General features: G+C 73.9%; 183 protein-coding genes, 2 pseudogenes, 4 CRISPR repeat arrays and 1 riboswitch (1 of these 190 only partly in view). Of the genes and pseudogenes, 80 read left to right on the top strand and 105 right to left on the bottom strand.

All coding sequences use genetic code 11. The features are described 5' to 3' along the window. Positions 1 to 693 carry the 5' portion of an MFS transporter gene (locus tag ACFVNO_RS06020; RefSeq protein WP_355255144.1) on the bottom strand. It extends 612 nt beyond the left edge of the window, so 693 of the gene's 1,305 nt are visible here — the first part of the coding sequence; it begins with the start codon at positions 691 to 693; its stop codon lies beyond the left edge, outside the window. Between the two features lie 183 nt (positions 694 to 876). On the opposite strand from ACFVNO_RS06020, the gene ACFVNO_RS06015 reads away from it, so the two are divergent. Then, a complete protein-coding gene (locus ACFVNO_RS06015) occupies positions 877 to 2,487 on the top strand; it encodes a PucR family transcriptional regulator (protein ID WP_378889782.1) in 1,611 nt (536 codons plus the stop codon). A gap of 58 nt (positions 2,488 to 2,545) precedes the next feature. Here ACFVNO_RS06015 and ACFVNO_RS06010 read toward each other — a convergent pair whose 3' ends face one another. Then, the gene (locus ACFVNO_RS06010) at positions 2,546 to 3,151 is read right to left on the bottom strand and encodes a hypothetical protein (RefSeq protein ID WP_355255149.1); all 606 of its coding nucleotides are present in this window, start codon (positions 3,149 to 3,151) and stop codon (positions 2,546 to 2,548) included. Positions 3,152 to 3,415: 264 nt separating this feature from the next. Here ACFVNO_RS06010 and ACFVNO_RS06005 point away from each other — a divergent pair, with 264 nt between their 5' ends. Continuing rightward, a complete protein-coding gene (locus tag ACFVNO_RS06005; RefSeq protein ID WP_378889780.1) occupies positions 3,416 to 4,012 on the top strand; it encodes a TetR/AcrR family transcriptional regulator in 597 nt (198 codons plus the stop codon). A gap of 21 nt (positions 4,013 to 4,033) precedes the next feature. Here the strand turns inward: ACFVNO_RS06005 and ACFVNO_RS06000 are convergent, their stop codons facing one another. Next, a complete protein-coding gene (locus ACFVNO_RS06000) occupies positions 4,034 to 4,828 on the bottom strand; it encodes an SDR family oxidoreductase (protein ID WP_355255152.1) in 795 nt (264 codons plus the stop codon). Positions 4,829 to 4,921: 93 nt separating this feature from the next. Then, the gene (locus tag ACFVNO_RS05995) at positions 4,922 to 5,530 is read right to left on the bottom strand and encodes a helix-turn-helix domain-containing protein (RefSeq protein ID WP_355255155.1); all 609 of its coding nucleotides are present in this window, start codon (positions 5,528 to 5,530) and stop codon (positions 4,922 to 4,924) included. 74 nt (positions 5,531 to 5,604) lie between these two features. Between ACFVNO_RS05995 and ACFVNO_RS05990 the strand changes: the two genes are divergently transcribed. Further along, the gene (locus tag ACFVNO_RS05990; RefSeq protein ID WP_355255158.1) at positions 5,605 to 6,420 is read left to right on the top strand and encodes an SDR family NAD(P)-dependent oxidoreductase; all 816 of its coding nucleotides are present in this window, start codon (positions 5,605 to 5,607) and stop codon (positions 6,418 to 6,420) included. A 12-nt stretch (positions 6,421 to 6,432) separates the two neighbouring features. Here the strand turns inward: ACFVNO_RS05990 and ACFVNO_RS05985 are convergent, their stop codons facing one another. Beyond that, the gene (locus tag ACFVNO_RS05985) at positions 6,433 to 6,909 is read right to left on the bottom strand and encodes a PPOX class F420-dependent oxidoreductase (protein WP_220562130.1); all 477 of its coding nucleotides are present in this window, start codon (positions 6,907 to 6,909) and stop codon (positions 6,433 to 6,435) included. Positions 6,910 to 6,999: 90 nt separating this feature from the next. On the opposite strand from ACFVNO_RS05985, the gene ACFVNO_RS05980 reads away from it, so the two are divergent. Then, the gene (locus tag ACFVNO_RS05980) at positions 7,000 to 8,076 is read left to right on the top strand and encodes a hypothetical protein (protein WP_378889775.1); all 1,077 of its coding nucleotides are present in this window, start codon (positions 7,000 to 7,002) and stop codon (positions 8,074 to 8,076) included. Between the two features lie 199 nt (positions 8,077 to 8,275). On the opposite strand, the gene dop is transcribed toward ACFVNO_RS05980, so the two are convergent. After that, on the bottom strand, positions 8,276 to 9,793 hold the full coding sequence (gene dop / locus ACFVNO_RS05975; RefSeq protein ID WP_355255166.1) for a depupylase/deamidase Dop: 1,518 nt from the start codon (positions 9,791 to 9,793) through the stop codon (positions 8,276 to 8,278). Between the two features lie 341 nt (positions 9,794 to 10,134). Between dop and ACFVNO_RS05970 the strand changes: the two genes are divergently transcribed. Both ACFVNO_RS05970 and ACFVNO_RS05965 read left to right on the top strand, forming a co-directional pair. Continuing rightward, entirely contained in the window at positions 10,135 to 11,583 is a 1,449-nt protein-coding gene (locus tag ACFVNO_RS05970) for a basic amino acid/polyamine antiporter (RefSeq protein ID WP_355255169.1), read from the top strand. Between the two features lie 22 nt (positions 11,584 to 11,605). Continuing rightward, positions 11,606 to 12,859, top strand: a complete 1,254-nt coding sequence (locus ACFVNO_RS05965) for an arginine deiminase (protein ID WP_378889770.1) — start codon at positions 11,606 to 11,608, stop codon at positions 12,857 to 12,859. A gap of 82 nt (positions 12,860 to 12,941) precedes the next feature. Here ACFVNO_RS05965 and arc read toward each other — a convergent pair whose 3' ends face one another. After that, on the bottom strand, positions 12,942 to 14,711 hold the full coding sequence (gene arc / locus ACFVNO_RS05960) for a proteasome ATPase (RefSeq protein WP_355255178.1): 1,770 nt from the start codon (positions 14,709 to 14,711) through the stop codon (positions 12,942 to 12,944). Between the two features lie 403 nt (positions 14,712 to 15,114). Further along, the gene (locus ACFVNO_RS05955; protein ID WP_378889764.1) at positions 15,115 to 16,107 is read right to left on the bottom strand and encodes a tRNA (adenine-N1)-methyltransferase; all 993 of its coding nucleotides are present in this window, start codon (positions 16,105 to 16,107) and stop codon (positions 15,115 to 15,117) included. Positions 16,108 to 16,299: 192 nt separating this feature from the next. Here ACFVNO_RS05955 and ppgK point away from each other — a divergent pair, with 192 nt between their 5' ends. Beyond that, positions 16,300 to 17,076 carry a polyphosphate--glucose phosphotransferase gene (gene ppgK, locus ACFVNO_RS05950; protein ID WP_355255183.1) on the top strand — a complete coding sequence of 259 codons (777 nt, stop codon included), beginning with the start codon at positions 16,300 to 16,302 and terminating at the stop codon, positions 17,074 to 17,076. A gap of 398 nt (positions 17,077 to 17,474) precedes the next feature. Here the strand turns inward: ppgK and ACFVNO_RS05945 are convergent, their stop codons facing one another. Further along, complete coding sequence (locus tag ACFVNO_RS05945) at positions 17,475 to 17,777, bottom strand: hypothetical protein (protein WP_370634555.1); 303 nt, start codon at positions 17,775 to 17,777, stop codon at positions 17,475 to 17,477. 377 nt (positions 17,778 to 18,154) lie between these two features. Between ACFVNO_RS05945 and ACFVNO_RS05940 the strand changes: the two genes are divergently transcribed. Both ACFVNO_RS05940 and ACFVNO_RS05935 read left to right on the top strand, forming a co-directional pair. Further along, a complete protein-coding gene (locus ACFVNO_RS05940; protein WP_355256006.1) occupies positions 18,155 to 19,408 on the top strand; it encodes a helix-turn-helix transcriptional regulator in 1,254 nt (417 codons plus the stop codon). Between the two features lie 21 nt (positions 19,409 to 19,429). Then, positions 19,430 to 19,903: a hypothetical protein gene (locus ACFVNO_RS05935; RefSeq protein ID WP_355255186.1), complete on the top strand. Its 474-nt coding sequence runs from the start codon at positions 19,430 to 19,432 to the stop codon at positions 19,901 to 19,903. 51 nt (positions 19,904 to 19,954) lie between these two features. Here ACFVNO_RS05935 and ACFVNO_RS05930 read toward each other — a convergent pair whose 3' ends face one another. Further along, positions 19,955 to 21,049 carry a site-2 protease family protein gene (locus tag ACFVNO_RS05930; RefSeq protein WP_378889997.1) on the bottom strand — a complete coding sequence of 365 codons (1,095 nt, stop codon included), beginning with the start codon at positions 21,047 to 21,049 and terminating at the stop codon, positions 19,955 to 19,957. Between the two features lie 155 nt (positions 21,050 to 21,204). On the opposite strand from ACFVNO_RS05930, the gene ACFVNO_RS05925 reads away from it, so the two are divergent. From ACFVNO_RS05925 to ACFVNO_RS05910, 4 genes are all read left to right on the top strand, one after another. Next, positions 21,205 to 22,023 (top strand): RecB family exonuclease, encoded by an 819-nt coding sequence (locus tag ACFVNO_RS05925; protein WP_355255189.1) that lies wholly within the window; start codon positions 21,205 to 21,207, stop codon positions 22,021 to 22,023. Between the two features lie 49 nt (positions 22,024 to 22,072). Then, positions 22,073 to 22,756 carry a response regulator transcription factor gene (locus ACFVNO_RS05920; protein WP_355255192.1) on the top strand — a complete coding sequence of 228 codons (684 nt, stop codon included), beginning with the start codon at positions 22,073 to 22,075 and terminating at the stop codon, positions 22,754 to 22,756. 198 nt (positions 22,757 to 22,954) lie between these two features. Further along, a complete protein-coding gene (locus tag ACFVNO_RS05915) occupies positions 22,955 to 24,382 on the top strand; it encodes a threonine/serine exporter family protein (protein ID WP_355255195.1) in 1,428 nt (475 codons plus the stop codon). A 179-nt stretch (positions 24,383 to 24,561) separates the two neighbouring features. Then, a complete protein-coding gene (locus tag ACFVNO_RS05910) occupies positions 24,562 to 24,753 on the top strand; it encodes a DUF5999 family protein (protein WP_220562139.1) in 192 nt (63 codons plus the stop codon). A gap of 117 nt (positions 24,754 to 24,870) precedes the next feature. Here the strand turns inward: ACFVNO_RS05910 and ACFVNO_RS05905 are convergent, their stop codons facing one another. The 12 genes from ACFVNO_RS05905 to ACFVNO_RS05850 form a co-directional block, all read right to left on the bottom strand. After that, on the bottom strand, positions 24,871 to 26,103 hold the full coding sequence (locus tag ACFVNO_RS05905; protein ID WP_378889757.1) for a tetratricopeptide repeat protein: 1,233 nt from the start codon (positions 26,101 to 26,103) through the stop codon (positions 24,871 to 24,873). Between the two features lie 231 nt (positions 26,104 to 26,334). Next, positions 26,335 to 29,211 (bottom strand): aminomethyl-transferring glycine dehydrogenase, encoded by a 2,877-nt coding sequence (gcvP, locus tag ACFVNO_RS05900; RefSeq protein WP_378889994.1) that lies wholly within the window; start codon positions 29,209 to 29,211, stop codon positions 26,335 to 26,337. A 113-nt stretch (positions 29,212 to 29,324) separates the two neighbouring features. Continuing rightward, positions 29,325 to 29,416, bottom strand: a riboswitch (glycine riboswitch). 721 nt (positions 29,417 to 30,137) lie between these two features. After that, the gene (locus tag ACFVNO_RS05895) at positions 30,138 to 31,781 is read right to left on the bottom strand and encodes an alpha-amylase family glycosyl hydrolase (protein ID WP_378889754.1); all 1,644 of its coding nucleotides are present in this window, start codon (positions 31,779 to 31,781) and stop codon (positions 30,138 to 30,140) included. Between the two features lie 40 nt (positions 31,782 to 31,821). Then, on the bottom strand, positions 31,822 to 32,745 hold the full coding sequence (locus tag ACFVNO_RS05890; protein WP_355255207.1) for a carbohydrate ABC transporter permease: 924 nt from the start codon (positions 32,743 to 32,745) through the stop codon (positions 31,822 to 31,824). A 21-nt stretch (positions 32,746 to 32,766) separates the two neighbouring features. Continuing rightward, positions 32,767 to 33,717 carry a carbohydrate ABC transporter permease gene (locus ACFVNO_RS05885; protein ID WP_378889751.1) on the bottom strand — a complete coding sequence of 317 codons (951 nt, stop codon included), beginning with the start codon at positions 33,715 to 33,717 and terminating at the stop codon, positions 32,767 to 32,769. Between the two features lie 62 nt (positions 33,718 to 33,779). Further along, a complete protein-coding gene (locus ACFVNO_RS05880; protein ID WP_355255213.1) occupies positions 33,780 to 35,132 on the bottom strand; it encodes an extracellular solute-binding protein in 1,353 nt (450 codons plus the stop codon). Positions 35,133 to 35,431: 299 nt separating this feature from the next. After that, positions 35,432 to 36,472 (bottom strand): LacI family DNA-binding transcriptional regulator, encoded by a 1,041-nt coding sequence (locus ACFVNO_RS05875; protein WP_378889747.1) that lies wholly within the window; start codon positions 36,470 to 36,472, stop codon positions 35,432 to 35,434. 88 nt (positions 36,473 to 36,560) lie between these two features. Beyond that, the gene (locus ACFVNO_RS05870; RefSeq protein ID WP_220565897.1) at positions 36,561 to 37,052 is read right to left on the bottom strand and encodes a MerR family transcriptional regulator; all 492 of its coding nucleotides are present in this window, start codon (positions 37,050 to 37,052) and stop codon (positions 36,561 to 36,563) included. 418 nt (positions 37,053 to 37,470) lie between these two features. Continuing rightward, positions 37,471 to 37,944, bottom strand: coding sequence for a bifunctional nuclease family protein (locus ACFVNO_RS05865; RefSeq protein ID WP_220562147.1), 474 nt, complete (start codon positions 37,942 to 37,944; stop codon positions 37,471 to 37,473). A 184-nt stretch (positions 37,945 to 38,128) separates the two neighbouring features. Continuing rightward, positions 38,129 to 38,671 carry an FHA domain-containing protein gene (locus tag ACFVNO_RS05860; RefSeq protein WP_220562148.1) on the bottom strand — a complete coding sequence of 181 codons (543 nt, stop codon included), beginning with the start codon at positions 38,669 to 38,671 and terminating at the stop codon, positions 38,129 to 38,131. Between the two features lie 611 nt (positions 38,672 to 39,282). Next, the gene (locus ACFVNO_RS05855) at positions 39,283 to 41,784 is read right to left on the bottom strand and encodes a mannose-1-phosphate guanyltransferase (protein ID WP_355256012.1); all 2,502 of its coding nucleotides are present in this window, start codon (positions 41,782 to 41,784) and stop codon (positions 39,283 to 39,285) included. A 207-nt stretch (positions 41,785 to 41,991) separates the two neighbouring features. Then, the gene (locus tag ACFVNO_RS05850) at positions 41,992 to 42,744 is read right to left on the bottom strand and encodes a CDP-alcohol phosphatidyltransferase family protein (RefSeq protein ID WP_220565899.1); all 753 of its coding nucleotides are present in this window, start codon (positions 42,742 to 42,744) and stop codon (positions 41,992 to 41,994) included. 361 nt (positions 42,745 to 43,105) lie between these two features. Here ACFVNO_RS05850 and ACFVNO_RS05845 point away from each other — a divergent pair, with 361 nt between their 5' ends. Further along, the gene (locus tag ACFVNO_RS05845) at positions 43,106 to 43,402 is read left to right on the top strand and encodes an MTH1187 family thiamine-binding protein (protein ID WP_355255220.1); all 297 of its coding nucleotides are present in this window, start codon (positions 43,106 to 43,108) and stop codon (positions 43,400 to 43,402) included. Between the two features lie 34 nt (positions 43,403 to 43,436). Here ACFVNO_RS05845 and ACFVNO_RS05840 read toward each other — a convergent pair whose 3' ends face one another. Next, complete coding sequence (locus ACFVNO_RS05840; protein ID WP_378889742.1) at positions 43,437 to 44,813, bottom strand: flavin monoamine oxidase family protein; 1,377 nt, start codon at positions 44,811 to 44,813, stop codon at positions 43,437 to 43,439. A gap of 189 nt (positions 44,814 to 45,002) precedes the next feature. On the opposite strand from ACFVNO_RS05840, the gene aroQ reads away from it, so the two are divergent. After that, positions 45,003 to 45,566 (top strand): gamma subclass chorismate mutase AroQ, encoded by a 564-nt coding sequence (aroQ, locus tag ACFVNO_RS05835; protein WP_355255226.1) that lies wholly within the window; start codon positions 45,003 to 45,005, stop codon positions 45,564 to 45,566. Between the two features lie 4 nt (positions 45,567 to 45,570). Here the strand turns inward: aroQ and ACFVNO_RS05830 are convergent, their stop codons facing one another. The 7 genes from ACFVNO_RS05830 to ACFVNO_RS05800 all read right to left on the bottom strand — a co-directional run bounded on the left by ACFVNO_RS05830 (position 45,571) and on the right by ACFVNO_RS05800 (position 53,767). Next, positions 45,571 to 46,080 carry a DUF6309 family protein gene (locus tag ACFVNO_RS05830; protein ID WP_378889737.1) on the bottom strand — a complete coding sequence of 170 codons (510 nt, stop codon included), beginning with the start codon at positions 46,078 to 46,080 and terminating at the stop codon, positions 45,571 to 45,573. Positions 46,081 to 46,200: 120 nt separating this feature from the next. Beyond that, positions 46,201 to 47,061: a PRC and DUF2382 domain-containing protein gene (locus tag ACFVNO_RS05825; protein WP_355255232.1), complete on the bottom strand. Its 861-nt coding sequence runs from the start codon at positions 47,059 to 47,061 to the stop codon at positions 46,201 to 46,203. A 217-nt stretch (positions 47,062 to 47,278) separates the two neighbouring features. Continuing rightward, a complete protein-coding gene (locus ACFVNO_RS05820; protein WP_378889734.1) occupies positions 47,279 to 48,463 on the bottom strand; it encodes a right-handed parallel beta-helix repeat-containing protein in 1,185 nt (394 codons plus the stop codon). A 331-nt stretch (positions 48,464 to 48,794) separates the two neighbouring features. Beyond that, the gene (locus tag ACFVNO_RS05815) at positions 48,795 to 49,976 is read right to left on the bottom strand and encodes an amidohydrolase (protein ID WP_355255238.1); all 1,182 of its coding nucleotides are present in this window, start codon (positions 49,974 to 49,976) and stop codon (positions 48,795 to 48,797) included. 178 nt (positions 49,977 to 50,154) lie between these two features. Next, positions 50,155 to 50,952, bottom strand: coding sequence for an FAD-dependent thymidylate synthase (thyX, locus tag ACFVNO_RS05810; RefSeq protein WP_220562154.1), 798 nt, complete (start codon positions 50,950 to 50,952; stop codon positions 50,155 to 50,157). Between the two features lie 238 nt (positions 50,953 to 51,190). Then, positions 51,191 to 51,331, bottom strand: coding sequence for a GPGG-motif small membrane protein (locus ACFVNO_RS05805; protein ID WP_220562155.1), 141 nt, complete (start codon positions 51,329 to 51,331; stop codon positions 51,191 to 51,193). Between the two features lie 225 nt (positions 51,332 to 51,556). Then, complete coding sequence (locus tag ACFVNO_RS05800; RefSeq protein ID WP_378889729.1) at positions 51,557 to 53,767, bottom strand: anthranilate synthase component I; 2,211 nt, start codon at positions 53,765 to 53,767, stop codon at positions 51,557 to 51,559. 347 nt (positions 53,768 to 54,114) lie between these two features. Between ACFVNO_RS05800 and ACFVNO_RS05795 the strand changes: the two genes are divergently transcribed. Beyond that, positions 54,115 to 56,388, top strand: coding sequence for a HelD family protein (locus tag ACFVNO_RS05795; RefSeq protein WP_378889726.1), 2,274 nt, complete (start codon positions 54,115 to 54,117; stop codon positions 56,386 to 56,388). Between the two features lie 98 nt (positions 56,389 to 56,486). On the opposite strand, the gene idi is transcribed toward ACFVNO_RS05795, so the two are convergent. From idi to ACFVNO_RS05765, 6 genes are all read right to left on the bottom strand, one after another. Beyond that, positions 56,487 to 57,095, bottom strand: coding sequence for an isopentenyl-diphosphate Delta-isomerase (gene idi / locus ACFVNO_RS05790; protein WP_378889723.1), 609 nt, complete (start codon positions 57,093 to 57,095; stop codon positions 56,487 to 56,489). A gap of 159 nt (positions 57,096 to 57,254) precedes the next feature. Then, positions 57,255 to 58,130, bottom strand: a complete 876-nt coding sequence (locus ACFVNO_RS05785; RefSeq protein WP_355255251.1) for a geranyl diphosphate 2-C-methyltransferase — start codon at positions 58,128 to 58,130, stop codon at positions 57,255 to 57,257. A 110-nt stretch (positions 58,131 to 58,240) separates the two neighbouring features. After that, positions 58,241 to 59,485 (bottom strand): family 2 encapsulin nanocompartment cargo protein terpene cyclase, encoded by a 1,245-nt coding sequence (locus ACFVNO_RS05780; protein WP_355255254.1) that lies wholly within the window; start codon positions 59,483 to 59,485, stop codon positions 58,241 to 58,243. An 80-nt stretch (positions 59,486 to 59,565) separates the two neighbouring features. Then, positions 59,566 to 60,966, bottom strand: a complete 1,401-nt coding sequence (locus ACFVNO_RS05775; RefSeq protein ID WP_355255257.1) for a family 2B encapsulin nanocompartment shell protein — start codon at positions 60,964 to 60,966, stop codon at positions 59,566 to 59,568. Positions 60,967 to 61,573: 607 nt separating this feature from the next. Beyond that, a complete protein-coding gene (locus tag ACFVNO_RS05770; protein ID WP_378889718.1) occupies positions 61,574 to 62,356 on the bottom strand; it encodes a hypothetical protein in 783 nt (260 codons plus the stop codon). Positions 62,357 to 62,563: 207 nt separating this feature from the next. Next, positions 62,564 to 63,412 (bottom strand): hypothetical protein, encoded by an 849-nt coding sequence (locus ACFVNO_RS05765; protein WP_355255263.1) that lies wholly within the window; start codon positions 63,410 to 63,412, stop codon positions 62,564 to 62,566. 195 nt (positions 63,413 to 63,607) lie between these two features. Between ACFVNO_RS05765 and ACFVNO_RS05760 the strand changes: the two genes are divergently transcribed. Continuing rightward, complete coding sequence (locus ACFVNO_RS05760) at positions 63,608 to 63,877, top strand: hypothetical protein (RefSeq protein WP_378889715.1); 270 nt, start codon at positions 63,608 to 63,610, stop codon at positions 63,875 to 63,877. Positions 63,878 to 63,966: 89 nt separating this feature from the next. On the opposite strand, the gene ACFVNO_RS05755 is transcribed toward ACFVNO_RS05760, so the two are convergent. From ACFVNO_RS05755 to ACFVNO_RS05735, 5 genes are all read right to left on the bottom strand, one after another. Then, positions 63,967 to 67,689: an AAA domain-containing protein gene (locus tag ACFVNO_RS05755; protein ID WP_378889712.1), complete on the bottom strand. Its 3,723-nt coding sequence runs from the start codon at positions 67,687 to 67,689 to the stop codon at positions 63,967 to 63,969. Continuing rightward, on the bottom strand, positions 67,686 to 68,216 hold the full coding sequence (locus ACFVNO_RS05750; protein ID WP_378889696.1) for a hypothetical protein: 531 nt from the start codon (positions 68,214 to 68,216) through the stop codon (positions 67,686 to 67,688). The genes ACFVNO_RS05755 and ACFVNO_RS05750 overlap by 4 nt, the downstream gene beginning before the upstream one ends. A gap of 444 nt (positions 68,217 to 68,660) precedes the next feature. Continuing rightward, positions 68,661 to 69,602: an MBL fold metallo-hydrolase gene (locus tag ACFVNO_RS05745; protein WP_378889693.1), complete on the bottom strand. Its 942-nt coding sequence runs from the start codon at positions 69,600 to 69,602 to the stop codon at positions 68,661 to 68,663. A gap of 206 nt (positions 69,603 to 69,808) precedes the next feature. Then, positions 69,809 to 70,204 carry a hypothetical protein gene (locus tag ACFVNO_RS05740; RefSeq protein WP_378889690.1) on the bottom strand — a complete coding sequence of 132 codons (396 nt, stop codon included), beginning with the start codon at positions 70,202 to 70,204 and terminating at the stop codon, positions 69,809 to 69,811. Between the two features lie 138 nt (positions 70,205 to 70,342). Continuing rightward, a complete protein-coding gene (locus ACFVNO_RS05735; protein WP_378889687.1) occupies positions 70,343 to 71,716 on the bottom strand; it encodes a serine/threonine-protein kinase in 1,374 nt (457 codons plus the stop codon). A 138-nt stretch (positions 71,717 to 71,854) separates the two neighbouring features. On the opposite strand from ACFVNO_RS05735, the gene ACFVNO_RS05730 reads away from it, so the two are divergent. The 3 genes from ACFVNO_RS05730 (at position 71,855) to ACFVNO_RS05720 (ending at position 75,704) form a co-directional block, all read left to right on the top strand. After that, a complete protein-coding gene (locus ACFVNO_RS05730; RefSeq protein WP_378889684.1) occupies positions 71,855 to 72,847 on the top strand; it encodes an HNH endonuclease in 993 nt (330 codons plus the stop codon). A gap of 181 nt (positions 72,848 to 73,028) precedes the next feature. Beyond that, positions 73,029 to 74,078 carry a hypothetical protein gene (locus ACFVNO_RS05725; RefSeq protein ID WP_378889681.1) on the top strand — a complete coding sequence of 350 codons (1,050 nt, stop codon included), beginning with the start codon at positions 73,029 to 73,031 and terminating at the stop codon, positions 74,076 to 74,078. Between the two features lie 441 nt (positions 74,079 to 74,519). Then, complete coding sequence (locus tag ACFVNO_RS05720) at positions 74,520 to 75,704, top strand: hypothetical protein (RefSeq protein ID WP_378889678.1); 1,185 nt, start codon at positions 74,520 to 74,522, stop codon at positions 75,702 to 75,704. Here ACFVNO_RS05720 and ACFVNO_RS05715 read toward each other — a convergent pair. From ACFVNO_RS05715 to ACFVNO_RS05705, 3 genes are read right to left on the bottom strand one after another with little or no spacing between them, the layout of a single operon-like run. Next, entirely contained in the window at positions 75,655 to 76,314 is a 660-nt protein-coding gene (locus ACFVNO_RS05715; protein ID WP_355255311.1) for a hypothetical protein, read from the bottom strand. The genes ACFVNO_RS05720 and ACFVNO_RS05715 overlap by 50 nt on opposite strands. A gap of 58 nt (positions 76,315 to 76,372) precedes the next feature. After that, positions 76,373 to 78,280 (bottom strand): DNA/RNA helicase domain-containing protein, encoded by a 1,908-nt coding sequence (locus ACFVNO_RS05710; RefSeq protein WP_355255314.1) that lies wholly within the window; start codon positions 78,278 to 78,280, stop codon positions 76,373 to 76,375. Continuing rightward, positions 78,280 to 79,254, bottom strand: a complete 975-nt coding sequence (locus ACFVNO_RS05705; RefSeq protein ID WP_355255317.1) for a hypothetical protein — start codon at positions 79,252 to 79,254, stop codon at positions 78,280 to 78,282. Before ACFVNO_RS05705 ends, ACFVNO_RS05710 begins: the two co-directional genes overlap by 1 nt. Before the next feature lie 119 nt (positions 79,255 to 79,373). On the opposite strand from ACFVNO_RS05705, the gene ACFVNO_RS05700 reads away from it, so the two are divergent. Then, positions 79,374 to 81,248 (top strand): DNA/RNA helicase domain-containing protein, encoded by a 1,875-nt coding sequence (locus tag ACFVNO_RS05700; RefSeq protein ID WP_378889673.1) that lies wholly within the window; start codon positions 79,374 to 79,376, stop codon positions 81,246 to 81,248. A 121-nt stretch (positions 81,249 to 81,369) separates the two neighbouring features. On the opposite strand, the gene ACFVNO_RS05695 is transcribed toward ACFVNO_RS05700, so the two are convergent. The 3 genes from ACFVNO_RS05695 to ACFVNO_RS05685 form a co-directional block, all read right to left on the bottom strand. Beyond that, a complete protein-coding gene (locus ACFVNO_RS05695; protein WP_355255323.1) occupies positions 81,370 to 82,161 on the bottom strand; it encodes a hypothetical protein in 792 nt (263 codons plus the stop codon). Between the two features lie 387 nt (positions 82,162 to 82,548). Then, complete coding sequence (locus ACFVNO_RS05690) at positions 82,549 to 83,898, bottom strand: MFS transporter (protein WP_378889670.1); 1,350 nt, start codon at positions 83,896 to 83,898, stop codon at positions 82,549 to 82,551. Positions 83,899 to 83,938: 40 nt separating this feature from the next. Continuing rightward, entirely contained in the window at positions 83,939 to 84,883 is a 945-nt protein-coding gene (locus tag ACFVNO_RS05685; protein ID WP_355255329.1) for an SDR family oxidoreductase, read from the bottom strand. A 900-nt stretch (positions 84,884 to 85,783) separates the two neighbouring features. Between ACFVNO_RS05685 and ACFVNO_RS05680 the strand changes: the two genes are divergently transcribed. The 6 genes from ACFVNO_RS05680 (at position 85,784) to ACFVNO_RS05655 (ending at position 91,783) form a co-directional block, all read left to right on the top strand. Beyond that, positions 85,784 to 85,999 (top strand): hypothetical protein, encoded by a 216-nt coding sequence (locus ACFVNO_RS05680; protein WP_220562174.1) that lies wholly within the window; start codon positions 85,784 to 85,786, stop codon positions 85,997 to 85,999. An 84-nt stretch (positions 86,000 to 86,083) separates the two neighbouring features. Next, a complete protein-coding gene (locus ACFVNO_RS05675) occupies positions 86,084 to 86,647 on the top strand; it encodes a MauE/DoxX family redox-associated membrane protein (RefSeq protein ID WP_378889666.1) in 564 nt (187 codons plus the stop codon). Between the two features lie 15 nt (positions 86,648 to 86,662). After that, the gene (locus ACFVNO_RS05670; protein WP_378889663.1) at positions 86,663 to 87,220 is read left to right on the top strand and encodes a TlpA family protein disulfide reductase; all 558 of its coding nucleotides are present in this window, start codon (positions 86,663 to 86,665) and stop codon (positions 87,218 to 87,220) included. Then, on the top strand, positions 87,220 to 89,142 hold the full coding sequence (locus ACFVNO_RS05665; RefSeq protein ID WP_378889660.1) for an ABC transporter ATP-binding protein: 1,923 nt from the start codon (positions 87,220 to 87,222) through the stop codon (positions 89,140 to 89,142). The genes ACFVNO_RS05670 and ACFVNO_RS05665 overlap by 1 nt, the downstream gene beginning before the upstream one ends. Continuing rightward, a complete protein-coding gene (locus ACFVNO_RS05660) occupies positions 89,139 to 89,633 on the top strand; it encodes a S24/S26 family peptidase (protein WP_378889658.1) in 495 nt (164 codons plus the stop codon). The genes ACFVNO_RS05665 and ACFVNO_RS05660 overlap by 4 nt, the downstream gene beginning before the upstream one ends. Before the next feature lie 557 nt (positions 89,634 to 90,190). Beyond that, on the top strand, positions 90,191 to 91,783 hold the full coding sequence (locus ACFVNO_RS05655; RefSeq protein ID WP_378889655.1) for a hypothetical protein: 1,593 nt from the start codon (positions 90,191 to 90,193) through the stop codon (positions 91,781 to 91,783). Positions 91,784 to 91,954: 171 nt separating this feature from the next. Here ACFVNO_RS05655 and ACFVNO_RS05650 read toward each other — a convergent pair whose 3' ends face one another. From ACFVNO_RS05650 to ACFVNO_RS05610, 9 genes are all read right to left on the bottom strand, one after another. Further along, a complete protein-coding gene (locus ACFVNO_RS05650; protein ID WP_378889652.1) occupies positions 91,955 to 93,286 on the bottom strand; it encodes a DUF5685 family protein in 1,332 nt (443 codons plus the stop codon). A gap of 222 nt (positions 93,287 to 93,508) precedes the next feature. Then, positions 93,509 to 94,570 (bottom strand): SEC-C metal-binding domain-containing protein, encoded by a 1,062-nt coding sequence (locus tag ACFVNO_RS05645; protein ID WP_378889649.1) that lies wholly within the window; start codon positions 94,568 to 94,570, stop codon positions 93,509 to 93,511. A 276-nt stretch (positions 94,571 to 94,846) separates the two neighbouring features. Next, positions 94,847 to 98,149, bottom strand: coding sequence for a hypothetical protein (locus ACFVNO_RS05640; RefSeq protein WP_378889646.1), 3,303 nt, complete (start codon positions 98,147 to 98,149; stop codon positions 94,847 to 94,849). Positions 98,150 to 98,487: 338 nt separating this feature from the next. Then, the gene (locus ACFVNO_RS05635) at positions 98,488 to 99,456 is read right to left on the bottom strand and encodes an aldo/keto reductase (RefSeq protein ID WP_378889643.1); all 969 of its coding nucleotides are present in this window, start codon (positions 99,454 to 99,456) and stop codon (positions 98,488 to 98,490) included. Further along, positions 99,456 to 99,863: a MerR family transcriptional regulator gene (locus tag ACFVNO_RS05630; protein ID WP_355255360.1), complete on the bottom strand. Its 408-nt coding sequence runs from the start codon at positions 99,861 to 99,863 to the stop codon at positions 99,456 to 99,458. The genes ACFVNO_RS05635 and ACFVNO_RS05630 overlap by 1 nt, the downstream gene beginning before the upstream one ends. Before the next feature lie 82 nt (positions 99,864 to 99,945). Further along, positions 99,946 to 100,614, bottom strand: a complete 669-nt coding sequence (locus ACFVNO_RS05625; RefSeq protein WP_220565907.1) for a TetR/AcrR family transcriptional regulator — start codon at positions 100,612 to 100,614, stop codon at positions 99,946 to 99,948. Positions 100,615 to 100,751: 137 nt separating this feature from the next. After that, a complete protein-coding gene (locus ACFVNO_RS05620) occupies positions 100,752 to 101,534 on the bottom strand; it encodes a hypothetical protein (protein ID WP_378889639.1) in 783 nt (260 codons plus the stop codon). Positions 101,535 to 101,763: 229 nt separating this feature from the next. Next, positions 101,764 to 102,297 (bottom strand): hypothetical protein, encoded by a 534-nt coding sequence (locus ACFVNO_RS05615; RefSeq protein WP_355255369.1) that lies wholly within the window; start codon positions 102,295 to 102,297, stop codon positions 101,764 to 101,766. 41 nt (positions 102,298 to 102,338) lie between these two features. After that, on the bottom strand, positions 102,339 to 102,869 hold the full coding sequence (locus tag ACFVNO_RS05610) for an SRPBCC family protein (RefSeq protein WP_355255372.1): 531 nt from the start codon (positions 102,867 to 102,869) through the stop codon (positions 102,339 to 102,341). Between the two features lie 63 nt (positions 102,870 to 102,932). On the opposite strand from ACFVNO_RS05610, the gene ACFVNO_RS05605 reads away from it, so the two are divergent. Then, positions 102,933 to 103,529: a TetR family transcriptional regulator gene (locus ACFVNO_RS05605; RefSeq protein WP_355255375.1), complete on the top strand. Its 597-nt coding sequence runs from the start codon at positions 102,933 to 102,935 to the stop codon at positions 103,527 to 103,529. A gap of 171 nt (positions 103,530 to 103,700) precedes the next feature. On the opposite strand, the gene ACFVNO_RS05600 is transcribed toward ACFVNO_RS05605, so the two are convergent. The 3 genes from ACFVNO_RS05600 to ACFVNO_RS05590 form a co-directional block, all read right to left on the bottom strand. Beyond that, positions 103,701 to 104,639 carry a hypothetical protein gene (locus tag ACFVNO_RS05600; protein ID WP_378889635.1) on the bottom strand — a complete coding sequence of 313 codons (939 nt, stop codon included), beginning with the start codon at positions 104,637 to 104,639 and terminating at the stop codon, positions 103,701 to 103,703. A 296-nt stretch (positions 104,640 to 104,935) separates the two neighbouring features. Then, entirely contained in the window at positions 104,936 to 106,411 is a 1,476-nt protein-coding gene (locus ACFVNO_RS05595) for a hypothetical protein (RefSeq protein ID WP_355255381.1), read from the bottom strand. A 474-nt stretch (positions 106,412 to 106,885) separates the two neighbouring features. After that, positions 106,886 to 108,115, bottom strand: coding sequence for an acyl-CoA dehydrogenase family protein (locus tag ACFVNO_RS05590; RefSeq protein WP_220562190.1), 1,230 nt, complete (start codon positions 108,113 to 108,115; stop codon positions 106,886 to 106,888). 845 nt (positions 108,116 to 108,960) lie between these two features. Between ACFVNO_RS05590 and ACFVNO_RS05585 the strand changes: the two genes are divergently transcribed. After that, the gene (locus ACFVNO_RS05585; protein WP_378889988.1) at positions 108,961 to 111,630 is read left to right on the top strand and encodes a right-handed parallel beta-helix repeat-containing protein; all 2,670 of its coding nucleotides are present in this window, start codon (positions 108,961 to 108,963) and stop codon (positions 111,628 to 111,630) included. 92 nt (positions 111,631 to 111,722) lie between these two features. On the opposite strand, the gene ACFVNO_RS05580 is transcribed toward ACFVNO_RS05585, so the two are convergent. Next, on the bottom strand, positions 111,723 to 113,165 hold the full coding sequence (locus tag ACFVNO_RS05580) for a helix-turn-helix domain-containing protein (protein WP_220562191.1): 1,443 nt from the start codon (positions 113,163 to 113,165) through the stop codon (positions 111,723 to 111,725). Between the two features lie 220 nt (positions 113,166 to 113,385). Between ACFVNO_RS05580 and aceA the strand changes: the two genes are divergently transcribed. The 3 genes from aceA to ACFVNO_RS05565 all read left to right on the top strand — a co-directional run bounded on the left by aceA (position 113,386) and on the right by ACFVNO_RS05565 (position 116,229). After that, positions 113,386 to 114,684 (top strand): isocitrate lyase, encoded by a 1,299-nt coding sequence (gene aceA / locus ACFVNO_RS05575; protein WP_220562192.1) that lies wholly within the window; start codon positions 113,386 to 113,388, stop codon positions 114,682 to 114,684. Positions 114,685 to 114,981: 297 nt separating this feature from the next. Next, positions 114,982 to 115,224 carry a hypothetical protein gene (locus ACFVNO_RS05570; RefSeq protein WP_378889630.1) on the top strand — a complete coding sequence of 81 codons (243 nt, stop codon included), beginning with the start codon at positions 114,982 to 114,984 and terminating at the stop codon, positions 115,222 to 115,224. Positions 115,225 to 115,377: 153 nt separating this feature from the next. Then, positions 115,378 to 116,229 carry a CPBP family intramembrane glutamic endopeptidase gene (locus ACFVNO_RS05565; RefSeq protein ID WP_378889627.1) on the top strand — a complete coding sequence of 284 codons (852 nt, stop codon included), beginning with the start codon at positions 115,378 to 115,380 and terminating at the stop codon, positions 116,227 to 116,229. Here the strand turns inward: ACFVNO_RS05565 and ACFVNO_RS05560 are convergent. Beyond that, complete coding sequence (locus ACFVNO_RS05560) at positions 116,226 to 117,479, bottom strand: CynX/NimT family MFS transporter (RefSeq protein WP_378889624.1); 1,254 nt, start codon at positions 117,477 to 117,479, stop codon at positions 116,226 to 116,228. The genes ACFVNO_RS05565 and ACFVNO_RS05560 overlap by 4 nt on opposite strands. Before the next feature lie 168 nt (positions 117,480 to 117,647). Between ACFVNO_RS05560 and ACFVNO_RS05555 the strand changes: the two genes are divergently transcribed. Beyond that, positions 117,648 to 118,349 (top strand): FadR/GntR family transcriptional regulator, encoded by a 702-nt coding sequence (locus ACFVNO_RS05555; RefSeq protein WP_355255392.1) that lies wholly within the window; start codon positions 117,648 to 117,650, stop codon positions 118,347 to 118,349. Positions 118,350 to 118,493: 144 nt separating this feature from the next. Here ACFVNO_RS05555 and ACFVNO_RS05550 read toward each other — a convergent pair whose 3' ends face one another. Continuing rightward, positions 118,494 to 119,249 (bottom strand): RraA family protein, encoded by a 756-nt coding sequence (locus ACFVNO_RS05550; RefSeq protein WP_355255395.1) that lies wholly within the window; start codon positions 119,247 to 119,249, stop codon positions 118,494 to 118,496. Between the two features lie 193 nt (positions 119,250 to 119,442). After that, positions 119,443 to 120,351, bottom strand: a complete 909-nt coding sequence (locus ACFVNO_RS05545; protein ID WP_355255398.1) for an Lrp/AsnC family transcriptional regulator — start codon at positions 120,349 to 120,351, stop codon at positions 119,443 to 119,445. A gap of 494 nt (positions 120,352 to 120,845) precedes the next feature. Between ACFVNO_RS05545 and ACFVNO_RS05540 the strand changes: the two genes are divergently transcribed. From ACFVNO_RS05540 to ACFVNO_RS05530, 3 genes are all read left to right on the top strand, one after another. Then, positions 120,846 to 122,375 carry an LCP family protein gene (locus tag ACFVNO_RS05540; RefSeq protein ID WP_355255401.1) on the top strand — a complete coding sequence of 510 codons (1,530 nt, stop codon included), beginning with the start codon at positions 120,846 to 120,848 and terminating at the stop codon, positions 122,373 to 122,375. A 194-nt stretch (positions 122,376 to 122,569) separates the two neighbouring features. Further along, on the top strand, positions 122,570 to 123,367 hold the full coding sequence (locus ACFVNO_RS05535) for a cell wall anchor protein (protein WP_378889618.1): 798 nt from the start codon (positions 122,570 to 122,572) through the stop codon (positions 123,365 to 123,367). Between the two features lie 154 nt (positions 123,368 to 123,521). Beyond that, the gene (locus tag ACFVNO_RS05530; protein ID WP_355255407.1) at positions 123,522 to 124,313 is read left to right on the top strand and encodes a hypothetical protein; all 792 of its coding nucleotides are present in this window, start codon (positions 123,522 to 123,524) and stop codon (positions 124,311 to 124,313) included. A gap of 77 nt (positions 124,314 to 124,390) precedes the next feature. Here ACFVNO_RS05530 and ACFVNO_RS05525 read toward each other — a convergent pair whose 3' ends face one another. Further along, positions 124,391 to 124,609 (bottom strand): dodecin, encoded by a 219-nt coding sequence (locus ACFVNO_RS05525; RefSeq protein WP_355255410.1) that lies wholly within the window; start codon positions 124,607 to 124,609, stop codon positions 124,391 to 124,393. Between the two features lie 539 nt (positions 124,610 to 125,148). Between ACFVNO_RS05525 and ACFVNO_RS05520 the strand changes: the two genes are divergently transcribed. After that, the gene (locus tag ACFVNO_RS05520; protein ID WP_355255413.1) at positions 125,149 to 125,376 is read left to right on the top strand and encodes a hypothetical protein; all 228 of its coding nucleotides are present in this window, start codon (positions 125,149 to 125,151) and stop codon (positions 125,374 to 125,376) included. Positions 125,377 to 125,416: 40 nt separating this feature from the next. Here the strand turns inward: ACFVNO_RS05520 and ACFVNO_RS05515 are convergent, their stop codons facing one another. The 3 genes from ACFVNO_RS05515 to ACFVNO_RS05505 form a co-directional block, all read right to left on the bottom strand. Beyond that, positions 125,417 to 128,788: a HEAT repeat domain-containing protein gene (locus ACFVNO_RS05515; protein ID WP_378889614.1), complete on the bottom strand. Its 3,372-nt coding sequence runs from the start codon at positions 128,786 to 128,788 to the stop codon at positions 125,417 to 125,419. A gap of 116 nt (positions 128,789 to 128,904) precedes the next feature. Beyond that, on the bottom strand, positions 128,905 to 129,453 hold the full coding sequence (locus ACFVNO_RS05510) for a molybdenum cofactor guanylyltransferase (RefSeq protein WP_355255419.1): 549 nt from the start codon (positions 129,451 to 129,453) through the stop codon (positions 128,905 to 128,907). A 190-nt stretch (positions 129,454 to 129,643) separates the two neighbouring features. Beyond that, positions 129,644 to 129,997 carry a nuclear transport factor 2 family protein gene (locus tag ACFVNO_RS05505; RefSeq protein WP_355255422.1) on the bottom strand — a complete coding sequence of 118 codons (354 nt, stop codon included), beginning with the start codon at positions 129,995 to 129,997 and terminating at the stop codon, positions 129,644 to 129,646. A gap of 61 nt (positions 129,998 to 130,058) precedes the next feature. Here ACFVNO_RS05505 and ACFVNO_RS05500 point away from each other — a divergent pair, with 61 nt between their 5' ends. After that, positions 130,059 to 131,036 (top strand): WYL domain-containing protein, encoded by a 978-nt coding sequence (locus ACFVNO_RS05500; protein ID WP_355255425.1) that lies wholly within the window; start codon positions 130,059 to 130,061, stop codon positions 131,034 to 131,036. 221 nt (positions 131,037 to 131,257) lie between these two features. Here ACFVNO_RS05500 and ACFVNO_RS05495 read toward each other — a convergent pair whose 3' ends face one another. Both ACFVNO_RS05495 and moaA read right to left on the bottom strand, forming a co-directional pair. Next, positions 131,258 to 132,445, bottom strand: coding sequence for an RtcB family protein (locus tag ACFVNO_RS05495; protein ID WP_355255428.1), 1,188 nt, complete (start codon positions 132,443 to 132,445; stop codon positions 131,258 to 131,260). A 126-nt stretch (positions 132,446 to 132,571) separates the two neighbouring features. Beyond that, complete coding sequence (gene moaA, locus ACFVNO_RS05490; RefSeq protein ID WP_355256024.1) at positions 132,572 to 133,579, bottom strand: GTP 3',8-cyclase MoaA; 1,008 nt, start codon at positions 133,577 to 133,579, stop codon at positions 132,572 to 132,574. 365 nt (positions 133,580 to 133,944) lie between these two features. Here moaA and ACFVNO_RS05485 point away from each other — a divergent pair, with 365 nt between their 5' ends. Next, positions 133,945 to 134,766: an alpha/beta hydrolase gene (locus tag ACFVNO_RS05485; RefSeq protein WP_378889608.1), complete on the top strand. Its 822-nt coding sequence runs from the start codon at positions 133,945 to 133,947 to the stop codon at positions 134,764 to 134,766. Positions 134,767 to 134,796: 30 nt separating this feature from the next. Here the strand turns inward: ACFVNO_RS05485 and ACFVNO_RS05480 are convergent, their stop codons facing one another. After that, the gene (locus tag ACFVNO_RS05480; RefSeq protein ID WP_220562210.1) at positions 134,797 to 136,284 is read right to left on the bottom strand and encodes a PLP-dependent aminotransferase family protein; all 1,488 of its coding nucleotides are present in this window, start codon (positions 136,282 to 136,284) and stop codon (positions 134,797 to 134,799) included. Between the two features lie 299 nt (positions 136,285 to 136,583). Between ACFVNO_RS05480 and ACFVNO_RS05475 the strand changes: the two genes are divergently transcribed. Then, positions 136,584 to 137,219 (top strand): YitT family protein, encoded by a 636-nt coding sequence (locus ACFVNO_RS05475; protein WP_220565913.1) that lies wholly within the window; start codon positions 136,584 to 136,586, stop codon positions 137,217 to 137,219. Positions 137,220 to 137,659: 440 nt separating this feature from the next. Continuing rightward, positions 137,660 to 139,465 (top strand): glycoside hydrolase family 15 protein, encoded by a 1,806-nt coding sequence (locus tag ACFVNO_RS05470; RefSeq protein ID WP_355256027.1) that lies wholly within the window; start codon positions 137,660 to 137,662, stop codon positions 139,463 to 139,465. Between the two features lie 64 nt (positions 139,466 to 139,529). Here ACFVNO_RS05470 and ACFVNO_RS05465 read toward each other — a convergent pair whose 3' ends face one another. Beyond that, positions 139,530 to 142,226, bottom strand: coding sequence for a protein kinase (locus ACFVNO_RS05465; RefSeq protein ID WP_378889604.1), 2,697 nt, complete (start codon positions 142,224 to 142,226; stop codon positions 139,530 to 139,532). A gap of 175 nt (positions 142,227 to 142,401) precedes the next feature. Here ACFVNO_RS05465 and ACFVNO_RS05460 point away from each other — a divergent pair, with 175 nt between their 5' ends. From ACFVNO_RS05460 to ACFVNO_RS05445, 4 genes are all read left to right on the top strand, one after another. Continuing rightward, positions 142,402 to 144,069 (top strand): protein kinase, encoded by a 1,668-nt coding sequence (locus tag ACFVNO_RS05460; RefSeq protein WP_378889601.1) that lies wholly within the window; start codon positions 142,402 to 142,404, stop codon positions 144,067 to 144,069. Positions 144,070 to 144,175: 106 nt separating this feature from the next. Then, positions 144,176 to 144,850, top strand: coding sequence for a uracil-DNA glycosylase (locus ACFVNO_RS05455; RefSeq protein WP_220562214.1), 675 nt, complete (start codon positions 144,176 to 144,178; stop codon positions 144,848 to 144,850). Between the two features lie 110 nt (positions 144,851 to 144,960). Further along, a complete protein-coding gene (locus tag ACFVNO_RS05450; RefSeq protein WP_378889598.1) occupies positions 144,961 to 148,227 on the top strand; it encodes an NACHT domain-containing protein in 3,267 nt (1,088 codons plus the stop codon). Positions 148,228 to 148,286: 59 nt separating this feature from the next. Continuing rightward, positions 148,287 to 151,538 (top strand): hypothetical protein, encoded by a 3,252-nt coding sequence (locus ACFVNO_RS05445; protein WP_355255443.1) that lies wholly within the window; start codon positions 148,287 to 148,289, stop codon positions 151,536 to 151,538. A gap of 68 nt (positions 151,539 to 151,606) precedes the next feature. Here the strand turns inward: ACFVNO_RS05445 and ACFVNO_RS05440 are convergent, their stop codons facing one another. Continuing rightward, positions 151,607 to 152,404 (bottom strand): Sir2 family NAD-dependent protein deacetylase, encoded by a 798-nt coding sequence (locus tag ACFVNO_RS05440; protein WP_355255446.1) that lies wholly within the window; start codon positions 152,402 to 152,404, stop codon positions 151,607 to 151,609. A 176-nt stretch (positions 152,405 to 152,580) separates the two neighbouring features. Between ACFVNO_RS05440 and ACFVNO_RS05435 the strand changes: the two genes are divergently transcribed. Beyond that, a complete protein-coding gene (locus ACFVNO_RS05435) occupies positions 152,581 to 153,465 on the top strand; it encodes a sulfotransferase (protein WP_355255449.1) in 885 nt (294 codons plus the stop codon). Between the two features lie 37 nt (positions 153,466 to 153,502). Here the strand turns inward: ACFVNO_RS05435 and ACFVNO_RS05430 are convergent, their stop codons facing one another. Then, entirely contained in the window at positions 153,503 to 154,111 is a 609-nt protein-coding gene (locus ACFVNO_RS05430) for a helix-turn-helix domain-containing protein (RefSeq protein ID WP_355255452.1), read from the bottom strand. A 128-nt stretch (positions 154,112 to 154,239) separates the two neighbouring features. On the opposite strand from ACFVNO_RS05430, the gene ACFVNO_RS05425 reads away from it, so the two are divergent. Continuing rightward, entirely contained in the window at positions 154,240 to 155,274 is a 1,035-nt protein-coding gene (locus ACFVNO_RS05425; protein WP_378889592.1) for a DMT family transporter, read from the top strand. Here the strand turns inward: ACFVNO_RS05425 and ACFVNO_RS05420 are convergent. Beyond that, on the bottom strand, positions 155,216 to 155,764 hold the full coding sequence (locus ACFVNO_RS05420; protein ID WP_378889589.1) for a RidA family protein: 549 nt from the start codon (positions 155,762 to 155,764) through the stop codon (positions 155,216 to 155,218). The genes ACFVNO_RS05425 and ACFVNO_RS05420 overlap by 59 nt on opposite strands. A 93-nt stretch (positions 155,765 to 155,857) precedes the next feature. Between ACFVNO_RS05420 and ACFVNO_RS05415 the strand changes: the two genes are divergently transcribed. Further along, positions 155,858 to 156,022 carry a hypothetical protein gene (locus ACFVNO_RS05415; RefSeq protein ID WP_220562222.1) on the top strand — a complete coding sequence of 55 codons (165 nt, stop codon included), beginning with the start codon at positions 155,858 to 155,860 and terminating at the stop codon, positions 156,020 to 156,022. A 71-nt stretch (positions 156,023 to 156,093) separates the two neighbouring features. Here ACFVNO_RS05415 and ACFVNO_RS05410 read toward each other — a convergent pair whose 3' ends face one another. Beyond that, on the bottom strand, positions 156,094 to 156,921 hold the full coding sequence (locus ACFVNO_RS05410) for an aldo/keto reductase (protein WP_355255462.1): 828 nt from the start codon (positions 156,919 to 156,921) through the stop codon (positions 156,094 to 156,096). 490 nt (positions 156,922 to 157,411) lie between these two features. Between ACFVNO_RS05410 and ACFVNO_RS05405 the strand changes: the two genes are divergently transcribed. Beyond that, positions 157,412 to 158,578: a PucR family transcriptional regulator gene (locus tag ACFVNO_RS05405; RefSeq protein ID WP_378889585.1), complete on the top strand. Its 1,167-nt coding sequence runs from the start codon at positions 157,412 to 157,414 to the stop codon at positions 158,576 to 158,578. A 16-nt stretch (positions 158,579 to 158,594) separates the two neighbouring features. Here the strand turns inward: ACFVNO_RS05405 and ACFVNO_RS05400 are convergent, their stop codons facing one another. After that, positions 158,595 to 159,008, bottom strand: coding sequence for a hypothetical protein (locus tag ACFVNO_RS05400; protein WP_355255468.1), 414 nt, complete (start codon positions 159,006 to 159,008; stop codon positions 158,595 to 158,597). Between the two features lie 81 nt (positions 159,009 to 159,089). Continuing rightward, positions 159,090 to 159,542, bottom strand: a complete 453-nt coding sequence (locus ACFVNO_RS05395; RefSeq protein WP_378889582.1) for a hypothetical protein — start codon at positions 159,540 to 159,542, stop codon at positions 159,090 to 159,092. Positions 159,543 to 159,709: 167 nt separating this feature from the next. Here ACFVNO_RS05395 and ACFVNO_RS05390 point away from each other — a divergent pair, with 167 nt between their 5' ends. The 4 genes from ACFVNO_RS05390 (at position 159,710) to ACFVNO_RS05375 (ending at position 163,461) form a co-directional block, all read left to right on the top strand. Next, positions 159,710 to 160,924 (top strand): cytochrome P450, encoded by a 1,215-nt coding sequence (locus tag ACFVNO_RS05390; protein WP_355255474.1) that lies wholly within the window; start codon positions 159,710 to 159,712, stop codon positions 160,922 to 160,924. Positions 160,925 to 161,157: 233 nt separating this feature from the next. Continuing rightward, complete coding sequence (locus ACFVNO_RS05385; protein WP_355255477.1) at positions 161,158 to 161,754, top strand: DNA starvation/stationary phase protection protein; 597 nt, start codon at positions 161,158 to 161,160, stop codon at positions 161,752 to 161,754. 168 nt (positions 161,755 to 161,922) lie between these two features. Further along, positions 161,923 to 162,408: a hypothetical protein gene (locus ACFVNO_RS05380; protein ID WP_220562229.1), complete on the top strand. Its 486-nt coding sequence runs from the start codon at positions 161,923 to 161,925 to the stop codon at positions 162,406 to 162,408. 129 nt (positions 162,409 to 162,537) lie between these two features. Next, positions 162,538 to 163,461, top strand: a complete 924-nt coding sequence (locus tag ACFVNO_RS05375; protein ID WP_378889578.1) for an intradiol ring-cleavage dioxygenase — start codon at positions 162,538 to 162,540, stop codon at positions 163,459 to 163,461. Between the two features lie 67 nt (positions 163,462 to 163,528). On the opposite strand, the pseudogene ACFVNO_RS05370 reads toward ACFVNO_RS05375, so the two are convergent. Both ACFVNO_RS05370 and ACFVNO_RS05365 read right to left on the bottom strand, forming a co-directional pair. Then, a pseudogene (locus tag ACFVNO_RS05370) lies at positions 163,529 to 163,636 on the bottom strand (hypothetical protein); the annotation flags it as partial. A 189-nt stretch (positions 163,637 to 163,825) separates the two neighbouring features. Continuing rightward, positions 163,826 to 165,236: direct repeats of the CRISPR family, unit length 29 nt; unit sequence CGGTCCATCCCCGCGTGCGCGGGGCTGAC. Between the two features lie 184 nt (positions 165,237 to 165,420). Beyond that, positions 165,421 to 165,906: a MarR family transcriptional regulator gene (locus ACFVNO_RS05365; RefSeq protein WP_355255484.1), complete on the bottom strand. Its 486-nt coding sequence runs from the start codon at positions 165,904 to 165,906 to the stop codon at positions 165,421 to 165,423. 125 nt (positions 165,907 to 166,031) lie between these two features. On the opposite strand from ACFVNO_RS05365, the gene ACFVNO_RS05360 reads away from it, so the two are divergent. Further along, on the top strand, positions 166,032 to 166,457 hold the full coding sequence (locus ACFVNO_RS05360) for a Rid family hydrolase (RefSeq protein WP_378889575.1): 426 nt from the start codon (positions 166,032 to 166,034) through the stop codon (positions 166,455 to 166,457). A 468-nt stretch (positions 166,458 to 166,925) separates the two neighbouring features. Here ACFVNO_RS05360 and ACFVNO_RS05355 read toward each other — a convergent pair whose 3' ends face one another. Next, a complete protein-coding gene (locus ACFVNO_RS05355) occupies positions 166,926 to 167,378 on the bottom strand; it encodes a winged helix-turn-helix transcriptional regulator (protein WP_378889572.1) in 453 nt (150 codons plus the stop codon). Positions 167,379 to 167,470: 92 nt separating this feature from the next. Between ACFVNO_RS05355 and ACFVNO_RS05350 the strand changes: the two genes are divergently transcribed. Further along, positions 167,471 to 168,673 (top strand): MFS transporter, encoded by a 1,203-nt coding sequence (locus tag ACFVNO_RS05350; RefSeq protein WP_378889570.1) that lies wholly within the window; start codon positions 167,471 to 167,473, stop codon positions 168,671 to 168,673. Between the two features lie 36 nt (positions 168,674 to 168,709). Here ACFVNO_RS05350 and ACFVNO_RS05345 read toward each other — a convergent pair whose 3' ends face one another. From ACFVNO_RS05345 to ACFVNO_RS05325, 5 genes are all read right to left on the bottom strand, one after another. Next, the gene (locus ACFVNO_RS05345; protein WP_355255523.1) at positions 168,710 to 169,588 is read right to left on the bottom strand and encodes an ABC transporter permease; all 879 of its coding nucleotides are present in this window, start codon (positions 169,586 to 169,588) and stop codon (positions 168,710 to 168,712) included. Next, positions 169,581 to 170,351: an ABC transporter ATP-binding protein gene (locus tag ACFVNO_RS05340; protein ID WP_220562244.1), complete on the bottom strand. Its 771-nt coding sequence runs from the start codon at positions 170,349 to 170,351 to the stop codon at positions 169,581 to 169,583. Before ACFVNO_RS05340 ends, ACFVNO_RS05345 begins: the two co-directional genes overlap by 8 nt. Then, complete coding sequence (locus ACFVNO_RS05335; RefSeq protein WP_355255528.1) at positions 170,351 to 171,400, bottom strand: ABC transporter substrate-binding protein; 1,050 nt, start codon at positions 171,398 to 171,400, stop codon at positions 170,351 to 170,353. Before ACFVNO_RS05335 ends, ACFVNO_RS05340 begins: the two co-directional genes overlap by 1 nt. Positions 171,401 to 171,671: 271 nt before the next feature. Continuing rightward, on the bottom strand, positions 171,672 to 172,733 hold the full coding sequence (locus ACFVNO_RS05330; RefSeq protein ID WP_355255531.1) for an ABC transporter substrate-binding protein: 1,062 nt from the start codon (positions 172,731 to 172,733) through the stop codon (positions 171,672 to 171,674). A gap of 287 nt (positions 172,734 to 173,020) precedes the next feature. Then, on the bottom strand, positions 173,021 to 173,899 hold the full coding sequence (locus ACFVNO_RS05325) for a MetQ/NlpA family ABC transporter substrate-binding protein (RefSeq protein WP_378889564.1): 879 nt from the start codon (positions 173,897 to 173,899) through the stop codon (positions 173,021 to 173,023). Between the two features lie 244 nt (positions 173,900 to 174,143). Between ACFVNO_RS05325 and ACFVNO_RS05320 the strand changes: the two genes are divergently transcribed. Then, positions 174,144 to 174,659, top strand: a complete 516-nt coding sequence (locus ACFVNO_RS05320; protein ID WP_355255537.1) for a winged helix-turn-helix domain-containing protein — start codon at positions 174,144 to 174,146, stop codon at positions 174,657 to 174,659. 52 nt (positions 174,660 to 174,711) lie between these two features. Here the strand turns inward: ACFVNO_RS05320 and ACFVNO_RS05315 are convergent, their stop codons facing one another. Continuing rightward, complete coding sequence (locus ACFVNO_RS05315; protein ID WP_355255540.1) at positions 174,712 to 175,209, bottom strand: MarR family transcriptional regulator; 498 nt, start codon at positions 175,207 to 175,209, stop codon at positions 174,712 to 174,714. A 100-nt stretch (positions 175,210 to 175,309) separates the two neighbouring features. Between ACFVNO_RS05315 and ACFVNO_RS05310 the strand changes: the two genes are divergently transcribed. Further along, positions 175,310 to 175,933 carry a YitT family protein gene (locus tag ACFVNO_RS05310; protein WP_378889559.1) on the top strand — a complete coding sequence of 208 codons (624 nt, stop codon included), beginning with the start codon at positions 175,310 to 175,312 and terminating at the stop codon, positions 175,931 to 175,933. A gap of 12 nt (positions 175,934 to 175,945) precedes the next feature. Next, on the top strand, positions 175,946 to 176,518 hold the full coding sequence (locus ACFVNO_RS05305; protein ID WP_378889556.1) for an NADPH-dependent FMN reductase: 573 nt from the start codon (positions 175,946 to 175,948) through the stop codon (positions 176,516 to 176,518). Between the two features lie 60 nt (positions 176,519 to 176,578). On the opposite strand, the gene ACFVNO_RS05300 is transcribed toward ACFVNO_RS05305, so the two are convergent. The 4 genes from ACFVNO_RS05300 to ACFVNO_RS05285 all read right to left on the bottom strand — a co-directional run bounded on the left by ACFVNO_RS05300 (position 176,579) and on the right by ACFVNO_RS05285 (position 179,054). Further along, complete coding sequence (locus tag ACFVNO_RS05300; protein ID WP_378889553.1) at positions 176,579 to 177,838, bottom strand: YeiH family protein; 1,260 nt, start codon at positions 177,836 to 177,838, stop codon at positions 176,579 to 176,581. Continuing rightward, the gene (locus ACFVNO_RS05295) at positions 177,835 to 177,969 is read right to left on the bottom strand and encodes a hypothetical protein (protein ID WP_355255551.1); all 135 of its coding nucleotides are present in this window, start codon (positions 177,967 to 177,969) and stop codon (positions 177,835 to 177,837) included. Before ACFVNO_RS05295 ends, ACFVNO_RS05300 begins: the two co-directional genes overlap by 4 nt. Positions 177,970 to 178,143: 174 nt before the next feature. Continuing rightward, the gene (locus ACFVNO_RS05290; RefSeq protein ID WP_355255553.1) at positions 178,144 to 178,530 is read right to left on the bottom strand and encodes a rhodanese-like domain-containing protein; all 387 of its coding nucleotides are present in this window, start codon (positions 178,528 to 178,530) and stop codon (positions 178,144 to 178,146) included. After that, complete coding sequence (locus ACFVNO_RS05285) at positions 178,527 to 179,054, bottom strand: cysteine dioxygenase (RefSeq protein WP_378889550.1); 528 nt, start codon at positions 179,052 to 179,054, stop codon at positions 178,527 to 178,529. The genes ACFVNO_RS05290 and ACFVNO_RS05285 overlap by 4 nt, the downstream gene beginning before the upstream one ends. A gap of 614 nt (positions 179,055 to 179,668) precedes the next feature. Between ACFVNO_RS05285 and ACFVNO_RS05280 the strand changes: the two genes are divergently transcribed. The 4 genes from ACFVNO_RS05280 to xylB all read left to right on the top strand — a co-directional run bounded on the left by ACFVNO_RS05280 (position 179,669) and on the right by xylB (position 183,584). Then, positions 179,669 to 180,925, top strand: coding sequence for an SfnB family sulfur acquisition oxidoreductase (locus tag ACFVNO_RS05280; protein ID WP_378889547.1), 1,257 nt, complete (start codon positions 179,669 to 179,671; stop codon positions 180,923 to 180,925). A gap of 65 nt (positions 180,926 to 180,990) precedes the next feature. Further along, a complete protein-coding gene (locus tag ACFVNO_RS05275; protein WP_220562256.1) occupies positions 180,991 to 181,536 on the top strand; it encodes an NAD(P)H-dependent oxidoreductase in 546 nt (181 codons plus the stop codon). 31 nt (positions 181,537 to 181,567) lie between these two features. Continuing rightward, positions 181,568 to 182,083, top strand: coding sequence for a flavin reductase family protein (locus ACFVNO_RS05270; RefSeq protein WP_355255562.1), 516 nt, complete (start codon positions 181,568 to 181,570; stop codon positions 182,081 to 182,083). A 115-nt stretch (positions 182,084 to 182,198) separates the two neighbouring features. Continuing rightward, positions 182,199 to 183,584 (top strand): xylulokinase, encoded by a 1,386-nt coding sequence (gene xylB, locus ACFVNO_RS05265; RefSeq protein ID WP_378889543.1) that lies wholly within the window; start codon positions 182,199 to 182,201, stop codon positions 183,582 to 183,584. 13 nt (positions 183,585 to 183,597) lie between these two features. On the opposite strand, the gene ACFVNO_RS05260 is transcribed toward xylB, so the two are convergent. The 3 genes from ACFVNO_RS05260 to ACFVNO_RS05250 all read right to left on the bottom strand — a co-directional run bounded on the left by ACFVNO_RS05260 (position 183,598) and on the right by ACFVNO_RS05250 (position 188,955). Beyond that, positions 183,598 to 186,396, bottom strand: a complete 2,799-nt coding sequence (locus tag ACFVNO_RS05260) for a tetratricopeptide repeat protein (RefSeq protein ID WP_378889540.1) — start codon at positions 186,394 to 186,396, stop codon at positions 183,598 to 183,600. Then, positions 186,396 to 187,532 carry a hypothetical protein gene (locus tag ACFVNO_RS05255; protein ID WP_378889537.1) on the bottom strand — a complete coding sequence of 379 codons (1,137 nt, stop codon included), beginning with the start codon at positions 187,530 to 187,532 and terminating at the stop codon, positions 186,396 to 186,398. Before ACFVNO_RS05255 ends, ACFVNO_RS05260 begins: the two co-directional genes overlap by 1 nt. 70 nt (positions 187,533 to 187,602) lie before the next feature. Continuing rightward, entirely contained in the window at positions 187,603 to 188,955 is a 1,353-nt protein-coding gene (locus tag ACFVNO_RS05250) for a hypothetical protein (RefSeq protein ID WP_355255573.1), read from the bottom strand. A gap of 125 nt (positions 188,956 to 189,080) precedes the next feature. On the opposite strand from ACFVNO_RS05250, the gene ACFVNO_RS05245 reads away from it, so the two are divergent. Together ACFVNO_RS05245 and ACFVNO_RS05240 are read left to right on the top strand one after the other, a co-directional pair. Beyond that, complete coding sequence (locus ACFVNO_RS05245) at positions 189,081 to 189,893, top strand: DUF3592 domain-containing protein (RefSeq protein WP_355255576.1); 813 nt, start codon at positions 189,081 to 189,083, stop codon at positions 189,891 to 189,893. 114 nt (positions 189,894 to 190,007) lie between these two features. Then, positions 190,008 to 191,738: a hypothetical protein gene (locus tag ACFVNO_RS05240; RefSeq protein WP_378889533.1), complete on the top strand. Its 1,731-nt coding sequence runs from the start codon at positions 190,008 to 190,010 to the stop codon at positions 191,736 to 191,738. 14 nt (positions 191,739 to 191,752) lie between these two features. Here ACFVNO_RS05240 and ACFVNO_RS05235 read toward each other — a convergent pair whose 3' ends face one another. Beyond that, positions 191,753 to 193,861 (bottom strand): hypothetical protein, encoded by a 2,109-nt coding sequence (locus ACFVNO_RS05235; RefSeq protein ID WP_378889530.1) that lies wholly within the window; start codon positions 193,859 to 193,861, stop codon positions 191,753 to 191,755. 144 nt (positions 193,862 to 194,005) lie between these two features. Between ACFVNO_RS05235 and ACFVNO_RS05230 the strand changes: the two genes are divergently transcribed. From ACFVNO_RS05230 to ACFVNO_RS05220, 3 genes are all read left to right on the top strand, one after another. Continuing rightward, complete coding sequence (locus tag ACFVNO_RS05230) at positions 194,006 to 194,959, top strand: aldo/keto reductase (protein WP_355255585.1); 954 nt, start codon at positions 194,006 to 194,008, stop codon at positions 194,957 to 194,959. 63 nt (positions 194,960 to 195,022) lie between these two features. After that, positions 195,023 to 195,634 (top strand): hypothetical protein, encoded by a 612-nt coding sequence (locus ACFVNO_RS05225; RefSeq protein ID WP_378889527.1) that lies wholly within the window; start codon positions 195,023 to 195,025, stop codon positions 195,632 to 195,634. A 168-nt stretch (positions 195,635 to 195,802) separates the two neighbouring features. Next, complete coding sequence (locus ACFVNO_RS05220; protein WP_355255590.1) at positions 195,803 to 198,292, top strand: ATP-dependent Clp protease ATP-binding subunit; 2,490 nt, start codon at positions 195,803 to 195,805, stop codon at positions 198,290 to 198,292. Positions 198,293 to 198,420: 128 nt separating this feature from the next. On the opposite strand, the gene ACFVNO_RS05215 is transcribed toward ACFVNO_RS05220, so the two are convergent. After that, positions 198,421 to 199,515: a glycoside hydrolase family 5 protein gene (locus tag ACFVNO_RS05215; RefSeq protein WP_378889524.1), complete on the bottom strand. Its 1,095-nt coding sequence runs from the start codon at positions 199,513 to 199,515 to the stop codon at positions 198,421 to 198,423. Positions 199,516 to 200,383: 868 nt separating this feature from the next. On the opposite strand from ACFVNO_RS05215, the gene ACFVNO_RS05210 reads away from it, so the two are divergent. From ACFVNO_RS05210 to mmsB, 13 genes are all read left to right on the top strand, one after another. Beyond that, positions 200,384 to 201,715 carry an MFS transporter gene (locus ACFVNO_RS05210; RefSeq protein ID WP_355255596.1) on the top strand — a complete coding sequence of 444 codons (1,332 nt, stop codon included), beginning with the start codon at positions 200,384 to 200,386 and terminating at the stop codon, positions 201,713 to 201,715. Further along, positions 201,705 to 203,123 carry an aspartate aminotransferase family protein gene (locus tag ACFVNO_RS05205; RefSeq protein ID WP_355255599.1) on the top strand — a complete coding sequence of 473 codons (1,419 nt, stop codon included), beginning with the start codon at positions 201,705 to 201,707 and terminating at the stop codon, positions 203,121 to 203,123. The genes ACFVNO_RS05210 and ACFVNO_RS05205 overlap by 11 nt, the downstream gene beginning before the upstream one ends. Positions 203,124 to 203,232: 109 nt before the next feature. Then, positions 203,233 to 204,522 (top strand): ATP-grasp domain-containing protein, encoded by a 1,290-nt coding sequence (locus ACFVNO_RS05200; RefSeq protein WP_378889519.1) that lies wholly within the window; start codon positions 203,233 to 203,235, stop codon positions 204,520 to 204,522. 14 nt (positions 204,523 to 204,536) lie between these two features. Then, positions 204,537 to 206,579 (top strand): CocE/NonD family hydrolase, encoded by a 2,043-nt coding sequence (locus ACFVNO_RS05195; protein WP_355255604.1) that lies wholly within the window; start codon positions 204,537 to 204,539, stop codon positions 206,577 to 206,579. Between the two features lie 44 nt (positions 206,580 to 206,623). After that, entirely contained in the window at positions 206,624 to 206,893 is a 270-nt protein-coding gene (locus ACFVNO_RS05190) for a hypothetical protein (protein ID WP_355255607.1), read from the top strand. A gap of 98 nt (positions 206,894 to 206,991) precedes the next feature. Then, positions 206,992 to 208,269, top strand: a complete 1,278-nt coding sequence (locus tag ACFVNO_RS05185) for a cytochrome P450 (RefSeq protein WP_355255610.1) — start codon at positions 206,992 to 206,994, stop codon at positions 208,267 to 208,269. A gap of 46 nt (positions 208,270 to 208,315) precedes the next feature. Further along, complete coding sequence (locus ACFVNO_RS05180; RefSeq protein WP_355255613.1) at positions 208,316 to 208,531, top strand: hypothetical protein; 216 nt, start codon at positions 208,316 to 208,318, stop codon at positions 208,529 to 208,531. A 453-nt stretch (positions 208,532 to 208,984) separates the two neighbouring features. After that, positions 208,985 to 210,673: a ribulokinase gene (gene araB / locus ACFVNO_RS05175; RefSeq protein ID WP_378889983.1), complete on the top strand. Its 1,689-nt coding sequence runs from the start codon at positions 208,985 to 208,987 to the stop codon at positions 210,671 to 210,673. Beyond that, positions 210,670 to 211,371, top strand: a complete 702-nt coding sequence (locus ACFVNO_RS05170; protein WP_378889514.1) for an L-ribulose-5-phosphate 4-epimerase — start codon at positions 210,670 to 210,672, stop codon at positions 211,369 to 211,371. Before araB ends, ACFVNO_RS05170 begins: the two co-directional genes overlap by 4 nt. A gap of 26 nt (positions 211,372 to 211,397) precedes the next feature. Then, a complete protein-coding gene (locus tag ACFVNO_RS05165) occupies positions 211,398 to 212,834 on the top strand; it encodes an L-fucose/L-arabinose isomerase family protein (RefSeq protein ID WP_355255616.1) in 1,437 nt (478 codons plus the stop codon). 134 nt (positions 212,835 to 212,968) lie between these two features. Next, complete coding sequence (chvE, locus tag ACFVNO_RS05160; protein ID WP_355255619.1) at positions 212,969 to 214,060, top strand: multiple monosaccharide ABC transporter substrate-binding protein; 1,092 nt, start codon at positions 212,969 to 212,971, stop codon at positions 214,058 to 214,060. A 44-nt stretch (positions 214,061 to 214,104) separates the two neighbouring features. Further along, positions 214,105 to 215,634, top strand: a complete 1,530-nt coding sequence (locus tag ACFVNO_RS05155; RefSeq protein WP_220565919.1) for a sugar ABC transporter ATP-binding protein — start codon at positions 214,105 to 214,107, stop codon at positions 215,632 to 215,634. After that, complete coding sequence (gene mmsB, locus ACFVNO_RS05150; RefSeq protein ID WP_355255622.1) at positions 215,631 to 216,920, top strand: multiple monosaccharide ABC transporter permease; 1,290 nt, start codon at positions 215,631 to 215,633, stop codon at positions 216,918 to 216,920. Before ACFVNO_RS05155 ends, mmsB begins: the two co-directional genes overlap by 4 nt. Before the next feature lie 19 nt (positions 216,921 to 216,939). Here mmsB and ACFVNO_RS05145 read toward each other — a convergent pair whose 3' ends face one another. The 10 genes and pseudogenes from ACFVNO_RS05145 to ACFVNO_RS05100 all read right to left on the bottom strand — a co-directional run. Continuing rightward, a complete protein-coding gene (locus ACFVNO_RS05145; RefSeq protein ID WP_220565920.1) occupies positions 216,940 to 217,926 on the bottom strand; it encodes a LacI family DNA-binding transcriptional regulator in 987 nt (328 codons plus the stop codon). A gap of 261 nt (positions 217,927 to 218,187) precedes the next feature. Next, positions 218,188 to 219,009: direct repeats of the CRISPR family, unit length 28 nt; unit sequence GGAGCATCCCCGCGTGCGCGGGGAGCAC. A gap of 72 nt (positions 219,010 to 219,081) precedes the next feature. Next, a CRISPR array of direct repeats spans positions 219,082 to 219,782; the repeat unit is 29 nt; unit sequence GGGAGCATCCCCGCGTGCGCGGGGAGCAC. A gap of 99 nt (positions 219,783 to 219,881) precedes the next feature. Further along, positions 219,882 to 220,232, bottom strand: a complete 351-nt coding sequence (cas2e, locus tag ACFVNO_RS05140) for a type I-E CRISPR-associated endoribonuclease Cas2e (RefSeq protein ID WP_378889509.1) — start codon at positions 220,230 to 220,232, stop codon at positions 219,882 to 219,884. Next, the gene (gene cas1e / locus ACFVNO_RS05135; protein WP_355255629.1) at positions 220,229 to 221,179 is read right to left on the bottom strand and encodes a type I-E CRISPR-associated endonuclease Cas1e; all 951 of its coding nucleotides are present in this window, start codon (positions 221,177 to 221,179) and stop codon (positions 220,229 to 220,231) included. Before cas1e ends, cas2e begins: the two co-directional genes overlap by 4 nt. Further along, positions 221,176 to 221,910, bottom strand: a complete 735-nt coding sequence (gene cas6e, locus ACFVNO_RS05130) for a type I-E CRISPR-associated protein Cas6/Cse3/CasE (protein WP_355255632.1) — start codon at positions 221,908 to 221,910, stop codon at positions 221,176 to 221,178. The genes cas1e and cas6e overlap by 4 nt, the downstream gene beginning before the upstream one ends. Next, positions 221,910 to 222,620, bottom strand: a complete 711-nt coding sequence (gene cas5e, locus ACFVNO_RS05125; protein WP_355255635.1) for a type I-E CRISPR-associated protein Cas5/CasD — start codon at positions 222,618 to 222,620, stop codon at positions 221,910 to 221,912. Before cas5e ends, cas6e begins: the two co-directional genes overlap by 1 nt. Further along, on the bottom strand, positions 222,617 to 223,804 hold the full coding sequence (cas7e, locus tag ACFVNO_RS05120) for a type I-E CRISPR-associated protein Cas7/Cse4/CasC (protein ID WP_355255638.1): 1,188 nt from the start codon (positions 223,802 to 223,804) through the stop codon (positions 222,617 to 222,619). Before cas7e ends, cas5e begins: the two co-directional genes overlap by 4 nt. A gap of 141 nt (positions 223,805 to 223,945) precedes the next feature. Next, positions 223,946 to 224,593, bottom strand: a complete 648-nt coding sequence (gene casB / locus ACFVNO_RS05115) for a type I-E CRISPR-associated protein Cse2/CasB (RefSeq protein WP_378889503.1) — start codon at positions 224,591 to 224,593, stop codon at positions 223,946 to 223,948. A 22-nt stretch (positions 224,594 to 224,615) separates the two neighbouring features. After that, on the bottom strand, positions 224,616 to 226,328 hold the full coding sequence (gene casA / locus ACFVNO_RS05110; RefSeq protein ID WP_355255644.1) for a type I-E CRISPR-associated protein Cse1/CasA: 1,713 nt from the start codon (positions 226,326 to 226,328) through the stop codon (positions 224,616 to 224,618). Next, positions 226,318 to 229,185 (bottom strand): CRISPR-associated helicase Cas3', encoded by a 2,868-nt coding sequence (gene cas3, locus ACFVNO_RS05105; protein ID WP_378889499.1) that lies wholly within the window; start codon positions 229,183 to 229,185, stop codon positions 226,318 to 226,320. The genes casA and cas3 overlap by 11 nt, the downstream gene beginning before the upstream one ends. Positions 229,186 to 229,321: 136 nt before the next feature. Next, positions 229,322 to 229,525: pseudogene (locus ACFVNO_RS05100) on the bottom strand (DUF397 domain-containing protein); the annotation flags it as partial. A 30-nt stretch (positions 229,526 to 229,555) separates the two neighbouring features. Beyond that, a CRISPR array of direct repeats spans positions 229,556 to 230,681; the repeat unit is 29 nt; unit sequence GGGACCATCCCCGCGTGCGCGGGGAGCAC. Positions 230,682 to 230,686 lie beyond the last annotated feature (5 nt).

The raw sequence follows: 230,686 nt of genomic DNA, 5'->3' as shown, positions 1-230,686 counted from the left end.
CACGGGCAGCTCGGTGGGCGCGTCCTTCTGCTGCGCGGCCTCGAAGACCGGGGACTCCTCCACCTTGAGGCGGATGAACAGGCCGACCAGGACCAGCAGCACCGACGCCAGGAACGGCAGGCGCCAGGCCCAGTCGTGGAGGGCGTCGGCGTTCCAGGCGGCGATGAGGCCGAACGAACCGGTGGCCAGCAGGGCGCCGGCCGGGTTGCCCAGCTGGGCGAAGGAGCCGTAGAAGGTCTTGCGGTCCTCGGGCGCGTGCTCGACCGCCATGAGGACGGCGCCGCCCCACTCGCCGCCGACGGCGATGCCCTGCACGAACCGCAGCACCACCAGGAGCAGCGGGGCGAGGAACCCGACCTGCTCGTAGGTGGGCAGCAGGCCGACGCAGAAGGTGGCCACGCCCATCATGAGCAGGGTGATGACCAGGGCCGACTTGCGGCCGAGCCGGTCGCCGTAGTGGCCGAAGACCAGGCCGCCCAGCGGCCGGGCGAAGAAGCCGACGGAGAAGGTCGCGAAGGAGGCCATCAGGCCCACGACCGGGTCCGTCCCGGCGGGGAAGAACTGGGTGGCGAAGACCAGGGCCGCGGCCGTGGCGTAGACGTAGAAGTCGAACCACTCGATGGTGGTGCCGACGAAGGCCGCCACGGCCGCACGCGCGGGGTGCGAGGACGTGGGGGCGGTCCGCTCTGACATGGGAACTCCGGTTGCGTGTGGCGCGATCGTCGGGCGCTGCTCAGGTGTTGTTGTGACCGTAGACACTCCCCTGTCACCGGCGCCGGGATGTTCCGCACAGGGCGTACCGTGACAAAAGTGCGGCGCGCACAGTCGGTCCCACCGCGCGCCGCCGGGACGCACGACCGGGACCCGGGAGCAGCCGTGAGCATCACCGTCCGCGACATCACCTCGGCACCGCACCTGGAGGTGCACGCCTCGGCCGGGTCCCCGGGGCTGGACCGGGTGGTGCGCTGGGCGCACGTCACCGAACTGCCCGACCCGGTGCGCTGGCTGCGCGGCGGCGAGCTGGTGCTGACCGTGGGGCTGGGCCTGGGGGCCGGCGAGGAGGAGCGGCGCGCCTATGTCCGGCGGCTGCACCGGGCGGGGTGTGCAGCGCTGGCCTTCGCCATCGACGTGTGGCTGGGCGGGACGATCCCGCCGGAGGTGCTGGACGAGGGCGACCGGCTCGGCTTCCCGGTGCTGCGGGTGGAGGGCGAGACGTCGTTCATCGCCGTGGTGGAGACCGTGGCCGACCACTACGCCGCCGAGCGGAGCAGGGAGCAGGGCAGGGTGCTGGCCGCCCAGGACGCGATGGCGCGGGCGGCGCTGCGCTCGGGGCCGGCGGGGGTGATGCACGAGCTGGCGTCGGCGGCGTCCGGGGAGTGCCTGCTGCTGGACCGCAACGGGATGACCAGCCGGGCCGTCCCGGACGCCGAGCCGGCCTGGCACGCGCCGGTGCGCGCCGCGGTGGCCGGGTCCGGCGGCACGCCGGGCATGCGGGTCCTGGCCGGGGACGGCCGGGGCGCGGCGGGCGCGGACGGCCCGGGCACCGCCGAGGCGGACGGCACGGGGACGGGCGGTGCAGCGGACGGCGAAGGGGTGATCCTGCTGCAGACGCTGGGCACCACCGGCCGGACGCTGGGGTGGCTGGCGCTGCGCTGCGCCGCCCCCTCCACGAGCGTGCGGGTGCTGGCCAACCACGCCGCGTCGCTGCTGGCGGTGGACCTGCTGCACTCGCGCGACGCGCGTCGGGCGATCTTCCGCGAACGCGCCCCGCTGCTGCGGGCCGCCGTGCTGGGCGGGCCGGTGGGCGTTCCGCTCACGCTTCCGCCCCCGCCCTGGGAGGTGGTCTGCTACCGGGCCGGCGGCGAGCGCGACCCCGCTCCGGGGACGCCGAGCGCGCTGGACGCGGCGGCGGACGCCCTGGTGGACGTGCTCGGGGACACCGGTGCCGCGCAGAGCGCGGGGCTGTGCCCGCTGGACGGGGTACTGGTGGCGGTGCTGCCCGACACAGGCCGCCCGCACGCCGGGGAGCGCCTGCTCGCACTACTGCCGGGGGTGCCGGCGGCGGGGGCCTGCCGTGCGCGCGGGCCGGCCGACCTGGCCTCGGCGGTGTCCCGGGCCCGCGACGCGGTCCCCCCGCAGGGGTACCGGCACGTGGACGAGGCGGACGCCTGGGCTCTGCTGCGGTCGGCGGTCCCCGAGAGCGGGTCGCGGGCGTTCACCGAGGCCGTGCTGGGGCCGCTGCTGGAACACGACGTGCGCAACGGGACGGAGCTGGCGCACACCCTGCGGCACTACCTGGACTCCGGGGCGCAGGTGGAGGGGACCGCCCGGGACCTGGGGGTGCACCGCAACACGCTGCGGGCGCGGCTGCGCACCGCCGAGCGGGTGCTGGGCCGCCCGCTGTCCGATCCGCGGACCCGGCTGGAGCTGTGGACGGCGCTGAGCCTGCGCCCCCTGCGCTGCACCGACGGCACCTGGCACGGCTGAGCGCCCACGGGGGGCACCGGCGGTCCTCCCCGCCGCACGTGGGGAGGACCGCCGGCGGTCAGGCGGCGACGGTGTAGAGCCGTCCGGAGTGGGCGTCGGTCTCGATCTCGTCGACGAAGGCGACGGCGTAGTCGGCGTCGCTGAGCCGGCTGCGCCCGTGCTCGTCGGTGAGGACGACGTCGCCGCCGGTCCGGTAGCGGCCGGTGCGCTCGCCCTCGCTGACGAGTTCGACCGGCGGGGCCAGGTAGGTCCACCGCAGGTCGAGGCTGATCTGGTAGAGGAAGTAGGCGCGTTCCAGGGAGCGCGCCAGGTCGCGCAGGGGGCCGCGGGCCATCCTGCTCTGCCAGTAGGTGGCGGTCCTGGACTCGTCGGCGTACAGGTGTCCGTGGCTGCCGGCCACGAGGAGCCGCACGGAGGTTCCGGTGAGCAGCGAGATCAGGTGGCGGTCGACCTCTATGTGGTCGCGTTCGCGGCCCACCTGGGCCTGGTGGGCGTTGACGAGGACGTCCAGGCCGTCGAGGTCGCCGTAGCCGATCTCCAGGGGGTCGCGGCGGATGTCGCACACGTCGTGCCCTCGCTGACGGGCTTCGGCGGCGATGAGCGCTCCGATGCCCGCGGTCGCGCCGATGACACCGATCCGCAGGGAAGTGGCGTTGTCTTGCATGGCGGGTCCTTAGGGACAGGTGCTGTGACCCGGTGCGGGGCCGTCGAACCCGAAGGGACGGCCCCCACCGAGGAGAATGAAGTGACGGAGAGGTCTCCGCCACGTACACAGAACTTACCGGAGAGGTCTCCGCCAGGCAATCCCGAAAACCTGTGACGCGAGCCGCAGCACCCCCGGGAAACATCGTCTGAACTGGGATGACAAGAAATCGAAATATCGGCTAACCTATGACGGAGAGATCTCCGCCAACGAAGGACCACGACCGTGTCGACCAAGCGCGTCGAGCAGCTGCACGCCCAGGGCGTCCGCACGCGCGCCCACCTGCTGGAGACCGCCCGCGAGGCGTTCTCCACGTGCAGTGACGCCTCCCTGAACTCCATCGCCAAGAAGGCCGGGGTGGGCATCGGCACCCTGTACCGGCACTTCCCCACCCGCGAGGACCTGGTCTTCGAGCTGTACCGCGCCGAGGTGCAGCAGATGGCGCAGGCCGCCGACGACCTGCTCGACGAGCACCCGCCGCTGGACGCCTTCAAGCTGTGGCTCACCCGGTTCGCCCGCTACGCCATGACCAAGGCCGGCCTCATCGGGGCGCTCCAGAGCGCCACCAGCAGGGGCCGGTTCGCCCAGGAGGCCCGGGGACCGCTCACCTCCGCGCTCCAGCGGCTGCTCGACGCCAACCGCGCCGCCGGGACCCTGCGCGAGGACCTGGAACCCGACGACGTACTGCTGGCCATCGCCGGGCTGTACCAGCTCGACCCGGCGGGCGACTGGGAGCCGCGCGCCAAGCGCCTCCTCGAACTCGTCTGCCTGGGCCTGTGCCGCCGGGACACCGTCCTGCCGGGCGGGACCGTACGGGCCTGACCCCGCGCCCCGGCGGGGCGGTCAGGGCAGGATCGAGTCCACGTAGCCGCCGTCCACCCGCAGGGCGCCGCCCGTGGTGGCCGAGGCCAGCGGCGAGGCGAGGTAGACGACCATGTTCGCGATCTCCTCGGGCTCGATGAGCCGCTGGATCAAGGACATCGGGCGGTGCTCGCGCATGAACACCCGCTGCGCCTCCTCCCAGGGCAGGTCCCGGTCCACCAGCTCGTAGACGAAGTCCTCGACCCCGCCGGTGTGCGTGGGCCCGGCGATGACGGAGTTGACGGTGACCCCGGACCCGGCGGCCTCCTTGGCGAAGCCGCGGGTGACCGAGAGCAGGGCGGTCTTGGTCATGCCGTAGTGGATCATCTCGGCGGGGACCACCACCGCCGAGTCGCTGGCGATGTTGAGGACGCGCCCCCAGGAGCGCTCCACCATGCCGGGCAGGTAGGCCCGGGTCGTGCGCACCGCGGTCAGGACGTTGACCTCGAAGTAGCGGCGCCACTCCTCGTCGGTGATCTCCAGGGCGGGGCGGGCGCCGAAGACGCCCAGGTTGTTGACCAGGACGTCCACGGCGGGGACGGCGTCCAGGACGCGCCGCAGGCCGCCGTCGTCGGCCAGGTCGCCGGGGGCGGCGACCAGGTCGGCGCCGGGGTGCTCGGCGGCGATGCGCTCCAGCGCGCGGTCCACGGTCTCCGGGCTGCGCCCGTTGACCGCGACCCGCGCCCCGGCGCGGACCAGGCCGGTCGCGATCGCCGAGCCGATGCCCTGGGTGGATCCGGTGACCAGCGCCGTCTTCCCGGTGAGGTCGATCTGCATGGTGCGCCCTTCGTCGGAGTCGGGAACGAAGATATTTGCACACGCGCTCTAAGCGCAAGGGCACATAACCGGCGTGTCGCCCGTACCGGGCGGTCAGGCCCGGACGGCGGCGACGGCCTCGTCCCAGAGGTCTTCGAGGGGGACCGCCCCGTCGACGCGGAGCCAGGTGTCCGTGGCGACGTCGATACAGGTGAGCGCGGTGGCGATGATCGCGGCGGCACGGTGGTCGGCGCTCACCCCGTCGAGGCCGTGCGCCTCGCGCAGGCGCCGGGCCAGCTCGGGGACCAGGACCTCCTGCCAGGCGAGGTGCTTCTCCAGGCTGCGGGCGCGCAGCGACGGGGTCCCGTGCAGCATCCGCCCGATGCGCAGCTCCTCCTCGGGGCCGCCGGAGGACTCCTCGCGCAGCGCCATCAGCGCGGCCCGCACCGCCGCCCAGGGCTCCTCCCCGGAGGGGCGCGCGGCCAGCGCCGCGCCGATGCGGTGCCCCCGCTCGATCATGTCGCCCAGGACCACGTCCTCCTTGGTCGCGAAGTAGCGGAAGAAGGAGCGGCGGGAGATCCCGGCGGCCTCGGCGATCTGGTCGACGGTGGTCTCTTCGAAGCCCTGGTCCAGGAAGAGCGCCATCCCGGCCTCGGCGATCTCGCGGTGGACCGCGCGGCGCGTGCGCTCCCGCAGGCCGGGGGTCGGTTCTCCGGTCGTCATCCCGCCAGCCTACAAGGAAAGGCACCCAGGAGCGATCTTGACACCGAGTGTCATACATGGCGTAGGGTGTCGACATGACCCTTGATCATGCCTCCCAGACCACACTCATCACCGGTGCCAGCTCCGGCATCGGCGCGGCCCTGGCCCGCCTGCTCGCCGCACGCGGCTCCGGCCTGGTGCTCGTCGCCCGCCGCGCCGAACGGCTGGAGGCCCTGGCCGCCGAACTGCGCGGGGCGCACGGCGTCCGCGTGGAGACCGTCTCGGCCGACCTCGGCCGCCCGGGCGCGGGCCGGGACCTGGCCGCCGAGGTCGACCGCCGCGGCATCCGCGTGACGAGCCTGGTCAACAACGCGGGGATCGGCGCCGACGGCGCGTTCGCCGAACAGGACCCCGACGAACTGGAGGCGCTGCTCGCGCTCAACGTGACCGCGCCGGTGGACGTGTCACGGGCGTTCATCGGGCGGTTGGACCCGGGCGGCTACCTGGTCAACATCGCGAGCATGGCCGCCTACCAGCCGATCCCGGGGATGGCGGTGTACGCGGCGAGCAAGGCGTTCGTGCTGAGCTTCACCGAGGCGCTGTGGTGGGAGACCCGCGGGAGCGGTCCGCGCACCCTGGCGTTCTCGCCGGGCCTGACCCGCACGGAGTTCTTCGACGGGATCGGCACCGAGGGGTACCCGGGGGACTTCCGGACGCCCGAGCAGGTCGCCGCGGCGCTGGTGCGCGTCCTGGACCGGCGCCGGTCGGCCCCCAGCGCGCTGTCGCGGGCGGCCGACGCCGCCGCCCCGTTCCTGCTCCGGCTGTTCAGCCGCCGGTCGGCCGTCCTGACCACCGCCCGCGTCGCCGGTTCGGCGGACCTGGTGCGCAAGAATCGCCCCGCGGCGGTGTGAGCCCGGGGCCGGTCAGCCGGCGGACGGGGGGACGCGGTCGGCGGGGAAGCCGCCGGTGGCGATCGGGCCCCAGCGCCGCGGGGTCACCCGGACCAGCGCCTTGCCCTGGCGGCGCATCGCCTCCCGGTACTCCGCCCAGTCCGGGTGCTCGCCCGCGATCACGCGGAAGTACTCCACCAGCGGCTCGACGGCCTCCTCGCCGTCCAGCACCTCGGCCTCCCCGTCCACCTGCACCCAGGCGCCGCCGAAGTCGTCGGACAGCACCACCACGCTCACCCGGGGGTCGCGCGCGGCGTTGCGGGCCTTGGCCCGCTCCGGGTACGTGGAGACGACGATCCGCCCCTGCCCGTCGACACCGCAGGTCACCGGGGACGCCTGCGGCCCGCCGTCGCCGCGGCGGGTGATCAGCAGCGCGTTGTGCCGGGGCCGCACGAACTCCAGCAGCCCGGCCAGGTCGACGGTGGTGTTGGTCGCGATCGAAGGACTCATGGGCCTCTCTCCTCAGCGGGAACGGGCCCAGCCTATCCCCGCGGGCCCCGGCCGTTCCGGGTCCCGCGCGGCCGCCCTATAGTCGGCTGCGTGCTTCCCGTCGTATGGCTGCTCGGCGCCTCGGGGGTGGGCAAGTCCACCGTCGGGTACCGCATGCTGTCCGCGGCCGCGGACGCGGGCGTGACGGCCGCGTTCGTGGACGCCGACCAGCTCCGGCTGGCCGCCGGGGTGACGGCCACAGAGACCGGGCTGATCGCCTCCGCCCTGCCCGCCCTGTCCCGCGGGTACCGCGCGCACGGAGCGGAGGTGCTGGTCGTGGCCGGGCAGGCCGACGGCCCCGGCCACCTCGCACGGCTGCTGCCCGGCGTCCCGCGCGACCGGGTCCTGGCCGTGCACCTGGACGCGGACGCGGACACGATCCGCGAGCGGGTACGGCGCCGCGGATGGCTCGTCGGACTCGCCGACGAGGCCGCAGAGCACGCCGCCCGGCTCGACCCGGGCGCCGCCGACGTGCACGTGGACACGGTCGGCCGCTCCCCCGCCGACATCGCCGCGCAGGTCGCCGCCGCGGCGCTCGGCGGACCGCTCCGGACCACCGCCGACGACGACGCGCCCGCCCCCGGGGCGGCACCGCGGCGTACCGCCGTGGTCACCGGCCCCGGCGGGGCCGGCCTCTCCACGGCCGGGTTCGGGGCGTTCTCCCGGATCGCGCGCGCCGGCGAAGCCGTGGGGTACCTCGACGCCCACCAGCTCGGGTTCCTCGGAACGCGCACCCGCGCGGACCGCCTCGCGCCCCTGCGCGCGGCGAACACCCGTGTGGCCGCAGCGAACCTGGCCCGCGGCGGCGCCGGGACCGTCCTGGTCAGCGGCGATCCCCGCACCGCCCGCCTCCTCCGACGCCTGTGGGACCCCGGGGACGTGGCGGTGTTCTGGCTGCACGCCTCCCCCGCCGTCCTCGCCGAGCGCATCACCCGGCGCGCCCGCGGCGACGGGCCCGCCATCCCCGGCGACCACCGCGCCGGCCTGAGCGGCCCCGCCCTGAGCGCGGCCGTCGACGCCGCGGTCCGGGAGAGCAGGCTGCCGCGGCCCTCGGGCGCCCGCGTCATCGACACCGACGGCCTGGACGCCGCGCAGGTCGCCGCCGCCATCGCCGCGGCCCTTCCCTGACGGTGGCGGCGCGCCCGCCGCGCACACCCCGGACCGCGGAGGTCACCGCTCTCTCCGATCAGCGGCCGGATCCGTCCCCGCAGGAGCGGGGCCACCGGTTCGGGCCGCGCGACCGATGGTGTGCGATCGGACCACCTCCGCGTGAACGGAGCACGGGGCGGGGGCGGCGCGCCGTCCCCGCCCCGGCGGGCGCCCGCGGTCAGCGGCCGCCCGACAGCACCGCCACCAGGTCGGCCGCCGTAGGCGAGGCGTCCAGCAGCTTCCCCACGTGCTCCTTCGTCCCGCGGCGGGGCTCCAGGGTGGGCACCCGCTGGAGCGAGTCGTAGCCCGGCAGGTCGAAGATCACCGAGTCCCACGACGCCGCCGCCACCGAGTCCGCGTACTTGGCCAGGCACCGGCCGCGGAAGTACGCCCGGGTGTCCTCCGGCGGCTCGGTGACCGCCCGCTGCACCTGGGGCTCCTCCAGCAGCCGCTTGACCCGCCCGCGCGCCGCCAGCCGGTTGTAGATCCCCTTGTCCGGCCGCACGTCCGAGTACTGCAGGTCCACCAGCTGCAGCCGCGGGTGCGACCAGTCCAGCCCGTCCCGGGAGCGGTACCCCTCCAGCACCTTGAGCTTGGCCACCCAGTCCAGCTCGTCGGCCAGGTCCATCGGGTCGTTGCCCAGCCGGGTCAGCGCCGACTCCCACCGGTCCAGCACGTCGGCGGTGTCGGGGTCCACGTCCGTGCCGTAGCGGTCCTCCACGTACTTGCGCGCCTGGTCCAGGTACTCGCCCTGGAGTTCCAGCGCGGTCATCCGGCGCCCGTCGCGCAGCTTCACGCGGTGCGCCAGCGTCGGGTCGTGGGACACCGCCCGCAGGTCGGCGACCGGGGTCTCCAGGGACAGGTCCACGCTGATGAACCCGTCCTCGATCATCGACAGCACCAGCGACGTCGTCCCCAGCTTGAGGTAGGTGGAGATCTCGCTCATGTTGGCGTCGCCGATGATCACGTGCAGCCGCCGGTACTTGTCCGGGTCGGCGTGCGGTTCGTCCCGCGTGTTGATGATGGGACGCTTCAGCGTGGTCTCCAGCCCCACCTCGACCTCGAAGAAGTCGGCGCGCTGGGAGAGCTGGAAGCCGGTCCCCTGCCCGTCGGAGCCGATGCCCACCTTGCCCGCGCCCACCACCACCTGGCGGGACACGAAGAACGGGACGAGGTGGCGCACGATGTCGCCGAACGGCGTCGACCGCTGCATCAGGTAGTTCTCGTGGCAGCCGTAGGACGCGCCTTTGTTGTCCGTGTTGTTCTTGTACAGCTGGATGGGCTCGATCCCCGGCGTGGCCCCCGCCCGGGCGGCCGCGTCCGCCATCACCCTCTCGCCCGCCTTGTCCCACAGCACCGCGTCGCGCGGGTTGGTGACCTCGGGCGCCGAGTACTCGGGGTGGGCGTGGTCCACGTACAGCCGCGCCCCGTTGGTGAGGATGACGTTGGCCAGCCCCAGATCCTCGTCGGTGAGCTGCGTGGGGTCGGCCACCTCACGCGCCAGGTCGAAGCCGCGCGCGTCGCGCAGCGGGTTCTCCTCCTCGAAGTCCCATCGTGCCCGTCGCGCCCGGGCCGCCGAGGCGGCCAGATAGGCGTTGACCACCTGGGTTGAGGTGACCATCGCGTTGGCCCCGGGGTTGCCCGGCACGGAGATCCCGTACTCGGTCTCGATACCCATAATCCGCCGCACACTCATGGTGAAGAGATTATCCACCGGGGGCCGGTCTTGAACGCTTCCGCGTCGATTGTGGCCCAAGCGCCGTCTTCCCGGGAGTTCCGGGCCTCCCGGCGCGCCGTTGTCATCGCAGGTGGGACCGGCTTTCCCCGAGCCGGGAAAAACCTTTCACCCGTTTTCCGGGAAAAGTCGGCCGACCGTTGCCGCCTCCCTTGCGGCCGCGGTCCGCGCGGCAAAGCGCAAGACACCCCGAGGACACGGGCAAGGCCCGGCGATACGGACCCATCCGCCTAGATTATGACCATGTGCCACATGGCGAACACGCCGGGCGACGATCGCCCCGGACCCCGCGAGCGGCCGGCATGAGCGGCGCGCACGCCGCCGAGCGCGCGTCCGGGGGCGCGCCGGTCAGGCTCACCCTGCCGACCCTGACGGCGATGGTCGTCGGCTCGATGGTCGGGGCCGGGGTCTTCTCCCTGCCGTCGCGGTTCTCCGAGTCCACCGGCGTGGCCGGGGCCCTCATCGCCTGGGTGATCGCGGGCACCGGCATGCTCATGCTCGCCTTCGTCTTCCAGATGCTCGCCGTGCGCAGGCCCGACCTGGACGCCGGGGTCTACGCCTACGCCAAGGCGGGCTTCGGCGAGTACCTCGGGTTCTTCGCCGCGTTCGGGTACTGGGCCAGCGCCTGCGTCGGCAACGTGACCTACTGGGTGCTCATCATGTCGACGCTCGGGGCCCTCTTCCCGGCCCTGGGCGACGGCGACACCCTCCTGGCCGTGGGGCTGTCCTCGGTCGGCCTGTGGGGGTTCTTCCTGCTGGTGCGCCGGGGCGTCAGGGAGGCCACGGCGATCAACCGGGTGGTCACCGTCGCCAAGCTCGTGCCCATCCTGGTGTTCGTCGTGCTGGCCCTGTTCCTCCTGGACCCGGCGGTGTTCGCCGGCAACCTCACCGGCACCGCCGGCGCCGGGACCCTCTTCGACCAGGTGCGCGGCACCATGCTGGTCACCGTGTTCGTGTTCCTGGGGGTGGAGGGGGCCAGCGTCTACTCCCGCCACGCCGCCCGGCGCGAGGACGTGGGCCGGGCGACCGTCCTGGGCTTCCTCAGCGTCTTCGCGGTCTTCGCGTCGGTCACCGTCGTGTCCTACGGCATCATGCCGATGGAGGAGATCGCCGCCCTGCGCCAGCCCTCGATGGCCGGGGTCCTGGCGCACGCCGTGGGCCCCTGGGGGACGGTGTTCGTGAGCGCCGGGCTGATCGTCTCGGTGCTGGGCGCCTACCTGGCCTGGACCCTGATGGCCGCCGAGGTGCTGTTCGTCGCCGCCCGGGACGACGACATGCCCCGGTTCCTGCGCCGCTCCAACGCCGCCGACGTCCCGGTCCCGGCCCTGGTGATGACCACCGCGCTGTCCCAGGCGGTCCTGGTCGTCACCCTGTTCTCCGAGGACGCCTTCGACTTCGCGCTCAACATGACCAGCGCGCTGACCCTGATCCCGTTCCTGCTCGCGGCGCTGTTCGCGGTCAAGGTCGCGCGGGACCCCGCCGCGGGCGCCGGGGCCGGGGCGTCCCGGGGCGCCCTCGCGATCGCGGTGCTCGCCACCGCCTACACCGCCTTCCTGCTGTACGCGGCCGGCCTGAAGTACGTCCTGGTCTCCCTCATCGTCTACGCGCCCGCCACCGTGCTGTTCGTCAAGGTCCGGCGCGAACAGGGCCGCCGCCTGTTCACCCCGGCCGAGCTCGCCGTGTGCGCCGTCTCCGTCGCGGGGGCGGCGGCCGGCGTGGCCGCCCTGGCCACCGGCCTGATCACGCTCTGAACCGCTCCGAAGGGACTCCGCCATGCCCGACACCGCCCCGCCGCCGCACGGCGTCCACTCCGAGGTGGGCCGCCTGCGCAAGGTCCTGGTCTGCTCGCCCGGACTCGCCCACCGCCGCCTCACCCCGACCAACGCCGCGGACCTGCTCTTCGACGACGTCATGTGGGTGGACAGCGCACTGCGCCACCACGAGGAGTTCGTCGCCGCGCTGCGCGGCCGCGGCGTCGAGGTCGTCGAGCTCCACGACCTGCTCGCCCGGACCCTGGCCGTGCCCGGGGCCCGCTCCTGGCTGCTGGACCGCAAGATCACCCCGAACGAGGTCGGGACCGGCCTGATCGAGGGCACCCGCGCCTTCCTGGAGTCCCTGGACCCCCGCGGCCTCGCCGAGCTCCTCATCGGCGGCATGGCCGCCGACGACCTGCCCGACGAGTACCGCTCGCCCTACCTCTCGCTCGCCCAGGAGTCCACCGGCGGCCGCGAGTACCTCATGCCGCCGCTGCCCAACACCCTCTACACCCGCGACACCACCTGCTGGCTCTACGGGGGCGTCACGCTCAACCCGCTCTACCGGCCCGCCCGCCGCGACGAGACCCTGCTGATGAAGGCCGTGTACCGGTTCCACCCGGACTTCGCCGGGGACACCGTCTGGTGGGGCGACCCCGAGCTCCCCTGGGGCCAGGCCACCTTCGAGGGCGGCGACGTCATGCCCGTGGGCGACGGGGTCGTGCTCATGGGCATGAGCGAGCGCACCTCGCGCCAGGCCATCACCCAGGTCGCCGCGGCGCTGTTCTCCGCCGGGGCCGCCCGCCGGGTCATCGTGGCGGGCATGCCCAGGCTGCGCGCCGCCATGCACCTGGACACCGTGCTGACCTTCGTGGACCGCGACGTGGTCACCCTCTACCCGCGCATCATGGACGCGGTGCACACCTTCTCGCTGTACCCGTCCGACCGCGCCCCGGGCGTGGAGGTGGTGGACGAGGGCGCCCGGGCGTTCACGGACGTGGTGGCGAAGGCCCTGGGGCTGTCCGCGCTGCGGACCATCGAGACCGGCGGCGACGCCTACGCCTCCGAGCGCCAGCAGTGGGACAGCGCCAACAACGCGGTCGCCGTGGAGCCGGGCGTGGTCTTCACCTACGACCGCAACACCCAGACCAACGCGCTGCTGCGCGCGGCGGGCATCGAGGTCCTGCCGATCGTCGGCGCCGAACTGGGCCGGGGGCGCGGCGGCGGCCACTGCATGACCTGCCCCCTGGTCCGCGACCCCGTGGACTTCTGACCGGTCCGCGCCCGGCCGCCGGACGCGGCGGGGCCGACCGGAAGTCCGGTCGGCCCCCTCTGTCGTCCTCGGAGGTGCGTTCCTACAGGTACTGGCCGGTGTTGGCCACCGTGTCGATGCTCCGCCCGGAGTCCGCGCCCTTCTTGCCCGTGACGAGGGTCCGGATGTAGACGATGCGCTCGCCCTTCTTTCCGGAGATCCGCGCCCAGTCGTCGGGGTTGGTGGTGTTGGGCAGGTCCTCGTTCTCGCTGAACTCGTCGACGCACGCCTGGAGCAGGTGCGCGACCCTGATCCCCTTGGAGTCGTGGTCGATGAAGTCCTTGATGGCCATCTTCTTGGCCCGCGAGACGATGTTCTCGATCATGGCGCCGGAGTTGAAGTCCTTGAAGTACAGGACCTCCTTGTCACCGTTGGCGTAGGTGACCTCCAGGAACCGGTTCTCCTCGCCCTCGGTGTACATCCGCTCCACGACCGTCTGGATCATGGCGTCCACCGTGGCCTTGGCCGAACCGCCGTGCTCGGCCATGTCGTCCTCGTGCAGCGGCAGGTCCTCGGTGATGTACTTCGCGAAGATGTCCCGGGCCGCCTCGGCGTCGGGCCGCTCGATCTTGATCTTGACGTCCAGGCGTCCGGGCCGCAGGATCGCCGGGTCGATCATGTCCTCGCGGTTGGAGGCGCCGATGACGATGACGTTCTCCAGGCCCTCGACACCGTCGATCTCGCTCAGCAGCTGCGGGACGATGGTGTTCTCCACGTCGGAGGACACGCCCGAGCCGCGGGTGCGGAAGATCGAGTCCATCTCGTCGAAGAAGACGATGACCGGCGTGCCCTCGGAGGCCTTCTCCCGGGCCCGCTGGAAGACCAGGCGGATGTGCCGCTCGGTCTCGCCGACGTACTTGTTGAGCAGCTCCGGGCCCTTGATGTTGAGGAAGAAGCTCTTGCCCACGTCGCGGCCGGTGCGCTCGGCGACCTGTTTGGCCAGCGAGTTGGCGACCGCCTTGGCGATGAGCGTCTTGCCGCAGCCGGGCGGGCCGTACAGCAGCACGCCCTTGGGCGCGCGCAGCTTGTGCTCGCGGAACAGGTCCTTGTGCAGGTAGGGCAGCTCGACCGCGTCGCGGATGAGCTCGATCTGCCCGGACAGGCCGCCGATGTCGGTGTAGGCGATGTCGGGGACCTCCTCGAGGATGAGCTCCTCGACCTCCGACTTGGGGATGCGCTCGTACACGTACCCCGAGCGCGGCTCCAGCAGCAGGGAGTCCCCGGGCCGGATCGGCTCGTCGCGCAGCGGGTCCGCCAGGCGGACGATGCGCTCCTCGTCGTGGTGCGAGATCACGAGGGCGCGCTCGCCGTCCTCGAGGATCTCCTTGAGCATCACGACCTCGCCGACCGTCTCGAAGGACTCCACCTCGACGACGTTGAAGGCCTCGTTGAGCATGACCTCCTGGCCGGGACGCAGCTCGTCCACGTCCACGGAGGGGCTCACGTTGACCCGCATCTTGCGGCCGTTGGTGAAGATCTCGACGGTCTCGTCGTCGCGCCCGCCCAGGAAGACGCCGAAGCCGGACGGCGGCTGCGCCAGCCGGTCGACCTCCTCCTTCAGGGCCACGATCTGCTCGCGGGCCTCCTTGAGAGTGGAGACCAGCCGCTCGTTCTGGCCGTTGGCCGCCGCCAGGTTGGCCTGGGCCTCCCTGAGGCGCTCCTCGAGGAGGCGTACATGTCGGGGCGAGTCGGCGAGCTTGCGCCGGACCACGCTGAGTTCCTTTTCCATGTAGGAGACCTGGGCCGTGAGTTCAGCGACTTCACGGTCCCGGTCGCTCTGACGCTCGTCGTCGCGCTCGGCCACGTCCGCCACCTCCTTTTAGAAGGACGACTACTCGGGAGCGTACCTACCCCTGCCCTATTCCTAACCTCCCAGCCCCGACGAGTGTCGTAGGCCTCATTTCAAGACCTTGCGTCACCGCAGGTCAGGCTGCTAGAGGATGACCCGACGTAATGAGAAAGTAACCTCTCGGGCGGGACCGGGTCACGCTTCGGCCCCTTGACGGCGCGGCGGCGCCGTGCACGTCGCCGGGGATGAAACGGACATGTTTACGGTACTCGAACGCCGGGGAGCGCCCCGGGACGCCCTTTCGGGAAACGCGACGGCCCGCCCGGAGACGTGCTCCGGACGGGCCGTGCCGCGGTTGCGCCCGCCGCCCCACCGGGGCCGCGGGGCGTCCCGCGGCCGGTGCGGGCGGCGCGCCCCCGCGCGGGGGTCACTCCGCGGCGGTGTCCTGGGCCGCGGTGTCCTGGACGGGGGACTCCTGGGCGGTCGGCTCCCGCTCCGCCCCGGCGGCGGGCGCGGCATCGGGGGTCGCGGCGGCGCCGCCCGCGGCCGCGCGGGCCGCCTCGTAGTCCTGGCCGTAGGCGCCCTTGGCCGGGCGGCGGCGGCGCTCGGGCGCCTCCACCCCGTCGGCCAGGCGGCGGGCCACCACCAGGAACCCGGTGTGCCCGATCATGCGGTGGTCCGGGCGCACCGCCAGGCCCTCCACGTGCCAGGTCCGCAGCATGGTCTCCCACGAGCGCGGCTCGTAGAACCGCTCGTCCTCGCGCAGCTCCTCCACCACGCGCGAGAGCTGGGTGGTGGTGGCGACGTAGCAGCACAGCAGGCCGCCGGGGATGAGCGCCCCCGCCACGGCGTCCAGGCACTCCCAGGGGGCCAGCATGTCCAGGAACACGCGGTCCACGTCGGTCTCGTCGAGCTCCTCGACGAGGTCGCCGACGGTCAGCTTCCACGCGGGGTGCGGGCCGCCGTAGAACCGCTCGACGTTCTTGCGGGCGATCTCGGCGAAGTCGGCGCGGCGCTCGTAGGAGTGCACCATGCCCTTCTCCCCCACCGCGCGCAGCAGCCAGCTGGACATGGCGCCGGACCCGGCGCCGGCCTCCACGACGCGCGCGCCGGGGAAGATGTCGGCCTCCACCAGGACCTGGGCGGCGTCCTTGGGGTAGACGATGGTCGCCCCGCGCTTCATCGACAGGGTGTAGTCGATCAGCAGGGGGCGCAGCGCCACATAGGCGGTACCGGTGTTGGAGCGCACGACGCTGCCCTCGGGCCGGCCGATGAGGTCGGAGTGCTCGACCTTGCCCTTGTGGGAGTGGAAGGTGCCCCCTTCGTGGAGGGTGATCGTGTGCATGCGCCCCTTGGGGTCGGTCAACTGCACGGTGTCACCGTCGGTGAAGGGACCACGGCGGCCATGGATACCGGTCAACGTCGCTCTCGTCTTCCCAGATTCGGTTCGGTCGGGGCGATCGTCCAGCGTATCGGTCCGCCGACACCACCTGGGCCCGTCCGCGGCGGGCGGACACGCGCCGGCCCCGTGTGCGAAGCCCCGCCCGTCAGGGCAGTATCAGCCCAGCGGGCCGATCTGCTCGCCTGAGCACGGACACGGAGACGAGGACCCATGTCAGAGCCGACCACCGGGCTGGGGATCGACATCGGCGGCAGCGGCATCAAGGGGGCCCCGGTCGACCTGACCACCGGGGAGTTCCTCGAGGACCGCCTGAAGATCCTCACGCCCCACCACGCCGGACCCGAGGAGGTCGCCGAGATCGTCGGCGAGATCGCCGCGCACTTCCCCCAGGCGGACGGCCCTCCCCTGGGCGTCACCTTCCCGGGCGTGGTGCAGAACGGTGTGGTGCGCACCGCCGCCAACCTGCACAAGAGCTGGATCGGCACCGACGCGCGGGCGCTGTTCGCCCGGGTCACCGGCCGGCCGGTGCGGCTGCTCAACGACGCCGACGCCGCGGCGGTGGCCGAGGCCCGCTACGGGGCCGCCAAGGGGGTCTCGGGCGTGGTGCTGATGACCACCCTGGGCACGGGGATCGGCACGGCGCTGGTGGTGGACGGGCACCTGGTGCCCAACACCGAGTTCGGGCACCTGGAGATCGACGGCCACGACGCCGAGACCAAGGCGTCCTCGGGCGCCAAGGAGCGCGAGGGCCTGTCCTACCACGAGTGGGCCCACAAGCGCCTGCAGAGGTACTACCGGGTGGTGGAGGACCTGCTGTGGCCGGACCTGATCGTGGTCGGGGGCGGGGTGAGCCGCAAGTCGGACAAGTTCCTGCCACTGCTGGACATCCGCACCCCGATCGTCCCGGCCGAGCTGCGCAACACGGCGGGCATCGTGGGCGCGGCCCTGGCCGCCCACGGCCCCGGCGCGGCGCTCCCGGGCGCCTGACGCCCCGGCCCGCGCCTCGGACGGGGGCGGTGGCGCGCCCCGGCCGCAAAGGGGAAGGGGCCGGGGCGCGCCCCGTCGTGAACCGCCCGGGGGCGCGGGGCGGGACCGCCGCGGCACGGGGGACCGTGCCGGCGGTCGTCGTGCCCCGGCCACGGGGGAGGTGCGGCCGGAACACTTCCGGACCCGGCCCGGCCGCGGAGGGACTGCGGTCGGGACGTTCCGGTCTCCCCGCCGGACCCGGGCGCGGGGGGCGCGGTCCGGGGGCGGGGCGGTCGGGCGGGCGGGGCCGGGCGGCCCCGCACAGAGGGAGACTGGGTTCCGGGGAAGCCCATGCACCGCCCGCCCTGGGGCGCGGGCCGGATCCGCGCCCCGGGGGGCGCGGTGCGGACCGCGCGGTCTCAGGTGCGGTCCAGGGCCCCCAGGATGCGGCGGACCGCCTCGGAGGTCCGTGTGGCCGGGGACAGGGGCACCCCCGCCAGCGGCCGGGGCTCCCCCGGCCACCGCATCCACCACCACAGGTCGCCCCGGTGCGGCCGGAGCAGCGCGTGCTGCGGCCCGGCGTGCACGATCCCGTGCACCCCGTCCTCGCGGGCCTCCACCCCGTGCGAGCGCAGTTCCGCGGCCAGCCCGCGCAGCACGAGGTCGATCTCGCCCGGACACCGCATGTCCGGGTCACCCGCCGGTGGGGTATCGACGGTCACTCAGGCCTCCCCTGTGGTCGCCAACGACGTTCTCACTCTGCCCCACCGCCGGGACCGGAAAAGCACGCCTATGCGGATCACGCATGAGCAGTTATGCGTGGCCCTCCCGGGGAAGGCGGCACCCTCCCGGAGAACACCCCCGGAACACAATGAAAGCCGACAGAAGGTTTTTATCGCCCTTATCCCAACAACCCATGCCACAAGGGGCGGAGCGCTCACCTAAGAACGTTAGAACGGGGTTGTGAGAAGCCACGAAAAACCGCGATCCCGGGCTTTACCCGGTACCGCCGGACCGAACACGGCCACCTCCGGCACCGCGAATCCCTAATCTGAACTCCATGTCCCAACTTCCACCGGACCTGTGGTCCCGGCCGCGCATCGCGGCCGCCCTGGCCACCTGCGACATGGCGACCGTCATCGAGGGGGTGCGCACCGCCCGCGGCTGGTCCCAGGGCGACCTGGCGCGCGCCGTCGCCTACTCCCAGAGCTGGGTCTCCCGGGTCGTCAACGGCCAGCAGTCGCTCACCGTCACCCAGGTGCACGACCTGGCCCGGCGTCTGGACATCCCGCTGCACCTGCTGCGCTTCGACGGCACCCTGCCGCTCGACGCCGACGAGGACCCGGCGCCCGCGCCCGCCCCGGCGGCCTCCCGCGCCGCCGACGCCGGCGCCGCCTTCGGCATCCCGCCCGAGGGCGGCCACGCCGCCGTCGACGAGACGACCGCGCCCGCGCTGCGCTCCATCACCGGCGGCCAGCGCCGCATGGACTCCACCTCGCCCGCCCGCGACCTGCTGCCCAGCGCCGTGGCCCACGTGCACCTGGCCGAGCGGATGCTCCTCAAGGCCCGCGGCACCGCCCACCACTCCGCCGTCAGCGCCGCCGCCAGCGAGGCCTCCGGGTTCGCCGCCTGGCTGCACGCCGACCAGGGCGACATGGGGTCGGCCCGCATGCACTACCGCACCGCCGTCATCCGCGCCCGCCAGGCCGGGATGCGCCTGCTCGACGTGTACATGCTCGGCTCCCTGGCCGCCTTCGAGATCGACACCGCGGAGGACCCCGAACTGGGCCTGGGCCTGGTCCAGGAGGCCGAGCACGTCCTGGGCCCCTCCGCGCACCCCACCGCCCGCGCCTGGCTGGCCTGCGTGGGGGCGCTGGCCCACGCCGGCATCGGCGACCGCTCCGCCGCGGCCCACGCCATCGGCCGCGCCGAGAAGGAGATCGCCCGTTCGGGCAACGTCAACCCGCCCTGGCCCTGGGTGTTCGCCTTCGACCAGGCCAAGGTCTCCGGCTACCGCGCCCTGGTGGGGGTGCGCCTGCGGCGCCCGCACGACGCCCGCGACGCCTTCGCCGAGGCGTCCGGCCCCCAGGGGCGGGGCGCCAAGCAGGCCGCGGTGCTCAAGGTCGAACTGGCCGCGGCGCACGCCGAGGCGGGCGACGTCGACGAGGCGTTCCGGCTGGCCGTGGAGGCCCTGGAGACCGGGACCCGGTTCGGCTCGGCCCGGGTCGTGGACCGCGTCCGCTCGTTCAGACGGCGCTACAGAGGGCCGCAGGCCGCGTGTGTCCGAGACCTCGACGACCGCCTCGCGCTGCTCGTGAACGCCGTCCCTGCATCTGGGTACAAAGGCGGCTAAACGAACAGCAGGGAGGGTGACGTGATCCGCATCGGCATCACCGGCCATCGCAACCTGACCCCCGGTGTGGGCGACGCCGTCGCCGCCCTCATCGACTCGCACCTGGAACCCTACGGATGCGACCTGGTGGGCCTCTCCTGTCTGGCCGACGGGGCCGACGCCCTGTTCGCCGCCGCGGTCCTGGACGCCGGGGCCCCGCTGGAGGCGATCGTCCCCGCCCGGGAGTACCGCGACGGGCTCCCCGCCGGACACCACCCGCTCTACGACCGCCTGCTCGCCCAGGCCGTCCTCGTCCACACGCTGCCGCACGTGGAGTCCACGCCCCGGGCGCACCTGGAGGCGGGCCGCCTCCTGGTGGAGCGCTGCGACCAGCTCGTCGCGGTGTGGGACGGCGAGCCCGCCCGCGGCCCCGGCGGCACCGCCGACATCGTCGCCTACGCCCGCTCCCTGCACCGCCCGGTGTCCGTCCTGTGGCCCGAGGGCGCCCGCAGATGAGGGCTGCGGCGGGCGGGCGGGGGCGGGGGCGGCGTCACGGCGCCGCCCGGCTCACTCCCGGCCGGACATGGCCGCGTTGACGTCGGCGGCGCGCAGCACCCCGTGCACCGCGCCGTCGGCGTCCGCCACCAGGTACTCCGGAAGCGGATGGGAGGTCAGGCGCTCCAGCATCTCCTCCCCCTCCAGGTCCAGCGGGAGCACCGAGTGGGCGGTCAGCGCCCGCGCCACCTCCGCCACGGGCACCCACGCCCGCCGCGCGTCGGTGACCTCCGCGGCCAGCCCGGGATGCACCACCGCCGTCGGCGTGCCCTCGGAGTCGGTCACCACCAGGGCCGTCGCCCCGATCACCGCGGCCCGCCGCTCGGCCTCGGCCAGCGGGGTGTCGGCCGGGACCGCCAGCGCCGCCCGCGCCAGGTCGCGGACCCGCAGCCCCGGCACCCGCGAGCGCACCCGCGCGGCCCGCAGGGAGTCGGTGGCCCCCATCCACATGAACCCGCCCAGCACCAGGCCCCAGACCGTGCCCCACGGGTTGAGGGCGCCGGCGGCCCACCCCAGCAGCAGCGGCACCGCCACCACGACCAGGGCCAGCACCCGGCCGCCCCAGGCCGCCGCCACGCTGCCCGCCAGCGGCCGCCCGGTCAGCTTCCACACCGCGGCCCGCACCAGCCGCCCGCCGTCCAGCGGCAGCCCCGGCAGCAGGTTGAACACACCCACCAGCAGGTTGGCAACCCACAGCTGGAACAGCAGCTCGCCCACCACGGAGAACGGGTCCGCCAGCCGGAACAGCCCGTACGCCCCGGCCGCGATCAGCAGGGAGAACAGCGGGCCCGCGAACGCGATCCAGAACTCCCGCCCCGGCGTGGGCGCCTCCTTCTCGATCTCGGAGACCCCGCCCAGCACGTACAGCACGATCCGCCGCACCGGCAGCCCGTACCGCCGGGCCACCACCGAGTGCGCCAGCTCGTGCACCAGCACCGACGCGTACAGCAGCAGCGCGAACACGAACGCCATCGCGTAGGAGAACACCGACGGCAGGGCCAGGCGGTCCTGCACGATCCCGCCGTACACCAGGGTGATGAGGACCGCCACCACCCACCATGACGCGGTGACGTACACGGGGACCCCGAAGGGCCGGCCCAGGAGCAGTCCGTTGGAGCGGTCGCGGGGCGCGGGGCGATCGTTGCCGGTGGTCACGCCCCCAAGGTTACGGGGCCGCGCCGCACCCGGCACGCGGGCCCCGGCACCACAGGGCCTGCGCGCACGGGTGTCGTCTGTCACGCCCTTCTCATAGGCTCACGTGTATGACCACCGTGCTCCTGCCGTCCGCGCTCTCGCCCTCCCGGGCGTCGGACTTCCTCCAGTGCCCGCTGCTCTTCCGGTTCCGCACCATCGACCGGCTCCCGGAGGCACCGAGCGCGGCGGCCCTGCGCGGCACCCTGGTCCACGCCTGCCTGGAGCGCCTGTACGAGCTGCCCGCCGAGACCCGCACCCCCCGCACCGCGGTCGGCCTGGTCGACCCCCAGTGGAACAGGCTCCGGGAGAAGCGCCCCGAGGTGGAGTCGCTGTTCGCCGACGAGGCCGCCCGCGACGCCTGGCTGGAGTCCGCCCGCGACCTGGTCCGCCGCTACTTCGACCTGGAGAACCCCACCGCCCTGGAGCCGCGCGAGCGCGAGATGCGCATCTCGGTGGAGCTGCCCACCGGCCTGCGGCTGCGCGGCTACGTCGACCGCCTCGACGTGGCCCCCGACGGGCGCATCCGCGTCGTCGACTACAAGACCGGCAAGTCCCCCTCCCCGCGCTTCGAGGACAAGGCCAGGTTCCAGATCTTCTTCTACGCGGTGATGATCTGGCGCGACCTGGGCGTGGTCCCCACCCGGCTGCAACTGGTCTACCTGGGCGGGGACGGGGCGATCCGCTGGTACGACCCCACCGAGGACGAGCTGCGCGCCGCCGAGGCCGAGATCTCCGACATCTGGGCCCGGATCGAGGCGGCCGGCCGCGCCGGGGTCTGGGAGCCCAAGAAGAGCAGGCTCTGCGACTGGTGCGAGCACCAGGCCATCTGCCCGGCCTTCGGCGGCACCCCTCCGCCGCTGCCCACCGCCCTGCCCCCGGGGGCCTGACGTCGGGCACCGTCCCCGCGGGGCGCCCCGGATGCGGCACAATCGGCCTGTGCCCGTCTCAGTGCTGCTGGTCGACGACCAGCCCCTCGTCCGCGCCGGCTTCCGGATGATCCTGGAGGCCGCGCCGCACCTGTCGGTGGTCGGCGAGGCCTCCGACGGCCGCGAGGCGGTGGAGGCGGCCCGCAGGCTGCTGCCCGACGTCGTCCTCATGGACGTGCGCATGCCCGGCATGGACGGCGTCGAGGCCACCCGCCGCATCGTCGAGCGCTCGCGCTCCCTGGACCAGGAGGTCCGGGTGCTGGTGCTCACCACCTTCGACCTCGACGAGTACGCGGTGGGCACCCTGCGGGCGGGCGCCCACGGGTTCCTGCTCAAGGACTCCCCGCCCGAGGAGCTGGTCGCGGCGGTGGAGACCGTCGCCTCCGGCGGCGCCGTGGTCTCCCCCCAGGTGCTGGAGCGGCTGCTGGCCCGGTTCGCCCCGCTGCTGCCCGCCCCCGACGGCTCCGGGGACGCGGCCCCCGACCCCCTCACCGACCGCGAGCGCGAGGTGCTGCGGCTGGTCGCGCGCGGCTGGTCCAACTCCGAGATCGCCGCGCATCTGATCGTCGGCGAGACCACCGTCAAGTCGCACGTGGGCCGCATCCTCACCAAGCTCGGCCTGCGCGACCGCGTGCAGGCCGTGGTGCACGCCTACGAGAGCGGACTGGTGCGCCCCGGGGAGCGGGACGGATGACCCCCGATCCGCCCCCGCGGCCCCCGGCGCGTTCAGCCGCACGGGCCCGTCCGGCTTGGGAGGATGATCCGGTGATCGAACTCACCGGTACCCGGTCCCCGGGCGGGCGAACCCGAGCCGACGGGCCCGCGTCCCCTGAAGGGGTCGTGAACACCGGGTCGACCGCCGCGGGGCGGCGGCGGGAAGGGGAGGACGGACATGGGGGACAAGCGGGGCCGCCCGCCGTCGGGTGAGGACCGCATGCTCAGCCGGATGCGCGACTGGCGCGCCCGGCACGAACGCGACCTGGCCCCGGACGAGGAGGAGGACGAGCGCCCCCTCCCCGACGCCCGGGCCATCGACCTGGTGCTGCGGGTCGGCGAGCTGATGCTCGCCAGCGGGGAGGGCACCGAGGCCGTCAGCGAGGCGATGCTCAGCCTCACGGTGGCCTTCAACCTGCCCCGTTCGGAGGTGTCGGTCACCTTCACCACCATCACCCTGTCCACGCACCCGGGCGGCGACCAGCCGCCCATCACCGGCGAGCGCGTGGTGCGCCGCCGCTCCCTGGACTACTTCCGGGTCAACGAGCTCCACACGCTGGTGCAGCAGGCCGCCCTGGGCCTGCTGGAGCTGGAGGACGCCGCCGCCAGGCTGGAGCACATCCGGCGGGCCCGCATGCCCTACCCCAACTGGGTGATCGTGGTCGGGTTCGGGCTGATCGCCTCCAGCGCCAGTGTGATGATGGGCGGCGGCCTCATCGTGGCGACGGTGGCGTTCCTGGCCGCGGTGCTGGGCGACCGCACGTCGGTGTTCCTGGCCCGGCGCGGGGTCGCCGAGTTCTACCAGATGACCGCCGCGGCGATGGTCGCGGCGACCATCGGCGTGGGGCTGCTGTGGGTGAGCCACGAGCTGGAGCTGGGGCTCCAGGCGGGGGCGATCATCACCGGCAACATCATGGCGCTGCTGCCCGGGCGCCCGCTGGTGGCCAGCCTCCAGGACGGGATCAGCGGCAGCTACGTGTCGGCGGCGGCCCGGCTGCTGGAGACGTTCTTCATCCTGGGCGCGATCGTGTCCGGGGTGGGCGCGGTCGCGTACACGGCGGTGCGCCTGGGCGTGTCCATCGACCTGGACGCCCTGCCCTCGGCGGGCACCGCCATGGACCCGCCCGTGCTGCTGGGCGCGGCCGGGATCGCGATCGCGTTCGCGGTGTCGCTGGCGGTGCCGCCCCGGATGCTGGTGACCATCGGCCTGCTGGGCGTGATGATCTGGGTGATCTACGCGGGCATGCGGGCGGTGTTCGAGGTGCCGCCGGTCGTGGGCACCGTCGTGGGCGCGGTGGCCGTGGGGGTGGTGGGCCACTGGCTGGCCCGGCGCACCCGCCGCCCGGTGCTGCCCTACCTGGTGCCGTCGATCGCGCCCCTGCTGCCGGGCAGCCTGCTGTACCGGGGGCTGATCGAGTTCACCCAGGGCACGGCGGTGGCGGGTCTGCTCTCGCTGGTGGAGGCGGTCATGGTCGGCCTGGCGCTGGGCGCCGGGGTGAACCTGGGCGGCGAGCTGGTGCGGGCGTTCCAGCGCGGCGGCCTGGCCGGGGCCGGGATGCGCAGCCGTCCGGCGGCGCGCCGGACCCGGGGCGGCTACGGGTACTGACCCCGCGCGATCCGGTCGAAGGTGATGCGAACCACAGGCGATCCGCGGGTATCTCACCGTGTGAGAGCGGACGACGACACCGACCGCGTGTTTTCGCCCCGAAACGCGACAAGCATGTGATGTGAGCCACTATTCTTGGCGTCAGCTCAATGACGAGTCCCTAGCGAAAGGCCGATCCCATGTGCAGCCACGAACCCGCCTGCCCGTCCTTCGAGGACACCGACCGCGAGGCCGCGCGCGTCGTGTCCAGTCACCCGGAACAGGGCTGGAGCCTGCTCTGCAACGGCGTCGTCCTTTTCGACGACACCGGTGAGCTGCTGCCCGACGGCGCCGTCGTCGCCCCGCACCGCCCCCGCGTCCTGGCCGCCTGACCCGCGAACGCCCGACCACCACCGTCCCCACCGGTCCCCCGACGGGCCGGACGAACCCCGCCCGGGAGCAGAGCCCCCGGGCGGCGGTACGCGCGGACCGCTCCGCGGCCCGCGGCCTCACAGGCGCTCGGGCCAGTCCTCGGGCAGCAGGTCGCGCTCACCGGTGGCCTCCGCCAGCCGGCGCCGCAGGTCCGCGTGCAGGCCCGGCCCCCACACCAGTTCGTCGGGGGTGCGCACCGCCTGGACCAGCGCCTCCCGCAGCCGCGCCGGGTTCGCCTCCCCCTCCAGCGCGGGCAGCGCCGCCAGGGCGTGCATCCGCGTCAGCACCGCGAACAGCTCCGCCGCCAGCGCCGGCGCGCTGGCCGTGGCCACCGCCTCCGTCAGGTAGGGCTCCCACCAGGGCTCCCCGTCCTCCTCGCCCCCGTGGGCGAACCCGCGCCGCAGCCGGGCGCCGACCTCCTCGGCGGTGGCGTCCCCGAGGTCGCGCAGTCCGCCGCGCCACACCCCGGCGGCCCCCTCGGCGTCCCCGCGCAGCGCCAGCAGGCCGGCCAGCAGCTCCACAGCGGCCCCGGCGGTCGGCGGGGCGGCCGGCTCCCCGCCCTCGCCGGGCGGTTCGAGGACCGCGTCCAGGTCGGCGATGGCGTGTTCGAGGTGGGCGGCGGCGCGCAGCAGGCGCAGCTCCGGGTCCTCGGCCGCGGCCAGTCCCCGGTCGGCGGCGCTCAGGGCGGCGCCCGGCGCCCCCCGGCCCAGCAGCCTCCCGGCCAGGTCCCGGGCGGCCTCGGCCACGGTCTCGGTGTGCAGCCGCTCCGCCCGTTCGGGCGGCGGGGCCAGCGCCGCCTCCCAGTGCTCCTCGGCGGCCCCGGGGTCGCCGCGCTCCTCGGCCGCGCGGGCCAGCCCGTAGTGGGCGACGGCGGTGTGCCCGGGACCGCCCAGGTCCAGCAGGCGGCGCCAGACCCGCTCGGCCTCGGCGCCCTCGCCGTCCTGCTCCAGCGACAGCGCCAGGTGGTGGGCGGCGCGGGGCGCGTGCCGGGCGTCGCCCGTGTCCAGGGCCCGGCGGGCGGCGTCGCGCGCGGCGGCGGTGTCGCCGCGGCCGTCCTCGACCACGGCCAGGCCCAGCAGCGCGCGGGCCAGCACGTCCGGGGGCGGGTCGGCGGCGACGGCGCCGCGGTAGAGCTCGGCGGCGCGGTCGAGGTGGCCGTTCTCGGCCAGGTCGCGGGCCTGGTCGCACAGACCGGCCGCCTCCGACGCCGAGGGCGCGGGTCCGGCGGGGGCGTCCCGGGGGTCGACGGCCCGCGGCCGGGGGTCGACGGGGTCGCCGTGGCGTGCGGAGGGTCCGGACGTCGTGGTCATGCTGGGCGCTTTCCGGTGGGGGTCCGCGCGGTGGGACACGCGGGTGTCGCCGCAACTCTAACGCGCGCGACGGCGGCGGGAGAGTGCCGTGGGGGCCGGTGTCGCCCTTCGGGGCGGGTGTGCCCTGTGGGAGCCCGGAAGCCTCACCTTTATGTCGTAGATTTTCCTTATGCCCGAATAAGGGGCTCCGTCCGGATCCGGACGGAGCCCCCTGTGCCCTACCGGGCCGGACTACAGCTCGAAGGCCTCCGGCGGCGGGCAGGAGCACACCAGGTTCCGGTCACCGTAGGCCTGGTCGATGCGGCCCACCGGCGGCCAGTACTTGTCGCGGCGCAGCGACGGCACCGGGTAGGCGGCGTCCGCGCGGGTGTACCCGTGGGTCCACTCGTCGGCCGTGACCTCCTCCGCCGTGTGCGGGGCGTTCTTGAGCGGGTTGTCCTCGGCGTCCCACTCCCCCGCCGCCACCTTGTCGATCTCGCCGCGGATGGCGATCATCGCCTCGATGAACCGCTCCAGCTCCGCCAGGTCCTCGCTCTCGGTGGGCTCCACCATGAGCGTCCCGGCGACCGGGAACGACATCGTCGGGGCGTGGAAGCCGTAGTCCATCAGCCGCTTGGCCACGTCCTCGTTGCTGATGCCGCTCGCCTTCTGCAGCGGACGGATGTCGATGATGCACTCGTGCGCGACCAGGCCGTCCGCACCGGTGTAGAGCACCGGGTAGTACGGCTCCAGGCGCTTGGCCACGTAGTTCGCCGACAGCACGGCGACCTCGGTGGCGGTGCGCAGCCCCTCGCCGCCCATCATCCGCACGTACGCCCAGGAGATCGGCAGGATGCCGGCCGAGCCGAACGGCGCCGCCGACACCGGGCCCACGCCCGTGTGCGGGCCCGCCTCGGGCTGGCCCGGGTGGTTGGGCAGGAACGCCGCCAGGTGCGAGCGGACCGCGACCGGGCCCACGCCCGGGCCGCCGCCGCCGTGCGGGATGCAGAAGGTCTTGTGCAGGTTCAGGTGGCTGACGTCGGCCCCGAACTCACCCGGCTTGGCCCAGCCCACCAGCGCGTTCAGGTTGGCGCCGTCGACGTACACCTGGCCCCCGGCCTCGTGGACCAGGCGGCACACCTCGGTGATGGTGTCCTCGTACACGCCGTGCGTGGACGGGTAGGTCACCATGATCGCGGCCAGCGCGTCGGCGTGCTTCGCGATCTTGGCCTTGAGGTCGTCCACGTCGATGTTGCCGCCCTCGTCGCAGGCCACCACGGCCACGCGCATGCCGGCCATCACCGCGCTGGCGGCGTTGGTGCCGTGCGCGGAGCTGGGGATCAGGCACACGTCGCGGTGGTCGTCGCCGCGCGAACGGTGGTAGCCGCGGATGGCCAGCAGGCCGGCGAACTCGCCCTGGGAGCCGGCGTTGGGCTGCAGGGACACCGCGTCGTAGCCGGTGATCTCGGCCAGCCAGGACTCCAGGTCGCGGATGAGCGCCACCGAGCCGGCCGCCTGGTCCAGCGGGGCCAGCGGGTGCAGGCCCGCGAACTCCGGCCAGGTGACCGACTCCATCTCGGTGGTGGCGTTGAGCTTCATGGTGCACGAGCCCAGCGGGATCATCGTGCGGTCCAGGGCCAGGTCGCGGTCCGACAGCCTGCGCATGTAGCGCAGCAGCGAGGTCTCGCTGCGGTGGGTGTTGAACACCGGGTGGTCGAGGTAGTCCACCCCGCGCGCCAGGTCCCCGGGCACGCGGTCGGCGTCCCCGTCCACGGCCACGGCGGCCTTGGGGCCGTGCCCCGCCCCGCCGAACGCCTCGGCCAGCGCGGCCAGGTCGGCGACGGTCGTGGTCTCGTCGACGCTGACGCCGACGGTCGAGGCGTCCACGCGCAGCAGGTTGAACCCGGCGGCCAGGGCGCTCTCCACGACCCGGTCGGCGCTGGGCACCCGCACCCGCAGGGTGTCGAAGAACGCGGCGTGGACCACCTCGAAGCCGCGCTCGGCCAGGGCGTCGGCCAGCGCCGCGGTGCGGGTGTGCACCTGGCGGGCGATCGCGCGCAGGCCGTGGGGGCCGTGGTAGACGGCGTACATCCCGGCCATGACGGCCAGCAGCACCTGCGCGGTGCAGATGTTGCTGGTGGCCTTCTCGCGGCGGATGTGCTGCTCGCGGGTCTGCAGGGCCAGACGGTAGGCCGGGCGGCCCGCGGTGTCCACCGAGACGCCGACCAGGCGGCCCGGGATCTGGCGGCGCAGCTTCTCGGCGACCGACATGTAGCCGGCGTGCGGGCCGCCGAAACCGAGGGGGACGCCGAAGCGCTGGGTGGAGCCGACGGCGATGTCCGCGCCCAGGGAGCCGGGGCTGCGCAGCAGGGTCAGCGCGAGGATGTCGGCGGCGACCACGGCCAGGGCGCCGCGCTCGTGGGCGGCGGCGATGACCGCGCCCGGGTCGCGCACCGCACCGCTGGAGGCCGGGTACTGGACCAGGACGCCGAAGGCGTCGCCCTCGGGCAGGCCCCGGGAGAGGTCGGCGACGACGACCTCGATGCCCAGCGGCTCGGCGCGGGTGCGCAGCACCTGGAGGGTCTGCGGGAAGACGTCGGAGTCGACGACGAAGACGTCGGCCCTGCTCTTGGAGGCGCGGCGGGCCAGGGTCATGGCCTCGGCGGCGGCGGTGGCCTCGTCCAGCAGGGAGGCGCCGGTGACGGGCAGGCCGGTGAGGTCGGAGACCATGGTCTGGAAGTTGATGAGGGCCTCGAGGCGGCCCTGGGAGATCTCCGGCTGGTAGGGCGTGTACGCCGTGTACCAGGCCGGGTTCTCCATGATGTTGCGCAGGATCACCGGCGGGGTGAAGGTGCCGTAGTAGCCCTGGCCGATGAGGGGCTTGACGACGGTGTTGCGGTCGGCGAGCGCGCGCAGCTCCGCGAGGGTCTCGGCCTCGCCGATGGCCTCGGGCAGGTCCAGATCCGCGCTGTGTCCGGGGGCGCTGAGGATGGACGCGGGGACGGCGGCGGCCATGAGCTCGGCGGTGGAGCCGTAGCCGACCGTCTTGAGCATCTCCTCGACGGCGCCGGGCGCGGGTCCGACGTGGCGGTCGGCGAACACCCGGGCGGGCGCGCCGGGGACGTTCACGGGCTGGTCGGACACGGAGACCTCCTGGTGACAGGGCCGATGCGGATCGGCGGTGTTCCTCACGGTCTCCCCCTCTGTCACCGGGCACGGCGGCGCCCAGGCTTCAGAGCGGCCTTCTCCGCACGGTCCGTGGTGCCTGAGAGGTTACTGGGGAGTATTGCCCCGTCGGCGCCCCTGGGTCAGGGGTCTCTCCCGCGCGGTATCGACAGCCTGCTGACGCTGTGTTCACTTGTACGGACAGGGCGAATGTCGGTTTTCATCCCTGTTGTGGTTACGACCGTACTCGATCACATCGCCACAGGCCGAGTCCCCCCGCGCGTTCCGCGCGCCTCACGCGCCCGGGCGCGACGAGGGCCCGTGCGGCCGTCCCTCCGCACGGACCCTCCACCGTCCTCTCTCGGACGGTCCCCGGCGGGGCCTTCGCGCGGCCCCGCACTCCTCTCTCGGACAGTCGCGCCGCCCCCGCCGCTCCCCCACCCCCGGAACACACCGTGTCCCGCATCACACCCCGACCCGGGTCGCCGTCGCCCCCGGCGAGGACTCCCCTCCGCGCCCACACCGCACCACAACCCCCGCCCGCCCCAGCGGCTCCACCCGCACCACCCCCACCGCCACCCCCGGCCCTGGGCAACGTCACCCCAGAAGAGGGCTCCCACCCGCATCCACACGGCACCACGGTCCCCGCCCGCCCCAGCGGCCCCGTCCGCATCGCCGGCACCGCCACCTCGGGCCCGGTGGTCCCGGGCCCCTCCCGGTGGCCGTCACGTGTGCCGGGGCGCGCGACCGCCTTCGACCCGGGGGTGGAAAAAGGGGGAGCCCGTGCGGCCGTCCCTCCGCACGGGCTCCTTCTCCCATCCCTCTCGGACAGGGTTCGAGGAGGGCTTCGCACGGCCGTCCTCCGCACGAAGCCCTCGACTCTCACTCTTTCATCCCTCTCGGACGATCCGCAGCCACACCGCCGTGTCGGACGGCAACCGATCGCCCTCCAGGGGCCCGCCGGCCACCAGCACCCCCCGGTGCGCGGGCAGGTCCGCCGGGTCCCCGCCCAGGTTGACGACACAGGCCACGTCGCCGCGGGCGAACGCCAGCACCTCCTCGGGCGCCTCCAGCCAGCGCATCCCCGGGCCGTCGGCGGGCGGGGCGCCCAGGGCGGGTTCGGCCCGGCGCACCGCCAGCGCCCGGCGGTACAGGTGCAGCATGCCGTCGGGGTCGGCGGCCTGGGCCGCGGCGGTGCGCGCGGCCCAGCCCGCGGGCTGCGGCAGCCACGGATCGGCCGCGCCCGGCGGCCCGAACCCGAACGGCGGCCCCTCCCCCGACCACGGCAGCGGCACCCGGCAGCCGTCCCGCCCCCGGTCCGCGCCGCCCGAGCGGACGAACACCGGGTCGTCGATCAGCTCCTCCGGGACGTCCACCTCTTCCAGCCCCAGCTCCTCGCCCTGGTAGACGTACACCCCGCCGGGCAGCGCCATCGCGAGCAGCGCCGCCGCCCGCGCCCGCCGGGTGCCCAGCTCCAGGTCCACGGGCTCGCCGTGGCGGCGGTCCGCGAACGAGAACCCGGTGTCCCCCGCCCGCCCGTACCGCGTGACGTGCCGGGTCACATCGTGGTTGGACAGCACCCACGTGGCGGGCGCCCCCACCGGGGCGTGCGCGGCCAGGGTCCGGTCGATGACCGACCGCAGCGCCTTGGGCTCCCAGGGGCAGCTGAGGAAGTCGAAGTTGAACGCGCTGTGCAGCTCGTCGGCCCGCAGGTACCGGGCGAACCGCTCCGGGTCGGGCAGCCACATCTCGCCCACGAACACCCGGTCGGGCCCGTAGGACTCGGCGATCCGCCGCCACCGCCGGAACACCTCGTGCACCCCGTCGCGGTCGGAGAACGCGCTCTCGTCCCCCTCCGGGGCGTCGGGCAGCCCCGGGTCCTTGACCATCCCGTCGGCCACGTCGATGCGGAACCCGTCCACCCCCCGGTCGAACCAGAACCGCAGGATCGCGTCGAACTCCTCGCGCACCCGCGGGTTCTCCCAGTTCAGGTCGGGCTGCTGCGCCGAGTACAGGTGCAGGTACCACTCCCCCGGGCTCCCGTCGGCCTCGGTGACCCGGGACCAGGCGGGGCCGCCGAACCGGGACCGCCAGTTGTTGGGCGGCAGCCCCCCGTCCGCGCCCCGGCCGGGCCGGAACCAGAACAGCGAGCGCTCGGCCGAGCCCGGCCCGGCCGCCAGCGCCTCCCGGAACCACACGTGCTCGCTGGAGCAGTGGTTGGGCACGATGTCGATGATCACCCGGATGCCGCGCTCGTGGGCGGCGGCGATGAGCCGGTCGGCCAGGTCCAGGTCGCCGTAGACGGGCGCGATGTCGGTGTAGTCGGCCACGTCGTACCCGCCGTCGGCGAGCGGCGACGGGTACCACGGGCTCATCCACAGCGCGTCGACCCCCAGCTCCGCCAGGTGGTCGATCTCCCGCAGCACCCCGGCGAGGTCGCCGACGCCGTCGCCGTCGCCGTCGGCGAAGCTGCGCGGGTAGATCTGGTAGATGGCGGCGCCGCGCCACCAGTCCGGGTCGTGGTGTCCGGTCACGTTGCGGTGTCCTTGTCGTCGGAGGGGGCGGGAGGGACGGTCATCCCTTGAGCGCGCCGGCGGAGAGCCCGGCGATCACCTGGCGCTGGAACACCAGGAACAGGGCGAGCACCGGCAGGCTGGAGACGACCATCCCGGCGATGAGCAGGTTGAGCGGCATCTCGGTGGAGATCCGCGCCAGGTGGACGGTGATGGTCTGCACCAGCGGGTCCTGGAGCACCACCAGCGGCCAGACGAAGTCCTTCCAGGCGGCGACGATCGCCAGGATCGACACCACCGCCAGGATCGGCCGCGACAGCGGCAGCACGATCCGCAGCATGATCTGGGCGGGTCCGGCCCCGTCCAGCCGGGCGGCCTCCACCAGTTCGGCGGGGACGCGGTCGAAGAACTGCTTGAGCACGAACACGTTGAACGCGTTGGCGGCCATCGGCAGCCACACCGCCCAGGGCGTGTTGAGCAGGTTGACCCCGATCAGCGGTACGTCCGCGACGGTGAGGTAGGTGGGGACGAGCAGCGCGGCGGCCGGGAGCATGAGGGTCGCCAGCATCATCCCCAGCACGGCGTTGCCCAGCACGGGGCGCAGCCGCGACAGCGAGTAGGCGGCCGGCACGGCCACCCCCAGCTGGAACAGCCAGGCACCGCCCACCACCACGAACGTGTTCCACAGGTACCGGCCCAGGTCCAGAGTCTCCCAGGCGAGGGGGTAGGTTTCGGGCCGCCACTCCTGCGGCAGCAGGGTGGGCGGGGTGCGGACCAGTTCGGCGGGGGGCTTGAGGGAGCCGCTCACCGCCAGCAGCATCGGCCCCAGGAACACCACGGTGAACAGGACGATCACCAGGAGCAGGACCACCCGGTAGCCGATCCTGCCCCGGGGGCTGTTGAGGGTGAGCGGGGAGACGAGGGTGCGCTCCCCGGTGCGCGCGGGCGGGCCGCCGCGGGCCCGCCGGGGCCGGGTCGGGATCATGGCTCTCCTTCGAGGGGCGGGTCAGCGGGCGCGGGTGGCCCACAGGTACAGGGCGGAGAACACGGCCAGGACCGCGAAGAGCATGAGGCTCAGGGCCGCGGCCGCGCCGAAGTCGCCGAAGGTGAAGGCGTAGCGGTAGATGAGCAGCAGGACCGTGGTGGTGGCCCCCTCGGGTCCGCCGCCGGTGAGGATGTAGGGCTCGACGAACACCTGCATGGTCGCCACGACCTGGAGCAGCAGGAGCACGAGGATCACGAACCGCATGTGCGGGATGGTCACCGACCACACCCGCTGGAGCAGCCCGGCCCCGTCGAGTTCGGCCGCCTCGTACAGCTCGCCGGGGACGGCCTGGAGTCCGGCCAGGTAGATGAGGGTGGCGGTGCCCAGGTTGGCCCAGGTGGAGACGATGACGAGCGAGATCATCGCGGTGTCGGCGGAGTTGGTCCACTCCAGCCCGGGCAGGCCCACCGCGCGCAGCGCCCCGTTGAGCAGGCCGGGGCCGGGGTCGTAGAACCACTTCCACAGCAGCGCCGACACGATCGGAGGCAGCATCACCGGCAGGTAGACGACCAGCCGCAGGTACCCGCGGGCGTGCCTGAGCTCGTTGAGGACGAGCGCCAGCACGAACGGCAGCGCGAAGCCGAAGACCAGGGCCAGCAGGGTGAACCGCGCGGTGTTGGCCCAGGCGGTGGCGAACAGCGGGTCCTCGGCGAGGGTCCGGAAGTTCTCCAGCCCCACCCACACCGGGTCGGCGACGAAGTTGACCCGCTGGAAGGCCAGCGCGACGCCCCGGGTGACCGGATACCAGGAGAAGACGGCGAAGCAGAGGATCGCGGCGGACAGGAAGGCGTAGGCGACGGCGTTCTCTGCGACGCGGCGGCGCAGTGCCCCGGCCGGCCGGCGGGGGGCGCGGGCCGGGGCGGGCGGTGCCGGCGGCGGCGCGGGAACGGTCGCGGTGCCGGTTTCGGGCATGGCGGGCTCCGTGGGGACGGGGCGGCGGCCCGGGGTGCGGGCCGCCGCCGGGGGCGGGGGCGTCACTCCAGGACGGCGTCGATCTCGTCGCTCGCGGTGGCGAGCAGCTCGTCGATGTCGGCGTCCTCGCGGGTCAGCACCGCCTGCATGGCCGTGTCGAGGATCGCGTAGACCTGCTGGGCCTGCGGGGGCTCGACGAAGCCGGGGATGTCGGGCTGGGCGTCCACGAAGCTCTGGTAGTTGTCCAGCGGGACGTTGGCATTGGCCTCCTTCAGGGCCAGCTGCTCCTCGCGGGTGCCGCCGACCCAGATGTCGGGCGTGGGCGCCATCGGCAGGCCGACCGGGGAGCCCAGTTCGAGGGCGTCGTCGATCATCTCCTGGAACCGGTCGGGCTCCAGGAACTTCCACTGGAGCCAGGTCAGGCCCGCCTCGATCTGCTCCGGGGTGAGCCCGGCCCTGAACATGTAGCCCTCGCCGCCGATCAGCGTGCCCTGCTGCTCGGGCATGGGGGCCAGGCCGTAGTCGTCGTAGTCGCCCTCGAAGTTGTCGACGATGGGCTTGAGGTTGTCGGGCGCGCCGATGTACATCCCCAGGGTCCCCGCGCCCATCATGCGCTGGAGGTCCTCGAACTCCAGCATCTGCCGGTCGCCCATGGAGCCGTCCTCCCAGCGCATGGCGTGGAGGGTCTCCAGGATCTCCCGGCCCTGGGCGCCGTCGACGTTCGCGGTCATGGTGCCGCGGTCGACGGTCTCGGCGCCCAGGGAGTTCATCCAGGCGTTGAAGTGCCAGCCGCCCTGGTTGTTGGTGCTCAGCTCGGCGAAGCCGACGTAGTCCTCGCCCAGGTCGCTGATGGCGTCGGCGGCCTCGCGGACCTCCTCCCAGGTGGTGGGCGGGGAGTCGGGGTCCAGTCCGGCCTCCTCGAACAGGGTCCGGTTGTAGACCAGGCCCATCGAGTAGTTGGCGGTGGGCAGCCCGTACAGGCGGCCCTCCTCGTCGCGGAACACGTCGAGCAGCCCGGGCTGGATCCGGTCGGTGATGCCCAGGGCCTCGGCCTGCTCGGTGATGTCGGAGACCTGGCCGCGCTCGATGAGCGCGGCGGGGTCGGTGAAGTAGACGTAGAAGACGTCCTCCAGCTGCCCTCCGGCGAGCTTGGTCTGGAACGTCGCGGGGTCCATGAACCCCTCGCGGGGGTCGATGCGGATGTCCTCGTGGAGGGAGTGGAACTCCTCCACGTCGTCGTCGAAGATCGCCCGCTCGACCGGCTTGGTCCGCTCCGGCTGGCCGTTGACGACGATCGTGACGGTGCCGTCGGCGGCCGGGGCGTCGGAGCCGCAGGCGGTGACGCCCACCGCCAGGGCGACGGCGGCGGCCGCGAGTGCGGTGCGCCGGGGAACTGCGACACGGTGTGTGCCCATAACCTGCTCGTTCCTTTCCGGCTCCTCCCCCGGGGAAGCCATGTGGTGGTGCCGGAACGATAAAACAGCCGGACACACTTCTGCAAGAAATGAACATGAGCCTGCAAATCAGCTACACAGCCTGGAAATACAGGCATAATGCGAACTGGATCACACAGGGGAGCCGGGCGAACCCGCCTAACGAAGGCGTAACGAAGCCCCGCGGAACCGCCCGGACGAGGACATCCGGCGCACGAGGTCCCAGACACGACAGAGGGGGCGCGCGCGGTCGCGCACGCCCCCTCCGGGGTCCCCGTGTCTCAGCCCCGGACGGTCTCCCTCTCGCCCCGGGGGCCGCCGTCCGGGCGGGCCGGGGCCGGGCCCGCCGAGGCCCGCACCACCAGCTCCGGCTCGAACATCAGCTCCTCGCGGGAGACCCGGCCGCCGTCGATCCACCGGGCCAGCACCTCCACCGCCGACCGGCCCATCGCCTCGATCGGCTGGCGCACCGTGGTCAGCGGCGGATCGGTGCAGGCCATCAGCGGGGAGTCGTCGTACCCGACGATCGACACGTCCCCGGGCACCGACAGCCCGCGCCGCCGGACCGCCCGCACCGCCCCCAGCGCCATCACGTCGCTGGCGCACAGGATCCCGGTGACCCCGCGCTCCAGCAGCCGCTCGGCGGCGGCCCGGCCGTTCTCCATCGAGTACAGGGCGTGCTCCACCGGGGGCGGCGGGCCGTCGCCGAAGCAGGAGCGCAGCGCCGCCCGCTTGCGCTGGGAGGGGACGTGGTCGGGCGGGCCCGCCACCAGGCCGATGCGCTCGTGGCCCAGCGCCCGCAGGTGGGCGACCACCTGCTCGACGGCGACCGCGTCGTCGCAGGCCACCCGGGGGAAGTCCAGGGAGTCGACGGCCGCGTTGACGAGCACCGTGGGCAGGTTGCGCTCGTGCAGGTCGGCGTAGTGGTCGTGAGCGGCGTCGCCCTGGGCGTACAGCCCGCCGGCGAAGATGATGCCGGAGACCTGCTGGGACAGCAGCAGCGAGACGTAGTCGGCCTCGGTGACCCCGCCGGCCGTGCGCGTGCACAGCACCGGGGCGAAGCCGCGCCGGGCCAGTTCGGTGGCCATGACCTCGGCCAGGGCGGGGAAGATGGGGTTCTGGAGTTCGGGCAGCACCAGGCCCACCAGGCGTGCGCGCTCGCCGCGCAGCTGGGTGGGGCGCTCGTAACCGAGGACGTCAAGGGCGGTCAGGACGGCTTCGCGCGTACCGGGGGACACCCCGGGCTTGCCGTTGAGGACCCGGCTGACCGTGGCCTCGCTGACCCCGACCTTCTCGGCGACCTCCGCGAGTCGACGTTTCATGCCCCTAAGGTACGGCATGGAACGCAAGCGGCTTGCATCCGCTTGCAGGAATCGTCATCGGCTTGCGGCGCTCGGCGCGGAGCCCGGGTCAGCCGGTGCGGCGCTCCTTGCGCCGGCGGGCCAGCTCGTCCACCGGGGCCGCGGGCGGGGCGGGGGGCAGTTCGCCGCGCTCCTCGGCCGGGACCACGCCCAGCGCCTCCTCCAGCTCCCGCCAGACGTTGGCCAGCGCCAGCCCGAACATGCCCTGGCCGCGCTGCATGAGGTCGACGACCTCCTCGGGGGAGGTGCACTCGTAGACGCTGACGCCGTCGCTCATGAGGGTGATGCGGGCCAGCTCGGGGGCGGGGCGGCCGCGCAGGTGGTCCACGGCGGTGCGGATCTGCTGGAGGGATATCCCGGTGTCCAGCAGCCGCTTGGCCACCTTGAGCAGCAGGACGTCGGGGAGGCTGTACAGGGGGGCGTTGTGGGCACCGGTGTGCACGCTCGGCTCCACCAGGCCGGTTCTGGCCCAGTAGTCGAGCTGACGGTAGGTGATCCCGGCGGCCGTACAGGCCGCGGGACCCCGGTACCCGACGTCCATAGGCGGCGCCACCACGTCCTCTTCGCACGGTAGGCCCTGCTGCCCCGCTAGCCGCAGCGCGGACCGCCTGTCATGGGGTTCCCGCTTGCCGCTCGCTACCGCCACGCCGACCTCCGGCTTCTCGTCCCGCGGCGGTCTCGACAGGGGATGTCCACAAAGGGAACGGGTGCGCCGCGGGTTCCACTGCACCGACCGTAAGGCGGCCGGAGGGCAGCGTCAACGACACCCCTCGGCGCGTCGCCAAGTGCGCGCCCCCGGGTGCCGCGGAGCCGCGGTGGTCACGCCGTGTGCGCGCACCCCGTTTTTCGGCCCCGACCTCGACGTTCACTTCCCCGTCCCCAATCTAACACCGGCACCCCGGAACATCACCGCAGGTCGCGGCCGTGTTCCGGGGCGTCCCCGAGCGCCCGGCGCGGTTTCACTCCGTACGGCGCCCGAAATCCTCGGGCGTGATGTTGTCGAGGAATTCCCTGAACGCCTCGACCTGGTCCTCCTGCTCGTCCGGGATGGGCATCCCGGCCTCGTCGATCACGTCCTCGTGCGCGTAGATCGGCGTACCGGTCCGCAGCGCCAGCGCGATCGAGTCCGAGGGCCGGGCGCTGACCTCGGCACCGTTGCTGAACACGAGCTCGGCGTAGAAGATGCCGTCGTTCAGCCCGGTGATGTTGACCGTGGTGAGCTGGGTGTCCAGCGCGTCCAGCACGTCCCGGAACAGGTCGTGGGTGAGCGGCCGGGCCGGGACCACACCCTGCTGCGCGAGCGCGATCGCGGTCGCCTCCACCCCGCCGATCCAGATCGTGAGGTAGCGGTCCCCGTCGGATTCCTTGAGCAGGATTATCGGCTGGTTCGAGGGCATCTCAACCCGGACGCCGACGAACTCCATGTGCTTCACAGCGGCTCCGTCCCACGAGTCGTCATGCCGGATGGGCGCTCGTCCCTGTATCCCCCGTTGGATCAGGACCCGAGGGCGAAATCGGCACCCTTCGATACAAAGCTCTCCGGCGGCGGGGGGCCGCAAACCTACTCGGCCCCGGCCGCCGCCGTCAACGGTGCGCGCGCACGCCCGATACCGTTCCTCAGCGGCGCGGCTTGGTCAGCAGCACCATCCGGAACTTGCCGATCTGGATCTCGTCGCCGCCGCCCAGCTCGGCCTCGTCCACCGGCTCCCGGTTGACGTAGGTGCCGTTGAGGCTGCCCACGTCGCGGACGCCGAAACCGTTGCCGCGGCGGAAGAACTCGACGTGCCTCCGCGAGACGGTGACGTCGTCGAGGAAGATGTCGCTGTTGGGGTGGCGCCCGGCGGTCGTGACGTCGTTCTCCAGGAGGAAGCGACTGCCGGCGTTGGGACCGCGCTTCACCACCAGGAGAGCCGTACCGGGCGGCAGGGCGTCGACGTTGGTGGGGTCGACGTTGCCCGACTCGTCACCGGAGTCCTCCTCCTCCAGGGCCTGTATGCCGGAGATGGAGATGGTGGACGTGACGTCTCCGGCGGACTCCCCGCTCCCCCCGGGCCGGGGACCGGGCTGTCCGTCCCTGCGGACGGGGGTCCCACAGTGGGAGCAGAAACGGGCATCATCCGCAACGGCGTGACCGCACTGCGTGCAGTAAACGCTCGACATAGGTCGGCTCGGCCTCCTACCGCACGGGGCGGTGCTTGATTCGGCTGATCGGTGGCACGTTCCGGTCGTCGTGCGGGCGAGGGGCCCGCACGGCGTCCGGAACGCGGCGAGACGATCCGCTGTCGCGGCAGCGGCGCACCTCGCACGGTCGGTCGCTAGGTCTCATCCCCCATGTTGTACTCCTCATCACCTCTACCGGGTCCGCCGTTGCGGGAAGGCCCGTGCGGTAGGCGACGCGGCGCTCCAGGGAACACTCGACTTTAAACCATATCCCTGTCCGGGAAGGGCTTCGCTCCTCGTCGGCCTGCCGTGGACACCCCGCCTCGGGAGCGGTGGGGCGAACGGCGGATCCGGTGCCCGGAGCACCGACTCCGCCGGGGACGGTCCCGACGAGAAGAGACACCTCTCTGGTTACCGATGCCGCTCCGGGGGTTTTGGTTCGCTCCCGCACCCCACGGATTCGCCTCGCCGCCGCCGTACCACCACGACCTGTCGTTATGCCCAGTTTAGCCAGCGGGCACGGCTTGGCCACCGGCACCGGGGCCGTTGTTTCCACCGTACACCGAAGGGGGTGCGGGCCACACGGCCCGCACCCCGGCAGGGATCCGAGGTCAGCCCTCGGCGCGTTCGACGACGTTCGCCCACTCGGCCAGCAGCCGGTGGGCGGTGTCCGGGTCGGGACCTTCGGCCCAAAGATGGGTCACGGCCTCGGCGGTGTCCGGCAGGACCAGCGCCCAGCTGCCGTCGGGCTCCAGGACGCGCACGCCGTCGGTCGTGTCGAGCCCGCGGTCGCCCGCCGCCTCCACGACCGCCCGCATGACGCTGCCCTTGACGGCCCAGGGGGTGGGCACCGAGCGGCGCAGCAGGTGCGCGTGCGGGATGGCCCCCTCGATCCGGCTCAGCGTGCTGCGGGTCCGCGCCACCAGGCCCAGCAGCCGCACGAAGGCCGCGATGCCGTCACTGGTCGGGCTGAACTCGGGGATGACGAAGCCTCCCCGGCCGTCCCCGGCCAGGATGACGCCGTCCCCCTCCTGTACCGCCTTGGTGAGCTCGTTGATGGCCGTGGCCGTCCAGAGCACCTCGACGCCGTGGGCCCGGGCCACCTGCTCGGCCACGCGGGTGATGGTCACCGGCAGCGCCACGCTGCCGCCCTTGCGCTCGGCGCACACCAGGTCCAGGACCGCGAGCAGGGCGCGCTCGCCGTCCACCAGCTCGCCCTTCTCGTCCACGATGGAGAGCCGCTCCGCCACCGGGTCGAACCGCACCCCGAAGTCGGCCCCCGAGCCGGAGACCAGCTCGCCCAGGCGCTCCAGGTCGCGGTTGCGCTTGGCCGCGGTGTCGGTGGGCGAGTCCTCGTCGAGCCGGTTGTTGACGGTGAGCACGTCCACGCCGATCCGGCCCAGCAGCGAGGGCAGGATGAGCGAGCCGCTGCCGCCCGCGCAGTCGACCACGACCTTCAGGCCCGCCTCGGCGACCCCGGAGGTGTCCACCGCGCGCAGCAGGTCGTGGGCGTAGTTCTCCACGTTGCGCGAGGGGAACGTCAGCTCGCCGATCTCCCCGGGGAAGGCCCTGCGGTACTCGGCCCGGGAGAACACCCGGTCGAGTTTGCGCTGGGCCGCCGGGGACAGGTCGGCGCCGTCGGAGTCCAGGAACAGGATGTCCACCGACTCCGGGTCCCCCGGGGTGGTGCGCACGGTGATGCCGCCGCTGACCCCGCTCTGGGACGTGTGGAAGCGGGCCACCGGGAGCGGCACGACCTCCAGGTCGCGCACCTCGATGGCCGCCGCCGTCAGGGCGCTGATGACCGCCCGCTTGAGCGTCCGAGCCGCGCGCGAGACGTCGCGCGAGGTGGTGACGATCGCGCCCTTCTTGAGGGTGGTGGCGTAGGCGTTGGCCAGCCGCACCGCCAGCTCCGGGGTGATCTCCACGTTGATCAGGCCCGAGACGCCGCGCGGCCCGAACAGCGACCGCTGCCCGCGCGACTCCCAGATGACGTTGGTGCTGACGACCGCGCCGGCCTCGATGGTCTTGAACGGGTAGACCTTGACGTCGTTGTGGAGGTAGGCCTCGGACTCGATGACGCAGTCCTCGCCGACGACCGCGCCCTCCTCGATCCGGGCCGCCGCCATGACGTCGGTGTTCTTGCCGATGACCGCGCCGCGCAGGTTGGCCCCGCGGCCGATGAAGACGTTGTCGTGCAGCACGGTGCGGTGCGCGAAGGCCTCGGCGCGCACCACGGCGTTGCTGCCCACGACGGTGAACTCGCGCAGCTCGGCGCCGGCCTCCACCTTGGCGTAGTCGCCGATGTAGAGCGGGCCCTTGAGCACGGCCTCGGCGGAGACCTGGGCGCCCTCGCCGACCCACACGCCCGGGGAGACCTCGAACCCGTCGATCTCCACCGCGACCTTGCCCGACAGCACGTCGGCCTGGGCGCTGAGGTAGCTCTCGTGGGTGCCCACGTCCTCCCAGTAGCCGTCGGCGATGTAGCCGTAGAGGGGCTCGCCCTCCTCCAGGAGCTCGGGGAAGACGTCGCCGGACCAGTCGACCACCTCGCCCGCGGCGACCCGGTCCAGGACCTCCGGCTCCATGATGTAGATGCCGGTGTTGACGGTGTCGGAGAAGACCTGGCCCCAGGTGGGCTTCTCCAGGAAGCGCTGGATGCGGCCCTGCTCGTCGACGATGATGATGCCGAACTCCAGCGGGTTGGGGACCCGCTTGAGGGCGATGGTGACCTTGGCGCCCTTCTCCCGGTGGAAGCGCACCATGTCGGTGAGGTCGATGTCGGTGAGCGCGTCGCCGGAGATGACGATGAAGGGCTCGCCGCGCAGGTGGTCCTCGGCGTTCTTGACGCTGCCGGCGGTGCCGAGCGGGACCTCCTCGGCGACGTAGTGCAGCTTCATGCCGAGCTCTTCGCCGTCGCCGAAGTAGTTGCGGATCAGGGTGGCCAGGAACTGGACGGTGACCACCGTCTCGGTGAAGCCGTGCTTGCGCAGCAACCGCAGCACGTGCTCCATGATGGGTTTGTTGACCACCGGCAGCAGGGGTTTGGGCTGGTTGGCGGTCATGGGGCGCAGGCGGGTGCCCTCGCCCCCGGCCATGACGACGGCCTTCATGTTCGGTGAGGGCGCAGCGGCGCCCTCCTCGCGGGCGGTCATCGCCGGCACCTCCGCACGGTGGAGGGTGCGGGGACCGCGGGAGGCACCGTGGGGAAAAGGTGTTCGGAGTGCGCGGACGACCGCGCGGTGGGACATGTTCTCATGGTGGAGACGACACTCCCTTTCGTTCCGACAGGACTCGCGGTGAGCCGGTCCGTCGGTGGATCAGGTGCCCGTCCGCCCCTGCTCCCGGCCTGGCAGGCCGAGACCGTCGACGTCCGCGCCGGGGTCGCCGTCGGCGGTCGCCTGTGTGGCTGGATCGGAGCGACCCGGGTCGAGGCCGCGACCGGGGTCGCCGTCCTCGGCGGCACGGTGACCGTCGGTGAGATCGACGCGTTCGTCACGGCGGGTCTGGGCGATCAGGCGCAGTCCCTGAACGGCGTACAGCAGTCCGGCCCACCAATAAAGAGCCGTTCCCCACAGCGCGAAGGCCCAACCCATAATCTGCGCCACATCTCCGACGACGCTGGCGTAACCCGCGATGAACAGCAGGGGGAAGGCGTAGAGAAGGCACAGGGTGGCGGCCTTGCCGGCGAAGTTGACCGGCAGGGGGCCGTAGCCGAAATACCGCAGCAGCGGCAGGGCGCCGAGGATGAGGACGTCGCGCAGGACGAGGATGGCCATGAGCCACCACGGGACGATGTCGCGCACGACCAGCCCCAGCAGGGCGGCGAAGATGTAGAGGCGGTCGGCCAGCGGGTCCAGGACCGTGCCCAGCCGGGAGGTCTGGTTCCAGGCCCGGGCGATCTTGCCGTCGAGCCAGTCGCTGAGCCCGGCGAAGGCGAGCACGCCCAGCGCCCACCAGTCGGCCTGCGGCACCAGGACGAGCCACAGGAAGAGCGGGACGCCCAGCAGCCGCAGCATGCTCAGCAGGTTGGGAACCGTCCAGATACGGTCACTGACCGCCGGGCTGGCCACATCGCCCCCCGCCTCGAGTCTGCCATCTTCCGCGGATCGCCCCATGACGCCAACGATAACGGTCCGAGGTGTCGTTCTCCGCCACCGTGGTGCCCCACTCCCCCTGTGGCCCGGCAGGCGATCGCCCGCCCATCGTACCCTGCGGCATTTCAGGTTGATTGACCGATATGTCGTTTTCGCTCCGTGCGATCCCCCAGGTCGAACGAACCGGGCCCCGGAAGCGTTCCCCCACGTGGCCGCCCCGGCGGACGCCGGCGCGCCCGCCGGCCGGGCGACGCGCCCGCACGCCGGGTGTGGCCGGGGCGCGGGGCCGTCTGCGAGGCTGGCCGGAGCAGAACCACAGCGAAACCGGGAGGACCCCATGCTCGTCGCCTTCTCCGTCAGCCCCATGGGCACCGGCGAATCCGTCGCCCCGGCGGTGGCCAGGGCCGTCAAGGTCGTGCGCGACAGCGGCCTGCCGAACCGCACCGACGCCATGTTCACCACGGTCGAAGGGGAGTGGGACGAGGTGATGGCCGTGGTCAAGGCCGCCACCGAGGCCGCGGGCGAGGGCGCCGGCCGGGTGTCCCTGGTGCTCAAGGCCGACATCCGCCCCGGCGTCACCGGGGCGCTGGAGGGCAAGGTCGAAGCGGTCGAACAGGAGCTGCGCGACCTCTGACCCGGCCGCGGGCCCGCCCCGGCGGGCCCGCGCCTCAGCCCTGGGCCTCCAGGACCATGTCCGCGGCGCGCAGCCCCGACAGCAGCGCGCCGTGCACCGTGGCGATGTGCTCGATCTCGGTGGCCTCCCCGGCGAAGAACAGCCGGTCGTCCACCGAGGCGCGCAGCGCCACCCGGTCCCCGTCGCCGGAGCCGACGGCGGTGTAGGAGAACGCGCCCCGCGCGAAGGGGTCGTCCGTCCAGGCGCTGAGGTGGTGGTCCACCGGGTCGGGCGCCTTGCGGAACATGGTGCGCAGCGACGCCATCGCGTGCTCCACCACCTCCCCCTCGGACATCTTCGCCAGGAACCGCGCCGGGGCGCCGCCGTTGCGGGACACCAGCACCGGCACCCCCAGCACCCGCTGGCCCGCGTACCAGTGGAACCAGGCGCCGTGCTCGGTGCCCAGGTGCACGAGCACCTCGGCGTCGCCCCAGAACACCTCGTCGAAGCGCAGGAACAGCTTCTCCAGGCGGCCGTTGCCCAGCCGCTCGATCGCCAGCCTCTTGTCCTCGGGCAGCTCCGGGCGGAAGTCCACCTGGCCCGCCTTGAGCACGCCCAGGGGCAGGGTGACCACGACCCGGTCGGCGGTGAGGGTCTCCTCCCCGCCGGGGGTGTCCACCCGCACCGACACCCCGTCCTCGCCGTGGGACACCTCCAGGACCACGTGCTCCAGGCGCACGTCCAGGCCGCGCGCCAGGTGGTCGGTGATCTGGCCCATACCGTCGGGGAACACCACGTCGTCGCCGCTGAACTCGTGCAGGGCGCCCACCGCCTCGAAGGAGACCTCCTCGGCGTCGGCGCCGTGGTCGCCCTCGACCATGCGGTGCACGATCTCCTTGGCGTCGCGGGCGCGGGCGCGCACCAGGTTCGCGTCGTAGAGGGCCTGGTCGATGCCCTGCTCCATGGACTCCTGGGAGCCCGCGCCGATGTTGGCCCAGTACATGTGCTCGTGCAGGAGGTTGACGTCCTCCATGTTGCGGCGGTGCCGGTCGAAGAGCAGCCGGCGGCCCTTGGGGTCGTAGGCGGTCTCGGTGGAACGGTTGAACACGGCGGTGCGCAGCCCCAGGGAGCGGACCAGGTCGGCCAGGGGGTTGTTCTCCTCGCCGCGCATCCAGGAGGCCCCGGCGTCCAGGGTGGTGCCGTCCCATTCGCGGAACGTGTGGATGCGCCCGCCGGTGCGGGCCCGGCCCTCCAGGACGGTGACGCGCTCGCCGGCCTCCGCCAGGCGGTCGGCGGCCGACAGTCCGGCCATGCCCGCCCCGATGACGAGGGTGTGTCCGCGCCCGGGCGCCGCCTCGCGGCCCCGCGGTTCGGGGGCGGTGTCGCCCTCGACGGGTTCCTCGGTGATCTCCGCGCCGACGTCCTCCTGCATGGCACTCCCCTCCCGGTGACCGACAGTGCGACTGTATGTGCCCTTCGTGGCGATCGCCGGGATGACACCCCGGTGGGCACGGCGACCGCGAGCCGGGGAAGCGGAACCGGATCGACCGCTTTCCCTAACAATCCGCGGTCATGTGGTTACACTCCGGATGTCCACCTCCCGTCTTCCGAGGGGTTCACCGTGCGTCTCATCGCCGCCACCGTCACTTCGGCACTCGTCCTGGGCTGTGCCACCGCCGCTTCCGCCACGGTCGCGCCCCCGGTGACCGCCCTCCTGGCCCCGGTGGTGGAGCTGTCGGCCGACCGGCTGGCCACCGCCGAACTGGTGGCGGCCGCCAAATGGCACAGCGGCGACCCGGTCGAGGCGCCCGAGCGGGAGGCGACGGTGCTGGCCGAGGCGGAGCGGTCGGCCCGCGCCCTGGGCGGCGACCCGGAGGTCGCGCTGGCGGTCATGCGCGACCAGATCGAGGCCAACAAGGTGATCCAGCGGGGCAGGCACGCCGACTGGTACGCCCATCCCGACCGGAGTCCGCTGCGGCCGCCGGACCTGGCCGACGCCCGCGCCGACCTGGACCGGATCACCCCGGCCCTGGTGGGCGCGCTCACCGACGCCGGCGCCGGCCTGGCGGCCCCCGGCTGCGAGGCCGAACTGGCCCGCACCGCCCGCCGCGTCGCCGACGAGCGCGGCATGGACCGCCCGGGCCGCAACGCCCTGGCCGTGTCCCTCTCGTCGGTCTGCGCCTGACCGGCTACCCGGCCACGTAGGCCTCCACCTCGTCCGGCAGCCGCTCCCACAGGGTCCAGGCCAGCATGCGGTGCAGGCCGTCCAGGTGGGTGAGCCCCTCCCGGCGCTCCATCCGCTCGTAGTAGGGGTGGTCGACCGCGCCGTCGCTCAGGAACAGCGGGCCGTGCGGGGCCGCGGCCATCCAGGACAGCCGGCCCCAGCAGTCCGGGTTGGTGCGGTGGTAGTCCTCGCGCCACTCCCGCAGGGTGGCCGCCGCCTCGGCGACGGTGGCCCCGGCGGGGGGCACCGGCTCGCGCTCCCCGTACTCGCCGGCGTGCCAGGGCAGCAGGATCCCGGCGATGTCGTCGCCGGTCAGGACGGCCCGGTACCACCGGCCGCCGCGCTGCTCCCCCGCCAGCCGCAGGACGCCCTCCACGTACTCGTTGCCCGACCGCGAGACGGCGTCGGTCCCGGGGTGGGCGGCCAGGAACCGCCGCACCACGTCGTCGGTGGTGAGGGCTTCGAAGGTGCGCATGGGACGGTCCTCGTTCTCGTCGGGGCGTCGTCCCACTCTAGAGGTGGCCCCGGCACCCCGGGAGGGGTGCCGGAGCCACCACCGCGGTCCGCCGGAGCGTCCGCGCCCCGGCCGACCGCGTCAGCGCCCGTCGGGGTTTCCGTCCTCGTCCTCGAACTCGATCCGCTCGGCGCGGCGCTCGCCCTCGACGTGCTCCTCGTGGGTCACCTCGCGCTTGCGCACGTGGATCTCCTCCACCGGCACCTGCCGCTTGGAGACGACCGGGCGCTCCTCGTAGAGGGTGAAGGTCTCCTCCCCCTCCTCCATGGAGTGCGCGTCCGTGACGTCGGCGGGGTCGGTGATCGGGCGGCGCTCGACCTCCAGCTCCTCGTGGGAGACCGGGACGGCCTCGTCGAACCGCTCGGTGTCGACGTGGCGGCGCATCCTGGCCTGGCCGGACTCGCGCCGCTCCACACCGATGTCGACCTCCTCCTCGGAGCGGATGACGACCTCCTCGTCGGCTCCGGCGGCCGCCTCGTGCTCACCGGTGCCGACGGGGCCGGGTCCGGCCGCGCGGGGCGGCGCCCCGGTCGGCTCGGCCCACCCCTCGGGGGCCGTGTCGGTCCGCCCCGCCGTGTCGGTGGTCCGGCCCTCGGCGCCCCACCCCTCGGTGGTCCGGCCCGAGGACGACGGCGCGTGCTCCTCGTAGTACCGGCGGACCGTCTGCTCCTCCTCCGGCGAGATGTGCTCCTTGGCGTCGATGTTCGGAGCGCCCTTGACGGTGGACTTGTCGTAGGGAACCTGGATGTCCTCCTGGATCGGCCGCGCCCCCTGGAGGGGGACCAGCGTCTCCCGCATGCCGAACAGCCCGGTGTGGACGGAGGCCCAGGTCGCGTCACCGGTGCGGTCGTCCAGGTACACCCGGGCGATCTTCCCGATGTCGTTGCCCTCGTCGTCCAACACGTGGTGCCCCACGAACCTCTCCGCACGGTGGCCTGCCATGGTCCTCCCCCTTCGGTCGGCGGGCGGGCCCGTCGACCCACCCCACACCCCGCCGCCCTACCCCCTGTGAGCGGGGGAAACGGCATTTTTCCCAGATCAGGGAAGAGATGGTCAGGGCTTGGGACGGGTTGACGGGCCGCCGACCCCGCGTTGGCGGAGACCATGCACACGGTCCGCCCCGGGGCGGACCGTGTGCGTCGGCCCGCCCCGGAGGGGGTCAGCAGCTGTTGTCGCGGCTGTTCACCCAGGTGATGTCGCGGACGACCGTGCCGACCGCGCAAGGGTTCTCGTTGAGGACGGTGTCGACCAGGCGCAGGCCGCTCAGGGTCACCCCCGAGGTGTTGGCGAACTCGGACCGGGCCGCGATCCGGATGTCCCCCGGCCCGGCGATCGTCCCCCCGGCGAGGGTGACGTTGTGGCAGTTCTCCACCAGGACGGCGTTGCCCCCCGTCCCGGAGACGTCCACCCGTTCGACGACCAGGCCGCCGCTCTCGGAGACGCAGAAGATCCCCCGGCCGCCGCCGCGGGCGCGGACCTCGCCGACCCGGATGTTGACGGGGTACCCGTCGCCGATCCGGCCGTTGCGGTTGGCCGTGCGGAAGGCGGCGTACCCGGTCCCCGTCCCGGCGTCCACCGCGTCGACCAGGCCGATCGAGGCGTTGGCGGTGTCGTTCAGCAGCAGGCCCGAGTAGCCGGTGTCGCGGGCTGTGACCGTGCCGATGGTCAGTCCGTCGACGCCGTAGGTCTCCACACCGTGATTGTCGGTGCCGGAGACGTACACGTCGTCGATGCGGATGTCGCGGGCCCCGCGGACGGTGTCGTCGTCGCGGCTGTCGATCCGCATGCCCAGACCGCCCGACAGCCGCAGGTCGACCTGCCCGAAGTGGACGTCGGTCGAGGTCCGCACCCACACACCGAAGTAGGGGCGGCCGGTGAGGGACAGGTGGGGGACGGCGACGTCCCGGGCGTGGCGGATCCGGATCGCCGCGTTGTTCGCGGTGGGCGTGCCGGTGACGTCGATGGTGCCGCAGACCTCCAGGGAGGTGTGGCTGGGCAGGTCGAGGGAGGCGTCGGCCGGCATGGAGCCGGAGGCCCGCACCACCACGCGCTCGCGGGAGGTGCGGTCCGGGTCCAGCCCGCCGACCGCGGCGCGCATGGCCGCGAGCATGTCGCCGCCCTGGTAGAGGGTGGTGCCGCCGGCGCGGGCGGTGTAGGTGGAGCCGCTCCGGGTGACCTCGGTGTCGGCGGCGCCGTCACCGCAGGCGGAGGAGGACTCCGCGGCGGCGAGGGCGGCCGGTGCGGGGTCGGGAGGGGTGAGGGTCGCGGTGCCGGCGGCCAGGGCCGCGGCGACGGCGGCGCCGAGCAGGGCGCGGCGCCGGGTCCGGGGGGTCGGGGATCTCATGGGGGTGTCTTCCTCCTTCACGCGGCCGCGCGTTCCCGCGGGCCGGGGGCGGGTGGTGACAGGAGCGCTCCCGGACTCGGGAACCTAACATGGAAAGCGCATTCCCGATACCCCTCAGAGCCGATCCGGCACTCTCCGCTACCACTCGGGCCCCGGCGGGGCGCCCGGACCTTCCGCGCCCGCGGAGGACCCGGGCGTACGCCCGCGTGCAGCCGTGCCCCGGGGGCGGGCCGGACGCGGCGGCCGGGTCTCCGCCGCCGGTGGCGGCCCCGGACGCGCGTCCGGTGAAGCCCGGCCGGACACGGCGGCCGGGCCCGCGCGCCCGCCCGGGTCAGACGAGGACGCCGTCCCTGGCCACCACGCGGCCCGCGCGCACCACCAGGTTCCGCGGCGGCAGGTCCACCACGACCTGGGGCGTGCACTCGCCCTCCACCAGGACGAAGTCCGCGGGCGCGCCGGGGGTGAAGTCCGCCGCGGGCAGGCCCACCACGGCCGCGCCGCCGTGCGCCGCGGTGTCCAGGGCCGCGTCGAGCTGCTCGTCGGTGCGGGCCCGGGAGACCTTGGCCAGCTGGTGGGCGCGGTGCAGCATGTCGGCGTCGCCGAACGGGCTCCAGGCGTCGCGGACCCCGTCGGAGCCCAGGCCCACGAGCACGCCGTGCCCGCGCAGCCGCTCCACCGGCAGCACCCGGTAGGGGTCGGAGGCGACCGTGGTCAGGGCGACCCCCGCCTCGCCCAGGGCGGCGGCCAGCGCGTCGAACCCGTCCCCGGCCTGGGGCACGGCGAAGGCGTGGCCGACCGTCACCTTCCCGCCCAGGCCCAGCGCCCGGGTGCGTTCGGCGATGGCGTACAGGGTGCGCGCCCCGGTCTCCCCGCCCTCGTGCAGGTGGATGTCCACGCCGACGCCGTACCGGTCGGCCAGGCCGAAGACCAGGTCGAGCTGTCCGGTGGGGTCCTCGTCGAACTCGGTGGGGTCGATGCCGCCGATGAGGTCGGCGGCCCCGGTGCGCAGCGCCTCCTCCATCAGCTCGGCGGTGCCGGGCGCCCGCCGCACCCCGTGCTGGGGGAACGCGACGACCTGGACGTCCAGCGCGTGGGCCAGGTTCCGCGCGGCCTCCCGGACGCCCTCGACCCCGGCCAGCCCGTAGGCGGGGGCGATGTCGGCGTGGGCGCGCATCGCCCGGGTGCCCCGGGTGACGGCGTGGCCCATCAGGCGCTCGGCGCGCACACCGACGGGGGTGGGCAGGGTGGCGAACACCTCGGCGTCCTGCTCCCCGAGTTCGGCGATGCCGCGCGCCGGCCGGCGCGAGTACCAGGGCTCGCCCCAGGTGGTCTTGTCCGGGTGGATGTGCGCGTCGACCAGCGTGGGCAGGGCGACGCGGCCGCCGCAGTCGACCACCTCCGCCCCGTCGGCGGGGCCGGCCGCCACCCGGCCGTCGACCACGACGAGGTCGACGGGGTCGCCGCCCAGGGGGCGCAGGTCGCGGAAGATCGTGGTGCTGGGGTGTGCGGTCACGTGGGGTCCTTCCCGGGTCCGGCGCGGCGGGCCCGGGTGGCGGGCGCCGTTGCCGCGCGAGAGATCGGCCGTCGGCTCAGCCCGACGGTTAACGGTATACCACTATCCCCCGGGGCGAACGGCGAAGGCGCGGGGCCGTCGCACGGCCCCGCGCCTTCGTGGTGGTTCTCGGCAGAGGTCAGACCTTGCGCCACTGAGGCACCCAGGCGCCGTCCTCCACGGTGTAGTCGCCGAACAGCGCCGGGGCCTCCTTCTGGAGGGTCTCCCCGATCCGGTGGAAGAGCAGGCGGATCTCCTCTTCGGCGCCGGGCGCGGTGCGGGCCTCCAGGGTGTGGCGCAGGGTGCGCACGTTGGCGGTCCACACCAGCCCGGTGGCCACGCCCTCGGGGGCGAAGCGACGCATGAAGGAGGTCTTGTGCTTCTTCTCCGCGAACTTCACGCCCTCGTCGTCGAGGCCGAAGTGGTCCGCCATCCAGAGCTGGAACTCCTCCATCTGCGCCAGCATGGCCTCGGCGCGCTCCATCAGCTCCGGGTCGTCCTGGGCCCAGTCGGGGAACCAGAACGGCAGGTCCGTGAGGCGCACGAACCGCAGCGACTCCTGGGAGATCGCCACGCCCGGGCGGTGCCGGATGAGCTCGTGGGTCAGGACGCGCGACACGTTGTGCAGCACGAACCCGAAGTTCACGTGCTCCAGCACCGAACCGTGCAGGCTGGCCAGGATGTTGCCCAGGTAGGCGTCCTGGTCGGTGCGCACCCGCGTGACGTTGGGGTTCAGGCCCGGCTCCCAGGAGCGGTAGCACAGCCGCCCGGCGAACTCGGCGAGGTTCTGCGGGTCGTTGAGGTGGTCGTCCAGGTCCCCCCGGTCGAAGCGCTCCAGCCAGGACTCCCCGCCGACCTCCTTGAGGTAGTCGGCGATCGCGTCGTAGTCCAGTTGCGGACGCGAGATCAGTCGGACCTGTGGTTCGACCCTCTTCACTGCACTGCCTCCCGTGTCATGGCCCCGGCCCGCGGGCACGCGTGAGCGCCGTGGCCTGGAGTTCGGGAACACGGGGGCGTGTGACGGGGTCGGGGCTGATCAGCCTTCCACGAGGGTACACGTCCGGGGGCGCGGCGGCGCTGGCCGCACGCCCGGCGGGCCGGGGCCGTCCGCGGACCGTCCGCGGGCCGCGAGGGAGCGGCCTCCCGGCCCCGCCGGGAGTGCGGGACGCCGGGCACTAGAGGCCGAAGAAGTAGCCGGGGGTCAGGATGAGGCCGAGCACGATGGCGATGATGCCCCACAGGAGCTGGCCCCGCAGCACCCCGAGGACGCCGGCGACGAGAAGGATGATTCCGAGGATTGTCAGCAAAATACCCATGCACAACCACTAACCGATAACGAATCGATCAAACTCACCGTCACCGCGAAGAGAGCGCCCAGGCCCCGTGCCGCACCGGATCCGGCCTGGTGGGCGGCGCTCCGTGTGGGCCGCGACACGGTCGCGATCCGCCCGCGGACCCCGGCTCCGGGCCCCCGGCGCACCGCCCGTGCGGGCGGTGTGCGGCCGGGACCCGCGCAGGGGTCCCGGCCGCGCACCCGCGGGTCAGCGGCGGGCCAGGCGCAGCGCCCGTGCCACGATCTCCTCGCCGACCGAGGCGGTGAGGATCGATTCCGGGTGGAACTGCACCGCGTAGCGGCGGTTCTCCCGGTCCTCGATCGCCATCACCACCGGCTCCTCCCCCTCGGCGTCGATGACCGCGGTGACTTGGTAGTTCTTGACCTGGTCGGGCAGCGCGCAGGTGGAGTGGTACCGGGCCGCCTGGAACACCCCGTCCTCGCCCAGCCCGGCCACCAGGTCCCCGCCCAGCGCGCGGACCCGTCCCGGCTTGCCGTGCACCGGCGCGTCCAGGGTGCGCAGCTCCCCGCCCGCGTGCTCCACCATGCCCTGGAGACCCAGGCACACCCCGAACACCGGCAGGCGGCGGGCCTCCAGCGCGTCGAGCAGGGCCGCCATCCCGAAGTCCTCGGGCAGCCCCGGCCCGGGCGAGAGCACCACCAGGTCCGGCGCCAGCCGGTCCAGCAGCTCCGGCTCGAACCCGTAGCGGACCGTGGTGACCTCGGCCCCGTGGCGGCGCACGTAGTCGGCCAGGGTGTTGACGAACGAGTCCTCGTGGTCGACCAACAGCACCTTCAGGCCCTCGCCCGGGCGCTCGGCCGGCGCGTCCGCCTCCCGGCCAGCGGGCTCCCCGGCGGCGTCCGGGGCCTCTTCGCTCAGCGCCAGGGTCTCCAGCAGGGCGCGCGCCTTGAGGAAGGTCTCGCGCTCCTCCGCCTCGGGGTCGGAGTCGTAGAGCAGGGTGGCCCCCACCCGCACGGCCGCGACCCCGTCGCGGATGTGCGCGGTGCGCAGGGTCAGCCCGGTGTTCATCGACCCGTCGAAGTTGATCACCCCGACGGCGCCGCCGTACCAGCGGCGCGGGCTGGTCTCGTTCTGCTCGATGAACCGCATCGCCCAGGTCTTGGGCGCCCCGGTCACCGTGACCGCCCACATGTGGGTGAGGAATGCGTCCAGCGCGTCGAACTCCCGGCGCAGCGTCCCCTCGATGTGGTCGACGGTGTGGATGAGCCGCGAGTACATCTCGATCTGGCGGCGGCCGATGACCCGGACGCTGCCCGGCTCGCACACCCGCGACTTGTCGTTGCGGTCGACGTCGGTGCACATGGTGAGCTCGGACTTCTCCTTGACGGAGGAGAGCAGCTCCTGGATGTTCTCGGCGTCGCCCAGGGCGTCCTCGCCGCGGCGGATGGTGCCGGAGATGGGGCAGGTCTCCACCCGCTGCCCCCGGCCCGGCTCGCCGCTGACCCGCACGAACATCTCCGGGGAGGCGCCGACCAGGTACTCGCCCTCGCCCAGGTTGAAGAAGAACTCGTACGGCGCGGGGTTGCGCTCGCGCAGCTGCTCGTAGAAGCGGGCGGGCGAGGAGCAGCGGGCGTAGGTGCGGTGCCCGGGGACGACCTCGAAGAGGTCGCCGCGGCGGAACTTCTCCTTGGCGCGGGCCACCACGGCGGCGTAGGAGCCGGGCTCGGGCCCGTCGGGCACCTCGGTGGCGACCACCGGCGGGGTCGGCTCGGTCTCGCGGGGCAGGCCCCGGGTGTCGGCCGCGTCCCGGCCGCCGGCGGCCGGGACGGCGAAGTCGTAGGTGTAGCGGACGCACGTCTCGCGCTTGCGGTCGCGCACGACGATCGCGTCGGGCAGGTGCAGGACGAGGTCGCGGTCGGCGGGGTCGCGGTCGATGTACCGCTCGATGGGCTCGAATTGGAAGGCCAGGTCGTAGCCGAAGGCGCCGTACAGGCCCAGGTTGGGGTCCTCCGGAGCGCTCAGGGCGTCGATGACGGCGCGCAGCGCGGTGAAGACGCTGGGGCGGCGGCTGCGCTCCTCCTCGGTGAAGAACACGCCCGGGTCGGGCTCGGGGACGGTGACCGCGGCGTGCGCGGGACCGCTCTCGAAGTCGACGCCGGTGGGCTCCAGGGCGTCGGCGACGACGGGGAGCAGCACGCGGCCGCGGTCGTTGAGGGCGGTGGCGGTGACCCGGCGCCCGCGGGCGGTCAGCTCCAGGCAGGGGTCCACGTACCCCAGGTGCCAGCGGTCGTACCGGCCCGGGTACTCCATGCCGGAGGACAGCACGCCGCCGCGGCGGGTCTCGACGTCGCGGACGAGGTCGGTGAGGACCTCGGGGTCGCAGGGGGTGGCCTGGCGGTGGACGGTCACGCCGCCCCGGGTGCGGTACGTGGTGGTCTGTGCGTCGCTGGGTGTCACGGCCGGTCCTTCGGGCGCTGGTCGGTCGGGGTGGGCTGCACCGGCCGGGGCCGCGAAAGGAGAACGACCGCCGGTCCGGGGCGGTCGCTGCGAGAGATACGCGAAACGTGGGCGCCGCCTAGGAGCGGCGCCACCACTGGGCCTGAACGGAGGTGTTTCGCATGGGGCAGAGTGTAGCGGGCGCGCGGACCGCTGGGGAGTCCTTCGGGGAAATCCGCCGGAACGCGTCGCGGGCGGCGGAGCACGGGTGGCACGCCCGGGGGCGGCGTGCTACGGTGAGGGGCTCTGCCCGATGAATACCTGACATCAGTCTTGATATCAACGCTGATCTTACCACGAGGAGACCAGTGAGTCAATCCGCTCCCGAAGCACGGTCGTCCGAACGGGAGGCCCTGGCCGCCGAGCAGGCCCGGGTCACCGCGATGTACGAGCGGCTGGACGAGCTGCGCGCCCGCACCGAGCTGCGGCTCTCCGACGCCCAGCTGCAGGACCGCAGCGGGTTCGCCGCCCTGGTGGAGCGCGAGACCCGCACCTTCGAGCACGCCCGGGAGCGCGCCCGCCTGGGAGCGGTCGAGGAGGGCCTGTGCTTCGGCCGGATCGACCTCGTGCACGGCGACGGCCCCGAGGCCCGCTACATCGGGCGGATCGGCCTGCGCGACGCCGACTACGAGACCATCCTCGTGGACTGGCGGGCCCCGGCCGCCCGCCCCTTCTACGCCGCCACCCCCGGCGACCCGAACGGGGTGACCCGCCGCCGCCACCTGCGGGTGCGCCGCCGCCGGGTGACCGGGGTGGACGACGAGGTGTTCGACCTCGACGGGCTCGGCGACGCCGATCGCCGCCAACTCGTCGGCGAGGCCGCCCTGCTGGCCGCGCTGGGCGGCGGCCGCACCGGGCGCATGGGCGACATCGTCGCCACCATCCAGACCGAGCAGGACCGGGTGATCCGGGCCCGGCTCGACGGCGTGCTCGTGGTCCAGGGCGGGCCCGGGACCGGCAAGACCGTCGCCGCCCTGCACCGCGCCGCCTACCTGCTCTACACCCACCGCGACGTCCTGGAGCGGCGCGGCGTCCTGGTGGTGGGGCCCAACCCGGCGTTCCTGCGCTACATCGGCGACGTCCTGCCCTCCCTGGGCGAGACCGACGCGGTCCTGCGCACGGTCGGCGAACTCTTCCCCGGGGTCTCCGCGACCCGGCACGACCCCTACCGGGTCGCCGCCCTCAAGGGCGACACCCGCGTCACCGCCCTGGTCCGCGCCGCGGTCCGGGACCGCCAGCGCACCCCGCGCGAGGCGTTCGGCTCCGACGACCTCCTGGTGGAGGCCGACGCCGGGGTGCTGACCGTGCCCGGGGAGGCCTGCGAGCGCATCGTGCGCACCGCGCGCGGCCTGCGCCTGGGGCACAACGTCGCCCGCAAGTACGCCGTCAACGCGCTGCTGGCCGAGCTCGCCCGCGCCGAGGCCGCGCTGCTGGGGCGCGCGCTGCCGGAGGAGGACGTGCGCTACGTCGGCGAGCGCCTGTGGGCCGAGGACCCGGTGCGCGACGCCCTGGACGCGCTGTGGCCGCTCCTGTCCCCGCGGCGGCTGCTGCGGGAGCTGTTCGCCGACGCCGACGCGCTGGCCCGGGTGGGCGGGCGGGCCGGGTACTCCCCCGCCGAAACCGCCCTGCTGCACCGGCCCGCGGACGGGGGCGCCGCGGACTGGACCGTCGAGGACGTGCCGCTGCTCGACGAGGCCGCCGAGCTGCTGGGCCGCGACGACTCCGGCCGCCGGGCCCGGGAGCGCCGCGCCGCCGCCGAGCGCGCCGAGGAGGAGCGCTACGCCCAGGGCGTGCTGGAGTTCACCGGCCTGTTCGAGGACGGGATGATGAGCGCCGCCGACCTGGCCGAGCGGCACCGCGACCGCGGCACCGGCCTCACCACGGCCGAACGCGCCGGCGGCGACCGCGAGTGGACCTACGGGCACGTCATCGTCGACGAGGCCCAAGAGCTGTCGCCCATGGCCTGGCGCACGGTGATGCGCCGGGTGCCCACCCGCTCCCTCACCGTCGTGGGCGACCTCGCCCAGACCGGCAGCGCCGCGGGCGCCGCCTCCTGGACCGGTGTCCTGGAGCCGTACGCCCCGGGCAAGGTGCACGTGGAGCGGCTGCGGGTGAACTACCGCACGCCCGCGCCGATCATGGCCGTGGCCGCCGACGTGCTGCGCGCCGCCGCACCGGACGAGGAGCCCCCGGAGTCGGTGCGCGAGGACGGCGCCCCGCCGCGCGCCGTACCGCTGCCCGCCGACCTCGCGGGCCTGGCCGGCCTGGTGGCGGCCGAGCGCGCGGAGATCGGCGAGGGCAAGGTCGCGGTGATCACGGCCGACGCGCGCATCGGGGCCGTGCGGGCCGCCCTGCCCGGGGCCGCCGGGGCCCGGGACCTGGAGCACGACGTGGTGGCGCTGACCGCCACCGAGTCCAAGGGGCTGGAGTTCGACGCCGTGGTGGTCGTGGACCCCAACGCCCTGTTGGCGGCGCCGCGCGGCGCCAACGACCTGTACGTCGCCCTGACCCGCGCCACCCGCCGCCTCGCCGTCGCGCACACCGGCCCGCTGCCGCCCGTGCTCTCCCGGCTCGCCCCCTGACGCGGCTGTGCGGCCGCGGTGCCGCGGTGCGACGGCACCGCGGCGCCGTGGCGGCACGGCGGTATGGCGCCGTGGCGCAGTGGCGCCGCCGGGCGGGTCTACCAGCCCGCCCCGGGCGCCAGGTCGCGGACCTGCGGGCGGGCCGCGTCCCAGACCGTGGTGAACCACGCCGAGAACGGCTCCGCGGCGCGCAGGCGCTCCAGCTCCTCGGGGCCCACCGCGAGGACCTCCTCGACCTCGTCGGGGTCGGGGTCGGCCGGCAGGTCCAGGCGCCCCACGAAGAGGTGGTTGAACTCGTGCTCCACCAGGCCCGACGCCGGGTCGGGGTGGCGGTAGGCCACCGTCCCCGCCTCGCGCAGCAGGGCGGGCGCCACCCCCAGCTCCTCGCCCACCCGGCGCAGCGCCGCGATCAGCGGCCGCTCCTGCGGGTAGGGGTGGCCGCAGCAGGTGTTGGTGAGCACCCCCGGCGAGTGGTACTTGCCGCGGGCGCGCCGCTGCAGCAGCAGGCGGCCCTCCCCGTCCACGAGGAAGACGGAGAACGCCCGGTGCAGGACGCCCGGCGCGCGGTGGGCCGACAGCTTCTCCGCGATGCCGGTGGTGACCCCGTTCTCGTCCACCAGCTCCAGCAGGATCGGGTCCTGCCCGGGTGCCGGGGCGGGGCGCTCGGGCGCCGCGGTGTTCGTACTCGTGCTCAGGGAGTGGGACATCGCCGTCCTCGGGTTCGGTGCGGATGCGGGGGACCGTGCCCGCCGGAGGCGGGCACGGCGTGCGCCGGGGTCCGGGGCGCGGTCTCCCCGGGGCGGACCGGGCCGCTCCGGGAAGCACGGCGTCCGGGCCGGGGGCGGAGGCCCCGCGGCCCGGAGGCCTCAGATGCGGTCGGCCGCGATGAGCAGGTAGTGGAAGCTGCGCTCACGGTAGGCCGTCAGGAAGGGCTCCTCGACGCCCGTGGCGACGGAGGAGCGCTGCCGCAGCTCCCAGTAGGGGATGGTGGCGTCGGTCAGGTCCACCACGGAGATGGGGACCAGCCCGTTGGCCGCCATGGCCTTGAAGTAGTGGCTGCGCGGGTGGATGTTGCAGGTGTAGTGCTCGTCGATGCGGCTGACCGCCTTGGAGCGGCCGCCGGTCACGTCGTTGTAGCAGCCCGTGATGGTCACGTAGCGGCCGCCGTGCCTGAGCAGGCGGGCGTGCTCGGCGAAGAGCTCGAACAGGTCCACGTACATGGTGGACTCGTTGTTCCAGCTGGCGCTGAGCGAGCCGGTCTCGAAGCCGGTGTCGAGCATGTTGCGGAAGTGGAAGTTCACCTTGTCGTCCACCCCGCGCTCGCGGGCCTGGGCGTTGGCGAAGTCCACCTGCTTCTGGGAGATGCTGATCCCGTCCACGCTGCAGCCGAACCGGGCGTTGGCCATGAAGCTCGTCCCGCCGCGCCCGGACCCGGTGTCCATGATCCGGTCCTGGGGGCCGAGCGGGCCCAGGTGGTCCAGCAGCAGGTCGGCCTGGGCCGTCTCCAGGCGGTGCATCTCCTCGATGATGCGCCGGTCCCGGGTCTCCTCCGGTCCCTCCAGGACGGAGGGGTCGTAGTCCCCCACCCCGTAGTGGTGGTGGAAGAGGCCGTCGACCTCGCCGAGGCGGATGTTGACCGGGTCCTGCTCGGCGTTCCAGTAGGCGGCCACCGACTCCTGGTAGGCGGTGCGCAGGACCTTCTCCGAGGGTGCGGCCGAAGGCGCGGGCATGGTGTCGGTCATCGGGAGGGAACTCCTTGTCGTCGTGATGGCGCGGGGCGGCGCCCCGCGGGCACGCGAAAAGCGCGCGTGCCGGAAGGGTGTGCGTTGCGTTCGGGGGCCCGTGCCGGCCGTCAGGCCCGGGCGGTCTCGGCGGGCCGGTGGTAGCGGGCGGTGCTGGCGTGCCATTCGCGGCTGCCGCCCATCCAGGCCCACAGGCCCCACAGGAACCGGCCGAGCTCGGGCGGGCCGGTGGCGGCCAGGGCGGCGGCCTCCGCCTCGAAGGTGTGCATGAGCTCATCGTGGATCTCGACGGTGCGCACCATCGCCTCGCGGGCCGTGCAGCCGTCCTCGGTCTCGATGAGCCGGGGCAGGCTGAAGTCGTCGACGTCCTCCTTGCCCATGGAGTAGAGGTCGTTGACGATGACGCTGGCGGATCCGGCCAGGGTGAACACCCGCCGGACCTCGGGGCGGCCGAACTGCTCGGCGGGCAGCTCGTAGCCGGCCACCGGGTCGATGAGGGCCATGCAGGGCACGAAGCTGTTCTCGTGCCGGTGCATGAGGAACTCCCACACCGGCGGGCGCTGCCCGCTGGTGTACCAGACGCCCTCCTGGTTGTAGGCGACGAACATGATGGCCAGCTCGTGCCGGAGCCTGCGCACCTGCTGCCAGGTGGCGTACCGGGCCAGATTGTCGATGCTGGAGCGCAGCGCCACCGCGACCGGGTCGGCCTGTACCACCCGCTCCAGGACGGGCGCGTAGCGGCGCGGCAGGTGGGCCTGGTCGATCACCGAGTGGGCGATGGCCAGGCGCTGCCCGAGCAGGTCGTGCCGGGCCTCCTCGACCTCCCCGTCCACGTAGTGGTCGTCCACCGACCACTCGGCCAGGGCGCACTTGGCGGCGGCCAGCAGGCGGTCGGGGTCGTCGGTCTCGGGGTGGGCGAGCATGATGAGCCGCCCGAACCCGGCGGCCCGCACCCGGTCGAGCTGGCCGGGGTAGACGCCGACCTCCTCGGCCCACTCCACGAGCCGGTCGTCCACCTCGTCGCCCAGCGCCGGGTCGTCGCGCATGGCGGGCGGGCAGTACAGGACCGGCACGGGGTCGGCCTCCCCGCCCGCCACCCGGGTCCCGGGGTCGGCGGGGGACGCGGGGACCGCGGGAGCGGAGGCGACCGCGCCGGAGGACCCCGCCGGGCGCAGGCCCGGCGGGTGGACCGGCAGGGACGGGGATCCGACTCCGGCCCCCGGGCCCGCAGGGGCGGGGGCCCGCACCGGCAGCTCGGCCGGGCCGGGGCGCCGGGGATCGCGCAGCACCGCGTCCACCAGCGCCGCGATCTCGGGCGCGGCGGGAGCAGCGAACAGCCTGGACAGCGAGGACACCGTGTCACCCCTCCTTCGTCGGTGTCGTCCGCGGCGGTGCCGGTGGGCCCGGCACCGCCGCCGATCGTGTCGGCGATGCGTCAGGCACGCGGCCTGACCTCGATGTTCTCCAGGATCCCGACGGCGTCGGGCACCAGGATCGCGGCCGAGTAGTAGGTGCTGACCAGGTAGGAGATGACGGCCTTGTCGTCGATCCCCATGAACCGCGCGCTGAGCCCCGGCTCCACCTCGTCGGGCAGCCCGGTCTGGTGCAGGCCGATGACGCCCTCGTTGTCCTCGCCGGTGCGCACCGCGATGATCGAGGAGGTCCGGTGCTCGGTGACGGGGATCTTGCCGCAGGGCAGCAGCGGGATACCGCGCCAGGCGGGCACCCGGTTGCCGTTGATCTCGGCGGTGTCCAGGGACAGGCCGCGCTTGTTGCACTCCTTGGCGAACGCCGCGATCGCCTTGGGGTGCGCGTACAGGAACTGGGTGTTGCGCCGCATGGTGATGAGGTCGTCCAGGTCGTCCGGGGTGGGCGGACCGTCCTGGGCCTGGATGCGCTGGCCGAAGTCGGCGTTGCGGAGCAGGCCGAAGTCCTCGTTGTTGACCAGCTCGTACTCCTGGCGCTCGCGCAGCGCCTCGATGGTCAGGCGGAGCTGGTGCTCGGTCTGGTTCATCGGCTTGTTGTAGAGGTCGGCGACCCGGCTGTGGATGCGCAGGACCGTCTGGGCGACGCTGAGCTCGTACTCGCGGGGCCTGAGCTCGTAGTCGACGAAGGTCTGCGGGAGCTCGAACTCGCCGTCGTGGCCCGAGGCCAGCTCGATCTCGGCCTCGCCGTACTTGTTCTGGCGCTGCTCCGGCAGGGCCCCGAACATCTGCACGTGGAAGCTCAGCGCCTCGGAGCGGTCCACCGCCTCGGCGAAGTCGCGGCGGGTGAGCGAGAGCAGCACGCCCGCGGTGTCGGCCCGGTAGGTGGAGTCCCACACCGGGTCCTCCGCCACCAGGTGGGACTCGCCGAACTGCTCGCCGTCGGCGAGCACGCCCAGGCGGTCGGCGCTGCCGTAGCGGCCGGTGGCGATGCGGCTGATCCGGCCGTGCACGATGAGGTACAGGCGGTCCACCGGGTCGCCCTCGGAGACCAGGACCTGGCCGGGCTCGAACTCCTGCTGCTCGAAGCGGCCGGCGAGGTCGGCGAGCACCTCCTCGTCCTCGAAGCCGCGCAGCAGCGCCAGCTCGCCGAGTTCGCGGGGGATCACCTGGACCTGCGAACCGGTCTGCTGGAACTCGATGCGGCCGTCGCCCACGGTGTAGGTCAGTCGGCGGTTGACCCGGTAGACGCCGCCCTCGGTCTGCACCCAGGGCAGGGTCTTGAGCACCCAGCGGGAGCTCTTGCCCTGCATCTGCGGGGCGGATTTGGTGGTGGTGGCCAGATTCCGCGCGGCGGCGGTGCTCAGGCTCTTCTGCTGACCGCTACGCACCTCGGGGGCTTCGGTCGACATCGGCCGTCTCTCTCCTGTGTCGTGTGAGGGTCCCCGTTCCGCACCCGCTGAAAGGGACCCCGGAACAAGGTGGGAAAAGGTTCGATTCGGTCGCCGGACGCGGTCCGGAAGCGGCATGCGAATGCGTCCCCCGACCGCGAAAGCGCTGCCCACGCTAGAGGCGCCGCCACCGGCCCCGCAAGCGAACGGGGAATTTTCCCGGCGAACCGCGACCACTGGTGATCCGATAACCTAAAAGTACGAAGACCCTTAAAATAAACCCCGTCTTTCATTTCCGTGAGCCACGTCTCACGCACATGGGAATATCGCGACATAAAGCCGCGATCCGCCACTCCCACAAAAGCCTCAAGGAACACCAATGCCGCATTACCGGCCACGGTGCGACGCCCACCCGAGGGGTTCCCGGTCACCCCCGCTCCCCCGTTTCCGGCCCGGCCCCCGGTGACGGGTGGGAACCCCGTCAACGGACGGCGGCCCGCCCGGCGGGGGTCGCCGGGCGGGCCGCGGGTCGCGGGGCGGGGGCGTCAGGTGGCGCCGATGGCCCCGCACTCCTCCTCGTCCGCCCGAAGGACCCCGTCAGGCGACAGAGCCGACTGCGCCGGCCACATCACGCCATCGGCGCAGGCGGACGGGAACCATCCCGCTCGCAGGAGGTCCGGGCCTCCGGTGGGGCCCCGGGGCGACAGGATCCGGGGCCGTCCGCCTCGTACTCCGCCCAGAGGTCGGCGGCGGTCCGGCAGTGGACCGGCACCGGACGGCCATCGGAGGCGTCGCCGCACTCGCCGCCATGGGCCTGCCGAGTGGCGGTACCGGCCCGGGCCCCGTCGGTTCCGGTGCGGTCGGGGGAGATCTCCCCGCCGCGGCCGACCGCACCGGCCGCGGTCCACAGGCCGGTGTCCGACAGGGGCACGCCGTACGGGTGACCGGACGGTCCTGCCACCTCCGTGTCGGGCCGAACGCGGTACTCGGTCCGGTGCAGGTGGAGGTCGAGGCCCGCCCGTGCCGTACACACCAGGACGAGGCCGACGACCGCCCACCGGACTGCGCGCCCCTCGTCCAGAGCGAAGGCCGCCATGACGACGATCGCGCCCGCGGCCGCGGCGAACGCAGCCGCCCAGGACCAGCCCACGGGGGACCCGCCGGTGAGGTGCGCGGTGAGAACCGTCTGGAGATAGGACACGGCCACGGCGGCGGTGAGCATCAGCGTCCTGGCCCGGGGGCGGGCCACCCCGTTCCGCTCACCGAAGCGGACGTGCCCCAGGTGGAGCAGACAGACCACGCCGAGGGCCGCGAGGCCCCAGAGAACGAAGATGCTCCAGGGGAAAGGGCTGTCCGGAGGTCTCATCATCACCGAGAGCACCGCCGCCACGGGAACGGCGAGGGAGATCATGAAGAGCAGCAGAACGTACGAACAACCACCGAGGAGTCCGACAGGGAACAATTCGTCATCCGGTGCGCGCATGCGGTGCCCTTCCCGTCGGTCCACCCGCTGTGACGCACAGGTCGGCGGTTCCGTTCTCCCACGATGCACCCGCGAACACGGGCGGCCCGCCCGGCGGGGGCCGCCGGGCGGGCCGCGGGTCGCGGGGCGGGGGCGTCAGGTGGCGCCGATGGCCCCGCACTCCTCCTCGTCCATGTCGCGAGCGGACTCCAGGTCGTAGGGGTCGTCCTCGATCCAGCCCTCGGGGCGCTCGCCCTCGGGCGCCTCGTCGGAGTAGGCGGGCGTGAAGGTGTACTCGTCCCACACGCAGTGCACCGGGCCGGCCGAGCGCCACCAGTTCGGCCAGGCCTCCCAGCGGCCGCCGACGTCGTAGAAGGACACCTCCCCGTAGTGCGAGGTGACCAGGCGCACCGACACCTCCTCGCCCGGCCGGGCGACGGGGTGGACGACGGTGTACTCGGTGTGCACCGCCAGGTACGGCGTCCCGTACTGGTCCTCGGCGGTCTCCGCCCACATCCGGCCGTCCACCTTGACCACGTCGCCGATGGGCTCGGCGGTCCCGGGCGTGAGGTGGAAGAGCAGGGAGCGGCTGTCGAGCGCGGGGTCCTCGTGCCCGTGGTACTTCTCGTACCAGTCCATCGCCTGCCCGGACAGCAGGGACCGGAAGCGCATGTCGTCGCCGCCGAAGACGGAGTCCCGGTCCAGGTAGACCGCCTCCAGCAGCTCGCCGGTGGTGTCGTAGGCCTCCTGGACCCGGTCGGCGGGGTACTCGCCGACCGCGGCCGCCTCGGGGACGGTGAACTCCTCCCCGTACTCCTCGGCCTCGGTGCCGCCGAACGGGTCGTCGCGGTCGACCTGGTCATGGGTGATCGGGACACCGGTCACGTCCCGGACGACGTCGTTGAGGAGGTTCTCGGCGGGGGCGCATCCGGTCAGGGCCGTCGCCGCGACCACCACCGCGCACAGCGCCGCGCGCGGGTTCCGGGTCAGGGGTTTCAGGGACACGGGGGATCCTGTCTTCACTTGTCGGGGGATATACGAACTTCGCCCAGTTTTACCCCACTCCCACGACACTCCCCAGCCCCACCCGCCCCATGCCCACCACCGCCGGGGGACCGCGGCCGCGCCCCGCCCCGGGGCTCCCGGTCAGGGCCGGAAAATCCCTTTCCCCCGTTCCGGGACGCGGGGTACGTTCGCCCGGTGAACACTCGGAAACGCAACGGCACCGTATTGAGGCTCGACTCGGCGGCGTGCGGCCCGGTGCTGATGGCGGCCCCGAAGCGCCGCGCCGTCACCGGCCGCTGCGCCCGGCCCGGCTGCTCGTGCTCGGGCTGGTGCGCCCGGTTCGCCGCGGGCCGCGGACGCCCCGGCACCGGACCGGGCCGCACCGGCCGGTCCGCCGCCCGGCGGGGCGCACGCTCCCCCGCCCTGCTCCACCGCACCGCGACCGGCCGCTCCCGCCACGCCTGACCGCCCCCACCCGCCCGGGACGGCGCCCGCGGACTCCGCCGGGCGCCGGTCCGGGGCGGCAGGCCGGCAGGGCCGTCCGGAGCGCCGGCTCATACCAGTTCGGCCGCCACGGCCTCGGGTTCGGCCAGGCACCGCCAGGCGGGCACCCGTACCGTCCGCATCCCCGAGACGGCGGCGAAGAGCCCGACGCGGTCCACCGTTCGCTCCAGGGCCCGCCCCGGGATGGACGAACCCGTGGTGTCCGGCGCCGCCCCGTCGAGTACGACGGCCGTGTCCCCGTCCGGCCCGGGCACCACCAGGTCGCACGAGTACCCTCCGGCGCGGTGCCCGACCCGGGGGTCCCGCCCCCGCGCCAGGAGCGCCTCGAAGAGCAGGACGCCCGCCGCGTCCAGCCCGGTCTCCTCAGCCGGGCCTCCGGCGGAGGCGAGGTCGGCGAGCAGGCCGCCCTTCTCCTCCCAGTAGCGCCGGTCGCCCACGATGTACAAGCGCGACCTGGCCCGTGTCGCCGCGACGTTCCACAGGTTCTGCCGGCTCAGGGCCCACTGCCCGGCGTTCCGGTGCACCCCCGTGGCGGCCGTCGGCGAGATCACGACCACGTCCCGTTCCCCGCCCTGGAAACGGTGGGCCGTACCCACCCGGATCCTCTCGGCCGCCTGCTCGCCCAGGTTCTCCTCGAACCAGCGGACCTGTGCGGCGAAGGGCGACACCACACCGATGCCCGCGTCCGGGGGGAGGGTCCGCCAGAGTTCCCTCAGCAGTTCGAGCACCGCCTCCCCCTCCTTCCGGTTGAGGCACGAGCCGGCCCGGGGCCGCTCGCAGCTCCCCTGGACGTCGATCCATCGGACGGCCGGCTCCACGGGCGCGGCCAGGGACGCGGTGTCAGTGCGCACCGACAGGCGGCCTCCGTAGAACCGCCGGTTCACCGGGGCGATGATGTCGGGGTGGCAGCGGTAGTGCTCGTCCAGCCAGAGCACTTCCCCGCCCCCTTCGACGAGCGCGGACGCGGCGGCGTGGTAGGCCGAGGCACCGGTGAGGCCGAGCGACCGCTCCTCCAGGAGGGCGCGGTCGAGGCCGTGCACCGCCTGCAGGCGGCGGTCGTCCTCGGAGTCGAGCGGATCGACCGGCTGGAGCTGGTGGGGGTCCCCGATGACGAGGGCGCGCCGCGCCCGGTAGAGCAGGGGGACGAGGTCGGCCACGGTGCACTGGGTGGCCTCGTCCACCACGACGAGGTCGAACAGACCCGGATCCGGGGGGAAGACGCCGCGCACCGACCGGGACGTGACGGCCCACGCCCGCACCGTGCGCACCAGGGACCGCATGCCCTTCCAGGACTTCTGCTTCGACGCCAGGTCGCGCAGACGGCCCTCGATGACGCCTCGCCCCCGGCGGAGCGCCTCCGCCGTCCGGCCCAGCAGGTACTCCTCGGAGGCCTCGCGGCGCTCGGCCCTGATCCGGCGGATGCGGGCGGCCGTCTCCTCCGGGCTCGGCGCCGCGGCGGAGGAGGCCCGCAGGGCCCGCCACTCGTGCTCGGCCTCCAGGAAGGACAGGACCGCGGCCAGCTCCGTCTCCGTACCGTCGATTCCCAGGAGGCGGCGGCTCCGCCACCGGTGCCACCAGCCGGTCCACCGGGCCTCCATCGCCGCCCCCACGCGGTGCCTCCAGCCGTGCAGGTCCGGCGAGTCCCCGAAGGACTCGGCGGTGACGGGAGGGGGCAGGCCGCCGAGCAGGCGCCGGCGCGTGCCGGCGATCAGGGCCGACCGCCGTTCGCGCCGCTCGGCCTCGGCGAGCTCCTGCCGGGCCTGTCCGAGGGCCCGCTCGTGGACGGCCAGCCGGGCACCGGCGGTGGCGGCGTCGGCCTCCGGCCAGGAGGCGGCCAGCAGTGCGGTGAGGGCCTCGGGCTCGGCCGCCCTCCGCTCACGGTTGCCGGTGCGCACCATGAGGGCCGTCCCGTCGCCGATCCGGTTCACCCGGCCGGCCACCTCGTCGACGGCCGTGTTGTTGGTGGAGGCGACCAGGACCGACTGCCCCGCGGCGACGGCGGTGGTGACCACGGAGGTGATGAGTTCGCTCTTGCCCGTGCCGGGGGCGCCCGTCGCCACGGTGAGGGTGCGGTTCATCGCCGAGGCCAGGATGGCCTCCTGCGCGGAGTTCCCGTGGCCGGTCACCACGGCGGGGGCATGGACACCGTGTTCGCGTGCGGCCTCCGCGGGCTCGGACAGCGCCCCCAGGGCCGTCCCGCGGATGGCGCCGGGCCTGATGCCGTTCCCGCCTTCGCGGTGGTCGAGGTCGCCGACGAGCTGTTTGACCGCCGTGGCGGCGGGATCCCCGCGGTAGAGCAGGGCGGCGTTGTATGCCCCGCGCTGCGCCCCGGGGCGGAGGTCCAGGGTCCGCCGCAGCCCTCCGGCGGCCAGTCGGTCCACCATGGCCAGGCCCAGGCGCCCGCACACGGTGCGCGCCCTGTCCGACAGCGCGGCGACGCCGTCCCCGGGCCGGTCCGCCTCGAACCAGGCGAGCAGCTCCTCGATGTCCTCCTCGGCCACGGCCTCGGCGGAGAGCAGCAGTTCCCGGTTGAGCTCGGGCTCACCGACCGGAACGAGGAACCGCCCCCCGGGCTCCTCCACCATCTCCACGTCCATGACGACGAGGGGGGCGGCCTTGGGCCGCCCGCCCCTCCGGCCCCGGCGCGCAGGGTCGAACAGCACCGCGGGGTAGCCGTAGCGCAGGGGACGCGACTCCTTGGCCGCCTCCCCGGCGAGATCCCCGGCCCGGCCGGTCGGGGCCCACCGTTCCAGGGCCCGGCTGAGGAGGGCCTCCGATCCCATGTCGCAGACCGCGATGTCCTGGCTCCCGGCATCGGGCAGCTGCTGGAGGAGGCTCTGGCGCAGCAGCCCGTCACGCAGGTAGTCGAGGTAGGGCGCCCACGACCATGTGCCCGGGGCCGGGGCCGACGGCTCCGTCCGGGTGCCGCGGCCGGAGGAGGCGTCACGCATCCCCCTTCCCGCTCCCGCTCCGCGCGCCTCCGTGTCCGGAGCCGCCGCGCCGTCGGCGCGGCCGGGCAGACCCGTGGCCGTGGCGGCGCCGGTGTGCCGGGCCAGGATCAGTGATCCGCGCACCCCGAGCGAGGAGACCGTGACGCGCTGCCCGTCCACCTCGTCCACCTCCCGGTGGACGTGCTGGTAGAGGTCGACCGCGTCGATCCACCCGTCGCCGTCGGCGTCGGGGGCCGCCCCCGCCAGCCCCCGGATGACCGCGCTGGAGAAGGGGGAGGGGCGGACGCCCTGGCTGTTGTCCCCCTCGCGCGCCCGCTCCAGGGCTCCGGAGGCGGCGATGACGTAGATTCCGGCACCGTCGCTGAGCTGGCGTTCGAGGTCGAGCGGGTCTTCCTCCTCCGCACCGCGCGTGGCGAAACCGTCCGCGAAGGCGCCGCCGTAGCAGCAGTCCAGCAGGAGCACCCTGCTGCGCATCCTGGAGTCCTCCAGGAGCCGCTTGAGGACCTCCGACGAGATCGCCGTGGTCTCGAGCCGCTTGCGCCGGGTGTCCCGGAGCGCCAGGTGCAGGCGGCCCCGTTTGTCCTTCAGCCCGTGTCCGGAGAAGGAGATCAGGAGGAGGTCCCGGGGGCCGGCCTCGGCGAGGGCCGCCTCGAGGACCTCCATGGCCTCGTTCCGGACGGGGTCCAGGAGCGTCTGGATCCGGTCGTAGTGGCCGTTGGCCCTGAGCACCCGCTCCAGGGAGAGGACGTCGGCGTGCGGCGAGCGCAGGTCGTCGAGTTCCTCGTAGCAGTTGACACCGATGAGGATGGCGGTGCGCTTCACGCTCCGGTGTCCTCCGCCTCCGCGCCCTCCCCTGCGTCCAGGGGTTCCCCGGCCTCCCGGGCCTCCAGAGGCTCCAGGGGTTCCCCGGCCTCCCGGGCCTCCAGAGGCTCCAGGGGTCCCCCGGGCCTGTCGGCCTCCCCTGCCGGCCGGGGCTCCCGGGCACGCAGTGCCCGCACGCAGGCCTCGACTTCGGCGGGGTCCATCCGCCCCTGGACCGTCACCCTGTTCCCGTCGACCTCCACGGTGACCGACCTCTGCCCGCTCTGTTCGATCCAGGTCCCGGCGAGCGAGACCAGAGAGGTGAGGACCGGTTTGAAGAGGACTCCGACGACCACCACCGCTCCCGCGACGGCGGCCGGGTCGGCGGACCGCGTTCCGGCGGAGGAGTCCCCCTCCTCGGCCGGCCGGACCTCGTCGACGTCGAGGTGTTCCAGAAGGAGTGCCAGGTCGCGGGTGTACCGGTCGGCCTCCTCCTCTGTGACGTCCTCTTGGAAACCGATGCTGACCAGCGACTCGTCCCGCGGCACCCGCGCACACTCCTCTTCGCCGAAAGGGACCGTTCTGTCACGGTCCGCGACCATTCCGGCACGCACGTTTTATCAGGTCAGCGAAATATCTGGCGGCGGAATCGAGCAGGTGACCGCTTCCGGCCAACCGAATGGTGCGCATGAAGCACTCCCGTCGCTCTCAGCGAGGAAGAACGCGACCGCGTCAGCCGACCGATTCCGCCCCTCTTCGGCCCTGCCGTACACGCCGGCTCTGAAGCGGCCGCCGCCCGCGGCGCCGACCACGCTGCGTGACGAACCTAGCCGAGCCCCGCGGCGGCGCCCAGAGGAAGAAGTCCGGATAGCGACAAAAGCCCCAGGCGCCGCGAACCCCGGGCTTCGCTCACGTCCCCGGTGAGACCCGCAGCACGATGAGGGCGTATTCGCGGCACCGGTTCCCGGCCTCCCGCGGGGCGCCCCGGGGTTTCAGGCCCAGGGGTCGGCGTCCCGTCCCAACCGGGGCAGCCGGACGGACACCCCGTCGGCCCGCCCCCTCCCGACCAGGAAGTCCATGCTGGCCGCCATGTCGTCGAAGAGCAGGGGCAGCGGCCGCAGCGGCCGGTGCAGCGGGCGCAGGAAGTCGTCCCAGTGGATCGGGACGACCCGCCGCGCCCCGAGCGCGGTCACCGTGTGCTCCCAGTACCGCTCGCGGAAGGCCCTGTCCTGCCTGCCCAGGGCACCGATGCCCAGGTAGACGGTCTCCGCGCGGTACCCGTCGAGTGCCCCTGGCACGCTGTTGGCGCTGGCCTGGACGAGGAGTCCGCGTCCGCCGTGGCGCACGTGCAGCGCGTAGCAGTCACCCGTCCTGTAGCCGGAGGCACGCGCCGGGGTCCGCAGGGGCACCCGGACGCTGCCCGGGGCCCGGTCCCCGGGGCTGTGCGCGGCGGGCAGCGCGGTGAGCTCGAAGCCGCCCACCTCCACCGTCCGGCCCGTCACCACCTCCCGGAACCGGTGCCCGGGAAAGCCCTGGCCCAGGGCGATGTTCCGGGTCGAGGCCGAACCCATCAGGGTCGCCCCGGTCATGGCGGCCACCGTGGCCGAGTCCAGGGCGTGGTCGTAGTGGGAGTGGGCCACGAAGAGCGCGTCGACCCGGCCGACGCCGTACCGCCGCAGGCAGGCCCTGATCCGCGCCCGGTCGGGCGCGATCCCGCCCAGGGCCAAGCGCAGCGGCGAGGGGCGGCTGAAGAAGCCGTCGGTGAGGACGGCGTGCTCCCCGTCGTGGAGCAGCAGGGTGGACACCCCGAGGAACTTCACGCGCAGCGCTCCGGGCTCCGGCGGCGCCGGCTCCTGCCACAGGCCGTCCCAGGCGGCGAGGTCGGGGGCCGTCAACCCGTCGAGCACGGCGAACGGCCGGGGCCGCCCGGTCATGCGGGCCACCGGCCCGGAGGCCGGGTGCCCTCGGGACGGGCACGGAGGTCCACGGGTCCTCCCTCAGGTCGGGGGAAGTCGGGGGAACACGGTGGCGGGCCCTGGAGGCCCGGGGGTCTCAGGGGCCGCACCCCGTAGGCGGGGCGCCTTCGTGCGCACCGGCCGGGCGACGTCGGGCCGTTCTTTCCCGGGCCCGCGACCGGCGGTCAGCGGTACCGGTAGTGGGCGTAGACCCTGTTCACCTGCCCGGTCCAGAAGTCCAGCCGCTGGGCCGGGGAGGCGTTCGGGGTCAGCAGGCCCTTGTCCCCGGCCAGGGCGTAGAAGCCCGGTCCGGGGTCGTTCCCGCCCTGGTAGAGGGTGATCGCCGAGATCATGGCGCCGACCTCGGGCAGGGTCCGGTCCACCGCCTCGCCGAGCAGCCGCCCCACCGCGGCCCGGTCGTCCGGCTGGGAGAAGTCCAGGGCCCGCTGCCCGGTCCGCACCACCAGGGCGCGGCTCAGCTCGGTGTAGGTGACGACCGCGCCCGCCCGCGCGCGCTCCTCCAGGAAGCCCACGGTCGCGGCGACCAGTTGCTCCCACTCGACAGCGGTCTTTCCGTACACGCTTCCTCCATCGCGTCGGCGCACTGCCGTGAACCGGCGGCCGGGAGACCGCGCGGTGGCGCGAACCTATCCGAGCCCCGGGAACCGCTCCAGGGTCTTAGGTCCGGAACCCGGCGGGCCGCGGCGGAGGCGCCGCGCTCACCGCACCCCGGCCCCGCCCGCGCACCAGCGGACGGTGTCCGGATGGGCGGCCGCGGACACGGCGCCGGCCGCCGTACCGGCGCTCACCAGGCCGAACACGATGGCGATCAGCACCCAGGCCACCGGCCCTCCCAGGAAGAAGACCTGCACGATGATGCTCGCCCCGTGCACGGACGCCGCGATACCCGCCCCGATGACCATCCGCCTCCCGTTCTCCCCACGCCGGGACAGCCGCCACGCCCCCAGGAAGAGAAGCGGCGCCTCGATCAGGCCCGCCACCAGGTTCACCACGATCGCCTCTGTCGGCGAACCGGGGAAGAGAAGGCCCACCATGGCCAGCACGACGATGACCAGGATCCCGAGGAACGCGGCGCGGGCCAGGCCCACCGCCCTCCGGCCGGTGCGGCCGTCCGGCTCCGGGTCCGTTCCAGCCCCGGGAGGCCCGTCCGCCCCACCCGCGACCTCCGTCACGACCGCCGTCGGCCGCGGCGCCCCTGCCCGGGGAAGGACCTCGGTGGCCCCTTCCGGTTCCCGCCACCCGTCGCCGACGGCCCGCCCGTCCGCCGGCGCCAGCGCCGCCAGTCGGGCCGTCAGCGCACCGGGGTCGGGCCGCGCACCGGGGTCCTTCGCCAGGCAGTCCCGCACCACCTCCGCCAGCGCCTCGGGCAGTCCGGACAGGTCGGGTTCCTCGTGCACGATCCGGTAGGCGACCGCGTGTCCGGGCCCCTCCCCGAAGGGGCCGTGCCCCGTGGCGGCGAACACCAGCAGGCAGCCCAGCGAGAAGACGTCCGACGCCGGGCCGACCCGCTCCGCCCGCACCTGCTCGGGCGACATGAACGAGGCGGTGCCCAGCACCGTGGCGGTGCGGGTGTAGGACGTCGTGTCCAGGGCCCGCGCGATCCCGAAGTCGATCAGCCGCGGTCCCTCCCCGGACAGCAGCACGTTGGCGGGCTTGAGGTCGCGGTGCACGATCCCCTGCGCGTGGACGGCCGCCAGCCCCTCCGCCAGCCCCGCCCCGAGCGCGGCCGCCTCCTCCGCCGGCAGCGGACCGCGGTCGGCGACCACCCGGTGCAGCGACGGCCCGGGTACGTAGGCGGTGGCCAGCCACGGCGGGTCCCCCTCGGGGTCGGCGTCGACCACCGGCGCCGTGTAGAACCCGCCGACCCGCCGGGCGGCCTTCACCTCGGTGGCGAACCGGCGCCGGAAGTCCTCGTCCCCGGCCAGCTCGGGCCGCACGACCTTGACGGCGACCCGGTGCCCGCCGGGCGACCGCCCCAGGAACACCCGCCCCATCCCGCCGCCGCCCAGCCTGCCCTCCAGCCGGTAGGGGCCGATCCGGTCCGGGTCGCCGTCGCGCAGGGGGTCTGCCATGGCACCGCTTTCGCGTAGGGGGTCCGCTCCTCGGTCGCCCCGATGATCCCAGAACCCCCATCGCCAAGGCATCCCGGCGCCGCATCCGGCCACCGTCCCACCACCCGACGGGACACAGAAATAGCCATAATTCACTTCATGAAGGCATATGTCGGAGTCACTGACCACTCCTGGGCCGAGTTCCTCGCGCAGCGCTCCCACCTGAAGGAGATCAACTTCTGGCGCCCCTCGTCGGAGCAGGCCTTCAAGCGCATCGACACCGGAGACCTCTTCCTGTTCAAGACCCGGTACCCGCACAACAGGATCGTGGGCGGGGCCGTGTTCAGCAGGTTCGCCCGGGTTCCGATCTCCAGTGCCTGGGAGGCCTTCGGCGAGGGCAACGGCAGGAAGTCTCCGGAAGAGCTCAGGGACGCCCTCAACCGGTACCGGGTCAAGAACGGAAAACCGGCGATCCGACCCGGTGAGGACCCCCTGATCGGCTGCATCATGCTGCGCGACCCGGTGTTCTTCGAGGAGGGCACGACCTTTCCCGCACCCCCGGGCTTCACGAAGAACCAGGTTCAGGGTCAAGGCTTCGACGACATCCTCGGTGACGACCGGCACGCCGCGTACTTCACCCCGATCGCGGAACGCGTCCTGGATGCCATCGGCGACCCCGTCAACGACGGCCCCGAGGACACCGCCACCTGGCAGCATGACGGGCCGACCCGGGGCGGATACGGCCGGGTGCGCCGCCGTCTCGGCCAGCAGGCGTTCAAGCTGGCCCTGCTGGAGGCCTACGGGGGCAGGTGCGCCATCACCGGCCTCGACCTCCCGCCCGCCCTGGAGGCCGCCCACATCCACCCGGTCGCGGACGGCGGCCTGCACCGCCTGGACAACGGCCTGCTGCTGCGCGCCGACCTGCACAGGCTCTTCGACGCGGGCTACATCGCCGTCTCCCCCGACTTCACCGTCCGCATCAGCCCCCGCCTGCACGGCGAGGCGGCCGCGGAGTACACGGCTCTCGAAGGCACAGAGATCCGCCTCCCCGAGAACAAGGCCGACCGCCCCGCCGTCGACGCCCTACGGCACCACATGAGAACGGTCTTCCTCCAAGAGGAGCCGAACCTTCCTGGTAACGAAGGCACCTGAACGAACACCACGGCGGTCGGCCAACCTCCTACGACAGCGCCTACAAGCCCTATCGGGGGATCCTGGACTTGGGCCCAAAGGGCTATCTGGTCTCCACCGAGGTACACGAGGTCACCCGGGACCACCGACCCCGCCCTTCTCCCTCAGCATGCGGGAGAACCGAACCGACAGAGAAGGCCCGATGCAGGAGATCCGTCTGCTGGACGAGCGCTGGAACGGAGCACGCCTTCAACTGGTCAAGGACACCTTGCTGGCCAGTGTGGAGGCCGAGTCCGGACCCGGCCTTTTCACCGACGACTGGCTCGCGGTCCCCTTCGACCTGGCGGGTCTCCATCCTCTGGGTCCCGTGAACTCCTTCGGCTCCCCAGTTCACCTGGTGGGCCTTCCCTCACTCGGCCCCGCCCCCGTCCTGGCGTCCACCACCTCCGGAACCCTGAAGATCACCGATGTGCGCGACGGGGACGTTCTGAAGGTCTTCCCCCTCCCCCGCACGGGGACGGAGGAACGGTTCCACGCCGTGTGTGATCTGGCCCTGGGCCACCACCGTGGCCGCGACCTGCTTTTTCTGCATGAGGAGAGCGACAGGGGGCCGTACCACCGTTGGGTTTCGGTTGTGGACCTGGCCGTCGGCGAACCGATCCCGGACATGGCCTTCGACCACTACCGGTACCGGGAGATCAGCGAGCGCCTCACCCTTCAGCACGGCTATCTGGCATGTCCCACCACCGAGGAGGTCGTCGAGTTCCAGGCCGACGACTTCAGCGTCATCGACAAACCCTTCATCCACGTACGGCGGGCGGATGACGGTTCCTGGGTGGGGAAGGTCAGTCTCCACACGGGGGTCCCCGAGGGCCGGGCCGCCGAGATCGCTCACGCGGCCGGGCACACCTACCTCGCCGAGGCCGGGGACATCGTCACCCTGCCCGATCTGGAGCCGGTGTTCACGAAAAGGGTTCCGTGGGTGGCGGTGTCGCGAGTGACCGAGTGGGACGGACGTCCGGTCGCCGTCCTCGTCCAGGAACGAGCCTCCTCGGAGGAGCTTCCAGGGCGGCTGTGCCACCTGTTCCTGGACACGGACCACCCGAAGAAGGTCGACCTCCCCTGGTCGGTCCCGCCCGAGGTATACGATCTTCTGGCCACCCCCGACGGCACGATCGTGGTCTCCTCGGCCGGGGGCGTCCACGTACTCAACGTGGACCCCGCAGAGGCTTCTCGCGCCAACCCACGTTGAACCGGTTGCAGCAGAGGGTCCAGCCCACCTGAACCGCTGACGGCTCTCCACTCCCCTTTCCCCGGGGACACGGCGCAACACTGCAGCCGCGAGGCTCCTCGGTGCCCGCCCGGTCCGTGTGGCCACTTCCCTCTCCACCGCTTTTTCGGTCTCCAGGGATCGGGAGGTCAGCGGCTCCGGGGAAGGAAGGCGCACCGAAGAAGGCCGGCGAAGCTGCAGGACGGCAATGGCCGCAGGGACGCCATCGCGCCCGCGTTCACGGCCGCAGCCGGGTTCGGTTCGGTGGCCCCTCCCGTCCGAGTACCTCATGACCGTTCACGGTCACCATAAGCCCCAGCCATGTGTCAGAACGTGACCGGAAGCGGACAACCGGGCGAATTGGAACGCAGAACCGGGAAGACCACCGGGTGATCAGGTAGCGGACCCCCATGAGGTGAAGCCGTGCCCACTCCCCCCGGGCGGACCCTGTCCCCGTCGACCGATCCCCATCCGATCGACCCGCTGGCCGCCGTGCGCGGGCGCATCCTGCTCCACGTCAAGGACACGGCGAAGGCGCCCCTGAACCAGGTGTCGGCGCACCGCAGCGGTGTGGTCTTCTCCGGCGCAGAAGCGACCAAGAACCTGAACTCGTTCGTCATGGACGCCTGCCCCGAATGTCCCACGGTTCTGGATCCCTCGGAGTATGAGAGACACTTCGCCACTCCCGCGGCACCCTTCACCAGAAGCGATCAACTCCCGCTCCCCGGTGTGCCAGCCCCTCGGCCGAGCCCTGAGAGCGCCGAACCACAACCTGGCGGGCGCCGATTGCACCTCACCCCGACCCGATATCTGAGATGCGACGAAGACGGAGAAAAAGCACTCAGGGAGGCGGTCGCCCAAGCTGATGAGGCATCCGATCCCACCCTGATCCTGGCCGTTCCCATCGACGCGCAATGGCTCACTGAACGCACGGATACCCTGATCTCCCTACTGCACCGGAGCCGTCTACCCAAAGCCCTCATTCTGGGAGACAAGGACAATCCGACAGGATCGAAGATCCGAGCGAAGGGGCTGCGACAGGTCATCTCTTCCTGCTCCGACATCGCACTGCTGCGTACGGACCTGGCCGCGGTGGACGCCATGGTGCACGGGGCCGTGTTCGCCTCGATCGGCGACACCTCCAGTGCTCGGCATGCCGCCCCTCCGGGCAGTCGCCCCTGGCGCGGTTCGGACTCCAGCCCGAACGTTCTCTACCGGCCCTTGATGCGGTACATCCGGGGAGCGAAGCTGGCGCGCTACCTGGAAGAGGAGGCGAGGGACTGCTTCTGTTCCGCCTGCGCGCAGTGGGCCGATGACCACCACCGGTATTCCGGTGGCCGACCGCCGACCGGATTTCTCGACCCCGTGGACGCCCGGGACGCGCACGCGCACAACATGGCCGTGTGGTCGCGATTGTGGGCCGAAATCGCGCGTCAGCCCTCCCCCGAGGGGGCGAGGGAATATTGGAGGCGGGTGTGCGACAGCGCCGTCGGGCTGGACAGCTGGCACCACAAGGATGTGCCCGAGTACGAGAAAGTGTTCGCCGCTCCCGCGTATCTCAGGTTCTGGGCCGGGCGTCCCGAGCGACGGAACACCTGGTACCGGTGAATACCTCCGCACGGTCCGAGCCCTGGTGAATGCTCCCGAACACCTGCTCGGCGAGCCGCCAGTGAAATGGGGCCATCGGTTCCGGGATCCGCCGGGACGGACGCTCCAGGAGCCGTACGCCGTCCTCCCGAACCTCGGCGAGCCCCACCCCGCGATAGGCGGCCTCCAACCGGGCCTGCTCCTCCTCTTGCCGGAGCGGAGAACACAGAACAGTGCGGGGAGCGACCGCTCCCAGCGCACAGGCCCGTCCCAGGACTGTGCGCCAGCTCCCTCCCCGGACCAGGAGCAGATCCAAGCGCAGAGGCATGTCCGCCAGGCGCAGAACCTTCCGCTTCCCTCGCTTGCGGGCCCATACCGGGACGGCCGGCAGGATGTTCTGCTCGCGCTCGGTGAGAGCGTCCACCGCCACCCACTCCCCCAGGGGCAACGCCTGCAGTACCTGGTAGACACCCAGTCGCGCGCCGAGGGTCCGGCCACCGGCACGGAGCCGGGCCTGGTCCTCGACCGGGTGGTAGAGGGCCGTGACCGTCCCGTCGCGCATTCTCAGGTCCACGGTCCGCACACCCGCAGAACCGGTGAGCGTTCTGAGATGGGAAGGCTTGAGTTCCATGCCACCGATGCTCGCAGAGAACCCCGGGTGGGTCCGGGGTTCCCCACGATTCACAGCGTCACCCCCGGCTGGTCGGCATGAGTGATCTCAGGAACTCCCGGGTCTCCTCATCGGTGGAGTACAGGCGGCACGACTTCATCCCCCGGGTCATCAGCACCCGGTAGGTGTTCCGGGCGAGCTCGAGGTACAGCTCGGGTCCCACACCCCTCATCCTGGGATCGCGGCTCTGCTCCGGATGCGCCTCCCAGTGACCGGCACGGCGCACCAGATCCGGACCGATGATGACCCCGGCGTCGTCGTACTCCAGCCCCTGCGCGGTATAGACACAACCGACCTGGTCGACACCACCTGCGTGCGTCGCCCAGAACGGGCTCTTGGGTCTGACGACCCGGCTTCGGTCGGCGGTGCGTTCCTCCTCATGAAGGTTCCACGGACGTGCCCATCGTCGGGGGTGACCCTCATGCGCGTCGTGCCATTCGATGCTGACACCGGGCAACTGGAGGCCGGGAGCGGGCTGCGACCAACTCCAGCAGAAACCCGCGCCGATCCGCGCCGAACGTTCCTGCTCCACACATTCCCGCAGCCACTCCTCGAGTTGTGAAGGGTCGTCGGCGACGCCGAGGTCATAGCCCTTCCCACGCCATGCGACAGGCTCGCCGTACAGGAGCCGGTCCACCCAGTCGGTGAACTCTCGCGAACCGTTGCACCGGAATCCTCCCCTCAGCCGGTGACCGGTGACCTCGATACGGTGCTTTTCTCCCAGATCACGCACTTCCCATCCGGTAAGTCCCTCATCAGGCCGGATTCTCTGGCGTTCGTCCAGAAAGATGACCACGACCGGAACGCGAGCCAGGCTCCTCATGACATATCTTTCGAACACCCCATCCACTCGGCTCACCCGGTGTGCCTCGTCGAGAATGACCAGGTCCGTGTCGAGAACCGCACCGCTGGTGTAGCCGAAGAGGGACTTTGCCGCTGCGACATCCCTCGTGACCTCGCGAAGGTTGGTGTTGAGGGTCTTGGAAGGAGAACGGTAGAGCGCCCTGCGCTGGACCCGCCCATCCTGATCCCTGCCGATGTAGGACCTGAGCAAGCGCATGGCGAGGATGGTCTTCCCGCTTCCCGGACCACCCTCCACCAGCACGATGCTCCTACGTCCACTGGCAAGCGCCTCATCGACCTTGGCCCTGATCCCCAAGAAGGCGCTCTGCTGGTCTCCCATGAGAACAAAGGCCGGATCGCGATCGATGGCCTCGGCCGCCATGGACAGCAACTGCCGGTTCGGTCTCCAGGACGCCGTCTCGAACGCCTTCACCAGTCGGTTGTCCGCTCCTATGACATCTGAGCAGTGGAACAGGGAGCGCAGTGCATCGGCGTCGGCCGCACCGTTGATCCGCTCTCCGCTGAGCACGGGGTGCACGTACGGTCCCAGCGAGGAATCCTCGATCGCCCCCACCTGCGCTTCGGTAGCGTTGTGGAGCAAGGCCAGCCCGCGCACGTCCAGCTGTGCTTCGGGGGAGTCGAACCACCGTTTGAGGAAGGCCGTGTACCCGGCGACCTGAAGCACGGGATGGATCTTGGTGCTGTCGTCCCAGGGCAGGTGGACCTGACCGTGTGGGAGGGGTCTGGCGTCAGTCCACTGCTTGAGTTCGACGACCACTGCGGCGATTCGCTCGGCTGAGGTCCACCCCAGCAGCAGGGCGTCGAACCGACTGTGCCCCTCCGGGGTCCCGAACTCGAGGTAGATCCGCAGGTCCTCAAGTCCGGCCCTGACCAGAGCGTCGAGCAGCGGCGGCCAACTGTTACGCCAGCTGCGGATCTCGGATTCCCCGGGGATTCCGAATCCGGCCTCTCGGTATGCGGCGATGCATCTCTCGATGAACCCGGGATGCTGTAGGGCCCGCGCGGTGTCACCGACACTGGCCACGTGCACGAAGTCGAAGGGGGTGGAGGGGGTCTGCGACATCAGCTCTCTTCTACTGCGGCGATGGTCTGACGGTGCCAGGCGAAGTAGTCGGCGTTCTTGGCGGAGAAGGCGAGGCAGCGGTCGCCGAGGCGCTGCGCCGCGGTGCTCAGTGGCTCTCCCTCGGCCTTGGCGGAGGGACGGATGCGACCTCCCCCGTCGACGTACACGAAGCCGTGCTCGAAGAGGGAATCACAGCCGAGGGTGCAGGCGAACATGACGTTGTTGAGGTCGGTGCGCTCCGCGTGGTCGCTTCGGCTCCGGCGCTTGATGTGGGCGGTGTGGACGAGCCTCTTGGGCAGGGTCTGCCCGCACAGGTCGCAGGGGACCTCGGTCCGACCCTTGAGCTTCTTCGCGCGCAGCTTCTTCTGCTCGGCCCGGACGTGCACGTACGCGGAGACGTCGAGTACCGGGGGCAGGTCGAGCAGAACCTGGTCGGCCGGGTCCTCCGAGTCGAGGAGGCGTTCTTCGCCGCCGTGCTCCCGAAGGGCCTCCTCCAGGACCTGCTCCATGACGGACTCCCGGGTCTCCGGGTGGTAGGGCCCGCCCTGGGCACAGGCCGACCGGCGCAGCGCCTCGATACCCTCCGGGCCGATGCGGGGGTGCTCCTTGGTGACGTCGTGGAGGGTCTCCTCGACCACCAACCGGACGCGGTAGGGGTAGACGTCGTCGTCCCAGACCGGAGCGTCGTCCTGGTAGAGGCCACCGGTCAGCCGGGCGACCACCACCTCGGGCACGGTCCTGGTCTGCGCCTCCGGCCCGGAGATCCTCCCGAGCCCCAGATGGCCGAGGTAGAGGCGGTCGTCCTTCTTCAACGAGGCGAGCACCTCGTGGTGGGCCCTCTGTTCGGCGGTGTCGGGTTTCCACCCCCAGACGGACCGCTCGATGCCCCGCCGCAGGTTGGCGGCACCCTTCTCGCCCACGTACACGTAAACCTCGGTGACGCCGTCCTCGCCCACGATCCTCTTCTCGTCCATGGTCCGACCGCCCCACCCCTCGCGGGATCGGCTCTGTCGCAGGGGTTCCCTATGGTACGAAGTCCCTGAGACACCCCGGCTCCACCCGGCCCTGTGCGAACAATCCCCTGGAGTGTGACTTGACGGCCTACCGCCGCTCCGCGTCCTCCCTGTCCTCCCACGAATCGCCCCTGGAGGCGAAACTGGGGGAACTGATCGCCGAACACGTGCGCTACACCTCCAAGCGCTCCCCCTCCCCCTCGGAGGTCAGATCCTGGGAGCGGAGCCTTCCCGCGCTGGCAACCGATCTGGTCGACGCGGGTCTGGGCGGGGTGGAGATGCTCATCGAGTACAAGGTGCCGTTGACCAGCAAGCGGGTGGACGTCGTCCTGGCCGGCCAGCACCCGGTGACCGACGAACCCAGCTATGTGGTGGTCGAGCTCAAGCAGTGGAGCGAGGCCGAATCCCTGGAGGACGACCCGACGAGGGTCCTGGTCCCCGGGCAGCCGGGCGGCGCCAAGCTCCACCCGGTCCTGCAGGTACGGCGGTACTGCGAGTACATCGGCGACTTCGTCGCCTCGCTCGACACCCCCGCCGAGCAGCTGCGCGGCGCGGCCTACCTGCACAACGCCTACGACCCGGCCGTGCGCGATCTCTTCGACCTCCCCCAGGACGACCACGGTCGCCTCTTCACCGCCCAGCACCGCGGCGAGTTCCTCGACTTCCTCAAGGCCAGGCTGGCTCCCAAGTCCGGGGTTGAGGCGGCCGACCGCCTGCTGAACGGGAAGATCCGCCCCAGCAGGCAGCTGATGGGTGTGGCGGCCGAAGAGGTCAAGAACCGTTCACAGTTCGTCCTGCTCGACGATCAGCAGCTCGCCTTCCAGACCGTCCTGCACGCCGTGGAGCGCGCCCACGAAGAGGACCGCAAGACCGCCGTCATCATCAGCGGCGGCCCTGGCAGCGGCAAGAGCGTCGTGGCGCTCTCCCTGCTCGGAGAACTCTCCCGCAAGGGCGTGAGCACCCTGCACGCCACCGGTTCGCAGGCGTTCACCAAGACGATGCGCAGGGTCGCGGGCAAGGGGAGTCCCCGGGTCCAGAACATGTTCAAGTACTTCAACAGCTTCATGGACGCCTCGAAGAACCAGTTCGAGGTCCTGATCTGCGACGAGGCGCACCGTATCCGGGAGACCTCGGCGAACCGCTACACCCGCAAGGAGTTGCGCACCGGTCGCCCGCAGGTGGAGGAGCTGCTGGCCGCGGCCCGGGTCCCGGTGTTCCTCCTGGACGAACACCAGGTGGTACGCCCCGGAGAGATGGGCACCGTGGCGACGATCCGCGAGCACGCGAAGGCCATGGGGTTGGAGGTCAGCCAGGTCGACCTGTCAGGGCAGTTCCGCTGCGGTGGCAGCGCCCGCTACGAGCACTGGGTTCTACGCCTACTGGGCCTCGCCCCCGGCGGACCGATCCCCTGGGAGGGGGACGGGGACTTCGTCCTCCGTACCGCGCCCTCCCCCGAGGAGCTGGAGACCCATCTGCGCTCCTTCCTCGATGCCGGTGAGTCGGCGCGGATCAGCGCCGGCTACTGCTGGCCGTGGAGCAAGGCCGAGAAGGACCGGCCCCTGGCGAACGACGTGCGGATCGGCGCGTGGGAGCGTCCCTGGAACAGCCGGCTGGAGACGTGGCTGCCCGGTGCACCGCCCAGCGCCCTGTGGGCGACCGAGGAGGGCGGTTTCGACCAGGTCGGCTGCGTCTACACGGCGCAGGGGTTCGAGTACGACCGGTCCGGAGTGATCCTGGGACCGGACCTGGTGTTCCGCGACGGCCACCTGGTGGTCGACCGCAAGGCCAACCGCGACCCGGCGCTGTCCCGGAAGGCCACCGACCAGGAGGCGGAGTCGCTCATCCGCAACACGTACAAGGTCCTGCTCACCCGGGGGATGCGGGAGACCGTGCTGTTCTCCACCGATCCGGAGACCCAGGAGTACCTGGAGTCGCTCATCGGGGCGTCGGTCTGACCGCAGCCGGGCGGGCGGGGCCTCGCGCCCCGCCCGCCCTCGGGTGGTACCGGCGCCCCGGGGCGAGCCGGGTTCCTGGGCTTCGACGGTTCCAGCCGTGCCGGTCCCCGCGAGGGTGCGGTCAAGGCTTGTCGCCCCAGAGCCAGTCGGGGTCCATGCCCGCGGTGAGGTGGTCGCGCGCGGTGTCCCGCACCAGGGGCCGGAGGCAGTCGCGGGCGACGCGGAGGTGGCCGCCCGGGTCCGGGCAGATGAGGACGGCGAAGACACGCAGGTGCAGAACAGCGGACGGCAGGTCCGCGCCCAGCAGCAGTTGCGCGCTCCGCCACAGCAGGCGCAGCGCCACTTCCGCCAGCCGGATGCGCGCCCGGCCCCAGTCGGCGGCTTCGCCGTGCTCCCGGACCGCGGCGCCGACCTCGTCGGGCACCTTGCCCAGGAGGTCGGCGCCCCGGTCCAGGGCATCGGCGATCGCGGCCAGCAGAGCGCACCAGAAGTGGCCCGTCACCTCCCGGCCGTACTCGGCGTAGGCCGGGTCCGTGTCCGACTGCTGTGCGGCGAAAGCACCCAACCCGTCGCCGAAGACGTCCCGGTGGATCGCGTTGCCGAACTTCTCCAGCCGGTTCACGGTGCCTTCGTGTTCCGCGAGCCAGGAGACCAGGGCGGCGACGCCGACCGCGCCACCGGCCCGCCGCAGGTACCGGGTGGGCGCCTGGCGGCGGTTCTCCTGGAAGCGTCGCCGCTGCTCGAGCCACTGTTCTTCGGCCGGCCCGCTCAGCTCCCGCACCCCTTCCACACCTCTGCGGGCCCGTTCGAGATGGCCGGACCACCCGTGCAGGCTGGTTCCGCAGGTGGAGCAGACACAGGTGGGCCTGACGGCCTGCTCGCATCGCTTGTTGTGCTCAGGGGTGGACTGCACGGAACCTCCGGGGGCTGGAGACGGCTCCGGCTCGGGCGAGCCGTCCCCACAGTGCCCCGCGAGGGCCGGTACCGGGTACCCCGCCGAAGGCCACTCTCCTGTGTCCGCGCAGGCACGGACCCCTTGCCCGGTAGGGCTTTACGGACACCCGGCCTCCACGGAACGGGCCTCTCCGCAGTGCCTCCCACATCAAGGTGTTCCGGTGCGATTCCGGGATACGGCACTGGATGGCGTCGGGCACGGGGTCGACGCGGTGTGTCCCGGAGACGTGTGCAGCGGTGGTCGGTGCCGGGTGCATCCGGGCTGGTAGAGGGTGCTGTTCGGTCGTGGTGTCCGGGAAGGACACGGGCGTCCGCCCGGGTGGGGGTGGCCGGGCGGACGGGGTGGTCAGGTGTGGGGGCGGGCCCGGGGGCGGTCGGGGTGGCCGCTTCCGGCGATGTCGCTGAGGACCTCGGCGGCGGCGAGTTCGTCGCGGGCGGCGAGGCGGTCGAAGCCGTCGACGGCCGGGTGGGCGTAGGGGCCCAGGGTCGCGATGAGGGCGGCGCCGGCGACGAGGACGCCCATGAGGACGGGGATGACGGGGTCGTAGGAGCCCAGCAGGTCGTAGCCGAGCCCGAGGAGGAGCGGCCCCAGCGCGCTGCCGAGGAGGAACGCGGCCTGGACCAGGCCCAGGATCCGGCCGAAGTGGCGGGTGCCCAGGTAGCGGGTGATGAGCAGGGCGAGCAGGTCTCCCTCGATGCCGAAGGCGACGCCGATGAAGGCGACCGCGACCGCGGCGGCGCCGAAGGGCGGTTCCAGGAAGAGCATGCCGGCGATGGGGGCGAGGATCACGATCGGGCCGACGACGGTCGCGTGCACGCGGTCGAGGAGGAGGCCGCCGGCGATCCGGCCCACGAGCGAGGCGAGGCCGAAGACGACCAGCAGGGTGCCCGCCTGTTCGGGGGCGAGCCCGCGGTCGGTCATCATCGGCACGAGGTGGACCTGGAGGCCGTAGACGACGACCCCGACCAGGCCCAGGCCGAGGGCGACGGCCCAGAACCGCCGGGTGCGGAGCGCCTCGCCGACGGTCAGGCCGGGGAGTTCGAGGCTGACGTCGCGTCCGCGGGACCGGGTCTCCCGGACGAGCCGTCCGCGGACGTGGTGTTCGGCGCGGGCGCGCACGAACAGGGTGACCATCGTGACCGACACCAGGACCGAGACCAGGGCCATGAGGCCGTACGCCGACCGCCATCCGACGTTTTCGATGAGCGCTCCGGCCAGCAGCGGGGCCAGGGCCGAGCCCAGTCCGATGATGCCCGTCACGACCCCGACGGCGAGGGCGCGGTTGTTGTCGAACCAGCTCACCACCGCCCGGGTGGCGGGCACGGCCGTTGCTGCCCCGAAGAAGCCCACGAAGAAGCAGGGGACGAGGTAGGCCCACTCGATGGGCGGCACCAGGCCGATCAGCGCCATCGAGGCCGCGAACAGCACGAAGCCCGGTACGAGGATGTAGCGCGCGGCGAAGCGGTCCACGAGCTGTGCGACGACGACCAGGCCGACGGCCATCCCGACCGCCGCGACCGAGAACGCCCCGGTGACGGTGGTGCGGCCGAACCCGGTGTCCTCGACGATCGGCAGTACGAACAGGCCGATGGTGGCCAGGTACATCTGGGGGCCGACGGCGTTGGCGGTGCCGCTGCCGATGATCACCCACCAGGGGCTTCTGGGGCGGGGCGGGCGGGGGGCGGTGGTGCTCATACGGCCTCCGTGGGCTGTGGGGTGGCGGTGCGGGCGGCGGTCAGGAGGCGGGGAAGGCGACCTCGGTCAGTTCCTCCGAGGTCCGCCAGACGCGCGCGGCCTCCTGTTCGCTGCGCAGCGGCGGGTACAGCCGCTGCCGGGTCGGCGGGCCGCCGAGCCGGCCGGGGCCGCTGGGGCTGTAGAGCTCGCCGCGCCCGGCGTCGGGGACGGTCGCGGCCATGAGGGCGGGCAGCTTGGCGGTCTCGAGGGTGCCCAGCAGGATCCCGCGGGCCGACAGGGCCCGGATCCGGCGGATGTGCGGGGTGTCCTCGCCGCGGCCGATCTCGGGGCGGGCGGCCAGCAGGCTGGTCGGGGCCACCCCGGGGTGGGAGAGGTTGCTGGTGATGCCCCAGCCGTGGGCCGTGCTGCGGCGGTCCAGTTCGAGGCCGAACAGTCCCAGCGCGATCTTGGACTGGCTGTACGCGCGCATCTCGTCGTAGGAGCGCTGCCAGTTCAGGTCCCCCCAGTTGACGGCGCCCCGCCGCGCGGCCACGCTGATCTGCGAGGTGACCCGGGCCCGGCCGGCGCGCAGCAGCGGGAGGAGGCGGGCGACCAGGGCGAAGTGGCCGAGGTGGTTGGTGCCGAACTGCAGCTCGAACCCGTCGGCCGTGGTCTGCCGCCCCGGGGGCCGCATCACGCCGGCGTTGTTGATGAGGATGTGGATCGGCCGGGCCTCCCCGCGCAGGGTGTCGCCGAGGGCCGCGACCGAGTCGAGCGAGGACAGGTCGAGGCTGCGCAGCGAGACGTCGGCGCCGGGCGCGGTGTTCCGGATCTCGGCGATCGCGGCCGCGCCCTTGTCCGGGTTGCGGACCGGCATGATCACCTCGGCGCCCGCCGCTGCGAGCTGGAGGGCCATTCCCAGGCCCATCCCGTCGCTCGCGCCGGTGACGACGGCGCGCTTCCCGGTCAGGTCCGGCATGGTGATGTGGATGGGTCGGCGTGGCATGGTCCTGCTCCTCGAGGTCGTGGTCGCGGGGCGGCCGGCGGGCTGTCGCCGCCGGGTCCCGGGGTCTTCGGCCCGTGCGGGCGGTACCGGTGCGGGCGGTCGCGCCGCCGGTGCCGCCGGGGGCACCGGTCGTGGTCTCCCGCGGCCGGTCCGGCCCGGGGCCGGGTGGCGGTGGGCGACGCGTCCGGTCGCGTCCCGGGGTCCCGTTCGAGCCGTGGCACCGATCCTGGGCGGACGGCACGGACCTATCCAGGGCCTCGCGATCACAGGTTCGCCGGGCCTCCCCTGCGTTCCCCACGGGGTTCGTCGCGGTCGGGGCACCGGGACACCGGAACCGGAGGAGCCCTCGGGGAGGGAGTGGTCGCCGACGGCGGTACGGGAACGGCCGGGATCGGGGTTGCCTTCACCGTTCCGGTACCACGTCCCGAAAAAAGCCACGTCCCGAAAAACGCCACACCCCCGGAGAATTCCCGGATTTCCCGAACACCGTGGGCGAATGGAAAAGGCGATACAGTCACTCGCTTTTTCATGTGCGCGGAGCCATCGGAACCGGCCTCCGCCACGAAAACGCGGCGATACCCCGGGGGGCGAAAAGGCCCCCGCGACAGGTTCACCCGGCGCCGATCGGCCGCGTCTCCCCGACCAGGCACGACCCCCGCCACACCTCGGTTGATGGGATCATGGAATGCACGGTTCCACCGACCCTTGCTCCCACCGCCCCTGCCGACCCCGCCGTTTCCACTGTTTCAAATGTTTCTGCGGTTTCTGGTGTTCCTGTAGTTCCCGTTGCCCGTGTTAACTTCTGGAGACCGAGTCGACGAACCTGGCGCAATTGGACATTCAACCTTTAAGGTTCTGCCATCACCCCGCAGTAGGGCGTGGTGAGAGAAAGGTTGTCCCATGAAGGCATCCCCCCTCCTTCGTTTCGCCGACCGGATCCTCGAACGCTTCACCCCCCGGGCCGAGGCCCAGGCGGCCGCCGCCCCGTGCGGCTACCAGTACCGCTGCGTCAGCAGCACCTGTCCCCGGCGCGTGTACAGGCAGCGCCGCGAGTGCTGCCTGCAGGGCGGCGACGCCCGTTGCAGCTCGTGGGTGACCATCGCCTGCGACTGCTGACCCCCGGTCGGCGCGGTCCCGCCGCAGGGCGGGGCCGCGCCCGCCCCTCCTCCCCCGCCCCCGCGAACCGTGAAGCGGACCCCCTTGCTCGTACTCACCACGTTCTTCCTGCAGACCGCGGTCGCCGGGATCCTCCTCACCTCCGGGCTGTCCAAGGTCCGCGGTGACGCCAACCTCCGGACCTGGGCGGACCTGGCCGGACGCCTTCGTGTCCGGCGCTTCCCCGCCCGTGCCGCCTCCCTCGCGCACGTCGCGGTCGAACTGCTCGTGGGCGCCGCCCTGCTCGCCGGGGCGTGGGCGAGGGTGCCCGCCCTCATCGCGGCCACCGTTCTGTTCACGGCCTTCGCCCTGCTCGCCCTGTACTCCGTACGCGCGGAGAAGGCCGTCACGTGCTCGTGCTTCGGCAAGGCCGAATCCGCGCTGGGGTGGCCGCACGTGTGGCGCAACGCCGTACTGACCGTGCTCGCCGCCGCCGGCCTGGGGTGCTCCCTCGCGCTCGGCCCCGCGCTCCCGACGCCGGGCGGGGCGGCCGTGACGCTGGCGGCCGCCGTCGCGGTCACGGCGGTGACGTTCTACTTCGACGACCTCGTCGACCTCTTCGGCCCCGGGGCGGGCGGCACGCCGTCCGCGCCCCTCCCCCACGCATAGAACCTGGAGAACGTGATGGGAGTCCTCGTCGCGGCGGTCGTGGTACTGACCGCTCTCACGCTGTTCAACCTGGTGCTGACCATGGCGCTGGTGCGCCGCCTACGTCGGTTGGAGGACCCCGGGCGGGGAGGGACGTTCCCCGAATTCCCGGACCTGGAGGAGGTTCCGGCAGGCCGGCCCGTCCCGGACTTCACCGCCACGACCACGGACGGGGTCGAGATCTCCGCCAAGGAGCGGCTCGGCGACCGGGCGGTGTACGCGTTCTTCGACACGAGCTGCGGCACCTGCAAGAAGCAGCTCCAGCCCCTGGTGGACTTCGCCCGGCGGGCGGGCCTGTCCCCCGAGCAGGTCATCGCGTTCGTGGGGCACGAGGACCCCGAGGCCGACGCGGACGCCTACACCTCCGTCCTGGAGGGGCACGCCACCATCGTCATGCAGAGCCTCGGCGACGAGGTCGGCCTGGCGTTCTCCCCCGGCGGCATCCCCGCCGTCATCCTCGCCGACGCCGACGGTGTGGTGGTCCGCTCCGGTGTGGAGGTCAGGAGCGTCGCGGCCGCCTTCCTGGAGGCCTGATGCCCTCGGACGCGCCCGGGTCCGCCCCACGGGACGGGATGGGCCCGCGCGCCGCGTGTGCGCGGGCCCTCCGCTCGCTGGAGATCGCCTGGCGGGCGGCCCCCTGGTCGCTGGTCCTGTACTCCGTCCTGACGGTGGCGGCCGGCGTCCTCCCCGCCGGGGCCACCCTCGTCACCAAGTGGCTCCTGGACATCCTCCAGTCCGGTGACGGCGCCGAAGGCGTCCCGGGGCCGCTGGCGGAGGCGCCCCTGCTGCTCGTGGTGCTCCTCGGGGTGTTCACCCTGGTCTCCGCGCTGTCCGAGTACGTGCTGACCTACCTGAGCTCGCGTCTGAAGCGCGCGGTGGCGCTGCTCGTGCAGGAGCGCCTGTACGGCGCGGTCGACCGGATCGCCGGGCTGCGCCGGTTCGAGGACCCGGCGTTCCTGGACCGGTTGCGGATGGCGCAGACGGCGGCGACCACCGCTCCGGAGGAGATCCTCGGGTCGCTGTTCGGAACCGTGCGCTGGGCCCTGACGATCACGGGCTTCCTCGGGATCCTCCTGACCATCAGCCCCGTGATCACGGCGATCACGGTGGTGTCCGCACTGCCGATGCTGTTCGTGCAGATGATGCTCGACCGCGAGCGGGCCGGGATGCTGTGGCGGATGAGTCCGCGCATGCGCCGGCAGATGTTCTACCAGCAGCTGATGCTGGACCCGGCGGCGATCAAGGAGACCCGCCTGTTCGGCGCCGGGGGGTTCCTGCTGCGGCGGATGCGCGGTGAGCTGCTCCGGATCAACGGCGCCGAGGAGCGCCTGGACCGCAGAGCGGTCCTCGGGCACGGGCCCCTGGCCCTGCTGGGCGCGCTGGTGTCGGCGGGCGGCCTGGTGTGGATGGTGGCGGGCGCGCTGCGCGGAGAGTTCACGATCGGTGACGTGTCGGCGTTCATCGCGGCGGTCGCGGGGGTCCAGTCGTCCCTGGGCGGCATCGTCGGGAGCCTGACCGGCGCCTACCAGGCCCTGCTGCTGATGGGCCACTACCAGGACGTGGTCTCCACGCCCTCGGACCTCCCGGTCCCGGCCGATCCGCGTCCCGTCGGGCGGCTGCGCGAGGGGATCGAGCTGGAGGACGTGTGGTTCCGGTACACCGACGACGGGCCGTGGGTGCTCAGGGGGGTGTCGCTGACCATCCCCGCGGAGGGGTCGCTGGCCCTGGTGGGGCTCAACGGCGCAGGCAAGAGCACCCTGGTCAAGCTCCTGTGCCGCATGTACGACCCGACCCGGGGCCGGGTGCTGTGGGACGGGACGGACCTGCGCGAGATGGACCTCGGCGCGCTGCGGAGCCGGATGAGCGCGGTCTTCCAGGACTTCATGTCGTACGAGCTGCCGGTGCGGGAGAACATCGCGCTCGGGGCCCTGGAGGACGGGGACGACGGCGACCGGATCCGCGAGGCCGCCCGGACGGCCGGGGCGGACGGGTTCATCGGGGAGCTGCCGCACGGGTACGACACGATGCTCTCCCGCGTCTTCTACCAGTCGGAGGACGGGGACGAGGACACGGAGTCGGGCACGACCCTGTCGGGCGGCCAGTGGCAGAAGCTCGCGATCGCGCGGTCGATGATGCGGCGGGGCCGGGACCTGCTGATCGTGGACGAGCCGACCTCGGGGCTGGACCCGGAGGCCGAGCGGGAGGTCCAGGACCGGCTGCGGACCCTGCGCGCGGGGACGGCGACGGTGATGATCTCCCACCGGCTGGGCGCGGTACGCGGCGCGGACCGGATCGTGGTCCTCGAGGACGGTGTGGTCACCGAGCGGGGCGACCACGGGGAGCTGATGGCCCGGGGCGGGGAGTACGCCCGGCTGTTCTCCCTCCAGGCGGAGGGGTACACCGGCGGCGACGCGCCCGGCGGCCCTCCTGCGGAACCGAACGAGGTGATGGCGTGATCGTGGTCGCGGTGGTGGGGCCGGTGGTGCTGGCGCTCGCCGCCCTGGGGGCGGCGGCCTGGCGGTTGCGCAGCCGCTACGTGGTGATCACGGTGCGGGGGACGAGCATGGAGCCGACCTACCGGCCCGGGGACCGGGTGCTGGTCAGGCGCGGCGTGTCCGGCATGGCGGCGGACGACGTGGTGGTCGTGGGCGAGCCCGACCCGGTGACCGGTTGGCGCGGGGCGGCCCCGTTGGACGGGAGGGTCACCGGCCGGGGGTGGTACATCAAGCGGGTGGTCGCCCTGGGAGGCGACCGGTACCCGGTGGAGGTCGGCCTCCGGGGGGCGTGCCCGCGGGGGCATGTGGCGCTGCTGGGCGACAACGTGCTGAGCACGGACTCCCGGGTGCACGGGCCCTGCCCCGAGGGGCAGGTCCTGGGGGTGGTGGTCCGGCGGATGGCGTCCGTTTCCGGTGGACCGGAGGCGATGGGCGGGTCCCCCGGGGTGTGACGGGGGCCTGCGACCGGTCGGCACCGGGCAGGCGCGCCGTCGGCGGAGCGAACGCGATGGGTGAGCCCCGGGATGTGCCGAGGTCTGCGACCGGTCGGCACCGGGCAGGCGCGCCGTCGGCGGAGCGAGAAGCGATGGGCGGGCCCCGGGACGTGAGAGGGCCTGCTACCGGCCGGTCCCGAGAAGGCGCGCCGCCGATGGAGCGGACGCGTATCGGAGCCGGTCGGCGCGGGCGGGGGTTTCGGCCCGCCGGGAGGGGCGGGTGCGGGTTGTTGCGGGGACCCGTGCCGGATAGGGGCGGACCGTTGCGGAATACGAACTCGGATTGCACGAAACCGCCCCCGGAGCCGCCCCGTGGGCGGTAGAACGGTGGTCGTTGCGCGCGGTGACGCGGTCATCGCGGAAGGTGCGATGGAGCGGGGGCGGGAATGGTGTACGCGGGCACGGACGGCGGTCGGCCGGTCCGGCCGCGGGTCGCCCCCGGGGGTGCGCACCCCTCGGCGGCGGGGACCGGCGGCGGCACCGGGGGTGTCGGTGAGTGTGCGGCCCGGGGGGTCGTGGCCGAGCCCGGGTACGGCGGATTCGAGGAGTCGCTGCCGATGTCGGGCTGGGGCATGGGCGGCCGCGTCGCGTTCGCGCTGCCGGACGGGACGGGGCCGGCGCGGGCCGCCGCGCGGACCGTTCCCCTGCGCGACCTGCTGGACCTGGCCCGGTGGGTCTCCCCGTGCAGGCCGCTGACCCGTGCCGGGACACTCGGCGCCGACGACGTGCGCGCCGCGGTGGAGGAGCTGGGTCTGTGGCCCGCGGTCACGGAGGCGGCCGCGGCCGATCGCGCCGACCGGTTGCGGAGGCTGGGCGGCGCCGGGGACCTGCCGGAGTTCGCCGCCCTGTGGCGTGCGGCGGTGGAGCTGGGGGTCATCGAGGTGGACGCCCGGGAGGCGCGCCCCGCCCCCGGGTTCGCGGACGGGCGGACCGATGGGCTCCTGCCCGTGTGGGAGGCCCTGTTCCTGTCGGCCGTGGAGGGCGACGAGGTCCCCGGGCGGGAGGTCGGCGGGGGCGAGGCCCTGCCGGCCGTCCTGCACGTGCTGCGGGAGGTGCCCGAGGCCACCGCGGTGCCGCTGACGCGGCTGGTCGACCTGGCGTGGCACCTGCGCCGCGGCCGCCGCCCGGCGGAGCCGGAGCGTCGGGCCCGCGCGGTGGCGGCCGAGACGGTGTACGCCGGTGTGGTGCGGTTGGCCCGGGTCGGTGCGGTCCGGCTGGTCGGGTCCTCCCCCGCCGGGCTCCTGGTCCCGCACCGGCTCGGCCGCGGGCGCTCGCCCCTGCCGCTCTGGCCGGGTGCCCAGGAGGCGGCGTCGACAGAGCCGGTCGACGGCGCGGTGGTGCTCACCGCGCTGGGGCGGCACGGGATGCGGTCGCTGGGGCCCGGGGACGGACCGCGTGGGGAACCGGCCTCCGGGGGCGCGGTGCCCGCCCCGCGCGCCGGAACCGACCGGGGCGACGGGGTCGGCGTGTTCGGCGCAGGTGCCGGGGGCCGGGATGCCGGAGCCGCGGGGCGGGGCTCCGGTTCCGAGACCGCCGGTCTCCTCGACAGGCTGAGCACCCTGCCCCCGTCCCGGCACGACGCCGAGATCGGGCCGTGGCTGGCCGGGCGGACGGCCGCCGAGGCGGTCCGGGAGATCGCGGCCGCGGCCGCCGAGCCCGGGCCGCGGGGGGCGCTGCGCCGCACGATCGGGGTGTCGGTGCTGGTCGCGGTGGGCGATGGAGCCGCGCCGGAGCTGCGCGCCCTGCTCGGATCCGCGAGCGCCGAGGTGGCCGGCCTGGCGGCCGGGGCGCTGATGGCCCTGCCCGGGACCCCGCCCGGGGAGCATCTGGACCTGCTCGCCGAGTACGGCCCCTGGTGGACGATCGACACGGTGTCCGGGCTGCTGGCCCTGGGCGAGGAGCACGTCGGGGAACTGCTCGGCCCCGGGTCCGGTGAGGGGACGGACGTCCTCGGCGAGATCCTCCTGTCCGGGCAGGAACGGGTGTGGCGGGTGGATCACCCCGGGGCCCTGACGGCCCTGGAGGCGCTGGGCCGCCTGCATCCGGACGCCCGGGTGGCGAAGGCCGCGCGCCGGGCGGCGGACAGGGCCCGGGCCCGTCGGGGCTGAGGGGTGGGAGCGCGCGGTCCGGGCCGTCCCCCCGTGCCCGGCCGGGGCGTTCGTCGCCTCCCGGGGCGTCCGCCGCCGGGGGTGGCCGACCGCCGCCGGGCCGCCGCCCAGAGGGGCGGCACCCGGCGCCGGGACCCGCCGGAGAGGCCGACGGGAACCGCGGGACCGCGGTCAGCCGCAGCAACAGCAGCAGTCGCAGTTGCAGTCCGGGCAGTCGCAGCCGTCGCACCAGGCGTCGCGCCGCTTGCCCGACCACGGCCCCGGGTGGGGGTCGCGGCAGCAGAGCTGGCAGGTGCAGCACATGAACAGCGCCACCGCGCAACCGGCGATGGGGCCCCGGCGCTTGGGCGGGTGGTGCAGCCGCGGCGTTCCGCAGGTGCACGACTCACAGCAGCCGCCGCCGTCCTTGTCGCGGCCGCCGCGGTCCCCTCCGCCGGACGAGTAGGAGTCGTAGCCGTCGCCGGAGGTGCCGCTGTCGTCGCGGCGTCGCTTGCGGTTCTGGTCCTGGTGGCCGTGGGGGTGGTGGCCCCGGGGGTGGTAGGGGCCGCCGGCCGGGTACTGCCCGGGGTACGGCTGCTGCCCGGGGTGGGGGTGTTGTCCCGGATGCGGATGCCGTCCGGGGTGCGGGTGGCCGTGGCCGGGGTGGTGGCCGGCCTGGGAGAAGACGCGGTCGACGGCGCGGCCGAGTTCGCGTTCCAGGAGGGCGCGGACCAGGCGGTCGTCGGTGAAGGCGGTCTCCGCCAGGGCCAGGCGGACGCCCAGCGCAGCATCGTCGCACAGTTCGCGGGCCCGGTCCAGGCCGGTGCCGGTGGCGGCGAGCGGGTTCCACGCTCCGCGGGTCCGGTCCTCCTCCAGGTCCTCGACGGCGTCGAGGAGGTGGGCGATGCGGCCGAAGAGGCGGCCCGCCTCGCGCAGCGGCTCGGCGTTGGCCGGGCGGCCCGCCAGGGCGGCGGTGTGCGCGAACGCCTCGCCGGTGGCCTCCTCGGTCGGGGCGGTGACGGTGAGGACGTCGGTGCCGGGCCCGGCGGAGAGCTCGAGTTCGCGCTGGCGGTCGATGACCGCGAGGAGGGCGGAGCCGTCGAGGCCGAGCCCGTCGCCGGAGGCGGTGGCGCCGCGCCGCCAGCGTTCGGCCATCCGGCCCGCGAGGGCGCGGACGCCGCGGCGGGCGTAGACGCCGTCGCCGTCCTCGATGTGGTCGGTGATCTTGGCCGAGGCCAGCATCAGGGACACCGCTGCGGCCAGGTGGGCGCCCGCGCCGTCGGCGGCCTGCGCCCCGCGCATGCCGCGCAGCGGGCAGCGTCCGGCCCGGCGGGTCCCGGCCTGTTCCGGGGCCTGGGCGGCGGTGAGCACGGAGATGACCAGGCCGTCGTAGTTGGTGGCGATCCGGGAGACCTGGCCGTGGTCGTCGCGTAGGGCCAGGCACAGCCCGCACATGTGGGCCATCCACTCGTCGGCCAGTCCGTCGGGCAGGGTGTGGCGACAGGGGCGCAGGATTCCGAACACGGGCGCCATCTCACTTCCGGATCGTCGCGATGGGACGACGGTTCGATGCCGTGGACGGGCTCCGGGTTCCGGCGGAACGCGAACGGGGGCGGCGGTGCCGCCCCCGGCGCCCGCCTGGGGCTCCCCGGTCAGGGGGCGCGCCGTGCCCCGGTCCGTCCCGGTGCCGCCGGAGGGACGGACGGCCGGGGGCCGGACGGGCGGGTGGGTGGGCGGCCGGGCGGGTCAGCGCAGGGAGGCGGAGCCGCAGCACTTCTTGTACTTGCGGCCGGAGCCGCACCAGCAGGGGTGGTTGCGCTCGGGCGGCCAGGGCGCGACGTGCGGGGAGTCCGGCGCCGGGACCGCCGAGACCCAGGCGCGGAGGGTGCCCGGGTCGGCCGGGTCGAGGCCGTGTTCGGCGGCGAAGTCCGCGATCTCGGCCGGGGTGACCGGGATCGTGCCCAGTCGCACGTCCGGGAATCCGCGGGCCTGGGCGCGCAGGGTGAGTTCGACGGCGTGGTGGTGGGCGGCCGGGTCGCCGGAGTCGGAATCGGGGTCGGCGGGCAGCAGGCCGCGTTCGCGCGCCTCGCCCAGGGCGGGGTGGGGGAAGAAGGCGTGGTTCTCGCGCACGGTCTCCGGGACCGGGCGGGGGTCGGCGGTGTCCTGGGGGAAGGAGCCGGAGAAGGCCTCGGGGAGGGGGAGGTCGGGGGCGGCGGTGTCGCCCGCCATACGGCGGAGTTCGGCTGCCGCGTCGGGCAGGTGGCGGTCGGCCTCGCGGGCGGCCAGGTCGTGGCCGTCGGGGGTGAGGCCGAGGCGTTCGCGGACCGCGGCCCGGCCCAGAAGGGGCATCAGGCCGATGCGGTTGAGGTCGGCGACGGTCTCGGCCGGGCCGGTCAGGATGCTGCGACAGGCGATGTTGTAGCAGTTCAGGGCGCGTTCGAGGGCGCCGTCGGCGGCGAACTCCTCGGCGAGGAGGAGGGCGAGGACCCGGTCGAGGCGGCCGGAGTCGAGGAGGCCGGCGATGAGCCGGTCGGCCGTGTCCGCGTCGCCCCGGCGGCGCAGGAGGGCGGCGAGCGCGTGGGTCGCGTACTGGCGGTGCGCCTCCTGCGGGGCGTGGGAGCGAAGGGCGTCGAGGAGGGCGCGGGCACCGCCGGGGTCGGTGTCGCCCAGGTCCACCGCGGCGTCGAGGAGGAGGTGCGCGTCCGGGGCGGCGGCGAGCGCGGCGCGCCGGTGTTCGGGCAGGGGAAGGGCGTGGACCGCGTCCAGCAGCGGCTGCGGGAGGGCGGGGACCGGCGGTGTTCCTGTCATCCCTCCAGGTTAGGAGCGGGTGTCCCCCGGCCGCGCCGCACGCGGGCGGGGCCGGGGAAAGCAGCGGAAGGTCACAGCCCGTTCAGGGGTCGGCCGCACGCGGGGACCGCACTGCGGGGGCAGGCCCGGGTGGGAGCGGTGCCGGGCGGAGCGTCGTGCGCCCGTCCGCGCGACGGCCCACCGCATGACCGGTGGGTCGACGGCGAGCGGCGGGGGCGGCCGCCCCCGCCGGTGCCGGTCGGTGCGGGGGGTGGGCGGCGCGGCCTCCCGGACGGATCAGAGCGGCCACCAGGGGGCGTCGGCCAGTCGCCCGAGGAGGTCGAGGGCGCCGACGCCGAAGCGGGCCCCGGCTTCCAGGCCGGTGACGAGGAAGGCGAACAGGAGCAGCGCCACCAGTGCGCGGACGGGCCACCGGCGCTGCGGGGAACCGGTGGCGAGGGGTTCGTCGTCGTCCTCCCGATCGATCCAGGAACGGTCCAGTCGGGCGACCTCGCGGCGGGAGTCCTGGAGTTCGGCGTGGTAGTGGTCGCGTTCGTCGCGCACGCGCTGGAGCTCGGAGCGTTCGGCGCGGACCGCGGCGCGGGCGTCGACGAGGTCGATGCGGGCCTCCTCCGGGCCGTACTTGGTGAGCCAGCGCTCCAGGCGGTCCAGGGGGAGGTCGACGTACTGGGTGGGCCAGTTGTCCTCCGGAGCGACGTGCTCGGAGGGTTCGGGGGCGGTCTCGGCGGCGTAGTCGGGGGTGCCGGGGGGCTCGGGGTGGGGAGCGGCGGCGGCATCGGGCTCGGAAGCGTCGGGGAAGAGGGGCGGCGCCTCGTCCGGGGTGCGCTCCGCGGCGGGCGGGAACTCCTCGGGGTCGGGGGGTTGCGGGGTCGACCGCGTGGGTCGGCCCCCGAAGGCGCCCTCGGCGAGCGCGCGGACCCGGCCGTCCGGGCGGGGCGTGTCCGGTTCCGCGGCCCGGGGGGTGCCGCCGGCGGGGGTGTCGCGGCGGGTGGTCCGCTTGCGGAAGAGGCCGGTGCGGATGGGCGAGGGGGAACGCCGGGCGGAGGCGGGGGGTTCGGTGTCCCTTGGAGGCTCGGGGTCCCGCGGGGGTTCCGGATCGACGGCGGGGGCGATGCGCGGCCTGCGGGGTTCGGGGGCGTCGAAGATGCGCGGCGGGCGCCCCTCCCCCGACCGGTGGTCGTCCGGGGAGGAGGGCTCGGGTCCGGGGCCGGTGGCCGTCTCGGTGTGCGTCGGCGCGATGCGGGGGCGGTGCGGACCGGGGGCACCGTCGTCGGCCCCGCTGCCGGGGGTCGGAGGGGCGGACGGCCACAGGGCCTCATCCGGGTCCGCCCCGCCGGAGGAGGCGGGGGCGAGGCCGGGCCAGAGGGGTTCCTCGGGGCCGGGGTCGGGATCGGAATCGGGTGGCTCCACGGCGGCCCGGCCGCTGGGAACCGAGGGCTCGGGGGGTGCCTGGGGGCCGGTCTCGTCAGTACCGGGCGGCTCGACCTCGGGCAGGGCCGAGGCGGCCTCGGCGGCGGCCTCCCTGGACGCCCAGGCCCGGGCGGGGAGGTCTCTGGCCGGGGACGCCTTACGGAACGGGGAGGACAGGGGCGCGGAACCGCCGCCGGTGTCACCGGGGAGGGATTCGGCCTCGGGGAGGTCGTCGTCGGCCGCGGCGGTGTCCGTGGGGTCCGCGAAGCGGGAGGTTCCCGTCGGCCCTTCGGTGCTCGTGATGCGGGTGGGGTCGGTGGGGCCGTCGAGGTCAGCCGACGGGAGGGGCGTGCTTCCGGTGTCCGTGCGACCCATAGGGTCGGTGGGACCATCGAGGTCGGCCGACGGGAGGAGCGCACTGCCGCTGTCCGTGCGACCCATGGGGTCGGTGGGGCCGTCGAGGTCGGCCGACGGGAGGAGCGCACTGCCGCTGTCCGTGCGACCCGTGGGATTGGTGGGACCCTTGGGGACATCGGGGGAATCCGCAGGCACGGCCTCAGCAGCCTCCCCGGCCCCCGGAAGGCGAGCGCTGCCCGCAGCCCCCGAATCGGCAGGGACCCCGGGCAGAGGCTCGGCCTCGGGCAGATCGTCGTCCCTCCCCGCCGAATCGGCAGGCACGCGTGGCAGGGGCTCGGCCACCGGCGGCTCATCACCTGCGTCCTCGCCAGCCGCGGCGCGTTCGGGATCGGCTGAATCGCCCGGACCTGCGGCTTCCCGGGGAAGGGGCTCGGCTTCCAGTGGGTCGTCGGCGGGTTCTCCAGAGCCGGTGGGGCGCGCGGGGCCGCCGGGGGCGACCGGCCCCTCCGTGTGCTCGGCACCGGCGGGGAGGCCGGTGTTCCGGTCACCGGAAGCAGCGGACGCGTCGGCGGGGCCGGTGGGGGCCTCGGCACCTATAGGGCCCGGGTGCTCGGTGGCCACGGCGTCGGTGTCCTCGCCCCCGAAGGCTCCCTCGGTGACGAAGCGGCGGAGGCGGGCGGCGCCCTCCGGGCGGGCCGCGGGCGCCTTCGCCGCGGGCACCGTCGGCACAGGCGTGTCCACCGGGGGCTCCGGCAGGTGGTCCGGCGCATCCGGAGCGGCCTCGGCGCCCGGCTCCGCGCCGTCGGCGGCGACCGCCGCGGCGAGCGGCCGGTCGTCACCGTCCCCACTCCCGCCTCCGGCGCGGGGCGCCGACGGGCGGGGGTCCAGCCAGTCGGCGAGGAGGTCGCGGCGCTCCCCGAACGTCGGCGCGTCCGGAACGCCCCGCTCCGCGAGGTGCTCCGCGAGCGCGTCCCCGCCCTCCTCGCGCAGCACGCCCACCAGGCGCTCGGCCACCGTCCGGAACCCGGTCCCGGGCATCCGCAGCAGCGGCCCCGCCGCCCCCGTCGGCGGCCCGAAGACGATGTGCTGGCGGCTCTCCTCCAGCACCGGGTCGTACGTGGACAGCGACCACTCCCAGCCCGGCGCCGGGCTCGTCCCGCGCGGGCTCAGCACCTCGTACAGGCTCCGGTGCAGCCCCCACAGGAAGCGCAGCTGCACCGCGTTCCACAGGTCCGCCCGTCCCGGGTCCAGGAACACCCGCACCGGCAGGTCGGGCCGCTCCAGCGCCGCCGCGACCCCCAGCGCCAGCAGCTCCTCCCCGCGCGGGGCGGCGAGGTCGGCCGCGCGGCGGTCGCGGGCGCGCACCGCGCCCGGCGCCGCCGACCGCTCCCAGGGCTCGGGGGCGTCCAGCACCGGCATCGCCGCCCACCCCGGGGCGGGCGGACGGGTGCGGTGCGGGCGGGTGTTGGGGTTCTCGTGCAGGCTCAGGACGCGCGGAAAGGTGAGCCCCTCGGCCGGGCCGACGATGGCCCAGGCGTGCGCGGACTCCACGTCCCCCGGCCAGCGGTAGACGAGCGCCGCCTGTCCGTCCTCGTAGGCGCGCACCCACAGGGTCTCGGGGTGCTCGGCCGGGTCGGGCATGCACACCCGGTAGTCGACCGTGAGGGCCGGCTGGAGGCGGTTGCGCCAGGCGCGCAGGGTGAGGCGTTCGTCCTCGGTGAGGGAGGAGGAGGCGGGTCCGGGGCCGACGCGTCCCAGCAGGGTGGGATCGGCCCAGGCGAAGTGGATCTGGTGGTACGTGCTCTCCGGCAAGTGCCCCTCCCCGCGGGTCGCCCGGGCGGTGGGATCCGACCGCCGCCTCTAGGGAAGGTATCCGGTCAAACGCCGGTAAAAACCGTGTTCGCGAACATGTGCACGGCCCGTGTCCGCCGTTGCTCAGGCGTCACTCGCGTCCCGGGGGTCTCCGGTCGCCCCCGGGAGGCCGCTCCCACCTGCCCCTATCCGGTCCGGTCCGCCCGGCCCCGGGCCCGGCGCGCGTCGGCCACGGCGCGCGGGGCCCGCGGGTGTCCGCTTCCGGCCGCGTCCCGGCCCGCCCCCGCCCCGGCCCGCCCCCGCGCGCCGGAACGGGCCCGCACCGCGGCCGCGACCGGTCAGTGGGCCGCGTCGAGGGTCTCGCGCTGCTCCGGGGTGAGTTCGAGGTCGGCGGCCTCCACCGCCTCGTCCAGCTGCCCCGTCCCGCTGACCCCGATCACCGGGACCATCCCGCCGCCGATGAGCCAGGACAGCACCACCTGGTTGCGGGTGGCGCCGGTCTGCCGGACGACCTCGTCGAGCGCGGCCAGCCGGTTGCGGGTGCCGGGGTGGTCGTAGGCGGGGCCGAGTTCGGCGGCGCGTTCGGGGCGCGCGTAGGAACCGTGGAGCAGCGGGGTGTACACCGTCAGGACCAGGTCGCGCCCGGCGGCCTTCTCGGCGTTCACGTAGTCCAGCAGTTCGGGGGTGACGTGCGTGAACCCCGGGGACTCCAGCTGCACCTCGTGGCGGGGCTGGAGGTAGCTGTACCGGTACTGGAGCGCGGTCACCCTGTGCCCGTGGGCCCGGGCCGCGGCCCGGGCGCGCTCCAGCCGCCAGGTGCGGTGGTTGCTCATGCCCAGCAGCGCCACCGAGCCCTCGTCGACGGCCCGCGACAGGGCCGCCATCGTCTCCTCCAGCGGCGTGGCCGGGTCCTCCTTGTGCGTGTACAGCAGGTCGAGGCGGTCGGTGCCCAGCCGCCGCAGGCTGCGTTCGACGGCGGTGGCGACGGCCCCGGCGGACAGCCCCTCCCAGGACTCGGGGCCGCCCCCGGGGACGGTGGGCTGGGCGCCGAGCTTGGTGGCGATGAAGACCTCGTCGGTGATGCCGCGTTCGCGCCGCCACCGGCCCAGGAAGGTCTCGCTCTCGTGCCCCTCGAAGCCGTCGACCCAGTACTGGTAGCAGTCGGCGGTGTCGACGAAGGTTCCGCCCGCCTCCATGAACCGGTCCAGCAGGGCCGCCGAAGTGGCGTCGTCGGTCTGGCTGCCGAACTTCATGGCGCCCAGGCACAGGGCGCTGACCTTGCGGCCGCCGATCTCGGTGTAACGCATCAGTCGCCGTCCTTGAGGGTGTGCGCGGTCTCGGCGGCGCGGTCGGAGAGGACGCCGAGGTAGTAGTCGATCTTGTGCTCGATGGCGCCCTGGCGGTCGATGAGTTCGGCGATGCGGGCGTCGAGCCGGTTCTTGTGCTCCTGGAGCACGTCCAGGCGCTCGGGGATGGTGTGGTCGCCCGCGCGGACGAGTTCGGCGAAGTCGCGCAGGCGGGCGATGGGCATGTCGGTGTCGCGCAGGCAGCGGATGAGGTGGAGGAGCTCCACGTCGTCGGTGCGGTAGCGGCGGTGGCCGCTGGGCGCCCGGTCCACCCGGCGCAGCAGCCCGGCCTTCTCGTAGTAGCGCAGCGTGTCGAGGGTGAGATCGAAGCGCTCGGCGATCTCCCCGGGGGTGTAGAAGTCCTTCACGGGTCCAGCATGGGACCTGGAGTGCGCTCCAGGTCAAGGGCCGCCGCCGAACGGGGTCCCAAGCGGCGCGCTCCCGCGGGCGTCAGGCCCGGTCGCTGCTGCCCTGGACGGCGCCGACCACCGCCGCGGTGAGGTGGTCGATGATCTCCTCCTCGCCGACCTCGGGGTGCTCCAGCCACCACTCCCCCGCCGCCTGCACCATCCCGACGACGGCGTGCGCGGTGATCTGGGCGCGCAGCCGCCCGGTGATGCGGCCCTCGCCGACCAGGAGCTCGGCCAGCTCCTCGCCCATGCGGCGCACCATCATGCCCAGGTCGCTGCGGGTGCGCTGGTCCTCGGAAGTGGCCCGGTCCATGAGGAAGCGGTAGAGGTTGAGGTTCTGGGAGATCATCGACAGGTAGGCGCCGACGGTGGCCCGGGCGCGCACGTCGAACTCGGTGTGCCGGTGCAGCTCGTCGCGGATCCGCTCGATGAGGGGGTCGACGTGGCGGGAGGCGAGCGCCCGGTACAGGCCGCTCTTGTCGCCGAAGTGCCGGTAGAGGATGGGCTTGCTGATCCCGGCCTCGGCGGCGATGGCGATCATGGAGGCGTCGGGGCCGTCGCGCTGGATGACCCGGTCGGCGGCGTCGAGGATGGCGCGGCGGCGTTCGGGGTCGCGCCCGCGTCCGCTCCCCCGCCCGCCGCGGGCGCGGGGCGCGGGAAGGGTCTCCGACACGGGCGCCGTGCCGGGGGCGTCGTCGCTGTCGGTCATCGGGGTCCGCCGCACGTCTTGGTAGGCCACAACGTTCGAGCTTAGAGGTTGCCGAGGGGTCCGGTGCCCGCGCCGGGGGCGGTCCCGCGGGGTCCGCGGGGGATCGCGGGGTCCTCCCCGGCGCGGCGGGCCCGGGTTCAGCCGCGCAGGGCGATCCAGGTGGCCCACGCCTGGCCGAGGAGCAGCCCGTCGGCGTCGTACAGGGCGCTGCCGGTGCGGATCTTGCGGCCGTCGACGGAGTCCAGGTGTCCGGCGACCACGTGCGTCCGGCCGATCCGGGGGGCGCTCAGGACCTGGACGGTGATGCGGCCCAGGACGGCGGGGCGGCCGGCGACGTCGCTGGACCAGCCGCCGGGGCAGTCCAGGGCGGCCCACACGTCGGGCAGGCCGACGGCGCCGGTGCCGTCGTCCAGGGAGGGGTGCGGGGTCCAGGTGCAGGCGACGGTGTTGCCGGTCCCGTCGGGGCCGTGTCCCGCGCGGACCTGTCCGGCGAACAGGCGCAGGCCCTCGCCCTCGGCGCGCTCGGTTCCGCAGCTGTAGCAGCGGGGGAAGGGGTGCCGGTCCAGGCCCGCGTAGCGGCCCTCGGCCTCCCGGGCGACGGCCGGGTCGACGGGTCCGCCGGGGACCGCGGGGGTGTCGGGGACGGTGACGGTCTCGGCCTCGGCGACGAGCCGGGCCTTGGCGTCGGCGGCCTCGGGGTCGACGAGCCGCACGGGCGCTCCGTCCTCCTCCTCGACGGCCAGCGGTCGGCCCAGGGGCGGCGGGACCCGCAGGGTGACCTGCACGGCCGGGCCGCCGACGGCGGTCAGGCGGGCGGCCAGCAGCCCGGCGCTGTAGCCGCCGTTGCCGGAGCCGTCGGGGCCGTTGTGCGTGGTGGGGATGGTGATGGTGGGGGCGTCGTTGCCCGTGGTCGCGTGCATGGCCCCAGAGTAGAGGTGGGACGTTTCCCGCCGCCAGGACGCCGGGGCCCGTTCGTACGGCACCGGCCGCCCGGTCGGCTTCCCGGACTGTTCGCCAGCGGGACGCCCCGGTCGCCGCTCTCACGGCAGCGGACGCGCCCGGGCGGCGGGCATCACGGGAGCCCGGCGAACGGGCCCCGCACACCCCGGAAGACGGGAGAAGGCGTCGGCGGACGCCGCCCCCGCGGGGTCAGTCGTCCTCGGGGAGGGCGGCGGCCAGGCGGGCCGGCGGCCACTCCTCCAGGCTCCGGAAGTCGGTGTCGAGCAGCCCGATCCGCGGGTCCACCCGGTGCAGCAGGGCCGAGGACGGGTGGCGGCGGTGCACCCAGTCGACGTCCCGGTCGGTGATCATGTCGTCGACCCAGGCGAAGGGCCGCCCGTCGGCGTACTCGACCAGGGTCGCGGTCTTGAAGCAGAGCCCGTCGGTGGCTTCGGACCAGTGCGGCAGCTCGACCACCGGCAGCTCGGGCAGGCCGATGACGGGGCCGATCATCGTGTTGGCGTCGTACTCCCAGGTGGTGGCCCAGACCAGGGTGTAGGGCAGGGCGAGCAGGTGCTCGCCGTGGTCGGGCCGCAGCCACACGCGCAGGGGCTTGGGGGCGTCCTCCCAGCCCCGGGGGCGCAGGCGGTGGGTGGTGTAGCCGTCGGGGCGGCGTTCGTCCGGTGCCCGGAACGGGTTGAGGGGGCCGTCGACGTCCAGGAACAGCAGGGGAAGATGGGACACGGGTCTCCTGAGGGGGTGTGGATGGCGCGCCGCCGCCCATCTTAGGGACGGGCCGCCCGGGCGCCCAGGGGATTGTCGCGCCGCCGACCGGCGCGCACGGCCGCCGCGCGCAGCAGCCGGACGTACGGGCTCCACCGGGCGGGGGCGCGGACGGTGCCGGTGAGGGCGCGCTCGGCGCGGTCCAGGCAGTCCTCCAGCAGGGCGTCGTGCAGGGGCCCGAACACCAGCGGCCAGGTGAGCAGAGCCGGGCCGTGCGCCCGGATGACCAGCAGGTGGCGCAGCACGGTGCCGTCCTCCCCGGGTTCGACGGTGAACTCGTGGAACCCGTCGAACCCGCGCGGGGCCGTGAAGCGGAACCGCACGTGCCGCCCCGGGGTGCGGGCGGCGACGGTGTAGCGGACGGGGCCGTGCCCGCCCGCCGCCCCGACCTCCAGGGGGCGGTCCAGCACCAGGGCGGGCCAGCGGTCGGCGGGCCAGAGGGGGTCGGCGGGCGAGGCCAGGCCGTCGAGCAGGGCGCCGACCCGGTCGGGGGACGCCGCGAGGTGGCGCAGGTGCAGGTTGCGGACACGCATGGGAGTGCATTCCTTGTTTTAGAGAGGCGTCTCTAAAACCAAGTGGAGCATACAGTCGCCCCTATGGGAAGACCCGCGCGCTTCGATTCCGACGTCCTGGTGGCGGCCGCCACCGCCCTGGCCGCCCGGGGCGGGCCGGGGGCGGTGACGATGGCGGCCGTGGCCCGGGAGGCGGGAGCGCCCAGCGGTTCGGTCTACCACCGGTTCCCGGGGCGGCCCGCGCTGCTGGCGGCCGTCCGGCTGGCCGCCCTGGCCGACTTCCAGGAGGGCTGCTTCGCCGCCCTGGCCGCGCGGGACCCGCTGGCGGCGGCCGTGGGCGCGGCCCGGCACGTGCCGGCCTGGAGCCGGGCCGCCCCGGACCGGGCGCGCGTCCTGCTGTACTCGGACGCCGACTTCGAGGCGGAGCGGTGGCCGCCCGCCGAGCGGGAGCGGCGGGACCGGGGGAACGCCCGGTTGGGAACGGCGTTCGCGGAGGTCGCCGAACGGCTGCGCGCGCCCGGGGAACCGGTCGGCGCGGCCCTGGAGCGGGTGCGGACGGCGGTGGTGGACCTGCCCCTGGCCCTGGTGCGCCGGCACCTGGCCGAGGGCGGGGAGGTCCCGGCCGAAGCGGAGGAGGCGGCCGCGGACGCGGCGCACCGGCTGCTCGCGCCCCGGCCCTGAACGCCCCGGCCCGGGCGGCCCCGACAGGGCGGTCCCGTCACCCCCTCGGGCGCGGCGGCCGTGCGGTCCGGGACGCCGTGGACGCTGCGAACGCCGCCGACATCACGAACGCCTTGGACGCCGCGGATACCGCGGACACCGCCGGCATCACGAACACCGCGGCGGCCCCGGTCAGGAGTGGTAGTCCACGGTGACCACGTAGGCGTCGCCGGGCAGCGCGTCCAGCAGCGGCACCACCCGGTCCAGGTGGGCCCGGCGGCGGTCGATCCAGTTCGCGTGGGTGATCGGCGCCCGCACTCCGGCCCGGGAGTCGGGGTCGTACCAGGTTCCGTCCAGGTCCAGGAAGGCGAAGCCGAGGCCGACCCCGTCGCGGGCGTCGGCGACGTACTCCTCCCGGGGGCGGTCGTACACGTCGATGGAGCAGTCCAGATCGCCCGCCAGCCCGGCGTCGATCAGCCCGCGCACCGCGGGCTGGGCGAAGTAGCGGGCGCGAGCCCGCCGCCGCTCCTCTCCCCTCGCCTCCGCGACCAGCTCCCCCAGCCGCACGGGGAACGGGTGCTCCGTCAGGATGCGGTGGGCCCGGTCCCAGTCCCGGGCCGCCCGGGCGGCCTTCCGCTCGCGCTGCTCCCCGAGGGCGAGCAGCCGCACGGGGGCGCCGGTGGCCGGCCAGGGCCCGTGCTCCTCCCGGGGCCCCGCCCGGCCGGGCAGCACCCGGGGGTCGTCGGGGTCGGACACCGGGAGAATGCCCGGATACCTGCCGCCGATCGACCAGTAGTCCCACTGCGCGCGGGGGTTGTCGGTGGTCACGGCGTAGAGGCGGCCGTCGGCCGGGTCCCGGTGCACCGGCGTGTGCAGGAGGGCGCTCAGCAGCGAGAGGCGGTCGTTCGGGTCGAAGGGGTCCGGACGCCGGGCGGGGTGCGCGGTGAAGTACTCCACCGCCCAGCGGTACTCCTCCTCCCAGTCCTCGTACTCGTAGTCGCGGTACGGGGGGACTTCGAGTTCCATGTCGAAGGGGGCGAGCACCGGGCCCAGGGCGGACTCCAGACCTTCCAGGAGGTCCTCCCCCGGCACGGGCCGGTGGTCGAGTGCGACGGTCAGTGCGGCGTGCACGCGGTTCCCTCCTCGCGGAGCCGGGTCGGCGGTCCGCCGCAAGCCTAGGGCGGGTCCGGTGGATGCCTTCGTGCGGCCCGGCGCTTGCGCCGGGTGCCGGGAGCGGTCGTCGGGCGATCTCCCGCAAGCCGCCCGGCGATGTCGGCCCGTGGTCGGCCGTCCGAGCCCAGGCGGCGCGACGAGAGGCGGCCGCTCCCCGGAATGATCCGCCGAACACACACGAGGGACGGGTCCCCAGGCGGTCGGCGGGAGCCCGCCGCTCGCGCCGGGGACGGCGGCGGAGCGCCGGCCGGTGCTCAGTGCCAGCTGCCCCGGACCTCCAGGGCCCCGTCCGCCGCGACCAGGGTGGCGCGGCCGTCGTGGTCGTCGATGGTGCGCGGCCGCAGGGTGCCGCGGAACGCCGGGGTGGACACCCGCACGCGGTCGGGCGCGCGGGCGGTGAGGACCCGCAACCGCCAGGGCTCCCCCGGGTCGGCGGGGTCGGCGGGGGCCGCCAGGTGGACGGTGGCGTCGGGCTCCAGGGCGCCTTCCTCCCACGACCGCCCGGCGTTGTAGGAGACCAGGCGCAGGGCGGCGGCGGAGGGCACGTCGAGGTCCCGACTCGGGGCGGTCCGCGGCTCCGGGGCGCCGTCCCGCCCGCGCAGTTCGCGGGCGAGCCGCCGGGCCGCCTCCAGCTCGTCGACGCCCGAGGAGCGGGACACCGCGTCCAGCGCCCGGTCGAAGTGGGCGGCCGTCTCGGGTCCGCCGCGGCGGACCCAGGCCAGGGCCAGGTCGCGGAAGGCCCGTTCGCGCCGCCCCGGGGTGAAGTGCGCCGCGGCCGCGGCGATGTCCGTGCCCGCCCCGGCCAGGGCCCGGCACAGCGCGGGCACCGGGGTCGTGCTCCGGCCGGAACGGCCGCCGGACGAGCGGATCCTGATCATCGTCCAGACCAGCAGGTGGCAGACGGCCCGGGCGGCGGGCCCGTGGACCTCCCCCGTGAGGGGACGCGCCTCGCGGCCCCGGTCCCGTCTTCGGGCGGGTTCGGGAGAGGGCCGGGGCGGGGGCGACCAGCTCCGGGCGGCCGCCGGCAGCCCCGGACCCCGGGCCTCCCTGCGGACCTCCACCGTGGCGGCGGGCCCGCGCAGCAGGCCGTCGCCGAAGGCGACCGTGACCCCGTAGTGGTCGCAGGACAGGCGGGCGCCGGGAACATCGCGGGTGTCGAAGCGGACCTCGTCCACCTCGGGCAGGTGCACGACCAGGTCGGCCGTCCCCTCGCCCTCCTCCGGCCCGGGGCGGGCGCGCTCCGCCGTGAGGACGACCCTGGCGGTCAGCCGGGTGCCCCGCCGCTCCACCGAGAACGTACTGACCGTGGCGGTGTCCAGGCGGTGGTCGGCGGCCAGCCCTTCGGCGACGCCGCCGGTCACCGGGGCGGCCGCGGGGCCCGGGTCGCCGGAGGTCCGCGCGGGCGGCAGCAGGGCGCCGATGTCGTACCCGGCCTCGGCGGCGCTCGCCGCCATCCAGGCCCGGCGTGCGGGGCCGAGGTCGGCCATCCACCGCAGGGCCCGGCGGGCGCGCCGGTCCCGGGCGCGGCGGGTGCGGCCCAGGGCGGAGACGAAGAAGGCTCGGGTGTTGTCGTCCCAGACATCCGCCGCGGCGCGGACGGTCTCCCGGTCGTGGAACCGGGCATCCGCGGTGGCGTCCTCGATCTGCACCAGGGAGCGGTCCAGGAGCGCACCGAGTACGGCCAGAGCGGACGCGGGGCGCGGGTCGGCGGGGGGTGCGGTGCCGGGCATACCCGGAATCCTGGCACATCCGCGCCCCGGGCACGAAGCGGAGAAGGCCCGCCGCCCCCGGATGCGGCCCCGGCTGGCCCCGCCCCGGAGGGGCGGAGGCGGCGGGCCGGACGGAGCGGGGGCGCCGTGCGCGGGAGGGCGGGCACCACGCGGACGGACGGCGGGGCGGGTGCGGCGACGGGGAAACCCGCCGCACCCGCCCCGGGGCCGTACGGCCCGGCGGGGCCGGGGACCGGGGTCCCCGTCGGAGCGCCCCGCCGGGCGGGCGCCGCCGTCCCGCGGGACGGCGGCGCGGTCCCTATCGCCGCGGCAACGACTCCTGTTCCCGCGGAAACAACTCCGGTGACAACCGTCCCCGAGCAGCCGGGAACAACCGGTGAATGTGGGTGACCCGCCCCCCGCTCACTGCCCGAACACAACCCGTTCGAGACCCAGGGCTCACTTTCGAGTCACAGGTGTTGACCAGCACAAATGTCAGCGCACGGGCAGACCGGTGACCGCGCGGCCGATGATGAGCTTCTGGATCTCGCTGGCGCCCTCGAAGATCGTGAAGATCGTGGCGTCGCGGTGCCAGCGCTCCACGGGGTACTCCCGCGTGTAGCCGTTGCCGCCCAGGATGCGCACCGCGTTCTGGGTCACGAAGGTCGCGGTCTCGCTGGCGTAGAGCTTGCTCATGGAGCCCTGCGCATTGTCGAAGTCCTTGCCGTTGCGGGCCATCCAGGCGGCGCGCCACACCAGCAGGCGGGCGGCGTCGATGCGGGTGGCCATCTCGGCGAGCAGGAAGGCCACGCCCTGGTTCTCGCCGATGGGCCTGCCGAACTGCTCGCGCTGGGTGGCGTACTCCAGGGCGTACTCGTAGGCGGCGCGGGCGCAGCCCACGGCCATGGCGCCGACGGTGGGCCGGGAGGCCTCGAAGGTCTTCATCGCCGCCTGGCCCTTGGAGCGCCGCCCCTCACGGGCGCGGGCGATGCGCTCGTCGAGCTTCTCCTTGCCGCCCAGCAGGCAGGCGCCGGGGATGCGCACGTCGTCCAGGACCACCTCGGCGGTGTGGGAGGCGCGGATGCCGTGCTTGGCGAACTTCTGCCCCTGGCTCAGGCCGGGGGTGTTCGGCGGGACGATGAAGGTGGCCTGCCCGCGCGAGCCCAGTTCGGGGTCGACGGAGGCGACGACCACGTGGATGTCGGCGATGCCGCCGTTGGTGGCCCACGTCTTGGTGCCGTTGAGGACCCATTCGTCCTTGGCCTCGTCGTAGACGGCGCGGGTCCTGATGGCGGAGACGTCGCTGCCCGCGTCGGGCTCGGAGGAGCAGAACGCGGCGAGCTTGATGTCGTCGGCGGTGCCGAACATCTGCGGCGTCCACTCGAAGATCTGCTCCTGGGTGCCGTTGGCGGCGACGGAGACGGCGGCCAGGCCGGTGCCGGTGATGGCCAGCGCGATGCCCGGGTCGCCCCAGTACAGCTCCTCGAAGGCGACCGGGATGCCCAGGCCGCTGGGCTCCAGCCACTGGTTGGCGAAGAAGTCGAGGGAGTAGAGGCCGATCTTGGCGGCCTCCTGGATGATCGGCCAGGGGGTCTCCTCCCGCTCGTCCCATTCGGCGGCGGCGGGGCGGATGACGTCGGCGGCGAACCCGTGGGCCCAGTCCCGGACCTCGCGGATGTCCTCGCTCGGTTCCAGGCTGAAGGCGGGCGCGGTGGCCTCACTCATGCGCTTACATCCTTTGTCGGACCCTCCGGGGGAGGAGGGGGAGGTTCAGCTCGTGTTACCAACGGTAACACCAAGGGTGGCCGGGCACAATCGCCACCCCGGCGCGGACGCGGGCCCCCGACGGGCGCCCGCCCGCACGGCCGGCCGGACACCCGCGAGCGGGCGGGCGCGGGCGCTCCCGGCGGAGCCCGGCCGACCCCCGCCCGAAGGAGGCTCTGGAGAGCGCTTGCCTGTATCGCACCCGGGGTCGACCGATCCACCACCCGCCGCGCCCGTCGGCCCCAGTCCCCCGGTCAAACAGGGAGGCCGCTCGACCCCGAGTGCGCAGGTCATGCGGGCTTCGCCCATCGGATCCCGGAGCCGATTCGAGGGATAGCGCTTTCCGTTACATTCGGCCCGTGAATGGACCCCCGAAACCTCTCGAACGGGCCCCCGGCCCGGACCGCTCCGGCATTTCCGCACCCCCTCCCGAAGGGTCCGCAAACCACCGGAGATACGGGCCGACCCTCCCCGGCCGGGGTGAGCGCCACGGCACCGAGAGCCATGGGGGCTGGTGGAGGGGTCGGATGGGACCCCCGAACGGCCACGGGAGGGCGGCGCCGATCGCGTCCTCTTTGGTACCGGATCCTAAATTCCGCGTCGAATTCCGCGGAATCGCTGGTTACGGGCGCACGACGCACTCGCGTCATCCGGGTTTCCCAGAAAAGGTCGATTGACCCCCTTGACGGGGAAAGCGCTTTCCCTAACTCTCGAATGAGACACACCCCACACTCGTCCCCCAGAAAGGGGAAACGGTGAGACGAACAAGCACGCGTCGGCTGGTATCGACGCTGGCGGCGACGGCCATGGTCGCCGCCGGCCTGGCCCTGCCGATGTCCCTGGCCTCGGCGCAGACCGGCGAGGCCACGGGCTACGCGACTCAGAACGGCGGGACGACCGGAGGTGCGGGCGGGCAGACCGTTCGCGCCACGACCGGCACCCAGATCCACGAGGCCCTGTGCCAGCGGCCCGACACCTCCACTCCGATCGTCATCGAGGTCGAGGGGACCATCAACCACGGCAACACCTCGAAGGTGTCGGGCGACGGCTGCGAGACGGCCGACGGCGTGATCGAGCTCAAGAACATCAGCAACGTCACGATCGTGGGCGTCGGCGGCGGAGCCGTGTTCGACCAGCTGGGCATCCACATCCGGGGGTCCAGCAACATCATCATCCAGAACGTGACCGTCCGGAACGTCAAGAAGTCCGGCTCCCCCACGTCGAACGGCGGCGACGCCATCGGCATGGAGTCGGGCGTGCGCAACGTCTGGGTCGACCACGTCACCCTGGAGGCGTCGGGCGGGGAGTCGGAGGGCTACGACGGCCTCTTCGACATGAAGAACGACACCAAGTACGTCACCCTCTCCTACAGCGTCCTGCGCAACTCCGGCCGCGGCGGCCTGGTGGGGTCCAGCGAGAGCGACCGCTCCAACGGCTTCGTCACGTACCACCACAACGTGTACGAGAACATCGACTCGCGCACGCCCCTGCTGCGCGGCGGCGTCGGGCACATGTACAACAACCACTACGTCGACATCGCGGAGTCCGGGATCAACTCCCGGGCCGGGGCGAGCGCGAAGGTGGAGAACAACTACTTCGAGGACTCCAAGGACGTCCTGGGCACCTTCTACACCAACGAGAGGGGCTCCTGGGAGGTCGGCGGCAACGTCTTCGACAACGTGACCTGGTCCGCCCAGGGCGACGAGAACTACCCCGCCGGACCCGACCCGCGGTCCAACACGTCGGTGAGCATCCCCTACTCCTACGAGCTCGACGACGCCGACTGCGTGCCCGCGATGCTCGGTGAGATCGCCGGCGCGGGCAAGGGCAACCGGGTCTCGGACGGCGAGTGCGCCGGACAGGAGCCGACCGACCCCGAGCCCACGGACCCCGAGCCGACCGACCCGGAACCGACCGACCCGGAGCCCACCGATCCCCCCGACGGGACCAACCTCAGCATCGGCGCCGGCGCCGACGGCTCCAGCAAGGGCTCCGGCACCAGCTTCGGGAACGTCATCGACGGCGACATGGGCACCTACTGGTCGCCGAGCGGCTCGACCGGCCGCATCTCGGTCAAGTGGGGCGCCGACACCACGGTGTCCGCGATCAACATCCGCGAGGCGGCGGGCGCCGAGGGCGCCATCGGCTCGTGGCGGGTCGTCGACCACGACACCGGCAACGTCCTGGCGACCGGCAGCGGGGCGGGCGTCATCACCTTCGCCCCGACGACGCTGAGCAAGATCAACTTCGAGATCACCGGCTCGAACGGCACCCCCCGCGTCGCCGAGTTCGAGACCTACGCCGGAACCCCGTCCGGCGGCGGCGACGGAGGCGGCGACGGTGACGGAGACGGGGATGGTGACGGCGACGGCGGCGGCCAGACCCCCCAGCCCTCGGGCGACGAGCTCTTCGTGGCCCCGGACGGGAGCGCCGGGGCCCCCGGCACCGAGTCCGACCCGACGACGCTCACCTCGGCGATCGACCGGATCGAGCCCGGCGGGACGATCTACATGCGCGGCGGCACCTACGACTTCTCCGAGACGGTGCACATCGAGCCGGGGAACGACGGCCTGTCGGGCGACCGCAACGAGCTGTTCGCCTACCCCGGCGAGACCCCGGTACTGGACTTCTCGGCGCAGAGCGAGGACCCGGCCAACCGCGGGCTCGCCATCGGCGGGGACCGGTGGCACGTCAACGGCCTCATCGTCCAGCGCGCCGGCGACAACGGCATCCTGCTGGGCGGCAGCGACAACGTCATCGAGCGGGTGACCACCCGGTTCAACCGCGACAGCGGACTCCAGCTGGCCCGGTACACCGCCGGGGCTCCCCGGTCGGAGTGGCCCGCGAACAACCTCATCGTCACCTCGGTCTCGCACGACAACGCCGACTCCGACGGCGAGGACGCCGACGGGTTCGCGCCCAAGCTCACCGTCGGGGACGGCAACGTGTTCCGTTACACGGTGGCGTACAACAACATCGACGACGGGTACGACCTGTACGCGAAGTCGGACACCGGGCCCATCGGCGAGGTGACCATCGAGCACTCCCTGGCGCTGGAGAACGGTTCGCTCTCGGACGGCTCCCAGCACTCCAACGGCGACCGCAACGGGTTCAAGCTCGGGGGCTCGGACATCGCCGTGGACCACACCATCACCCACAGCATCGCCTTCGGCAACGGCAAGCACGGGTTCACCTACAACTCGAACCCCGGCAGCCTGACCGTGTCGAACAACCTGGGCGTCGGCAACGAGGAGCGCAACTTCCAGTTCGACGGCGGTTCGTCGGTGTTCCGGGGCAACACCTCGTGCGACGGCGGCTCGAACGACCGCTACGAGGGTGACGCCGACGGCTCGAACCAGTTCTGGAACGGTTCCAACGGTTCCCGCTGCTCCCAGTACTCCGGGTCGCTGGACTGGAGCTTCGCCTCCGACGGCCGGCTCGTGGTGACCATCGGCGGCAACGAGGTCGAGCTGTAGCCGACCCGTTCGGCGCTGACCAGGGCCCGCCCGGTTCTCCGGGCGGGCCCGTCCGCGTCCGCGCCGGGGCCGAGTGGCCCGGCCCCCACGGGTCAGTCCTCGTGGGCGTACTTCTCCAGGAAAGTGTAGACGTCGTGCTCGTCCACGCCCGGGAAGGTGCCCGAGGGCAGCGCCGACAGGACGTGCGAGTGGGCGCGCGCCGACGGCCACACGTTGCCCTCCCAGCGGGCGGCCATCTCCGCGGGCGGGCGCACGCAGCACTCGCCGCCGGGGCAGTTGGACTTGGTGCGGTTGGTGGTCTCCCGGCCCCGGAACCAGCGCGACTCCTTGTAGGGCACGCCCAGGGTGATCGCGAAGTTGCGCTCCCGGCTGGGATCGACGTGCGCCACGCACCAGTGGGTGCCGTTGGGCTTGTCGGTGTACTGGTAGTAGATCGAGTACCGGTCCGGGGAGGCGAACACCTGGCGCCCCGACCACTGGCGGCACATGCGCTGGCCCTCGATCGCGCCGGTCTCGTCGGTGGGGAAGACCAGCCCGTCGTTCTCGTAGGCCTTGTAGATGATGCCGGTCTCGTCGTTGCGGATGAAGTGGCAGACCAGGTCGAGGTGGCGGTACGCGAGGTTGGTGAACCGGTGCGCCGCCATCTCGTAGGACACCGAGTAGACGTCGCGCAGGTCCTCGACGGACAGGTCGCGGGCGTGCTTGGCCTCCTGGAGGTAGGTGACCGAGGTGGACTCGGGGATGAGGACGGCCGCCGCGAAGTAGTTGGCCTCCACCCGCTGGCGCAGGAAGTCGCCGAAGTCCTTGGGCTTCTGATGGCCCAGCACGACGTGGCCCAGGGTCTGCAGCAGGATCGTGCGCGGGCTGTGCATGCCCAGGGTGGTCTCGCGCTTGAGGTAGATGCGCCGGTTGACGTGGTCGGTGAGGGAGCGCACCGAGCGGGGCAGGTCCTGGACGTAGCGGAGGCTGAACCCGTGGTGGGTGGCGATGGCGAGGATCTGGCCCTGGGAGAGGGCGCCCGCGCTGTAGTTGACGGCGTCGAGGGTCTCGGCCGCGGCCTTCTCGATGTGCTCGAAGTAGTTGCCGCGCTCGCGCATCTGGCGGCGCAGGTCCGCGTTGGCCCGGCGGGCCTCCTCGGGGGTGGCGGTGGGCTTGGCGCTGCGGCGCTTGAGCTCGTCGTACAGGCCCACGATGTGTTCGAGCACGTCGTTGGGGACCCGCTTGCCGACCTTGAGGTGGGGGAGGTTGAGGGTCTGGTAGACGGGGTCGCGCTGGGCCTCCTCGACCGCGATCTCCAGCTGCGCGCGCCGGCTGGGGGGCTGCTTGGAGAGGAGTTCCTCGACGGAGACGCCGAGGGCGGAGGCGAGGGACGTGAGGAGGGAGAGCTTGGGCTCGCGTTTTCCGTTCTCCAGCAGGGAGAGCTGTGAAGGCGCCCTGCCCACGCGTTCTCCCAGGTCGGAGAGGGTCAGGCCGCGCGCCCGGCGGAGATGACGGAGCCGCTGGCCGAAGGTGACGAGATCTAGGTCACCTGTCAAAGACGGTATTTCTTCAGCACCAAAGTACGCCATGGGTTCATGGTACGGAAAGAAACGACGATCTTCACCCGATTTCGAGTGGAAAAGGCTTGGATCTTCACCAAGAATCATAGTTACCGGCGGGGAACTTACCGCCCAGGGCTCACCCCCTGGCCCCGGGCAGGGCCTCCCCTCGACCGGTGCGAACACCTTGGGGACTACACGTAAGGCGGGAACGCACATGAGCACCAGCGCTCGACGACAGGAAGCCAGCGCGGCACTCCAGCGGGAGTGGGAGACCGACCCCCGGTGGGCCGGGATCGAGCGCACCTACTCCGCCGACCAGGTGATCAAGCTCCGCGGTTCGGTCACCGAGGAGCACACGCTGGCCCGCCTCGGTGCCGAGCGCCTGTGGAACCTGCTGCACACCGAGGACTACGTCAACAGCCTCGGCGCCCTCACCGGCAACCAGGCGGTCCAGCAGGTCCGCGCCGGCCTCAAGGCCATCTACCTCTCCGGGTGGCAGGTCGCGGCCGACGCCAACCTGTCGGGCAACACCTACCCGGACCAGAGCCTCTACCCGGCCAACTCCGTCCCGGCCGTCGTCCGCCGCATCAACAACGCCCTGATGCGCGCCGACCAGATCACCTGGGCCGAGGGTGACGACAGCGCCCCGCACTGGCTCGCCCCGATCGTCGCCGACGCCGAGGCCGGCTTCGGCGGCGTCCTGAACGCCTACGAGCTCATGCGCGGCATGATCGCCTCCGGCGCGGCGGGCGTCCACTGGGAGGACCAGCTGGCCTCCGAGAAGAAGTGCGGCCACCTGGGCGGCAAGGTCCTCATCCCCACGGGCCAGCACGTCAAGACGCTGAACGCCGCGCGCCTGGCCGCCGACGTCGCCGGCGTCCCCTCGCTGGTCATCGCCCGCACCGACGCGCAGGCCGCCACGCTGATCACCAGCGACATCGACGAGCGCGACCAGCCCTTCGTCACCGGCGAGCGCACCGCCGAGGGCTTCTACCGCTTCCGCAACGGCGTCGACGCCTGCGTCGCCCGCGGCCTGGCCTACGCCCCGCACTCCGACCTGCTCTGGATGGAGACCGCGACCCCGGACCTGGAGGTCGCCCGCAACTTCGCCGAGCGCATCAAGGCCGAGTACCCGGACCAGATGCTGGCCTACAACTGCTCGCCGTCCTTCAACTGGAAGCGGCACCTGGACGACGCGACCATCGCGAAGTTCCAGCGCGAGCTGGGGCACATGGGCTACAAGTTCCAGTTCATCACCCTGGCGGGCTTCCACTCGCTCAACTACTCGATGTTCAACCTGGCCAAGGGCTACGCCCGGAACGGGATGACCTCGTACGTCGAGCTGCAGGAGGCCGAGTTCGCGGCGGAGGCCGAGGGCTACACCGCGACCCGCCACCAGCGCGAGGTCGGCACCGGCTACTTCGACACCATCAGCACGACCATCTCCCCCGAGGCCAGCACCACGGCTCTCACCGGCTCCACCGAGGAAGACCAGTTCTCAGCGGCTCACTGACCCTGGTCTTCCGTTCCCCGGCGGTCGTCCCTCCCCGCTTTCGTGGCTGGGGGGGGGCGGGACGACCGCCACCCCCTAGCCGTCGGCCATGCGCGCTCCGTGTCACACGCGCATGGCCGGCGGCTTGTCGGCGGCCGCCTCCCATCCCCTGGAGGCGGCCGCCGGAGCGTGTCCGGGACCCGGCCGCGGGACCGGTGGCCGGACACGGCCGCGTTCCCGGCCCGGCGGGGTCCCCGCCCCTAGGCTGAACAACGCACGGGCCGGCCCCGGCCCGGCGGAGGAGATGCGGAGGGACCCGTGACACTTCCCGACACCCCGCGCCCGTGGTGGGCGTCGCTGCGCGCGCTGCTGGCCGCTCTGACCCTGGCCGGCGCCGTGACGCTGGGCGCGACCGCCTGCGACCTCGGCGGCGGAGACGACGATGACGCCGAGCAGGGCCAGGAGGACGGCGACGGCGGCGGCAACGGCGGCGGGGACGACGACGGCGATGACGATGGCGGCAACGACGGGGACGACGGCGACGGGGACGGGGACGACTGACCCGCTCCCCCTGCGCCCGCGCCCCCGCGCCCCGTCCGGCGGGGGCGCGGGGGCCGTGGCGGCCGTCCGCCGCGGGCCGGCGTGCGCCGGAGCCGCGGCCTGCGGACACCGCCGGAGCGCGAGCAGGCGCGCGGGGCGCGTAGATTGCGTTGCGTGAGAGACGAGATCCACTCCGACCGGCGGCCGCCCGAGGACACCCCGGCCGCCGGGGACGCCCGGACACCGGACACCGCGCGCCCGCCCGCCCCCGCCCTGCCGGGGGCGACCACCCTGCGCTGGGAGATCGTGTGCCTGCTGGCGCTGTCGCTGGGCGCCTCGGCGGTGTCGGCGGTCATCTCCTTCCTCGGGGTGCTCACCGCACCCGAGTCCCTGGCCGAGCACACCGCCAGCCTCGTCCGCCCCCAGGCCGACCAGCGGCCGTGGCTGGACCTGTCCTGGCAGCTGTACCGGGTGGCGGTGGGCCTGGCCCCGGTGCTGCTGGCCGGCTACCTGCTGCACCGCTCCGCGGAGTCGATGTGCACCATCGGGTTCGACCTGCGCCGCCCCTGGTTCGACCTGCGGTCGGGCACCGTGCTGGCGGCCCTGATCGGGGTGGGCGGCCTGGCCGTCTACGTGGTCTCGTGGCGGCTGGGCATGACCGTCACCATCGCCCCCAGCGCCCTGGAGGGCAACTGGTGGGACGTCCCCGTGCTCGTCCTCCAGGCGGCCAAGAACGGCATCCTGGAGGAGGTCATCGTCGTCGGCTACCTGCTGCACCGGCTGGGGCAGCTGGGCTGGACGCCCTGGAAGGCGGTGGTCGCCAGCTCGGTGCTGCGGGCCTTCTACCACCTGTACCAGGGCGTGGGCATGTTCTTCGGCAACCTGGTCATGGGCCTGGTCTTCGGCTGGTTCTACCACCGCTACGGCCGGGTGATGCCGCTCGTGGTGGCGCACACCGTCATCGACATCGTGGCGTTCGTCGGCTCGGTGTACCTCGTCGGCCGCCTGGACTGGCTGCCCTCCTAGGCGTCGTCCCGGGCGGCGAGGGCGTCCTCCAGGTAGCGGGGGCGCCCCAGCAGCCAGCCGGAGGCGATGTTGCCCAGGACCAGCACCAGGACCAGCAGCAGCGGCGCGTGCCACCCCCCGGTCAGCTCGTGCAGCAGGCCGAACAGGAAGGGTCCGGCGCCGCCCATGAGGTAGCCCAGGCTCTGGCTGGTGGCCGACAGCGCCGCCGTCCCCTCGCCGGTGCGGGTGCGCAGCGCGAACGAGGTGAGGGCGTAGACGAAGCTGCCCATGCCGATGCCGATCAGGGTGGTCCACGCCCACACGCCGTCCAGCGGCGAGATCCACAGGCCGGCCAGGCCCACCAGGTAGGCCGCCGCGAACATCAGCACGAACGGCCGCTGGTCGCGCACCCGGGTCAGCAGGGTGGGCAGCACCAGGGACATGGGGATGCCCAGCAGGGTCAGGTACGACAGGGCCAGCCCGGCGCTCTGGGCGCTCATGCCCTCGTCGCGCAGCATCTGCGCGTACCAGCCGAACATGATGTAGGCGATCGAGGACTGGGTGCCGAAGTACAGCATCGCCTGGAGCCCGACGCCGGTGGAGAGCACCCGGCGGAAGCCCAGCGCCCGCGCGCCGTCGCCGGGGGCGGGCCGGTGGCGCAGGGTGACCAGCCACGGCAGGGCGGCGACCAGGCCGAACAGGGCGTAGGAGCCCAGGGCGACGCGCCACTGCCCGGTCGACTCGTACATGGGCACGGTGGCGGCCGCGGCGATGGTGGTGCCCAGGGCCAGGGCGGTGGTGTACACGGTGGTCATCAGCCCGACGCGGTGCGGGAAGTGCTGCTTGACCAGGGCGGGGAGGATCACGTTGCCGACCGCGCCGCCGGACAGCGCCAGCACGCTCAGCACGAGGAACAGGACCGGGGAGTCGGCCAGGGCGCGCCCGGCCAGGCCGACGGTGACGGCGGCCAGGGCCAGCAGCAGGAGCAGGTGCGACCCGAGTCGGCGGGACAGGGCGGGGGTGAGCCCGCCGAAGAGGGCGAAGCTCAGCACGGGCAGGGTGGTGAGGACTCCGGCGCCCACGGCGGTCATGCCCAGGCCCGCGGTGACCTCGTCGAGGAGGGGGCCCACACTGGTGATGGCGGTGCGCAGGTTGAGCGCGGCCAGGGCGATGCCGGCGGCGATGAGGAGGAGCGCCCCGGCGCCGGGGCGGCCTGGGGCGTCGGGGGTGGTGTTCAAATCGCTGCTTCGGGGAACGACTCGGGTACTCATGTAGGGCGGCTCACATATTCATAGGATGACCCGATGTACTGCATGAGGATAACGCATTGCCGTCCGAGACCAATTCCCGTACGGGACTGGTCTAAGCTCCGGCTTTAACCGACCCGCACCCGTACGCTGGCCCTGTCATCCGGCGACCCGCCCCTAGGAGGTAAAAGCGTGCCCCTCGCCTCGACACGCCGGACCGGTCTAGTCGACCAGGTCATCAGTCAGTTACGAGCGCAGATCGACTCGGGTGAGTGGGGCATCGGCGACCGCATCCCCACCGAGTCGGAGCTGTCCGAGCAGTTGGAGGTGGGACGCAACACGGTGCGCGAGGCCGTGCGCGCCCTCGCCCACGCCGGCCTGCTGGAGATCCGCCAGGGGGCGGGCACGTTCGTGCGCGCCTCCAGCGAACTCGGCGGGGCCCTGCGCCGCCGCCTGGAGCGCTCGCGCCTGCGCGAGAACCTGGAGGTGCGCCGCGCCCTGGAGGTGGAGGCCGCCCGCCTGGCCGCGCTGCGCCACACCGAGGAGGACATGGCCGACATCGACCGGGCCATGGGCCTGCGCGAGGCGACCTGGCGCGAGCGGAACATGAGCGCGTTCGTGGAGGCCGACTTCGCGTTCCACCGGGCGGTCGTCAACGCCACCCACAACACGCTGCTCATCGACCTCTACGACGACATCGCGCAGGTCGTGCACGCGAGCATCGCGCACACCGCCTACGAGCAGAACCAGAAGGAGGACGTCGAGCCCACCCCCTCGGGCGACGGCATCGACCACTCCAAGCTCACCGAGGCGATCCGCTCCGCCGATCCGGCGGCCGCGGTCCGCGAGGCCACCTGCTACATCGATGAGCTGCTGTCGCTCACCGAGGAGTGAGGCCCCCGCACGCCTCGGCCCCGGTCCCGGGAACGTCCTCCGGGGACCGGGGCCGCGTCGTGTCCGATGGGGCCGAAGTTTTTTGTGGTGCCGGTGGTGCGCACGGTACGTGACGGCGCCCCGGGCCGCGGCGCCCCGGCGGACTCAGTCGCCGTAGGAGTCGCCCACCGCGGGCCGGGAGGGCAGCCGCGATCGGCCCGCCTCGCCCCCGGCGCCGCGGGCCGGGACCTCGCGCCGGGTGCCCAACGCTCGGGGCCGCGCTCCGGCCCGGCGGCCGCGGGCGTCCGCCCCGCCCTCCCAGCCGCTGACCCGGGACGGGTCCAGGCCGAGCAGGTCCAGGGTGCTCTCCCCCGCGCACACGGCGTCGATGATCTCCTGCTCGCGGGTGATGCTGTCCATCGTCTCGGTGATGATGGCGCTGACCTGCCCCCGGGGCAGGCACACCACGCCGTCGTCGTCGGCCACGATCCAGTCGCCCCGGCGCACCGCGAGCGGGACCGGCCCCGCGGCCGTCATGGCGATCGGGTCGCCGACCGAGCCGCCGGCCTCGGGGCGGGCCTCGCGCACCGCGACCCCCGCGCCGAACACGGGCAGCTCGCAGCGGGCGATGGCGGCGACGTCGCGCACGCACCCGTCCAGGACGATGCCGCGCACGCCGCGGGCCCGCGCCGCCACGGCGAGGATCTCGTCGACGTAGCCGTACTCCGACTCCCCGGACACGTCGACGACCAGGGCCGACCCCGGCGGGGCCTGGGCGACGGCCACGTGGATGGCGAGGTTGTCGCCGGGGGTGCAGCGCACCGGGAAGGCGGTCGCCGCGAACGACGCCCCGGGCCAGACGGAGAAGAGGTGCGTACCGAAGGGGCGGCCGCCGCACCTGGCCAAAGCCACAGTCCCCACAGCCGTCAGTGTGTCCGCAAGCGCCACGTCAGCCTCCCACTACACCCGCGCCCGGTGCGGCCGGTTGGAACCGGCCCCTTCCATACTCACGGGTAACTTAAGCGTGATGCAAGGCGTACGGGACGGAAACACGTAAAAATGCTACCGCTGGTTACATTTCGCGCGTCCGACGGCCGCCCCCGGCCGGCCGACCCTAGCCCGGGATCCACTCCAGCTCGCGGTCCCCTCCCCGGCGCTCCTTGCGGACCGACAGGTGATCCCACGTCTCCACGTGGGACACCCCCGGGGTCGAGCGGACGCCCTCCAGCGCCTCCACCAGGCGGCAGCGGTCGGGGGCGGTGAGCGTCCCGACCACGTCGTAGCGGCCGAACCCGCTGGCCAGGAACGACACCCGGGGCATGTTCGCCAGCCCCGTCCCCAGCGCCTCGGCGTCGCCCCGGCAGCGCAGGCCGAACCCCAGCTGCTCGTTGGCGCCCATCGCCGTCGGCTCCACGACCGCGGTCACGTGGATCACCCCCGAGTCGAGCAGGCGCACCACCCGGGAGCGGGCCGCCGCCTGGGACAGCCCCACCTGGCGCGCCAGGTCCGCGTACGAGGCCCGGCCGTCGCGCAGCAGCCTGCGAACCAGCCGCCAGTCCAGGGCGTCCAACTCGACGTCGCGCAGTTCGCGCACGCTGCTGTGGGCGTCCTTGAACACCGACCCGGCCCGGAACACCTCCGCGCCGTCCACCCCCGGCAACGCGCGCAACTCGGCGAGCTCCTTGGTCAGGGCGCCGTCATCGGCCACCCTGACATGGGCGACGGCGGGGAACCTGCCCGCCGTCTGCGCGGCGAAGGTCACCGCCTCGCGCTCCCCCAGAGCGTCCAGCAAGGGTCCCACCGGACCCGTGACACGGAACGACACATGGCCGAGGACCTCCATGCCCACCACACCGGCGTGCAGGACGCCGACGATCCTGATCGCCCCCGACTGGACCAGCTGGCGCACGCGGGCGCGCACCGCCGTACGTGAGAGGCCGACCCCGTCGGCCAGTGCCTGGAACGTCGCTCTGCCGTCCCCCTGCAACGCGCGCATCAGCGCCGCGTCAACCGCATCGAGCACAATGGTGCCTTTCGTTCCCATGACGCCGCCCTTCCCCCGGACGGCGCCCCCTCCTGCGGCCAGATCATCGCAGCTACGGCGCCGCCATCACTACCGATCGAGAAAGAAATCGGCTGATTCACCCCTTTGAACGGCCGGAAGGGTCCGCGCAATGCCCCATCGGCGGCGTCTGCGCCACATAACAGACTTGTATAGAACATCCCTAATGAGGGAGTAGCCGTGCACACAACTCCGACAAAGCGCCACACTGATCACACGTGTCGGCGCGACACCCCCGGGGGCACCCCGCACCCCGTGGCGGAGGCGGCCGGCCCCGACGGCGGACCCCGGTCCGCCCCGGGCCCGCGCGTGGCCCTCCGCGTTCCGTCCCGGAGGCTCCCGCCGGGAGTCGAGGACCCGTTCGGCAGCGGTGCCCGATGACCGCGAACGGTCCGGCGGCGGGGAACAATGGAGAGTACGGGGCCGGAAGGCCGACCCCTGGAGAGGAATCGTCGGTGGCAGCGGAGGACGAGCAACAGGACGGGGCACCCGCGCGCCCGAGCACGGCCGGGGCCCTGCTGTGGACCGCCGCCGCGGTCCCCCTTCCGGGCATCGCCCACCTGCGGATGCGCCGCAGGGTGGCGGGCGGGGTCATCATGGGCCTGTACCTGGCCGGGATCGCGGCCCTGGCGGTGTGGGCGCTGAGCCTGGGGCGCTCCGACGCGGGCACTCTGACGTCCGTGGCGAGCCTGGCCCTGCGCAGCAGCTGGCTGATGACCGCCATGGGCGTCGTGTTCGTCGTGGCGGTGCTGTGGCTGACCGTCATCGTGCACTCGTGGGTCATCACCCGGCCCCCCGGGGCGACCACGGGCGCCCGCCTGCTCAGCGGCGCCGTGGTGGTCCTGCTGTGCCTGACGGTGGCGGCGCCCTCGGCGCTGGCCCTGCACGGCGGGTACACCGCGTACGAGGCGCTCAACAACATCTTCGGCGGCCCCGAGCGGGAGGACCTGCCCCCGCACAACGCCGCCGACCCCTGGGACGGGGCCGACCGGGTCAACGTGCTGCTGATCGGCTCGGACTCGGCGGACAACCGGTACGGCGTCCGCACGGACACGATGATCGTCGCCAGCCTGGACCCCCACACCGGCGAGGCGGTGCTGATCGGCCTGCCCCGCAACCTGGAGAACGTGCACTTCCCCGAGGGCAGTGCGCTGGCCGAGCGCTACCCCGAGCCCTACGGGTTCGACCTGCTCCTCAACGACGTCTACCAGACGGTCGCCGAGGAGCCCGACGAGCTGGCGGTCAACCCGCGCGTGCCCGACCCGTCGGCCGACACCCTCAAGGCCGTCATCGGCTACAACCTGGACCTGGACATCTCCTACTACGCGATGGTCGACATGAGGGGCTTCCAGGACCTCATCGACGCCATCGGCGGGATCCGGGTGAAGATCGAGGAGCCCATCCCCTACGGCGTCCACGGCGGCGTCCTGGAGCCCGGGGTGCGGGTGCTCGACGGCCACGAGGCGCTCTGGTACGGGCGCTCGCGGGTGAACAGCGACGACTACGGCCGGATGGGGCGGCAGGGCTGCCTCATCAAGTACGTGACCGAGCAGGTGGAGCCCACCACCATCCTCACCAGCTACCGGGAGCTGGCCGGCGCCACGCAGCGGACGCTGAGCACCGACATCCCGCAGTCGAAGGTGCCCGCCTTCGTGGAGCTGGCGGACCTGGTGACCGACACCGGCGAGATGAGCACGCTGCAGCTCTCCCCGCCGCAGGTCAACACGGCGAACCCGGACTGGGACGCGATCCGGGCCCTGGTCGCCGAGACGATCTCGGCCGGTGGCCCGGAGGGCGACGAACTGCCCTCCGACGGCCCGAGCCCGTCGGACCCGGCCACCGCGGGCGAGGAGGGTGCCGAGGAGGGCACCGGCGACGACCGCACCGAGTGGCAGGAGTACACCGGCCTGGACGAGCCGTCCCCGGCCGACCCGGGCCGCCAGGTGGGCGAGGAGGCCAGCGACCTCAACGCCCTGTGCCCCTGATCTGAGGACAGTGGAGGGCGCCGAACGGGTTCCGGTCGGCGCCCTCCGGCGTTCACCGCCGGATCGGCGAGGCCGCGGGGGCGGCGGCTGCCCGCTCGGACCCCGCGTGAAACCGCGGACACGCCAGGTGACCGCTGTCGGTCAGCCCGCGGCGGGCCGTTGCCCGCTCCCCCGGTGCGTGTGAACCTGACGCCGTGACCTCCGCTCAGCTTCTGACCCTCGTCGCGTTGGGCGCCTTCCACGGCCTGCACCCGGGCATGGGCTGGATGCTGGCGGTGGCCCGGGGCCTCCAGGAGGGCGGTCGCGGCGCGGTGCTGCGCGCGCTGCCCCCGATCGCCGCAGGCCACGCGGTGAGCGTCGCGGCCGCCGCGGTGGCGATCACCGTCACCGGGTCGGTGACCGCGTCCGTGTTCTTCCCCGTGGTCGGGGGCGGGGTGATCGTGCTGGTGGGACTGGTGATGCTGCTGTGGCGCCGCCACGTCCACCGGATGGAGATCCGGCTGCCGCCCTGGCAGCTGGCGGCCTGGTCGTTCGTCATGGCCTCGGCGCACGGCGCGGGGCTGATGCTCATGCCGGTGCTGGCGGGGCGGACCTCGCACGGCGGCACGGGCCACGGCGGCGGCCACGCCGGCCACGGTGCCGCGGCCCCGGAAGCCGGGGAGCCCGGCGGGGCGGCGGAGGGCACCCGGGCCGCGGAAGCGAACGGGTCGGCGGAGGGTGACCGGACCGCGGAGGCGGACGGGGCAGTGGGACCCGGGGCGGGGATCGTACCGGAGGACGGGGTGTGGGACCTGTGGGACGCGACGCTCACCGGGCTGTTGGCGGCGGGGGTGCACACCGCGGCGATGCTGGTCGCCTGCACCGCGGCGGCGCTGATCGCGCACGATTTCCTCGGGGTCCACGCACTGCGGTGGAAGGGGGTCACCATGGACCGGATCTGGGCGGTGACCCTGCTGGCGGGCGGTCTTCTGGTGCTGTGGTCGGTGCGCTGAGCGCCGCCCCGTCCCGCGTTCCCACGGGTGGGCGACCGACAATGTGGGAAAAATGTCCATTGTGCCGGAAATCTGAGCATCTCCTGGGGAGTTGACCACTCTGGAACCCGCGCCGGGCGGCCACCGCCCGGCACGAGCGAAGGGCACAAGGGGCATGGCACACAGACCCGTACGACGGGAGCGGCGCTGGAACGGCGTCCTCCTGGCCGTGGGCATCCTCGTCATCCTGGCCGCCCTCGCGGCCCTGGGCACCCGCTGGGCCGTACAGCGGGGCGAGATCGCCTTCCCGATCTCCACACCCTGGGGCCCCGAGTGCTCCGTGTGGACCGGCGAGGACACCGTCCGCCTCGAACGCGACCAGGCGCGGCGGGCCACCACCGCCGCCGCGGTCGCCGTCCAGGGCGACGACGCGCCCGTGGAGGCGCCCGACACCGACGACATCCCCGACGCCGTGATGGACGTCCTGACGAACGGCCCCGAGGACGACGCCGGACCCTCGCTGACCTGCCGTTCCGTCAAGAACCGCGACCTGGTCCCGGAACCCGACCTGGAGCCCTCGGGTCTGACGCCCCGGGCGCAGAACCTCAAGGACGGCGTGGAGGAGCACTTCTCCGGCCTCAGCCTGGGCGGCTTCGTGCCCGGCGGCTACAACACCGGCCACGGCGAGCGGTCGGCGCACTACGAGGGGCGGGCGCTGGACATCTTCTACCGCCCGGTCAACGAGGACAACCGGCGCGCGGGCTGGGTCATGGCGCACTGGCTGATCGCGCACGCGCCCGACTACGAGATCGACGTCATCATCTTCGACGACCGCATCTGGAGCACCTACTACCCGTCGCTGGGGTGGCGCGACTACGAGGCCGACCCCGACAACGAGATCCTGCGGCACCTGGACCACGTGCACGTGGACGTGCAGCGCGGCAGCGACCCGGCCGAGGAGCGCTGACCGGGGCCGGGCGGAACGAACGGGGCCGGGCGGGGGACGACTCCCCCGCCCGGCCCCGCCGCCGTCCGGCGGCGCTGCTACCCCTGCGGCTCCTCCAGCCGGAAACCGACCTTGAGGCCCACCTGGAAGTGTGCGATGCGGCCGTCCTCGATGTGGCCGCGGACCTCGGTGACCTCGAACCAGTCGAGCCCGCGCAGCGTGCTCGACGCCCGTTCGATCCCGTTGTGGATCGCCTCGGTGACCCCCTCGGGCGACGTGCCGACGATCTCGGTGACCCGGTAGGTGTGTCCGGACATGTGTGGACCCCCTGACTGATCGGTTGCGCGCGGCCCCGCGGGCCGGCCCCGACCACCTGCCTGCCCACATTCCCCGCCCGTCACACCGGCCCCGTTCGTGCACGCCGCGCGGGGGAAGGGAACGGACGCGGCGCTTGACCCGGTACGGATAAGGACTTTGGACCCTGTTGGGATTTCTGTTACCAAGAGGGCACGGACGTCTCCTCCGTCACGCTCCCAGAGGCCCCACAGAATAGGCATATAAGCCCTGACCTGGGACTTAAGTCCTTCGAGCGCCGGGACTCTCCCGAGACAACGTCGTAACTGACTCTTGACGTACCCCCGGGGGTGGCGGTGTACATTGGGTCTTGGCGCTCCGGTCCCCCGTCGGAGCGCGGGACGATGTTTCGAGCCCCCGTCGAAACATCGCATGCGACGCCGGGTGGTTTGCCCCCGTAGCCACCCGGCGTCGCCTTTTGTCTTTTCCGGCCCGCTTCCCCTAGCCTGCCGTTGCCGCCCGTGGACCGGGCGTCCGTTTTCTTTCTTCCCCGGGGGTGGCGTTGAGTGATTCCGAGCGGGCCGAGGCCGTGATCTGCTCACGGCGCGGCTGCCGTGAAGCGGCGGTGTGGGCCCTGGTCTGGAACAACCCCAAGCTGCACACCCCGGACCGGCGCAAGGTGTGGACCGCCTGCGACGAGCACCGCGCCTACCTGGAGGACTTCCTCCGGCTGCGCGGCTTCCTCCGTGAGACGCTGCCCCTCGACGAGCTGGACGGCTCCGAGGGCTGAGCCCCGGGCCCGGGGCTCGGCGCCCCGGGCCCTGCCCGGATCAGTCGGCGGCCAGCCGCCAGGCGGCGGCGCGCAGGGCGGGGTCGCCCAGCTCCGCGACACGGGTGAGCAGCGCGGGCCAGGGGTCCGCCCAGCCCCGCTCGCGCACGACCCGGCCGACCATTCCCAGAACGGCCCGCCCCACCCGGTCCCGGGCCCGGGGCTCCTCCCGCTCCGCCGCGTCCAGGAGCCGTGCGCAGACCTCGGCGGCGACCCCGTCCGGGACCTCGGTGCCGGTGCGGCCGTCGCGCAGCATCCCCTCGAACACGTTCACCCCGTCTCCCTCCCCTCGCACGCTCAGGCCGCCCGCCCGGAGGTACCGCAGCATCAGCCCGGCGAGCTCCTCCGCGGAGGCCCCTCCATCGGCCCGGACCAGCTCCCGGATCCACCGTACGATCAGCCGCCCCGCCTCCACCCGGTACTCCTCACGGGATTCCAGGGCCTCCAGGACGCCGTGCGGCGGCCTCGTGGCGGGCCGGCCCGCGAGCACCCCGAGCAGGGCGACGAGCCTGCGGTGCGGGGTGTCCTCCCCCCTCGGGACCGCTACGGGCGGAGCGCCCCGCGGGACGAGGGCGAGCAGGCGGCGGACCACCTCGTCCCCGCGGTCGAGGGCGATCCCCCGCCTCCACAGGGCCGCGATCCGCGCGTGGGACCGCTCGAAGGGTCGGTCCATGTCGCAGAGGGCGTCGACGAGCGCGTCGGTGTCCGCGGCCGGCGCCCAGGGCGTCCAGCGGGCGGCCCAGCCGTTGAGCCGCCAGTGGCGCGCGTCCGGGACGGGCAGCGCGTCCACCAGGGACGCCACGGCCTTCCGGTGTTCCGGCGGGCAGGACCGGGGCCCCGGGGCCAGGAGGGCCAGGTGCAGCTCGGTCTCGGTGAAGGACGGGGCGTGCCGGGCCAGCGCCGGGAGCGCCGCCGGGTCGTCCAGGCAGCGGACCAGGGCGCCCACCACCGCGGCGCGCACGTCGCGGTGCAGCCCTTCGGTGTCCAGCGCGCGGACCAGGTACCCGACCGCGCCCGGGGGACGGTGGTGCCCGAGCAGGCGCGCCGCCGTCTTGCGGACGGTGACCTTGGCGGAGCCCGAGAGGGCGCCGGCCAGGGCCGGGCCGAGTTCCGCGGGCGGGGTGGCCTGCGCCTGGCGCGACAGCGCCGGACCGGCGGCCCGCGACTGCGGGCCGTCCGCGCTCCGCAGGATCAGGCCCAGCGTCCGGTCGCCGCTGCGGCCCAGCGCGGACAGCGCGGCCTCGCGCAGGACGATGTCGTCCCCCTCCAGGAAGGGCCGCAGCCGGTGGACCGTGCGGGGCAGGTCGCCCAGGCTCAGCAGCGCCCGCTCCCGGTCGTCGGTCCCGAAGGCCGGATCGGCCGCGACGGCCGCCAGGCGGTCGGCCAGGGCCGAGGTCAGCCGCACGGGCCACCGCGAAGCCGCCCTCCGGTCGGCGTCCGGGATCCAGGAGGGGGAGGCGGCCAGGGCCGCCAGGACGTCGGCGGTGGGCCGCGTGCGGACGAGGAGGTGCCGGACGCGCGGCAGCCGGACGGTGTCCGGGGCGGCCTCGACGAGGTCCCGGGCCCGGTCCGCCGCGTCCGGCCCGGACAGGTACAGGAATGCCGCCCGCTCCGCCACGGCCGGATCCTCCGCCTCCAGGACCGCCGAGCGCAGGTGCGCGCCCAGCTCCGGCAGGTTCCGGATACGGCCGCCCAGTTCGTAGGCCGCTTGGACGGTGGGGGCGTGGTCGCCGCGGCCGCGGGCGGCGTCCAGCACCGGGGCCGCCCGCCGGTACAGGTCGGTCTCCAGTCCGGCGGGAAGCACCTGGTCCAGGTGGGGTTCGAGTTCGGGCGCGCCCCCCTTCCGGCGCCCCGCCCACCAGGGCGGGTTGGCGCGGGGGCGCCCCCACGGGCCCAGCCCGTCCGCGCCGAACCGCTCGATCAGGCGGACGTACACGTCCAGGGCCCAGGAGGCGGCGTCCGCGCCGCTGTCCGGGTGGCGCAGCAGGCGGGTCGCGATGTCCCGCAGCGCCCGCCGGCTGTCCGCGCTCGCGTCACGGCTCTGAACGGTGTCGGCGAGCAACCGCCCCAGGGCCGGGAGCGCCTCCCCGAGCAGGGGCGCCGGGAGGCCGGCCACCGAGCGCAGCAGGACCCGGCGCACCGGATCGCGTTCGGCGCGCGCCCGCTCCGCCCGGGTGAGCAGGACGCCCGCGACCAGTCCCGGGTCCCCCGTGCGGCCCGCGGCGGCGACCAGGGCGGCCAGGCCGCGGGCCCGGCGCCCGGCGTCGCCGGAGGCCGCGGCCCGGTCGAGCTCGTCCGCGACCTCGGCGTAGGGCAGGAAGGCCAGGGCGTCCAGGTCCTGGTACGGGTCGCTGTACCGGAGCTGCCACCGCTGGGTCCGGCGGATCTGTTCCAGGACGGTCCGGGCCTCGCGTTCGGCCAGGTCCGCGGGGGCGAGATCGAGGTGGGCCAGGACCGCCGCGTGGGAGAGGTGGTCGCGGCGGGCGAGGAAGCGCTCCAGGTAGGGAGTGCGCACGGCGGGTTCCATGGCGCTCAGGACGACCCGGGCCTGGCCGGACCACTGGCGCATGAGGCGCAGCAGGGACCGGACCCTGCGGTCGCCGTAGGGCGTCACCGGGTAGCGGGACGGGTAGGAGTGCTCGTCGCCCCCGCTCCGGAGGCGGGCGGCGTGCGGGTAGAGGTTCGGCCGCCACCGTGCGTCCCCGTCGGCGAGTTCGGCGACCGCGGCGGGGCGGACCGGGTCGAGGGCGCTCAGCGCCCTCCGGTCCGGTTCTTCGTCCAGGGCGCGCAGGTACGCGACCAGGGTGTCGGGGTGGCGGCGGGCGAGCCTGCTCCAGGACCGGACCGCGTGGGCGAGGCCGGGCAGGTGGTCGGCGACGGCCCGGGTGGAGCAGGCCGGGAGGAGGGCGGCGGCCTCGGGGGCGCCGTGGTCGCGGCGGACGACGGGCAGCAGCCGGTCGGCCAGGGCCGTGCGGCGGGCGTGGAACAGGGTGCGGTAGAGGGCGCGCCGCAGCCCGGTGGGCGCGTCGCGCAGGACGGGGAGCACCGCCTCGTCCGGGACCGGGAGCGTGCGCACGGCGCGCAGGGCGGCGCGGCGCAGGTCCGGGTGGGGCGAGGCGAGGTGGCGGGCGACCGCGTTCAGGTCGCGGGACACCAGCGCCAGGTGGGAGGCGAACGCCCGTCGGGCGTGCGGGGCGAACCCCGTCACCGGGCCGTCGGCCTCCAGGTCGCGGACGACCGCGGAGAGTTCCGGGGTTCCCGCGTGCCGGCGGGCGAAGTCCGCCAGGGCGCGCATCCGCGCGGCGCAGGAGAGGGGTTCGACGGTGGACAGAAGCTCGTGGGCCGACGCCTGCGCCGGCTCGGTGGGGCTCAAAGGCCCGGGCGGAGACCGCCCTTCCTGATCGTCATGGCGCTCATGATGGGGGACGGGGACCGCATCGCGCAAGTCGCCCGTGTGCGGGGCGCCGTCGGCGGCGGGGCCGTCCCCGGTCAGCCGTCCAGGCGGCGGGCGGCGCGCTCCAGGTCCTCGGGGGTGTCGCAGTCGGCGACGGCGTCCGGGTCCGGAGCCGGGACGAGCCGGGGGCCCAGCGGGCCGAGCAGGCCGTACAGGGAGCGGCCCCCGTAGGCGGCCAGGGCGGCGCGGACGTCGTCGGTGCGCCACACGCCGGTGAGCCACTGCTCGCGCCCGTCCGCGTCGACGAACACGGCGTTCGGTTCGAGCAGGGCCAGGTGCCGCCCGGCCAGGTGGGGCAGGTCGGCGGCGAGCAGCGCGAACCGGTCCGCCCGCACGTGCGGCAGCCCCGCGCGCAGGGCCGGGACCGGGCCCGACCCGGGCGGGTCCTCACGGACGTACAGCGCCCGCGGCGAGTCCCGTTCGGGGCCCACGACGATGGTCCGCCCCTCGGGCGCGTGGTCGCGGACCGCCGCCGCGACGCGCTCCAGGAGGGTGAGCCCGCCGACGGCCAGGCCGGGCTTGTCGACGCCGCCCATGCGGGTACCCGCCCCGCCGGCGAGGATCACCGCGTCCAGAGTGCTCATCCCCCCAGCATGCCCCGCCGCGGTCCCTTCCGCCTCCCCTGTCGTCGGCCCTCTCCTTCGGGCGGGGCTTTGGAACGCACCATCACACGGGCACGACCGGACCGGGAGCCCGCCCCCGGTCCACCGGCCTCGCGGAGCGGGCCCGCCGTCCGGCACGTCACCGGACGGCGGGCCCGTCGCGTCCTTCCTGCTAGAACCGGAGGGCGGGCTGGTCCACGACCCACAGCCACGTCCCGTCCGGCTGGCGCCGGGCGATCTCGACGCTCACGTCGCCGTTGGCCTGCGTGGCCACCGTCAGCGCCAGGTCGCCGCCCACCAGCGCGGGCTGCTGCTTCCCCGGTTCGAGCACCGGCGCCGCGGCGGCGAACTGCTCGAACACCGCGCGGATCTGCTCGTGGCCGGTGGCCAGGCTGCCCGGGGGGAACGCCAGCACGGCGTCCGGCTCGTACAACGCCACCAATCCGTCGACGTCGCCCGCGTTGCCGCGCTCGATGAAGTACCTGCCCAGGTCGTTCGGCTCGGTGGCCGCTCTCTTGTTCGTCATACCGACCAGCCTTCCGGGAAAACACGACATCCTCTGTCAGGTATTTCTGTAGAGTTCTCGGATGCGCGCGGATCGGCTGGTGTCACTGGTACTGCTGCTGCGTCGGCACGAGCGCCTGACGGCGCCCGAGATCGCCCGCGAGCTGGAGGTCTCCACCCGCACCGTGCTGCGCGACATCGAGGCCCTGTCCGCGGCCGGCGTCCCGGTCTACGCCGAACGCGGCCGGCACGGCGGCTTCTCGCTGCTGCCCGGCTTCCGGACCGAGCTCACCGGCCTGAACCACGACGAGGCGCTCGCCCTGCTGGTCGCCGGGTCGCGGCGCGGGGCACAGGCGTTCGGCCTGGGCTCGGCGCTGGCCTCGGCCATGCGCAAGGTGGTCGACGCGCTGCCGGAGGGCGACCGGGCCACGGCGGCCGGGGCGGCCCGGCGGCTGCTGGTCGACCCGGAGACCGACCTGCTGGAGCGCCGGCTCGCCGCCGAGGAGGTACCCGACGCCGTGGTGGCCCAGATCCGGCGCGCGGTGTTCGCCGGGTACCGGCTGCGCATCCGTTACGCGGCCGCGGGCCGGGACGCCCGGTGGCGTACGGTCGACCCGGTCGGCCTGGTCACCGTGCGCGACCAGGGCTACCTGCTGGCCACGAGGTCCGGGGAGGACCGCACCTACCGGCTGTCCCGGGTCCTGGCCGCCGAGGCGCTGGACGAACCGGCGCGGCGGCCGGACCGGGTGGACCTGGACCGGGTCTGGCGGGAGCGCGGTGCGCGGTTCCGCACCGGAGGCGACCGGGTGTCCGTGCTCGCCCGGGTGGCCCCGCAGCGGCGGGAGGAACTGGCGGACACCGCGCTGGAGGTCCGCGAGGTGCGGGAGGAGGACGAGGGCGGCCGGCCGGCGCTGGAGGTGGACTTCCAGGACCGCCGGCACGCCGAGTGGGCGCTGTGGCAGCTGGCCGCGGACGCGGAGGTCCTGTCCCCCGAGTGGCTGCGCACCGCCCTGCACGACCGCGCCGCCGCGATGGCCGAGCGCTACGGGAGCCCGTCCTGAGGGACGGCACCGGACCCGCCGCGGACCGCTGCCGGGCCCCATGCCGGGCGCGGGCCCCCGTCGGGGCACCGGGCCGGCCCGCCGGGGCGGCGATCACCGCGGAGAGCCCGCCGGGGCAGCGGGCGGGCCCACCGGGGCGGCGACCACCGCGGAGAGCCCGCCGGGGGTACCGCAGGCCGTTTGCGTCCGCCCCGGGGCGGGCGCGGACGGCCCGCGGCCGGTCAGCCCTTGACGCAGACCACCTGGCGCAGGTGCGCGACCACGCGCACCAGGTCGGTCTGGGCCGCGATCACCGACTCCAGGTCCTTGTACGCGGCCGGGATCTCGTCCACGACCCCCGCGTCCTTGCGGCACTCCACGCCCTCGGTCTGGGCGGCCAGGTCGGCGGCGGTGAAGGTCTTGCGCGCCTTGGTCCGGCTCATCCGGCGCCCGGCCCCGTGCGAGGCGGAGTTGAACGAGTCCTCGTTCCCCAGCCCCCGGACGATGTACGTCCCCGTCGCCATGCTGCCCGGGATGATCCCGTACTCCCCCGACCCGGCGCGGATCGCGCCCTTGCGGGTGACCAGCACGTCCACCCCGTCGTAGGTCTCCTCCGCGACGTAGTTGTGGTGGCAGGAGATCCACTGCCCGAACCCGGTGCCCGGCACCTGCTCGGCCAGGACCTTGCAGGCCAGCCCCATCATGACGTCGCGGTTGCGGCGGGCGTAGTCCTGGGCCCAGAACAGGTCGCGGCGGTAGGCGTCCATCTCCGGGGTCCCGGTGAGGAAGACCGCCAGGTCCCGGTCGGGCAGGTCCTGGTTGTGCGGCAGGGCGCGGGCCTGCCCGATGTGGTGCTCGGCCAGCTCCTTGCCGATGTTGCGCGAACCCGAGTGCAGCACCAGCCACACGGTGTCCTCGTCGTCCAGGCACACTTCCAGGAAGTGGTTGCCGCCGCCGAGGGTCCCCATCTGGCGCAGCGCCCGCTCGCGGCGCGGGTGGACGGCATCGGCGAGGCCGTCGAACCCCCGCCAGAACGCGTCCCAGTCCTTGCTGCGCAGCCCCGGGACGGCGGCCGGGTCGACGGCCTCGTCGTGGAAGTGGAACCCGACGGGGATCGCGGCCTCCAGGGCCGACCGCAGCTTCCCGAGGTCGTCGGGCAGGCGGGAGGCGGTCAGGTCGGTGCGCACCGCGGTCATGCCGCAGCCGATGTCCACGCCGACGGCGGCCGGGCTGACGGCGTCGCGCATGGCGATCACGGATCCGACGGTGGCGCCCTTGCCGTAGTGCACGTCGGGCATCACGGCCAGGCCGTGCACCCAGGGCATGCCGCTGACGTTGCGCAGCTGTTCCAGGGCGGCGCCCTCGACCTCCTCCGGGCGGGCCCACATGCGGATGGGAACCCGGGTGCCGGGGATCTCGGTATAGGTCATGACAGGCCACCTCCCTTTCGCGAACGGCCTGTTCTCACGGTTCGGGCGCGGTCGCGCCCCGGAACATTGAGCCGCAAAAGGGGCCGCCCGTCCACCGGTTTTCCCGCGGTGTCCGGGCCCGGCCGGTCAGCCGCCGATCGCGGACATGGGCCGGGCGGGCTGGAGGAACCCCGGGTCGTCGATGCCGTGCCCGGGGAACTTGCGGGCGACCGCCGCCGTCCAGCGCTCGGCGATCTCGGCGTCGGTGGCCCCCTCGCGCAACGGGGTGCGCAGGTCGGACTCCTCCCGGGCGAACAGGCAGTTGCGGATCTGGCCGTCGGCGGTGAGCCGCACCCGGTCGCAGGTCCCGCAGAAGGGGCGGGTGACCGAGCCGATCACCCCGACGGTGGCCTCGCGGCCGTCGGGGAAGGTGTGCCCGAGGACCCGGAACAGCTCGGCCGGGGCGCTGCCGCGCGTTCCCGGGTCGGCCTCGGCGAGGTCGAACGCGGTCTCCAGCCGGGCGAGGATCTCGTCGGCGGTGACCATGTCGTCGCGCCGCCAGCCGTGCTGGGCGTCCAGCGGCATCTGCTCGATGAAGCGCAGCTCGTAGCCGTGCTCGATGCAGTAGCGCAGCAGGTCGGCGGCCTCGCCGTCGTTGACGCCGCGCATGAGCACCGCGTTCACCTTGACCGGGGTGAGCCCGGCCTCGGCGGCCGCGGCCATGCCCTCGACGACGTCGTCGAACCGGCGGCGGCGGGCGAGGGTCTCGAAGACGTCCGGGCGCAGGGTGTCCAGGGAGACGTTGACGCGGTCCAGGCCCGCCTCGGCCAGGGCGGGGGCCATCCGGGCCAGGCCGATGCCGTTGGTGGTGAGGGCGGTGTGGGGGCGGGGGCGCAGGGCGGCGGTCCCGGCGACGATGGCGGGCAGGCCGCGGCGGAGCAGGGGTTCCCCGCCGGTGAAGCGGACCTCGGTGATGCCCAGGCGGGTGACGCCGATCTCGATGAGGCGGAGGAGTTCGTCGTCGGTGAGGAGTTCGGGTTTGGGCAGCCACTCCAGGCCTTCGGGGGGCATGCAGTAGGTGCAGCGGAGGTTGCACCGGTCGGTGAGCGAGACCCGCAGGTCCGTCGCCACTCGCCCATAGGAGTCGGCCAGCACGGGCGTCACCCTCTCAGTCGAAGTCGTCGAGCAGAACGCCACCGGCACCACTCGGGGGTCATCCGAAGGGATACCCATCTGTCCAGCGTAGAAGATCGCCTTTCGGGGCGAGTAGTCCCTATCACACGCTTTGAGATATTTCGTCGGCGCGCACGAGACGACACCGCCGTTTCCGGAGCATCCTCCGGACCCGGGCGCGTCGAGGCCGGGGCGCTCCGGCCGGGGCCCGGCCGGAGCCCGCCGCCGCGGCGGACCCGACCGGGTCGCGCGGACGCGCGCGGGCGATGTTCTAGGGTGTCCAACGCCACAGGCGACCATCACCGCGATCGTCGCAGACGCGCAGGCCGATGAGGAGGCAGGACACGGTGATCACCACACGGGAATGGGGACTGGCGGGCGGGCCGAACGGTTCGGGGAGGCTGGCGGCCCGGGCCTGGGCTCCCGCGGAGGGAGAGCCCTCCTGGCTGGCCGTCCTGGTCCACGGGTACGGCGAGCACCTGGGGCGGTACGAGCAGGTCGCCGCCGACCTGGTGGCCGCCGGGGCGGTGGTCTACGGGGCCGACCATCGGGGACACGGCGGCTCCTCCGGCGAGCGGGTCCTCATCGACGACTACGCGGAGGTGGTCCAGGACGTGCACCGGGTCGTCACCCAGGCCCGGACCGCCTACCGGTCGCTGCCCCTGGTCCTCATCGGCCACTCCATGGGCGGCCTCATCGCCTCACGCTACGCCCAGACCCATCCGGAGGAGCCGACCGCGCTGGTGCTGTCCGGCCCCGTCCTGGGCCGCTGGGAGGTGCTGGAGGCGCTGTCCGCCGCCGAGGAGATCCCCGACGTCCCCATCGACCCCGCCACCCTCTCCCGCGACCCCGCCGTCGGCGAGGCCTACGTGGCCGACGAACTGGTCTGGCACGGGCCGTTCAAGCGGGCCACGGTGGACGCGATGCTCACCGAGATCGACCGGGGGCTGGCGGCGGGATCGCTGGGGGACATGCCCCTGCTGTGGGTGCACGGCTCCGACGACCGCCTGGTGCCGCTCTCCGGCACCCTCACGGGCATCGAGGCGATCCTCGGCTCGGACTTCACCGCCCGGATCTTCCCCGGGGCCCGCCACGAGGTGTTCAACGAGACCAACCGCGACGAGGTGATCGGCGAGGTCGTGCGGTTCGCCCGCCGGTTCGCCGGCTGAGGGGCCCGGCCGGGCCGCGGGGCGCGGCCGTCAGACGTACAGCCGGCCGTGGGGCTGGACCGGGTGGGCCAGGGTCTCGGCGTAGGCGGCGGCCAGCCGGTCCACGGCGTCGGCGAGCACGTCCGGCGGCCGCGTGTAGGACAGCCGCAGGTAGCGTTCCAGGGTTCCGTCCGACCCGAACACCGGCCCCGCCGCCGGGTGGACCCCGTGCCGGACCGCCGCCGCCGACAGCGCGCTCGCCACCGGCTGGGGCAGCGCCGCCCACAGCACCAGGCCGCCGCCGGGCACGTTGGGCCGCCAGTCGGGCAGCCGGTCGCGCAGCGCCGCCAGCAGGGCGTCGCGGTTGCGGCGCAGCCAGCGGCTGCGCTCGGCGCGGATGCGCATCACGTCGGCGAGCAGGTGGGTGGTGGTGAGCTGGTCCAGCACCGCCCCCGCCAGGTCGAAGCGCTGGCGCACCGCCATCAGCCGCGCCACCATCGGCGGGGTGGTGCGTATCCAGCCCACCCGCAGCCCGCCCCACAGCAGCTTGCCCACGGACCCGACCGTGATGACGCGGCCGTCGGTGTCGTGGGCGGCCACGGGGGCCGGCAGGTCGCCGGAGTCGATGGCCAGCTCGGCCACCGACTCGTCGACCACCAGGTGGGCCCCGGCCCGGCGCGCCTCGCGCACCAGCACCCGCCGCTCGTCGTCGTCCATGAGGGCGCCGGTGGGGTTGTGGAAGTCGGGGATGAGGTAGGCCAGCGAGGGCCGCCACTGGCGGAACGCGTCCACCAGGTACTCCATGTCCCAGCCCTGCGGCGTCACCCCCACCGTGCGCACCCGCGCCCCGCTGCGGCGGACCGCGTCCAGGGCGTGCGGGTAGGTGGGCGACTCCACCAGGACCTCGTCGCCCGGCTGGACCAGCAGGTCCAGGAGCAGGGCCACCCCCTGCTGGGCGCCGTTGGTGACGAAGATCTGCTCGGGGGTGGTGGGCAGGCCGCGTTCGACGTAGCGGCGGGCGATGGCGTGGCGCAGCTCGGGCAGGCCGTGGGGGTAGTAGCCGAGGCCGCCCACGTGCGCGGCCAGCTGCTCGGCGGCCCGGAACGCGGCGTCGCGCAGGCCCTCCACCGCCGGGGGCCCGGCCACGCCCAGGTCGATGTGCTCGGCGGCCCCGGACAGGAACGGGGACGGGGAGGGGTCCCCCGTGCCGGAGTCGGGCAGCACGGTCCAGCTGCCCGCGCCCTGCCGGCTGTCCAGGAACCGGTTGTCGCGCAGCCAGGAGTAGGCGGCGGTGACGGTGTTGCGGCTGACGCCCAGGGCGGTGGCGAGGTCGCGTTCGGCGGGCAGGCGGGTGTTGGTGGGCACCCGGCCGTCCAGCACCAGGCCGCTGACGGCCCGGCCGATGGAGAGGTAGTAGGGGCGCTCCACCGGCGCCTCGCCGATGAGGCGGGCCAGCAGGCGGCCGTTGATCCGCCGGGTGCCGCCGCCGGACGTGGAGCGCTCCGCGGTCCGGACCGCGCCGCCCTGTCGTGACGCCATGGCGCCGCCTCCTCGTACCCGTTCCCGCTGTGTCCGCGCCCTCGTGGGGCCACTTTCTGGAATTGGCACTTTGAGTACGGTGCCATGTGGGCCAGGATACCGAAGTGGCACCACCGTGGCACGGGGGATGACGGTGGCGCCGGGAGGGGTCCGCACCGCCCGATCCGATGATCCCCCCTTTTTCTTGAAAGGACGGGTCCGTGGACGAACGGAGCGAGCCCCGCCCCGACGAGTTCCGCCCCGACGGACCGGAGGCCCGCGGCGCGGCGGCGCCCCGCCCCTCGCTGCTGAGCCGGGTGATGATCACCCCGGTCCTGCCCCGGCCGCGGCTGCGCCGCCTGGTGCGGCTGTACGTCGGCCTGACCCTGTACGGGCTCAGCGTCGCCCTGCTGATCGAGTCCGACCTGGGGGCCATGCCCTGGGCCGTGCTGGACCAGGGGCTGGCCCTGCGCACCGGGCTGTCCATCGGCACCTGGACGATCATCGTCGGCGCGCTGCTGATGCTGCTGTGGATCCCGCTGCGGCAGAAGCCCGGGCTGGGCACCCTGAGCAACGTGGTCATGATCGGCGCGACCGCGGACCTGTTCCTGTGGCTGCTGCCCGAGACCGGTGTGCTGTGGATCCGCGTCGCCGGGCTGCTGCTGGGGATCCTGGCGTGCGCGCTGGCCACCGGCTACTACATCGGCGCGGAGCTGGGCCCGGGCCCGCGCGACGGGCTCATGACCGGCCTGGCCGCCCGGGGGCTGTCGGTGCGCCTGGCCCGCACCGTGATCGAGGTGGCGGTGGTGATCACCGGGTTCCTGCTGGGCGGCACGGTGGGCGTGGGGACGCTGGTGTTCGCGGTGGCGATCGGCCCCCTCACCCAGATCTTCCTCCCCCTGTTCCGGATGTCCGAGAACCTCCCGGAAACACCGATCCGATCGGCGAATCAGTGACCCCGTCGCCATTAGTTGATCACCACGACATAACTTCTGGTCCGGCAAACTCCCCCAATTGACCACATACCGCCCTGCACTCTCCGATGCACGTGCAATTGCGGGTGGCGCGCCCTCCGGAGAGAGGGGAAGATGGGGAACCGCGGTGAACGGAAAGGACCGTTTCGGAGCGGCTCTCCCGAGCCGACCTTTGTGTCGTCCCCCACCTGGGCACATACCCGGGTACAGGGGCGGGCGGCGCGTGGTCGCGAGGGGAGGGGCCGTGACCCGAACGGCGCCCCTGCCCGCGGTGGGCACCGCCCCATCGGAACGGGCCGGGAGAAGCACCCCGACGGGGCGTGCACACGGGCGTGCGCGCAGCGGGCCGACCCGGAGCACCGCACCACCCCCGTCCGGAGGCGAGAGTGCCCGCGCCGACCGCAAGACTCAGGACGAACGTGTTGGGGGTGAGCCGCGTGCCCGGCTGGATTGAAGACTACGCAATGATCGGCGACATGCAGACCGCCGCGCTGGTCGGGCGCGACGGTTCCATCGACTGGGCGTGTCTGCCCGACTTCGACTCCTCCGCCTGCTTCGCCGCCCTGCTGGGCGACGAGCAGAACGGCAACTGGACCCTGCGCCCCGCCGACGGCGAGCCCCGGGCCACCCGGCGGCGCTACCGGGGCGACACGCTCATCCTGGAATCGGAGTGGGACACCGAGACCGGGACGGTCCGGGTCATCGACTTCATGCCGCCCCGCGGCGGCGCGCCGCACATCGTGCGCATCGTGGAGGGCATCAGCGGCCGGGTCACCATGTGCACCGAGCTGCGCCTGCGGTTCGACTACGGGCACGTGGTCCCGTGGGTGCACCGGACCGGCAGCGAACTGGTCGCGATCGCCGGACCCGACGCCGTCTGGCTCAGCACCCCCGTCAGCCTCCAGGGCCACAACTTCACCCACGACACGACCTTCACCGTCAGCGCCGGCCAGCGCGTCCCCTTCGTCCTCACCTGGCACCCCTCCCAGGTGGAGGAGTCCGACCACCTCGACGCCGAGAAGGCGCTGTCGCGGACCGAGCGGTTCTGGGAGAAGTGGGTGAGCCAGTGCACCTACGACGGCCCCTACCGCGAGGCCGTCATCCGGTCCCTCATCGTGCTCAAGGCCCTCACCTACCGGCCCACCGGCGGGATCGTCGCCGCCCCCACCACCTCCCTGCCCGAGGAGATCGGCGGCGTCCGCAACTGGGACTACCGGTACTGCTGGCTGCGCGACGCCACCATCACCCTGGAGGCGCTCATCCGCTCGGGGTACACGGACGAGGCGCTGGCCTGGCGCGAATGGCTGGTCCGGGCGGTCGCCGGAGAGCCCCAGCTGATGCAGATCATGTACGGGATCCGGGGCGAGCGGCGGCTCACCGAGTGGGAGGCCGACTGGCTCCCCGGGTACGAGGGGTCGCGGCCGGTGCGCATCGGCAACGCCGCCGTCGGCCAGTACCAGCTGGACGTGTACGGCGAGGTCATGGACGTGCTGCACCTGGCACGGCGCACCGGCATCCGGGGCGGCGACTACCTGTGGGGGCTGCAGCGGTCGCTGGTCAACTACCTGGAGTGGTGCTGGGACGAACCCGACGAGGGGCTGTGGGAGGTGCGCGGACCGCGCCAGCACTTCGTGCACTCCAAGGTGATGGCGTGGGTGGCGGCCGACCGGGCGGTGCGCAGCATCGAGGAGTTCGGCAAGGAGGGGCCGATCGAGCGGTGGAAGGCCCTGCGGGACACCATCCACGCGGAGGTGTGCGAGTACGGGTACGACCCGCAGCGCAACACGTTCACGCAGTACTACGGCAGCAAGGAGCTGGACGCGGCGCTGCTGCTGATCCCCGAGGTGGGGTTCCTGCCCTATGACGACCCGCGGGTGATCGGGACGATCGAGGCGGTGCGCAAGGACCTGATGGTGGACGGGTTCGTGCTGCGGTACCGGACGGACCTGGAGAACTCGGCCGACCAGCTGCCGGGGGACGAGGGTGCGTTCCTGGCGTGCAGCTTCTGGATGGCGAACGCGCTGCTGTCGATCGGGCGCCAGGACGAGGCGCGGGACCTGTTCGAGCGGCTGCTGGCGCTGCGCAACGACGTGGGGCTGCTCGCCGAGGAGTGGGACCCCAGGGTCGGGCGGCAGGTGGGGAACTTCCCGCAGGCGTTCAGCCACGTGCCGCTGGTGACGACGGCGCTGAACCTGGCCGACCGGCAGGGCGGCTGGCGCGCCGAGTGAACACGGCGGGTGCCCCGCGGCCGTCCGGGAACGGCCGCGGGGCACCGGTGTGTTCGGGGCCGGGTCAGGCGGTGAGGGCGGGGTCGGCCCAGACCGGGTAGACGCCCCCGGCGTCGCTCTCCACCTCGATGCGCAGGCGCAGGGCGTCGCGCACGTCGACCTCGATGTCCAGCGTCTCGCCCAGCGCGAGCGTCTCGGTGACCTCGGGGCTGCCGTCCACGTGGACGATGAAGGTGGTGGTCGCCGAGGAGCTGGAGGTGTCGGTCACGCCGAGCCGGGCGGTGAAGGTCGTCCAGCCGCGGCCCAGGTTGTACTCGGCCCAGCCGGTGCAGGGGTTGCCGTACTGGCAGCGATCACCGGGGACGAGGGCCCGGCTGTAGGCGTTCCCGTCGATCTCGGCACGGCCCGATTCGGGCTCCCAGCGGCCGTCCTGGTCGACGATCTCCATCTGGGTGAGCAGGGTGGTGTCCCCGGCCGGGTCGGTGCCGGGCGGGGAGGCGTCCTCCTTGGGCGCGCCGGTGGGCTGCGCGGCCAGCGGCGGGGCCTCCTCCTCGGGCTCGGAGGGGGCGGCCGGGTCGCTGGGGGCGTCGGCGGCGACCTGCTGGGAGTCGTCCGCCAGGAAGGGCAGGCCGCGGTCCATCACCACGTAGGTGACGGCGGAGCCGCCGATCATGCAGACCACGGCGAAGACGGCCAGGCCGATGAGGGCGGGCTTGCGCGACCTCTTGCGGGGCTCGGGGTGCTCGGGGGCGGGCCGGTGGCCGTAGGCGGGGAAGGCGCCGGTGGCCGCGGGGGGAGGCGGCGGGCCCCAGGAGGGCTGGGAGTGCGCGGGCGGCGGGCCGCCGTAGGCGGGGCCGGAGGGCATCGGGCCCGAGGGGACGCGGCCCGGCCCGGGCGGCGGCATCGGCGGGCGCGCCGTGCCGCCGGGAGGGGTGGGGCGGCCGGGACGGCCGGGCGGCGGTCCGGCGGGGGCGGAGGCGGCGGGCGGGGCGCTCGGCTGCGGGGATCCGGCGGCGGGGCGCTGCTGGACGGGGCGTCCGCGCATCCCGCCGACCGGCCGGTGCGGCATGTCCTCGACGCCCGGTGCGGTGCCGGGCAGGACCACGGTCGACTCCGTGTCCGCGGACGCCGCGGGCGTCCCTGCCGCGGGGGTCGGCGCGCCCGCCGCGGGCGTCCCGAACGCCGGGGTCGGCGACAGCACCGCAGTCGCGTCCGCCCCCTGCCCACCGGAGACGGGAGCGCCGCCCGGGACCTGCGGGGCACCGGGCACCGGAGCGCCACCGGAGGCGGACGACGGCACAGCGCCGCCAGGAACGCCCGCGCCCTGCGGGACACCGGGGCCCTGAGCGGCGCCGGGGGCAGAAGTACCCCCTGGGACCGGCGGGGCGCTTGGGCCGGGCGAGGCGACCGGGGCCTGAGGGGCGCCGGGCACCGGAGCGCCGCCGGAAGCGGACGGGGACACAGCGCCACCAGGAACGCCCGCGCTCTGCGGGACACCGGAGGCGGAAGCGCCCGATGAGGCTTGCACCCCGCTGGGGATGGCCTGTCCCGAAGTGCTGGCAGGAGCGCCCGGGGCCTGCGGGGCGCCGGAGCCCTGAGCGCCTCCGGGAGCGGGAGCGCCGCCCGGGACAGGCGGGGCGCCGTGGTCGGACGGGGCCGCCGGGGTCTGCGGGGCACCGGAGGGCGGCGGGAGGACGACCGTCTCGTCCGTGCCGCGCTCCTGCTCGGCCGGGGCGGCCGGGGCCTGCGGGAGGACCGAGGGGTCGAGCCTGGCGGTGGAGTCGGTGTCCTCCGCGGCGGCGCTGAACAGGGAGGCGGCGAAGACCGCGGAGGTCCCGGGGTCGCCCGCCGGGTCGCTTCCCGGCCCTGTCCAGGGCACAGAGGTGGCCAGGGTCCGCAGCGCGCCCACCCAGGCGGAGGCCTCGGGCCGGTCGGCCGGCTCGGCCGAGAACATCGACGCCACCAGGGCGCGGGTGTGCTCCTCGGCGTCGGCGAGCAGCGGCAGCGCCGCGAAGCGCTCGCGCAGCTGCTCCGGCGCCGTCGGCGGGTCCTCGCCCGTCAGGGCGTAGAACGCGACCGCGCCGAACGCGTAGCGGTCGGTGGCCGGGCTGTACTCCCCGCTGAAGATCTCCGGCGCCGCGTACCCCGGCGTGAACCACGGCCGGGCCGTCATGTGCCGGGCCGCGATCCGGCTCAGCCCGAAGTCCACCAGCGTCGCCTGGCCGTCGGTGTCGATCATGATGTTGCCCGGCGACAGGTCGCCGTGCACCACCGGCCGCCGGGACGGCGTGGCCCGCCCCGCGTGCAGCATGTCCAGCACCTGGGCGACCTGCTCCAGGTAGCGCAGCACCTCCCGCTGCCCGCGCACGCCCTCCTGGGCGTGCTCGGCGCGCCAGTCGCGCAGGTCCAGCCCGTCGATGTGGTTCATCACCAGGTACAGGCAGCGGTCCGCCTGCTCCCCCGCGCCGCCCGCGGGGTGCTCCGGCGCGCCTTCGAAGTGCTCGCGGACCCCCACGACGCCGAGCCGGTTGATGAAGCGCAGCAGCTCCGCCTGCTCGGCCCAGCGGGCGCTCAGCTCGGCGAACTCCGCGGAGTCCGCGGTGATGTCGGCGTTCAGCGCCTTGACCACGACCGGCTCCGTCTGCCCCGCCAGGGTGACCTCCGCCAGGTAGAGGGTCGCCTCGCCGCCGCGCCCCACGGAGCGCACCAGGCGGTACTTGTCCGGCTGGGAGTCCGGACCGACGTAGAGACTCAGGCTCACGGCTGTGGTACTCGATTCCACGTGGGGGCTGCGGCATCGCCCTCGGCGGGGGTTCGGCCTGCGGGCACAGGGGACCACATTAACGCGGACAACTGTACTCTTACGCCCTGTACGGCCCATTGGCCGTGAACGGTCGCAGGAGCGGCGGACGGGCTCGGGACGGTGAGGAACGGGAATGGCCGACGAACGGGTGCTGGGCGGCCGCTACCGTCTGCTCTCCCTCCTGGGCCGGGGCGGCATGGGCGAGGTGTGGCGGGGGGTCGACGAGCTCCTGGACCGCCCGGTCGCGGTCAAGCTGGTGCGCGCCGAGCGGGGCGGCTCCGACGAGGCCGCCGCCCGGTTCCGCCGTGAGGCGCGGGTGACCGCGCGCCTGGCCGGCCACCCGAACATCGTCATCCTGCACGACTTCGGCCAGGAGTCCGACGGCTCGGTGTACACGGTCATGGAGCTGGTCGCCGGGCGGCCGCTGGCGGACGTGCTGCGCGAGTCCTCCCCCCTGCCGGTCGAACACGCCGCCGACCTGATGTCCCAGGCCGCCTCCGGGCTGGGCGCGGCGCACGCGGCCGGGATCGTGCACCGCGACGTCAAGCCCGGCAACCTGATGGTGATCGGTGAGCGGACCGGGCTGTACGGCGGCACCCTGAAGGTCCTGGACTTCGGCATCGCGGGGCTCACCGCGTCGGAGCAGAGCCGCCGCCTCACCCAGACCGGCCGGGTGCTGGGCACCCCCCTGTACATGGCCCCCGAGCAGGTGCGGGGCGAGCGGGTGGGCCAGGCGGGCGACCTGTACTCGCTGGGCGCGATCCTGTACCAGATGCTCACCGGCGAGCCCCCGTTCCCCGGCGACGACCCGCTGACGGTGCTCCGCGGCCACCTGCGCAAGAGGCCGCGGCCGGTGGCGTCCCTGCGGCCCGGGCTGCCCGGGCCGCTGGCGGAGCTGGTGGACGCCCTGCTCGCCAAGCGTGCCGAGGAGCGCCCCGCCTCCGCCGAGGAGGTGCGCGAGCGCCTGGCGCCCTTCGCGGTGCCCCGCCCCTCGCGCCCGACGGTCGGCCCCGACACCGGGGGGTCGCTGCCGGTGCCCAGGACCCTGCCCTACACGGAGGCCGCGCCCCCGCCGCCCGCCGCCAGCGACGGGGACCGGACCGAGCTGCGGCTCCTGGTGGAGCGGGCCCAGGAGACCGCGGGCGAGGGCCGGTTCGCGGAGGCGGCCGCGCAGCTGCGCCCGCTGCTGCCCCGGCTGCGCGCGGCGTTCGGCCCCGACGATCCCGAGACGCTGCGGGCCCGGCGCCGGGAGGCGTACCTGACGGGCAAGGGCGGCGCGCACGCGCGGGCGGCGGAGTCGATGGAGGCGCTGCTGCCGGACATCCTGCGGGTGCACGGCCCCCGGCACCCGGAGACGCTGACGGTGCGCTACTACCTGGCGACCAACGCGGGCCGGGCGGGCGACCACGCCAGGGCGGCGCGGGTGCACGCCGAGCTGCTGCCGGACCTGGCGGCCGTGTACGGGCCGGACTCCGAACGGGTGCTCACCACCCGGCTGTACCTGGCGTTCGAGACCGGTGAGGCGGGTGAGCCGGAGCGGGCGGTGGAGGTGCTCGACGGGCTGATCCCGGAACTGGAGCGGGTGCTGGGCGCCGACCACCCCACGACGCTGCGGGCCCACCACTACCAGGCGGCCTACCTGGGGCACGCGGGCGACCCGGCGGAGGCCGCCCGCCGGTACCGGAAGCTGGTGGCGCGGCACGTGCGGGTGTTCGGCGAGGAGTCCCCGGAGACCGTGCGCGTGGCGGCCCACCTGCGCCGCTGGCACGGCCTGGCCAAACGGGACCGACCCACGGCCTGAGCGGCGGGCTACCGGGCGGCGGCCTCGGGCGGCCCGGGGTGTCCGTTCGGGGGCCGATCGACCGGAAGGGACGTGGATGTCGCCGCCGGGCGCTAGTGTTCTGGCCATGGCCACCAAGGACCTCAACGAAATCATGGAAGCCGGGTGGGCGAAGGCCCTGGAGCCGGTCGCGCCGCAGATCACCGCGATGGGTGACTTCCTCCGACAGGAGGTCGCCGAGGGGCGCACCTACCTGCCCGCCGGCGAACACGTCCTGCGCGCTTTCCAGCAGCCGTTCAAGGACGTCCGCGTGCTCATCGTGGGCCAGGACCCCTACCCCACGCCCGGCAACCCGGTGGGGCTGAGCTTCTCCGTCGCCCCCGGTGTGCGGCCGCCCGCGAGCCTGAAGAACATCTACAAGGAGATGCAGGACGACCTGGGCCTGCCGATCCCGAACACCGGCGACCTCACCCCGTGGACGAAGCAGGGCGTGCTGCTGCTCAACCGGGTCCTGACCGTGCAGCCCGGTTCGCCCGCCTCCCACAAGGGCAAGGGCTGGGAGGCCATCACCGACCAGGCCATCCGGGCGCTGGCCGAGCGCGGCGGGCCGCTGGTGGCGATCCTGTGGGGCCGCCAGGCGCGCGACCTGCGGCCGCTGATGCCGGGGGTCCCGTGCGTGGAGTCGGCGCATCCGAGCCCGATGTCGGCGCGCAACGGGTTCTTCGGGTCCAAGCCGTTCAGCCGGACGAACGAGATGCTCAAGGAGCAGGGCGCGGAGCCGGTGGACTGGAGCCTGACCTAGCCCACCCCGTACGCACATCCCCCATACCCCTGTCGACCTGCGGACTCGGCACCGTCCCCCGGTGCCGGGTCCGACCCGTGTCCCGCCCCCCGACGACGGAAGGTCCCCCCGTGGCCAAGCAGCTGTCCTACGCGGACGCCCTGAAGCTCCTGGGAAAGAACGACTCCGAGGTCCTGGCCGTGGCCGAGAAACTGGCCGACGGGGGGCTGGGGGCGCTGGGGGTGCCGGACCTGTTCGGTATCAGGGGCATGGTGGTCGGGAAGGGCCGCAAGGCGCTGGAGGGGATGCGGGACAAGCTCAGGGGCGAGAGCCGGATGTCCCGGACGGAGAAGATCCTGGCGGCGGAGCGGATCCTGGTCGTCGTCTCCTTCTTCGAGGCGGTGGAGGAGGCCTGGGAGCAGGCCGGGATGCCCTTCCCCTTCAGGGACCTGGAGATCACCGCCGAAGAGCAGACCGCCTTCTCCGAACGCGCCCTGAGCGGACCGTCCGCGCCGATCGTGCTGCGGACCTCTCCCGAGCCGGAGGCCGGGGCGGAGGCCGACTACTCCGGGTACAGGTCCCTGAAGGACCTCATCCGCTTCGAGGCGTTGCAGGACGACTTCCTGTCGATGGTCGTCGGGCTGGCCGTGTCCGAGGCCCACGGGATCACCGACGTGCACCACGGCCGGATCCTTCTCCTGAAGCGGCGCCTGGCCGGGGCGGCCGAGCTCCGCTACCGCGAACACCGGCGGGCGCTCATGGCCGACGTCCCCGAATTCGCGATGTGGGCGCAGGAACGGGAGCACACCCGGACCCGGGACAGACTGGACACCGGCCTGGCCGAGATGGGCCGCCTGCTCGGCTCGATCGCCTCGGACCGCCCGATGGAACGGCGGAGGGCGGAGCTCTCCGCCCTCTACCGGAGTGTCCTGCACCGGCCGGTCCTGCCCGCGGACGACGGCCCCGCCGAAGGCCTGGTCCTGCCCACACTCGGAGACGCGTACATCCCACCGCGCGGGCGGGTCGCCATGAACGGGGCCGACGCGGTCCCCTCCTCGGAGAAGTGGTGGGCGGACATCGAAGCCACGGACGACATCGCGGGGTTCGTCTCCGCCCGTCTCGTGCACCCGCGCGGCGCGGAGGCCCCGACCGTCATCCTCGGGCACCCGGGTTCCGGGAAGTCCAAGTTCACCGAGATGCTCGCCGCGCAGCTGCCGCCGTCGGACTTCCTGCCGATCAGGGTGGAGCTGCGCTCCGTCCCGCCCGACGCCTCGATCCCCCGGCAGATCGAGGAGGGCCTGGCCGCCGCCCTGCACACCCGGGTGTCCTGGCGGGAGCTGGCGGACTCCGCCGACGGGGCGCTGCCGGTGATCATGCTGGACGGGTTCGACGAACTGCTCCAGGCCACCGGCGTCGACCGCTCCGACTACCTCGAACAGGTCCAGGAGTTCCAGCGGCAGCAGGAGGCGATGGGGCTCCCCGTGGCCGTCATCGTCACCAGCCGCACGGTCGTGGCCGACCGCGCCCGGTTCCCCAAGGGGACCGCGATCGTCAAGCTCGAACCCTTCGACGAGGCTCGGATCGACCGGTTCCTCCAGGTGTGGAAGGCGGCGAACGCACGGCCCGGAGCCGATCCGGAGGCGCTGTCCACCGCTGTGGTCCTGCGCTACCGAGACCTGGCCGAGCAGCCGCTGCTCCTGGCGATGCTGCTCCTCTACGACGCCGAGGACGGCGCGCTGCGCCGCGCCGACCGGCACCTCACCCACGGGGAGCTGTACGAGCGGCTGCTCACCGCCTTCGCGCGACGCGAGGTGAGCAAGCACCGGTCCGCGCTCGACCGGGACGGTTTCGACCGGGCGGTCGAGGAGGAGCTGCGCCGTTTGGAGGTCACGGCGCTCGCGATGTTCGCCCGGCGGCGGCAGCACGTGACCGCCGGGGAGCTGAACCGGGACCTGGGCGTCCTGATGCCCGGAACCGGACGGCAGGCGGCCGACGCGGACCCGCACGGCCGGATCGACCCGGCCCACCGGGTGCTGGGCCGGTTCTTCTTCGTGCACGAGGCACAGGCGCGGACCGTGGACGGGACCGCGAGCGTGTTCGAGTTCCTGCACGCCACCTTCGGCGAGTACCTGGTGGCGCGGGCCGTCGTCGCGGCGCTGGACTACCTCGCCGAGACCCGGTCGCTCGCGCGGCGCCGGCGCGGGTCGGTGCAGGGGTCCGATGACGGCGAGCTGTACGCCCTGCTGTCGTTCGCCTGCCTGCCCGGCCGGGAGAAGATCACGGACTTCCTCGACGAGGAGCTGGAGAAGAGGTTCCCCCGGGGGACGGAGGCACGGTCGGATCGTGCCCGGCTGCTCATCGAACTGTTCCAGGAGGCCCCGTTCCCGGCCGCCGACCGGTCCCGTGGTGACTACGAGCCGACACGCCTTCCGATCACCATTCGACAGGCCAACTACACCGCGAACCTCATCGTCCTGCTGGTCCTGGCCCGTGAGGACCCGGTGGGGCTGGAGGAACTGTTCCCCGAAGCCCCCAACCCCCTGGCGGAATGGCGCAACGCGGCGAACCTGTGGCGGACATTGCAGAGCTCGGAATGGTTCTCCCTCCTCCGCACGGTGCGGGTGAAGCACCTGGACGCCTGGGACAGGGACCGGCGGCACACGGTCGTCGTCCGCGAGCACGGCGAACCGGTGAACGTCGGAGAGTGCATCGGCTTCGAGCTGTACACGGACGTGGACGCGACCCCCGATGTCCTCGACCCCTACCAGGTGACCCTGCCGTACGCGTCCACCACGTCGCGGATGCTGCGCGCCACGTCCATGCGCGTCAACGGCACCAACGCACGCACGGTCCTGGGCACCCTCCCCTACCTCCACCGGGTGTCGTACGACCTGGGGGGCTGGTTCCTGGACCCGGGGAGACAGAGAACGTGGACCGAGATGCACGAGGTCCTGCGCCTGCGGCTGGAGCCGCCGGAAACGGATTTCGGCGCCCGCATCTCCAGCTACCGCAGGCTTCTCTCCGGCAACCACCTGGGACGCGTGGAGCTGCTCGCCCTGCGGCAGGCCGCAGAGGATGCGAACTGGGCCTTCGACGACCTCCGGTGGAATCCCGTCGGCGGCCGCCCCTCGTCCCAGGGCCGTGAAGAGCTGCGGAGGACGGTCGCGGACTACCTGACGGGCCTCGAACACTTCGAACAGGAACCCGGATCCTCCCAGGGCCAGGTGACGGACTCGGTCCGTTCGGTCCTCGGCCGGTTCCCGCCGGGCTACCTACCGAATGGGATCATGAACCGCTTCCACGACCTCACCGAGGTATCACCTGTTCCGGACGGAGGGCACCAGGGCTACAGCCATCCACCCATCGTCATCAGCCCTCCCGGAAGCGGGGAGCACTGACCCCGGCCGGACCGCGCCTCCCATCCCCCGAACCACCCCCGACGACGGAAGGTCCCCCCGTGGCCAAGAAGCTCTCCTACGCGGATGCACTGAAGATCCTCGGCAAGAAGGACTCCGACGCCTGGGACCTCGCCGAGCGGCTCGCCGACGGCGGCCTCGGCCTCCTCGGGGTCCCCGACCTGTTCGGGCTGCGGAGCCTGCTGGTGAGCAAGGGCCGCGAGGCGGTGGAGGGCATCCGCGAGCACCTGCGCGGCGAGAGCCGCCTGACCCGGACCGAGCGCATCCTCGCCGCGGAGCGCATCCTCGCGGCGGTCGCCTTCCTGGAGGCCCTGGACGAGGTCTGGGAGGCCGCCGGCGCGCCGCTGACCCTGGACGAGCTCGGCCTCTCGGAGGAGGACCGGGCCGCCCTGTTCGGCCCCCTGCTGTCCCCCGGCCGACCCGGCCGGGTGGCGCTCCCCCACCGCTGGAACGCCGACGCCGACACCGGCCCGCGGGCTCTGGAGGCCGCCCCGCAGGAGGCCGCCGCCCCGTCCGGAGCCCCCTGGACGCACGCGCCCGGCGTGGAGGAGGCGGCCTGGCGGGAGTACTTCGACGGCCTGGCCGAGGCCTTCCAGAACGCGGTGCCGCAGGTGGCCGCCGCCCGCGGGCACGGCCTCGACTCCCCCGCCCACCCCCTGCTGACCTCCGTGGGCCGGGAGCTGGGCCGCCGGTCGACCGAGCGCTACGAGGAGCTGCACCGCCTCCTGGCCGCCGACGTCCCCGAGTTCGCGCTGTGGGCGCACCAGGTCGAGCACCGGCGCACCCGCTCCGCCGTCGACGACGGCCTGGGCGAGCTGCGCCGCCTGCTGGCGACCGTGGCCTCGGACCGTCCCGTGGACCGGCGCCGCGAGGAGCTGTTCGCCGCCCACCGCGCGGTGCTGGAGCGCCCCGTGCTGCGCGCCTCCGACGTCCCGCCCGGGCTGGTGCTGCCCTCGCTGGCCGACGCCTACATCCCCCCGCGCGGGCGCGTCGCGGTCATCACCCCCAACTCGGTCCCCTCCTCCGAGGAGTGGTGGTCCCTGCACCGGCCGGTGGACGACCTGTCCGCGTTCATCGCCGCCCACCTGACCCACCCCGACGCCACCGACCGCCCCACCGTGGTGCTCGGGCACCCCGGCGCGGGCAAGTCGAAGTTCACGGAGGTGCTGGCCGCCCGGCTGCCGGCCTCGGACTTCCTGCCCGTGCGCGTGGAGCTGCGCGCGGTCAGCCCCAACTCGCCCATCCACGTGCAGATCGAGGAGGGCCTGGCCGCCGCCCTGCACACCCGCGTCTCCTGGCGCGACCTGGCAGACTCGGCCGACGGGGCGCTGCCCGTCGTCATCCTGGACGGCTTCGACGAGCTCCTCCAGGCCACCGGCGTCGACCGCTCCGACTACCTCGAACGCGTCCAGGAGTTCCAGCAGCAGCAGGAGGCCATGGGCCTGCCCGTGGTGGTCGTCGTCACCAGCCGCACCGTCGTCGCCGACCGCGCCCGCTTCCCGCGGGGCACGACCGTCATCAAGCTCGACCCCTTCGACGAGCCGCGGATCGGCCGCCTGGTGGGCATCTGGAACCGGGCCAACGCCCGGGCGGCGGACGCGACCGGGGCGCTGACCACCGAGGCGGTGCTGCGCTACCGCGACCTGGCCGAACAGCCGCTGCTGCTGATGATGCTGCTCATCTACGACGCCGAGGACGGCGCGCTGCGCGGCACCGACCAGGGGCTCACCCACGGGGAGCTGTACGAGCGGCTGCTCACCATGTTCGCCCGCCGGGAGGTGGACAAGCACCACTCCGGCCTGGGCCGGGACGACCTCGCCGAGGCCCTGGAGGGCGAGCTGCGCCGCCTCGAGGTGGCGGCGCTGGCCATGTTCACCCGGCGCAAGCAGAACGTCAGCGCCGAGGAGCTGGACCGCGACCTGGCGGTGCTGCTGCCCGAGGCCGCGCTGGACCCGGACGAGACGGGGATGCACGGCCGGATCGACCCGGCCCACCAGGTGCTGGGCCGGTTCTTCTTCGTGCACGAGGCACGGGCCCGGACCGGTGACGGAACGGCGAGCGTGTTCGAGTTCCTGCACGCCACCTTCGGCGAGTACCTGGTGGCGCGGGCTGTGGTCGCGGCGCTGGAGGAGCTGGACGCCTCCCGCTCGCGGACCTCGCGGCGGCGCGGCCGGGCCCGGCGGATCGACGACGGTGAGCTGTACGCGCTGCTGTCGTTCGCCTGCCTGCCGGGCCGGGACAAGGTGCCGGACTTCCTGGCCGAACTGCTGGAGCGGCGGTTCGCCGAGGACCCGGGGCTGCGCGGCGACTACTCCGACCTGCTCATCGAGCTGTTCCGGGAGGCGCCGTTCCCGGCGGCCAACCGCTCCTACGCCGATTTCGAGCCCCAACGCCTGCCGGTCACGGTCCGCCAGGCCAACTACACGGCGAACCTCGTCGTGCTGCTGGTGCTGGTGCGCGAGGACGACGTGGACCTGGACGAGCTGTTCCCGCAGTCGGCCGGGCCGATGACCGAGTGGCGCAACCTGGTGGGGGTCTGGCGCTCCCTGGACAGCCCGGAGTGGTTCGGCCTCCTGAACACCGTGCGGCTGCGCCACATGCAGTCGTGGACCCGCGAGGGCAGCCGCAGGCTGCTCTCGCGCGAGGTGGGCGACCCGGTGAACGTCGGCGAGTGCGTCGGGTTCGAGCTGCACACGGACGTGGAGGTGCGCCCGGACGTCTACGACCCCTACGGCATGACGATCGCCTACAACCGGACGATCTCCCGGCTGCTGCGCTCCATCTCCATGCGCGTCAACGGCAGCGGGGCCCGCGTCCTCCTGGGGATGCTGCCCTACCTCGGCGAGGTCCACGGCGACATGGGGGCCTGGTTCCTGGACCCCGACGGCGACAGCGCGTGGCTGGAGCCGCACGAGGTGCTCAAGCTGCGGCTGTCCCCTCCCCACATCGACCCCGAGGGCCGCCTGAACGCCTACCGCCGCATGCTCACCTCCACCCAGCTGGGCCGGCTGGAGCTGCTGGTGCTGCGGCAGGCGACCGAGGACCTGCGCTGGCCGGGCACCGGGGACGACGCGGAGTACTCGCCCCTGCGGCGCCTGGTCCGGGAGTACCTGTCCGGGGTCGACTCCGTGGTCTCGGGGAACCGGCTGGCGAAGGACGCCGTCGCCCCCGTGCTGGCCCTGTTCCCCCCGGGCTTCCTCCCGGACGGGACGGTGGAGCGGATCATCGCCATCGTCGACCAGGAGAACCCCCAGCGCGGCAGGCGCACCCGCGTGGCCGCCCACCTGCGCTGACCGGCGGGTCCCGGCGGGCCCGTCCGGTCCCGGTTCCGCCCGCCGGGCGGAACCGGGACCGGTACCGCTCAGCGGGCGGCGGCCGCCGTCACCCGCTCCACCAGGGCGGGCAGCACCTTCCCGATGGAGTCGTGCACGGCCGCCGAGGCGAAGTCGTCGTAGGGCGTCTCCTCGCCGTTGACGATGACCAGGGACGCCCCCGCCATCATCGCCATGTCGCACAGCCCCGCCACCGGGTGGACGGTCAGCGACGTGCCGACCGCCAGGAAGACGTCGCAGTCGCGGGTGGCGTGCGTGGCCGCCAGGATGACGTCCGGGTCCAGGTGCTGGCCGAACGAGATCGTGTCCGACTTCTGGATGCCGCCGCAGGCCGTGCAGCGCGGGTCGGACTCCTCGTCCAGCCGGGCCAGCACCTCGGGGGTGGGGGTGCGCAGCCCGCAGGACATGCACCGCACCCACAGCATGGTCCCGTGCACCTCGACCACCCGCTCGTCGGACACGCCGCCCCGCTGGTGCAGGCCGTCGATGTTCTGGGTGATGAGCGCGCGCAGCCGCCCGGTGCGCTCCAGGTCGGCCAGGGCCCGGTGGGCGGCGTTGGGCTCGGCGTCCCACACCTGGTGGGCGCGGCGCTGGGCCCAGACCCGGCGCCGGACGTCCACGTCGCCCATGTAGATGGTGATGTCGGACTGGGCCTGGGCGTCGGGGTCGGTGGTCCACACCCCGTTGGGCCCGCGGAAGTCGGGGATCCCCGAGTCGGTGGACACGCCGGCGCCGGTGAGGACCGTGATGCGGTCCGCGGCCTCCAGCAGTTCGGCGGCCCGCTCGAACGCCTGGGGATCGGCGAACGCTGGGGAGTCTGTCGTCATCGCGGCCCTACCTCGATCTTGCGGCGACTTGGTGTCGGCTTTCCCTCTGCTTGACGGAGGGCGGCCCCGTGCACCCCCTGCACACCCTAGCCTCGGAAAGCACACGAAGGCACGCAGGACCGACGCCCCCTCCGATGCACACGAGAAGGGCAAAGGGTGCGAAAATCAGCACGATCATGAAGCAGCCGTCCTACATCCTCGTGGTCAACGGGACCAAGGTGCAGCGCCCCGTCTTCCTGCTGGGCGCTCCCCACTCCGGTGTCCCCGAGATCGCCCGCGCCCTTTCCCGCACCCCCGGGTTCCACCTGAGCGCGGGCTCCCCGGGCGTGCTCAACGCCGTGTACGCCGTCGCCCGAAGACCCTCGCTGGCCCTGGAGAAGGCGGCGGGCACGGCCTCCCTGCTGCGCGAGGCGTACGCCGAGTCCTGGCAGCTGACGCCGCTGACCTGCCCGCGCTGCGCGGGCCGGTGGGAGCGGGTGCCCGCCAGCGCCGCCGCCGAGCCGTGCGAGCACAGCGCGCAGGCGACCCGGTACGGGGACGCCAGCCCGGACCTGCTGTTCAGCGCCAAGGCCCTGCACGCGGCCTTCCCCGACGCGCTGTTCGTGCAGATCATCCGGGACGGGCGGGACGTCGTCTCGGAGATGCTGGACGACGAGCGCTCGCTGGCCTGGCTCAAGCCGAGCTTCATGAAGCTGGAGCACGAGTTCCCCAACCACTTCTTCGGGCTGGAGGACTCCTCCGACCTGGAGACGTTCGGGGACGGGTCGGTGGAGGCCAAGTGCGCGATGCGCTGGCGGGGCGCGGTGCGCATGTCGGCCGTGCTGAGCCGCGGCCTGGACTCCGGCCGGCTGCTGACACTGCGCTACGAGGACCTGCACGGCGGCGAGGTGCAGGCCGCCAAGAGGCTGCGGGAGTTCACCGGGGTGCGGGTGTCGGCGACGGAACTGCTGATCGAGCGCTCCTGGCGGGTGGGGACCTGGCGGGAGCGGCTGTCCCGGGACCAGCACGCGGACGTGGTGGAGGTGGCGGGGCTGGAGCTGTCCCGCCTCGGCTACGTGTGACCGCGGCGCCGGCGGCCCGGCCGTCCCCCGGCCCGGTTCAGGGCGCCCCGTGGGCGGTGAGCAGCGCGTCGGCGGCGGCCCGGGCGGTGCCGACGGCGTCGGGGACGCCGGTGACGGTCCGGGTGAGGACGGCACCCTCGTGCAGCATGGTCAGGGTGTCGCCGAGGGCCTCGGGACCGCGGGCGCCCGACTCGCGGGCGAGGTCGGTGTACAGGGCGCGCAGCCAGCGCTTCTGCTCCCGGGCCACGGCCCGGCCGGGGTGGTCGGGGTCGGCGAGCTCGGCGTAGGCGTTGACCATGGAGCAGCCGCGCGGGCCGTCCTCGCCTACCCATTCCTCCAGGGCGTCGAAGGTGGCGGCGACGCGCTCGCGCGCCGTGGTGGCGGGGGCCAGGCGGGCTTCCAGGTGGGCGCGCCAGCGGGCGTCGCGGGCGCGCAGGTAGTGGGCGACCAGGGCGGCCTTGGAGCCGAACCGGTCGTAGACGGTCTTCTTGGTGACCCCGGCGTGTTCGGCGACGAGGTCCATGCCGACCGTGTTGATGCCGCGCGAGTAGAACAGCTCGTCGGCGGCGTCGAGGATCCGGCGGGCGGCCGGGGTGAGGGGACGGGCGGCGCGGTCTGCCGGGCCGGCCCCGGTGGCGGCGGTCATGGCTCCCCCTGGAGGCGGACGGGCCGGGGCGGGCGCTCCCGGCCGGAAGGTCACTACATCGTGAGTATACCGACCGGTGTGTTTACCTGGGGGCGGAGGGCACGGACGACGACACCGGAGGTGGAAGGATGCGGCGCTCGCCCGCCCCGGCCCTGCTCGCCGCGGGGCTGGTGGTGATGTGGAGCTCGGGGTTCGTGGGGGCCGAACTCGGCACCCGCCACGCCCCGGCCGAGACCCTGCTGGCCTGGCGGTTCCTGGTGGTCGCCGGGCCGCTGGCCGCCTGGTGCCTGTGGGCCCGCGCGCGCTCGCGGGGCGGACGGACGCGGGCCGCCCGGACCGGCGCGGAAGGGCCCCCGGGGTCCGGGCCCGGAGGCGGGCGTGCCCGGGGCGGACGGATGACCGGGCGGGACGCGGCCGGCCACGCCGCGGTGGGGGCGCTGGCCCAGGCCGGGTACCTGTACGGGGTCTTCGCCGCGGCGGGGGCGGGGGTGGCCGCGGGGACGGTCGCGCTGATCGCGGCGCTGCAACCGCTGGTGGCGACGGCGCTGGCGGTGCCGCTGCTCGGGGAGCGGGTCCGGCCCCGGCAGGTCGCGGGGCTGGCGTTGGGACTGGCCGGGGTCGGCCTGGTGGTGGGCGCGGACCTGCGCGCCCCCGGCGCGGCCCCCTGGTGGGGGTACGCGCTGCCGGTCGGGGCGATGCTGTCGCTGGTCGCGGCGACCCTGCTGGAGCGGCGGCTGCGGCCGGGCGGGTCTCCGGCGCAGGCGCTGGCCGTGCAGTGCGGGGTGAGCGCCGTGCTGTTCACGGCCCTGGCGGCGGCGACCGGGACGCTCGCCCCGCCCGCGGACCCCGGGTTCTGGGCGGCCGTGGCCTGGGTGGTGGTGCTGTCGACCGTCGGCGGCTACGGCCTGTACTGGGCCGCCCTGGCGCGGTTCGGGGTCGCCCGGGTGTCGGCGCTGCTGTACCTGACACCGCCGACGACCCTGCTCTGGTCCCTGCTGATGTTCGGCGACCCGGTCGGCGCGGCCGCCCTGGCGGGCCTGGCCGTCTGCGCTGCGGCGGTCGTCCTGGTGACGGCCGCCGGCCCCGGCACGGGGCGCGCGGGCCTCAGGCGGGCGAGCGCTCGCGCAGGTCGCCGGGGTCCTCCGTCCCGGGAGCCGCGGTGACGCCCGGCCCGGACGACTCCTCGATGCTCTCCAGCATCTCCCGGGTCTCGTCGTCCTCGTCCAGTTCCGCGGTGTCGCGGACGTCCGGGACGACCGCGGTGCACACGATCTCGACCAGCGCCTCCGGCTCCATGAGCTCGGTCACCCCGACCACCGTCATCGGCGGGTAGTAGCGGCCCATGTGGCGGCGGTACACCGACCCGATGGTGTTGCTGCTGACCCGGTAGGAGCGCATCGCGGTGGTGTAGATGCGCATGTCGACCACGTGCTCGGGCACGGCCCCGGCGGCGCGCAGCGCCTCCACGACGTTGCCGAGCGCGCGGTCGAACTGCTGGACCACGCCGTCCCCGGCCACCGCCCCGTCGGAGCGGCGGGCGATCTGACCGCCGATGTGGACGACCTTGCCCGGTGTCACCACCAGGGCGTGGGAGAACCCCACCGGGTCGGCGAGGGTCAGCGGATTGACGATCTGGTGCGGTGTGGTGTCCACCGGCGGGCCCTTCCGGTCGCGGGGCGGCCCACCGGCCGCGTCCGGGCGGACACCCCACTGGGAGTCGCCCGGGCGGGCGGCTACGATGAGCCCATGTCGATCACTTTCCTGCTGTCCGCGCTCGCCCTCGTCGCGGTGCTCGCGCTGTTCGCCGCCATCTTCGTCGGCGGCTTCGTCTACGTCATGCGCATGAAGCGCCAGGGCACCGAGGCCACCCTGGCCGGCGCGCGCAGGCGCCGCGAGCTGCGGCAGAGCTAGGCCGGACCCGGCGGAACGCTCCCGGCGGCGCGTCCGCCGGAGGTGTCCCGCGAACGCGGGGCGGCGAACGGTCAGTCGCCGTCGAACGCGTCGGGGTCGGGGCCGGTCCTGGCCCCGCGGTCGAGCGCGCCGATGCGGTCCATCTCCTGGTCGGTGAGCTCGAACCCGAAGATGTCGAAGTTGGCGCGGATGCGCTCGGGCGTCGCCGACTTGGGAATGACGACGTTGCCGAGCTGGATGTGCCAGCGCAGCAGCACCTGGGCGGGCGTGCGCTCGTGCGCCTCGGCGATCCCGATGACCGTGTCGTCGGTGACGAGGCGGCCGTGCGCGAGCGGGCTCCACGCCTCGGTGACGATGGAGTGCCGCCGGTCGAACTCGCGCAGCTCTGCCTGGGCCAGCAGCGGGTGCAGCTCGACCTGGTTGACCATGGGCGTGATGCCGCCCTCCTCCATGACCCTCTCCAGGTGCGCGATCTGGAAGTTGGACACCCCGATGGCGCGCGCCCGGCCCTCCGCGTACAGGTGCTCCAGGGCCTTCCAGGTCGGGACGTAGAGGTCCCGGGCGGGCAGCGGCCAGTGGATCAGGTACAGGTCCAGGGTCTCCAGGCCCAGGCGTTCCAGGGTGGCGTCGAAGGCCCGCAGGGTGGCGTCGAAGCCCTGGTCGGGGTTGGCGACCTTGGACGTGACGAACAGGTCGTCGCGGTCGATGCCCGAACGCCGCAGCGCCTCGCCGACACCGCGCTCGTTGCCGTAGGCGGCGGCCGTGTCGATGCTGCGGTAGCCGGTCTCCAGCGCGGTGGTGACCACGTCGACGACCCGGTCGTCGGGGACCTGCCACACGCCCAGGCCCAGCTGCGGTATGCGCAGCCCGTTGTTGAGTGTGAGCTCGGGAACCGTCATCGTCCTCATCGCCGTCATCCCCCGTCGGCCCGTAACGCCCTCGCCTCCCGCCGAAGGGCCGTCGGCGGGCCCGCGGCCTCCCCCGGGCCGCACACTTGGCATACTGCCACGGCGGACCGGCCGCGCTCCGGTGGCTGCACCGCCGCCGTAAGGGCTTTTTACCCGGGAGGCCGCCGATCGCACCGCCGATCCGGTGGCGGGGGCCGCCGAACCGTGGCGGCGCACGGGCGTAGCCGGGGGTGTCCGAGGACGCCGACGTAGACGCCACCGGGCGGCGGCGTACGGGCACGGTGACCGGCAGAAACGCGACGTGGCGCGTGACGCGGCGCGCGGGCACGACGGCCCGGGCACGCCGTCCGGGCGGCGGCGTACGGGCACGGTGGTCCGCGGACGCGCGGCATGACGGGTGGCGCCGCGCGCGGGCACGGAGTCCGCGGGTACGACGGTCCGGGGGCACGCCGGCCGGGCGACGACGAGGTGAGGGGCGGGGATGGGACGGGAGCGGCGGGCCGCGGTGGGCGCGGAGCTGATGCGGGACCGCGCCGCGCTGGTGGAGCGGATCGTGGCCGAGGTGCACGCGGAGGTGCCCGCCTACCGGGCGCTGCACGGGTCGCAGCTGGCCGAGGTGCGGGCGATCACGGCGTGGCTGGTGACCCGCTCCCTGGAGCTGTGGGCGGCCGGGGCGACCCGGCTGGCCGCGGAGGACGTGGAACGGCTGCGGGAGATCGGCCGCAGCCGGGCGGCCGACGGCCGGTCGATCGGCGCCGTGGTGCGGGCGCACCGGGTGGGGTCGGTGGCGGCCGTGCGGGCCGTGGCCGAGTGCGCGGGCGACCGGCTCGGCACCGCGGACGTGTTCGCTCTGAGCGAACTGTGGATGACCTCCATCGACCAGATCTCCGAGAGCCTGGCCGCCGGGCACGCCGAGACCGCCCGCCGGATGGACGCGGACCTGGAACGGGCGCGGCGCACCTTCCTGGACGACCTGGTCATCGGCCGACAGGCCTCGCGCGGCGCCATCCGCGACCGGGCGCGCACCCTGGGCATCGCCCCGCCGGACCCGGGGGCGCTGGTGGTGGCCGAACCGGTCGGCGACCGGACCCCGGTGACGGTGTCGGGCGCCCTGGAGCTGGCGGCCCGGATGGAACCCGCGGGCGGCGACCCGCTGGTGACCACGCGCTCGGGGCGGGCGGTGCTGCTGCTGGCACCCGACGACGCCGGCCGGGCGGCGCGGGCGCTGGACGGCGGCCGCTGGCGGGGCTGCATCCCGGCGCCGCGGCCGCTGGCGGACGTGTCGGCGGCCTACCGGCTGGCCGACGGGGCCCTGGAGACGGCGCCGCCGCACGCGTTCGGGACCGGCGGGCTGCTCGGCGAGGCCGACGCCTGTGTGCTGGCGCTGCTCAACGGCGGCCCGGTCGCCCCGGACGCGGTGCGCCGGGCCGTGCTGGGGCCGCTGCTGACCGAGTCGGGCGCGCACCTGCTGGAGACGCTGCGCGCGTACTTCCGGGAGGGCGCGGCGACCGCGGCCGCCGACGCCCTGCACGTCCACGCCCAGACCCTGCGCTACCGGCTGCGCCGGGTGCGGGAGCTGACCGGCCACGACCCGCACCGGCCGTGGTCCCGGTTCGTCCTGGAGACGGCCTGCGCCATCGCCCCCTGACCGGGGCGACCGGGGGTCAGTCCCCGCTCCGCCCGATGACCTGGTCCCGGTAGGCCTGGAACTCCTCCCAGGACTCCCCGCCCCCCTCGTCGGAGAAGAACTCCCCGTCCGAGCAGTCGAGGGCGCGGCAGTCCAGCAGGCGGGCCATGCGCCGCAGGGGGGTCACGGGGTCCCCGCCGCCGCGGATGTGCAGCATGATGCTCTGGACCGGGTCCTCGGAGCCGATGCCCAGCTCCATCGACCACCCGTCCTCCCTGTCCTCGAGAATGCCCCACGTGGGGTCGGACAGGTTCGTCTCGGGGAAGGCCGTGCGGATCCGGTGCAGGACCTCGGCCGCCGGGCCGATCGGCGGCGGCGGGTCGTCGTCGGACAGGTCGTCCACGGAAACGGCGTCCTCGGGGAAGCGCATCAGCAGTACGTCCCAGCTCACGGGGTCTCCTCTGCTCGGGGGTGGGGCACGGGGAGAACGGTAGCGGACCCGTACGACGGGTGAGTCTCCGGAACCGGCCGGTCACGCGCCCCCGTCCGGAGCGGCACGGCCCCGATCGCGCCCGAGCGCCCGGGCCAGGTCCTCCTGGAACCGTGCGCGGGAGCCCCCGTCCTGCTCCCAGTCGTCCCAGGTGACGATGTCACCGGAGGACAGGTCCAGGGCCCGGCAGTCGAACAGGTCGGCCAGGTACAGCACGGCGGGCACGCTGCCGCCGCCCCGCATGCGCACCATGAGGCTCTCGACCGGGTCCCGGTCGCCGATGACCAGTTCCAGCAGCCATCCGGTGCCCCGGGCTCCCGGTTCCTCCAGGAAGCCCCAGGCGGGGTCGGACAGGTCCACGCCGGGGAAGGCGGTACGCAGGCGGTCCAGGACCCCGGCCGCCGGACCGATCGGCGGCGGCGCGTCGTCGTCGGTCAGGTCCGCCACCGAGGTGACGTGGTGCGGCAGCCGCATCAGCACGATGTTCCAGCTCATGGAGGGCTCCGGGAGGGGTTCGGGGGCGTGCGGGGCGAGGGTAGCGGATCCGTACGACGGGCGGGTGTCCGGAACCGGCCGCGGGGCGCGGCGTGGGGGCGGGGCGCGGGGTACGCGGGTGGGTAGGAGTCAGGGGTCCCCGCAGACACACCCCGAAAGGCCCCGGTATGTCCGTCTCCCCTCCGCAGCTGCACGGCCCCGCGTTCGAGGCCGACCCGCACCCCGCCTACCGGTGGCTGCGCGAGCACTCCCCCGTCCACCGTGTGGACCTGCCCGGCGGGGCGTGGGCGTGGATCGTCACCCGCTACGACGACGCCAAGGCGGTGCTCGCCGACCCCGACATGCTCAAGAGCCCGCACGCGGGGAACGAGGTCTGGCGCAAGGCCGGGCTCGGGCTGCCCTACGACCACCGGCCTTCACTGATGCTCAGCATGGTCAACGTGGACGCCCCCGACCACACCCGGCTGCGCCGGGCGGCGGGCGCGGCGTTCACCCCGCGGCGGGTGCGGACGCTGGTGGAGCGGGCCGGGCGCGTGACCGCCGGCCTGCTGGACCGGATCACCGCCGACGGCTCGGGCGAGGCCGACCTGGTGCGGGACCTGGCCTATCCGCTGCCCATCACGATCATCTGCGACATCCTCGGCGTGCCCGAGGCGGACCGGGCGGAGTTCCACCGCCGGGCCGCGGTGATCGACTCCTCGTCCTACGAGGAGCTGGAGGCGATCGCCGCCACCACCGACTGGTTCGACTCCTACCTGGGCTCCCTGGTGGACGCCCGGCTGGCCGCGCCCTCCGACGACCTGCTGGGCGACCTCGTGGAGGCGCACCGGCGCGGGGAGATGAGCCGCGACGAGGTCACCTCCGCGGCGTTCCTGCTGCTGGTGGCCGGGCACGAGACCACGGTGGCGCTCATCGGCAACCTCTTCCACCTGCTGCTGCGCCACCCCGACCAGCTGGAGCGGCTGCGCGCCGACCGTTCTCTGGTGGGGCCGGCCATCGAGGAGGCGCTGCGGATGGAGAGCCCCCTGCAGAACGCCACCTGGCGCTTCCCGCGCCGGGCTGCCACCGTGGGCGGGGTGGAGCTGGCGGCGGGCGAGCCGATCCTGGTGTCGCTGCTGGCGGCCGGGCGCGACCCGGCCCGCTACGAGGACCCCGACGCCTTCGTCCCCGAGCGGAACGACTCGCACCTGGCGTTCGGGCACGGCGCGCACTTCTGCATCGGGGCGCAGCTGGCCCGGATGGAGGCGCAGGTGGCGGTGAACGCGGCGCTGGACCGGCTGCCCGGGCTGCGCCTCGCCGAGGACGCCGAGGACCTGCGCTGGTGGCCGAGCATGATCATGCACGGGCTGTTCGCGCTGCCGGTCCGGTTCGACCCGGCCTGACCGGCTCCGGGGCTCCCGCCACCGCCCCCCGGGGCCCTGCTCCGCGGCCCCGGGGGGCGGTGGGCACCGAGCGCGGGCGAGCGGACGGGAGCCGAAGAAGCACCGAAAACTTACCTGTGATTGGTCCGTTATGCGGGCTTCGCGGGGGGTAGGGGGCGGAGACTGGCAGGCGGGGTTCCGACAGGGGCTCCCGTCGCAGGACACGAGTCACATCGACTGGAGGGGGACCAGAGGTGACGACCGCGGAGAACAGGTCAGGGACGGCGTCCAAGCCCAAGGGAAGCCAGCCCTGGCTGCACCAGAAGGGCAAGGAGATCCAGGAGTTCGGCACGGTCCGCCAGCTCCCGGTGGGGCTGTCCTACGACGCGCGCATGTACTCGTGCCAGCGGCTCAACCAGGTGCTGTGCGACACGAGGATCCTGCACGACCTCTACAAGAAGCACCACTGGCTGATGCGCGGCCAGACCTTCTACCAGCTGCACCTGCTCATGGACAAGCACGCGGACGAGCAGCTGGAGCTCATCGACTCCGTCGCCGAGCGGATCCAGACCCTGGGCGGCGTGGCGGTCGGCGACCCCCGGCACGTCGCGGAGATCACCAACATCCCGCGCCCTCCGAACGGCGTCGAGGAGGTCCCGGCGATGCTCTCGCGCCTGCTGGAGGCGCACGAGACCATCCTGGAGGAGGCGCACGACGCGGCGGCCCGGGTGCAGGAGCTGGGCGACGACGGTACCAACGACCTGCTGGTGTCGGACGTCATCCGCAAGAACGAGCTCCAGGCGTGGTTCGTGGCCGAACACCTGGTGGACACCCCGCTGGTGCACTCCTAGAGGACACGGCGCACGGGGCCGGGCGAGCCGCCCGGCCCCTTTTCCGTGCTCCCGGGCGGGGGCGGCGTGGGGCGGGGTCGGGCCGGCGCGTCGGCGGTGCGGCCGTCGCGGGAGCGGCACGGCGCTAGATTGGTGGCCCCGCCACGCCACGACCCCCCGGAGGACGACGTGCCCCGTATCGGCATCACCGGACACAGCGACCTGGGCGAGGAGACCACCGCCCTGGTGCGGCGGGCCCTGGACCGCGAGCTGGCGGCGTTCGGCGGCGGACCCGAGCTGGTCGGGGTGACCTGCCTGGCCAAGGGGGCCGACCAGGTGTTCGCCGAGTCGGTGTGGGAGGCGCGCGGGACCCTGGAGGTGATCCTGCCGTCGGTCGACTACCGGGAGACCAAGGTCGGGGCGGACGACCTGTACCGGTTCGACGGGCTGCTGATGCGCGCCGCGGCGGTGCGCTTCATGCCGTTCCGCACCGCCGACGAGGAGGCGTACGCGGCGGCCAACACCGCGGTGCTGGCCCGCGTGGAGCGGCTGTTCGCGGTGTGGGACGGCAGGCCCGGAACCGGGAGGGGCGGCACCGCCGACGCGGTGGCCACCGCCCGGCGCCACGGGGTGCCGGTGCACGTGGTCTGGCCCGAGGGCGCGGTCCGCGGGTAGGGCCGGGGCCCGGGAGCCCGCGCGGGCTCTCCCGGGTGGCGCTCACCGTGTTCTCGGCCTTCTCTCAGCAGGAGTCCGTACCTTGCCCTCAGGGCCCCGGCGAGCGGGGCCGGCACGGACGGGGGACGCATGGACGGGAACGTGTTCCGGGGGCCGGTGCTGGACCGGCGGCGGGCGATCGTGCTGGGCGGCGGCGCCGTCGCCGCGGGGGTGGCGGGGTGCTCGGCCGAGGCGTCCGGGGGCGGCTCGGGAGCGGCGGCCACACCGTCGCCGAGCGCCTCCGAAGGGGTGTGCGTGCTGTCGCCGGAGGTCACCGAGGGGCCGTACTACCTGGACGGGATGCTGGTCCGGGAGGACATCACCGAAGGCAAGCAGGGGTTCCCGCTGGAGCTGGCGATCACGGTGGTGGACTTCGAGAACGGGTGCGCGCCGCTGACCGGCGAGGGTGTGGCGGTGGAGATCTGGCACTGCGACGCCTGGGGCTACTACTCGGGGTACACGGAGGCGAGCCCGGGCGGGGAGGTGCCGCCGGAGGACGGGGAGGGCGGAGAGCAGTCGTTCCTGCGGGGGATCCGGCCTGTCGACGGGGAGGGGACGGCGCGGTTCACCACGATCGTGCCGGGGTGGTACAGCCCGCGTGTCACGCACATCCACCTCAAGGTGCACACGGAGGGGGAGATCGGCACGACCTACGAGGGCGGAACGACGGTCCACACGGGGCAGCTGCTGTTCTCCGACGCGTTCTGCGCGGAGGTGGCGGAGCGGGAGCCGTACTCCGAGCACGTGCTGGAGCTGACGCCGGTCGAGGAGGACCAGGTGTTCCGGGAGGCGCAGGCGGTGGAGGGTGACCCGGACAGCATGGTGGTCACCCCGGCCCCGGTGACGGAGGGGACGCCGGAGGACGGGTACACGCTGGCGGTGGCGGTGGGCGTGACCATGGACGCGTCGCCGGGCGGTGGCGGTGGCGCCCCGGGCGGCGGAGGCGGCGGGGAACCGCCACAGGGCGACGCCCCGCCCGGGGACGGCACTCCCCCGGCCCCGCCACAGGAGTGACCAGGGGCGGTGCGGGGTCGTGGTGGACGCCTCGGGTCCGGGCCGGCCACTGGCGGCCGTCGATCAGCTCGCGGCCAGCGTCCAGGTGCCCGGCATGGCAGGCGGTCTCGGCGCTGACGTGCAGCAGCGCGTCCCGCAGGGTGTGTAGGTGCGGGACGCCGAAAAGGTGCCGCAACCGCTAGGCCAGAAGGGCGGAGCACAGTGCGGCCGACGGCACCCCGTGCCGCCAACAGACCACCGTGCCCCGCCCTGCACCGCCTGCGCGCGTGCGGGGCCGACACGGCCACACGCCTCACCCTCAGGAACAGCCCACCCGCGTGCGCGGGTCTGACGGGGAACTTGTTTACCAAGGTAAACACCTGGGCGGTCCATCCCCGCGTGCGCGGGGCTGACAGCACCTGGTTGTTCTCGTTGCGCCCGGCGGTCGGTCCATCCCCGCGTGCGCGGGGCTGACGGGCCGACCGTCGACGTGTACCCCGTCGGCGTCGGTCCATCCCCGCGTGCGCGGGGCTGACGTCGCCAGCGGCGAGGTCCCCGACGACACGTTCGGTCCATCCCCGCGTGCGCGGGGCTGACATTCTGTGGATCAGGACGGTTGGGTTTCCGACCGGTCCATCCCCGCGTGCGCGGGGCTGACTGGAGTCCCTTGCGGGATTTCCAATCTGGCCGCGGTCCATCCCCGCGTGCGCGGGGCTGACTCCGCGGGTAGCGGACGGTCTTCGGCGCGGTCGGTCCATCCCCGCGTGCGCGGGGCTGACCGGGGCGTCGGGGTAGTGCTTGATGACCGCGGCGGTCCATCCCCGCGTGCGCGGGGGTGAGACCGGGCCAGGGGATGAGCGGTCCATCCCCGCGTGCGCGGGGCTGACGCGGCGGCGACCCGCTGCTCCGGGGTCAACTCCGGTCCATCCCCGCGTGCGCGGGGCTGACCAGGCCGACGACGGCCGCGGGGGTGACTCTCTCGGTCCATCCCCGCGTGCGCGGGGCTGACGTGTGGTTGAAGGCCCACCACCCCGCCGCGTTCGGTCCATCCCCGCGTGCGCGGGGCTGACGGGCGGGGATCGCGAATGCCGCGGCGTGCGCCGGTCCATCCCCGCGTGCGCGGGGCTGACAAAAAGGGGCCCCACCTGAATAGGTGGGGCCCCGGTCCATCCCCGCGTGCGCGGGGCTGACAGAGTAGACGCCCCCGGGCGGGCGTACAGGGAGGTCCATCCCCGCGTGCGCGGGGCTGACGGCAGCCGACAGCGAGGTCGGTGTTGCCGGGCGGTCCATCCCCGCGTGCGCGGGGCTGACCCTGGCTTGGGCTCGTCAGTGCTGAAGCACTCCGGTCCATCCCCGCGTGCGCGGGGCTGACTGGCGTAGACGAACTCCTCCCGCCGCCACCCCGGTCCATCCCCGCGTGCGCGGGGCTGACGGGTGGTCCGGCGCGGGTACGGGCGCGAGGCCGGTCCATCCCCGCGTGCGCGGGGCTGACGTCCCCGCCATTGCGATCCTCGTGACGGCGCCCGGTCCATCCCCGCGTGCGCGGGGCTGACTGCGGGAAATGGGCCACGAGCCCAAATCCACGCGGTCCATCCCCGCGTGCGCGGGGCTGACTTCGTCTTCCGACGCTCCGGGCGCACCTTGCCCGGTCCATCCCCGCGTGCGCGGGGCTGACGGTTGGGTCCCTACCCGCTAGCCCCTGACCCCCGGTCCATCCCCGCGTGCGCGGGGCTGACGGGGTACGGTCAGACCAGACATCACGTGTCCCGGTCCATCCCCGCGTGCGCGGGGCTGACAGTTAACGACCTGGGGAAACGCGGGGCGTTATCTCCGCGTTACATGCACTTCGGCGCGGCCGGAGCCATCACCTCCGGACACTGAGGCACGAGAACCGGAGCGGGCTCAAGGAGAGCAGAGGGACAGCACGGTTGCCCGCCGACGCGTTCCACACCCCTCCCGGGCGTCGCCATGGAGCGATCGTCACCCGAGGCCGTCCGGAACGATACGGAGCTTCTCCGCGATGCGGGCCAGGGCCTTCTGGTCGGTCGGACTCAACGCGTCGAGAACGACGGCGCGCACGGAACGCAGGTGCGTGGGAGCCGCCGCCTCCACAACATCGAATCCGGCGTCGGTGAGTTCGGCGAGGGTGTACCGGCCGTCGGACGGGTCCGGCATCCGCACGACCCAGCCCCGCTGTTCACAGCGCTTGACGACGTTGGACAGGCGGGAAAGCGAGCCACTGGCCAGAAAGGCCAACTCCCCCATCCGCAGCTTGCGCTGCGGCGCCTCGGAGAGGTGGCTGAGCACGAGGTACTCGAACAGGGTGAGGCCGTTCTCCTGCCGCAGCGGCGACTCCAGCTTGCCGGGCAGGAGCAGCACGAGGGAGATCAGCCCCGTCCACGCCGCCTTCTCCTGCTCATCGAGCCACCGCAGTTCGCCGTCCTCGTGCTCGGCCGTGTCGCCCATGAACCTTCCCGTCCTTCCGATGCGGTCCGCCATCACTTGACGCTTGAAGTCATCGCTTGCTAGCTTCACTTTACGCGTGAACTCATCGAAGAGGAAACGCACCCCTACGGACAGGAAGATGTGCCATGAGCACCGTCACCTTCGGCATCACTCCGGGCTTCGGGGAGAAGCTGCACGCAGCCCTCGGCTACAGCGGAGCCGTCCGCGTCGGCGACCGGGTCGAGATCTCCGGTCAGGCCGGGGTGGACGACGACCTGGACGTCCCCGACTCCCTGGAGGACGAGATCGTCCTGGCCTTCGACAATGTGGAGCGCACGCTCGCCACAGTCGGCGCGACCTGGAAGGACGTCATCCACGTGAACTCGTACCACAAGGTCGCGCCGGAGGACCAGGTCATCGGCGAGGACCACAACGCGGTCATGGCCGAGCAGTTCCGCCGCCGGCTCGGCGGCCGCGCGCCCATCTGGACCGAGACCGGCGTCACGGCCCTCGGCCTCGCCGCCATGCGCGTGGAAATCCGCGTGACCGCCATCGTCGGCTCCGGGAACTGAACCGTCGTCTTCGGCGACCGAACGGGGGCCGCCGAAGACCGGAACACACCTTTGCGCGGCAGGCGGCCACCCCGGTTTCGGGTGGCCGCCTGCCGCGTGCCGGAACCACTGGCAGCTCCCGCCTCGGCGCTTGAGTGACAGCCCACTCCTGCGCGCGGGACTGACACCCTGCTCCGAGAACAGGCCCAGGAGGGCTTCGGCCCACCCCCGCGCGGGCGAGGCTGACAGCCAACGACCTGGACAAACGCGGGTCGTCATCCCCGCGCATGCGCGCCTCGATGCGACTTGAGCCATCACCTCCGGACACTGTGGCACGGGACTCGACGCGGACTCGAAGCAAGCAGCGGAAACCGGCACAGCCGGAGCGAACGGGCATGCGCGAGGCCCACCACCGCCGCCAGAGCACCCGGACACCGCCCGACCAGGGGCGGACACACCGGCCAGGAGGCTCCCCTTCCCGACCGGTCCTCACTCCCCCGGGTCGTCCACCTTTCGAACACGGGTGTCCGCCGCGTCCAGCGGGGTGCCGTCGGCGGCGGTGGGAGCGACCGGGGGGACCGGCGCGCCCGTCGCGAGGACGAGCAGCTCCGAGTGCTCCTCCCCCGGCTCGAAGGCGTGGCGCTCTCCCCACTGGCGCAGGGCCACGACCACGGTGAACAGGTCCCGCCCCTTGTCGGTGAGGACGTACTCGTTGCGCGTGCCGCGCTCGTTGGGGCGCTGCTCCATGACCCCGACGGCGATGAGCGCGCGCAGGCGGTCGCTGAGGATGTTCCGGGCGATCCCGAGTCCGCGCCGGAAGTCGTTGAACCTGCGGACCCCGTCGAAGGCGTCGCGGACGATCAGGAGCGACCAGCGGTCCCCGAGGAGGTCGAGGGTCCGGGCGACCGGGCAGTGCGGGTCGGTCCATTCCGGGTCCGTCATGCAGCCCCACCTTTCGGTTGCACTTCGCAACCATTTAGCCATAGCCTCTGATTGGTTTCAAACTACTACCTAAATCCGTCGAGGGTGGGCGAATGACCGAGTGCGCGGCCCCCGGGGCCGGACCGAAGGCCGTGACCGGGGCGGTGCGGGGGCTGCTCGCGGTGCTGTGCGCCGTGGCCGTGGCGAACGTCTACTACGCCCAGCCCCTGGTGGAGCGGATCGGGGCCGACCTGGGGATCCCCGAGGCCGGAACGGGGGCGGTGGTGGCCGCGGCCCAGGCCGGGTACCTGGTGGGGCTGGTGCTGCTGGTGCCGCTGGGCGATCTGGTGGACCGCAGAGCACTCATCGCGGTCCAGCTCACGGCGGTCGCGGCCGGGTGCGCACTGGTGGCCCTGGCCACCGGGAGCGCCGTACTGCTGGCGGGGATGGCCGTGGTCGGCCTGTTCTCGGTGGTGGTGCAGGTGGCCGTGGCGCATGTGGCGGCGGTGAGCGGACCCGCCGAGCGCGGCCGCAACATGGGCACGGTGACCGGCGGTGTGGTGGTCGGCGTCATCCTGGCCCGGACGGTGTCCGGGACGGTCGCCGACCTGGCCGACTGGCGGTGGGTGTACGCCGGTTCGGCGGTGCTGGTGACGGTGCTGGCCGCGGCCGTCGTGGCCCTGCCGCCCGCGCGGCGGGCCCGCGGGCGCGGCCCGGCGGGCGGCTACGCGCGGGCGGTGGCCTCGGTGTTCACCCTGACCGCGACCGACCGGGTGTTCCGGGTCCGGGCGCTGGTCTGCCTGTTCCTGTTCGCGTCGTTCGGGGTGCTGTGGAGCGGGATGGCGCTGCCGCTGGGCGCCGGGCCCTGGCACCTGTCGACGACGCAGATCGGCCTGTTCGGACTGGTGGGAGCGGCGGGCGCGCTGGGCGCCGCCCGGGCCGGGCGGTGGGCCGACCGGGGGCTGGGCGGGGCCGTCACCACGGGCTCTCTGGCGGCCGCGGTGGCGGCGTGGCCGTTCATCGGGCAGGCCGGGCACTCGCTGGTGTGGTTCGCGGCGGGGGTGGTGGTGCTGGACTTCGCGGTGCAGGCCGTGCACGTGACGAGCCAGGACCGCATCGTCGCGGCCGATCCGGGGTCGAGCGGCCGGACCATCGGCGCGTACATGGTGTTCTACTCGTCGGGCAGCGCGCTGGGCGCGGTCACCGCCGCGTGGGTGTACGCGCAGGCGGGATGGGGCGCCGTCAGCGTGCTGGGCGCGGCGTACGCCGGGGCCGCGCTGGCGGTGTGGCTCGCGGACCGGCGCGCGGGGGCGTGAGCGGCGCCTGAGCGCACGGGCGGCCCGTGCGTGCGCTCAGGCGGTGATGCCCCAGCGCCGGCGCAGGGCGCGGTCGGCCCAGTTGAAGAACACGTCGATCACGATGCCGATGACCAGGACGATGATGATGTAGCTCAGCAGCCGGTCGGCGTCGTTGAGCTGGCGGGCCTGGCTGAGCGCCCAGCCGATGGAGTTCTGCTGGTTGATGATCACCAGCAGCTCGCCCGCCATCAGGGAACGCCAGGCGAACGCCCAGCCCTGCTTGAGCCCCGTGACGAACATCGGCAGCGCCGCCGGGATGATGAGCACCGTGTACCGTTGCGCCCCGCGCAGCCCCATGACCTGCCCGGCGCGCAGCAGCGTCGGCGGCACGTAGTCGATGCCGGACACGAGCCCGCCCGCGATGGAGGGGGCGGCGCCCAGCACGATGACGAACATGATCGCCGACTCGCTGATGCCGTACAGCAGCATCGCGAAGGGGAACCACACGATCGACGGCATGGTCTGGAGCCCGGTGATGAGCGACCCGATGGCCGCCCGCAGCGGCTTGAACTGCGACACCGCCAGCCCGATGACCACGCCCACGGCCAGCGCCAGGGCGAACCCCGTGAGGGCCCGGCGCATGGTCACCTGCACCGCCGTCCAGAACTCCGGCGTGGTGATCTCGCCGAACAGGGCGGGCAGCACCCTGTCCGGGCCGGGGAACACGAACTCGGTCCGCCACCCCGACCACACCACGGCCTGCCAGGCGGCCAGCACCAGGACCACGGCGACCAGCTTGGGCCAGGTCGCCGACCACAGCACGCGGGCCCTCTCGCCGAGCCCGGTCGCGCCGGTGCCGCGCGCGGGCTGGAGTTCGAGGGCGTCCAGCCCGTGGACCTCGCGGTCCCGGTCCCTCACGTCGGCGTCAGGCATGGCGGGAGACCTCCTCGCGGAGCCGGTCGGTGATGGCGGCGGCCTGGGCCGCGATGGGCGCGGAGTCGATGCGGCGGGGCCGCTCGCCCTCCACGGGGAACTCGGAGATGACCCGGCCCGGGCGGCTGGACAGCAGCACGACCCGGTCGCCCAGGCGCACCGCCTCGCGCACGTTGTGGGTGACGAAGAGGACGGTCAGCCCCTTCTCCTGCCAGATCCGCTCCAGCTCGTCGTGGAGGATGTCGCGCGTCATGGCGTCCAGGGCGCCGAAGGGCTCGTCCATGAGCAGCACGTCGGCGTCCTGGGCCAGGGCGCGGGCCAGGGCGACGCGCTGGCGCATGCCGCCGGACAGCTCGTGGGGCTGCTTGCGCTCGAACCCGGTCAGTCGCACCAGGTCCAGGAGCTCGGCGACCCGCCGCCGGCGCTCGGCCCGGGGCACCTTGTTGACCTTCATCGGCACCTCGATGTTGGCCCCGACGCTCAGCCACGGGAACAGCGCGGCCTCCTGGAACATCATGGAGACCCGGTGGTCCCCGACGTCCACGGTGCCGGTGGTGGGGCGGTCGAGTCCGGCGACGAGGGAGAGCAGCGTGCTCTTGCCGCAGCCGGAGGCCCCCACGATGGACAGGAACTCCCCGGTCCCGACGGTGATCGACATCCCGTCGATGGCGGTCACGGCACCGCTGCCGTGGCCGAACACCTTGGAGATGCCGTCGATCTCGACGGCGGCGGTACGCGGGGGCGTGTCGGTGACGGCGGTCATCAGGGCCCCTCCCCTTCCAGCCCGGCGACCGGCTCTCGGCCGTCCTCGGCGAGGAGGGCGTTGAGCGGGTCCAGGGCGTAGATTCCGGTCAGGTCGACGGGGTCGAGCAGGCCGACGGCCTCGGCCCTCTCGGCTCCGGTGAGCAGTGAGTCCGCGGCGGGGTCGACGGTGAAGGCGATGTTGTCGAGCGCCGCGGCGGTGAGGTCGGGATCGGGCGTGCTCCCGGTGATCTCCTCCAGGTGGGCGGAGACGGCCCACAGGGTGGCGTCCGGGTCGTCGTTGACCAGGTCGACCGCCTCGACGTGTCCGCGCAGCAGGTCCTCGACCCGTTCGGGGTGCTCCCGGAGCAGGTCGGCGGAGACGACGAGGTGGGTGGTGACGAACTCACCGCCGGGCCACAGGTCGGCCTCGTCGACGAGCAGGTGCGCACCGTCCTCGGCGAGGACGCGGCCGAGGAAGGGCTCGGGGAGCCAGGCCCCGTCGATCTCGCCGAGCGCGAAGGCGTCGACGGTCTCGGGGTTGCTCTGGGGGACGATGGACAGGTCGCCGCCGCCGGCGGTGTCGGTCTCCCAGCCCTGTTCGCGGGCGAACCAGCGCAGCGCCACGTCCTGGGTCCCGCCGAGCTGGGGCGTGGCCAGGGTGGTGCCGCGCAGGTCCTCGACGTCGTCGATGCCCTCCCGGACCACGAGGCCGGTGCCGCGGGTGGCGGCCCCGGCGACGATGTGCAGGGCCTGCCCCTCGGACTGGTGCCAGCCGTTGACGGCCGGGCTGGGCCCCAGATAGGCGGCGTCGATCTCGCCGGAGAAGAGGGCGTTGACGGCGTCGGGGCCGCTGTTGAAGGTGCGGGTGTCGAAGGCGGTGTCGCCCAGGGCCCGGGCGAAGATCCCGTCCTCCACCCCGACCAGCGCGGGGGCGTGGGTGAGGTTGGGGAAGTAGCCCAGGGTCAGCGTGTCGTCCCGCTCGGGGTCCGCGGCGCATCCGGTGGCGGCCGCGCCCAGGACCAGCAGGACCGCGGCCGCGGTCCGCAGGGGCGGGGAGGGCACACGCATGAGGAGTCCTTTTCGGGTGCGGTCTGACAACGGACAAAACTCTACTTAATAAGTAGGATTTGTGAAAGTCACCGCGCGCCCCTGTCAGAGCACGGGGTTCCGGAGGCCCGCGACCCGGACGCCCTCCCCGCTCCGACCACTCCAAGCCCCACGGAGAAAGCGCAGCTCAGAGCGGTGCGCCGACACGAATCCCCTCGTGGGGGCCGCGCCACCGCCGACGGCCGCCACAGAAAGTGATCCAGGCCACTTTCCGTGGCGGCGCCCCGCCGGGTCAGAAGCCGGCGACCTCTTCCCGGTCGAGCTCGGTCAGCACCCCGTTGAGCAGGTCGAGCGCGTAGATGCCCTCCAGGTCGACCGGGTCCAGCAGGCCGACCCCCTCCGCGTGCTCGGCGCCGCCGCGCAGCGACTCCGCGACCGGGTCGACGGTGAAGGTCATGTTGCCGAACGCGGAGGCGACCACCTCGGCGTCCAGCTCGCCGCCGGTCAGCGACTCCAGGTGGGCGATGGCCGCGGCCTGGGCCTCCTCGGGGTTGTCGTTGATCCAGTCGACCGTCTCGACGTGCCCGCGCAGCAGGCCCTCGACGACCTCGGGGTTCGCCTCCAGGAAGTCGGCGTTGACGATGAGGTGGGTGGTGACGAACTCGCCGCCGGTCTCGGGCCACAGGTCGGCCTCGTCGACCAGCAGGTGGCCGCCGCCCTCCTCGACCAGGCGGCTCAGGTGGGGCTCGGGGACCCACGCGCCGTCGATCTCGCCGAGCAGGAAGGTGTCGATGATCTCCGCGTTGTCCTGGGGCAGGATCGACAGGTCGCCGCCGCCCTCGGTGTCGACCTCCCAGCCCTGCTCCCGGACGAACCAGCGCAGCGCCACGTCCTGGGTGTTGCCCAGCTGCGGCGTGGAGAGGGTGGTGCCGGGCAGGTCCTCGACGCTGTCGATGCCCTCGCGGACGACCAGCCCGGCGCCGCGCGAGGTGGACCCGGCGATGATGCGCAGGGCCGTGCCGTCCGACTGCGACCAGCCGTTGACGGCCGGGTTGGGGCCGATGAACGTCGCGTCGATCTCCCCGGCGAACAGGGCGTTGATCGCGTCGGGGCCGGCGTTGAAGGTCTGGGTCTGCAACTCGACGTCGCCCAGCGCCTCGGCGAGGGTCCCGTTCTCCACGCCGACCAGGGCCGGGGCGTGGGTGAGGTTGGGGAAGTAGCCGAGGGTCAGGGAGTCGGCCGGGGCGCCGTCGCCGGACCCGCCGCCGTCCTCCGCTCCCCCGCACGCGGTCGCGGCCAGGCTGAGCGCCAGGGCCGCCGCGGCGGCGGAGAGCACGGTGGTGCGCTTGCTCATCTCGGGATTCCTCTTCACGACGTAGGGGGAGGCCGGAGCGACCAGGAGAAACCATACTTAATTAGTAGGATTAGTAGGAAGTCAATCGACAGTGATCCAGCTCACAAAAAGCTTGCGCAGAGGGGCCCTGGCCGGGAACACCGCGAGGGGCGGCGGGGCGCACGGCCCCACCGCCCCTCACGGTGTGCGGGGTCCCGCGCCGCCCGCCGGAGAGACGAGCCGGGGGCGGCGCGGAGCCCTGGTGCGATCGGGGCCCGCCGGGCCCCGCTCGGTGTCGTCGCCGGGTGCTACTCGGCGGTCTCGATGACGTTGCCCTCGGCGTCCACGGCCAGGACGACGCCCTGCCAGGACTCCTTCACGAACTCCAGGACGCGCTCGTCGTGCAGCAGCTCGGCCAGGAGCCGAACACGCTCGTCCTCGGCGTTCTCCTCCAGGGCCACCAGGCCGTTGGCGTAGGCCTGCACGTAGTCGTCGCCCTCGGGCTCCCAGGCCAGGACGTTGCTCTCCTCGGGCAGGTTCGCCTCGATGGCGTAGTTGCCGTTGACGACCGCGGCGTCCACATCGGCGATGGCGCGCGGCAGCTGCGCGGCCTCCAGCGGCGTGACGGTGATGTCCTTGGGGTTGTCGGTGATGTCGTTCTCGGTGGCCAGCTCGCCGGCCTCCGGGTCCACCTCGATGAGGCCCTCGGTCTGGAGGATGCCCAGGGCGCGGTTGAGGTTGGCCGGGTCGTTGGGCACGGCGATCTCGGCGCCCTCGGGCAGGTCGGCGACGCTCTCGACGCTCTCGGAGTACAGGCCGAGGCGCTCGATGTGCACGTCGGTGATGTAGGTGAAGTCGGCGTCGGGACCGTTGGCCGCCCACTCCTCCAGGTAGGTGCGGTGCTGGAAGTAGTTCGCGTCCAGCTCGCCCTCGACCAGGAGGGTGTTGGGGGTGTTATAGTCGGAGATCTCCACGATCTCCAGGTCCAGCCCGGCCTCCTCGGCGAGGTTCTCGTCGATGAAGGCGAGGATGTCGCCGTGCGGGACGGGGCTGACGCCCACGCGCAGCACCTCCGCCGCGCCCTCTCCCCCGTTGTCCTCCGCGGCCTGCTCACTGGGGGCGCCGCAGGCGGTGAGCGCCAGGGTGACAGCGGCGGCGGCACCGATGACGGCTGAGGTCGTGCGCATGTGCGCTCCTTCGTGATCGTGAGGGTGGGGATCGCGGGGGGTTCCGCCGCACCGGTGCGCGACCGGCGCTCGGGTGGGACCGGAGGGTCCGATGGGATATCCGATGACCCAATGGAAGACTATCCCACCTCCTTGGTAGGAAATCTCCCGGCCTCCCCCCGCGCCACGTGGCATCGGCCACAGGGGGCCAAGATTACCAACTAATACGGTAGCTAATATCGAGAATAGGCCGCATCATGGAGTCATGCTCACCGCACACACCGCCACAGCCGAGACCGAGGCCCGGCCCGCACGCCCGGCCCTGACCGCCGTCCCCGGCCCCCGGGAGACCCCCGGCGCCGACTCGGGCGAGCACTCGCTCCTGGGCGTGCTACCCCTTCCCGAGAGCGGCAAGTACATGCTGGTGTACGGGGTCGTCGTGGACGAGCCCCACACCCGGGTCCGCCCCCTGCCGCCCGCCGGCGGCCTGCTCCTGGACCGCGACGCCCGCCGGGTGTGGTCGGACGGGCGCGAGGTGGAGCTGACCTACCAGGAGTACGAGCTGCTGGAGTGCCTGACCGGCTCCCCCGGCCGCGCGATCACCCGCACCGAGCTGATGGAGCGGGTGTGGGGCGCCGCGGAGGGGATGCACTCGCGCACCATCGACGTGCACATCCACCGGCTGCGCCGCAAACTCGGCCCGGCCGGGGACCTCATCGCCACCGTGCGCAGGGTCGGCTACATCTACCGGGGCCCGGGCGCGCCCTCCGCCGAGGCCTGACCGCCGGCGCGGCGGGCGGGCCCCGGAGCGGCACGGCGCACCCGCCCGCGCGTCAGGCCCGCCCCCGCGCCCGGCGCTCCGGGCTGCGCGTGGGCGTGTCCCGCGCCAGGCGCTCCACCACCTTCTCGGCGATGTCGCCCAGCACCCGGACCTCCTCCGGGGTGAGCAGGTCGATGAAGTGCTCCCGCACCGTCGCCACATGGGCGGGCGCGGCGGCCTCCAGGACCTCCCGCCCGTGACCGGTGAGCGCGATCTCACTGCCGCGGGCGTCCTCCTCCGCCTCCAGGCGCCGGACCAGGCCGCGCTTCTCCATCCGGGAGACGTGGTGGGAGAGCCGGGAGGTGGACCAGAGCATGCGCGAGGCCATCTCACGGGTGCGCAGCCGGTTCCCGGCGGCCTCGCCCAGGTTGGACAGCACGTCGTAGTCCGCGTCCGACAGCCCGTCCTCGGCGAAGTCGCGGGTGATCCGCAGGTCGAGCAGGGCGCGCATGCGCCGGTAGCCGCGCCAGGCGCGGGCCTCGGGGGCGGTGAGCCAGCGTGGTGGTTCCATGCCCCCACCCTAGCGTTGACATGTCACCAAGACTCCCCTTACATTGGTGACACGTCACCGGGATATCGGATTCTTGGTGACACATCACCAAAGGAACGCCATGTCCTCCCTCCCCCTCCGGTACACCGCCCTCACCGCCGGCCTCGCGCTCTTCGGCCTCGGGGTCGCCCTGATGGTCCGCGCGGACCTGGGGATGTCCTCCTGGGACGTGCTCCACCAGGGCCTGGCCCACCGCACCGGCCTACCGTTGGGCGGGGTCGTGATCGGGGTCGGCGCGCTGGTGCTGCTGCTCTGGCTCCCCCTGCGCCAGCGGCCGGGTCCCGGCACCGTCGCCAACGTGCTGCTGGTCGGCCCGGCCGTGGAGGTCTCCCTGGCCCTGCTCCCCGATCCGCAGTCCCTGCTCTGGCGCTGGGCCCTGCTGGCGGCGGGCGTCGTGCTCACCGCCGCGGCCACCGCCCTCTACGTCGGCGCGGGACTGGGCCCGGGTCCCCGGGACGGGCTGATGACCGGCCTGGCCGCGCGCGGCCTGAGCATCGCCCGGGCGCGCACCGCGATCGAACTGTCCGTCCTCGTCCTGGGCTGGCTGTTCGGCGGCTCGGTCGGCGTCGGCACCGTGCTCTTCGCCCTCGCCGTCGGCCCGCTCACCCAGGCGTTCCTGTCCGTGCTCCGCACCGGGGCGCCCCTCCCCGCGCCCGCTCCCGCCCACTCGCCCTCGAAGAACTGAGGAGGCACTCCCATGCCCCGCCTGATGGTCCTCTCCGCCAGCACCCGCCCCACCAGCCCGGGCCCCTCGATCGCCTCCTGGGTGACCGGGCGCGCGGTACGCGAGGGCGTGTTCACCCCCTTCACCGTGGACCTCGCCGAGCTGGCGCTGCCCTTCCTGGACGAGCCGGGCTCCCCCTCCCAGGACGCGCCCGTGCACCCGCACACCAGGGCGTGGAGCGCGACGGTCGACTCCGCCGACGCCTTCGTGTTCGTGGTGAACGAGTACAACCACTCGTACACCGCCCCGCTCAAGAACGCGGTCGACTTCCTCTTCCACGAGTGGCGGCGCAAGCCCGTGGGCTTCGTCGGCTACGGGATGTCCTCGCGGGGGATGCGCGCGGTGGAGGCGTTCCAGCCGGTGGCGGCGGCCCTGGGCATGGTCCCGGCGGCCCCGGTCGTCACGGTCGGGCTGCGCGACGACCTGGACGGGGCCGGGGTGTTCCGGCCCGGCGCGGCCCTGGACTCCGCGGCCGACGCGATGCTGCGCGAGCTGGGCGGCCTGGAGCGGGCGCTGTCCGGACTGCGCGCCTCGGGGGCCGCCTGACCCCGGGACACGGCGAGGGGGCGGGCACCGGCCCGCCCCCTCGCGCGTGCGCGCTCCGGCTCAGAAGGAGAAGCCGCGGAACAGCAGGAACGCCAGCACCAGGCCCACCAGCAGGTTGAACACGGTGGCCAGGGCGAAGACGCCGATCGGCCGCCAGCCGGCCTCGCGCAGCGAGCCCGCCTTGAACTCCAGGCCGATGCTGGTGAACGCCGCGATGAGGAACCAGTCGCGCAGCGCCTTGGCGGTGTCCAGGCCGTCCTGGGCGCCGTCGCCCCCGGCGTTGGCCCAGACCGTGGCGATGACCGAGGCGGCCAGGAAGCCCAGTACGAACTTGGGGAACCGCTCCCACAGGGTCGTCAGGCCCGGACGGGCGGCGGCGCCCTCCCCTGCGGGGGCGGCCTTGACGGCGAAGTAGGCGGTGAGCAGCACCGCCACCACGCCCATCAGGACGTTCTGGGTGGACTTGACGATGGACGCGATCTGGAGCGCGTCCTCGCCGACGATCGCACCGGCCGCGGCGACCGCCGCGGTGGTGTCGATGTTGCCGCCGATCCAGGCGCCGGCCTGGGCGTCGTCGAGGCCCAGCACGCCGACCAGCCAGGGCAGCAGGAAGATCGACGGGACGGCGAACAGGATGACCAGGCTCGCGGTGTAGGCGAGCTGCTCGCGGCGGGCCTGCACGGCCCCGGCGGCGGCGATCGCGGCGCTGACGCCGCAGATGGAGACCGAGGAGGCCAGCAGCGCGCGCAGCCGGTCGTCCAGGCCGAACCGGCCGCCGAGCCACCAGGTGAACAGGAACACCGCGGTGACCAGGAACAGCGCCTGGAGGATCGCGGGACCCGCGGCCCGGACGATGACGTCGAGCAGGACGGTGGAGCCCAGCAGGACCAGGCCGGTCTTGATGAAGAACTCGGTGCGGAAGGCCGGGGCCAGGCGGTCGCGCACGCCGGCCAGGGTGAGCGCCAGGTTGCCGAGCAGGCCCAGCAGGATGGCGTAGACCGGGTACTCGACGGCCTCGGCGAACCCGGCCAGGGCCGTTCCCGCCGCGGCCTCGGGGACCCAAGAGGTGAGGAACCGGGTGGTGGCGGCGAGCGCCAGGACGACGGCCAGGCCGACTGCGGCCCAGGCCGGGGAGGCGCCGCCGCGGACCGCCGGGGCGTCCGCGCCGCCGCTTCCGGTGGTGTCTTCGGTGGCGGCCGCGCCCTCCCCTGCCGCCTCCGGCGGGCCCGGGTCCGCCCCGGTCCGCACCGTCTCGGCCCCGGCGGCCCCGGTGGCCTGCTCGGGGGTCTCGTTCCCGGGGGCGGGGGTCGCGTCGCTCACGGGATCAGCCCCGCCGGGATGGCGCCGACCAGGGCGAGGCCGAGCAGGACGAGTCCGGTGACGGTGGCGGCCCAGTCCTCGCCGAGGCTGCGGCGGGGGCGTTCGGGGGCGGTGGGGGGTGTCTCGCTCATGGTCCTTCTCTGTTTCTCCGGGCGCCGGTGTCGGGGCGCCCGGAACGGGGGACGCGGCGGGGGCGCCGCCGATTCTCTATAAAACCTACTGATTTAGTGTAATTAAAGGCCGTGCGGAGCGCCAGTCCCGGGCGGACACCCGTCCGCCCGGGACTCACCGCGCTCCGGACCGGGTCAGCCCCGGGGTGCGAGGACCGGGAGCCCCTGGGCCCGCCAGGCGCGGAAGCCCCCGACGAGGTCGGTGGCCCGGCTCAGGCCCAGCTCCTGGAGCTGGGCGGCGGCCAGGCTGGAGGCGTAGCCCTCGTTGCAGAACAGCACGATGTGCCGGTCGGCGGAGTCCGCCTCGGGCACCCGGTCCGGACTGGTCGGGTCCAGGCGCCACTCCAGGACGTTGCGGTCGATGACCAGGGCCCCGGGGATCTCCCCCTCGGTCTCGCGGTTGACGGCGGGCCGGGTGTCGACCAGCAGCGCGCCCGCGCGCTGGGCGGCCAGGGCCTCGGCGGGCGAGAGGCGCTCCAGGCGGGCGCGCCTGCTGTGGAGGAGGCGGTCGACCGCGCTCACCGGACCCCCTCGCGGGCCGGGACGCCGTCCAGGGTCGGTGCGCCGGGCTCGGGGTCGGTGGTGAGGACGCTGTCGGTGCGGCGCAGGGCGCCGTCGCCGCCGACCTCGTAGTAGTGCATGGCCGTCAGCGGCGGGGAGTAGGCGTGCACGCTGACGGCGGGCGCGCCGGAGGCGTTGACGACGTCGTGGACGTGGCCCAGCGGGAAGCGGCCGCCCCCGCCGTCGGCGAGGGTGCGCTCGCGCAGCCGGCCGGCCCAGTAGCGCTCGACCAGCTCGCCGGCGACGACGGTCAGGGCGCCCAGGGAGCCCGCGTGGTCGTGCAGCCGGGTGGACTGGTCGGGGGTCCAGGAGATGAGCCAGACGTCGGTGTGGTCGTCCGCGTGCAGGCGCACCGACCAGCGGTTCTCGGCGTCGAAGCGGATCTCGTGCAGACCCCGGCGGACCTCTTCGGCCACTTCGGCGGTCAGCGCCGCCAGGCGGTCCAGGGTGAGCGGCGTGGGTGCGGTGGCGATGTCGGCGGTCATGGGCTTCGTCTTCTTCTCACTGCTGCGGCGGACGGGGTCGGGTGCGGGCGGCGCGGCGCGCCGGCCGCTCACCGACAGCGTTCGTCGAAGGTGAGCGACCTCCGCCAGGTCCGCGGCGGGTGTACCGGAGTGCTGACTGCCATGCACCGCAGTAAACCACATTCCCTACAGGTTTAGTCGACATACTCCCGCGCCACGCGCGTCGCACCCGCACCGGACACACCCCCCGACCTCACTCGAGGACACCTCGCCGAAGATTTCCTACTTTTCTGGTTGACAAAATGTGTTTAGCGTTCCAGCCTGGAGAGGGGGCCGACGGAATCGCGGAGCCGCCGGCCAGGACCCGCCGCACCCGCGGCGCCCGCCCGGGCCACCCCGCCGGGCGGACGCCGCGAGGCCGGTCCCCACGCCCCGGGCCGGGAGGGCCGCCGTGCGCGGAGCGGCCCGCCACCCCGGCCCGGGGCGCGCACACCCCCGCCGCCCGAGCCCTCCGCACCGAACGCCACGCCGAAGATCGGGCACCGCCGCCCGTCGCAGGCCCACCCGTGCTGTAATTCCACACAATTCCGGTAGGTATTCACAGGTCAGTGTGCGCCACAAGCAGGAGGTTCCCCGTGTCCGAGACGATCACCGGCCCCGCCCGAGGCACGGCCGACGACCGGGCGCCCGCCCGGGTCCTGGCCACCGACGCCGAGGCCCTGGACGCCGTGCGCGACCTGCTCCCCCACCTGGCCGAGGGCGCCGCCGCCCGCGACCGGGACCGCACGCTCCCCCGCGGGCAGGTGCGCGCGCTGTCGCGCTCCGGACTGCTGGGCATCACCGTGCCGCGCTCCCTGGGCGGCGCCGGCGTGCGCGCCGCCACCGTCGCCGAGGTGCTGCGCCTGCTCGGCACCGCCGACCTCAGCCTCGCCCAGATCCCCCAGCCGCACTTCGCCTTCCTCAACGCCGTGCGCCTGCGCGGCGGCCCCGCCGCCCGCGAGCGGGTGTTCGGCGACGTCCTGGCGGGGGCCCTGCTCGGCAACGCCCAGGCCGAGCGCTCGGGGAGGACCGCGCACACGCACGCCACCCGGCTGGAGCGCGACGGCGAGGAGTGGTGTCTGGAGGGCACCAAGTACTACGCCACCGGCTCGCTGTTCGCCGACTGGCTCGCGGTCGTCGCCCCCGCCGAGACCCCCGGCGGCCCGCGCCCGCACATCGCCCTCGTGCCCGCCTCCGCCCCCGGGGTCCGGATCGAGGACGACTGGAACGGGATGGGCCAGCGCACCACCGCCAGCGGCACGGTGCACCTGTCCGGGGTGCGGGTGCCCGACGCGCTGGTGCTGGAGCAGTACCGCACATTCGAGGCCCCCACCACGTTCGGCGCGTTCGCCCAGCTGCTGCACACCGCCATCGACGTCGGCGCGGCGCGCGGGGCCCTGGACGCGGCCGCGGAGTTCGTCCGCACCAAGAGCCGCCCCTGGTTCGAGAGCGGGGCGGACACCGCGGCGGAGGACCCCCTGCTCGTCCACCGGTTCGGCGAGCTGGAGGTCCGGGTCCGCGCCGCCGAGGCGCTGCTGGCCACCGCCGCCGCCCGGGTGGACACCGCCGACGCGGTCCTGGCCCAGGACTCCCCCGGGGCCGGGGACGCCACCGCCGAGGCCTCCCTGGCGGTGGCCGCCGCCAAGGTCGCCGGCGGCCGGACCGCCGTGGAGGTGTCCTCGGCGCTGTTCGAGGTGGCCGGGACCCGCGCCACCGCCCAGGGCGAGAACCTGCACCGTTTCTGGCGCGACGCCCGCACCCACACCGTCCACGACCCGGAGCGCTGGAAGGTCCAGCACCTGGGCGAGTACTCCCTCAACCGGCGCCGCCCCCCGCGGCACGGGCAGATCTGACCCGCGACGACCGCTCCGTCCCGACGGCGTCCGTCCGACCGACACACCGAATCCGAAGGCCCGCCATGACCACCACCGTCCTCGTCGGCAACCCCCGACCGCACTCGCGCACCGCCACCGCCGGGCTGGCCGTGGCCCGCCACGCCGCCCGGGCCGCCGGGCTCCCCGAGCGGGCCGACCTGCTCGAACTCGCCGGCCTGCAACCCCTGCTGCTCACCCCCGGTCCGCCGCTGGACGTGGCCGCGGCCCTGGAGCAGGTGCGCGCCGCCGAGCTGCTGGTCGTGGCCAGCCCCACCTACAAGGCCACCTACACCGGGCTGCTCAAGGTGTTCCTGGACCTGCTGCCCCCGGGCGGCCTGGCCGGGGTCACCGCGGTCCCGGTACTGGTGATGGCCTCGCCCGCGCACACCCTCGCGGTGGACGTGCACCTGCGGCCGCTGCTGCTGGAGCTGGGCGCGACGGTGCCCGCCGCCGGGGTGGCGCTGCTCCAGGACACCGTCCCCGCCGGGGGCCCGGACGTCCCCGCCCCGCTGCTGGACGAGGTGCTCGCCCCCTGGGCCGGGGCCGCCGCGCCGGCGCTGCGCGCGACCGCCCGGGCCACCGCGTCCTGAACCCGCCGTCCCACCACCCCGGGAGAGTCCGTTGAGTGCCACCGAGACCGTCCCCCCGCCCTCGACCGAGGCCGGCCGTTTCCGCGCGACGCTGCGCAACCACCCGGCCGGGGTCGTCATCATCACCGCCACCGTGGAGGGGCGGCCCGTGGGGCTGACCGCCACCTCCTTCACCAGCGTGAGCCTGGACCCGCCGCTGGTGTCGTTCTACATCGCCGACTCCTCGACCACCTGGCCGGCGCTGCGGCTGGCCGGGCAGTTCGGTGTGCAGCTGCTGGGCGAGGAGCAGTCGGAGCTGGCCACCCGGTTCGCGAGCAGGGGGGCGGACCGGTTCGCCCCGCCGACGGCGTGGCGGCCCGGCCCGTCGGAGGTCCCGCTGCTGGACGGGGCGGTGGCGTACCTGGTGTGCGACCGCTTCGACACCCGGCTGATCGGCGACCACTGGCTGGTGGTCGGCCGGGTGACCCACACGCTGGTGCTGGAGGACCCGCGGCCGCCGCTGGTCTACCACCGCGGGGCGTTCGGCGGTGTGGCACCGCTGGCCTGAAACGCTCCGCGGGACACGGGGGGGCGCCCGCGGGCGCCCCTCGCCCGTGACAGAACGGACGGCGCGGGCTAAATTCGTTGGGAGCCCCGACTAATTCCTTCACCGCGGAGTCCCGATGCCCCTCGTCGCCGGAATCGACAGTTCGACCCAGTCCTGCAAGATCGTGGTCTGCGACGCCGGGGACGGGAGCGTGGTGCGCGAGGCGCGCGCCCCGCACCCGGACGGCACCGAGGTCCACCCGCGCGCCTGGTGGGCGGCGCTGGAGGAGGCCTCGGCGGGCCTGCTGGACGGGGTCGCGGCCGTCGCGGTGGCCGGCCAGCAGCACGGCATGGTGACCGTGGACGGGGACGGCGAGGTGGTGCGCGAAGCCCTGCTGTGGAACGACACCCGTTCGGCCGGGGCCGCCGAGGACCTCATCGCCGAACTGGGCGGGCCCCGGGCGTGGGCGGAGGCGGTGGACAACGTCCCCGGTGTCTCCCTGACGGTGTCCAAGCTCCGCTGGTTCGCCGAGAACGAGCCGGAGGCCGCCGCCCGCGCGACCGGGGTGATGCTGCCGCACGACTGGCTGACCTGGCGGCTGACCGGCCGGGAGGGCGCCCCGACCACGGACCGGGGCGACGCCTCCGGGACCGGGTACTGGTCGGCGAGCGGCGGCGGGTACCGGACGGACTTGCTGGTGCGGGCGTTCGGGCGGGAGCTGGACACCCCGCGGGTGGCGGCGCCCGCCGAGACGGTCGGGTACACCCCGGGCGGGGCGGTGGTCGCCCCCGGCACCGGGGACAACATGGGCGCGGCCCTGGGCCTGGGGTTGCGGCCGGGCGACGCGGTGGTGTCGCTGGGGACGAGCGGGACGGTGTTCGCGGTGAGCGAGACCCCGGTCCGCGACGCCTCGGGCACCGTGTGCGGGTTCGCCGACGCGACCGGGCGCTACCTGCCGCTGGTGTGCACCCTCAACGCCGCCCGGGTGCTGACCGCGACCACGGGGCTGCTGGGCACCGACCCGGCCGGTCTGGACGCGCTGGCGCTGGCCGCCGAGCCGGGGGCGGGCGGGCTGGTGATGCTGCCCTACCTGGACGGCGAGCGGACCCCGGCGCTGCCCTCGGCCGCCGGATCGCTGCACGGGATGCGCCGGGACAACATGACGGCCGCCCACCTGGCGCGGGCCGCGGTCGAGGGGATGCTCTGCGGGCTGGCCGACGGGCTGTCCGCGCTGACCGACCGGGGCGTGCCGGTGCGCCGGGTGCTGCTGGTGGGCGGGGCCGCGCGTTCGGAGGCGGTGCGCCGGGTGGCGGCGACCGTGCTGGACGCGCCGGTGGCGGTGCCCGAGCCCGCCGAGTACGTGGCGCTGGGCGCCGCCCGCCAGGCCGCCTGGGCGCTGGCGGGCACCGACGCCCCGCCGGAGTGGAACGCCGGGGGCATCGCGGAGGAGGTCGGGGCCTCCCCCGCCCCGCAGGTGCGCGCCCGCTACGCCGAGGTCCGCCGCGCCGTCCACGGGGTCTGACCGTCGGGGGCCCTCAGCGGGGGCCGGCGGTGGCGGTGGCCGGGGCCGCCCACAGCAGGGGAACGGCGGCCGGGTCGCCGGTGGTGCGCCAGCGGTCCAGGCGGGTGCGCTGCCAGTCGGCCAGCGCGCGCACCGGCGCGGGGGCGTCGTGGGCGGCGTCCACGGCGGCGATCAGCTCCGTGAGCGGCCGCTCCCCGGCCGGGACCCCGCCGAAGCGGTGGAAGGCGGCGTTGGTCGGCAGCGCCCACCGGGCCGCGGTGACCAGGTCGGCGCCGTTGCGCAGCAGCGCCGAGGCGGGGCCGAAGGGTTCGGCGAACCGGGTGTCGGCGCCGCTGTCGCAGGCGATGAGCGCCACCCGCGCAGGGGACGGCCACACCTCGTGCCCGGGCCGGCCGTCCGGGGTGCCCAGCAGCAGGTCCTTGGCGCTGAGCGGGCGGTGCCCGCGCACCGGTTCGGCGTGGCCCCCGGTGTCGGCGGTGCAGCACAGGTGGAGCAGGGTGTCCTCGCTCTGGCCGTCCTCCACCGGGGCGGAGGTGGCGTGGCCGACGTAGAGCAGGCGGCGCGCGCCCGCGCGCAGGGCCCCGCCCAGCCAGTGGCGGTCCTGGTCGGTGCGCCGCAGCGCCTCCTGCGGCGCGGCCACCCGGGGCAGCATGTCGTCGGCGGCGCTGTGGGCCTCGACCAGGGCGAGCACGTCCGGGTCGGTGCCCGGCCGCCCCAGCACCGACCCGAGTTCCGAGTCGGCGCGAAAGCCCGGTACGCGCGGGTCCAGGACCAGCACCGCCGGCCCTCCGGGCGAGGGCTCCGGGCGGGGGCCGGCGGTGAGGGCGGCCGGGGCCGCCAGGGACACGTCGGCGAGGTCGAGCAGGCGGGTGCCGTCGGGGTCCGCCGCCAGCAGTTCCCAGGGGACGCGGCCGGTGCGCGGGGACGGCTGGACCCGCACCAGGGGGCGCATGCCCAGCCCCCGGGCGACGGTGCGGATCTGGTCGGTGAGCTCGGCGGGCCAGAGCACCTCGGACAGGCGGGCGGCCAGGGCGCGCTCGGCCGACGGATCGGCGAGCGCGCCGCCCAGGGCCGCGGCGATCCCCTCCGGACCCGGCAGGGCGGCGGACAGCTCCGCCAGCACGGCGTCGGTGTCCGGGCCCGGCGCGTAGCCGGTGCCGAACCCCTGGGCTCCCGCCGTCCAGCGCCAGGACATGTAGAGCCCCCCGGCGTCGGCCAGGCGGACCAGCACCGTCGGCACCGGCTCCGGGTAGGCGCGGTCGGCCCCCGCGACCGGGGCGACGGACCCCTCGGAGACCACCGGGCGGCGGTAGCGGGCCTCGGCCGCGGCGATGTGCTCCTGGAGGGCGAAGCGCCCCGGCGACACCTCCACCCGGGGCACCGGCCCCACCCGCAGCCCCGGGGCGTGGGCGGCCGGAGGCGGGAAGAGCGCGGCGACCGGGTCGGCGGGGCCGGGGGCGCGGTCCACCGCCAGTGGTGCGCCCGCGCAGGCCACCTCCACGAGCTCGAACAGCAGCCCCTGGTCCCCGGTGCTCCAGGCCAGACGGAAGGCCAGGTCGGCGGCGGCGCGGGAGAGCTCGCCCCAGCGGGCGCGGGCGTGCCCGGTGGCGAAGTCCGCGCGCACCGCCGCCAGCGCCAGCGCGACCGGAACCGCCGTGGCCAGGGCCGTGCGCAGCAGCTCGTGTTCGCGGCCCGGGAAGGCCCCCGCCTCCGCGAGGGCGGCGGCGCTCGTGGCCATGAGCAGGTCCACCTGGGCGCAGCGCTCGAACGCCCCCTGCTCCTCGAAGAGGGCGCGGGCCCGGGAGGCGTGCTCCCGCACGGCGGGCAGGTCTCCGGCGGCCAGGGCGCGGCGTGCGTCCTCCAGCAGGCCCTCCCCCAGGGCGGCGCGCACCCCGTGCTCCTCGAACCGGGCGCGGGAGGCCGCGGCCAGGGCCCGGGCGGTGTCGGTGGAGCCGCTCACGCGCGCCAGGGCCGCGCGCACCTGTTCGCAGGCGGCCAGGGAGACGGGGTCGCCCCCGCGCTCGAAGGCGACCGAGGCGCGCAGGTAGAGGCGTTCGGCCTCGGCCACGTCCCCGCGGAGCAGGGCCAGGTGGGCGCGGCCGCCGTCCAGGGAGGGCGGCTCCCCGCCGTGGGCGCGGAAGCGCTCCGCGGCCCGGGCGAGGAGGTCCTCGGCCTCGTCGAGGCGGCCGGTCTCGGCGAGCAGGTCCGCGAGGCCGGAGAGCAGGTAGGGGACGGGGTGCAGGCCGGGGTCGGTGGCCGCCAGGGCGGAGCGGTACAGCTCTTCGGCGGCGCCCCACTCGCCCCGGGTGACCAGGAGGAGGGCGCGGCCGCCCGCGGCCTCGGCGCGGTGGACCTCGGGGGTGACGCTGTCGTCGGCGCGGGCCCCGGCCTCGTCCAGCAGGGCCGCGGCCCGGCCGGTGTCGCCCAGGCGGCGGGCGTTCTCGGCGCGTTCGATGAGGGTGTGGACGAGGATGCCGGTCCAGACGGGGCGGGCGGTGGGGCCGGTGACGTGCGGTCCCAGGGGGCGCAGGAGGGCCAGGGCGCGGTCCAGGTCGGCGGCCCCGCCGGTGAGGTCGGCCAGGCCGACGCGGGCGCGGCCGAGGTCGGAGAGCAGGGTGCCGCGCAGCAGGTCGACCACGGGTGAGGGGTCGAGGCCGCCGGTCGCTTCGAGGAGCCGGTCGAGGATGTCGCGGGCCTCGCGGAAGCGGTGGAGTTCGAGAAGGGTCCCGGCCTTGGCCAGCCACTCGTCGTAGGGTTCGCCGAAGAAGACGCCGTACTCGACGGGGATCTCGTCGGGGGGTCCGCCGGCCATCAGAAGTCCTCGTCCGCGCGGGCGGCGCGGACCTCGGCGGTGAACGGGGGCGGCTCGCCGGGGGCGGCGGGGGCGCCGCGGGCCAGGTCGAGGCGGCGGGCGGCCAGGGAGCGCAGCCGGTCCCGGAACACGGCGGCGCCGGGGCCGCTCGGTCCGGGGTCGAACCCGGGCAGCAGCACCGCGACGTCCAGAGCGGGCACGGCGGCGGCGGGGAGGTCCAGAGCGGCGCCGCCCGCCCAGGCGTCGCCGTCGGGTGCGAGGGGGATCCGGACGGGGGCCGCGCCGGGGGCGGGGACGACCTCGGCGACGGGATGGGCGGACACGCGCGGCCCGAGGGGTCCCATGACCGCGCGCACCTCGATGGAGCGGGCGGCGCCGTGGGCCAGGACCGTCCAGGAGACGGCGGCCTCCGCCGCGTCCAGGAACCCGGCGGGGTGGCGGCACCAGTCGTTGGCGCCGTGGCCGCGTGCCAGGGTCCGGGCGCGCCCGGGTGTTCCGGGGCCCGCCGCGAGGGCGTAGCCGTCGGCACGGGACGGGGCGGCCGGGGGCGCCGCCGCGCCCGTGAGGGCGTCGATGTCGCCGCCGTCGATCCCGGCCGCGTCGGCGACCGCGGCGAGTCCGGCGGCGAGCCCGGGCGGGCCCTCGTCGAGCAGCGCGCCGATCCCGGCGCGGTGCTCCAGCAGCAGGTCGGCGGCCGCGTCCGGGGGCAGGGCGCGGTGGGCCCGGTGGGCGAGAACGGCCAGTTCCAGTCCCAGCAGGTCGGTGTCCAGGGCCGGGACGCCGTCCAGGCGGGAGGCGGGCCACCAGCGGGCCGCCCAGTGGCCCAGGGCCAGGGCGGCCAGGGGCCGCTCCAGGGCGCCCGGCCCGGCGGGGACCCGGACGGTCGTGCCGGGGGCGGCGACGGCGGCGACCGCGCGGGCGGTGTCGGGGCCGTAGAGGTCCCACAGCCACCCCTGGGCGGCGGACACGTCGTCCAGGTGCGCGTCGGGCAGGCCGGACGCGGTGATGTCCGGCCAGGCCAGCAGCCCGCCGTCGGCGTCGACCACCGAGGAGGCGAACAGCGGCGGGGCGGCGCTCCGGCCCGCGAGGGTGACGGTGACGCCGCCCTCGGCCGCGGTGATCTCCACGTCGGTCATGCGCCGCTCCCCCGGCCGCGGGCGGCGGGCGTTCCGGTGCGGGACCGGCGAGCGTGGGACGGGACGGCGCTCATGCGGCACTCCCGGAGGCGTCGGCGGTGTCGTTCGCGGGGGCGGTCAGGGACCGCAGCACCGCGCGGACGCGGGCGCGGTGGTCGCGCAGCACCGAGTAGGCGATGCCGTCCAGCAGCGCCCACAGCTCCGCGGTGTCGGACACCGGCACCGCGTGGGCGTCGCGGCCGTGCAGGCGCGCCCACAGGCGGCGCACATAGGCGGTCCACGGGTCGCGCAGGGCGCGGGCCAGGTCGGCGAAGGGGCCCTGGTCGGCCGCGGGGTCGACGGTGGCGCGGCGGGCCCGGGACACCGAGGACTCGCGCCGCCAGCGCCGGTCCACGGCCCGGTGCGCGGCGGTGGGCCCGGCGCCCGTGCCCAGCGGGTCCAGGCCGACGGCCAGGCGGCCGCCCACCAGGAGCGCGACGCGCAGGGACTCCTCGGCCAGCCCGAGCGGCGCGCAGGCGCGCGCCGCCTCGGCGTCCACCAGTTCGGGCACCGGCGGCAGGCCGTCGTGTCCGGGGGCCCGCAGCAGCGTGAACACCCTCTCGTAGACGCTGCGGTCCAGCGGGGCGGGCAGGGATGTGGTGGAGGCCCCCGCGCCCACCGCGGGCGGCGGCGGAACGGGCTCCGTGGTCAGGCCCAGGTGCGCGGGCGCTCCGGGCCGGCCCCACCCGGAGGCGGCCCCGCCCCACAGCGCCGAGCCCAGGGCGCCGCCGTGGCCCCCGTCGACCAGAGCTGTGAAGGCCTCCCCTCCCCCGCCGTCCGGGCAGCCGTCCAGCACCGCGTCCGCCAGCGCCCGGGTCCCCTCTTTCGGCGCCGGGCCCGCGGGCGGCGGCAGGGGGCGGGACTCCCAGGCGGCGGCCAGGGCGGAGGCGACGGCACGGGCGCGCGCGGGGTCGGCCAGGTGGCCGCGCAGGGCGGACACCGTGCGGTCGCCCTGGTCGGCCGCCTCCAGGACGGCGGCGCGGGCGACCTCCTCGGCGTCGGGGCCGTCGGGGGCGCCGTGCTCGGTAGCGAGTTCGTAGCACCGCTGGAAGTACAGGTCCTGGGGGTTGCCCCCGACCACCTTCAGTGCCCGGCGCACCCGCTTGAGCAGCGCGAACCAGCGGGCCGTGGCCACCAGGCGGGGCCCGTCGGCGCGCAGCAGCCCGGCCGCCAGGTCGGCGGCCCGCGCGGTGAGCAGGTCCCCGGCCAGGTCCGGGCGCAGCACCGGCCGCAGTACCAGGGGCAGGACGACCAGCTTCACCGAGCGGGTGAGCGGGGCGCCGTCGGGGCCGCTCAGCGGTTCCAGGCCGGGGCCGAGCGCGCGCCAGGCCCGGTCGATGACCTGCGACCGGGGGCGGAGTCGTTCATCGGGGGTCTCCGGCACGGAACGACGATACCCGGCCCCCTGGACCCCGCCCGCCCGGAACCTGGGATCGGTAGGCGGGGGCCGCGGTGTGGACTGTGGACGGCAGAGAGACCGAGAGAGACCGACCGCCGAGGAGGCGTCCCATGTCCGTGGTGAGAACGGTGTTGCGTCTGGTGTTCGCCGTCGAGGTGCTGGTCGGGCTGGGCCTGCTCGGCGGGTACCTGTGGCTGGGGCTGAACGCCCCGGCCGGCGGGTTCCCCAGCCCCTGGGAGTCGTACCTGGGGATGGCGATCGGCGGCGGCGTCGTGCTGCTGACGTCGCTCTTCACGCTGAGGATCGAGTCGTCGCTCCGGGGCCTGGGCGGCGCGAAGGCGATGGCGGCCGCCCCGATCGCGGTCGGCACCGTCACCGACTGGCGGCGCACCGGGCTGACCGTCAACGACGCCCCGCAGATCGCCGTCACCCTGGACGTGGAGACCCCGGAGGGGCACCGGTTCACCGCCGTGGCCAAGGAACTGCTCGACCCGGCCGAGGTGGGCCTGCTGGAGCCGGGCGTCCTGCTGCCGGTGCGCTACCGCCCCGACCGCCCGGGCGTGGTCGCCATCGACCGCAGCGGCGACCAGGCGGCGGCGCAGGCGGCCTTCGACGCGGTGATGCTGCGGGCGGGGCTGACCACCCCGCGGGCGCTGGAGATCGCCGCGCACGGGATCCCCGCCCAGGGCGTCATCACCGAGGTCCGCCCGACGGGGAACCTGGTCGACGGCAACCCGGAGATGGACGTGGAGGTCGCGGTGACCCGCCCCGACGGCGGCGTCTTCCACACCCGCACGGTCAAGCGGCTGCCCGCCCGCCTGTCGACGTCCCTCCAGGTCGGCCGGGTGGTCACCGTCCACTACCTGCCGGGCCGGGAGGACGAGATCACCATCCAGACCCCCGCCAACCCCGGTGTCCACTGATCCGGTGCCGGAGGCGGCCGCCCCTCCGCGTTCCCCGCGGGGAGGCGCCTTCGGTACGCTGTTCCGTCGCCGGACGGAACACGGGCGAGGAACACGAGGGCCGCGGGAGGGCGCATGTCGGTCGGAGAGCGGCTCCGGGTCCCCATCGGGGCCGCACCCGGGTGGTCGACCGCCCCGGACGCCCGGCGGGTCCTGGTGGTGGCGCACACGGTCACCGCGCTGACCCGCCTTCTCGACATCATCCCGCTCCTGGAATCCGACCCCCGGGTACAGCTCGTCTTCACCCGGGCGCGAACCTCGAACTTCCGCGAGGGGGTCACCGAATTCCTCGCCGACATCGGCGCGGCGGTGGCCCCCTGGGAACAGGCGGTGGAAGAGGAATTCGACCTCGCCGTCTCGGCCAGCTACGGGGACGACCTGCACCTGGTCAAGGCCCCTATGGTCGTCTTCTCCCACGGGGCCGGTTACAACAAGCTGGTGAAGCCGGAAAGCCGGAAAGCCGGCCGGGCCTTTCCCGCGGATTCCGATTCCGTTCCCGGCCCCGACGCCGTCTTCGGTCTCTCCCGTGAGACCCTCCTGCGCGACGGCGCCCTCATCCCCCGGACGCTCGTCCTCTCCCACACCGAGCAGCGCGACCGCCTCGCCGCCGCCTGCCCCGAGGCCCTGGACTCCGCCGTCGTCGCGGGCGACCCGACCTACGACCGCATCCTCGCCGGGCTCCCCTGGCGCGACCGCTACCGCGACCACCTGGAGGCCGGCGGCCGCCGCCTGGTCCTGATCAGCTCCACCTGGGGCCCCACCTCCCTCCTCGGCGCCCGGCCCGACCTCCCCCTGCGCCTGCTGGAGGAACTGCCGGTCGACGAGTACCGCGTCGCCCTGGCCCTGCACCCCAACGTCTGGCACGGCCACGGCCCCTGGCAGGTGCGCGCCTGGCTGGCCGACGCCGAACGGGCGGGGCTGCGCGTCCTGCCGCCCCGCAGCGGCTGGCAGGCCGCCCTCGTGGCGGCCGACCACGTCATCGGCGACCACGGGTCGGTGACGTTCTACGGCGCCGCGCTGGGGACCCACACCGTGCTCGGCGCCTTCCCCGACCACGAACTGGCGGCCTCCTCCCCCATCGCCGGTTTCGGCCGCGCGGCGACCCGGCTCGACCCGGACGCGCCCCTGCTCCCCCAGCTGACCGCGGACGCCGCCCGGCACACCCCGGACCGGTTCGCCGCCACCACGCGCCTGCTGACCTCGGTCCCGGGCGGGTCGGCGGCGGTGCTGCGGTCCGCCTTCTACAAGCTCCTGGGCCTGTCCGAACCGGACCGGCCGGTGCGCGTCGTCCCGCCCGAGCCGCCGGTCGCGTACCGGCGGGGGTGGCCCGACACCGCGGGCGTCCCGCCGCTGATCGCCACGGCCGAGCCCGACCCCGCCGACCCGACCGCCGTCCGGGTGACCCGGCGTCCGGCGGAGCCCGTCGCCGCCGGACGGCTGTCGCTGCGCCGCCCGCACACGGTCGTGCACGCCGACGAGCCCCAGACACGGTGGCGCGACGCCGCCGACGCGGTGCTGTGCGGACCCGCGCCCGACGACCCGTGGCGGCGGCTCGCCGACGCCCTGGCCGCCCTGCCCGGCGCCCGGCTGGCCGCCGAGGCCGACGGGGACGCCTGCCTGGTGCTGGACCGCGACGGCGTCCGCCACCGGTTGGTCCCGCGCGGCGCCGCCGCCCCGGACCCGACCGCGTACGCGTCGGCGTTCCTGCGGCTGCGCCGCACCGTCGCCGAACCGGACGGCCTGGTGTGCACCGTGAGGATCGGCGACCGGGAGGTCCGCGTCGGGGTGGAGCGCTTGGGCCCCTGAGCGAGTCCGACCGGTCAGCCCGGGTCGGCGAGCCGGTACCGCACCTGTGCCACCAGGTGGCGGGCCCCGGCCCGGGTGTAGTGCTCCAGGGCGGTCTCCAGCGCCGCCCGCGCGGCGGCGGGGTCCGTCGGCTCCAGGGCGTCGGCGCGCTTGACGCACATGTCGCCGGTCCGGCGGTCGTCGCCGAGCCGGGTGTGCAGTTCGGCCGCGGCGTCCCACTGCTCCAGCGCCCGTTCCCGGTCGCCGCACGCCAGCAGCAGGTCGCCCAGGGCGGCGCCGACCCGCGCCCGGTTGTGCAGGTCGTCGGGGCGCTTGAGGAGCACCAGGTCGCGGGCCCGGACCAGCAGCCCGCGGGCGGCGTCGCGGTCCCCCTGCTCCAGGCGGACCTGGGCGAGCTTGCGGGAGGCGTTGAGCACGGCACGCGGGTCGAGCGGCTCGGCGGCCTCGGCGACGGCCAGCGCCTCCGCGAACCGTTCGGCGGCCGGTGCCGGACGCCCCTCCTCCCGCTCCACGTCGCCGACGGCCTCCAGGGCGGTGAGCAGCACCGGAGGCTGTACCGGCTCGGCGTCCCGGGCCAGCTCCAGGGCGAGTTCGGCGTCCTCGCGCGCCTGTTCCAGGGAGCCGTCGCGCCGGTAGGCGATGGAACGCTGCACGCACAGGCGGGACAGCCGGGCGGGCGACAGGCGGTGGGTGCCCAGGGCGTGCCGGAGCACCTCGGTGTGGGTATCGACCACGTCCGCGAAGAGGCCCGAGGTGAACCAGTACGCCCACAGGTGCTCGCACAGCTCGGCGGCCCGCCGGTGCTCGCCGCGCACCGCCGCGTGCATGACGGCGGCGCGCAGGGCCGCCCGGTCGGGCTCCAGGGCCAGGCGGGCGGCCCCGCCGTCCTCGAAGCGGGGGCCCGCCGTGTCGGGGAACGCCGAGTCGTGGTCGAGGTCGGCCTGGAGCCAGCGGCCGGGCAGCAGCGCCCGGTGGGCGGCCGCGGCGAGCCCGAAGTAGTACTCCAGGACCCGTCCGAACACCGCGGCCCGGTCGTGGGCCCGCGCCCCCAGCTCGCGCTGGGCGCGGGCGGTCCGGAACCGGTACCTGCCCCCCGGTGCGGCGGTGAGCACGTCCCCCTCCACCAGGGCCGCCAGCAGGGCTCCGGCGTCCTCGCCGGGGAGGACGCGGGCGGCCACCCCCGCCCCGAAGTCGGTCTCGGGGTGGCAGGACAGCGCCACGGCCGCCGCGCGCACCGGCGCGGGCAGGCCCGCGCCCTCGCCGTCCCCGTCCCGCGGCCCGGCCGGGGCGGGGACGATGAGGCTCCGGTGCACGGCGGCCAGGGCGCCGGCGGCCCGGCGGCGGCGCAGCCGCCGGATGTTGCGGCCCACCTGGAGCAGCAGGTGCGGGCTGCCTCCGGTGTAGCCGGCCAGGTCCTCGACCAGGCGGCGGTCCTCGTCGGTCTCCGGCTCCACCCCGGCCTTGGCGCACAGCAGTTCCACCGCGTGCTCGGCCGCCAGGGCGCCGATGCCGATCCACTCGTCCTGCACGTGCGGCAGCACCTCGTCGAACTCGAAGTCGTGGGCGGTCGCCACGACCGTGAGGCTGCCGGGGGCGGTGGACACGAAGGGCAGGACGTCGTTGACCCCGGCCGGGGCGTCCACCAGGACGGCGACGGCGCCCCGGCCGGCGAACTCCCCCTGGAGGCGGTCGCGCCGCCTGCGCTGCCCGGCGGGGATCTCCTCGACCCCCATCCGCCGCAGGATCTCGCTGACGGACTCGGCCACCCCGTCGCGTTCGACGTCGGCGAAGAAGTACCCGCCGGAGAAGCGCCGCGGGTCCCGGACGAAGACCTCGTGCAGGACCTTGAGTCCGAACGCGGTGGCCCCGCTGCCGCGCGGGGTCGCCTGGACGACGAGCACGCGGGCGTGCGGGCCCCCGTCCAGGGCGAAGTCCCGGGCCCGCTCCAGCTCCCCGTCGCGGTTGACGAACAGGGGCGGGGCGGGGACGGCGTAGAGCGGCGCGCCACCGCCCTGCGGCCCGACCATGTTCACGGTGATGTCGCGCCCCATCATGGTGGTCCCGCCACTGACATCGCCGACACTGTTCTCGGTGCGGGCGGGTTCGGGCCGTTCGTCGCTCAAGGTGCCACCTCACGGGTGTCGCGCTGCCGGGGTAGGGGCAGCCTACCGATCCGGTCCCGACCGGGGCCGCGTCACTGGCAGCGGGGCGGGCGGTGCCCTAGCCTGTGCGCGGCAGCATCCGCCCCCGTAAGAACCGTGGTGAGCATGAACGACGTCAAGCCCCGTCCCCTCGGCGACTCCGATCTGTACGTCTCCCGGCTGTGCCTGGGCGGGAACGTGTTCGGGTGGACCGCGGACGAACCGACCTCCTTCCGCGTCCTGGACGACTTCGTCGCGGGCGGCGGCACCTTCGTGGACACCGCCGACGGCTACTCCGCCTGGGTGCCCGGCCACCAAGGCGGGGAGTCCGAGACCGTCATCGGGCACTGGCTGGCCGACCGGGGCCGCCCCGAGGGCCTGGTGCTGGCCACCAAGGTGAGTGAGCACCCCGGGTTCCCGGGCCTGTCGGCGGCCAACATCCACGCCGCGGCCGACGCCTCGCTCGAGCGGTTGGGCGTGGACGCCATCGACCTGTACTACGCGCACTTCGACGACGCGGCCACCCCGCTGGAGGAGAGCGCCCGCGCCTTCTCCGAGCTGGTGGACGCGGGCAGGGTTCGCCGCATCGGCCTGTCCAACTACACGCCCGACCGCATCCGCGCCTGGCTGGACATCTGCGCAGACCGGGGCCTGCACGCCCCGGTCTGCGTCCAGCCGCACTACAGCCTGCTGGCACGGGACGCGGAGGACGCGCTGGTGCCTCTGGCACGGGAGCGCGGGCTGGCCCTGCTGCCGTACCACGGGCTGGCGCGCGGCTTCCTCACCGGCAAGTACCGGCCGGGCGGCCCGGCCGTGGACAGCCCTCGGGCGGGCCGGGCCTCGGCGTTCCTGGAGGACGAACGGGCGCTACGCGTCCTGGACGCCCTGGACACGGTGGCCGGGCGGCTGGGCGTCGCGCAGGCCGCCGTGGCGCTGGCCTGGCTGGCCGACCGTCCGACGGTGTCCTCGGTGCTGGCCAGCGCCCGCAACCCCGAGCAGCTGGCGGACCTGCTGCCGGTCAACACGCTGGTGCTGGACGAGGAGTCCACCGCCCTGCTGGACGAGGCCTCCGCCCCCTGACCCGCGGACGGGCACCCGGGTACCGGCTGCAACCGCACCGGTCCCGGGTGCATCACACGTCCCATGAGTAACGGCATCACCGGACCCCTCACCGAAGAGCAGCAGCGCGAGTACGTCGAGGACGGGCTCCCCGACCTGGAGGACATCTTCCAGGGCTACCCCTCCTACGATCCGTTCGGTCGCGTCGCGGCGGCGGCCTCCGGGCTGCTCGCCGACCTGTCGGCGGAGCGTCCCGTCGTGATCTCCCTGCTGTCCACCCTGTCGGTCGTCTACTGGGCCGCGACGGTCGAGGGCAACGACGACCGGCAGTGGGCGGACATCCGGACGATGCGCACCGAGGTGCACCGGGCGTTCTCCGAGGCCGTGCGCCTGCTGGCCCCGCTCGCCGAGGAGCCCTGCGGGCACGGCCGGCACCCGGCCGAGGACGGGTTCGGTCCCGACGACTTCGAGTCCCTCGCCCTACAGCTGCGGGACGTGGACGGCGTGCTGGAGTACGAGGGCTTCGACCGGGAGGACCCGGAGGAGCTCGCGGAGGCGGAGGAGTCGCACGGGCGGCTGTCCCGGGAGTGGGGCTGTGCCCACAACCTCCTGCTCCTGGCCCGGCAGGGCCGGAGGGAGATCTCCGCCTCCCTGGACGAGATCCCCGCCCCCGCCTCGGCGGAGGTCGCCGGGTAGTCCCCGGATCGCCCCGCCCGTCCCCCTACGGCTCGGGCGGGGCCCGCCGCGGCACGGCACCGCGACCACCCTGACACCGGGCCTCCGACGGAATCCCTTACCGGACACCGGACACATCGTCACTTAGGGTTATCAGGTCATTACATTCTCGCCCGGGGGACGCACACGATGACCACCGACCTTCCCGACGACGGCGACCGCTCGTTCGACGAGTTCCTGGCCCGGTTCCTGGGCTCCTCGCGCGGCCAGGTGCGCCGCGTGGACCTGTCCAAGCTGATGAGCCCGGAGGCCCGCCAGGTCGCCGACACCGCCGTCCGCCGCGCCCTGGAGAACGGCAGCGCCGACGTGGACAGCGTCCACCTGCTCTGGGCCCTGCTGCGGTACCAGCCCACCCGCGACCTCGTCGAACGCACCGCGGGCGACGCCGGCCGCATGGAGGAGGTGATCGACCAGGCCGCCGCCCACGCTCCCAGGTCGGTGCGCGCCTCGGCCCTGCTCACCCCCTCCGCCAAGCGCGGCCTGCTGGACGCCTTCCAGATCGCCCGCGCCACCGGCAGCTCCAGCATCACGCCCGAGCACCTGCTGTTCGCGCTCGCCGTCAACCCCGACAGCGCCGTCGGGCGGCTGCTGCGCGACTCCGGGGTGACCCCGCAGAGCCTCCAGCGGGCCGCGGGCCCGGCCCCCGCCGCGGCGGAACAGGCCGAGGGGGAACCGTCCGCCACGCCCACCCTCGACGAGTTCGGCACCGACATGACCGGGCTCGCCCGCGAGGGCCGCCTCGACCCGGTCGTGGGCCGCGACGACGAGGTCGACCAGTGCATCGAGGTGCTGGCCCGGCGCCGCAAGAACAACCCCGTCCTCATCGGCGACCCAGGCGTCGGCAAGACCGCCATCGTCGAGGGGATCGCCCAGCGCATCTCCGACGACGACGTGCCCGAGACGCTGCGCGGCCGCCGCCTGGTCCAGGTCGACCTGGCCGGGCTGGTCGCCGGGACGCGCTACCGGGGCGACTTCGAGGAGCGCCTCACCACGCTCATCGACGAGATCCGCGCCCGGTCCGACCGGCTGCTGGTCTTCATCGACGAGATCCACACCATCGTCGGCGCCGGGGCCGCCGAGGGGTCGATGAACGCCGGGAACATGCTCAAGCCCGCGCTGGCCCGCGGCGAGCTGCACATCATCGGCGCCACCACCGTCGACGAGTACCGCAAGAACATCGAGAAGGACGCCGCCCTGGAGCGCCGGTTCCAGCCGATCCTGGTGCCCGAGCCCTCGGTCGAGGACACCATCGAGATCCTGCGCGGCCTCCAGGACCGGTACGAGGCCCACCACCAGGTGCGCTTCAGCGACGAGAGCCTGGTGGCGGCCGCCGAGCTGTCCGACCGCTACGTCACCGACCGGTTCCTGCCCGACAAGGCCATCGACCTGGTCGACCAGGCGGGTGCCCGGGTCCGGCTGCGGCTCAGGACCTCCAGCTCCGCGCTGCGCGAGCTGGAGGAGCGGCTCGAGAACCTGGAGGAGCAGAAGGAGAAGGCCGTCCAGGACGAGGACTACGAGCGGGCCTCGGCGCTGCGCGACGAGATCAACGCCGCCCGGAGCTCCGTCCACCAGGCGCGCGGCACCGGATCGGCGGTGCCGGAGGTGACCGCCGCCGACATCGCCGAGGTGGTCTCGCGCAGCACCGGGATCCCCGTCGCCCGGCTCACGCAGGAGGAGCGCGAGCGCCTGGTCGGCCTGGAGGAGGTGCTGCACGAGCGGGTGATCGGCCAGGACGAGGCGGTCACCGCGGTGTCGGAGGCCATCCGCCGCTCCCGCGCCGGGCTCGGCGACCCCGACCGGCCGGTGGGCAGCTTCCTGTTCCTGGGGCCGACCGGGGTCGGCAAGACGGAGCTGGCCAAGGCGCTGGCGGTGGCGCTGTTCGGGTCCGAGGACGCGCTGGTGCGGATCGACATGAGCGAGTTCCAGGAGCGGCACACCACCAGCCGCCTGACCGGCGCCCCGCCCGGGTTCGTCGGGTACGAGGAGGCGGGCCAGCTGACCGAGGCGGTGCGCCGCCACCCGTACTCGGTGCTGCTGCTGGACGAGGTCGAGAAGGCCCACCCCGACGTGTTCAACCTGCTGTTGCAGCTGCTCGACGACGGGCGCCTCACCGACGGGCAGGGGCGGACGGTGGACTTCCGCAACACGGTGGTGATCATGACCAGCAACCTGGGATCGGAGGCGATCACCGGCGGGGCCCCGATGGGGTTCACGAGCGACGGGCAGATGGACCCCGACACCGAGCAGCGGGTGATGCGGCGGCTGCGGGAGGAGTTCCGGCCCGAGTTCATCAACCGGATCGACGAGATCGTGGTCTTCCGGCAGTTGGACCGCGAGGAGCTGGACCGCATCACCCGGCTGATGCTGGCCGAGACCGAACGGCGGCTCAAGGCCCAGGGGATCACGATCCGCTTCACCGACGAGGCGGTGGGGTGGCTGTCCCGGCAGGGGTACCAGCCCGCGTACGGGGCGCGGCCGCTGGCCCGCACCATCCAGCGCAACGTGGGCAACCGGCTGTCGCGGATGGTGCTGGACGGGCAGCTCGCCGAGGGCGACGACGTGGTCGTGGACGCGGGCGGGGAGGACGGCCTGCGGATCTCCACCGCGTCCTCGGCCTGATCCGGTCCGGGCCCGGCGGCCCGGGCGCGCGGCCGTCCGGGCCGCGACGGCGGGACCGCCGGTGTCCGAAGGCCCGGGGGCGGTGAGCGGGGCGCGTCCGCGCGGCGCGCCCCGCCCGCGTGCGGGGGTCAGGCGGAGGTGCCGCTCTCGCGGATGCGGTCCCTGATCCACTCCCCCGCCGGCTTGAGCGAGTCCCAGTCGCCCGAGGAGCACGACCCGGTCCGGAAGACCGCGCCGGAGCGGAAGTCGTCGGAGAAGTTCCAGTTGACCCAGCTGATCTGCTCCTGCTCCATCAGGTCGAGGTAGGCCTGGGCGGAGGCGAAGTCGTCGGGCCCGTCGCCCGTGTACTCCTGGGTGCCGAACTCGGTCACGAACAGCGGCAGCTCCCGCGCGGCGGCGCGGAGGCCCTCGCGGTGGTAGGACGTGTGCGAGGCCGCGTAGAAGTGGAAGACGTACATGATGTTGTCCGCGTCCACCGGGTCCGCGGTGATCTCCCGGTGGTCCCCGTTCTCGGAGAGGCCCAGCGAGGACCAGCCGCGGGTGCCCACCAGCACGACCGCCTCGGGGTCCCGGGCGCGGATGACCGGGATGACCTGCTCGGCGTAGCCCTTGATGGAGGACCACGGCACGCCGCTGGGCTCGTTGGCGATCTCGTACAGCACGTTGTCCTTGTCGGCGTGCACGTCGGCGATCTCGGCGAAGAAGGTGCGGGCGGCGTCGAGGTTGTGGTTGGGGTCCCCCGGGCTGAGCATGTGCCAGTCGACGATGACGTACATGCCGCGCTCGGTGGCCTCCCCGATGAGCTCGTGGACCCGGTCGGTGAAGCCGCGCGGGTCGGTCTCGTAGCCGCCCTCCTGGATGTACATGGACACGCGCAGCACGTCGGCGTTCCAGTCGTGGGCCAGGGTGTCCAGCGAGGCGTCGGTGAGGCAGTGGTCGAACCACTGGAGGCCGTGGGAGCTCATCCCGGTGAGCTGGACCCGCTGTCCGTTCTCGTCGCAGAGCTTGATGCCGCACACGCGCAGCCGCCCGTGTTCGCCCACCGGGGTGGCGGCGGCGTCCGCGTCGGCGGGGGCGGGGTCGGGGTCCGCGGCGGCCTGGCCGTGGACGGTGAACGCGGCGGTCGCGGCCAGGCCGAGGCCCAGGAGCACTGACCCGGCGCGGGCGAGGCGCCCGGGGGCGGTGCGGGGCTTGCGGGCGCGGCGGGGCGAGGGGTGGGGCACGGCTTCCTCCGGCGGGGGGCGGCGGTCCGATGCGGCCGGGGCCGGGGCCGCACCGAACCGGAAGGAGTCCTTCCTGTCCGAAACCTAAGCCTCCGTCACGCTGGGGTCAATCCCCCTTACGGAACGGATTCGCCCCGGGCGACACCCTCCCCGCCGGGCACCGCCGTCACCGGCGGGAACGGCCCGGCCGGCCCCGGCTCAGGCCGGCTCGGGCTGGGGCTCCGGCGGGGGCGGCTCGGGGAAGGGGCCGGGGCCCGGCGGTTCGGGATCCGGCCCCGGCTCGGGCGGAGGCGGGGGCACGGGCATCGGCGAGGGCGGGAACGGGTCCGGCGGCATCGGCGGCTCCGGCGCCGGGTCGGGATAGCGCAGCCGGTGCGCGGACGGGCGCGGGCGGTGCTGCGAACGGGGCTGTCGGTTCGGGTGCACGGTGTGCATGTCTCCTCCGTGCTGTCGGGAGGACGGCGCGGCCGTGGCCGCCGCCCCGAAGCGGGCGGGGACCGCCGCCCGCCGTCCCCCGCCGGTCGTGTCCCGGCTCGGAATCGTCGGTCGGAGGGATGTGTGTACACGGCTACCCGGGGCGACGGCGGGGAAACCCGCACGTGGAGACAGGTGGGACGGTCGTGTGCCCGCCTCGGCCCGCCCGGCGGTCCCGAAGGCGCCGCACACCGGCCGTCCACGGCCGCGGACGGCGGGCCCGGGGTCACCCTGTGCGAAAACCGAGGTCACGGACCCGCGGGCCATTGCCCGCGCCCGCCCGCCGGCGGTAACGTGCGCGGGTGGACTCCCCCCTGTACACCGGGCGCGCCCCTGTCAACCGCCCCGGATCCCCCTCCCCCCGTCCCCCGGACCGCCCCCGCGGCGGCCGCCCATGACCGCAGGCCCGCTCCCCCGCCCCCGGCTCCTCGCCTACGGGATCGGCTCCGTCGGCACCGGTGTCTTCTCGGCCCTGCCCGGCCTGCTGCTGCTCTACTACCTGACCGACGTGCTCGGCGTCGCCGCCGGGGTCGCCGGGCTCGTGCTGGTCCTGCCCAAGGTCTGGGACATGCTCGTCGACCCCGCCATCGGCGTGGCCAGCGACCGGGAGGCCGTGCGCACCGGCGGCCGCTCCCGGCTGATGCTCGCCGGGGCGCTCGCCCTCCCGCTGCTGTTCGCCGCCATGTTCGCGGCCCCCACGCAGTCGCCGGCCTGGTCGGCGCTGTGGGTGGGCACGGCGTTCCTGCTGGCCACCACCGCGTTCAACCTCTTCCAGGTGCCCTACGTGGCGCTGCCCGCGGAGATCTCGCCGCGCCGCGACCAGCGGGCCCGCGCCATGTCCTGGCGGGTGGTGTGCCTGACCCTGGGCATCCTCGCCGCCGGCGGGCTCGCCCCCGTCGTCGTGGAGGCCGCGGGCGGCGGGCGCCCCGGCCACCTGGCCATGGGCGCCGCCATCGGGGCGGTGCTGTGCGCGGCGCTGCTGGCCGCCACGCTGGGGACCCGGTGGATCCCCAGTCGGCCCGGTACCGGCACGCTCGGGCCCGTCGCCGCGTTCAGGGCGGCGCGCGGCAACAGGCCGTTCTTCGCGCTGGCCGCCGCGTTCTCCACCCAGTCCCTGGCGGTGTCGGTGATGCTGGCGGGCGCGCCCTACGTGGCCGCCTACCGGCTGGACGACTACGGGCTCACCTCCGCCATGTTCGTGTGCGTGGTGGGGCCGAGCCTGGTGGCCGTCCCGGCCTGGTCGGCGCTGGCCCGGCGGTTCGGCACGGTGAACTGCTACCTCGCGGCGCTGGTCGCGATGACCGCCACCGCCGCCCTGCTGTTCCCGGCGGTGCTCGCCGAGCACACCGTCGCGGTGCTGGCGGTGACCGGGCTGGTGGGCGTCTTCTACACCGGCCTGCAACTGCTGCCGCTGACCCTGCTGCCCGAGACCGTGCGCGAGGACGCCGGCCGCAGCGGGCAGGCCCAGGCGGGCACGTTCACCGGCCTGTGGACCGGCCTGGAGACGGGGGCGATGGCGCTGGGGCCGGGGCTGTTCTCGGCCGTGCTGGCCGCGACGGCGTTCCGCTCCTCGGACGTGGCGACGGCCGTCGTCCAGCCCGGGAGCGCCCTGCTCGGCCTGAGTTGGGGGTTCACCCTGATGCCGGCCGCGCTGTTCCTGGTGAGCCTGGTGCCGCTGCTGGCCTTTCGGAAACTGACCGCCGTGGGAGAGAAAAGTGCTGCCTGAGAACGGACGCTCCACCGAGGACCTGCTCGCCGAACTGGCCCGCCTCAAGGAGGGCGACCTGCCGGTGCGGGAGGGCCGGGTCGCCGCCTACGTGTACGACCCCGGGCGGCCGCACGTGCGCGAGGCCGGGCACCGGGCCTACCTGGAGATGCTGGAGGTCAACGGCCTCGACCCGACGGCGTTCCCCAGCACCGTCGCCCTGGAGAAGCGGGTGGTGGGCGCGGTCGCGGCCGTCCTGGGCGGGGACGCGTCCACCCCGGGCGTCTTCACCAGCGGCGGGACCGAGTCCATCATGCTGGCGGTCAAGGCGGCCCGCGACACCGGGAGCGGGCGCGAGGTGGTGCTGCCGGTGACGGCGCACCCGGCGTTCCGCAAGGCCTGCCACTACCTGGGGCTCACGCCCGTCACGGTCCCGGTGGACCCCGGGACCCTGCGTGCGGTGCCGTCGGCGGTCGCCGACGCGATCGGGCCGGACACCGCGCTGGTGGTGGCGTCGGCGCCGTCGTACCCGCACGGGGTGGTGGACCCGGTGCCGGAGATCGCGGCGCTCGCCGCCCGGCACGGGGTGCCCTGCCACGTGGACGCCTGCGTGGGCGGCTGGGTGCTGCCGTGGCTGGCGGACGCGCCGCCGTTCGACCTGTCCGTCCCCGGCGTCACCTCCCTCTCGTGCGACCTGCACAAGTACGGGTACGCGCCCAAGGGGGCCTCCGTCGTGCTGTTCGCCACGGAGGAACTGCGGCGGGCGGCGTACTACGCCAGCGCCGACTGGCCGGGGTACACGGTCATCAACTCCACCGTGCAGAGCAGCAAGGGCGCGGGTCCGCTGGCCGGGGCGTGGGCGACCCTGAACGCGCTGGGCGCGTCGGGGTACCGTGAGCTGGCCGCCGAGGCGATGGCCGCGGCCGCACGGCTGCGCGAGGGGGTCGCGGGGATCCCGGAGCTGCGGGTGCTGGGCGAGCCGGACGCGCCGCTGGTGGCGCTGGCCTCGGCCGACCCGGCGGTGGACGTGTTCGTCCTGGCCGACGAGGTCGCGAAGTCCGGGTGGTTCCTCCAGGCGCAGCTGTCGTACGCGGGCATCCCGCCCAACCTGCACCTGACGCTGACCGGGGTGTCGCTGGCGGGTGTGGACGCTCTGCTGGAGGTGCTGGCCGGGGCGGTCGCAGCGGTGCGCGGCGTGCGCCCCGACCTGCCCGGGGGCCTGGCCGGGGCCGTGGAGGGCCTGGACCTGGAGGCGGTGGACGACCGCGCGTTCGTGGAGCTGCTGTCGGCGGTGGGCGTCACCCTGGGCGGCCCGGGCGGCTCCCCGACGGCGGCGGTGAACACGATCCTCGACGGGCTCGCGCCTGCCACCCGCGAGGCGCTGCTGGTCCGCTTCCTGTCGGCCCTCAACTCCCCGCACACCGATTGAGGGGTGCCTCTTCGGGTAGTCGCCCTCCCACATCCCCCGTCCCCCGGTCCCCCCAGTGGGGTACCACGGGCGGGGGACGGGGCGGAAACCGGAGGACGAGGGAGGTCCGATGCCACGGAAGAACGTCTTCATCCCCGGCCTGGACGAACGCAACCACGAGATCCTCAGGAGGACGCCCACCGGCCGGGAGTGCGACTTCCACCCCCTTTCCACCCTGGACGACCTCAGGTCCGAGCACCTGGACATCGAGGAGACCGTCGCCGGGGCCCAGGCCGCCATGGACGGGTTCGACGGGTCCGTCGACGCCATCGCGGGCTTCTGGGACTTTCCCATCACCCTGCTGGTGCCGATCCTGGCCGGCCCCCGGGGCCTGCCCTCCCCCACCCTGGAATCGGTCGTCCGGTGCGAGCACAAGTACTGGAGCCGCCTGCTCCAGAGCGAGGTCATCGACGAGTACCCCGCCTTCGCCCTGGTGGACCTGCACGACCCGGTCCCGCCGACCGAACCCGGCTACCCGATGTGGCTCAAGCCCGTGAAGTCGGCCTCCTCCGAGCTCGCCTTCCGGGTGGAGAACGACGAGGAGTTCTATGAGGCCGTCGACCGCCTGCGCGAGGGGATCGGCAAGGTCGGGCGCCCCTTCGAGGAGATCCTGAAGCGCGTCGACCTCCCGCCGGAGATCGCCGAGGCCGGCGGCACCTCCTGCCTGGCCGAGGCCGCCCTGCACGGGGTCCAGGTGGCCGTCGAGGGCTACGTCCACCGGGGCGAATGCGTCGTCTACGCCACGCTGGACTCGGTCGACTACCCGGCCAGCCCGGTCTTCCTGCGCCACCAGTACCCCTCCACCCTGCCCGAGGACGTCCGGCGGCGGCTGGCGTCGGTCGCCACGCGGGTGATGGGCAGGCTGGGGCTGGACAACTCGACGTTCAGCATCGAGTTCTTCTACGACCCCGTCGAGGACGACATCCGGGTCCTGGAGGTCAACCCCCGCCACTCCCAGGCGCACGCGTCGCTGTTCGAGATGGTCGACGGCACCGCCAACCACGAGCGGATGCTCAGGCTCGCCCTGGGGCGGGAGCCCGTGCTCCCGGACGGGCTCCGCGGGGAGTACGACATCGCCGCCGAATGGTACCTGCGCCGCTTCTCCGACGGCCTGGTCAACCGGGTCCCCACCCCCGAGGAGATCCGCCGGCTGGAGGAGGCCGTGCCGGGGGTGCGGATCGCGATCGTGCCGGAGGAGGGGCAGCGGCTCTCCGGACTCCAGGCCCAGGACAGCTACAGCTTCGAGCTCGCCAAGATCGTCATCGGCGGCGCCGACGAGACGGAGATGCGCGCCAAGTACGAGCGCTGCGCCGAGGAGCTCTCCTTCGACATCGAGGACGACCCCGGCGACGACCACTGACGGAAGGAGACCCCATGCGGGTGATCGAGACCCTGCCGTACGAGGTCCGGACCGAGGACCACTTCTGGATCCCCCTCTCCGACGGGGTGCGCCTGGCCGGGCGGGCCTGGCTCCCCGCGTCCGCCGAGATGGACCCGGTGCCGGCGGTCCTGGAGTACATCCCCTACCGCAGGCGCGACCTCACCGCGGTACGCGACTCGACCCACCACCCCTACATCGCCGGGCACGGCTACGCCTGCGTCCGCGTGGACATGCGCGGCAGCGGCGACTCCGAGGGGGTGCTCACCGACGAGTACCTGGAGCGCGAGCAGCAGGACGCCGAGGAGGTCCTGGCCTGGCTCGCCGAGCAGCCCTGGTGCGATGGCACGACCGCCATGATGGGCCTGTCCTGGGGCGGCTTCGCCGCGCTCCAGGTGGCGGCCCGGCGCCCGCCGAGCCTGGGCGCCATCGCCATCGCCTCCTTCACCGACGACCGCTACAACGACGACTTCCACTACATGGGCGGCTGCCTGCTCTCCGACAACCTCGCCGAGTCCGGGACCACCTTCGCGTTCGGCACCTGCCCGCCCGACCCGATGACGGTGGGCGACCGGTGGCGGGACATGTGGCTGGAGCGGCTGGAGGCCAACCGCCCCTGGATCATCACGTGGCTGCACCACCAGCGCAGGGACGACTACTGGCGGCACGCCTCGGTGATCGAGGCCCCCGAGCGGGTGGACTGCCCGGTGCTGGCCGCCGGCGGCTGGGCCGACGGCTACTCCAACGCGGTCCTGCGCGTCCTGGAGTGCCTGGAGTCGCCGCGGCTGGGGCTCGTCGGCCCCTGGTCGCACCGCTACCCCCACCTGGGGCTCCCCGGGCCCGCCATCGGCTACCTCCAGGAGGTCGTGCGCTGGTTCGACCACTGGCTCAAGGGGGTGGACAACGGGGTGGACGAGGGGCCCGCGCTGTGGGCCTGGATGCAGGACTCCGTCCCGCCCGCCACCTCCTACGAGGACCGGCCCGGGCGGTGGGTGCGCGAGGACCGGTGGCCGTCCCCGGGGGTGGAGCGGACGCGGTTCGGCCTGGGCCCGCACCGGCTGTTCACCTCCGACGAGTACACCCCGGCCGAGGACGAGGAGCCCGGCGACCCGCTGACCGTGTCCTCGCCCCTGACCGTGGGCCAGTTCGCGGGCAAGTGGGCCTCCTACAGCGCGCCGCCCGACCTGCCCTACGACCAGCGCGAGGAGGACGGCGGCTCGCTGGTCTTCGAGACCGAGGCCCTCCGGGAGCCGGTGGAGATCCTCGGGGCCCCCGAGGTGGAGCTGGAGGTGTCCTCCGACGAGCCGGTGGCGATGGTCGCGGCGCGGCTGAGCGACATCGCCCCCGACGGGTCCGCCACCCGCGTCACGTTCGGGCTGCTCAACCTGACCCACCGCGACGGGCACGCGGAACCGGAGGAGATGCCGCCGGGCGAGACCCGGCGGGTGCGGATCGTCCTCAACGGGGTGGCCCAGGTCTTCCCGGCGGGCCACCGCATCCGGCTGTCGCTGTCCACCTCGTACTGGCCGCTGGCCTGGCCCCCGCCCCGGCCGGTCCTGCTGACCGTCCACCCGGGCGGCAGCGCCCTGGACCTGCCGGTCCGCCCGGTGCCCGAGGGGGAGGACCCCTCCGCCCGGCCCTTCGGCGAACCCGAGACGACGGCGGAGATCCCGACCTCCCGGCACGAGCTGCCCGAGCACCGCTGGGAGGTGCACAGGGACCTGGTCGACACCCGGTCCTCACTGGAGATCGTCAAGGACGGCGGGATCCTGCACCTGGAGGGCATCGACCTGGACGTGGGCCGCCGCGCCCGCGAGCACTACGAGTCGGTGGCGAACGACTTCACGTCGGTGCGCGGCGAGACCTCCTGGACGATGCGCTTCGCCCGGGGGGACTGGGCCACCCGCACCGAGACGCACACCTCGCTGGAGTGCACCGAGACCGGGTTCCGGGTGTACGGGACGCTCGACGCCTACGAGAACGGGGAGCGCATCTTCTCCCGCCAGTGGAACGAGACGATCGCACGCGACCACGTGTGAGGGGCGCGTGCGCAGGAGAGGGGGCGGGGCCGATGGAGGGCCCGGTGTCCGCGGGACCGCTGGTGGTCCTCGTGTCCGTGGCCGTTCCGGTGCTGGTGATCCTGTTCGTGATCTGGGTGCTGCGCCGGGACGTCGCCCGCAAGCAGAAGGCCGTCCGCTCGCCCGACTACTGGAAGGAGCGGCCCGACGGCCGCCGGTACCCGACCGGGTGGGACCAGAGCCCCGGGGCCGGGAGCGCCCGGCGGGAGCCGGAAGAGGATCCAGCGGACGACGACCTGCCTCCGCCGGAAGGCGGCGACCCGCCGGTCCGGTGAGGCCGGGGCGGGGGCGCCCGCGTTCACTCCCGGCGTTCATGGGTAGTCGCCCCGTGCACACCCGTGGTCGAACACCGTGGAAGGCGGTGAAGCCGATGATGGGCACGGAACCCGCCCCCGGCCTGCTGGAGCGGGCGCGCCTGCTCCCCCTGCTGTCCGCACAGGTCGCCCGGGGGGTGATCGTGCGCCGCCCCGCCTGGGAGGGCCTGGCCGCGGCGCTCGGCGCCGACCGCCGGCTCGCGGAGCTCCTGCGGGAGCTGCGGGAACGGTACGGGGACCGGCCCCTGCCGCTGACGGTGGCGGGCCGGCCCGTCGCCCTCGTCCTGGACCCTGCGGACGTGCGCGGCCTCCTGGAGCGCACCCCGGACCCGTTCTCGCCGGGCGGCCGGGAGAAGCGGGGCGCTCTGGCGCACTTCCAGCCGCACGGGGTGCTCGTGTCCGACGCCGACGACCGCGTGCCCCGGCGGGAGGCCAACGAGGAGGCGCTGGCCACCGGGCGGCCCCACCCCGACGGCGGGGTGCTGGACGCCCACGCCGACGAGGAGGCGGCGGTGCTGCGCCGCGCCCTGGGCGAGGCCGGGGGCGGGCTGGACTGGCCGCGGTTCTCCGCGTCGTTCGACGCGCTGGCCCGCAGGCTGGTCTTCGGGGCGCACGCCGCCGAAGACCACCTCACCACCGAGCTGCTCCGGCACCTGCGCTCGCGCGCCGACTGGTCCTACGCGCTGCCGGTGGACCGGCGGACCAGGGAGGAGTTCCTGGACCGGGTGCGGACGGGCGTCGAGGGCGCCGAGCCGGGGAGCCTGGCCGCGCGGCTGCCCCGGGACGGCCGCGTGCGGCCCGAGGACCAGGTGGCGCACTGGCTCTTCGCCTTCGACGCGGCGGCCATCGCCGCCTTCCGGTCCCTGGCCCTGCTGTCCGCGGAGGGGGCCGACCCCGAAGCGGCGGCCGGCGACGCGGCCCGGTGGGAGGCGACGGTCCAGGAGTCGGTGCGGCTGTGGCCGACGACGCTCGTGATCCTGCGGGAGGCGGTGCGGGAGACGGTCTGGCGGGACCGGGAGTTCGCCCAAGGCACGGTGTTCGTGATGGTGAGCTCCTACTTCCACCGCGATCCGCGGCTGCCGTACGCCGACGCGTTCACCCCCGGGATCTGGCTGGACGGGCGCGCCCGGGCGGAGCCGGGGCTGGTGCCGTTCAGCCACGGGCCCGCCGGGTGCCCGGGCCGGGACGTGGTGCTGTCGAGCGCCTCGCGGTTCCTGGCGGCGGTCACGGGCGGGGACCCGCCGGCGCGCACCGACGCCGCCCCGCTGTCGGCCGCGGACCTGCCGGCGTCACTGGACCACACCGCCCTGCGCTTCTCCCTGGCGGGGACGGCGTGAACGGCGCGGTGGACCGAACGGACCCCGAATCGGAGAGGTGAAGGACATGGAATGGGCGTGGGTCGTGGCCGTGGTCATGATCGTCGCGATCGTCGTGGCGGCGGTGTTCGTGCTGCGGCGCAACACCGCCGACGACCGCAGACTCCCCGACAAGCCCGCCCGCGAGCGGCGGCGCTATCCGACGGGCTGGAACCGCAGTACCGGTGAGATGCGCATGCCCCCCGACGAGGGGGATCCCCCCGCGCCCCGCCGCGACGCCTGACCGGCCCGCCCACGGCGGACCGCCGGACGGTGCCGCGCCCCGGACGGGGACGGCACCGTCCGGGCACATCGTCCCTGGCGGCCACAGAGGCGGGCACGTGCCGGTTCGTCACGGCGGGTGCCACCGCGTCCGGCGGTCTCGCCGGGTGTGGTGAGCGGCCGCCGGCTCGGCGGGATCTCTCCACCGGCCGCCTCGGGTTCCGCCAGGTGTCCCGCGTCAGAACAGCGGGGCCGGTCCGTGTGGCCTGCGGGGGTTGACATTCCAAAATGTTAGCGCGAACAATATTGCCTGGATCACATTCACGCCCCCGCTCCCGCCCCTCCCCCTCCAAGAAAACCGACACTCCCCCATTTCAGGGCACCATCCACCCGATACCCCTCAATCTCCCCATCTCGGAAGGAAGCGCCCTTGTCGCGGAATGTTAGCGCCCACAAAATCCCGCCGGACGATCCCGTGGTCGTCGGCATCGACTTCGGCACCCTCTCGGGCCGCGCCGTCGTGGTCCGGGTCTCCGACGGCGCCGAACTGGGCACCGCCGAGCACGCTTACCCCCACGGCGTCATCACCGACCGCCTCCCCGGCGGCAAGGGGGAGCTGGAGCCGGAGACCGCGCTCCAGCACCCCGGCGACTACGAGGAGGTGCTGCGCACCGCCGTCCCCGAAGCGCTGGAGCTGGCCGGGGTCCACCCCGGGCGGGTCGCCGGGATCGGCACGGACTTCACCTCCTGCACCTTCCTGCCCGTCACCGCCGACGGCACCCCCCTGTGCCTGCTGCCCGGACTCGCGGACCGCCCGCACGCCTGGCCCAAACTCTGGCGCCACCACGCCGCCCAGCCCGAGGCCGACGAGATCACCGCCCTGGCCGCCGAGCGCGGCGAGCCCTGGCTGCCGCGCTACGGCGGCCGGATCTCCTCGGAGTGGCAGTTCGCCAAGGCCCTCCAGGTCCTGCGCGACGACCCCGGGGTGTACGAGCGCGCCGACCGCTGGATCGAGGCAGCCGACTGGATCGTCTGGCGGCTGTGCGGCCGCGAGACCCGCAACACCTCCAGCGCCGGCTACAAGGGCCTGTACCAGGACGGGCGCTGGCCCTCCCGGGAGTACCAGGCCGCCCTCGACCCGCGCCTGGCGGACTTCGCCGCGACCCGGCTCGACCACCCGCTCTCCCCGCCGGGGACGCGCGCGGGCGGCCTCACCGCGCAGGCCGCGGAGTGGACCGGCCTGCCCGAGGGCACCCCGGTCGCGGTGGGCGCCATCGACGCCCACGTGACCGCCGCCGCCGTGGGGACCACCGGCCCGGGCCGGATGCTCGCCATCATGGGCACGAGCACCTGCCTGGTGATGAACTCCGACGTCAGGGCCGAGGTCCCGGGCATGTGCGGCCTGGTCAGGGACGGCATCACGCCCGGCGCCTGGGGGTACGAGGCCGGGCAGAGCGGGGTCGGCGACATCTTCGGCTGGTTCGCCGACACCCACGTCCCCCCGGCCTACCACGACGAGGCCCGCGCCCGCGGGGTGTCCGTGCACGAGCTGCTCTCGTACAAGGCGGCCGACGCCCCGGCCGGGTCCCACGGCCTGGTCGCCCTGGACTGGCACAGCGGCAACCGCTCGGTCCTGGTGGACCACTCGCTCTCCGGCCTGCTCGCCGGGATGACGCTGGCCACCCGGCCGGAGGAGGTCTACCGGGCCCTGGTGGAGGCGACCGCGTTCGGCGCCCGCACCATCGTCGATGCCTTCACCGGCGCCGGGGTCCCGGTCCGCGACCTCACCGTCGCCGGGGGCATGGTGCGCAACCCCTTCGTCCTCCAGGTCTACGCCGACGTCCTGGACCGGCCGCTGCGGGTCGCGGCCACCGGGCACGGCAGCGCCGTCGGGGCGGCCGTCCACGGGGCCGTCGCCGCCGAGCTGTACCCCGACCTGCACACCGCCTCCGCCGCCATGGGCCGGGTCCGCGCCGACTCCGTCGAGCCCGACCCCGCCGCGGCGGCCGCCTACAAGGAGCTGTTCGCCGTCTACACCGAACTCCACGACCACTTCGGCCGGGGCGGCAGCGACGCCCTGCACCGGCTCCGCGCCCTGCGCAACGGCACCCGCGCCGCCGGCCCCTCCGGCACGGCGGCCTCCGACGAGGGGAGGCGGCGGTGACGGCCCCCCGGACGCCCGCGCCCGCGGCCGCGCTGGCCGCCCACCGCGACGAGGTGGAGCGCCTGCGCGCGCAGGTCTGCGCCCTGCACGCGGAGCTGCCCCGCTGGAACCTGGTCACCTGGACGAGCGGGAACGTCTCCGCCCGGGTGCCCGGCGCCGACCTCATGGTCATCAAGCCCAGCGGGGTGTCCTACGACGACCTGGCCCCCGGGGACATCGTCGTCTGCGACCTCCACGGGAACACGGTCGAGGGGCGGCACCGGCCCTCCAGCGACACCTTCGCCCACGCCCACATCTACCGGGAGCGCCCCGACATCGGCGGGGTGGCGCACACCCACAGCCCCTACGCCACCGCGTGGGCCGCCCGCGGCGAGGCCGTCCCCTGCGTGATCACCGCGATGGCCGACGAGTTCGGCGGCGACATCCCGGTGGGGCCCTTCGCGCTCATCGGGGACGACGCCATCGGCCGCGGCGTGCTCGACACCCTGGCGGGCCACCGCTCCCCGGCCGTCCTCATGCGCGGCCACGGCGTGTTCACCGTCGGACCCACCGCCGCGGCCGCGGTCAAGGCCGCGGTGATGTGCGAGGACGCGGCCCGCACCGTGCACATCGCCCGGCAGGCCGGGCCCGTCGAGCGCCTGCCCCAGGAGCACATCGACGCGCTCCACGAGCGCTACCGCAACGCCTACGGCCAGTGACCCCCACCGAAAGCGAGGAGACCCCCGTGACCGTCCCCACCGCTCCGCCCTCCCCGAACCCGGCCGTGCGCGGACGCGCGCCGCGCATCGGGCTGCTCGGCATCATGCAGCCGCTCTACGACGACATGATCCCGGGCATCACCGAGCACCAGGCGCGGTACGCCGCCCGGGTCGCCGACCGGCTCTCCGGCGTGGCCGAGTGGACCGTCGCCCCGCCGGTGCGCGGGCGCGAGGAGGCCGAGCGGGCGGTGCGGGCGTTCGAGGAGGCCGGCCTGGACGGGGTCCTGGTGGTCATGCTGACCTACGGGCCGTCCCTGCGGATCACCCGGGCGCTGACCGGCGCGCGGCTGCCGCTGGCCCTGGCGAACATCCAGCCCGAACCCGCCGTGAGCGCCTCGTGGGACATGGACGACATGACCTACAACCAGGGGATCCACGGCGCCCAGGACACCGCCAACGCGCTGGTCCGCGCACGGGTGCCGTTCGAGGTCGTCACCGGGGACTGGGAGCGCCCGGAGTTCGCCGAACGGGTGGGCCGCTGGGCCCGGGCGGCCCGGGCCGTGCGCGCGCTGCGGGACCTGCGGGTCGGCGTGTTCGGCTACCCCATGAACGGCATGGGGGACGCGCGGGTCGACGAGACCTCGCTGCTGCGGGTGATCGGCCCCGAGGTCCACGTCATCGCCCCGGGCGCCCTGCACCGGACCATGGCCGGCCTGCCCGAGGAGCCCGTCCGCGAGCTGATGTCCTGGGAGGACTCGGTCTTCGACGTGGACCCTCGCCTGTCCAAGGAGGAGCGGGAGGACCACGCCCGCATGCAGCTGGGCATCGAACGGCTGCTGGAGGAGGCCGGCTGCGGGGCCTACTCCACCCACTTCGACGCGATCGGCGAGGACGGCCGCTTCGCCCGGCTGCCCATGGCCGCCGCCTCCACCCTGATGGCCAAGGGGTACGGCTTCGCGGGCGAGGGCGACGTGCTCGCCGCCTCGGTGGTCTACGCGGGCCACCGCCTGGCGGGGGACGGCCACTTCACCGAGATGTACGCGATGGACTTCCCGAGCGACTCCATCCTCATGAGCCACATGGGCGAGGGCAACTGGCGGCTGGCCCGGGAGGACGAGCCCGTACGCCTGATCAAGCGGCCCCTGGGCATCGGCGGGCTGGCCGACCCGCCGACCCTGCTGTTCCGGTACCGGCCCGGCCCGGCCACGCTGGCCTCCCTGGTCGCCCTGGGCGGCGACCGCTTCCGGCTGGTCGTGGCCGAGGGCGAGGTCCTCGACTCCCCCGCGCTCCCCTCCCTGGAGATGCCCTACGGGCGGTTCCGGCCCGACAGCGGGGTGGGCGGGTGCATGGACGCCTGGCTCCGGGCGGGCGGCACCCACCACATGGCCATGAACACCGGCCGCCGGGCCGAGGACTGGCGCGTCCTGTGCGCGCTGGCCGGCATCGAGTACGTGCCGGTCTGACCCGGTGCGCGGCCGGCGCCGGCCGCGCACCCGGCACGGCCCCGGCCCCCGGCCCCTCCCCCGTCCCTCCGACCCGCGTCCGGTCCCCTCCCGGCCCGGACCTCCACGCACACCGACACGAAAGCGGACCCCCCATGTCGCACAGCCCACGTACGGCGGGCACCGCGCTGCTCGCAGCGTCCGCCCTCCTGCTCACCGCCTGCAACGGCGTCGGCGACGCCGCCCGGCCCGAGGGCGAGAACGGCCTCATCGGCATCTCCATGCCCACCCAGTCCTCCGAACGGTGGGTCAACGACGGGCGGAACATGGTCGCCGAGTTCGAGGCCCGCGGTTTCGGCACCGACCTCCAGTACGCCGAGGACGTCGTCCCCGACCAGATCTCCCAGATCGAGAACATGATCACCCGCGGCGCCGACGTCCTCGTCATCGCCGCGATCGACGGCGAGGCCCTGGGCGACGTGCTCGACACCGCCGCCGACAGCGGCATCCCCGTGATCGCCTACGACCGGCTCATCATGGGCAGCGAGAACGTCGACTACTACGCCACCTTCGACAACTTCGAGGTCGGCGTGCTCCAGGCGCAGTACATCGTGGACGCCCTCGGGCTGGAGGAGGGCGAGGAGGGGCCGTTCAACCTGGAGGTGTTCGGCGGGTCCCCCGACGACAACAACGCCTACTTCTTCAACGACGGGTCCATGTCGGTGCTGCGGCCCTACCTGGACGACGGGACGCTGGAGATCCCCAGCGGGCAGACGGAGATGGAGCAGATCGCCACCCAGCGCTGGGACGGCGCCATCGCCCAGGCCCGGATGGACAACCTCCTCAGCGCCCACTACTCCGACGAGGAGCTGCACGCCGTGCTCTCCCCGTTCGACGGCATCAGCCTGGGCGTGATCGAGTCCCTGCGCGCCGTCGGCTACGGCAGCGGCGACCTCCCCCTGCCCGTCGTCACCGGCCAGGACGCCGAGCTGTCGTCGGTGCGGTCCATCATCGCCGGCGAGCAGACCCAGACGGTGTTCAAGGACACCCGGGCCCTGGCGGCCCAGACCGTCGACATGGTGGAGGCGCTGCTCGCGGAGGAGGAGGTGCCGGTCAACGACACCGAGACCTACGACAACGGCGTCAAGACGGTCCCGGCCTTCCTCCTGGAGCCCGTGTCGGTCGACATCGACAACTACCGGGAGGTGCTCGTCGAGAGCGGCTACTACGAGGAGTCGGACCTGTGACCGGCGCCCCCGCCGCGGGCGCCCCGCCGGGCCCGCTGCTGAGCATGCGGGGCATCCGCAAGGAGTTCCCCGGGATGGTGGCCCTGGACGGGGTCTCCCTGGAGGTGCGCGCGGGCCGCGTCCACGCCCTCATGGGCGAGAACGGGGCGGGCAAGTCCACCCTGGTGAAGGTGCTCAGCGGGGTCCACCCCGCCGGGACCTACACCGGGGAGGTCCTCCTGGACGGGAGGCCCTGCGCGTTCACCGGGGTGGCCGACAGCGAGCGGTCGGGCATCGCCATCATCCACCAGGAGCTGGCACTGGTCCCGCAGCTGTCCATCGCCGAGAACGTGCTGCTCGGGCACGAGATCACCCGGTTCGGCGTCCTGGACCGGGACGCCACCCACGCCCGCGCCCGCGAGCTCCTGCTCCGGGTGGGTCTGGACGAGAACCCGGACGTCCCGGTGTCGGCGCTCGGCATCGGCGCCCAGCAGCTCGTCGAGATCGCCAAGGCGCTGGCCAAGCGGGTGCGGCTGCTCATCCTGGACGAGCCCACCTCGGCGCTGAACGAGACCGAGAGCCGGCGGCTCCTGGACCTGCTCCTCGAACTGCGCGCCCAGGGCGTCACCTGCATCCTCATCTCGCACAAGCTCGGCGAGGTGGTGGACGTGAGCGACGAGATCACGATCCTGCGGGACGGGCGCACCATCGAGACGCTCGCCGTGGAGCGCGACGCCGCCGGGACGCCGTCGGTGGACGAGGACCGGATCATCCGCGGCATGGTCGGGCGCTCCCTGGACCGCCGCTACCCCGAACCGCTCGGGGAGGCCGGCCCGGTGCGGTTCCGGGTGCGCGACTGGACGGTCGACCACCCGACCCGGCCGGGGCGGCGCGTGGTCGACGGCGTCGACATGGACCTGCGCGCGGGCGAGATCGTCGGGCTGGCCGGGCTCATGGGGGCCGGGCGCACCGAGTTCGCGATGAGCCTGTTCGGCCGCTCCTACGGCAGGTTCGTGCGGGGCACGCTGTCCAAGGACGGCGAGGTCCTGCCGGTGCACGACGTCGCCGCGGCCGTCCGCGGCGGCCTGGCCTACGTGCCCGAGGACCGCAAGACGCTCGGGCTGCTGCTCGACGAGGACATCCGGCGCAACACCACCCTGGCCGCGCTGCACCGCGTCTCGCGCCACGGGGTCATCGACCAGGCGCGGGAGACCGTCGAGGCCCGGCGGATGGGCGAGGAGCTGCGCGTGCGCGGGAACGTCGCCGCCGGGACGGTGCGCACGCTCAGCGGCGGCAACCAGCAGAAGGTCGTCCTGGCCAAGTGGATGTTCACCCGGCCGGAGCTGCTGATCCTGGACGAGCCCACGCGCGGCATCGACGTCGGCGCCAAGTACGAGATCCACCTGATCATCCGCAGGCTGGCGGCGGAGGGCGCCGCCGTCCTGCTCATCTCCTCGGAGCTGCCCGAGGTCCTGGGCATGTGCGACCGCGTCCACACCATGTGCGAGGGCCGCATCACCGGCGAGGTGCCCGCGGCCGAGGCCGACCAGGAGACCCTCATGAGACTGATGACGAGAACCGGGGACCGGCCATGAAACAGAAGACCGCGGGACGGACCGGCTCCGGGCGGGCCGGGCTCGGCGCCCTGCTGCGCGGCGACACCCGCCGCTACGGCATGGCGGTGGCGCTGGTCGCCATCGTCGTCCTGTTCCAGATCCTGACGGGCGGGCTGCTGCTGACCCCGCTCAACATCACCAACCTGATCCTCCAGAACTCCTACATCCTGATCCTGGCCATCGGCATGATGCTGGTGATCGTCACCGGGCACATCGACCTGTCGGTCGGGTCGGTGGTGGCGTTCACCGGCGCCGTGTCGGCGATCATGCTCACCTCCTGGGGGCTGCCGACCTTCGCGGTGGTGCCCCTGGCGCTGCTGCTCGGCGCGGCCATCGGCGCCTGGCAGGGCTTCTGGATCGCGTACGTGCGCGTCCCCGCGTTCATCGTCACCCTCGCCGGGATGCTCGTGTTCCGCGGCGCCACGCTGGCCGTCCTGGGAGGCGAGTCCATCGCGCACCTGCCCTCCTCCCTGCGGCGGATCGCGGGCGGGTTCCTCCCCGGCCAGACCGACGGCCCGCACCTGCCGACCCTGCTGCTGGGCGCGGCGGGCGCGGCGGTCGTGGTGTGGATCCAGTGGCGGGCCCGGGCGCGGACCCGGGCGCACGGGCTGCCGGTGCAGCCCGCGGCGGTGACCGCGGCGGGCTCGGCGGTGCTCGTCGCGGCGATCCTGGCGTTCACCTGGGCGCTGGCGGCCCACAACGGCCTGCCCCTGGTGGGGCTGCTGCTCGTGGCGCTGATCGCGGGGTACTCGTTCGTGACGCGCTCGACGACGCCGGGCCGGCGGATCTACGCGGTGGGCGGCAACGAGCGGGCGGCGGCCCTGTCGGGCATCCGCACGCAGCGGACCACCTTCTGGGTGTTCGTCAACATGGGGGCGCTGTCCGCGCTGGCCGGGCTGGTGTTCACCGCGCGGCTCAACGCGGCCACCCCGGGCGCGGGCACCATGTTCGAGCTGGACGCCATCGCGGCGGCGTTCATCGGGGGCGCGTCGGCGTCCGGCGGGGTGGGCACCGTGGTGGGGGCCGTCATCGGCGCCCTGGTCATGGGCGTCCTCAACAACGGGATGTCCCTGATCGGGCTCGGCGTGGACTGGCAGCAGCTCATCAAGGGGCTGGTGCTGCTGCTGGCGGTGGCCTTCGACATCTACAACAAGCGTCGGATCGGCGCGGGCGGGGCGGTGTTCGGGCTGCGCGTCCGCCGGGACGGGCCCGGGGAGGGCGGCGCCGCACCCGCCCCGGGCGCCCGGGAGCCGGCCTCGGCCTGACCCGGCGCGGCCGCCCCGCCTACCGGGGCGGGGCGGCCACGCTGGCGCGTTCCACCAGGGTCGGCGTGATCGTCCGGCGGGTGGAGGCGGCGGGCTCCCCGGACATGCACGACAGGAGCACGTCCAGCGTCTCGGTGGCCACCGTGGCGAAGTCGGGGCGCACGGTGGTCAGGGGCGGGATGAAGTAGGCGGCCTCGGGGACGTCGTCGAACCCGACGACGCTCACCTCGCCGGGGACGGCGCGTCCGCGCTCCGACATCGCCCGCAGGATGCCCAGCGCCAGGTGGTCGTTGGCGGCGAAGACCGCGGTGACCTCGGGCATGCGGGCGAGGATCAGCCCGGCCCGGTAGCCCGAGGCAGCGCTCCAGTCCGCGGGGCTCACCGGCGGGACCTCGGCTCCCGCCTCCTCCAGGGTCCGCCGCCAGCCCCGCTCCCGGTCGGCGGCGTCGAACCACTCCGAGGGGCCGGCCACGTGCCAGACGGTCCGGTGCCCGGCGTCCAGCAGGTGGCGGGTGGCCAGCCGCGCGCCGGCCTGCTGGTCCACGGTCACCAGGGTGTCGCCGCGCGCGGGGTCGCCGTCCACCGCGACCAGCGGGATGTCCGGCGGCACCGCGGCCAGGGCCTCGTCGGCGGCGGCGGTGGGCGCTATCACCACGATCCCGGCGGCGCGCTGCTCCAGGTGGTGGTCGACGGCCTCCGCGATGGAGCCCCGGTCCAGCACCCGGACCCGGCGGACGCTGACGACGAAGCCCCGGGCCGCGGCGGCGAGCTCGAAGGCGGCCAGCAGCGAGGAGGGGCCGAACAGGGTCGAGTTCTGGGCGACGACGCCGATGAGCTGTGACCGCCCGGTCGCCAGCGCCCGGGCGGCCCGGTTGGGCCGGTAGCCGAGCTGCTCGATGGCCGCGCGCACCCGCAGCCGGGTCTGCTCGCGGACGTTGGGGTGGCCGTTGAGCACGCGGGAGACCGTCTGGTGCGACACCCCGGCCAGGCGCGCGACGTCGGTCATCGCGGGCTCCCGCGCCGCGCCGGGGGTCGATGGGGTCTGGGCCACCCGCAGCTCCTTCACAGCCGATGCGGTCGCGTGCTCGGTGAACGCCCGCCGGGCACGAGCCGGACGGTGGGCGCTAACATATCCCATCGCCCCCACACGGCAACAGCCTCCCACCCAAGGTAAACGCTTCCAGTTCCCCTTTGTTAGCGCTCCCATCCCGCCGCTTCCCCTGCCCTGAGCTCTTAGTCCCCCGCCGCCCGCTCCCCGCCCCTCCTAGCCCCCATCCCCGCGTGCGCAGGGAGCACCGGTTCCACACCATCCACCCGCTGCTTTTGGGGGGACCATCCCCGCGTGCGCGGGGAGCACGCCATCGTCATCAGTGCGAGCCCGGTCATGACGGGAGCATCCCCGCGTGCGCGGGGAGCACGGCGACCACCAGTCCGGTGGGGGAGGCGGCGAGGGAGCATCCCCGCGTGCGCAGGGAGCACGCGGCCGTGCCCGCACTCGTCCCTGAGCCGATAGGAGCATCCCCGCGTGCGCGGGGAGCACTGGCGTAGGGGTCCACGCGCTCACCCCCCGCCGGGAGCATCCCCGCGTGCGCGGGGAGCACGTGGCCTCGGCGAGGTTGATGAGTTCCCGACGGGGAGCATCCCCGCGTGCGCGGGGAGCACGCTGTTGCTTCAGGTGCTGACGGCCACGGGCCGGGAGCATCCCCGCGTGCGCGGGGAGCACGACGTCCGCCGCCCGGAGCACGTGGCCAACTCGGGAGCATCCCCGCGTGCGCGGGGAGCACCTACGGTCGCGGAGTCACGCAGGAGAGCGATCGGGAGCATCCACGCGTGCGCGGGGAGCACCAATACCAGTACCTCTACATCCGCCGATACCCGGGAGCATCCCCGCGTGCGCGGGGAGCACGACGGGACCTTCATGGGGTCGCTCGCCGCCACGGGAGCATCCCCGCGTGCGCGGGGAGCACGCCGGCGCCCGCCCCGTCCGGCCCGGCCGGTGGGGAGCATCCCCGCGTGCGCGGGGAGCACCACCGGCCGCCCGCACATCCCCGACGCGCCGGGGGAGCATCCCCGCGTGCGCGGGGAGCACACCACTTACCGGTCGCATTCACCAGGATCTCGGGGAGCACACCTGGACCATTCCGTGGGTCCCGGCCTGGCGGGGAGCATCCCCGCGTGCGCGGGGAGCACCACAGGTGCTGCATGATCATCCGGGCGGCGATGGGAGCATCCCCGCGTGCGCGGGGAGCACGGAGTTCCCGTCGCCGCGATCACCTGCCCGACGGGAGCATCCCCGCGTGCGCGGGGAGCACCACGCGATCCTCCGGTACACGCACCTGGTCTGGGGAGCATCCCCGCGTGCGCGGGGAGCACGTCCGAGACGGGAGCTTCGACGCGACGGCGCCGGGAGCATCCCCGCGTGCGCGGGGAGCACCTCGCGGAGGCTGTACGCAGCGCTGCGCGACTGGGAGCATCCCCGCGTGCGCGGGGAGCACCGACCGAAGTCAGGATGCCCCCCAGGGGGTTAGGGAGCATCCCCGCGTGCGCGGGGAGCACCGCGCCCTGTGGATCAGCCAGCAGCGGCGACAGGGAGCATCCCCGCGTGCGCGGGGAGCACCTTGGGCCCGGCCGCCCGCCCGTGGGCGCCCCAGGGAGCATCCCCGCGTGCGCGGGGAGCACACCCAGCCCAGGAATCTCCAGGTCTCCCGGTCGGGAGCATCCCCGCGTGCGCGGGGAGCACCCCACGGTCAAGCTGTGCCGGTTGGTGATCTGGGGAGCATCCCCGCGTGCGCGGGGAGCACCGCTACACGTGGGAACCCCCGAGCACGGTCCGGGGAGCATCCCCGCGTGCGCGGGGAGCACAGTAAATGACCTGCGAAGATCCCACTGGGAACCAGGCGATTTTCAAACTTCTTGAATTTCGGACACTAAGCCCAAAAGAATACAAAAGTCAAATATCGCTCAGCGGCCGAAACGACGTCGCTTGGCGGCCTTGCTCCAGCCCTTCTTCGGCGGGTTGGTGGAAGTGGACGGCGAAGACTCCTTCGGGCGGTTCATGAGGATCAAGCCCTCATGGTCGACCGGCTGCCAGTGGTGCTCGAAGGTCTTGAAGCCGAACCCCTGCTCCGAGTCGTTCGTGTACACGAGCAACGCCCTCCCCTGCCCCGCGTACTGCTGCACCTCCTCCCACAGCAGATCACGGATCCTCCGCGAGGGCCTGCCCACGAACACCCCTGACGAGATCTCCATCAGCCACCGGGTCAGCAGTCCCCGCAACCCCTTCGGACAGTTGGTCAGCACCAGGACCGTCACCACACGACCTCGAACTCGTAGTTGCGCCCCGCCTCCAACAACCGCCCGCGGTCGCCCACGAGGGCCACCTCGTCCCGTTCATCGGCCGCCTCGTCCGCCGCGTCCCCCAGGAGCAGACGCTTCACGTCGTCCACGCAGCGCTCCAGCAGCCCCTCGCGGTTGATCCGGTCCCGCAGCAACCGCCGGGTCACCCCGTCGACGTCCTCGTCGCCCTGCGCAGCCGCGTCGAAGGCCACCGGGATCCCGATCTCCACCTTGTACAGGTCGGCGATGTCCATGACGAACCCGCGCTCGTGCCCCGAGTGCACGAACCCCAGCCCCGGACTGCATCCCAGCGCCGCCGTCACCGAGTGCGCCATCCCGTAGAAGCACTGTGCCGCCGAGGTGATCGCCTTGTTCGGCGTGTCCGACCGGTCGTGGTCCCCCGGCACGTAACGCCGCCCGCGCCAGGTCACCCCCGTCCGCTCGGCCTCCTTCCGATAGGCGGCCTGGACGCGCTTGCCCTCGTACCCGAGAAGCTGCTGACGCGTCCGCCCCTCGACATCCAGGTCCGGGAACCGCATCCGGTACATCCCCCGCGCAACGCTCAACCGCTTCTGCGGGTTCGCCCACGCCGTCGCCTGCACCTCCACCAGCTTGGACGACCGCGTCAGCGCCCTCCCCGCCGCGTAGAACCGCACCCCGTACTCGCCGACCCACACCACGGTCGCGCCGCACTCCCCCAGCAGCTTCATCGCACCGTCGGTCACACTGGTCCCCGGCCCCAGCAGCAACGCCCCGATGGTCGCCGACGGCAGGTGCCGGACCCCCTCGCCGTCCGCCGCGGTGATCGCGTTGTCCTCCCGGTGCACGATGCACTTCTCCAGGTACACGAACGAGATCCGCTCACCGACCCTGGTCAGCTCCCACGGTGTCGACGCCCCGCGGCTCCCCGCCGTGGCGGTCACCGCCCCGCCCCCACCGGCGCCAGCGTCATCAGCCCGCAGCCGTACGCCTTGGCCCTGCCGAGCCCCGCGCACAGCACCCGGCGCAGCGCCTCCGGGTCGGTGACGGTGAGCCGTCCGTCGAAGGTCGCCGTGACGATCGGCACCCTCATCCGCTTCCCCCTGCGATCGGGCCTCGGGTCAGGTTTGTCGAACCCTGCCGCGTTCCGGTCGTGCACGGTCAGTTCGTACTCGTCCTCCCCCGGCAGCAACTGCTGGTCGGAGGGCTTGCGCACGATCACGAACCCGGAGGCGTCCTGCCGCTGGATCAGCCACCCCGCCTGGTGGCGCGGGGTGACGTGCGCGGTGACCTTGGTGGGCTCCCCGTCCTTGCGCCGGATGCTGTGCACCGGGTTGGCGGTGAGCCGGAACGCCCACGTCTGCCCCTTGGACAGCCGGTCGAGGAACCCCGTGTAGTCGTGGCTCTTCCACACCCGTTCCGGGTCGTCGACGCCCCGCCACCCGGCCTGGTCCATGAGGTCGTCCATCAACGGCCGGCTCGGACTCACCACGTACAGCAGCACCTCCGCCCGCGAGTTGCGGTCCAGGCGCCACAACACGCGCGGCCCGCCCGGCTCGGAGGGCAGTATCTCGGGGAAGCAGCCCATCACGGCGGCGTGCAGCACCTGCGGGGACGACAGCAGCCGACGGCTTCCCGTCTTGTTGGTGTTGAAGCGGAAGCGGGTGAGGTACATCAGTCTCCTCCCAGCGCGAGCAGGGGGTCGTGGTCGGGTATCCGCTCGCGGCGCGCGTCCGGGTTGCGCACCCGTACCGAGTCGGTGGTGACCGCACGCATGGCGTAACGCCGGTGCAGGGGGTCGAAGCTGAGCGGAAGGTCGCGGAACAGGTCTCCAGCGGTCCCGCGTCCGGCGTCGATGATGGTGGTGAGGTCCACCACGGCCTCCCGGCTCCTGCTGCGCCGGTACCACGGGGCGGCCTGCCAGGACTGGCCCTCCAGCACGTCCTCCACACGGCCGGGGACCGGCTCTCCCAGGTCGAGGGGCCGGGCCGGCGGGCAGGAGCGCCGCCCGAGATAGGGAAGGAAGACCGGGGCCCGCACGGCGTCGTACAGCGTCCCGACGAGTTCGTCGTCGCCCTCGACCGCCGCGACGAACACCGCGTCCGCCAGGTAGAAGCGTTCCGACACCGGCATGGACACGTCGGTGACCAGGTGCCGGGCGGTCTGGTAGTCGCGCACCCGGACCCCGGGCTGGTCGATGCGGACCCCGAAGCGCAGCGCCGCCAGGTCGGACAGGTCCTCGGTGCGCTCCCGGCCCAGGGCGGAGGCGAGCAGCCCGACCACCCCGCTCTTGGTCGGGGCGTTCTCCGTGGTGCGCCGGGCGAACCTGGACGCCGACCCCCAGGACTGGAGCGGTCCGGCCAGGACGAGGGGCAGGACGCTCATGCGCCGGACACCTGCCGCCGGGCCACCGCCTCGCCGACCTGATCGACCAGTTCGGCCAGGGAGACGGAGGCGCCGACGCCGGACAGCTTGGCCGTGCGCTCCCCCACCCGGACCACCCAGGTGTCCACGTCGTCGGTCGCGTTGTAGGCGCGCTCGACCCCGACGATGTAGTCGGCGAGCCGCGCGCAGGCCTCGGCGAGGTGCCCCCTGCCCGCCTCGACGGGCTCTTCAAAGGCCCCGACGAAGCTGATCGGCCGCGCGCTGCGCAGTTTGACGATCACCGCGTCCGGCAGGGTGTGGTTGCCGAAGGTGTTGATCTTGCCGGTGGGCAGCGACTCCACGAACCCGCGCACGAACGCCTGCACCGCTCGGCGCAGCGGCTCGGTGGCGGGCTCGTCCTCGCGCAGCCCCTCCCCCAGGTTCCTGCGCAGCTGGTCGACGTCGACGGCGGCGTAGCGGTAGAGGGTCGCGGAGTTGAACTCGACGGTGCCGATCATGCCCGCGCCCGGCTCGGAGTCCTCATTGCGGTCGTCGACGGCGGTGTAGTAGTCGGACTCGTTCTCGACCGCGTGCACGCTGATGGCGTGGGCGACCTGGGCGGCGGCGTCCACGTTGATGTCGGCACCGTCGGCGACCATGCGGCCGAACAGGGCGATGTCGACGGAGTGGTGGGTGTCGGCGATGGCCTTGGCACGCGCCTTGGCGTCCTTGTCCTTGAGGAACCCCTTGATGTCCTCGCGGCCCTCGACGGCGAGGGCGGCCAGGCCGTCGCGCTGGCGGGCGCTGAGGAACATGAGGTAGGAGGACTCGGGAGCGGGCTCCTTCTCGCCCTTCTTCTTGGCGGCGTCGGCCTTGCGCTTGGGCACCTCGATCTTGGAACCGGTGGCGACCTGAACGGTCTCGGCGGCGAGGGCGACGGCCTCGTCCCGGGAAAGGTCCGGTGCGAGTTCGGTGATGCGGTCGGCGACCAGTTCGGCGACCCGCTTGGTGCGGGTGCCCAGGTCCTGGGGGTCGAGGAGGGCACCGAACGCCTGGCGGGTGGCGCGCTTCCAGGCCTGGCTGGAGACCCGGGCCCGGCGGACGCCGCCGTAGACGGCGGTCTTGGGGGTGCCGGTGTCGTCGCGGTTGAGATTGCTGGGCGGCACGGTCTGCAACACGTGCACGTCGAGAATGGTGCGGCTCATGGTCGTCGGTTCCTCGTGGTCTCGTCGGTGTGGTGCTGTGTGTCCGCACTGTCGCAGCGGGGGCGGAATCCGGTGGATGTGCGCGCGACAGGAGGAGGGTCCCGGGATCGGCCGGAGGGCGTGTGGGCCAGGCCCGGCCTGTCAGCCGTCCGTCGGGGACGTCATCGTTCCGGTACCGCCCTCCCCCGCGGTCGCGGGGCGGTAGGACTGGAACCCGCGACCCCAGGCGGTGCGGACGCGGGCGGGGCCGCCCCTGACGGCCCGGATCGTGTAGAGCTGGTCGGCCAGCAGGCCGTAGTCGAGGGGGACGTCGGCGGCTCGCAGCAGCTTGACGATGCCCCGGAGGCGGTCCAGGCGGACGCCGTGGTCCACCGCGCTTCCGGCCTGGACGAAGCGCCTGCGCAGGGGTTCGTCGATGGTTCCGGCCGGCATGAGGCGCCGCACCGCACCGCCCAGGTCGCGACCCCGCCGGTGCATGCCCTGGTCCCGTTTGGACTGCTGGTGCAGGGCGTACAGGGTCAGGGCCTCGTGGGCGGCGGCCTCGGCGTGCTCAACATGCGAGTGGTCGACCGGGAACTTCTCGTAGAAGTCGTGGTCGAGGGTGAGCCCGATCAGTTCCGGGACGTCCGCTAGGGGTTTGCCCGCGCCCCGGCGCAGTTTGGCCAGGAGCGCCACCGCTTCGGGTCGGTCCTTCATGTAGCCGCCCTGGATGGGGCGGATGCGCTCGTCGACGAAGGTCCCCAGGTCGTGGAGCGCCGGCATGTACTCGGTGGGGGTCGTGGTGGTCACCGCTGTGTCTCCGTTGTCCGGTTCAGTCGTCGTCGCCGGTACCGTCCGGCGTTTTCGAGGCGGCCGCGTCCTCGGGGGCGGCCATGGTCAGGGCCTTGCGCAGGCCGGAGCGGAAGCGCAGGTCGGCCCGGGAGGCGTTGAGCCACAGGTCCCCCTTCGCGGTGTGGACGACCCGACCCTGCCAGGCGGCCTCTCCCGAGGCCCGGACCAGGTCGCCGCCCAGGTCGGAGACGATCCGGTGGACCTCGGCCTGCCACCGTCGGCGTTGTTCGGCCGGGTAGCCCGGGTCGTCCGATGACCTCAGTGCGCGGAGCCACGCCCGGAAGCGGTCGTCGAGCGCGGCGAACCCCTGGTCGCGGGCTGTGCTCCGGGGCGGGTCGGGCTCCCTGCCCTCGGCTCGGGCGAGGTCGGTGGCCAGGTCGCCCAGAACGGTGACGGCGTTCTCGGCGTCCGCGACCGCGTCGACGGCCATCCGCCCGAGGTCCGCGTTGCGTTCGCCCAGCAGGACGATCGGCAGAGCAACCGCGTCGTCGACGATCTCGTCGATGACGGACTGCTGGGTGCCGTAGACGGCCCCGGCCAGGCGGACCCTGATGAGGGTCGACGGTTCGAAGGGCCCGTGCACCGCGAGCCGGTGGAACCAGTCCAGGATGCGGGGTCGGACGATGGCCGCGGCCTCATGGCGTTGTTCGGCGCCGCGGACCTCCCCGGTGACCAGTGCACCCAGGCCGCGCCAGGCCGCCCGGGAGGGATCGTGGTCCCGGGGAAGGTAGACGGTGGCCTGCTTGAGCTTCTTCTCCTGGGCGGGGCTGCGCCGCCAGGCCGTCATGGGTTCGCGGTCGTGCTTGTTGTGGGGGGTCAGCGGGTTGCCGTAGGCGAGCAGGACCCCGTTGACGGATTCCCCGTCGTGGTGCAGGCGCAGGCGGCGGGTCTGCCAGGTGTAGAGGTCCCGCAGACCGTGCGGTCGGCTGACGGCCGCGGTCCCGGCGAGGGGTGCGGACGTGTCGGGCGGCAGGCGCCAGGCGGGGAGGTCCGGTTCGGTGTCGAAGTCGGGGTCCCAGTGCAGGCCGTCGGTGTCGAAGGCGACGAGGTTGAGCAGCAGTGTTTCCCGGAGGGTGTCGCCCTCGACGTGGACTCCACCGAGGTTCCCCGCCCACCCCACCCCTTGCGGGTAGACCTTGCCGCTCTTGAGCCGGGGATCGCCGACGGCCCCCGACTTGATGCCGGAGGTGTCGTAGGCGTGGGCGTGGACCAGCCAGCGGGCGGCCTCGGCGAAGGTCAGGGTGGCGGCACCGAGGGCGCGCATGGTGAAGAACCGGGCGTTGTTGGGGACGTCCGCGACGATCGGGTCGGGCGAGGAGTACTCGTCCTTGCCCGTGCGCAGGTCCGCTACCTGGAAGAACGGGGTGGCGGGGTGGAACAGGTCGAAGCGCTCGCGGTGGTCGTGCAGGTAGGCGGCGACGGTGTCGGCCGGGATGCCCTCCCGCCAGAGGTCCTCCCACTCGTCCAGGTCCGAGGGTCCGTCGAGGGCGTCGTGCAGGACCGCCAGCAGCAGGCGCAGCAGCGCGAACTCCTGGGTGGGCACGTCGCCGACCAGCCGTCGCAGGTCGGCGGCCTGGGCGAACACCTCGGTGAGGGAGAGCTCGTCCGCGGTGCCGTCGGTTCGCAGGACCGGGAGCCAGGGGCTGGTGGTGAGATCGAAGGTTACGGGTGCGGTGGCTGTGTCATTCGGCACGGGTGGCCTTCAATCCGTCGGTCCGGGTGTAGTGCAGGTGGTGTCCGGCCAGGTCGGCCCGGTCGTCCTCGTCGAGGAAGAGGACGAGTTCCCCGGCGATCCAGTGGGCGTCCTTGGACTGCCAGGCGGGGACCATGTCGGTTTCGAGTTCGTCGATGGCGCGGTCGATGGTCGCGCCGAAGGTGAACTGGTAGGGCAGGCGCAGCGCGGAGGCGAGCAGGGTGCGGGCGGCTTCGGCGGGAGGGGCGGTGTGGGTCGGCAGTTCCACGCCGCCGCGGCCGTCGGGAAGCCACGGGACGGTGGTGACGGTGCCGTCGGCGGCCCGGCGGGCGACCAGGACCTCCAGGCTCTCCGCCGTGTCGCGGACCTGGGCGCGGCCCCTGTGGGAGTCGTCGGCGTCGCCGACCCCCGCGTCGATCCAGCCGATGAGGGGTTTGCCCGGGGTGGCGGGCTTCCTGAGGAGGAACGTGCGGGCCTTCTCGCGCTGGATCAGCCGGGCGACCTCGTGGGCGGTGCGAGCCTCCTCGGCCCTGCCCTTCCAGGCGGGCGGGAGGAGTGCGTCGTCGTCGGCGTAGGCGTCCTGGACCAGGGGGCTGATGTCGGCGGGGAGGCGGACCGTGCGTTCGGCGTCGGCGTGCGCGTCCAGCCGGGAGCGCAGGACCGCGAGGGAGCGCAGGAGGACGTGTTCGCCGTAGATCGTGCGCGAGCCGCGGACGGGTTCGGGGGGTGTGGCGGTCCAGTCGACACCGGTGACCAGGCAGCGGGCGCGGCGCAGGGATGCGGGGCGGTCGGACTGCTGCTCGCCGCGGGGGTGGCGGTGCAGGCGGCCCATGCGCTGGAGGACGAGGTCGACGGGGGCCAGGTCGGTGACCAGGAGGTCGAAGTCGACGTCCAGGGACTGCTCGACGACCTGGGTGGCGACCACGATGTGCCGGGCGGGGCGCTCCGGATCGCGGTCGGGCGGACCGTAGGCGGCGACAAGGGCGGCGTCGTTCGCGGCGCGGTCCAGGTCGAGGAAGCGGGAGTGGGCCACGGTGACGGTGTTCTCGCCGAAGGCGTCGCGGAGGCGGGAGGCGGCCTCGTGGACGCGGGCGACGGTGTTGCGGATGACCAGGGCGCAGCCGCCGTCGGAGAGTTCGGTCTCGAGCCGGCTTGTGAGGGCGTCGAGGTCGTCGTCGAGGGGTTCGATGAGGACGTCGGCGCCGCGGCCGGAGGCGCGGGGCTCGGTGACGTCCGCGCGGACGCCGGGAGCCGCGGTGGTGATGAGGGGGTAGGCGCGGGCCTGTTCCACGTGGTCGTGGCCGTCGCGGTCACCGGTATAGGCGGCGACGAGTTCGCGTCGGCGGCGGGCGGGGAGGGTCGCGCTCAGGATGACGACGGGGACGCCGTACTCGCCGAGCCAGGTCAGGGCGCGGTCGAGGTAGGTGTTCATATGGGTGTCGTAGGCGTGGGCCTCGTCGACGACCACGACCTTCCCGGACAGGGCGAGGTGGCGCAGGGCCAGGTGGCGGCTCTTGAGTCCGAGGAAGAGGAGCTGGTCGACGGTGCCGACGGCGAAGGAGGCGAGCATGCCCTTCTTGCGTCCGCGGAGCCAGCGGTGGGCGATGAGGGCGGTCACGGCCCGGTCGTCACCGCCGTCCCGGTCGAGGTCGAGGGTGATACCGCCGCCCATCAGGGCGAGGTAGTCCTCGTTGAGGTGGGCCTTGGAATGGGCGAGGAAGACGGAGGCGGCTTCGGCGGGCATGCCGGGGACATGGGCGAGCCAGGTGAGGAAGCGGTCGAACATGGCGTTGCTCGTGGCCATGGTGGGGAGGGCGACGAAGCAGCCGCCGGCGCCGGAGCGGGCGGCGAAGACTTCGGCGACGGTGAGGGCGGCCTCGGTCTTGCCCTCGCCCATGGGGGCCTCGATGATCATCAGGCCGGGGGCGGGCATGGCGCGGGCGGCCTCGACGGCCTGTTCCTGGACGGGGCGGGGGGTGGCGCCGGGCGGGAGCTCGAAGCGGGCCGCGAAGAGCTCGGCAGGGGTTCCCTGGGGTTCTCGGGGGCGCCATTGGGCGGGGAGGCCGAGGAGACGCCAGGCCTCGCGAGTGCGGACGGGGTCGTGGGCGCGGGTTCCGGCGTTGGGGTAGAGGGGGAAGAGGTCGGGATTGCTGGCGATCCAGTCGGCGGTGATGACCAGTGCGGAGAGCAGGACCTGCGCGGTCTGGGGGATTTCGGTGTCACGCCAGGCGGTGAGGCGGGGCGCGGCACCGGTGCGGGTGGCGGCGGCGTCGAGGAGTTCGTGCTGGACGTCGAGCCAGGCCTGCTCGTTGCCGGGGGTGCGCAGGAGTTCGGGGCGCCTGTCGGCTTCCCGGATACCGGCGTCGGTGGGCTGGACGCCGTGGTGGCCGCCGACGACGACGGTGAGCTGGTGGGTGGCGCGCTTCGACCAGCCGTGGCGGGCGGTGAGCCAGTCGCGGAGGATCAGCTGGCCGGCCAGGCCGTGGGGGGCGTGGTAGTGGTCGGGGAGTTGCTTGCGCGAGGGGGTGTCCAGGCCGTTGGCGCGCATACGGTCGGCGAGGCCGTCGACCTGGCCGGCGAACGCGGGCGTCGCCTTGCCGATGTCGTGGACGCAGCAGAGCCAGGTGACGAGGAGGCGGGCGTCGGCCTCGCCATCGGGCAGGACGACCGCCATGAGGCGGCGGACCTGCGGGGGAAGCCACTCATCCCAGAGGAGGCCGCCGACGGCGGCGCTGTCGGCCATGTGGCGGTACAGCGGGAGCCAGCCGTCGGTGTCGAAGTCGTGCTTGGCCCACACGGCGCGCGCGGCAGGGGAAAGGGAGGCCACCCAGGGCTCGGGGTGCCCATCAGTCGTCATGGGCACATTGATAGTCCCTGGGGCTACGGCTTTACAGGGGAAACCGTAAATCTGTACTGACCGGACCCGGTCATGGCCTACTGCCCGGTTCACCTGCGGAAGGGTGATAAGTCGTGCTAAAGGCCGGAGGCCGATCCTATTCGGTCGCAAAGCACCTCCGGGCGGTCGTGCCCAGAAACCTGTGTTTTCCGAGTCGGCGTTCGGTACGAACCCCGATAAGGAGAGCGACCCACTCGGCCTGGACGGAAACGGGATCCCCGGCCTCTCGGTGCTGGGCGTCCCGGACAGCGGCGTCTTCGGGCGCGGTGGCCGCCTCGACGCAGCCGCCGGACGTTCCGCCGCGGGACGGCTTCCAAAGACCGGAGAAGGCGGGACCATCCCCGCGTGCGCGGGGAACATGAAGGGAACCAGATGAAGCGCGTGATCACGCCGGGACCATCTCCGCGTGCGCGGGGAGCACCCGGCCGGAGGGTTGAACCGCACCCCGTACCGGGGACCATCCCCGCGTGCGCGGGGAGCACGACCTCGCCGCCGCCCGCGCCGAGGTCGCCGAGGGACCATCCCGCGTGCGCGGGGAGCACGTGTCCGCGGGCGAGTACGCCGAGCACTGGCGGGGACCATCCCCGCGTGCGCGGGGAGCACAGCCGTGCGCGGCGAGGTGTGCGGCCAGCGCGGGGACCATCCCCGCGTGCGCGGGGAGCACGAGCCGACCGAGGAGCGGCTGCTCGCCGCGGAGGGACCATCCCCGCGTGCGCGGGGAGCACGCCGGGCGCCGCATGATCACGTCGGCACCCACGGGACCATCCCCGCGTGCGCGGGGAGCACGGGGCCGCCGCCGTGGCTGAGCTGATCTCGCTGGGACCATCCCCGCGTGCGCGGGGAGCACCAGGCCGACGTCGACCGGATCGTCCAGCAGCGGGGACCATCCCCGCGTGCGCGGGGAGCACCGGGAGCTGGACAACCCGGGGATCAACGACGTGGGACCATCCCCGCGTGCGCGGGGAGCACCCAGGGTAGATCAGATTAGGATGTTTGATTTTGGGACCATCCCCGCGTGCGCGGGGAGCACAGTCACTCACCGGCCACCTGCTTCCACTCGGCGGGACCATCCCCGCGTGCGCGGGGAGCACCCGCGGCAGTGACGTGGACATCAGCTCTCTCCGGGACCATCCCCGCGTGCGCGGGGAGCACTGGATCTCGATGACGGCTGCATAGTCGACATCGGGACCATCCCCGCGTGCGCGGGGAGCACTTGTTCGCGAGCCCCAGCGCCCCCTTGAGGACGGGACCATCCCCGCGTGCGCGGGGAGCACAAGGCCATCCAGGAACTCGCCGCACAGGCGGGGGGACCATCCCCGCGTGCGCGGGGAGCACGTCGCCGGGCAGGGCGAAGGCACCGCGCGCACGGGACCATCCCCGCGTGCGCGGGGAGCACTTGTTCGCGAGCCCCAGCGCCCCCTTGAGGACGGGACCATCCCCGCGTGCGCGGGGAGCACAAGGC

This window comes from Nocardiopsis sp. NPDC057823 (assembly GCF_042797335.1).
GTDB classification, from domain to species: Bacteria; Actinomycetota; Actinomycetes; order Streptosporangiales; family Streptosporangiaceae; genus Nocardiopsis; species Nocardiopsis changdeensis.
This window is presented reverse-complemented; position numbering and strand designations above follow the sequence as displayed.

Bases quoted from the DNA above. Each gene is read 5' to 3' on its own strand.
- ACFVNO_RS05645 (WP_378889649.1), bottom strand. From the start codon at position 94,570: ATGACAGGAACACCGCCGGTCCCCGCCCTCCCGCAGCCGCTGCTGGAC.
- ACFVNO_RS05410 (WP_355255462.1), bottom strand. From the start codon at position 156,921: ATGACGGTTCCCGAGCTCACACTCAACAACGGGCTGCGCATACCGCAG.
- ACFVNO_RS05620 (WP_378889639.1), bottom strand. From the start codon at position 101,534: ATGCACGCGACCACGGGCAACGACGCCCCCACCATCACCATCCCCACC.
- ACFVNO_RS05330 (WP_355255531.1), bottom strand. From the start codon at position 172,733: ATGAGCAAGCGCACCACCGTGCTCTCCGCCGCCGCGGCGGCCCTGGCG.
- ACFVNO_RS05825 (WP_355255232.1), bottom strand. From the start codon at position 47,061: ATGGCAGGCCACCGTGCGGAGAGGTTCGTGGGGCACCACGTGTTGGAC.
- idi (WP_378889723.1), bottom strand. From the start codon at position 57,095: ATGTCCCACTCCCTGAGCACGAGTACGAACACCGCGGCGCCCGAGCGC.
- cas3 (WP_378889499.1), bottom strand. From the start codon at position 229,185: ATGACGACTGATGGGCACCCCGAGCCCTGGGTGGCCTCCCTTTCCCCT.
- xylB (WP_378889543.1), top strand. From the start codon at position 182,199: ATGCCCCTCGTCGCCGGAATCGACAGTTCGACCCAGTCCTGCAAGATC.
- ACFVNO_RS05595 (WP_355255381.1), bottom strand. From the start codon at position 106,411: ATGCCCGGCACCGCACCCCCCGCCGACCCGCGCCCCGCGTCCGCTCTG.
- ACFVNO_RS05860 (WP_220562148.1), bottom strand. From the start codon at position 38,671: ATGTCGAGCGTTTACTGCACGCAGTGCGGTCACGCCGTTGCGGATGAT.
- ACFVNO_RS05625 (WP_220565907.1), bottom strand. From the start codon at position 100,614: ATGACCGACAGCGACGACGCCCCCGGCACGGCGCCCGTGTCGGAGACC.
- ACFVNO_RS05435 (WP_355255449.1), top strand. From the start codon at position 152,581: ATGAAGCAGCCGTCCTACATCCTCGTGGTCAACGGGACCAAGGTGCAG.
- ACFVNO_RS05635 (WP_378889643.1), bottom strand. From the start codon at position 99,456: ATGCGTTACACCGAGATCGGCGGCCGCAAGGTCAGCGCCCTGTGCCTG.
- ACFVNO_RS05875 (WP_378889747.1), bottom strand. From the start codon at position 36,472: ATGAAACGTCGACTCGCGGAGGTCGCCGAGAAGGTCGGGGTCAGCGAG.
- cas7e (WP_355255638.1), bottom strand. From the start codon at position 223,804: ATGAGCCGCACCATTCTCGACGTGCACGTGTTGCAGACCGTGCCGCCC.
- aceA (WP_220562192.1), top strand. From the start codon at position 113,386: ATGAGCACCAGCGCTCGACGACAGGAAGCCAGCGCGGCACTCCAGCGG.
- ACFVNO_RS05985 (WP_220562130.1), bottom strand. From the start codon at position 6,909: ATGAGTCCTTCGATCGCGACCAACACCACCGTCGACCTGGCCGGGCTG.
- ACFVNO_RS05805 (WP_220562155.1), bottom strand. From the start codon at position 51,331: ATGGGTATTTTGCTGACAATCCTCGGAATCATCCTTCTCGTCGCCGGC.
- ACFVNO_RS05775 (WP_355255257.1), bottom strand. From the start codon at position 60,966: ATGTCGACCGAAGCCCCCGAGGTGCGTAGCGGTCAGCAGAAGAGCCTG.
- ACFVNO_RS05970 (WP_355255169.1), top strand. From the start codon at position 10,135: ATGAGCGGCGCGCACGCCGCCGAGCGCGCGTCCGGGGGCGCGCCGGTC.
- ACFVNO_RS05350 (WP_378889570.1), top strand. From the start codon at position 167,471: ATGACCGAGTGCGCGGCCCCCGGGGCCGGACCGAAGGCCGTGACCGGG.
- ACFVNO_RS05460 (WP_378889601.1), top strand. From the start codon at position 142,402: ATGGCCGACGAACGGGTGCTGGGCGGCCGCTACCGTCTGCTCTCCCTC.
- ACFVNO_RS05530 (WP_355255407.1), top strand. From the start codon at position 123,522: ATGGCACACAGACCCGTACGACGGGAGCGGCGCTGGAACGGCGTCCTC.
- ACFVNO_RS05885 (WP_378889751.1), bottom strand. From the start codon at position 33,717: ATGCCCGAAACCGGCACCGCGACCGTTCCCGCGCCGCCGCCGGCACCG.
- ACFVNO_RS05670 (WP_378889663.1), top strand. From the start codon at position 86,663: ATGGGAGTCCTCGTCGCGGCGGTCGTGGTACTGACCGCTCTCACGCTG.
- ACFVNO_RS05305 (WP_378889556.1), top strand. From the start codon at position 175,946: ATGCCCCGCCTGATGGTCCTCTCCGCCAGCACCCGCCCCACCAGCCCG.
- ACFVNO_RS05155 (WP_220565919.1), top strand. From the start codon at position 214,105: ATGCGGGGCATCCGCAAGGAGTTCCCCGGGATGGTGGCCCTGGACGGG.
- ACFVNO_RS05415 (WP_220562222.1), top strand. From the start codon at position 155,858: ATGTCGATCACTTTCCTGCTGTCCGCGCTCGCCCTCGTCGCGGTGCTC.
- ACFVNO_RS05830 (WP_378889737.1), bottom strand. From the start codon at position 46,080: ATGCGCACCTTCGAAGCCCTCACCACCGACGACGTGGTGCGGCGGTTC.
- ACFVNO_RS05680 (WP_220562174.1), top strand. From the start codon at position 85,784: ATGAAGGCATCCCCCCTCCTTCGTTTCGCCGACCGGATCCTCGAACGC.
- ACFVNO_RS05475 (WP_220565913.1), top strand. From the start codon at position 136,584: ATGATCACCCCGGTCCTGCCCCGGCCGCGGCTGCGCCGCCTGGTGCGG.
- ACFVNO_RS05665 (WP_378889660.1), top strand. From the start codon at position 87,220: ATGCCCTCGGACGCGCCCGGGTCCGCCCCACGGGACGGGATGGGCCCG.
- ACFVNO_RS05610 (WP_355255372.1), bottom strand. From the start codon at position 102,869: ATGCGTGTCCGCAACCTGCACCTGCGCCACCTCGCGGCGTCCCCCGAC.
- ACFVNO_RS05345 (WP_355255523.1), bottom strand. From the start codon at position 169,588: ATGCCTGACGCCGACGTGAGGGACCGGGACCGCGAGGTCCACGGGCTG.
- ACFVNO_RS05240 (WP_378889533.1), top strand. From the start codon at position 190,008: ATGTCGGTCGGAGAGCGGCTCCGGGTCCCCATCGGGGCCGCACCCGGG.
- ACFVNO_RS05500 (WP_355255425.1), top strand. From the start codon at position 130,059: ATGCGCGCGGATCGGCTGGTGTCACTGGTACTGCTGCTGCGTCGGCAC.
- ACFVNO_RS05730 (WP_378889684.1), top strand. From the start codon at position 71,855: ATGAAGGCATATGTCGGAGTCACTGACCACTCCTGGGCCGAGTTCCTC.
- ACFVNO_RS05355 (WP_378889572.1), bottom strand. From the start codon at position 167,378: ATGACGGACCCGGAATGGACCGACCCGCACTGCCCGGTCGCCCGGACC.
- ACFVNO_RS05715 (WP_355255311.1), bottom strand. From the start codon at position 76,314: ATGGAACTCAAGCCTTCCCATCTCAGAACGCTCACCGGTTCTGCGGGT.
- ACFVNO_RS05690 (WP_378889670.1), bottom strand. From the start codon at position 83,898: ATGAGCACCACCGCCCCCCGCCCGCCCCGCCCCAGAAGCCCCTGGTGG.
- ACFVNO_RS05480 (WP_220562210.1), bottom strand. From the start codon at position 136,284: ATGGCGTCACGACAGGGCGGCGCGGTCCGGACCGCGGAGCGCTCCACG.
- ACFVNO_RS05430 (WP_355255452.1), bottom strand. From the start codon at position 154,111: ATGACCGCCGCCACCGGGGCCGGCCCGGCAGACCGCGCCGCCCGTCCC.
- ACFVNO_RS05845 (WP_355255220.1), top strand. From the start codon at position 43,106: ATGCTCGTCGCCTTCTCCGTCAGCCCCATGGGCACCGGCGAATCCGTC.
- ACFVNO_RS05725 (WP_378889681.1), top strand. From the start codon at position 73,029: ATGCAGGAGATCCGTCTGCTGGACGAGCGCTGGAACGGAGCACGCCTT.
- ACFVNO_RS05560 (WP_378889624.1), bottom strand. From the start codon at position 117,479: ATGAGTACCCGAGTCGTTCCCCGAAGCAGCGATTTGAACACCACCCCC.
- ACFVNO_RS05285 (WP_378889550.1), bottom strand. From the start codon at position 179,054: ATGACCGCCGACATCGCCACCGCACCCACGCCGCTCACCCTGGACCGC.
- chvE (WP_355255619.1), top strand. From the start codon at position 212,969: ATGTCGCACAGCCCACGTACGGCGGGCACCGCGCTGCTCGCAGCGTCC.
- ACFVNO_RS05275 (WP_220562256.1), top strand. From the start codon at position 180,991: ATGACCACCACCGTCCTCGTCGGCAACCCCCGACCGCACTCGCGCACC.
- ACFVNO_RS06010 (WP_355255149.1), bottom strand. From the start codon at position 3,151: ATGCAAGACAACGCCACTTCCCTGCGGATCGGTGTCATCGGCGCGACC.
- ACFVNO_RS05220 (WP_355255590.1), top strand. From the start codon at position 195,803: ATGACCACCGACCTTCCCGACGACGGCGACCGCTCGTTCGACGAGTTC.
- ACFVNO_RS05425 (WP_378889592.1), top strand. From the start codon at position 154,240: ATGCGGCGCTCGCCCGCCCCGGCCCTGCTCGCCGCGGGGCTGGTGGTG.
- dop (WP_355255166.1), bottom strand. From the start codon at position 9,793: ATGAGTGTGCGGCGGATTATGGGTATCGAGACCGAGTACGGGATCTCC.
- ACFVNO_RS05390 (WP_355255474.1), top strand. From the start codon at position 159,710: ATGTCCGTCTCCCCTCCGCAGCTGCACGGCCCCGCGTTCGAGGCCGAC.
- ACFVNO_RS05905 (WP_378889757.1), bottom strand. From the start codon at position 26,103: ATGACCACGACGTCCGGACCCTCCGCACGCCACGGCGACCCCGTCGAC.
- ACFVNO_RS05365 (WP_355255484.1), bottom strand. From the start codon at position 165,906: ATGGGCGACACGGCCGAGCACGAGGACGGCGAACTGCGGTGGCTCGAT.
- ACFVNO_RS05705 (WP_355255317.1), bottom strand. From the start codon at position 79,254: ATGGACGAGAAGAGGATCGTGGGCGAGGACGGCGTCACCGAGGTTTAC.
- ACFVNO_RS05395 (WP_378889582.1), bottom strand. From the start codon at position 159,542: ATGAGCTGGAACATCGTGCTGATGCGGCTGCCGCACCACGTCACCTCG.
- ACFVNO_RS05455 (WP_220562214.1), top strand. From the start codon at position 144,176: ATGGCCACCAAGGACCTCAACGAAATCATGGAAGCCGGGTGGGCGAAG.
- ACFVNO_RS05990 (WP_355255158.1), top strand. From the start codon at position 5,605: ATGACCCTTGATCATGCCTCCCAGACCACACTCATCACCGGTGCCAGC.
- ppgK (WP_355255183.1), top strand. From the start codon at position 16,300: ATGTCAGAGCCGACCACCGGGCTGGGGATCGACATCGGCGGCAGCGGC.
- ACFVNO_RS05590 (WP_220562190.1), bottom strand. From the start codon at position 108,115: ATGAGTGAGGCCACCGCGCCCGCCTTCAGCCTGGAACCGAGCGAGGAC.
- ACFVNO_RS05505 (WP_355255422.1), bottom strand. From the start codon at position 129,997: ATGACGAACAAGAGAGCGGCCACCGAGCCGAACGACCTGGGCAGGTAC.
- ACFVNO_RS05295 (WP_355255551.1), bottom strand. From the start codon at position 177,969: ATGAGCGAGACACCCCCCACCGCCCCCGAACGCCCCCGCCGCAGCCTC.
- ACFVNO_RS05820 (WP_378889734.1), bottom strand. From the start codon at position 48,463: ATGAGATCCCCGACCCCCCGGACCCGGCGCCGCGCCCTGCTCGGCGCC.
- mmsB (WP_355255622.1), top strand. From the start codon at position 215,631: ATGAAACAGAAGACCGCGGGACGGACCGGCTCCGGGCGGGCCGGGCTC.
- ACFVNO_RS05260 (WP_378889540.1), bottom strand. From the start codon at position 186,396: ATGGCCGGCGGACCCCCCGACGAGATCCCCGTCGAGTACGGCGTCTTC.
- ACFVNO_RS05145 (WP_220565920.1), bottom strand. From the start codon at position 217,926: ATGACCGACGTCGCGCGCCTGGCCGGGGTGTCGCACCAGACGGTCTCC.
- ACFVNO_RS05710 (WP_355255314.1), bottom strand. From the start codon at position 78,280: ATGTCGCAGACCCCCTCCACCCCCTTCGACTTCGTGCACGTGGCCAGT.
- ACFVNO_RS05180 (WP_355255613.1), top strand. From the start codon at position 208,316: ATGGAATGGGCGTGGGTCGTGGCCGTGGTCATGATCGTCGCGATCGTC.
- ACFVNO_RS05880 (WP_355255213.1), bottom strand. From the start codon at position 35,132: ATGGGCACACACCGTGTCGCAGTTCCCCGGCGCACCGCACTCGCGGCC.
- ACFVNO_RS05745 (WP_378889693.1), bottom strand. From the start codon at position 69,602: ATGACCGGGCGGCCCCGGCCGTTCGCCGTGCTCGACGGGTTGACGGCC.
- ACFVNO_RS05230 (WP_355255585.1), top strand. From the start codon at position 194,006: ATGAACGACGTCAAGCCCCGTCCCCTCGGCGACTCCGATCTGTACGTC.
- ACFVNO_RS06000 (WP_355255152.1), bottom strand. From the start codon at position 4,828: ATGCAGATCGACCTCACCGGGAAGACGGCGCTGGTCACCGGATCCACC.
- ACFVNO_RS05525 (WP_355255410.1), bottom strand. From the start codon at position 124,609: ATGTCCGGACACACCTACCGGGTCACCGAGATCGTCGGCACGTCGCCC.
- ACFVNO_RS05335 (WP_355255528.1), bottom strand. From the start codon at position 171,400: ATGCGTGTGCCCTCCCCGCCCCTGCGGACCGCGGCCGCGGTCCTGCTG.
- ACFVNO_RS05585 (WP_378889988.1), top strand. From the start codon at position 108,961: ATGGTCGCCGCCGGCCTGGCCCTGCCGATGTCCCTGGCCTCGGCGCAG.
- ACFVNO_RS05510 (WP_355255419.1), bottom strand. From the start codon at position 129,453: ATGAGCACTCTGGACGCGGTGATCCTCGCCGGCGGGGCGGGTACCCGC.
- ACFVNO_RS05310 (WP_378889559.1), top strand. From the start codon at position 175,310: ATGTCCTCCCTCCCCCTCCGGTACACCGCCCTCACCGCCGGCCTCGCG.
- ACFVNO_RS05495 (WP_355255428.1), bottom strand. From the start codon at position 132,445: ATGACCTATACCGAGATCCCCGGCACCCGGGTTCCCATCCGCATGTGG.
- ACFVNO_RS05210 (WP_355255596.1), top strand. From the start codon at position 200,384: ATGACCGCAGGCCCGCTCCCCCGCCCCCGGCTCCTCGCCTACGGGATC.
- ACFVNO_RS05995 (WP_355255155.1), bottom strand. From the start codon at position 5,530: ATGACGACCGGAGAACCGACCCCCGGCCTGCGGGAGCGCACGCGCCGC.
- ACFVNO_RS05855 (WP_355256012.1), bottom strand. From the start codon at position 41,784: ATGAAGGCCGTCGTCATGGCCGGGGGCGAGGGCACCCGCCTGCGCCCC.
- ACFVNO_RS05735 (WP_378889687.1), bottom strand. From the start codon at position 71,716: ATGGCAGACCCCCTGCGCGACGGCGACCCGGACCGGATCGGCCCCTAC.
- ACFVNO_RS05605 (WP_355255375.1), top strand. From the start codon at position 102,933: ATGGGAAGACCCGCGCGCTTCGATTCCGACGTCCTGGTGGCGGCCGCC.
- ACFVNO_RS05325 (WP_378889564.1), bottom strand. From the start codon at position 173,899: ATGCGCACGACCTCAGCCGTCATCGGTGCCGCCGCCGCTGTCACCCTG.
- ACFVNO_RS05245 (WP_355255576.1), top strand. From the start codon at position 189,081: ATGTCCGTGGTGAGAACGGTGTTGCGTCTGGTGTTCGCCGTCGAGGTG.
- ACFVNO_RS05375 (WP_378889578.1), top strand. From the start codon at position 162,538: ATGGACGGGAACGTGTTCCGGGGGCCGGTGCTGGACCGGCGGCGGGCG.
- ACFVNO_RS05870 (WP_220565897.1), bottom strand. From the start codon at position 37,052: ATGGACGTCGGGTACCGGGGTCCCGCGGCCTGTACGGCCGCCGGGATC.
- ACFVNO_RS05340 (WP_220562244.1), bottom strand. From the start codon at position 170,351: ATGACCGCCGTCACCGACACGCCCCCGCGTACCGCCGCCGTCGAGATC.
- ACFVNO_RS05840 (WP_378889742.1), bottom strand. From the start codon at position 44,813: ATGCAGGAGGACGTCGGCGCGGAGATCACCGAGGAACCCGTCGAGGGC.
- ACFVNO_RS05185 (WP_355255610.1), top strand. From the start codon at position 206,992: ATGGGCACGGAACCCGCCCCCGGCCTGCTGGAGCGGGCGCGCCTGCTC.
- ACFVNO_RS05685 (WP_355255329.1), bottom strand. From the start codon at position 84,883: ATGCCACGCCGACCCATCCACATCACCATGCCGGACCTGACCGGGAAG.
- ACFVNO_RS05200 (WP_378889519.1), top strand. From the start codon at position 203,233: ATGCCACGGAAGAACGTCTTCATCCCCGGCCTGGACGAACGCAACCAC.
- ACFVNO_RS05890 (WP_355255207.1), bottom strand. From the start codon at position 32,745: ATGATCCCGACCCGGCCCCGGCGGGCCCGCGGCGGCCCGCCCGCGCGC.
- ACFVNO_RS05225 (WP_378889527.1), top strand. From the start codon at position 195,023: ATGAGTAACGGCATCACCGGACCCCTCACCGAAGAGCAGCAGCGCGAG.
- ACFVNO_RS05440 (WP_355255446.1), bottom strand. From the start codon at position 152,404: ATGACGACAGACTCCCCAGCGTTCGCCGATCCCCAGGCGTTCGAGCGG.
- cas6e (WP_355255632.1), bottom strand. From the start codon at position 221,910: ATGTACCTCACCCGCTTCCGCTTCAACACCAACAAGACGGGAAGCCGT.
- ACFVNO_RS05785 (WP_355255251.1), bottom strand. From the start codon at position 58,130: ATGACCGACACCATGCCCGCGCCTTCGGCCGCACCCTCGGAGAAGGTC.
- ACFVNO_RS05360 (WP_378889575.1), top strand. From the start codon at position 166,032: ATGAGCACCGTCACCTTCGGCATCACTCCGGGCTTCGGGGAGAAGCTG.
- cas5e (WP_355255635.1), bottom strand. From the start codon at position 222,620: ATGAGCGTCCTGCCCCTCGTCCTGGCCGGACCGCTCCAGTCCTGGGGG.
- ACFVNO_RS05195 (WP_355255604.1), top strand. From the start codon at position 204,537: ATGCGGGTGATCGAGACCCTGCCGTACGAGGTCCGGACCGAGGACCAC.
- ACFVNO_RS05915 (WP_355255195.1), top strand. From the start codon at position 22,955: ATGGGGGACAAGCGGGGCCGCCCGCCGTCGGGTGAGGACCGCATGCTC.
- ACFVNO_RS05405 (WP_378889585.1), top strand. From the start codon at position 157,412: ATGGGACGGGAGCGGCGGGCCGCGGTGGGCGCGGAGCTGATGCGGGAC.
- ACFVNO_RS05770 (WP_378889718.1), bottom strand. From the start codon at position 62,356: ATGATCTCCCTCGCCGTTCCCGTGGCGGCGGTGCTCTCGGTGATGATG.
- ACFVNO_RS05315 (WP_355255540.1), bottom strand. From the start codon at position 175,209: ATGGAACCACCACGCTGGCTCACCGCCCCCGAGGCCCGCGCCTGGCGC.
- ACFVNO_RS05255 (WP_378889537.1), bottom strand. From the start codon at position 187,532: ATGACCGACGTGGAGATCACCGCGGCCGAGGGCGGCGTCACCGTCACC.
- ACFVNO_RS05965 (WP_378889770.1), top strand. From the start codon at position 11,606: ATGCCCGACACCGCCCCGCCGCCGCACGGCGTCCACTCCGAGGTGGGC.
- ACFVNO_RS05320 (WP_355255537.1), top strand. From the start codon at position 174,144: ATGCTCACCGCACACACCGCCACAGCCGAGACCGAGGCCCGGCCCGCA.
- ACFVNO_RS05925 (WP_355255189.1), top strand. From the start codon at position 21,205: ATGACCACCGTGCTCCTGCCGTCCGCGCTCTCGCCCTCCCGGGCGTCG.
- ACFVNO_RS05910 (WP_220562139.1), top strand. From the start codon at position 24,562: ATGTGCAGCCACGAACCCGCCTGCCCGTCCTTCGAGGACACCGACCGC.